This window comes from Bradyrhizobium sp. 2TAF24, assembly GCF_052115025.1.
Lineage (GTDB): Bacteria > Pseudomonadota > Alphaproteobacteria > Rhizobiales > Xanthobacteraceae > Bradyrhizobium_A.
This window is the reverse complement of record NZ_JBFRFW010000013.1, coordinates 1-221,553: the sequence shown is the minus strand read 5'-3', so window position 1 is coordinate 221,553 and position 221,553 is coordinate 1. Positions and strand designations below refer to the sequence as shown.

The following is a 221,553-nucleotide window of genomic DNA, read 5'->3' as shown; positions in this document are numbered from 1 at the left end:
GCCGGCGATCAGCGTGCCGAGGCGGATGACGAGCGCGACCATCGGCGGATGGTCGTAGTAGCCGCCGGCAAGATTCTTCGACCAGGTCCAGTAATAGGCTTCGTCGAAAGTCAGCGGCGTGACCGCGGCGGCGACAAGGCGCACCAGCACCAGCGCCACGACCGTCAGTGCCACGCCCTGGACGTCGCGGGCGCCGAGGCGGATCATCGCCGGCGCCACACCAGCAGGCTCGACAGCGCGTAGTTCCACACCGCGCCCATCAGCGCGCCGGCGGCGCCCGCCAGCCACCAGATCGGCCGCTGGTTGTAGATCGAGAAGGCGACGCCGACATTGGCCAGCAGCCCGACGCCGCAGACGATGTAGAACACCACGAGGCCGCGCAGGATCGCGAAACCCTTGAGGCGCTGGTCGCGATAGGTCAGGACGTTGTTGAGCAGGAAGTTGCTGGTCATGGCGACGAACGCCGCGATCGTCTGCGCCTTGGTGAACGAGCCCGGCCACACCAGCATCGCAAGGTCGAGCGTGACGAGATGCACCGCGAGGCCGACCGCGCCGACCAGCGCGAACATCAGGAAGCGCAACGACACCAGATCGCGCGTCAGCTTCGCCAGCACGAGGCCGAAGAAATCGAGCGCCACCATGGAATCGAGCTTGCTCTCGCCATGCTGGCGCGAGCCGAACACGAACGGCACCTCGACGGTCCGCAGCTGACCCCGCGCGGTGGCGACGATGTCGAGCAGGATCTTGAAGCCCTGCACCGACAGCGACGGCGCCAGTTCCTCGAAACGGTCGCGGCGGATCATGAAGAAGCCGCTCATGGGATCGGCGATCTTCACCCCGAGCAGGCGTTTGGCGACCATGGTGGCCGCGACGCTGATGCCGAGCCGGCCGCGGCCGAAGGCGTCCGCACTGCCGCCCTCGACATAGCGGCTGCCGACGACGAGTTCGGCGGCGCCGCTCTGCAGCAGCGCCAGCATCTTCGGCAGTTGGGTCTCGTCGTGCTGCAGATCGGCGTCGATCACCGCGGCAAAGGGCGCGCTGGCGGCGAGAATGCCCTCGATGCAGGCGCCGGACAGGCCGCGGCGGCCGATGCGACGGATGCAGCGCACGCGGGTGTCGCGCGCGGCGAGATCCCGCACCACCTGCCAGGTGCCATCAGGCGAATTGTCGTCGACGAAGATCACCTCCCAGTCGACGCCGGCCAGCGTGGTCTCGAGACGGTGATACAGCGTCACGACGTTGTCACGTTCCTTGAACGTCGGAACGATCACCGAGAGCTGGCGGGCGACCGCCCAGGAGGCTTGTGCCCCGCCCGTATCCGGCGCGGGAACCCGCGGCGCGCGGGCCTCGGCCACGAGCGGGATTTTGGTCGGAGTCGGAGCCGTGGTCGCCGATTCGGTCATGGCGGCAGCATATAGCGGCGCCCGGACATGGTGCCAAGGCGAAGTTCCTGAAAGGCGGAGGCAGACCCGGGGGATAGGGCGGAAAACGGGTGGCCGGCGGCAGTCGCGGCCGGCCACAAACGCCAACGACCACGAGCGACCGATCGCGCGTACATCCGGCGCGACCGTATCTCGTGGTCGTCTCGGCGATGGAGCCTCGGGGAAGCATCGACATCGCCGTTGAAGTCCATATGGTAGGCAACTTTCGGAATTCAAGGGGGCCCGGGGAATGGCCAAGAAAAGTGGCAACATCTATCTCGGCATCGGCGGCTGGACGTTCGAGCCGTGGCGCGGCGTGTTCTATCCGGAGAAGCTGCCGCAATCGAAGGAACTGAGCTACGCCGCGAGCCAGCTGACCTCGATCGAGGTCAACGGAACCTATTACGGCTCGCAGAAGCCGGAGACCTTCCGCAAATGGGCCAGCGAAGTGCCCGACGGCTTCATCTTCTCGCTCAAGGCCTCGCGCTTCACCACCAATCGCAAGGTGCTGGCGGAGGCCGGCGACTCCATCAAGCGGTTCTACGACCAGGGCCTCACCGAGCTGCGCGACCGGCTCGGCCCGGTGCTGTGGCAGTTCGCGCCGACCAAGAAATTCGACGAGGCGGATTTCGGCAAGTTCCTGGAACTGCTGCCGCACGAGCAGGACGGACTGAAGCTGCGCCATGTCGTCGAGGTCCGCCACGACAGCTTCCGCACCCCGGCATTCATCGCGCTGCTGCGGCAGTTCGGCATCCCGGTGGTATTCTCGGAGCACAATACCTATCCGGCCATCGCCGACGTGGTCGGCGACTTCGTCTACGCCCGCCTGCAGAAGGGCAACGACGACATCAAGACCTGCTATCCGCCGAAGGCGCTCGATGCCTGGGCCGAGCGGCTGAAGCTGTGGGCCGCGGGCGGCGAGCCCGATGACTTGCCCAAGGTCGACGACACGGCGCCGAAAAAGCAGCCGCGCGAGGTGTTCGCCTATGTCATCCACGAGGGCAAGATCCGGGCGCCGGCCGGCGCCATGGAGCTGATCGCCCGGTTGAAATGACCGAACGGAGCGTCCCGGTGGCCAAAGCCCGCAAGCACACGCTGTTCACCATCGGCTACGAGCAGACGCCGGCGACAGCCGTGCTCGACGAGTTGCAGCGCGCCGGTGTCAAGCTGCTGGTCGACGTGCGCGCCATCGCCGCCTCGCGCCGTCCCGGCTTCTCCAAGACCCAGCTCGCCGCCGGCCTCGATGCGCGCGGCCTCGCCTATGTCCACCTGCGCGGCCTCGGCACGCCCAAGGACGGCCGCCTCGCCGCCCGCGCCGGCGACGTCAAGACGCTGACAAAGGTCTACACCGCCCATCTCAAGACGCCGCAGGCCAGGGAGGAGATGGACGAACTCGCCACGCTGGTGCGCACCGCCGGCCCGGTGTGCCTGTTGTGCTATGAGCGCGACCACACCAACTGCCACCGCCGCTTCATCGCCGAGATCATTGAAGAGCGCGAAGGCGTCAGCATCGACAACCTGGCGGCGCCGCAGTTCTAACCGGCGTTCCCCTCACCCCAGTTGCCAGATCGCCATCGGCCGGTCGTAGCCGCGGATCGACACTTCGCCGAGTGGCCGGGCGTCGGCGACGGCGCTGTCGAGCGCATCGTGCACGCCGGCGGACACCAGCACCTGGGAATTGAACTCCTTGTTCAGCGCCTCGAGCCGCGCCGCAAGGTTCACCGTGTCGCCGATCACCGTATATTCCTTGCGCCGCGGCGAGCCGACGGTGCCGGCCACCACCTCGCCGACATGCAGCCCGATGCCGATCCGCAGCGGCCAGTCACTGCCGGCATTGATCCGCTCCATGGCCGCGAGCATCTCGCGCGCCGCCTCGACCGCATGGCGCGCGGCATCGGGCGTCTCGAACGGCGCCCCGAACAGGGCAAGAAAGCCGTCGCCGAGAAACTTGTTCACGATGCCGCCGTGCCGGTCGAGGATCTCCACCAGCACGGCAAAGGCGCCGTCCAGCCGCGCCACCACCTGCTGCGGCGTGCGCGAGCGCGCCTGCGCGGTGAAGCTGCGGAAATCCACGAACATCACCGCGACGCGGCGGATGTCGCTCTCGGTGCTGGTGCCCTCCGCCAGCAACCGTTCGACGACCTGCGGCGAGACGTGCTGGCCGAACAGGTTCGCCACCCGGTCGCGGGCGGTGGCCGCCGCGATGCTGGCCTCGAACTGGCGGCGGAGCTGCACGCCGACCGCGCCGGCGAGCACGCCGCACAGCAGGATGATCAGGCTGCGTGCGAGATGGTAGACGATGTCAGGCGGCGCATCGGGGTGATACCACACCGCCATGGCGAACAGCTCGACAGCCGCGGCCGCTCCCGTGAACGTCGACAGCCAGAAGTCGAGCCGCAGCGTCGAGAGAATGATGAAGATGAAATAGGCAAACGGCGTGACGAAGCCGAGCGCCTGGACCGACCCCATGTTGTCGATATGGAGCATCAGCGCAACGGTCGGCAGGCTGGTCTCGATCAGGGCGCTGAGATAGCGCCGCAGCACTGGCACGTCGCGATCGAGCCCGAGCCGCCGCTTGATCACCGCATGCAGCACCAGCTCGTAGGCGATGAACGGACCGAGGATGAGGTAGAGGTAGTCCGGCTTGAGGCGGCCGCGCCAGATCAGCTGCACATGATCCAGCGCGTAGGTGTACATGCACCACAGCGCGGCGGCGAGCACGGTGGTGGTCACGATCAGCGCCTTGATCCGGATCAGCTCGGTCTTGAGGATCTGGCGCGTCAGCTCCTGCCGGAATTCCGGCGAGACCACCGGCTGGTCCGCTCCCCCCTTTCGCCATCGCGACCACATGGATTGCCTCGTCAGCCGCGCAAGTCCCCCGGACGATGCCGGGGCGCGCTAGTGTCCCGGTTCTAACATTCGCATCCCTTTGGGGTAGGCTCTTTTGCGAATGTTAGAACCATAGGGACACTAGCAAATATAAGCTTCTAGTGTGGTTTTGGATCTGACATTCGCTCGGAGAACTCGCGGCGATTCTGAAGCGAATGTCAGATCCACCACACTAGAATTTTCCATAACGGAGATAGGCCTGCTGCGGATCCATGCCCGACAGGATCGCGGTGCGGACCTGGCTTTCGGTTGCGATGGCCTGCTCGGCCGCCGCAACGATCTCCTCGACCCGCGCGGCCGGCACGCGGATCAGGCCGTCGCGATCACCGACCATGTAGTCGCCCGGCGCGATCACCACATCGCCGATCCGGATATCGACGCCGGTCGCCTCCGGCAGCCAGTAGCCGACGATGTCGCGCGGGGTGAAGCCACGGCACCAGGTCTGGAAGCCGATCGCGAGCAGGAAGTTGACGTCGCGGACGAAGCCGTCGGCGACGCAGCCGCGCACGCCCTTGTTCTTGAGCGTCTCGGCCGACAATTCGCCCATGTGGGCGACGACGCGATCGTTGGGCTGCGACACCCAGATCGAGCCGGCCGGCGCCTGCGACAGCAGCCCGGTCCAGGCCAGCAGCGTTTCGTGCGGATCGGCGGCCGGATCGACCTTGCCCTGGATCGTGAACGCCGGCCCGGCCATCGCCTTCTCGGGAAGAATGGGGCGCAGTTCCGCCGGCAGCGTGAAGGCGCGCAGCCCCATGCCGCGCATCACGTCGTGCACGACGCCGGTGTAGCACGCCTCCAGCCGCTCGGTGATCGACGCCATCGCGAAAAATCTCCCGTGTTGTTGGACCTGCGGTCGGCGGCGATTATGCCGCCCGACGGCGGGCTGTCCAGCCCGTGCGTCAGTCCAGCGTGCGGCGGAAGCGCGACACTGCGATCGCCATCGCCACCAGCACGAGGCCGGCGAGCGCGATCGCATCGTATTGCAGGTGGTGCAGCGTCGACCCCTTGAGCATGATGGCGCGCACGATGCGGATGTAATGGGTCAGCGGCAACGCCTCGCCGATCCACTGCGCCCACACCGGCATGCCCGCGAACGGGAACATGAAACCCGACAGCAGGATGTTGGGCAGGAAGAACATCATCGACATCTGCATCGCCTGCAGCTGGTTCTGCGCGATGGTCGAGAAGGTGTAGCCGATCGACAGGTTGGCGGCGATGAACAGCGTGCTCAGCCCTGCGAGCAGCGCAAGGCTGCCGAAGATCGGTACGCCGAACAGCACGACGCCGATGCCGATGATCAGCGCCGCCTGCAGGAAGCCGACCAGCACATAGGGAATGATCTTGCCGAGCATGACCTCGACCGGCGTGATCGGCATCGACAGCAGGCTCTCCATGGTGCCGCGCTCGATCTCGCGTGTCACCGACAGCGCGGTGAAGATCAGCATGGTCATGGTGAGGATGGTGCCGACAAGGCCCGGCACGATGTTGAGCCGCGACGCCGCCGCGGGGTTGTAGCGGGCGTGGGCGCGGAACTCGAACGGCGGGTCGGCGGGATTGCCGGCGACGCGGTCGTGCGCCAGCGCGGTCTGCCACAGCACACCGAGCGAGGACAACGCCGCACTCGCCGCCACCGGATCGGTGGCGTCGGCGGCGACCAGCACCGCCGGCTTGTCGCCGCGCCGCACCCCGCGCTCGAAGTCGCGGGGGATCTCGACGCCGAACAGCACCTTGCCCGACAGCAGCAGGTCGTCGAATTCGGCGACCGTGCGCACCTCGCGGGTGAAGCGGAAATAGGCGGTGTTCTCCATCGCCTTGACCAGCGAGCGCGCAAGGTCGCTGTCCTCCTGCAGCAGCACCGCGGTCGGCAGGTTGTGCGGCGTGGTGTTGATGGCGTAGCCGAACAGCATCAGCTGCATCACCGGCAGCGCGATGATCATCGCGAACGACACGCGGTCGCGCTTGAGCTGGATGAACTCCTTGATCAGCATCGCCCACGTGCGCAGCAGCCAGCCGCCGAACCTGCGATCGGCACGGTGCGGAGCGATATCGCCGTTAGGCCCACTCATCGGAAATTATCCTTCGACCGGCCCATCAGCTCGATGAACACGTCTTCCAGCGACGGCTCGGACTTCTGCCAGGCAATGCCGTCGCGGGCGCGATACGGCGCGATCGAGGTTTCGAGCGCAGCCGCGTCACGCCCGGAGACGTGCAGGCTGTTGCCGAACGGCGCCACCATGTCGACGCCGTCCTTGTTCGCAAGCTCAGCCGACAGCCCGTTCAGGTCGGCGCCGGTCACGGTGTAGGTGGTCAGCGCCGACTGCGCGATGACCTGCTCGACCGTGCCATGGGCGAGCAGCTTGCCGTAGGCGATGTAGGCGATCTCGTGACAGCGCTCGGCCTCGTCCATGTAGTGGGTGGAGACCAGCACGGTGAGGCCTTCGGCGGCAAGGGCGTGGATCTCGTTCCAGAATTCGCGGCGCGCCTTGGGATCGACGCCGGCGGTCGGCTCGTCGAGCAGCAGCAGGTCCGGCCCGGGCAGCGTGCAGGCGCCGAGCGCGAGGCGCTGCTTCCAGCCGCCGGACAATTCGCCCGCGAGCTGCTCCTCGCGGCCATCGAGACCGAGGCGGCGGATCATGTCACGCGCCGCCGTGCGGGGGCGCGCCATGCCATAGAGGCGCGCGACGAACTCGAGGTTCTCGCGCACCGAGAGATCCTGATAGAGGCTGAAGCGCTGGGTCATGTAGCCGACGCGCAGCTTGATCCTGTCGGCGTCGCGGCGGATGTCGTAGCCGAGACACGTGCCCTGCCCGCTGTCGGGGGTCAGCAAGCCGCACAGCATGCGGATGGTCGTGGTCTTGCCGGAGCCGTTGGGCCCGAGGAAGCCGTAGATCGAGCCGCGCCGCACCTGCATCGACAGGTTCTCGACCACGGTGCGGCCGCCGAATGATTTCGACAGTCCGGAGACGTCGATGGCGATCTCGGGCGGCGCTGATGCGTGGCGGGGCTCGACCATCTGCGGCTCACGGATTGGCTGCGACGGGCTTGCCGATCGGCACCACGGTGACGGGCTGGCCGACCCGCAGGCTGGTCGGCTTGTCGGGCCTGGCCTGGATCAGGTAGACGAGCTTGTTGCGCTCGTCGAGGCTGTAGATCACCGGCGGGGTGTATTCCGCCGTGGTGGCGATGAAATAGATCCGCGCGGTGAGATCCGCGGCGCAGCCGTCGCACGTCACCCGCACCTGATCGCCGAGCGCGAATGTCGGCAAGGCCGGCTCCGGCACGAAGAACCGCACCTTCATGTTGCCCGGCGGCAGGATCGACAGCACCGGCCGCTGCGCGCCGACCATCTCGCCCTCACGGAAATAGATCTGCTGGATCGCGCCGGCGACCGGCGCGAAGGCATTGCGCCGGGCGAGCCGCGTCTGCGAGGTGTTGACCCGCGCCTCCGCCACCCGCAGCGCCGACACCGCGCCATCGAGATTGGCCTGCGTGCCCGAGCCGGTGCGGCTCAGCGACTGCGCCCGATCGTAGGTCTGCCTGGCATTCTCCAGCGTCGCGATGTTCTGGTTGTGGTCGGCGCGCTGCAGGTCGTCGTCGAGCGAGAACAGCGGCTGGCCGACGGCGACCTCGTCGCCCTCGCGCACGGTCTGCTTGACCACCCGTCCCGCCTCGTCGGGGCTGACGAAAATCAGATCGGCCTCGACCCAGCCCTGATAGCCGGTGGTTTTCGGCTCGTTGCAGCCGGCGAGCAGCAGGCCGAGCGCCAGCACGCCGCTCCATCGTACGAGATGTGACGTGGCGCTCATTCCGCCCTCCGCGGTCCGAAGACCAGATCGATGTGAACCTGCAGCATGGCGAGGACGTCGAGCGGCGCGTAGGCGCCGAACAGGCCCTGCCAGATGACGCCGAGCATGGCGGGGGCGGCCACGAGTTGCGGGAAACGCACCAGTGCTTCGTTGCGGATCTCGCCCCGTGCCACGCCGAGCGCGATCATCCGGCTCATCGCCTCGATGCCGCGCGACACCACCTCGCGGTAGTAGAACTCCGACAGCGCCGGAAAGCGCGCGCCCTCGGAAATGACGAGACGCACGATGTCGCCGCGCCGCGTGCCGATCACCTCGCGCGCGAAGGTGGTGGCGAAGGCCTCGACCATGGCGCGCACCGAGCCGCCGCCCTGTGGCGGCCGCGCAAGCTCGGCGATCAGCGGCCCGATATTGGTGCGCACCAGTTCCTGGAACAGCGCTTCCTTGTCGGCGAAGTGCAGGTAGATGGTGCCCTTCGCCACCCCGGCCTGGGCGGCGATGTCCTCAAGGCGGGTGGCGGCGAAGCCGCGCTCGACAAAGGCATCCAGCGCGGCCGCCAGAATCGCTTCGCGCCGCTCCTGCGCGCGCGCCACCCGCGCCGACACGGCGCGGGATGTCCCGCCACTGCTGCCGCGGGACGCCGGACGCATGTCGCGCGGGGTTTTCGGTTCACTCATGAAACAAAATATGACTGACTGGTCAGTCATAAGCAAGCCGTTTCCTTCGGTGTAACGGCAATCCCCGGTGTTTTCGGTCAGGCGACTGTCATCATTGACTTATTCATGCGAGTTGCGACAGTCTGCACCCTCGTCCAAAAGTTGCATTTCCGACCACACGGACCGGCCTTTCGCAAGGGGAGCAGCGGACACATGGACGGTTTTTCAATCTGGCACTGGGTCGTGGTGTTGGCCCTTCTGGCGACGCCGCTGCCGATCGCGCGCATCCTCAAGCGCGACGGCCTCAGCCCGTTCTGGGCCCTGCTCTACTTCATTCCGCTGGTAAACCTGATCGCGCTGTGGGTGTGGGGCTACTCGCGCCCCTCCGGCAGCTGAACGCTCAGCCGCGGGCGTCGCACGCCCAGGCGCGGATCACACATTCCTTGCCGCCATACTGGTAGCAGTACCTGGTCGCGGCGTTCAGCGCCGAGGAGATGCGCGGCGCGACCGCCTGGCCGTAGGCGCCGCAGGGATTGGTCATGTCGATGGCGAGCGCCACGCAGGCGCGGCGCATGGTGACGGCCGTGCATTCGCCCTTGCACTTCTGGCGGGCGGCCGCAATCGCGGCAGCGGGCGTCGGATAGTCGAAGGCCTGGCCATAGGCGCCACACTTGCCGATGGCGAGCGCGCCCGCCGCCAGGGCGTCACCGAGGAGGCCACAGCCGGCCGCGGCCAGCATCAGAACGGCAATCAGCGCGCGGCGACGCGTAGCCACCGCCCAAAAGGCAAGCCGAAACACGGAAAATCCCCTCCCCCGAGGTGCCCAGTATGGCCGGCAATCTAGTCGGGGGGTCGTTTCAACTTGGTGAACGCGAAGCAAACGAACAGGGTTAACCGCCCTCGGCCGCCCCTCAACTCCCCTTCAACTCCCCCTGGCGAGCTCCAGCGCGTCCGGCGTGTCGATATCGAGGAAAGCACCCTTGCCCTCGACCGGGACTTCGGCGAGCGCCTCGCCATGACGGGCGATCAGGTGACGCGCGCCGGTATCGCCGTCCAGCGTCATCAGTTCCGGGAAGAAGCGGCGCGACCACAGCACCGGGTTGCCGCGGCGGCCGTCGCTGACCGGCACCGCGATCAGCGCGCCGCGGTCGGGATCGAAGGCCTCGATCAGGCGGTCGATCAGCGCGGCCTCGACCATCGGCATGTCGCCGAGGCACACCACGGCACCATCGACGTCCGCCGGCACGGCGGCGACGCCGGCCTTGACCGAGGAGGCAAGGCCGCTGGCGAAATCCGCGTTATGCACGAAGGTGACATCGAGGCCGGCGAGCGCCGCCCGCACCGCGTCGGCCTGATGGCCGGTGACGACGATCACCGGCGCCGCCTTCGAGCGCAGCGCCTGCTCGGCGACAATCCGCACCAGCGCCTTGCCGGCAAGCTCGGCGAGCAGCTTGTTCGGCCCGCCCATGCGGGTCGAACGACCGGCCGCCAGCACAACCGCGGCGACACGGCGGTTGCCCTCGGTGCCCGCCGCCACACGCGGCTGCGGCCGCGTGACGATCTCCATCAGGAGGCCGCCGACCCCGAGCCCGGTGATATCGGCGCGCGCCACCTTGAGGCCCGCGAGCAGCCGCATCAGCACCCAGTCGAAGCCGTTCTCGGTCGGCGAGCGCGCGCAGCCCGGCGCGCCGAGCACCGGCACGTCCTGCGCGCTGCCGATCAGCAGCAGATTGCCGGGATCGACCGGCATGCCGAAATGCTCGATGCGCCCGCCGATGGTCTCGATCGCCGCCGGGATGACATCGCGACGGTCGGCGATCGCGGAGGCGCCGAACACGATCACCAGCTGCGCGCCGAGCCCGAGCAGTTCGCGGATAGCATCTGCAAGGGCGGCCTCCTCGTGGGGCACGCGGCGCTCGGCGATGATGGCGGCGCCGGCCGGTGCGAGACGCTCGGCGGTGACACGCAGCGTCTTCTCGATCACCTTGGGCGCGAGGCCCGGCAGCAGGGTCGAGACCACGCCGACCTTCTTCACCGCATAGGGCACGACCTTCAGCGTGTCCGGCGCCACCGCAGCGACCGCCTGATCGCGCAGCCGCCCGGCGACGCCGAACGGAATGAGCTTCACCGTGCCGATCATCTCGCCGGCGACCACCGCCTTGAAAGCCGGCAGCGTCGCCAGCGTGATCGCCTCGTCGATCTCGTTGATGCGATCGACTGCGCCGCGGTCGACCACCAGCACGCCGGCCTGGGCGGCAAACAGGTTGGCGCGCCCGGTCACCGCGCGTTCCACGGTCACGCCGGGCCCGGCCACCGCGCTGGCGATGCTTGCGGCCGCTACATCCTCCGAGACGTCGCCGTCCTCGAGCCGCGCCACCACGATCTCGCGCACGCCGGCACGGGTCAGCGCCTCGACCTCGGCGACGCTCACCGTCGTGCCCTTCTTGAGCACCAGCGGGCCCTTGCGGATGGTGTGGACGGTGACGCCGCCGACCGCATCGGCGGGGGCTACAGGACCGAACTTCATGCCGCGCTCTCTTGCGCCTTGGCAGCCTTCGGCAGGCGCAGCTCGGCAGTGATCTCGGCCATGATCGCGACAGCGATCTCGGCGGGCGAGATCGCGCCGATGGCAAGCCCGATCGGCGCATGGATGCGCGACAGATCCGCCTCGCGCGCGCCCTGTGCCTTCAAGCGATCGAGCCGCTTGGCGTGGGTTTTACGAGATCCCAGCGCACCGATGTAGAAGCAATCGCGCGCCAGTGCATGCAGCAATGCCGGATCGTCGATCTTGGGATCATGGGTCAGCGCCACGAACGCGGTGTAGCGGTCGACATTGAGCGGCGGTAGCGCGGTGTCCGGCCACTCGGCGATCAGCGGCACGCTCGGGAAGCGCTCGGGCGATGCGAACGCCGTGCGCGGATCGACGATGATGACGTCATAGTCGAGCGAGGCGGCGAGCGGCGCCAGCGCCTGGCTGATGTGAACAGCACCGGTGATGACGAGCCGCGCCACCGGCGCATGCACGGTGAGGAACAGCTTGCGGCCGTCGACCTCGATCATCGCGCTCTTGTTCATGCGCAGGTGCTTGTCGAGCTCGGCGTGCAGTGGATCAGTGGCGAAGTCCGCCGCCTTGACGAGGCGCTGCGCGTTGCTCGCGACATCGGTGACCACGATCGCAGGCCGCCGCGCGGTGCGCTCGGCATTGAGTTCGGACAGCAGGGCGAGCTTCACGATGACGATCCCGGTTGCAACGTTCGCTGTTCCTCGCAGTGCCTTCCGACAGCGAACGTCGGATTCGAAAGGCAGGGCATGTTCAGACGCGCCGCGGTTGCGGGGCGGCGCTGAGGGGTCAGGCGACCTTCTCGACGAACACGCGGATGGTGCCGCCGCACGACAGGCCGACATTCCAGGCGGTCTCGTCGGCGACGCCGAACTCCAGCATCTTGGGCTGCCCCGACGCGATGACGTCGAGCGCCTCGGTCACCACCGCGCCCTCGACGCAGCCCCCCGACACCGAGCCGAGGAAAGTGCCGTCGTCGTTGATGATGAGGTGCGAGCCGGTCGGCCGCGGCGCCGAGCCCCAGGTCTCCATCACGGTGGCCAGCGCCACGCCATGACCGGCCTTCTGCCACTGTTCGGCGGTTTTCAGGATATCGTCATCACGGTTGAGCATGGGGTGATCTCCTAGGCGGCGGCTTTGGGCGAGAACCGGTGCCCTGTTTCGGCCGGCGCGGCGAGCGCATCGATCAGGCCTTCGATCGACTTTAGATTGTGCACGGGGCGGAATTCGTCAACATGCGGCAACATCATTTTGATGCCCTGCGCCTTGGCCTGGAAGCCGTCATAGCGCAGCAGCGGGTTGAGCCAGATCAGCCGCCGGCAGGAGCGGTGCAGGCGGTCCATCTCGAACGTCAGCCGCTCGTCGACCTCGCGCTCGAGGCCGTCGGAGATCAAGAGCACGATCGCGCCCTGTGACAGCACCCGCCGCCCCCACAGCTTGTTGAAGCTGTGCAGCGAGGTCGCGATCCGCGTGCCGCCGGACCAGTCCTCGACCGACGCCGTGCACGCCGCCAGCGCCTCGTCGGGGTCGCGGGCACGCAGGCTCCGCGTCACATTGGTCAGGCGGGTGCCGAACAGGAACACCGAGACGCGCTTGCGGGCATCCGTGATGGCGTGGAGGAACTGGAGGAACAACCGCGTATAGTCGCTCATGGAGCCGGAGATATCGAGCAGCGCCACGATCGGCGCCGGCTTGTCGATGCGGCCGAGCCGGCGAACGCTGACGATGTCGCCGCCGGTGCGCAGGCTGGCGCGCAGCGTGCGCCGCAGGTCGAGGCGCTGGCCCTTCGCGTCCGGCTGGAAGCGGCGCGTGCGCAGCTCCGCCTGCGGCAATCGCATCCTGGCAATGGCGCGGCTCGCCTCCGCGATCTCCGCCGCGCTCATCTGGGCGAAGTCCTTCTTCTGCAGCACCTCCTGGTCGGACACCGAGAGCTGCATGTCCTGCTCGACGGTCTCCTTCGTCTCCGTCGTTTCGCGCTGCGCCAGCGCCTCCTGCACCCGCCGTGCGGCCGGCGGCGGCGGCTTCTTGGCCTGGTCGGGCAGCGGCACCGAATCCAGCATGTGCTGCCAGCCCTGGTCGACGCGGAAGAACAGCGCGAACGCCTGGGCGAAGATCAGCATATGCTCGTGGCGCATCACGAACACCGACTGCAGCGTGGCAAAGACGTCGGCGCGGTTGCCGATGTCGATCAGGCGCAGCGCGTTGACCGCGTCGATCACGGCGCCGGGGCCGACCGGAATGCCGGCGGCGCGCAGCGCGCGCGCAAAGCCGACGATGTTGTCGGCGATCAGTCCACTGGCAGGCGTTTCGGTCATCTCGGGCATCGAGGTCCCGGCAGCTTGAGCGGTCAGGCCGGATCGCTGACCGCGTCCTTGATAGTTTTCTGCAGCGCATCGCCCTGCATGCGGGCGATGTCGTCCTGGTACTTCAACAGCGCGCCGAGCGTATCTCCAACCACCTGCGGGGTGAGCGTGCGCGCGTCGAGCTGGGTCAGCGCGGTCGCCCAGTCGATGGTCTCGGCGACGCCCGGCACCTTGAACAGGTCCTGGTCGCGCAGCGTCTGCACGAAGCGCACCACCTGCTCGGACAGTTTTGCCGAGATGCCGGGCACGCGCGACTTGACGATGGCGAGCTCGCGCTCGGCGGAGGGATAGTCCACCCAGTGGTAGAGGCAGCGCCGCTTCAGCGCGTCATGGATCTCGCGGGTGCGGTTCGAGGTCAGGATCACGATCGGCGGCTGCGCCGCGCGCACCGTGCCGAATTCGGGGATTGTGACCTGGAAGTCGCTGAGGATCTCCAGCAGGTACGCCTCGAACGCCTCGTCGGCGCGGTCGAGCTCGTCGATCAGCAGCACCGGCGCTCCGGCGGCATCGGGCTCCAGCGCGCGCAGCAGCGGCCGCTTGATCAGGTACTGCTCGGCGAAGATGTCGTGCGACAGCTGCTCGCGGTCGGTGGCGCCGGTCGCTTCCGCGAGGCGGATGGCGATCATCTGCGCCGCACTGTTCCACTCATAGACGGCGGAGGCGACGTCGAGGCCCTCATAGCACTGCAGGCGGATCAGCGAGCGGCCGAGCGCCGCCGACAGCGCCTTGGCGATTTCGGTCTTGCCGACGCCCGCCTCCCCTTCCAGGAACAGCGGACGCCCCATGCGCAGCGACAGATAGGTGACGGTCGCAAGCGCGCGCTCGGCGAGGTAGCCCTGCCGGGTCAGGAGGTCGAGCGTCGCATCGACCGAGGTGGGCAGTGCCGACGGCGCGCTCATCACAACATCCAATCTGCGCGTTACTTCGCGTTCGCCGCATCCACGGCGCGGCGCGCCAGCACGCCGATCAGGTGCGCGCGATACTCCGCGCTGCCGTGGATATCGCTGTTGAGGCCATCGGCCGACACGGCGATGTCTTCCAGCGCCTTCGACGCGAACCGCTTCTTCAGCGCTTCCTCGAACGCGGTGACGCGAAACACGCCGTCGCTGCCGGCGCCGGTGACCGCGACGCGGACCTCCGACGGACGACGGGCGACGAACACGCCGACCAGCGCATAACGCGACGCCTGGTTGCGGAACTTGATGTAGGCCGCCTTCTTCGGCAGCGGAAACTGGATGCGGACGATGATCTCGTCACTCTCCAGCGCCGTGGTGAACAGGCCCTGGAAGAATTCTTCCGCCTTGAGCCTGCGCTTGTTGGTGACGATGGTGGCATCGAGCGCAAGGCACGCGGCCGGATAGTCCGCGGTCGGATCGTTGTTGGCGAGCGAGCCGCCGATGGTGCCGCGATGGCGCACGGCCGGATCACCGATCTGCCCGGCAAGGCTCGCGAGCGCCGGGATCGCCTCGCCGACGATGGCCGACCCCGCGACCTCGGCATGGGTGGTCATGGCGCCGATCGACAGCGCACGCCCCTTCATCTCGATGCCGACGAGGTTCTCCACCTTCGACAGGTCGACAAGATGGGGAGGGCTTGCGAGCCGCTGCTTCATCACCGGGATCAGGGTGTGACCGCCGGCGACGATCTTGGCGTCCTCGTTCTTGGCGAGCAGATTGGCGGCCTGCCGCACGGTCGCCGGACGATGGAATTTGAATTCGTACATGGATGATCCTTGATGGTCCTTGGACGATCCCTGGGGACCGCGGGGCCGCGCCGAACAGCCGATCAGGCCGTCTTCGCCATCGCCTTGGCGCCGGCGGCAATCGACTCGACGATGTTGTGGTAACCGGTGCAGCGGCACAGGTTGCCTTCGAGCTCCTCGCGGATGGTGTGCTGGTCGAGTTCGTGGCCCTTGCGGCGAACGATATCGACCGCGGTCATGATCATGCCCGGGGTGCAGAAGCCGCACTGCAGGCCGTGATGCTCGCGGAACGCCTCCTGCATCGGGTGCAGCGGCGCGCCTTCCGGCGCCAGCCCCTCGATGGTGGTGATGTTCTGGCCGTCCACCATCACCGCCAGCGTGGTGCAGGACTTCACCGCCTTGCCGTCGACATGGACCACACAGGCGCCGCACTGCGAGGTGTCGCAGCCGACATGGGTCCCGGTCAGTCGCAGGTTCTCACGGAGGAACTGAACCAGCAGCGTGCGCGGGTCGACATTGCCCGTCACAGGATTGCCGTTCACGATGAGGGAAATCTTGGCCACCAGCGGTTCTCCTACACGCCGCATTGCACGGCGCAACGCCTCCAGGGATGACGTCCCTGAAAGGGGGACTTCTCAAACGGTTCTAAATCATCATAGGTGCCCGAGGCGGGCTCGGCAACCACGGCAAGGGCCTGACGGCCATGCCGTTTTTGAATTTCTTGTTTGAATTTCGCGGGAATTCCCCGGGGCGGGAGGCTCGCCGCGGGGCCCCCGCGGCGGCATGTGATCCGTCAGGCCGAGGCCTTCACCGCATCGGCGAACTTCGTAAAAAATTCGTCGGCGAGCTTCTTGGCGGCGCCGCTGATCAGGCGCTGGCCGAGCTGGGCGAGCTTGCCGCCGATCTGGGCGTCGACGTCATAGGTCAGCAGCGTGCCGCCGTCCTTGTCCTGCAGATGCACCGAGGCGCCGCCTTTGGCGAAGCCGGCGACGCCACCCTCGCCCTCGCCGGAGATCTTGTAGCTGGTCGGCGGATCGAAATCGCTCAGCGTCACCCGGCCCTTGAAGCGGGCCGAGACCGGGCCGACCTTCATCTTGGCGGTGGCGCGGAATTCGTTGTCCGAGGTCTTCTCCAGCTCCTCGCAGCCGGGAATGCAGGCCTTGAGCACATCGGGATCGTTGAGCTTGGCCCACACCACCTCGCGGGAGGCCGGGAGTTGAACCTCCCCATTCATTGTCATAGCCATGCAGTCGACTCCGTTCGCTTACGATCCTAAATAGCCACCTTCCGGCGCAATTGAAACACCGCCCACGCAAAAAGTGAGCGCGTGACATCAGCCATGCGCGCACCTTTTCGCAATGCGGCGAGACGCTTTTGACCTGATGACAAAATGCTTTAGGGTGCCGGCCATGAGCACATCCCTCTCGCCCCTGCTCGCGCCCATGCTGTCGAGCGCAGCCATGCGCGCCGTCTGCGACGACGCCGCCACCCTGCAGTTCATGCTGGATTTCGAGAGCGCGCTGGCGCGCGCCGAGGCCAAGAGCGGCGTCATCCCCGCCGCGGCCGTGGCGCCGATCGGCGACGCCTGCCGGGCTGATCGATTCGATTTCGCAGGGCTCGCCGACGCCGCCAGCCGCGCCGGCAACCTCGCCATTCCCCTGGTCAAGGCGCTGACCGCGCATGTCGCCAAGGCCGATGCCGCGGCATCCCGCTATGTGCACTGGGGCGCGACCAGCCAGGACGTCATCGACAGCGCCACCATGCTGCAGCTGCGCGCGGCGATCGACGTGCTGCTGCCCGACCTCGACCGCGCCGTCGCCGGCTTCGCCGCGCTCGCCCGCCGTCACCGTGACACCGCCATGGTGGCGCGCACCTGGCTGCAGCATGCGCTGCCGATGCCGTTCGGATTGAAGCTCGCCGAATACGCCGCCGCGCTCAACCGCAGCCGCCAGCGCCTGCGGCAGTTGCGCGCGGATGGTCTCGCGCTGCAGTTCGGCGGCGCCGCCGGCACGCTGGCGGCGCTCGGCGACAAGGGCCTTGCGGTGTCGGAGCAACTCGCCGTGGAGCTCGCGCTGCCGCTGCCGGAAGCGCCCTGGCATACCCATCGCGACCGCATCGCCGAAGCGGCCTCCGTATTCGCCATCCTCACCGGCAGCTGCGGCAAGATCGCGCGCGACGTCTCGCTGATGATGCAGACCGACGTGCAGGAAGCCTACGAGCCGGCCGGCGAAGGCCGCGGCGGCTCCTCCACCTTGCCGCACAAGCGCAACCCGGTGGCTGCGGCCTCGGCGCTCGGCGCCGCCACCATGGCGCCGAACCTCGCCGCCACCATCTTCGCGGCGCAGGTGCAGGACCACGAGCGCAGCGCCGGGCCCTGGCATGCCGAATGGCCGACGCTGCCGACCCTGATGCTGGTCACCTCCGGCGCACTCGCCGCCATCGTCGACATCGCCGAAGGCCTCGACGTCGACGCAGAGCGGATGCGCGCCAACCTCGACGCCACCCACGGCCTGATCATGGCCGAGGCGGTGTCGATGGCGCTTGCCGACGCCATCGGCAAGAGCGAGGCCCATCACATCATCGAGACCGCGAGCCGCACCGCGATCGCGCAGAAGAAACACCTGCGCGATGTCCTCGCCGCCGACAGCCGCGTCACCGCCCATCTCGACGCCGCGCGGCTCGACCGCCTGTTCGACCCCCTTGCCTACCAGGGCGCCTCGCAGGCGCTGATCGATCGCCTGCTGGCCTCGCTCGGCGCCTGAGCACGAAACGACACGAACGACAAAAGGAGAACACCATGCCCATGGTCGATGCCGACGGTTGCCGGCTCAATGTCACGGTCGAGGGACGCGACGGCGGCCCGACCCTGATGCTCTCGAACTCGCTGGGCACCACGCTGCACATGTGGGAGCCGCAGATGGCGGCGCTGACCAAGGTGTTCCGCGTCATCCGCTACGACCGCCGCGGCCACGGCAAATCCGATGTCGGCGCAACGCCCTACTCGATCGAGCGCTTTGGCCGCGACGTGCTCGCCATCCTCGACGACCTCAACATCGAGAAGACGCACTGGTGCGGCCTGTCGATGGGCGGCATGGTCGGCCAGTGGCTCGGCGCCAACGCGCCGGACCGCCTCGACCGCATCATCCTCGCCAACACCACGAGCTACTATCCGGATCCGACCAACTGGGACAACCGCGTCAAGCTGCTGAGGGAAAGCGGCTTCGAAGCGATCGCCGACGCCGTGATGACCGCGTGGTTCACGAGCGACTTCCGCGAGCGCGAACCGCAGACGGTGGTGAAGATGCGAGCCATGCTCACCGCAACGCCGCTTGCGGGCTACATCGCCTGCTGCGAGGCGCTACGCGCCCTCGACCAGCGCGCGCTGCTGCCCACCATCACGCGGCCGACGCTGGTGATCGCCGGCCGCCACGATCCCGCGACCAACCTCGCCGCCGGCGAGTTCATCCGCAGCCAGATCCCCCGCGCCAGCCTCACAATTCTCGACGCCGCACACATCTCCAACGTCGAGCAGCCGCACGCCTTCACCGACGCCGTGGTCGGCTTCCTGACCCAGCGCTGAGATCTTTTTGGGAGAGTGATCGATGGACGACAATGAACGCCGCGCCGGCGGCGACACGCAGCGGCGCAAGGTGCTCGGCAACGCCTGGGTCGACAAGTCGGCGGCCGGCCGCAACAGCTTCAACGCCGATTTCCTCGACCTCATCACCCGCTACGCCTGGGGCGAGATCTGGACCCGGCCGCATTTCGAGGAGCGCACCCGCCGCGTGCTGGTGATCGGCACCATGCTGGCGCTCGGCCAGTGGGACGAATTCCGCATGCATGTGCGCGCGGCCCTCACCGAGGGCGGCTTCACCGCCGACGACATCAAGGAGATCCTGCTGCAGCAGGCGATCTATTGCGGCGTGCCGGCGGCCAACCATGCCACCAAGGAAGCCGCTGCGGTGCTCAAGGAGCTCGGGCTGCTCGAGAGTTAGCCTGCAATCGCCGAGGGAGCGTCGGCCACGGGCACGCCCGCCTCCGCGGCCGGCAGGCTCCGGGCCGGCTTGTCGGTCTCCACCAACATCACGATGCCCAGCGAGAGCAGCAGCAGCGACTCGGTGGCATGCAGCCGCAGCGCCGCGACATCGCCGACCTGCGACGTCAGCACCATGCTCGCGACGCTGACCATGCTGCCGAGCAACAGCGCGATGGCCAGCGCCTCGTCGCCCGCCCCGCGCTTGCGGCTCGGCGCGCGCAGCGTCGCCGCCGCGAACACCGCAAAGAACCCGACCACCGTGAGTTTCGCCAGCGCCAGCAGCCAGGCGAAGCGCACGGTCGCGAGCGTGCCGAACTGCAGGATGTCGCTGACGAACATCGCCGGGCCGACATTGCCGCGCTCGTAGAACAGGCCATGAACCGGCGAGACCACGATCTTGAGCGCCGGGATCGCCCAGGCCGGGATGAAATACGACGCCAGCAGGACGCCGTTGAACGTGCTGATCTTCCAGTCCCTGTACATGCCGCGGCCCTGTCGAATGACGTGCCGGACCTTCTCCGCACAGACGGGGTCCGATCAGACATCGAGCTAACGCGCGACAATTGCCGCGGGCAATTGAAACCCTTTGTTTACCTTAACGGGCGGCCCGGCCCCTGTGCACACCGCCCCCGGGGCGGGCCTGGTGATGCACAGAAAAATCCCGCCTTGCGGCGGGATTTTCCTTGTCGTCCAGCCCAGTGGTTCAACCGGGCAGGGATCAGCGGGCGGGTTTCTGCTCCGTACCATGGCCCGGCTGACCGCCCTGGCGGCCCGGATCCTGCTGCTGCTGGCCGGGCTTGTGCCCGCCGCCCTGCTGCTGACCGGGCTTCTGGCCCGGGGTCTGGTTCTGCTGGCTGCTCTGGTTCGACATGAGGCCTTCTCCCTTGGTGGCTTGGTGGACGGCCAACCAACGGCGCAGCACGGCGGTGGTTTCAGTTCCACCAGGGCGGCCGCAGGGCATTTTGGCGGCGGCTGGCCGGCCGGCGGAACGTGACACTGCGATGTGCGAAAGTCAGCCGTGGACAAAGGCTTATCGGGGTACCCGCGCTGTTGCCGCTCCCGGGTCCCACTGTTAAAAACCGACGAAAGATGCAACGGTCCGGCTGCCGGAGCCACACGGCGCGTCTTGCCATCCGAGAACGGCGGCCTATGGATTATTTCGCCCAACAGCTCATCAACGGCATCGCGCTGGGCTCCATCTACGGCTTGATCGCCATCGGCTACACGATGGTCTACGGCATCGTCGGCATGATCAATTTCGCCCATGGCGATATCTTCATGATCGGCGGCTTCATCGCGCTGATTTCCTTCCTGGTGCTGGTCTCGATCGGGCTGACGGCCGTGCCGGTGATCCTGCTGCTGGTGCTGGTGGTGTCGATGGCCGTCACGGCGCTGTACGGCTGGACGGTCGAGCGCATCGCCTACCGGCCGCTGCGCCACTCCTTCCGCCTCGCCCCGATGCTGTCGGCGATCGGCATGTCGTTCGTGCTGTCGAACTACGCACAGGTGTCGCAGGGCGCGCGCATCAAGTCGGTCGCCCCGATCATCACCGGCGGCTACACCCTGTCCGAGCGCGACGGCTTCGCCGTGCAGCTCTCCAACATTCAGATCTTCATCGTCGTCAGCACCGTTGTGCTGCTCGCGATCTTCTCCTGGCTGGTGGCGCGCACCCGGCTCGGCCGCGACATGCGCGCCTGCGAGCAGGACCAGACCATGGCGGCCCTGCTCGGCGTCGACGTCGATCGCACCATCTCGATGACCTTCGTGATCGGGGCGGCGCTCGCCTCGGTCGCCGGGCTGATGTACCTGCTGTACTACGGCGTGGTCGATTTCTTCATGGGCTTCGTCGCCGGCATCAAGGCGTTCACCGCCGCCGTGCTCGGCGGCATCGGCTCGCTGCCCGGCGCCATGCTCGGCGGCCTCGCCATCGGCCTGATCGAGACGTTCTGGGGCGGCTATTTCTCGTCCGAGTACAAGGACGTCGCCGCGTTCTCGATCCTCATCGTCGTCCTGATCTTCCTGCCGACCGGCCTGCTCGGCCGCCCGGAAATCGAGAAAGTCTGATGGATCCCGGCGTGGCAGCCCCCGCATCCGATGCCGCCGCCGGACCCCAGCACGGGGCGGCCTTCATCCTGAAAAAAGCGCTGCTCAGCGCGCTGGTCGCACTGGTGCTGTTCTCGCTGATGATCGGCGTGCGCACCGAGGCCGGCCCCGAGGGCAAGCTGATCTACTGGACGCGGTTCGGCGACCTCGCACTGCTGGTCGGCCTCGTGTTCGTCGGCAGCATCGCGATGGAGCTGGTGCGGCGCTGGATCGGCCCGCTCGGCCTCACTGAACGGATGCCCGAGGGCGTGAGCCAGGTCGGCGCGACGCTGCAGCGGGTGCTGGTGCCGGCGCTGCTGATCTTCACCGTCCTGATCCCGGTGATCTTCTACGACCAGCGCTACATCCTCGACCTCGGCATCCTGGTGCTGACCTATGTGATGCTGGGCTGGGGGCTGAACATCGTGGTCGGCCTCGCCGGCCTGCTCGACCTCGGCTATGTCGCGTTCTACGCCGTCGGCGCCTACTCCTACGCCCTGCTCGCCACCACCTTCGGCCTGTCATTCTGGGTCTGCCTGCCGCTCGCCGGCATCCTCGCCTCGTTCTGGGGCGTCCTGCTCGGCTTCCCGGTGCTGCGCTTGAAAGGCGACTATCTCGCCATTGTCACGCTGGCGTTCGGCGAGATCATCCGCCTCGTGCTGCTGAACTGGCAGGATCTCACCGGCGGCCCGAACGGCATCAGCGGCATCCCGCGCCCGAGCTTCTTCGGCATTCCGCTCACCCCCGGCGACGACGGCCTCGCCGCCATGCTCGGCATCGAGTTCTCGCCGACCCATCGCGTCGTGTTCCTGTTCTATGTCATCCTGGCGCTGGCGCTGCTCACCAACTGGGCGACCATCCGCCTGCGCCGCCTGCCGATCGGCCGCGCCTGGGAGGCGCTGCGCGAGGACGAGATCGCCTGCCGCGCCCTCGGCATCAACACCACCACCACCAAGCTCACGGCCTTCGCGCTCGGCGCCATGTTCGGCGGCTTCGCGGGGGCGTTCTTCGCCACCCGCCAGGGCTTCATCAGCCCGGAATCGTTCTCATTCCAGGAATCGGCGCTGGTGCTCGCCATCGTCGTGCTCGGCGGCATGGGCTCGCAGCTTGGCGTCGCGCTCGCCGCCCTTGTCATGATCGGCGGCTTCGAACTGTTCCGCGGCTTCGACCAGTACCGCATGCTGGTGTTCGGCCTCGCCATGGTGATGCTGATGATCTGGCGGCCGCGCGGCCTGATCGGCCATCGCGCACCCTCGGTCTATCTCGAACGCCGCGCCGCGATCTCCGCCGAGCTCGTCAAGGAAGGCCACGGATGAGCGGCGCCGACATCCTCGATGTGACGCATCTGTCGATGCGCTTTGGCGGCATCCTCGCCATCAACGACCTGTCGTTCGCGGCCGGGCGCGGCCAGATCACGGCGCTGATCGGCCCCAACGGCGCCGGCAAGACCACCGTGTTCAACTGCATCACCGGCTTCTACAAGCCGACCACCGGCATGCTGCGCCTGACCCACGACGATGGCAGCGAATTCCTGCTCGAGCGCCTGTTCGACTTCCGCATCGCCAAGCTCGCCAAGGTCGCCCGCACCTTCCAGAACATCCGCCTGTTCGCTGGCATGACGCTGCTGGAGAACCTGATGGTGGCGCAGCACAACCCGTTGATGCGCGCCTCCGGCTGGACCGTGCTCGGCCTCGTCGGCGTCCCCGCCTATCGCGCCGCCGAGCGCCAGGCCATCGACCGCGCCCGCTACTGGCTCGACCGCATCGGCCTGATCGACCGCGCTGACGACGCCGCCGGCAACCTCGCCTATGGCGACCAGCGGCGGCTCGAGATCGCGCGCGCGATGTGCACCGAGCCGGCGCTGCTGTGCCTCGACGAGCCCGCCGCCGGCCTCAACGCGCGCGAGGGCGACGCCTTGAGCGAACTGCTGCTGTCGATCCGTGGCGAGCACGGCACCTCGCTGCTGCTGATCGAGCACGACATGGCGGTGGTGATGGAGATTTCCGATCGCATCGTCGTGCTCGACCACGGCGTCAAGATCGCCGACGGCACGCCGCGCGAAATCCGCGACGACCCCAAGGTCATCGCCGCCTATCTCGGCACTGATGAGGATACCGCCATCGCCGTCATGGAGAAGTCGCCATGACCGCCGGCACGCCGCTGCTCGCCATCCACGGCCTCACCGCCGCCTATGGCAAGATCATCGCGCTGAAGGGCGTCGATCTCGAGGTCCATGCCGGCGAGATCGTGGCGCTGATCGGCGCCAACGGCGCCGGCAAGTCGACGCTGATGATGTCGGTGTTCGGCCGCCCGCGCGCCCGCTCCGGCCGGATCGAATTCGACGGTCATGACATCACCCACACGCCGACCCATCACCTCGCGCGGCTGCGCATCGCCCAGTCGCCGGAGGGCCGCCGCATCTTCCCGCGGATGACGGTGGCGGAAAACCTGCAGATGGGCGCCGACGCGGCGCAAGCCAGCGAGGCCGATCGCGCTGCCGACCTCGAGCGCGTGCTGACGCTGTTTCCCCGACTCAGGGAACGCCTGACCCAGCGCGGCGGCACGCTGTCCGGCGGCGAGCAGCAGATGCTGGCGATCGGCCGCGCGCTGATGATGCGGCCGCGCCTGCTGATGCTGGACGAGCCCTCGCTCGGGCTCGCGCCACTGATCACCCGCCAGATCTTCGATGCCATCCGCACGCTCAACCGCCAGGACGGCCTCACCGTGCTGATCGTCGAGCAAAACGCCAACCACGCGCTGCGGCTCGCCCATCGCGGCTATGTCATGGTCAACGGCCTCATCACGCTCAGCGGCGGCGGCACTGAGCTGTTGCAGCGGCCGGAGATTCGCGCGGCCTATCTCGAGGGCGGACGGCACGGCACATGACCCGCACGATCACCATCGCGATGAGCCTTGCCGCCATCCGCCACGGAGGGGTGCGATGAGCGATCCCGTCTCCGCCACCGTGTTGCTGCGCATCTTCTTCATCACCGTCGTGCTCGGCTGCGGCTGCGCCTGGCTCGCCGGCCGCGCCATCGCGCTGACCTGGCGGCCGCTGCCGATGGTGTTCGGCGCCGCGGTGCTGATGGGCCTTGCGGTGCGCTTCGTGCACTTCGCCCTGTTCGGCGAGCCGCTCAATGCGCCGCTGACACTCGTGGTCGAAACCGCGATCCTGTTTCTCGTCACCCTGCTCGCCTACCGGCGCACCCGCGCGCGGCAGATGGTGCAGCAGTATTATTGGCTCTACGAGGCGAACGGCCCGCTGGGCTGGCGGCCGCGCCAGGGGCAGCCGGACAAGCCCTGATTTCACAAAATTTGCAGTGACTTTGCAGGCAAATCGGCCAACAATCGCGCCGGTTTTGCCGCGCCCTCCGCTCCTCCGGGGCGTCGCATCCATTGCAAGGAACACCCCATGACATCCCTGAAAGTTCTCGGTCTGACGCTGGGTGCAGCGCTGGCACTGACGAGTGCGGCCGTGCCCGCCGCGATGGCGCAGGACATCACCATCGCGGTCGCCTCCTCGATGACCGGCGGTGAGGCCGCCTTCGGCCGCCAGATGCGCAACGGCGCGGAACTCGCCGTCGCCGACCTCAATGCCTCCGGCGGCCTGCTCGGCAAGCAGCTCAAGCTCGAAGTCGGTGACGACGCCTGTGATCCCAAGCAGGCGCGCTCGGTCGCCGAGAAGCTCGCCGGCATGAAGATCCCGTTCGTCGCCGGGCACTACTGCTCGTCGTCGTCGATCCCGGCCTCGGAAGCCTATGCCGAAGGCAACGTGCTGCAGATCACGCCCGGGTCCACCAACCCGCTGTTCACCGAGCGCAAGCTGTGGAACGTGCTGCGCGTGTGCGGCCGCGACGACCAGCAGGGCGCGATCGCTGCCGACTTCCTGGTGAAGAATTACAAGGGCAAGAACATCGCCATCCTGCATGACAAGTCGACCTACGGCAAAGGTCTCGCCGACGAGACCAAGAAGGCGCTGAACAAGGCCGGCGTGCAGGAAAAGATGTTCGAGTCCTACACCAAGGGCGACCGTGACTTCTCCGCCATCGTCTCGCGCCTCAAGCGCGACAACATCGATATCGTCTATGTCGGCGGCTACCATCAGGAGGCAGGGCTGCTGGTGCGGCAGATGCGCGACCAGGGCCTGCAGACCACACTGATGGGCGGCGACGCGCTCAACGACAAGGAGTTCGCCTCCGTCACCGGCGCGGCCGGCGCCGGCACGCTGTTCACCTTCGGCCCCGACCCGCGCAACAAGCCGACCGCCAAGGCGATCGTCGAGAAGTTCAAGGCCAAGGGCATCGATCCGGAGGGCTACACCCTCTACACCTACGCCGCGATCCAGGTGTGGTCGCAGGCGGCCGCCAAGGCCGGCACCACCGATCCCAAGAAGGTCGCCGACACCATCAAGGGCGGCAGCTGGGACACCGTGATCGGCACGCTGTCGTTCGACGTCAAGGGCGACATCAAGGCGATCGACTATGTCGTCTACAAATTCGACGACAAGGGCAACTACGCCGAGCTCAAGGGTTCCTGATCACCCTGTCCGATCGTGCAATGCACAAAGCCCCGGCCGTCATGGCCGGGGCTTTTTGCTGCGACGACTTGCCAGCGCCAGCGGCATCCACGCCCAAAAAATGGCGGTGACTTGAGGGGCAAATCGGACAACAATCGCGCCAAGCTTCCCGCGCCGTGGGGGACGGGCATCTTGAGCGAGGACAAGCATATGGCACACATCACGCAGCTGAAATTCGCGCATCTCAAACGCGCGGCCGCGACGCTCGGTGCGGTCGCGCTGATGGCCGCCGGCACCGTGGTGCCGGCTTCGGCTGAGGACATCACCATCGCGGTCGCCGGCCCGATGACCGGCGCGCAATCGCCGTTCGGACGCCAGATGAAGAACGGCGCAGAACTCGCGGTCGCCGACATCAACGCCGCCGGCGGCGTGCTCGGCAAGCAATTGAAACTCGAGGTCGGCGACGACTCCTGCGATCCCAAGCAGGCGCGCTCGATCGCCGAAAAGTATTCCGGGATGAAGATCCCGTTCGTCGCCGGCCATTTCTGCTCGTCGTCGTCGATCCCGGCGTCGGAAGCCTACGCCGAAGGCAACGTGCTGCAGATCACGCCGGCGTCCACCAACCCGCTGTTCACCGAGCGCAAGCTGTGGAACGTGCTGCGGATGTGCGGCCGGGACGACCAGCAGGGCGTGATCGCCGCCGAGTTCCTGGCGAAGAACTTCAAGGGCAAGACCATCGCCATCCTCAACGACAAGTCGACCTACGGCAAAGGCCTCGCGGACGAGACCAAGAAGGCGCTCAACAAGCTCGGCATCCAGGAGAAGATGTTCGAGTCCTACAACCAGGGCGACAAGGACTTCTCCGCGATCGTCACCCGCCTGAAGCGCGACAATGTCGATCTCGTCTATGTCGGCGGGTACCATCAGGAGAGCGGCCTCCTGGTGCGGCAGATGCGCGACCAGGGCCTGCAGACGACGCTGATGGGCGGCGACGCGCTCAACGACAAGGAGTTCGCCTCCGTCACCGGCCCGGCCGGCGCCGGCACGCTGTTCACCTTCGGCCCCGACCCGCGCGACAAGCCGACCGCCAAGGCGATCGTCGAGAAGTTCAAGGCCAAGGGCATCGATCCGGAGGGCTACACCCTCTACACCTATGCCGCGATCCAGGTCTGGGCGCAGGCGGTGACCAAGGCCGGCACCACCGATCCGAAGAAGATCGCCGAGACCATCAAGGGCGGCGCCTGGGACACCGTGCAGGGCAAGCTGTCGTTCGATATCAAGGGCGACATCAAGGCGATCGACTATGTCGTCTACAAGTTCGACGACAAGGGCAACTACACCCAGATCGCCCCGCCGAAGGGCTCGTAGACATATCGCAACGAACCGAAACGGTTCCGCATGCCAACGAACAAGGCCGGCAGCCACCCGCTGCCGGCCTTGTTCGTGTCAAGGCAGGATGGTTCGCCCGGTGTGCCGGCCTCAATCGCTGATCGGCGTGAACACGGCCCGCAGCAGCAGGCCGGGCAGTTGCAGCGGGTTCCCCTCGAAATCGACGACATCGCCGCTGGCACGGCCGCGCATCACCACGGTGACGCGATCGGTGCCGAGCAGGGCCGGCAACCGCGGATCCTCGGTGTGGCGCACGGTGGACACGCGGGCCACGATCTCGTCACCGTCGATCGAATAGCTGCCGATGAAGGCAAAGCCGGAGTTGCCGCCGCGCAGCTTGCCACCGACCGCATGCATCACGCCGGATCCCCGACCCTCGCTGGTGTGGAACTCGACCTTGTAGAGTCCGTCCTTCATCGCACCCCTCGATCTCGCATCGTCCCGTCAAAGCCTAAGGCCCCGCGGACAGACGAACAATCTCGAAGGCGCTTCATTCCCCGGCATGTTGGCTGGGAAAGACCGCGCTACGGAATTCGTGGCAAATCAGCCGAAATTGGCAAGCCCCGGGAAGGTCTCGAGCAGCCAGATGCTGACATTCGACACCGCGCCGGTGAGAAAGCCGATTCCCGTCAGCACCAGCAGCACCCCCATCACCCGCTCGACCGTCGCCAGATGGCGCTTCATGCGGGCGAAGGCGCTGGAAAACTGCTCCACCGCGAAGGCTGCCAAAAGAAAGGGAATGCCGAGGCCGGCGGAATACACCGCGAGCAGCACGGCGCCCTTGCTCACGGTGGTGGCGGAAGCCGCCACCGACAGGATCGCCGCCAGGATCGGCCCGATGCACGGCGTCCAGCCGAAGGCGAAGGCGAGGCCCATGACATAAGCGCCCCACAGGCCGACGGGCCTGGGGATCGGCAAGCGCCCCTCGCGCATCAGCAGGCCGATCCGCGTCAGCCCGAGAAAGTGCAGGCCCATGACGATGATCACGATACCGGCGACGATCGACAGCTCGGCCGCCCATGACCGCACCACTGCGCCGATCAGGCTGGCGCTGGCGCCGAGCGCCACGAACACCGTGGCGAAGCCCAGCACGAACACAAGCGCCGACAGCATCACCGCGCGCTTGGATGCCTTCACCTCCTCGACCGCGACGTGCTCGATGGTGGCGCCGGTCAGATAGACCAGATAGGGCGGCACCAGCGGCAACACGCAGGGTGACAGAAAGCTGATGAGGCCGGCAACGAAGGCCGCCGGAAAGGTGACGTCGGTGATCATGGCGCTACATGGCCCAGCCGGCCGCTCCGATGCAACCCCTCCACGCCCCTCGCTCCGCCCGTTGTGATCGCCGCGTGATCGCCCCCAGGTGCGATTGACCTCGCGGTGACGATGCGGTCATCTCGGCGCGGCGCGAACAGCGGCGCCGGCGCAGCCGCCCGGGAGACCTTGCCATGAACAACCTCCTCACCGACGTCGCCGGTGTCCGCGTCGGCCATGCCGACGACGCCCGCATCGCCTCCGGCGTCACCGCGGTGCTGTTCGACGCGCCGGCGGTGGCAGCCATGGATGTGCGCGGCGGCGGCCCCGGCACCCGCGAAGGCGCCCTGCTCGACGTCGCCAACACGGTCGAGCGTATCGACGGCCTCGCCCTGTCGGGCGGGTCGGCGTTCGGGCTGGAGGCCGGCGGCGGCGTGCAGGCGTTCCTGGCCGCGCAGGGGCGCGGTTTCCGGGTGCGCGAGGCCACCATTCCGATCGTGCCCGGCGCCATCGTGTTCGACCTGCTCAACGGCGGCGACAAGGCATGGGGGCGCTTCGCGCCTTATCGCGATCTCGGCTTCGCCGCGGCGGAAGCCGCCACCACGCGTTTCGCACTCGGCAGCGTCGGCGCGGGCCTCGGCGCCACCACGGCGACCTTCAAGGGCGGCATCGGCTCGGCCTCGGCCATGACAGAGGGCGGCATCACCGTCGCCGCCCTCGCCATCGTCAATGCCGCAGGCAGCGCCAATGTCGGCGATGGTCCGTGGTTCTGGGCGGCGCCGTTCGAGGTCGGTAGCGAGTTCGGCGGCCGCGGCCTCCCCGACGCCTTCACGCAGGACATGCTGCGCATGCGGCTGAAGGGCGCCCCCGTGGTCACGGCGGTGGAGAACACGACGCTCGCGGTGGTCGTCACCGACGCCGATCTGACCAAGCTGCAGGCCAAGCGTCTCGCCGTCATCGCCCACACCGGATTCGCCCGGGCGATCTATCCGGTTCACGCGCCGCTCGACGGCGACGTGGTGTTCGCCGCGGCGACGGGACAGAAATCCGTCGACCCGCTCCATGGCCTCACCGAGCTCGGCATGGTCGCCGCCAACGTCGTCGCCCGCGCGATCGCACGCGGCGTCTTTGAGGCTGCCGCGCTGCCGTTCGCCGGCCAGCCCCCCGCCTGGCGCGACCGCTTCGGACACTGAAGCCGCGCCACTACGCAGCGATCGGTCCGACGCCATCAACGCGATCGACGTGGCATTGCTGCCAAGCTGCCCAGGCGCAAGCGCGGTTGCTTTTGATGAAGGCAGCGGCTTATGGCAACCGCCGCGCCGCTGCTCAGGCGGTGACCGATACACCCTGTGAGGTGGAGGCCGACAGCGCCTTGGCCTGGCGCTGAATCATCTTCTCGATGAAGTTGTAGGACGAAGCCGCGTTGCTGCTGGCGCTGGCGCCCGCGCCCGCCGCCGTGGTGCTCGAGACCTTCGAGCCGTCGGCATAGGTGATGGTGGTGGTCACCGAGCCATCGCTGTTGGCGGCAACGGTCGTGGTCGCTCCCTTGGACGAGCCGGTCGCGCCCGAACCGTCACTGTCACTGTCGCCCTGCGCGCCGCCTGCGCCCAGCGCCTTACCAGCGCCGTCGGCACCACCCGCGTGGTGATGGCCATGCCCGGCCCCCTTCAGCGCCGCGGCCAGTTCCTTCAGGCTCACCGAGCCGTCGCCATTGGTGTCGAGCTTGGCGAACACGCTGTCCGCCGCCGCCAGGTTGGTGCCGCCGGCGCCGAGCTTGGCCTCGAATTCGGCCTTGCTGATCTGGCCGTCACCGTTGCCGTCAAGCTGCGAGAACAGATCCTTCAGCGCATCCGACGGGCTTTGCGAGGACTGCGATGCATTCGTTCCGCCATTCTGCGCCGCCTGCAGCAGCGCCGCATAAGTATCCGGCGACAGCAGCCCGCCACCCTGGCTCGGGCTGCCGGAGCCCGTGGCTGACGACGAGGCGGATGAGGACGACGAGCCGGATGTACTGGAGAGCGTATCGAACAAATCAGCGGCGGGGGCCGACCCGCCCGCCGCGCTGGACGATCCGGAGCGCTGTAGCGCTGCCAGCAAATTGATGGCGCCCGAGGCGGCACCGATTGCACCCAACATGACTCAACCCCCAACGCAGGCCCCAGGACGGAATTGTCCCTGTACCCGCGTCAGCAAGTCACATGCCGCAAGAGCACCTTTGAAAACACATGCATTTTGCCGCGATCGCGCCGCGCGAGCGCGGCAAATCCTGCCGCCGCGGCAGAACCTGCCGGGCACGGTGAGCCAGGCACCGCTCAGCCGCGCGCCAGATAGCGCCGCCGCATCGGCTTCAGCACGAAGAACGCCAGCAGCGCGGTGATCACGTCCATGGCGATGATCAGCGCGAACACCGGCAGCCAGCTGCCGGTCCCGACATAGATCATCGCCGCCACAGGCCCGCCGAGCACCGAGCCGATGCCCTGCGCCATGTAGAGGAAGCCATAGTTGGTGGTGGCGTGGCGGGTGCCGAAGGTGTCGGTCAGCGTCGAGGGGAACAGCGAGAAGATCTCGCCCCAGCCGAAGAACACGACCCCCGACAGCAGGACGAACAGCGCCGCGTTGTCACGAAACTGCAGCAGCAGGGCGATCGCCGCGGCCTCGAGCAGGAACGCGATCAGCATGGTGGTCTCGCGGCCGATGTGGTCGGACACCCAGCCGAAGAACGGCCGCGTCAGCCCGTTGGTGATGCGGTCGAAGGTCAGCGCGAACGGCAGCGCCGCGAGGCCGAGCACCAGCGTGTCGGCGACGCCGAACGATTTGCTGAAGGCCGCGAACTGCGAGATCACCATCAGCCCGCCGGTCGACATCATGGTCATCATGGCGAACATCAGCCAGAACACCGGCGTCTTCAGCATCGCCAGCGGCGGCACGTCCGGCGCGCCGGCCGCGGCCGCGGGCGCCGCGGTCTCGACCTCGCCGGCGGCGGGCTCGCGCAGGCCGAGCGCCGCCAGCGCCCCGACCGCCCCGAGGATCAGGCCAAAGGTGACGAGCGTCGGCTGGTAGCCGGCGCTCTTGATCATGCCGTCGATCGGAAAGGTGGTGAGGATGGCGCCGAAGCCATAACCGGCGGCGACCACCCCGGTGGCGAGGCCGCGCCGATCCGGGAACCAGCGCACCATCAGGCCGACGATGCCGACATAGACGATGCCGGTGCCGGCCCCGCACAACAGCCCGTAGGTCAGATAAAGGCCCCAGATGCCGTGAATCTGGGCAGAGGCGACCCAGCCGAGGCCACTGAGCAAGCAGCCCGCGGTGATCAGCAGCCGCGCGCCGAACCGCTCCACCAGCCAGCCCTGCAGCGGCGACAGCCAGGTCTGGAGCACGATGAGCAGCGAGAAGGTGACCTGGATCGCTGGCAGATCGGCCCCTGTAGCCCCTTGAAAAGGCTTCACAAACAATGTCCAGACGTATTGCGGGCTGCTGATCGCCATCATCGCGACGAGCCCGAGACCCAGCTGGATCCAGCGGGTTTTCGGCAGGTCGGCGGCTAGCGGCTGGGTGATCACGCTCATGGGAAACCTCTCGGTTGTCGGGGACCTGTCGGGTTCCATCGCAAGCCATGTGCCAGCTGGCATGCGGCATGGCAGGGTGGCGGAATGCCAGACAAAACCCCGCGCGCGGCAATTTCTTCACCCGCCGGCCGGGCCCGCGCGCATTTTTCTGTCCGCAAGGGGAATTTCGGGGCCCTCGTGGCCCTGCGATCTGTGCATGTCCGCCCGGCCGCGTTTGCCCCTGCCCGTTCCGCATGTTAGGCGGTGCCGTACCGCAAAAACCCCGGAAATCCGTCGATGTCGTCCCAGCCTGCGGCCCGCCCGCTGATCATCGCGCCATCCATCCTGGCGTCCGATTTCTCCCGTCTCGGCGAGGAAGTTCGCGCCGTCGACCAGGCCGGCGCCGACTGGATCCACATGGACGTGATGGACGGGCATTTCGTGCCCAACATCTCGTACGGCCCCGACGTCATCAAGGCGATGCGGCCGCACACCAAGAAGATCTTCGACACCCACCTGATGATCGCGCCCTGCGATCCCTATCTCGAGGCCTTCGCCAAGGCCGGCTCCGACCACATCATCGTCCATGTCGAGGCCGGCCCGCACCTGCACCGCTCGCTGCAGGCGATCCGCGCGCTCGGCAAGAAGGCCGGCGTGTCCCTCAACCCGGCGACGCCGGTGTCGAGCATCGAGCATGTCGTCGACATCCTCGATCTCGTGCTGGTGATGTCGGTCAACCCCGGCTTCGGCGGCCAGGCCTTCATTCCCGCGGCGGTCGAGAAGGTGCGCCAGGTGCGCGCGCTGACCGCCGGTCGCCCGATCGACATCGAGGTCGACGGCGGCGTCACGCCGCAGACGGTCGGCGCCATCGCGGCCGCCGGCGCCAACGCCTTCGTCGCAGGCTCCGCCGTGTTCAAGGGCGGCACGGTGGAGGCCTACAAGGCCAACATCGCCGCGATCCGCCATGCCGCCGCCGAGGCGCGCGGCGAGATCGCGTAAGTTGCGTCCCCATGGCGAGGGGCCGGGCGCAAGCCCGCTGTCCACGCCGTGAGACGGAAAGAGGACGCTCTGCAAGGGCCTCATCCTTCGAGACGCGGCCTTGCCGCTCCTCAGGATGAGGATCAGACTACACTCAGGAGTTCACCATGATCCCGCGCTACACCCGCCCCGAAATGGCTTCGATCTGGGAGCCGCAGACCCGCTTCAAGATCTGGTTCGAGATCGAGGCGCACGCCGCCGACGCCATGGCCGAGATCGGCGTGATCCCGAAGGACGCCGCGAAGACGATCTGGGCGAACGCCAGGGACGCGGTGTTCAATGTCGCGCGCATCGACGAGATCGAGCGCGAGACCAAGCATGACGTGATCGCATTCCTCACCCACCTCGCCGAGATCGTCGGCCCCGAGGCGCGCTTCGTGCACCAGGGAATGACGTCGTCGGACGTGCTCGATACCTGCCTCAACGTCCAGCTGGTGCGCGCCGCCGACATCCTGATCGCCGACGTCGACAAAGTGCTGGCCGCGCTCAAGACCCGCGCCTTCGAGCACAAGATGACGCCGACCATCGGCCGCTCGCACGGCATCCATGCCGAGCCGGTGACCTTCGGCCTCAAGCTCGCCTACGCCTATGCCGAGTTCTCGCGCGCCCGCGAGCGCCTCGTCGCCGCCCGCAAGGAAGTCGCGACCTGCGCCATCTCCGGCGCTGTCGGCACCTTCGCGCAGATCGATCCGCGCGTGGAGGAGCATGTCGCCAAAGCCATGGGCCTGTCGCCGGAGCCGGTGTCGACCCAGGTGATCCCGCGCGACCGCCACGCGATGTATTTCGCCGTGCTCGGCGTCGTCGCCTCGTCGGTCGAGCGCCTCGCCACCGAGATCCGCCACCTGCAGCGCACCGAGGTGCTGGAAGCCGAGGAGTTCTTCTCCGAGGGCCAGAAGGGCTCCTCGGCGATGCCGCACAAGCGCAACCCGGTGCTGACCGAAAACCTCACCGGCCTGTCGCGCATGGTGCGCGCCTATGTGACGCCAGCGCTGGAGAACGTCGTGCTGTGGCACGAGCGCGATATCTCGCACTCCTCCGCCGAGCGCATGTTCGGCCCCGACGCCACCGTGACGCTGGACTTCGCGCTCAACCGCCTTGCCGGCGTGATCGAGAAGCTGCTGATCTATCCGCAGAACATGCAGAAGAACCTCGACCGCCTCGGCGGCCTGGTGCATTCGCAGCGCGTGCTGCTGGCACTGACCCAGAAGGGCGCGAGCCGCGAGGAGTCGTACAAGCTGGTGCAGCGCAACGCGATGCCGGTGTGGCGCGGCGAAGGCGACTTCAAGACGCTGCTCAAGGCCGACGCCGACGTGAAGAAGTACCTGACGGACGCCGACATCGACGAGAAGTTCGACCTCGGCTACCATCTCAAGCACGTCGACACCATCTTCAAGCGGGTGTTCGGCGCGGCGTAACGCGTCAGGCCGGCTGCACGGCGCCGCCGCTCGCCGGCCGCGCCAGCGTCTTCATCAGGACAAAGGTCACGAGCAGGATCGCCACGTAGACGACGAGCTGCATGGCGGTCGGCTGGTCGGTGTAGCCGATCAGGGTGTGCATGGCTTTGCCGACGAGGCTCTGGTCGGAGAGCAGCCAGCTCGAATCCCAGACAACGGTATCGAGCGCGGTGAGCCAGTCGGCGCGCGCCAGGAACGCGACCGCCTGGGCCCCCATGCCCGCCGCCAGCAACGCGATGAGCAGCGTGGTGACGCGGAACAGCGGCCGTGCCGGAATCCGCACCAGACCGAAATAGGTCAGCAGGCACACGGCGATCCCGAGGACCAGGCCGAGCACGCCGCCGAGCAGAAGGCTGAGGCCCGAACTGCCGTCGCCCACCACGACGCCATAGAGAAACAGCGCCACCTCGCTGCCTTCACGCAGCACCGCGACGGCAACCACCACGGCGAGCGCCAGCAGCGACTTCGAGCCTTCGGCAACGGCCTGTCCAGTGGCGCGCACCTCGTTCGCGAGCTCGCGGCCATGCTGCGCCATCCAGACATTGTGCCAGGTCAGCATCAGCACGGCGATGCCGAGGATCGCCGCGTTGAACAGCTCCTGGCCCATGCCGGCGAACAATGCCGAGATCGCGCCGGCGAAAGCCGCGACCAGCGCGGCACCCGCCGCCCCTGCCGCCACGCCGCCGATCACCCAGCGGTTGCGATGCGGCACGGTCCGCGTCACCGCAAGGATGATGCCGACGATCAGGCCGGCCTCGAACACCTCACGGAATACGATGATGAGTGCGGCGAGCACGGCGGCGGCTCCGTTGCGTTACTTGACGACCAGCGCGCCGCGGGCGTTCTTCTCGTTGAATTCGTCGAAGAACTCGTAGCGGCCGGCCTTCTGCGGACGCACGTTGATGGTGGCCTCGGCATTTGCCGCGATCACCTTCTCGACCTTGAGCGTCTTGCTCTCGAACTCGATCGCCTTGCCGTCGAGGTTCTTCACCTTGAACACGATCGGGGTGTTGGCCGGCGCGCTGACCTCGTTCGGCTGGAATGCCTTGTCCTTGTGGGTAATCTGGATCTCGACCGCCTGCTGCGCGACGGCGGGCGCTGCGATGAGGCCAGCCGCAACAGTCGCGGCGGCAAGGGTCGACAGAATTCGGTTCGATGACAGCACGATGAGTCCCCCCGTCTGGCGTGACGCCAGCATGATGACGATGTGGCCATCAAGCCGTTAGCAACAGCGCTGCGCAGGCGCAAAGGCCGGGCGTGCAGACTGGAGAGATTCTAAGTCCGCAGCGACCGTCGACGCGACGATTCGGCGCAGCCTCGTCCCCGCGCGCCGGCTAGGTGCCGGAGCGGCCGAGCATTCGCGCCAGCACACGGTCGCGCCGGACGAAATGGTGGTAGAGCGCAGCGAGAATGTGCAGCACGATCAGCGCCAGCAGCGTATAGGCCAGATAGATGTGCCAGTCCTCGAACAGCCCCGCATTGGCGCGGTTCTCCGAGGTGAACTGCGGCACGCGAAACAGGCCGAACCAGTCGGCATAGTCCGGCTTGTGCGCCCCGGAATGGGCCCAGCCCAGCAGGGCGACGAGCATCGTGACGAGATACAGAGCGCCGTGGTTGACCGTTGCCAGCCCGCGCTCCCAGCGCCGCATCTCCTCGGGCAATGCCGGTGGCGGGCTGAGGGCCCGCCAGATCAGGCGGACAGTCGTCAGCAGCAGCACCGCATAGCCGATATCGGCATGGATCGAGCGATGGAAGAACCGGTCCGGTCGCGGCACCATGTGGTTCATCCACCAGCCATAGGCCAGCATGCCGATGATGGCGAAACCGAGAATCCAGTGAAAGGCGCGGGCCACGCTGCCCCAGGTCGCGGTGGAGTTCTTCATCGTCGGATCCGATCGCGGTTGGCGGGTGGGGACGGACGACAAGCCATACCCCGTCGCCGCGGACATTGCACCGGGCAGCGATCGTTCCGGATAAATGGCGGAAACACGGCAATGCGCCGTGCCGGCGGGCAGCCCTGCCCAGGCACAATGACAACTGTCTCGTAACCCGTCTTCGGCTAGGATACCCCGGTGTCCAGTGCTCCCCAGATCCTCGTCTTCGACTCCGGCCTCGGCGGCCTCACCGTCTTCCGGGAGATCGTGAAGGCGCGCCCCGACGCCGCCTACACCTATGTCGCCGACGACGCCTTCTTTCCCTACGGTCACCACAGCGAGGACGAGATCATCGGCCGTGTGGTTCCACTGGTCGGCGAACTGATCGACAGGTACACGCCGGATGTGGTCGTGATTGCCTGCAACACGGCCTCGACCCTGGTGATGCCGCACTTGCGTGCGGCCTACGCGACACCCTTTGTCGGCACGGTGCCGGCGATCAAGCCGGCCTGCGCGGTTTCGAAAAGCCGCCGCGTGTCGGTGCTTGGCACCAAGGGCACGGTCCGCCGGGAGTACACCCAGGGACTGATCCGGGACTTCGCCGGGGATTGCGAGGTCACGCTGGTCGGCGCCGCTCACCTCCCCGCGCTGGCCGAGGCCGTCCTGAACGGCGACATGGTCTCCGACGCGGCCATCGCCTCCGAGGTCGCGCCATGCTTCCGCGACGGGGAGGCCCGCACCGACACCGTGGTGCTGGCCTGCACTCATTTCCCGCTGGTGCTCGACCGGCTGGAGCGGCTGGCGCCATGGCCCGTGGACTGGATCGACCCGGCCCCGGCCATCGCCCGGCGCACCGCGGACCTGCTGGCGCGATCGCTGGGCGCCGCCATGACAGCCACGCCTGCCAGCCCGGCCCGCTTCCAGTTCACCTCCGGCGCGGCGCCCTCGCCGACACTTGCCCGCGCGCTTGGGCCGCTGTTCGCCCAAGACGCCTTTGCCTGAGACGTCTTTGCCTGAGACGTCATCCCCCTGCTGCAGCCTTGCTCCACAGCAAACCGCGCTGCTAGCTTTTCGTTTGCAAGGCAATGGCAGGGAGGCAAATCAATGCAAAAGACAGTCGTGATCGGGCTCGCCGTGGTCGCCGCGCTGGCGATGACGGGATTGGCCGTGGCGCAGCAGGGCGGCATCAAGCGCACGCCGCTGCAGAAGGTCGAATTCCCCGACGGCTACAACACCGTCACCGGAATCGCCGAAATCCAGCCCGGCGGCACCGCCGGCCGGCACACCCACCCCGGTATCGAGACCGGCTATATCCTGGAAGGTGAGGCCGACCTGATCATCGACGGCCAGCCGGACAAGCACCTCAAGGCCGGCGATTCCTACGCCATTCCGGCCGGCGTGGTGCATGACGCCAAGGTTCATGGCGACAAGAGCCTGAAGGTGCTGGGCATCTACGTGGTGGACAAGACCAAGCCACTGGCCACCCCGGCCCCCTGACGGCCGGTTCCGGAGCATCAGCGGGCCATTTTGGCTCCCGAAAGGCCTAAACCCCGCTGATTTCGCTCGATTTTGCCGGGTTCGGGCGGCAGTTTTCATTGACCCTGCCCCCCTTTTCTCCTAAACACCCCCTGCTCGCGGGCCGTTTCGGCCCGCGAAGCGTTTCGCGACCCGTGGTCCGCTTCCAACGCTTTTGGAGGCCGGCCTGTCGGCACAGGGCTTTGGCCCGGTGCACAGGAGGGCGCGATCCTCAAAATCCTTGAACCAACGCATCATGAGGACGCGATGACAAAGCGCAGTGAGTCGAAGTACAAAATCGATCGCCGTATGGGCCAGAACATCTGGGGCCGCCCGAAGAGCCCCGTCAACAAGCGCGAGTACGGCCCCGGCCAGCACGGCCAGCGCCGCAAGGGCAAGCTCTCCGACTTCGGCGTGCAGCTGCGCGCCAAGCAGAAGCTCAAGGGCTACTACGCCAACATTTCCGAGCGCCAGTTCCACGCCATCTACGTCGAAGCGACCCGTCTGAAGGGCGACTCCGGCGAGAACCTGATCGGCCTGCTCGAGCGCCGTCTCGACACCGTGGTGTATCGCTCCAAGTTCGTCTCGACCATGTTCGCCGCCCGCCAGTTCATCAACCACGGCCACATCAAGGTGAACGGCAAGCGCGTCAACATCGCCAGCTACAAGGTCAAGGTCGGCGACGTCATCGAGGTCAAGGACGCTTCCAAGCAGCTCGCCATCGTGCTCGAAGCCAACCAGCTCGCCGAGCGTGACGTGCCGGACTTCATCGACGTCGATCACAACAAGCAGACCGCGACCTTCGCCCGCATCCCCGGCCTCTCGGAAGTGCCGTTCCCGGTGCAGATGGAGCCGCACCTGATCGTCGAATTCTACTCGCGCTGATCCGTTCAGCGCCGTCTCGAACGTGGTCAAAGGCCGCCCCTCCGGGCGGCCTTTTTCATTGCAGACAATGCGGCCGGCCGTCGCGCCGGGCTTCGTCTTCGCACGCCACGAGATTGCAACCGCCCCGCTCATCGCGCCGCAGGAGTTTGCCGACGCGATCGGCGGACGCTACCATGGCACCGATTGGCGAACGCCAGATGCGCTCGCCTCTTGCCGGTCCCGCCCTGTCGCGAGCGAGGCGCTGCACAAGCCCCGCCCCTGTCACCGTCGAGACCGCGCAGTTCGCAGAAACATGCTGCGGCGCTGCCGCCGTTGTCCGACGCGCCGCACGATCGTGATCGCCCGCCCGCACCTCGGCGACCGGACCATGACCGACGGCATCGGAGACCGGCCACGACGTCAGGGACCGCGCGCAACTTCAGTTCTGACCACAAGGGAGCATGCCATGAGAATGATCTTCGTGATCCTCGGCGCATCGGTCCTGCTGCTGGGGAATGCGGTTGCTCAAGCCAGGAGCGGACCGAAGCCATTCTGCACCTATGGCGAGTGCATGCCGCGCTGCCAGAAATCCGGCGGCACCTATTGCAGCGCTTATTGCACCAAGGAAGTCGCCTCGCGGCGCGTGTCCGGCGTGTGCAAATAGCCGTTCGCACCGGCGCTGTTCCGGCACGCAGGGCCGCTTGATCGCCGCAGCGCGTTCGCGCTAAGCATGCTGCATCGACGGGCGTGCTCGCGTCGCGCCCGCCGCAGGCATCGACGCGAGCGAGGCGACCGAGCACGGCCATGGCGTACACGCCCGTTGCGCAGGACCCGCACCTGCCGCCGATCCGCATCAACCTGCTGTCGGACACGCAGACCCGTCCGACACCGGCGATGCGTGACGCAATGGCCCGCGCCGAGGTCGGCGACGAGCAACTCGGCCTCGATCCCACCGTCAACGCGCTGTGCGAACGCGTCGCCGCCCTGCTCGGCAAGGAGGCGGCGGTGTTCATGCCGACCGGCACCATGTGCAATGTCGCGGCGCTGCTCGCCCACGCCCGTCCCGGCGACGAGATCATCGCCCATGAGACCGCGCACATCCTGACCAGCGAGGGCGGCGCCCATGCCGCCTATGGCGGCCTGCAGATCCTGCCGCTGAAAGGCCCGCGCGGCCAGTTCACCACCGCGGCGCTGCAGGCGGCGCTGCGCACGCCGTCGCGTTATGCGCCGCGCCAGCGCGTCGTCAGCGCCGAGCAGACCGCGAACATCGGCGGCGGCACAGTCTGGCCGCATGACCAGCTCGACGCCGTGGCGCGGCTCGCGAAGGCCCAGGGGCTGTCGACCCATCTCGACGGCGCCCGCCTGCTCAACGCCTGCGTCGCCAGCGCGATCGACCCCCATGACATGGCCGCGCACTGGGACACAGCGTGGATCGACTTCACCAAGGGCCTCGGCGCCCCGCTCGGCGCCGCGCTTGCCGGCTCGCGCGACGTCATCGACGAGGTGTGGCGGATCAAGCAGCGGCTCGGCGGTGCGATGCGCCAGGCCGGCATCTGCGCCGCGGCCTGCCTTTATGCGCTCGATCATCATGTCGGCCGCCTCGCCGACGATCATGAACTGGCGCGCCGCCTCGCGACGGGGCTGGCGCAGATCCCCGGCTTTCATGTCCAGGCGCCCGAGACCAACCTCGTGTTCTTCGACAGCACCGCGAGCGGCCTGCCGCCGCAGCAGTTGATCGCCGACCTGCGCCAGCACGGCATCCTGATGGCCCTGCTCGGCGGCCGGATCCGCGCCTGCACCCATCTCGACGTCACCAGAGCGATGGTCGAGGACACGCTCGAGGTGATCCGCACCTTGGTGCGCGAGGAGACCTGATGCTGGTGTCTCTTACGCTTGCCACGGCGCCAAGTCGATCCGGTATCGTGTAAGCGAAATTAGCCAAGCATTATGACGATGAAGACAATAACGCCCACCGCTAAAAACGACAGAAGACTTAGATAAAATTCTTTCTCGAAATACTTTCGATACATTTTCGTCAGCGATGAAAATGAAAATGAAAGGCCGAGCTTGCGTATCAGGCGCTCTTGCATCAAAGAACCAAAAACAAGCAGCGCAAACACGACACCAAACAAAACCACGCCAGCAACACTGTTACGCAGCATCTTGATGACACCTCTCTGCCGATGATGCGCGCCAAATATTCGCGCCACCGTTCCGCTCAACAGCGAGATCCCCTTTAGGCAAACTTACCCGCTCAAGACGCCCTACGGCTCGAGCGCGTCGTAGATCATCCGCTTGAGGTCCTGCTGGATGCGGCCGCGCTGCGATGGCGACTGCACCATGAACAGCACGAACATGTCGTTCTTCGGATCGACGAAGAAATAGGTGCCGCCAGCGCCATCCCACTTGAACTCGCCGATCGAGCCCGGCGGATCATGGTCGCCGCGGTCGATCCGCACGCCGAAGCCGAGCCCGTATGCGAAGCCGTCGCCGGGAAAATAATACGGCCCCTTGCGAACCGGGGACGCCGGCGTGATGTGGTTGGATGTCATGTTCTTGAACATCGCCTCGCTGAGATAGCGATGACCGTCGAGCTCGCCGCCATTGGCAAGCATCTGCACGAAACGCGCATAATCGGTGACAGTCGACACCATCCCGCTGCCGCCCGCCTCCCAGGTGGTCGGCGTGCGGACGTCACGCTCCAGCGCCGCAACGAAGGTCTTGTCGTTCGGCAGCGGCTCGGCGATCCGCGGGAACTTGGCCGGATCAGCTACGTAATAAGCCGTATCCTGCATGCCGAGCGGATCGAGCAGCATCTCCTTCTCGGTCTGGTACAACGACTTGCCGGTGACCACCTCGATGACCCGCCCCATCACGTCCATCGAATGGCCGTAAACCCAGATCGTGCCCGGCTGCACTTCCAACGGCAGTTGCGCGATGCGGTCGGCGAAGGTGGCGTTGGTGAGCTCGGGACGGAACAGGTCGGCCGCGCGGTAGGCCTTGCGCACCAGGTTGTCGCCGTAGAAGCCGTAGGTGATGCCCGACGACTGTCGCAGCAGGTCCAGGATCGTGATCGGTTGGTCGGGCGGGACGAGGTCGAGCTTCGGCGCGCCGTCCGGCCCCTTGACCTCGACCCCGACTTTGACATCCGCAAATGACGGGATGTACTTGGCCAGCGGATCGTCGAGCTTCATCTTGCCCTGATCGATCAGCATCACCGCGGTCACTGCGGTGATCGGCTTCGACATCGAGAAGATGCGGAAGATGGTATCCGGGGTCATCGGCTGCTTGGTGGCGACATCGCGCACACCGAAGCTCTTGAGGTAGACCGGCTTGCCATGGCGCTGGATCAGCACGATGGCGCCGGGAATCTTGCCCAGCCCGATTTCGTGGGCGAAATAGTCGTCGATCTTGGTGAGACCGCCGGCCGAAAATCCGGCAGCCGTGGTGTTCACCGGCGCCTCGGCGCGCACAGGCTGCGCCAGCACCATCACCAGCGCCACCAGAACAAATGAGATCACGCGCCGCCGCATTCGCCGCCGCTCCCTCTGCGTTGCAACCTCCCTGCCCGTGAGGGCTTTCCGCAAAGGATACCGGCGCAGCGGGAGAACGCAAGGATCAAGGCTGGTTCATGCCGCCCGATCGGGCGAACGATGCCCCGATCAGCGAATGCCCAGCAGACGCTGGAACACGGTGCCGCCGAGAAAGCGGGGGAAGACGATGAAGTAGAGCACGACCACCGCGAACAGCACGAAGGCCGGGCCTCCGTTGAGATTGAAGCCGCCCTCGGTCAGCCCGCCGGTGAGATAGCCGATCACATAGCCACCACCGAAGAAGATCAGCAGCAAATCGAGAATGGCGGCGCACACCTTGCGGAATGTCGAAACAGGTTTGGTCGTCGCGGTTTCGGTCATGGCGAAGCCCTCCTTCACGGAACGCGCCACTCGCACGCGCAGCCGCGCGGGGCGCTTCGAATCTGCCTGAAGATAGGAGCAGGTATTCAGCCACCTGTCATCATCCCGTCGGACCGTGACCTCGGGCGTCGCGGCCGGCCTTATCGCTCGAACGCGCCGTAGACGAGATTCTTCAGCGCCGCCTCGATACGGCCGCGCTGGGTCGGTGTCTGCACCATCAGCAGCACCAGCATGTCTTCCTCCCGGTCGAGCCAGAAGTAGGTGCCGGCGGCGCCACCCCAGTCGACCTGCCCGATCGAGCCGGGCCAGGGGCTCACCCCGGCGTCGGTGCGCACGGCAAAGCCGAGGCCAAAGCCAAACCCCGCGCCAGGATAGTAGAACAGCCAGGGCTTGACGCCGGCTGCGGGACCGATGCTGTCGGCCAGCATGAAATCCACGGTGCGCGGGCTGAGATAGCGGCGGCCGTCCAGCGTGCCGCCGTTCAGCAACATCTGGAAAAACCGTGCGAGATCCGCCGTGGTCGACACCATGCCGCTGCCGCCGGATTCCCAGCGCTTGCGGATGCGCGGGTTCTCGTGCACCGGATCGCTCGGCAGCGGCTCCGCGACCTTGTCCTGCTGCTCCGGCCGCGTCACATAGAAGCCCGTACCGGTCATGCCGAGCGGCCCGAACAGGCGCTCCTGCTCGAACTGCCGCAATGTCTGCCCCGACACCACCTCGACCACCCGCGCCAGCACATCGAAGGAATAGCCATAAGCCCAGGTGGTGCCGGGCTGATAGGCGAGCGGCAACCGCGCGATCCGCCGGGCGAGTTCGGCGTTGTCGAAATCGCCGGCGAGGATGTCGGCGCCGATATGGTTCTGCTTGATCAGGCCGAACACGACATAGTCGTAGACGATGCCCGACGAATGCCGCAGCAGGTCCTGGATGGTGATCGGCCGGCGCGCCGGCATGAGGTCGAGCACCGGCTGGCCGTCGGTGCCGACGCGCTCGACCCCAACCTTCATGTCGGCGAATTCGGGAATGTATTTCGACAGCGGGTCGTCGAGGGACAGCCGGCCCTCTTCCACCAGCATCATCGCCGCGACCGCGGTGATCGGCTTCGACATCGAGTAAAGGCGGAAAATGGTATCGCTGGTCATCGGCCGCCCGGTCGCGACATCCCGCACGCCAAAACTCTTTATGTAGGCCGGGCGGCCGTGGCGCTGGATCCGCACGATGGCGCCGGGGATGTTGCCGGCGGCCACCTCGTGGCGAAAGAACGCGGTGATGCGATCGAGCCGCGCCGCCGACAGTTTCAGCTCGCCCGCGACCGCACTGCCGAGAACACCCATGGCCAGCACCGCCGCCGCCATGCCGCGCCAAAGCGCGCCACGTCTCCCGCTCGCCGGCGCGACGCGCCGCGCCGCCGCCTCACTTCTCGAACGCGCCATAGACGATGTTTTTCAGCACCGAGCGCAGGCGATTGCGATGGGTCACGGTCTGCGCCATGAACACCACGACCATGTCCTCCTTTGGATCGATCCAGAAGGTGGTGCCGCCGGCCCCGGACCAGGTCATCTCGCCGACGCTGCCCGGCAAGGGGCTGACGCCGACCTCGGTGCGCACCGCGAAGCCGAGGCCGAAGCCGAAGCCCGCGCCGGGCAGATAGTACGGCCCGGGCACGATCCCGGGACCGAGGTGGTTGGCGCCCATGAAGGCGACCGTCTTCGGGCTGAGATAGCGCTTGCCGTCGAGCGCGCCGCCATTCAGCAGCATGCGCGCGAAGCGGGCATAGTCAGCGATGGTCGACATCATGCCGCCGCCGCCCGACTCCCATTTCTGCGGCAGGCGCGGATCGGTCATGTCCGCGTCGTTGCCGATATGCCGGTCATTGGGAAACGGCTCGGCCACCAGCGCCTGCTTGGCCTTGTCGGTGACGTAGAAGCTCGTGTCCGTCATGCCGAGCGGATCGAGCAGGCGCTCCTTCTCGAACTGGTAGAGCGACTTGCCGGACACCACCTCGATCACCCGTCCCAGGATGTCGGTAGAGTGGCTGTAGTCCCAGGTCGAGCCGGGCTGGTAGGCGAGCGGGAGTTTGACGATTCGCTCGGCGAACTCGGCGTTGTCGAAATCGCCGGCGAACACATGGGCGTCGACATACATCTTCTTGACCGCGCCGACGCCGAAGAAGCCGTAGGTGATGCCCGAGGTGTGGCGCATCAGGTCCTGGATGATGATGGGGCGCAGCGGCGCGACGAGGTCGATCACCGGCTTGCCGTCCTCGCCCTTCTTCTCGACGGCGACTTTCACGTTGGCGAAGGCAGGAATGTACTTCGCCAGCGGCTCGTCGAGCGCGAGCTTGCCCTCCTCCACCAGCATCATCGCCGCCACCGAGGTGATCGGTTTCGACATCGAGTAGATGCGGAAGATGGTGTCCGCCGTCATCGGTGCCCTGGTCGCGGGGTCGCGCTCGCCGACGACATCGAAATAGGCGAGCTTGCCCCTGCGCTCCACCAGCACCACTGCGCCGGGGATCCGCTGCGCGGCGACCTCGGCCTTGAGGAAGGTATCGATCCGCGACAGCCGCTGGCGCGACAGCCCGGCGTCCTCGGGGGCCGTGCGCGGCAGCACCTCCGTGCGCGCCTCGCCGGTCAGCAGAATCAGCGCTGCCGCCAACGGCAGCAGGCTTTTATGCACCATCTTCATGTCGCGGAGCCCCCCGAATCCAGATCTGGCGTCCAGTTTGACCAGAAGTGTATCGAGCGTGGATGACGGCGCAAGCAACGAACCTGTGCGAAGGCCGATCTGCCCCATGCGCCGGCGCTCAGCCGCGATGCAGCATCCACCATCGCCTGGCCTCGCCGCCCGCCGGGCGCAATTTCCGCCAAGAGATCGCATGGCGACCTGTCGGATCGTCGCTTCGACCGACCGCCGTGTCGCGGTCGGGAGCACCGGACGAGAGCGATGCGCCTGGGATCACGACAGAACCATGAAAACGATCGGGCCGCGCTGCGATCGAGGATCGCGGCACGGCCCGGCGGCAATAACGGAACGATGCAGATAGGCTCAGTTCGCCGGCTGGTGCAGCGTCACGCCCTTGTCGGTGAACAGCTGCTGCAGCTCGCCGGCCTGGAACATCTCGCGGACGATGTCGCAGCCGCCGATGAACTCGCCCTTGACGTAGAGCTGGGGAATGGTCGGCCAGTTGGAGAAGGTCTTGATGCCGTTGCGCAGGTCGGCCGATTCGAGCACGTTCAGGCCCTTATAGGCGACGCCGATGTGGTCGAGGATCTGGACCACCTGTCCCGAGAAGCCGCACTGCGGAAACTGCGGCGTGCCCTTCATGAACAGCACCACGTCGTTCGACTTCACTTCGTTTTCGATGAATTGCTCGATGCTCATGATCTCGTCCTTGTGCGCCGGAGCCAACCGGCCAGCCTTCTGACTGATATATGTAGCAAAAACGCCCCCGCCGCCCAAACATTTTCCCGGCCGGAAGCGTCCCGCATGGCTGCCCCTCCCCCAAAAGATCGCGCTGCTGCCCCTTCTTTTACCGGTGGCGCCCCCTATCTACCGGAACACCATGCTTCGGAACCGACCCCGGGCAGCCACGTTCTTCTCCCAGATTGGAGTTCTGCGTGACGAAAGCAGCTACGACCGCCGCCGCCGACCCGAACATGATCTCCAGGCCCCCTGTCCCGGCCTCCCACGGCGGGACCGCCGCCGGGCTGATCGCGGCCTTCCGGACCGTCCGGGACGAGACCGAGCGGCGCGCGGCGCCACTGTCGGCGGAGGATCAGACGGTCCAGTCGATGCCGGACGCCAGCCCCGCCAAATGGCACCGCGCCCACACCACCTGGTTCTTCGAGCAATTCCTGCTCGGCCAGCACTGCAGGGGATATCAGCCGTTTCATCCGGACTACGCCTTCCTGTTCAACTCCTATTACGTCTCCGCCGGCCCGCGCCATGCCCGCAACCAGCGCGGCCTCCTGACGAGGCCCGGCGTCGACGACGTCACCGCCTATCGTCGCCATGTCGACGCGGCCATGATCCGCTTCCTTGAAAGCGCCGATGCGGCGACGCTTGCGAGCGTCGCGCCACTGATGGAGGTCGGCCTCAACCACGAGCAGCAGCACCAGGAGCTGATGCTCACCGACATCCTGCATGTCTTCGCACACAACCCGATCCCGCCCGCCTACCACGCGGGCTGGCGCTTCCCCGCCGCACGGCGCGATGGCACCGCCGAGGTCGCATTGACCGAAGGCATCCACAGCATCGGCCACGCCCCCGACACCTTCCATTTCGACAATGAGCGGCCGGTGCACCGCGCTCTCGTCGGCCCGGTTCACCTCTCGCGCCATCTCGTCACCAACCGCGAGTGGCTCGCCTTCATGGCAGACGGCGGCTACCGCACCCCGACGCTGTGGCTGATGGACGGTTTTGCGACGGTGACCAGCGAGGCATGGGATGCCCCCGGCCACTGGCGCCAGGTGCATGGGACCTGGCACATCATGACCCTCGGCGGCCTGCAGGCGGTCGATCCCGACGCGCCGGTCTGCCATGTCAGCTACTACGAGGCCGATGCGTTCGCGCGCTGGGCCGGCAAGCACCTGCCGACCGAGATGGAATGGGAGGTCGCCGCCCGTGCCGGCCAGCTCGAGGATGCCTTCGGCATCGTCTGGCAGTGGACGCGAAGCGCCTACGCCCCCTATCCGGGCTATCGCGCCATCGAGGGCGCGCTCGGCGAATACAACGGCAAGTTCATGGTGAACCAGCTGGTGCTGCGCGGCTCGTCACTGGCGACACCGCAGGGCCACAGCCGCGTCACCTACCGTAATTTCTTCTACCCGCACCACCGGTGGCAGTTCACAGGGCTGCGCCTCGCCGATTACCGCAATTGAGGGAGACGACAGCGCCGCGGTGGTGATGCCCCGGCGCCGTTGCGCATTGACGACATGACAACGGCGCGCTGGCGCCATGTGGGAGAGATTCCAATGAGCATGCACTCCGCCGCCATGGCCGCCGCGTGTCCGCTCGACGCCAACGATACCATCGCCGATCGCGCCTTCGCCGGCGACGTTCTCGCCGGATTGTCCGAGCCGCAACAGAAGATGCTGTCGCCAAAATACTTCTACGACGCCGCGGGCTCGGCGCTGTTTGAGCAGATCACCGTGCTGCCGGAATACTATCCGACCCGCACCGAGCTCGGCATCCTCAAGGCGCGCGGCAAGGACATCACCGCCATCATTCCCGATGGCGCAGCGCTCATCGAGTTCGGCGCCGGCGCGACCACCAAGGTGCGCCTGCTGCTGGAGCGCGGCCGGCTCGGCCGCCGCCTCGGCGCCTATGTGCCCGTGGACATCTCCGGCGAATTCCTCAACGGCCAGGCGCGCGACCTCAAGCGCGACTATCCGACGCTCGACATCCGGCCCGTCGTCGCCGACTTCACCACCCCCTTCGCACTGCCGGCCGAGGTCGCGGCGATGCCGAAGGTCGGCTTCTTCCCGGGATCGACGCTCGGCAATTTCGAGCCGCACGAGGCCGGCGCCTTCCTGCGCAGCGCGCGAACGCTGCTCGGCGCCGGCGCGCTCCTGATCATCGGCATTGACCTCGAGAAGGACGAGCAACTGCTGCAGGCGGCCTACAACGATGCGGCCGGCGTCACCGCGCGCTTCAACCTCAACCTTTTGGTGCGCATCAACCGCGAGCTCGGCGGCAATTTCGACCTGTCCGGCTTCGCCCATCGCGCGGTCTACAACCGCGAGCGTCACCGCATCGAGATGCATCTCATCAGCCGCAAGGCGCAGACCGTGCGCCTGCTCGGCCACAGCGTCGCGTTCCGCAGCGGCGAGACCATCCATACCGAGAACAGCTACAAATACAGCATCGGTCGCTTCAGCGCGCTGGCGTGCGACGCCGGCTGGAGCACGCTGCAGACCTGGACCGATCCGGAGGCGATGTTCTCGGTGCATGCGCTGCGGGCGGAGGCGGGCTGATCGCACGACAGCATGCGATGTTTTTCTCCGTCATGCCTAGGCTTGTCCCGGGCATCCACGACTTAAGGCACCTCAGTAAGAAAGACGTGGATGGCCGGGACATGCCCGGCCATGACGAGTTCAACAGCAATTGCCGCGTTTCATGGCTGCTTTCGATTCAGCCTCTCAGGGGAAATTCCGCCCTCAGGTGCCCCCGCCCGGCGCGGCGCTCGATCCCAGCGAGATCGCCTCCCACGCCGCCACCACCACCAGCACGACGGTCGTCAGCACCGACAACACCAGCGGCGACATCAGTTCACCGGTCGCGGCCAGCGCCAGCAGCGCGGCGATGCCGACGACATGCGACGGCTGCCAGTGGCCGCGGATCGTGCGCTTGAACAGGATGGTGCCGATCAGGAACAACAGTGGTCCGCCGACGACGCTGAGAATGGTCTTGAGGTCGGTATGGCCGTTCGGATGGGCCAGCACCAGTTCGTCGGCGACCGCCGACATGATGATGCCCGCCACCATCGGCATGTGGAAATAGGTGTAGGCGAGCCGCGCGATGCGCCCGGGGTCGTCGGCGCTGGAGATACGCTCCGCCCCCGCCTCCGCGCCCTTGTGGAAATAGATCCACCACATCGCGATGCTGCCGACGAACGAGGCGACGAAGGCGGCGATGGTCGGGCCAGACCAGGGGAGATCGGCGAAGGTCGCCCCGGTGACCACGACGGATTCACCGAGCGCGATCAAAATGAAGGCCGACGAGCGCTCGGCCATATGGCCGCCCTCGACATTCCAGTCGTCGATGGTCGAGGCGCCAAGCCCGGGGGTGCGGAAGCGCGTCACCGGGCCCATGTACTCGATGAAGACCGCAAGAGCCCACAGGCCGAGCCGCGTCTGCGGGTCGGCAAGGCCGCCCGCGATCCACAGCACGCCGCTGACCGACAGCCACGCCAGGATGCGGATGAAATTGCGCCGCATGCCCTGTTCGGAGGCCGGCAGCAGCCACAGCGTCACCGCCGAGCGGCCGACCTGCATGGCGGCAAAGGCGACGCCGAACGCCAGTCCCCGCGCGTCAAACGCCGCCGGCAGCGACGTCGACAGCACGAGGCCGCCGAGCATCAGCAGAAACAGCAGGATGCGCACGGGCGTGCGGTCCGGGTCGAGCCAGTTGGTGACCCAGGACGTGAAAATCCACACCCACCACACCGCCAGGAACAGCACGGTGACCCGCGCGCCGCCGAGCAGCGAGAAATCCTTCAGCAGGGCATGGGAGATCTGGGTGACCGCGAACACGAACACCAGGTCGAAGAACAGCTCAACCGCGGTGACGCGGCTGTGCTGGTGCGCCTCGCGCACCCGCAGCACCGAGCGGCGTCCACCCTCGTTCATGCCGTGCGGCAGCCTGCGGCCACTCCGCGCAAGCTCACGCCTCCGGCGTCCCGGTCTGCAGCGCCAGGGCATGCAGCACGCCGCCCATCTGGCCCTTCAGCGACTGGTAGACGATCTGGTGCTGCTGCACCCGCGACTTGCCACGAAACGATTCGGAGATGACGGTCGCGGCATAGTGATCACCGTCCCCCGCAAGGTCACGGATGGTGACCTCAGCGTCGGGAATGGCCGCCTTGATCATGGCCTCGATATCCCGCGCATCCATAGGCATTTCTAAGTACTCCAGCGATCGCCCTGCGGCCCCGTGCCGCTGCGATCCCAGCAAATTTAACGCGATCGGCGGGCCCCGTCACGTCTTCCGGACCCCCTCAGGGGTACTATATCCACGGTCTGCGTGGTCGCACCCCGTCCCCGCCCGGGGTCGGGACAGCCGCGCCCGGCTTCCAGGATCGACCTCCCCCTCGAACCGCTCCAGAACCGCTCAAAAAAAACTTACCAGGACAGGCCTTCCCTCATGAAAGTTCCCGGCCCCGACCACCCCATCACGATCGCGTCAAACCCCAACCATATCCGGGTCTCCGTCGGCGAAACGGTGGTCGCCGAGACCGGCCGTTCGCTCACCCTGAAAGAGGCGAGCTATCCGGCCGTCGAGTACCTGCCACGCGAGGCTGCCAACATGGCGCTGCTGACGCGCACCAACCACACCACGCACTGCCCCTATAAGGGCGATGCGAGCTATTACAGCATCACCGTGGACGGCAAGACACTGGAGAATGCGATCTGGACCTACGAGCAGCCCTATGATGCGGTTCGTGCCATCGCCGGACATCTCGCCTTCTATCCCCACAAGGTGACGATCCAGCAGTTGACCAACTGATCACGATCGGTTCGCCGCGCATCCTGCCGGCGGATGCCGCGTCATCCGCCGGTCATCAGTAATTGTGCCTAGTGCGCATGGGGCTTGTGTTTCGGCTTCCGCGCCCGCATGGAGTCCCCTAAGGTCGAACCGTCAGGCAGGGGGAAGCGGCAAGCCATGTCCGATCGCAATGCGGCGCTCGATCGCGCACGGACCTTCATTACGGTTCTGGTGCTCGCCAACCACACGGTGGTGGCGTACACCGCGTTCGGCCGCTTCTATCCCAACCACTATCTGTGGTCGACGGCGCCGATCGTCGATGCGCAGAAGTGGATCGGCTTCAACGTGCTGACGCTGTTCAACGACGCGTTCTTCATGTCGTTGATGTTCTTCCTGTCGGGGCTGTTCGTGTGGCCGAGCCTGCAGCGCAAGGGCGTCGGGCACTTCCTGCGTGACCGCGCGCTGCGGCTTGGCGTGCCGTTCCTCGCCGCGATCCTGCTGCTGATGCCGATCGCCTACTATGCCTCCTTCAGCCTGACACCCGCCAAACTCAGCTTCGGGGAATTCTGGCTGCAGAACGTGCGGACCGGCATCTGGTTCGATGGGCCGGCCTGGTTCATCTGGTTCCTGCTGCTGCTGGACCTGCTGGCGATTCCGCTGTTTCTGTTTGCGCCCGCGCTGGTGAGCGCGCTCAACCGCCTCTCGGCGGCCTCCGCCGCGCGTCCGTGGCTGTTCATCGGGGGACTGTTCGTCGCCTCGGTCATCGCCTACGTGCCGATGCTGTTCCACTTCGGCGCGGTAAGCTGGTTCAACCTCGGCCCGCTGCAGGTGCAGGCGAGCCGTGTGGTGCTGTACGGCGTGTTCTTCCTCGCCGGCATGGGCGTCGGAGCCGCTGATATCGACAAGGGCCTGCTGGCGCGAACCGGCAACCTCGCCCGGTTCTGGTGGGCCTGGGTGCTGACGGCCGCGGCAGCATTCGGCGCGCTGACGGTGCTGATCAACTTCCGCCGGATGCGGCTGAGCAATCTCGCCGGCGCGCCGCCGTTCTGGTGGCAGAGCAGCTATGGCATCGTCTATGCGCTCGCCTGCGTCACCATCAGCGTCGCCATCCTGGCGCTGTTCCTGCGTTTCGCCCAGGGCGACAAGAACCTGCTCGATCCGCTGCGCGCCGATGCCTACGGCATCTATGTGCTGCACTACATTCCCTGCCTGTGGCTGCAATACACGCTGCTGCCGAGCACGATGCATGTCGCCTTCAAGGTGCTGATCGTGTTCGCCGGCACGCTGCTGTCGAGCTGGGCCGTCACCGCGGCGCTGCGCCGGATTCCCGGCGCCACCCGCATCCTCTAGGACGGCGACACGACACCGCGCAGGCGGTCGCGGTCGAGGCGCGCGCAGGCGGTGACGAAATCGATCACCGCGCGCATCGGCGGCAGTTCCACCAGGTCCGGATGCGCCAGCAGCCAGATGTCGGACAGGCCGGCGAGCTTGTTGGGCGCGACGCGGACGAGATCGTCATGGGCGTCGCCGACGATGCAGGACATCGCACAGATGCCGATCCCGGCCCGCACCGCCGCCAGCATGTCGGCCTGCGACGAGCAGCGCATCGCCACGGTGGCGCGCCGCGCGACATGGTCGCTCCAGCGCCCCAGCTCGGCGTTGGAGGCCTTGTCGGCGAAACCGATGATCTGATGGTCCTGCCATTCCTCCCGGCTTTCCGGCAATGAATGGCGTGCCACATAGGCCCGCGACACGTAGAAGCCGACCCCGAGGCGGGCGATCTTGCGGCCGATCAGGTTCTCGTCACCGGCCTGGAAGATGCGCAGCACGATGTCGGCCTCGCGCCGCCGCACGCTGACCGGGAACGGATGGGTGACCAGCTCGATCTCGACGTCGGGGTGACGGCCGAGGAAGGTCGCCATGTGCGGCATCAGCCAGTAGGCGGCGAGCGTCGGCCCGATCGACAGCCGCACCCGGCCGCGCGCCCGCATCCCGCGCGCCGACACTTCGGCCTCGGCGCGTAGCGCTGCGGCGGCCATGACCTCGGCATGCTCCCGCAGCCGCTCGCCCTGGGGGGTCAGCACCAGCCCGTCGTTGCCACGTGCGAACAGCTTGGTGCCGAGCTGGGTCTCCAGCGCGGCCACCGCCCGGCTCACGGTCGGGTGGCTCGTGCGCAGCCGCCGTGCCGCGCCGAGATAGCTGCCCGCCTCCGCCACCGCCAGGAAGGTGCGGCACTGCTCCCAGTCCATTGCCATTGTACAAATCCGATGCCAACTCTGTTCAAATTCGAACACAGCGGGGGCGTCCGTCAAGGCTAGACTGCGCCGCAACAGACCAGGAGGAACCATGACTCTGCCCGCTTCGCTGCACGGAAAACTCGATCTGCCCGTGGTCGGCTCGCCGCTCTTCATCGTCTCGGGCCCGGAGCTCGTGATCGCGCAGTGCAAGGCCGGCATCGTCGGCTCGTTTCCCGCCCTCAACGCCCGCCCGGTCGAGAAGCTCGACGAATGGCTGAGCCGCATCACCGACGAACTCGGCGAATATCAGGCTGCGAACCCGGACAAGAAGGTCGCGCCCTACGCCGTCAACCAGATCTGCCACGCCTCCAACGACCGCCTGATGAAGGACATGGAGACGTGTGTGAAGCACAAGGCGCCGATCATCATCACCTCGCTGCGCCCGCCGGCGGAGATCGTCGAGGCCGCGCATTCCTATGGCGGCGTCGTCTTTCATGATGTCATCAACGTCAAGCACGCCCGCAAGGCCGCCGAACAGGGCGTCGACGGCCTGATCCTGGTGTGCGCCGGTGCCGGCGGCCATGCCGGCACGCTGTCGCCGTTCGCGCTGGTGCGCGAGGTCAAGCAATGGTTCAAGGGCACGATTCTGGTGTCCGGCGCGATCTCCGACGGCTGGGGCATCGCCTCGGCGCTCGCGCTCGGCGCCGACCTCGCCTACATGGGCACGCGCTTCATCGCCACCGAAGAGGCCAACGCCGACGCCGCCTACAAGCAGGCGCTGATCGACTACGCGGCCCATGACACCGTCTACACCAACCTGTTCACCGGCGTGCACGGCAACTATCTGGGACCGTCGATCGCCGCCGCCGGGCTCGATCCCGCCAACCTGCCGGTCGCCGACAAGTCGAAGATGAATTTCGGCTCCGGCGGCAACATGAAGGCCAAGGCCTGGCGCGACATCTGGGGCTCGGGCCAGGGCATCGGCCAGATCACCGACGCCCCGCCGGTGGCGGAGCTGGTCGGACGGCTGAAGCGCGAGTTCGGCGAGGCGACCGCCGACTTCGCCCAGCGCGCCATCGCCTGACCCGGCCGGCCCGCACAAGCGGGCCGGTTCAATCAAGAAACATCGAGGGAGAACGGACCATGGCAGCCGCTTTGCTGCGAACGATGACGGTCGGCCTGATCGCGGCCTGCGCGGTCGCGACCGCCCACGCGGACAACGCCCCCGCCGAAATCCGGATCGGACAGACCCTGCCCTACAGCGGCCCGCTGTCCGGTTTCGGCGCCATCGGCCGCGTGCAGGAAACCTACTTCAGCAAGATCAATGCCGACGGCGGCATCAACGGCCGCAAGGTCAGGTTCATCAGTCTCGACGACGCCTACTCGCCGCCGAAGACCGTGGAGCACACCCGCCGGCTGGTCGAGCAGGACGACGTGCTGCTGATGTTCGGCGCGCTCGGCACCGCGACCAACAACGCGGTGCACCGCTATCTCAACGGCAAGAAGGTGCCGCAGCTGCTCGTGCTGAGCGGCGCGACGAAGTGGAACGATCCGCAGCGCTATCCCTGGACGATGCCCGGCATGGTCGCCTACGCCTCCGAAGGCGTGGTCTACGCCAAGCATGTGCTGCAGGCGAAGCCGAACGCGAAAATCGCCATCCTCGCCCAGAACGACGATTTCGGCCGCGACTATGTCGGCGGCTTCAAGCGCGCGCTCGGCGACAAGGCGGCGTCGATGATCGTCGCGGAGGCGAGCTACGAGCCGGCCGCCCCCACCATCAGCTCGCAGCTCGCGGCGCTCAAGGCATCCGGCGCCGACGTGCTGTTCGGCGTCACGCTCGGCAAGTTCACCTCGCAGATGATCAAGGGCATCGCCGAGATCAACTGGAAGCCGGACCTGTTCTTCGTACCGACGTCGGCCTCCTCGATCACCTTCCTCGAGCCGGCCGGCCTCGACAACGCGGTCGGGCTGATTTCGTCGAGCTATACCAAGGACGTCGGCGACGCCCAGTGGGCCAACGACGCCGACGTCAGAGAGTACTTCGCATTCATGCGGCAGAACATGCCTTCGGTCGATCCGCGCAACGGCCACTACGCCACCGGCTACATCAACGCGCGCCTGCTGGCGGCCGTGCTGACGGCGTGCGGCGACGATCTCAGCCGTGACAACGTGCTGCGGCAGGCGACCGCCCTGCGCGAGCTGCAATTGCCGTTGCTGCTGCCCGGCATTACCGTGTCGACGGCTCCGGACGACTACCTGCCGTTCCAGACGCTCCGGCTGCGCCGCTTCGACGGCCAGAGCTGGATCGGCTTCGGCAACCTGATCGACGATCGCTAACCCCTCAAGGCGGCCACGACATGATCATCAGCGGCGAACGCGCCATCGACACCCCCACCATCCAGGCCCGCATCGCGCGGGCGGCCACCGGCTTCAACAGCCTCGGCGTCAGCGACGGCCGCCCCGTCGCCATGATGCTGCGCAACGACTTCGCGCTGTTCGAGGCGTCGAGCGCGGCGGCGGCGCTCGGTTCGCCGGTGGTGCCGATCAACTGGCATCTCAAGGCGGACGAAGTCGGCTATATCCTCGCCGACTGCGGCACCGACATCCTGGTCTGCCATGCCGACCTCTTGCCGCAGATCCGCGACGGCCTGCCCAAGCGGCTGCAGCTGCTGGTGGTGACGACACCGCCGGAGATCGCCGCCTGCTACGGCGTGCCGCCGGAGCTGTGCGCCGTGCCGGACGGTTGCGTTGACTGGGACACATGGCGTGACGGCCATGCACCGTGGACCGCAGCGCCGCTGCGCGCCTCGCCGATGTTCTACACCTCCGGCACCACCGGGCGGCCGAAGGGCGTGCGGCGCGCGCCGATGCGGCCCGAGCAGGCCGCCGCCGCCGAGCACATCAGCGGCATCACCTATGGCGTCAAGCCCAACGAAAACCAGATCATCCTGATGAACGGGCCGATGTACCATTCGGCACCGAATTCCTATGGCATGCTCGCGTTCCGCCACGGCTGCACCATCGTGCTGGAGCCGCGGTTCGATCCGGAAGACCTGCTGCAACTGATCGAAAAGCACCGCATCACCCACATGCACATGGTGCCGACCATGTTCGTGCGGCTGCTGCGCCTGCCCGACGAGGTCAAGACGCGCTACGACCTGTCGTCGCTGCGCTTCGTCGTGCACGGCGCCGCGCCCTGCCCGATCGAGGTCAAGCAGGCGATGATCCGGTGGTGGGGCCCGGTGATCAACGAGTACCTGGGCTCGACCGAAACAGGCATTCCGGTGTGGCACAACTCGGCGGAGGCGCTGGCCAAGCCCGGCACGGTCGGCCGCGTCATCGAAGGCGGCGTGGTCAGGATCTATCGTCCCGATGGCACGGAATGCGCGGTCGGCGAGCCCGGCGAGATCTACATGCGCCAGACCGCGATCTCGGACTTTGACTATCACGGCAAGACCGGCGCGCGCGCCGCCGCCGGCCGCGCCGACCTCGTCAGCGTCGGCGACGTCGGCTTCTTCGACGCCGACGGCTATCTGTTCCTGTGCGACCGCAAGTCCGACATGGTGATCTCCGGCGGGGTCAACATCTATCCGGCGGAGATCGAGAACACGCTGATCGGCATGGACGGCGTGCGCGACTGCGCCGTGTTCGGCATTCCCGATGAGGAGTTCGGCGAGCGGCTGTGCGCCTACATCGAGCCGGAGACCGGCGCGGAGCTGACGTCCGCCGCCGTGCAGGACTATCTCAAGCGCCGCCTCGCCAACTTCAAGGTGCCGCGCGAAGTCAACTTCATCCCCGCGCTGCCGCGCGAGGCCAGCGGCAAGATCTTCAAGCGCAAGCTGCGCGCGCCATACTGGGAGGGGCGGACGGGGGCGTGAGCCTCGGGGCGGCATCGCCAAAGCCGATGCGGTCCTGCGATCCCGCATGTCGCTGCACTCATCCGGCTACGCGCTGGACCGAGTGATCATTGTTAAAACTCGTCATGGCCGGGCTTGTCCCGGCCATCCACGTCTTTGCTGCTGAGATGCGCTAAAGACGTGGATGCCCGGCACAAGGCCGGGCATGACGGAGAAAACTGACGCGCTGCGTTCTGACAGCACTCGGACGAAGAAGAATTTACGCCTTGCCCGCCATGTACTCCGGCAGCCAGCGTTCGAAAGAGGCGTTGAGCTGCTTCACCGGCACTTCGCCCTCGCCGGCGATGGCCAGCGTATCACCGCCGGTGGTGCCGATCTGCAGGTACGGCACCTCGACCGCCTTGAGCTTGGTCAGGACGCCGAGCAGCTCGCTCTGCGGCACAGTGACGATGTAGCGCGCCTGGTCTTCGCCGAACCAGAAGGCGTGCGGCACGAGGCCTTCGGGCGCCGCATCGAGGTTGGCGCCGATGCCGCCGGCGATCGCCATCTCGGCGAGCGCGACCAGGAGACCGCCGTCGGCGATGTCGTGCACGGCGGTCGCCGAACCCGCATGGATCATGCCGCGCACCACGTCGCCGTTGCGCTTCTCGATCGCGAGATCGACCGGCGGCGGAGCGCCCTCCTCGCGACCGCAGACGTCGCGCAGATACGCCGACTGGCCGAGCCAGCCTTCGGTGGCGCCGATCAGCAGGATCGCTTCGCCCTTGGCCTTGAACGCCAGCGTCGCCGACTTGGTGAAGTCGTCGAGCACGCCGACGCCGCCGATCGACGGGGTCGGCAGGATGCCGCGGCCGTTGGTCTCGTTGTAGAGCGAGACGTTGCCGGACACGACCGGGAAGTCGAGCGCGGTGCATGCCGCCGAGATGCCGCGCAGGCAATACACGAACTGGCCCATGATCTCGGGCCGCTCGGGATTGCCGAAATTGAGGTTGTCAGTGATCGCCAGCGGCCGGCCGCCGACGGCGGTGATGTTGCGCCAGGCTTCCGCCACCGCCTGCTTGCCGCCCTCGAACGGATCGGCCTCGCAGTAGCGCGGTGTGACATCGACCGTCAGCGCGAGACCCTTGGGGCCGTCGGCGACGCGCACCACCGCGGCATCGCCGCCCGGGCGCTGCAGGGTGTTGCCGATGATGACATGGTCGTACTGCTCCCACACCCAGCGCTTGGAGCAGAGGTCCGGCGTCGCCAGCAGCTTCTCCAGCGCGGCGAGCGGGGCCAGCGGCGCCTTGACGTCGCGCGCATGGATCACCGGCAGCTTCGGGCTCTCGACGAACGGGCGGTCGTACAGCGGCGCCTCGTCGCCGAGCTCCTTGATCGGCAGGTCGGCCATCACGGCGCCGCCATGCTTGATGACGAAGCGCTTGCTCGGGGTGGTGTAGCCGACGATGGCAAAGTCAAGGCCCCACTTTCGGAAGATCGCTTCCGCTTCCTTTTCCTTCTCGGGCTTGAGCACCATGAGCATGCGCTCCTGGCTTTCCGAGAGCATCATCTCGTAGGCGCTCATGCCGGTCTCGCGGGTCGGCACCGCGTCGAGATCGAGGTCGACGCCGAGGTCGCCCTTGGCGCCCATCTCGACCGCCGAACAGGTCAGGCCGGCCGCGCCCATGTCCTGGATCGCGATGACGCAGTCCTTGGCCATGATCTCGAGGCACGCTTCGAGCAGCAGCTTCTCGGCGAAGGGATCGCCGACCTGCACGGTCGGGCGCTTCTCCTCGGAGGCGTCGTCGAACTCGGCCGACGCCATGGTGGCGCCGTGGATGCCGTCACGGCCGGTCTTGGAACCGAGATAGACGATCGGCATGTTCACGCCGGACGCCGCCGCATAGAAGATCTTGTCGGCGTCGGCGAGACCGACCGCCATGGCATTCACGAGGATGTTGCCGTCGTAGCGGGTGTGGAAGCGCGTCTGGCCGCCGACAGTCGGCACGCCGAACGAGTTGCCATAGCCGCCGACGCCGGCGACGACGCCGGACACCAGATGCCGCGTCTTGGGATGCGACGGGTCACCGAACGACAGCGCGTTGAGGCAGGCGATCGGACGCGCGCCCATGGTGAAGACGTCGCGCAGGATGCCGCCAACGCCCGTGGTCGCGCCCTGGTACGGCTCGATGTAGCTGGGGTGGTTGTGGCTCTCCATCTTGAAGACCACCGCCTGGCCGTCGCCGATGTCGATGACGCCGGCATTTTCGCCCGGCCCCTGGATCACCCACGGCGCCTTGGTCGGCAGCCCGCGCAGGTGCTTGCGCGACGACTTGTACGAGCAGTGCTCGTTCCACATCGCCGAGAAGATGCCGAGCTCGGTGAAGGTCGGCTCGCGCCCGATCAACTTGAGGATGCGCTCGTACTCGTCGGGCTTGAGGCCGTGGCTGGCGACGAGTTCCGGGGTGATCTTCGGTTCGTTGGAAATCATGCTCTCGCGCGCGCTTGGAGGGGTGTCGGGCGTCAGTGTGGATTGTCTACAACGATGCTGACAGTCAACATATTTGGCCCCTGTTTACGGGCATCGGAAGGGCCGGAAAAGGCCTTTCTGCCCCCCATTTTCCGCGGGCCGGCCAAATCTGGGGATCGGGCCGGATCGGGCGGTTTGCGCCGAAGGCGCCATCCGGATTATGACCTGCGGCGACAGCCGCGCCGCCCTTTCAGCGACCGGCCCAAGGCCCAGGGAGAGCCCCTTGAACCTCGTTCCGCCGACCCCGCTCCACCGCACCACCGTCACCGCCACCGAGGGCGAGTTCGCCGGCTGGTCGACCTGGAGCCGCGACACCTTCGAATCGCACAACGGCCCGTTCTGGCAGATTGAGGAGAACGGCCGCGTCCGCTGCGCCTTCCGGGTCGAGAAGAAGCATCTCAACGGGCTCGGCCACGTCCATGGCGGCTGCTTCATGACCTTCGCGGACTACTGCCTGTTCGCCTTCGCCCGGCGCGAGCTGCAGGGCCCGGCGGTGACGGTGGCGTTCAATGCCGAATTCCTCGACGCGGCCCAGGAAGGCGCACGCATCGAGGCCACCGGCGAGGTCACCCGCGCCGGCGGCTCGCTGATCTTCCTGCGCGGCATGATGACCAGCGACAACCGCCCGCTGCTGAGCTTCTCGGGCACGATCAAACGCGTCAAAAAGCGCGCCTGAAGCGCGCGAACAGGGCGGGCATCGAGCCCCGCCCCGACACAGCACTACGCCGCGCGGTCGAAATGTGCCGCGAGGCCGGCGAACAGGCCACGGCCGTCAGTGCAGCCCATGATCTCTTCGACGTGATTCTCCGGATGGGGCATCATGCCGAGCACATTGCCCTTGTCCGACACGATGCCGGCGATCGAGGCCGCCGCACCGTTGATGTTGTGGAGGTCGCCGACGTCGCCCGCCGGCGAGCAGTAGCGATAGAGCACCCGCCCCTCGCCTTCGAGCCGCTTGAGCGTCTCCTCGTCGGCGGCGTAGTTGCCCTCGCCATGGGCCACCGGCACGCGGATCACCTGCCCGGCATTGTAGCCGCGGGTGAACGCCGTGTCGGAGCGCTCGACGCGCAGATGGACATCCTTGCAGATGAACTTGAGGCCCGCGTTGCGCATCAGCACGCCCGGCAGCAGGCCGGACTCGCAGAGGATCTGGAAGCCGTTGCAGACGCCGAGCACGAGGCCACCCTTCGCCGCATGGGCGCGCACCGCATCCATCACCGGCGCGCGCGCCGCGATGGCGCCGCAGCGCAGGTAGTCGCCATAGGAGAAGCCGCCGGGCACGACAACGAGGTCGGTGCCATCAGGCAGCTCGGTGTCGGCATGCCACACCATCGCGGGCTCGTGGCCCGCGATCAGCTTGAGCGCCCGCGCCATGTCGCGTTCGCGATTGATGCCGGGGAAAACGAGGACGGCGGATTTCATGACGTGGGCATATCACTCAGTTCGAGGCGGGCTTCGATCCTCTCCAGGCGCGTCTCCTGCCGAGCCAGCGTCTGGTAGACGTTGCCGATATCCTGCTGAACGGCCACAAGGTGTCCCCGCATGGCCTGCAGTTCGTTCTTCATCTCATCGACCTTGTGGTCGACGCGGCCGAGACGCTCCTGCATCTGCTCGAGCGTCTCATAGATCAACTGGTTAGTGATCTCTGCCATGGGAGACCTTCAGCCCACCACCTCGACGCGATAGTTCTCGATCACCGTGTTGGCGAGCAGCTTGTCGGCGGCTTCCTTCAGCGCGGCTTCCGCCTTGGCCTTGTCGGCACCGGCGACCTCGATGTCGAACACCTTGCCCTGGCGCACGCTGGCGATGCCATCGACGCCGAGCGACTTCAGCGCGCCCTCGATGGCCTTGCCCTGCGGGTCCAGAATGCCGTTCTTCAACGTGACGGTGACACGAGCCTTCATCATTTCAATCCCAGTTGTCTTCAGCCCTTGACCAGCACCGGGCCGGTGCCCGCCGGCCGCTCGTTCTCGCCCATGATGCCGAGACGCTTGGCGACCTCGGTATAGGCTTCGAGCAGGCCGCCGAGATCGCGGCGGAAACGGTCCTTGTCGAGCTTCTCGTTCGACTTGATGTCCCACAGACGGCAGGAGTCCGGCGAGATCTCGTCGGCGACGATGATGCGCATCATCTCGTTCTCGAACAGGCGGCCGCACTCCATCTTGAAGTCGACGAGGCGGATGCCGATGCCGAGAAAGAGGCCGGTGAGGAAATCGTTGACGCGGATGGCGAGCGCCATGATGTCGTCGATCTCCTGGGGCGTCGCCCAGCCGAACGCGGTGATGTGCTCTTCCGACACCATCGGGTCGTTGAGCTGGTCGTTCTTGTAATAGAACTCGATGATCGAGCGCGGCAGCTGCGTGCCTTCCTCGATGCCGAGGCGCTGCGACAGCGAGCCGGCGGCGACGTTGCGCACGACGACCTCGAGCGGCACGATCTCGACTTCGCGGATCAGCTGCTCGCGCATGTTGAGGCGGCGGATGAAATGGGTCGGCACCCCGATGTCGTTGAGGTGCTGGAAGACGTATTCGGAGATGCGGTTGTTGAGGACGCCCTTGCCCTCGATCACCTGGTGCTTCTTGGCGTTGAACGCGGTCGCATCGTCCTTGAAGTGCTGAATCAGGGTTCCCGGTTCCGGTCCTTCATACAGGACCTTGGCCTTGCCTTCATAAATGCGACGCCGACGGCTCATTGGGATGTACCGTGTGTTGTTGAAGTCCATGGATGAGATAGGCTCCGTGTGAACAAGACCCGCGGCGGAGCTGCCGCGAGAACCCGGAACTCGGGAAACAGAACGAGAACTGGACTTGTGGGCAAACTACCTGATTGGCCCCTGCGATACAATCGACGGCGTCCATTTTGCGGCAGTTTTACCATCTTCGCTGCGACGGATTGCCGGCTGTCTTGCGAACTCCCATCTCGCTAGGAAGACAGACGAAATCTGGCCGAAACGGGCCTACCGGCAACGGGATTCATATCATGACGACATTCGACGAGCGCAAGGACGGCTTCGAGAACAAGTTCGTCCATGACGCGGAGCTGAAGTTCAAGGCGGAAGCCCGCCGGAACCGGCTTCTGGGGCTGTGGGCAGCCGAAATTCTGGGCAAATCCGGCGACACGGCCGCCGCCTATGCCAAGGAGGTGGTCGACGCGGATTTTGCCGAGGCGGGCGATGCCGATGTGCTGCACAAGGTCGCACGGGACCTCGCCGGCAAGGGCATTGCCGAGCAGCAGGTTCGCGAGAAGATGGCGGAACTTCTGGAGCTCGCGGCCGCGCAGATCCAGGCGGGCACCTGACGGCCGCCCGGGATGGCGGGCGATTCGCGCCATGCCGCCAACCGCGCCGCGGTTCGATTCTCAGGATCGGATGCATCACCCGGAGCATGATGCGCTCCGGGTGATGATGTCTAACGCGCCACGTCGACGACGTGGGCGCGGATGTCGGCGGGCTTCGGCAACAGTTTCTGGCCCACCAGCCACTCGTTCAGGCTGTCGAGTGCGGCGAGTTCGCGCTCCCCGATCACCACGGGCTCACTGATCTCGTAGTTGGCGACCCGGCTCGCCACCGCCGGGCTGAGCTTGAGCTCCTGCACCCAGAGCTTGGCTGCTTCCTCGCGGTTCGCCTGCGCCCACCGCGCCGAGGCCTGCAGCTCGGCCAGCACCTCGCGGATGATCTCCGGATGCGCCTTCGCATAGGGCGTGCGCACGGCATAGATCACCGCATTCTGCGAGTTGATCTCCTTGGCGGTGGCCAGCACCCGCGCGTCCTGCTCGATCAGCGCGATCGGATAGAAGATGCTCCAGGCCGACCAGGCGTCGACATGGCCGTTGTTGAAGGCCGCCGCCGAATCCACCGGCGTCAGGAACGCACGCTTGACGCCGTCCGAGGGCACGCCCGCCTTCTCCAGCGCTTTCGTCAGCTGATAATCGCCGGTGCCGCCGCGGTTGACCGCGATGGTCTTGCCGGCGAGGTCGGCCAGCGAGCGGATCGGCGAGCCGTTCTTGACGATGATGCCGGAGGAATCGCCGAAATCCCACTGGTAGGCGAACAGCGAGATCTGCGCGCTGCCGACCACCGAAGAGATCGCCGCGCTCGACGAGCCCACCGTAATGTCGATGGAGTCGGCGTTGAGCGCCTCGGCGGCGGGCGCATAGGCGTTGAACGGGCCGGCCCACACCAGCTTGACGTTGCGGGCGGCGAGACGCTGTTCCAGCGTGCCGCGCAGGCGGCTCACCGACAGCGGCTCGGGACCGCGCAGGAAGCCGATGCGCAGCGTCACCGGATCGGCGGCCTGCGAGGCCGCGGTCATGGCAGACAGAGCGAGCAGCGTGCCGGCAAGACGCGCCAGCGGTCGGAAACGGAACGTCATCATCATCCTCGGGCAGCGTTGGCGAAGGGTCCAAGATCGAGGCGCGGCTTGCGCACCGCCTCGCGGTCGAACGGCAGCAGCGGCAGCAACAGGTCGGCGACGCGATAGGTCTCCTCCAGCAGCGGCTGGCCCGACACGATGAAGGTGTCGAAGCCGATGTCGCGGTATTCGAGCAGCCGCGCCGCGACCGTCTCGGGATCGCCGACGATCGCGGTGCCCGGACCGTTGCGCACGAGGCCGAAGCCGGCCCACAGGTCGGGATAGATCTCGAGTTCGCGCGCGTCCTTCGGCTTGCGGTCGCCGACGATGGCGCGCATGCGCGCCTGCCCCACGGAATCCGAGGTGCGGTTGCGCGCCTGCGCCACCGCGACGGTGGCGTCGTCCATGCGGTCGAGCAGCCACTGCGCCGCCGCCCACGCCTCCTCCTTCGTTTCGCGGACGATGAGGTTGAGGCGGATGCCGAACTTGACGGTGCGCCCCAACGCCCTGGCGCGCTCGCGCACCGCCTTGATCTTCTCGGCGGCCTGCGGCGGCGGCTCGCCCCAGGTGAGATAAGTGTCCGCGTGGCGCGCGGCGACGCTCAGCGCCGGCTCCGACGAGCCGCCGAAGAACAGCGGCGGATACGGCTTCTGCACCGCCGGCAGCTTGAGCTGCGCACCCTTGAGATTGACGAAGCGGCCATCGAAGTCGACGACCTCGCCGGACATCAGCCGCCGCCACACGCCCCAATATTCGTCGGTGAGGGCGTAGCGCTCGTCATGGTCGAGGGTGATGCCATAGGGCGGCATCTGCTTGTTCTCGCCGGTGACCATGTTGAGGATCAGCCGGCCGCCGGAGAACTGGTCGAAGGTGGCAGCCTTCTGCGCCAGCATCAGCGGCGCGACGATGCCCGGATGCACGGCGATGATGAACTTCATGCGCTTGGTCACCGGGATCAGCGACGAGCCCAGCACCCAGGCGTCGTGCTCGCCGCCGCCGGTGGCGAGCAGCGCGCCGGTGAAGCCGAGATGATCGACCGCCCGCGCCACCTGCGCGAGATAGTCGTAGTCGATGGTGCGGCGGCCCTTCTCGCTCCAGGGATAAGGGCCGTCCTGCGGGATCAGATACCAGTAGATGTCCATGTCAAAGCTCCTTGCGGTCAGGCCGTCGCGCGCGCCGGCGCTTCGCCAGCGACCAGCGCCAGCGCGAGGGGCAGCGGCCGCGGGTCGATCCAGGCGGCGACGTCGAAATCGTGGGTGATGAAGCCGTGGCGCAGCAAAAAGTCCTTCTGGCGCGCGAGGCCGTCGCGGCGCAGCGGCGACAGGTCGAGGCCGAAGTTGCGGTGCGCGAGTTCACCGTATGCGGCGCGCGCCTCCTCGCTGGTGCGGCCGACCTCCTTGCCGATGATGGCGAACACCTCGTCCGGGTGCTGCGCCGCCCAGTCGGCGGCGCGGATCAGCGTCGCGAGATAGCGCGCGACGAGATCGGGCCGCTCCTCGGCGGTGCGGCGATCGACCGTCACCGGACGTGGATTGCCGTTGTTGACCCGCACCAGCGGATCGGCATGCCGGCCGAGATCGACCAGCACGCGAAAGCCACGGTCGCGCGCCGAGCCGAGCCCGGGCGCCCCCTTGGCGTAGACCGCATCGACATTGCCGTCGGCGAGCGCCCGCGCCTCGCGCTCATAGAAGCGGCCATTGGCAACATTGGCGCCGGAGAACGCCGGCTGCTCGCTGGTGATGTCATGCAGCGCGACATCGGCGAGCGTCAGCCCGCCGAGATCGAGCGCGGTGACGATGCCGCGCAACGACATCGCACGGGCGAAGTCGATACGTTCCCCATCCTGACGCGGCACACCGATGGTACGTCCCTTGAGATCGGCGAGCGTGCGGATGGGAGAATCCTCGCGCACCAGGATCGCCTGGAACTCGTCGACCCAGGTCAGCGCCACCACCACCGTGTCGCGCCCCTCGGACTTCGCCCAGATCGCCGGAATGTTGCCGCCCTCGCGGAACAGCCCCGGCAAGGTGTGGCTGAAATGGGCGATCTGCACCCGCGGATCGTCGGAATCGCGGATCGACGACAGCGCGATCCCCGAGCGCGCGAACTCCTCGCCGAGCCAGCCGAGATCAAGTGCAATGCCGGAGGCGGTCGGCACAGGACAACGCGTGTACCAAAGCTCTGTCAAAGAGATGGATTTTCCCGCGCCGCCGTTTTCCACATTCAAAGCCGCTGCCGTCATGAGATCTCCTGATGTCACGCAACGAAAGACTACCAACCCGGTAGACAATTTCGATGCGAAAAAATAGTGTCATGACTATCTTTTTCCGGCGGCGACGCAAGGCCTCCGCCGACAATCAGGAAAGTCTCGATGTCTGAAACGCTTCGCATCGGCGTGCACGCCAACAACCCGACGCTGCTTGTCGCGAGCCGCACCGGCGAACTGGAGAAGAAACTTTCACCGCTTGGCATCAGCGTGGAATGGCATCACATCGCTGCGGGCGCGCGCACGGTGGATCTCGTCGGCGCCAACATCATCCAGGTCGGCGGCACCGGCTCGACGCCGCCGATCTCGGCGCAGGCACGCGGCCTGCCGCTGGTCTATCTCGCGACCTCCGCGGCGCGTCCGGTCGGCGGCATCTATGTCCGCCACGACAGCAAGGCACAGGCGATCGCCGATCTCGCCGGCCGCCGCATCGCGCTCGGCGTCGGTTCATGGCTGCAGGCGCTGCTCGCCACCGCGCTCGACCGCGCCGGCCTGACCTGGAAAGACATCGTGCCGCTCGACCTCACCGAAACCGAGGCGCGCGCCGCGCTGCTCGCCGGCGACATCGACGCGTGGGTGTCCGGCGGTGCGCTGAAGGACGGCGCCGATCAGTTGCGCGTGCTGGCCAACACGCAGGACCTCGTGTCCAATCCGTCGGTGTTCTTCGCCCACCGCGATCTCGCCGAGCGCCGTCCCGATGTGCTGGCGGCGATCGCCGCCGCGCTCGATGCCGTCGATCGCTGGATCGCCGCCCATCCGGCGGAAGCCGCCGCGCATCTCGTCGCCGCAGCGCGCGGACCGCTGACCGCGGAAGAGTGGCAGGCCCACATCATCAAGCGCCCGTGGGGCCTCAAGCCGGTCGACGACGCCTTCATCGCCGAGCAGCAGCGCGCCGCCGACATCTTCCACCGCTTCGGCCTGCTGCCGCGCGCCATCGACGTGCGCGATGCGGTGCCGCCGACGCCGATCGCCATCGAGCGCGCCGCCTGATCGTCACGGCCACGGCGACGTCCGGCGACAGAGGCCGGGCGTCGCTGCCTGCGGTCGCCAGCACCGCGCGTCGGGTCATCAGGGCTCTCTCTTCATCGATGGGGTGAGGAGAACCCTGGTCACACATCTTTATCTTTACAGCGATGCGAACGCGGCGCGCGGTGTCCCGGCCGCGTGATTCAGGATGCGTTAACCCTGCTCGTCCGCAGCGAGACGCACCAGCACCGCCTCGAGATCGGTCTCGATGTCAGCGGCGGCGACATGCATGACGCGGTAGTCGCGTTCGCCGAGCCAGATCTTTCGCGCCTCGCGTTCGGCGGCGATCGCCGGCAGATCATCAGCGTTGACGATCTCAATGACGAGGCGGCGGGGAAACGACACGAAGTCGGGAATGTGACGCCCGACCGGCGTCTGGCGCTTGAAGTGGCCGGCGAAGCGACGGTCGGAGCGTAGCGCGTTCCACAACAGCCGCTCGGCGTCGGTGGGATTGCGGCGCAGCAGCCGCGCCAGCCCGCGCAGCGAGCCGCCGTCGTCGGAGGCCTTGCCGCTCTGCTCGGCGATCAGCGCGCGCAGCCGCGTCGCCTGGCTGCCGTCCAGCACGCCGCCCCTGGCGGGACCCTTGCGGCCTTCGGCGATGGAGAGGATGACGCCGTGCAGGGTGTGGATGTCCTGGGTGGTCGGCTCCATGCGGGTGAAGATGTTGCGCAGGTTCACCAGCATGGTGCCGCGCTTCTCCGGCGGCCGCAGGAACTCGACCTTGTCGAGCTCGGCGACGAGATTGTCGAAGAAGGCGCCGAGCTGCTCCTTGCCGGCGCGCGGGCTGTGCTCGGGCATGCCGCGCTGCACGGCGCCGCCCGACTGCTTGAACCATTCGTAGCCGACCAGCAGCACCGCCTGGGCGAGGTTGAGCGAGGCGAACGCCGGGTTGACCGGAAAGGTGATGATGCGGTCGGCGAGCGCGACCTCCTCGGCCAGCAGGCCATAACGCTCGCGGCCGAACATGATGCCGGCGCCGCCGCCGGCGGCGACATGGCCAATGACCTCCCGCGCCGCCGCCTCCGGCCCGACCACGGGCTTGGCCTGGTCATGGGCGCGGGCGGTGGTGGCGAACACCAGGTTGAGGTCGGCGATCGCCGCCTCGACGGTGTCGTAGAGCTCGACATGATCGATGATGTGATCGGCGCCCGCCGCGGCCCGCGTCGCCGGCACGCTCGGCCAGCCGTCGCGCGGCTTGACGAGGCGCAGCCGGCTGAGGCCGAAATTGCCCATGGCACGGGCCGCCATGCCGATGTTCTCACCGAGCTGCGGCTCGACCAGAATGACGACGGGACCGGTGCGGTCGGCGGCCTGGGGGGCGCTTTGGGGGGTGTCGGCTGCCGACATTCCGGCTCACATCCTGCGGTTCTGAGGAATGGGGTGTTTCAGGCCGTCTCGATTGCGCTTTTTGTTGGATTTCTCAAGCCCATCCCTGCCACTTGGGGACATCTGTTGAATCTCCGGCAGAACTTCAACGGGCGGTTGAGAACGCCATTGCCTGCGCGAATCTTTCGGTTAGGCTCGGAACCAATCGAAAAACGAAAACCGCAGGCCGGTGCCGGCCTGCTCTGGGGACGGGGGCGAACATGGGCCACAAAATGGGCCGCAGATGGACCTGGCTGATTGCCGGCGTGGCGTTGATCGTCATCGGCGGGCTGATCGCCCACCTGACCCAGACCGCGGGCGGCATCCGCATCGAGGATGTCCGCTTCAAGGGCGCCAAGGGCAACACCATGAGCGCCCTCGTCTACATCCCGCCGGGCGCCAGCGCGCAGACACCCGCCCCGGGCATCCTCGCCGTGCACGGCTACATCAACTCCCGCGAGACCCAGGACGGCTTCGCCATCGAGTTCGCCCGCCGCGGCTATGTGGTGGTGGCGCTCGACCAGACCGGCCACGGCTACAGCGACCCGCCCGCCTTCGCCAATGGCTTCGGCGGCCCCGACGGCCTCGCCTACCTGCGCAGCCTGCCGTTCGTCGACAAGGCCAATATCGGCCTCGAAGGCCACTCGATGGGCGGCTGGACCGTGCTCGCCGCCGCGGCGGCGATGCCGGAGGACTACAAGGCGATGGTGCTGGAGGGCTCGTCCACCGGCGCGCCGTTCGCCCAGGAAGGCACGCCGCAGTGGCCGCGCAATGTCGCGCTGGTGTTCGCGCAGTACGAGGAATTCTCCACCCTGATGTGGGGCGTCGACCGCGCCAAGGACGTGACGCAGAGCCCCAAGCTGCAGGCGTTCTTCGGCAGCGATGCGCCGGTCGAGCCCGGCAAGGTCTATGGCGACATCGCCAAGGGCTCGGCGCGGGTGCTCTACACCCCGGCGATGACCCACCCGGCCGAGCACATCTCGCACGAGGCGATCGGCCATAGCCTCGACTGGTTCGCAAGGACGTTGCAGGGCGGCACACCGCGCCCGGCGAGCGACCAGATCTGGCTGCGCAAGGAGATCGGCACGCTGATCGCGCTGCTCGGCTTTGTCGCGCTGCTGCTCGGCGCGTTCGACGCCCTCATCGCCATGCCCGGCTTCGCGCCCCTTGCCGCACCGGCCGGCGCGGTGCCAGCCGACGAGCCGCCGCCGTCGAACGGGCGCTGGTGGACCGCGTTCTGGCTGTCGGCGCTGATCCCGGTGCTGACCTACTATCCCGCGCTCGCGCTCGGCGGCACGGTGGTCAAGCCATCGCCGCTGTGGCCCCAGGGCGTCACCAACCAGATCGTCGTCTGGGCGCTGGTCAACGCCGTGATCACGCTCGCCCTGATGCGCTTCGCCCCCCGGCGGCCGCACCGCACAGGGCTGCTGGTTCCGACCATCCTGATCGCGCTCGGCACCGTCGCGATCGGCTATCTCGCACTCGTGATCGCCGACCTCGCCTTCAAGATCGACTTCCGCTTCTGGGTGGTGGGGCTGAAACTGATGAGCGGCAAGCAATGGCTGATGTTCCTGATCTACCTGCCGCCGTTCCTGGTGTTCTTCATGGTCGCGCTGCATGTCCTGCACCGCAATTTCAGCCGGCCGGGGATCGGCTGCGTGCGGCATGCGGCAACGCTGGCGTTCGCGCTGTCGAGCGGCTTCATCATTCTTGTCGTCCTGCAATACGGCACGCTGTGGCTGACCGGAAAGCTGTTCAACCCGTTGCCGGACCCCGGCTTCGTGCCGCTGGCGACCATCGTCGCCATCCAGTTCGTTCCGCTGCTGGCGGCCGTCGGCGTGGTCGCCGCCCACACCTTTCGGCGGACGGGGTCCAGCCTGCCCGGCGCCCTGATCTGCGCGCTGGTGGTGACCTGGTATGTGGTGGCGGGAACGGCGACCCAGGCGGTGTTCTGAGCTGCAGAAACGAGCCGCAGCTGCCTATCCTGCGCGCTTCCGCCCGCGGGGTTGGGGTGCTATAGGCGCGCCGTAGACTCTAGAGCGTGATGACCGGGGTCTGGATCGGCTCCGCTCCGCCCCGTGGCGGGCGACCGCCCGGCCGCTGATGTCTTCGGGGCGCGCCCGCCGCGCCGCGGGATGGCGGCCTGCGATCCGGGCGGACCCCACCCGCTCTAGTCCCGCCCAATGCCCTACCAAAAGAAGGCCCGATCTCCCATGGCGAAAATCAAGGTGACCAACCCCGTCGTCGAACTCGATGGCGACGAGATGACCCGGATCATCTGGCAGTCCATCAAGGACAAGCTCATCCTGCCGTTCCTGGATGTGAACCTGATGTATTTCGACCTGGGCATGGAGCACCGCGACGCCACCAACGACCAGGTGACGATCGACGCGGCCAACGCCATCAAGAAGGTCGGCGTCGGCGTCAAGTGCGCCACCATCACCCCGGACGAAGCGCGGGTGAAGGAGTTCAATCTCAAGGAGATGTGGAAGTCGCCGAACGGCACCATCCGCAACATCCTCGGCGGCGTGATCTTCCGCGAGCCGATCATCTGCAAGAACGTGCCGCGCCTGGTGCCGGGCTGGACCAAGCCGATCATCATCGGCCGCCACGCCTATGGCGACCAGTACCGCGCCACCGACATCAAGTTCCCGGGCAAGGGCACGCTGACGATGAAGTTCGTCGGCGAGGACGGCACTGTGATCGAGCGCGAGGTGTTCAAGTCGCCGGGCGCCGGCGTCGCCATGGGCATGTACAACCTCGACGAGTCCATCAAGGACTTCGCCCGGGCGTCGTTCAACTACGGCCTCGCCCGCAACTACCCGGTCTACCTCTCGACCAAGAACACCATCCTCAAGGTCTATGACGGCCGCTTCAAGGACATCTTCCAGGAGATCTTCGACGCCGAGTTCAAGGCGCAGTTCGACGCCAAGGGCCTGACCTACGAGCACCGCCTGATCGACGACATGGTGGCCTCGGCGCTGAAGTGGTCCGGCGGCTATGTCTGGGCCTGCAAGAACTACGACGGCGACGTGCAGTCCGACACCGTGGCGCAGGGCTACGGCTCGCTCGGCCTGATGACCTCGGTGCTGATGACGCCAGATGGCCAGACCGTGGAAGCGGAAGCCGCCCACGGCACCGTGACCCGCCACTACCGCGAGCACCAGAAGGGCAAGGAGACCTCGACCAACTCCATCGCCTCGATCTTCGCCTGGACGCGCGGCCTGTCCCATCGCGCCAAGCTCGACAACAACGATGCGCTCGCGACCTTCGCCAAGACCCTGGAAAAGGTCTGCGTCGACACCGTCGAGGCCGGCTACATGACCAAGGACCTCGCGCTGCTGGTCGGCGCCGAGCAGCGCTGGCTGTCGACCACCGGCTTCCTCGACAAGGTCGCCGACAACCTGACCACCGCGCTGGCGAAGGCGTAAGCCTTCTCGTTGTCCGGAACATCAAGCCCCGGCGCGGCCATCGCGCCGGGGCTTTGTCTTGCGATCATCCCGGGCAGTTGAGCATCCACTGCACGCCGAAGCGATCGGTCAGCTTGCCGTAGAAGCCCCATGGCTGCGTGCCGAGCGGCGTCGTGACCGTGCCGCCCTCCGCGAGACGCGCGAACAGCCGCGCCATGTCGTCGCGGTCGTCCAGGGTCAGAAAATGCGCCGAGCCCCGCATCGGTTCGGCGTCGTGGTTGTCGGAGGCGTAGAACAGCACGCCCGGCCCTTCGAACCGCGCATGCACGACCTTGCCGCGCATGGCGTCGTCATGCACCGGCAGGCCGCCCTCGCCATGACGCACCAGCTCGGTGACGCGACCGAGCCCGCAGGCCGTATAGAAGGCCAGCGCCGGCTCGCAGGCAGTGGTGAAGAACAGGTAGTTGGCGAGCTGCATCACGGTCTCCGCGGGTCGCTTCGGAGGTTACGACGCCGCGGTGCGCTGGACCGCGCCGATCAGGTGCAGGCCGACAACCGTCAGCAGCGCATCGGTCAGGACGGCAAAGACCGCAGCCTCGGCATCCGCGGACAGCAGCCCCTCGGGTACGGTCAGCGTGATCGGCATGAATATCCTCCATAATTGTATCTGCTCGCGGCCGGGTTATATAGATAACGACCACTCTCTATTAATAGACACCGATCACTCTCCAATCAAGCAAAAGGGAGTGATTGCTCCTTATTGTTGAGGCCATGCGTTACAGCAGCGAGCACAAGCAGAAAACCCGGGCCAGCATCCTGACCGCCGCCGGGCAGCTGTTCCGAAAGGAAGGCTATGGCGGCTCCGGCATCGACGGCCTGACCAGGGCGGCCGGCGTCACCAACGGCGCGTTCTACGGCCACTTCCGCTCCAAGAGCGAAGCGTTCCGCGCCGCGGTGGCGAGCGGGCTCGAAGACCTGCGGCTCGCGGTCGGCCAGCTGAAAGCAGACGGTGGACCTAGCTGGCTGAAAAACTTCGTCGACATTTATCTGGGCGCCAAGCGCACCTGCGACCTCGGCGAGAGCTGCGCGCTGCCGAGCCTGTCGCCGGACGTGATCCGCGCCGATGTCGACACCCGCGCCACGTATGAGGCCGAGCTGAAGCGCCTGATCGCCGAAGTGGCTGACGGCCTCGCCGGCGCCGAGACGCAGCGCAGCGATGACGCCATCGCCCTCCTCGCCCTGCTCACCGGCGGCGTCACCCTCGCCCGCGCCGTGCCCGACAAGGCGTTCGGCGAACGGATCGCTGCCATCGTGAAACAGCGCGCGCTGGAGATGACGACGCACCCCGATACCGCATAGCCGGCCGTCGCCGATAAAGCGGTTGCACTGGAGCCCACGGTCCATCAGCCTTCGGCACGGCGCGCACGTTGGGGACCGACGATGTTGAAGCAGTTCGGCCGCGACATCTGGATCGCGGATGGCGCGGAGGTCGCGGTCGCCGGCTTTCATTATCCGACACGGATGGCGGTGATCCGCCTCGACAGCGGCGCGCTGTTCGTGTGGTCGCCGGTCCGCCTGGCGGATGACGTGCAGGCAGAGGTCGATGCCCTCGGCGACATCAGGCACATCGTCGCGCCCAATTCGCTCCATCACCTGTTTCTCGCCGAATGGAACGCGGCCTATCCCAACGCGCGGCTCTACGCTCCGCCCGGCCTTCGCAACAAGCGCGGCGATCTCGCGTTCGATGCCGATCTCGGCGACACGCCGCCTCCCGACTGGGCCAACGAGATCGATCAGGCGATGATGGAGGGCAACGTCATCACCACCGAGGTGGTGTTCTTCCACCGCGCAAGCGGCACGGTGCTGGTCACCGACCTGCTGCAGCAGATTCCCGCCGGGCTGCTCTCCGGCTGGCGGAAGGTTGTCGCGCGGCTCGACCTCATGGCAGGACCTGAGCCAGCGGTGCCGCGCAAGTTTCGCCTGGCGTTCACGAACCGCCGGCGCGCCCGCGTGGCGCTGGCGCGCATTCTCGCCTGGCCCGCCGACAAGGTGCTGATGGCGCACGGCACGCCGGTGGAGCACGACGCCCGCGCGTTCCTGCGCCGCGCGTTCGGGTGGCTCGGGACCGCCTGACCGCCGCTGCGGCTACGCCGCCGATGCACCAGCGGCCGAAGCCCCGACGGCCGATGTCGCCGGTGATGCCGCGGGCGGTGTGTCCGGCGCATCCGCTGTTGCCGCCGACCCCGGCACGCGCGCCGCATTCGCGACCTCAGTGATCATCGCCTTGGCGATCTCCAGCTCGCCCATGATCACCGAGTTGGCGCCGTGATGGGTGAGATGGGCGATCTCCTCCTCCGAATGGGCGCGCGCAATGATCCGCAGCTGCGGCGCGAGCGCCCGCGCCTTGGCGACGATCTGGCCGCCCTCGAAGGCGTTGGGGATCGCGACCAGCAGGGCGCGCGACGCCGCGACATTGGCCGCCTCCAGCATGCCGCTCGCGGCCGCATTGCCGGTGATGACCTCGATGCCCTCGCTGCGCAGCCGCTCGACCGCGCCGGGCGCATCCTCGATCACCAGCATCGGCGTCCCCGCGCTGCGCAGCGCCGTGCCGACCGCACGGCCGACGCGACCGTGCCCGACCAGCACGACATGATCGCTGAGGGCGCTGACCGGCAGCGGATCGCGCGGCGCTTCGGGCTTGGCGACGGCCGGCTGCGGCGCCGGCGTCTTCGCCGCCTCGCGCGCCAGCACGCGGTCGAGCACCGCGAAGCACACCGGATTGAGCAGGATCGAGACGATCGAACCCGCCAGCACGAGATCGCGGCCTTCCGCCGGCAGCAGCGCGAGGCTGACGCCGAGGCCGGCGAGGATGAACGAGAACTCGCCGATCTGGGCAAGGCTTGCCGAAATCGTCAGCGCGGTTGACGTCGGGTGGCCGAACAGACGCACGATGACGAACGCCGCCGCCGACTTGCCGATGATAATGATCAGCACGGTGGCGATGAGCTGGAGCGGATCGCGCACCGCGATCGCCGGATCGACCAGCATGCCGACCGAGACGAAGAACAGCACCGCGAAGGCATCGCGCAGCGGCAGCGTCTCCTGCGCCGCGCGATGGCTCAGTTCGGACTCGCTTAAGATCATGCCGGCGAAGAACGCGCCGAGCGCGAACGACACGTCGAACAGCACGGCAGCGCCGAACGCCACGCCCAGCGAGATCGCGAACACCGCCAGACGAAACAGCTCACGCGAGCCGGTGTGCGCCACATAGTGCAGCATCCACGGAATGACGCGGCGGCCGACCACCAGCATGAACACCACGAAGGCGGCGACCTTGCCGAGCGTCACCGCGAGCGGCCACGCCAGCGCCGACAGGCTGGCTGCGGCGGCCTCGCCCTTGAGGATGCCGGCCAGCGCCGGCAGCAGCACCAGCGTCAGCACCATCGCGATGTCCTCGACGATCAGCCAGCCGACGGCGATGCGGCCGCGCTCGGTATCGACGAGGCGGCGCTCCTGCAGCGCGCGCAGCAGCACCACCGTGCTCGCCACCGACAGCGCGAGGCCGAACACGAGGCCGGCGCCGATCGACCAGCCCAGCGCGTACGACAGGCCCATGCCGAGCAAGGTGGCGACGGCGATCTGGGCAATGGCGCCGGGGATGGCAATGGCGCGGACCGACAGCAGGTCTTTTAAGGAAAAATGCAGGCCAACGCCGAACATCAGGAGAATGATGCCGATCTCGGCAAGCTCGTTGGCGAGGTTCTGGTCGGCGACATAGCCGGGGGTGAACGGCCCCATGATCACGCCGGCCAGCAGGTAGCCGACCAGCGGAGAAATCCGGAAGCGCTGCGCAAGCGTGCCGAGCGCGAAAGCGAGCACGAGACCGACGACAATCGTCGACATCAACGGGGTGTCATGATGCATCCATGGCCCTTGAACATTTTCGAAATGTGGGATCGGCCCCCCGCGCGCGCAGAGCGCGACGGAAGCACGAAAGTCGTTATCGCGGCATTTGGCCCGTGCGACAATTGCGCCATGTGCCGCGCTTGAAAATCAGCATCGCTGACAGGTTCGGCCGGTGAACGCGCGCCGCACTGGCCGGCCAGATTCCGTCACGGGATGACCTGAAAACGCACACAGTTCGCCGCGTGGTCGCGCCGTCCGCAACGCGTGCGGACGCGCCTCTTCATCACGCCGACGCGAACGTGGATCGGCCTGCCGCACCTCCCCTCGCACGCTGCCTGTCGCGATCGGTGTCACTGCGACAGTCCGTCGCGACCTGCCGCGAGGCGCAGCCCGATCGAACCCGCCGCCAGGCCGTCGCGACACAAGGAGCGCGCGAAGCCCACGGCAGCAGAGGTCGGCACATGATCGGACAACGGATCGCAACCATGGGCGCCCTCGCGCTCCTGGCCGTCGTGGCCAGCGCGCCCACCGTTGCGGCCAGGGCGAAGCCCCATCGCACGCCCGCGCATTCGTCCACGGAGACTGCAGCGAAACCGCCCGCCGCGCCGCCGCGCCAGATCCAGCCCTGGGGTACGACACCGTTGTCGGCAGAGGTCGAGGCGACGCTGAGGCCGAAGGACAGCTTCAAGGAATGTCCGGAGTGCCCGGAGATGGTGGTCGTGCCCAAAGGCAGCTTCATGATGGGCACGCCGGCGAACGAAGTCGACCGCAACAAGGGCGAGGATCCCGTTCACCGCGTCACGCTCACAAGATCCTTCGCGGTCGGGCGCTTCGCGATCTCGTTCGACGAATGGGACGCATGCCTCGCAGACGGCGGCTGCAACGGCCGGCGCGGCGACGATCACGGTTTTGGCCGCGGCCGCATGCCCGCGCACGGCCTCAGCTACACCGACGCACAGGCCTATCTCGCGTGGCTGTCGAAGAAGACCGGGCGGACCTATCGCCTGCCCAGCGAATCCGAACGCGAGTATGTCACCCGTGCCGGCACCACGACGCCGTTCTGGTTCGGCAAGACGGTCGGTCCGCAGGACGCCAACTACGACGCCTCGATCCCCTATGCAGGCGGCCCGCGCGGCGAACGCAGCAAGGGACCCAGGCCCGTGGATTCCTACGCGCCCAATCCGTTCGGGCTCTATCAGGTCCACGGCAACGTCTACGAGTGGACGCAGGACTGCTATAACAAGCGCTATACCGAGGATACGCCCGCCGACGGCGCGCCGTGGCTGGAGGGCGACTGCTCCCGGCGCATGGTGCGCGGCGGCGAATGGGGCTGGTCAGCCAACATCATGCGCTCGGGCGCCCGCAATGACTCGCGCGCCGATTCCGGCGCCGGCCCCTACGGCTTCCGCGTGGTGCGCGATCTCAACGCGCTGCAGCGAGGCAAGCCGTGACGCCGGGCACCACCGCGATCAGTGGCGCGGCTGGCCGCTGTCGCCATGCCGGACGGCCCTCACCTTTCAGGGCTGGCGCGGGTTGACGACGCCGCATGTGCCCGCACCGGGAAAGCAGACCACGACATGGTCGAACCGGCGATCTTCGAAGACCACGCCGGTGCCGGACGAGACGACGTCCACAGTTGCCGGCTCCGGCCGGCCACCGCCCGCCGCAGCGATATCGAACGTCTCACGTACGAAGGTGCTCGCCAGCGTGGAAGCGTCCGAATTCGTCGGCGCGGTCACTGTCCACAGTCCCGCGTTGCGGGCGACGATGGTGTAGTTCGGATTGCTCGACACACCCACGACGTTCAGCACATACGGGCTGCCGGCGACGCTCGAGGTGCTGTTGATATCGAACGAGTTGGTCAGTCCTGTCAGCACCGCGATGCTTTCGCCGTTCTGCAGGCCACTCGCGGAAAGCCCGGGGTTCGCCGGCGAGGTTCCGAACACCGAGGTCCCCCCGAGCGCGGTGACGACGACCGGCGCCGGCAACACCCTCGCGGTGCCGGTTCCGCCGACAACCGTATAGTTGCTGTCGGCCACCGAGAGGCCCGCGGTGTTCAGCGCCTGGAGGCCCGCGCTCACGTTCGGCGACGCCACCGAGCCCGCTCCGCTGAGGCCGATGGACGCCGCCGTCGCGCCCGCCAGGCCATTGGTCAGCGTCAGGCCGCTCGCCGCCACTGCGGTGCGGCCGTCGTAGACCTTCGATCCCGTCAACGTCACCGCCAGGGGATTGATGGTGAAGCTGCCGGACGCCCCGCTCAGCGTGTAGTTGGTATTGCCGAGCGACAGGCCCGCGAGGTTCAGCGCCTGCGTCCCCGCGCTGACATTGGCGGACGCCACGGAACCGGTCCCGCCAAGGCCGATGGACGCCGCCGTCGCGCCCGCGACGCCATTGGTCAGCGTCAGGCCGTTTGCTGCGACCGCCGTACCGCCGTCATAGACCTTGGATCCCGTCAGCGTCACCGCCAGGGGATTGATGGTGAAGCTGCCGGACGCCCCGCTCAGCGTATAGTTGGTATTGCCGAGCGACAGGCCGGCGAGGTTCAGCGTCTGCGTGCCGGCGCTGACGTTCGCCGAAGTCACCGAGGCGCTGCCACTCAGACCGATGTTGTCCGAGCCGATCCTGTTGGACGCCGAGAGGCTGCTTGCGGCCACCGCGGTGGTGCCATCATAGCTGCGCGAGCCGGCCAGCGTCACCGCCAGCGGCGTGATGCTCGCCGTGCCGGAGCCGCCGGTCACCGTGAAGTTGCTGTCGGTCACCGACAGGCTGGTGGTGATAAGGGTCTGCGCGCCGGCACTGACATTGGCCGATGCCACCGAACCCGATCCGGACAGGCCGATCGAGGTCGCGGTTGCGCCCGCGACGCCGTTGGTCAGCGTCAGGCCGCTTGCCGCGAATGCCGTGCCGCCGTCATAAATCTTCGATCCCGTCAGCGTCACCGCCAGCGGATTGATGGTGAAGCTGCCGGACGCCCCGCTCAGCGTGTAGTTGGTATTGCTCAGCGACAGGCCGGCAAGATTCAGCGTCTGCGTGCCAGCGCTGACATTGGCCGAGGCCACCGCGCCACTGCCGGAGAGCCCGATGTTGTCGGTCCCGATCCTGTTCGAAGCCGTCAAGCTGCTGGCGGTCACCGTGGCGGTGCCATCATAGCTGCGTGAACCGGTCAGCGTCACCGCCAGCGGCGTAATGCTCACCGTGCCGGAGCCGCCGGTCACCGTGTAGTTGCCGTCGGTCACCGACAGACCGGTGGTGATGAGCGTCTGCGCACCGGCGCTGACATTGGCGGAGGCCACCGCCCCCGATCCGGACAGACCGATCGAGGTCGCCGTTGCGCCGGCGACGCCGTTGGTCAGCGTCAGTCCGCTTGCCGCGAACGCCGTGCCGCCGTCATAGACCTTCGATCCCGTCAGCGTCACCGCCAGCGGATGGATGGTGAAGCTGCCGGACGCCCCGCTCAGCGTGTAGTTGGTATTGCCCAGCGACAGGCCGGCGAGGTTCAGCGTCTGCGTCCCCGCGCTGACATTCGCCGACGTCACCGCGCCGCTGCCGGTGAGCCCGATGTTGTCGGTCCCGATCCTGTTCGAAACCGTCAGGCTGCTGGCGGTCACCGTGGTGGTGCCGTCATAGCTGCGCGAACCGGTCAGCGTCACCGCCAGCGGCGTGATGCTCACCGTGCCGGAGCCGCCGGTCACCGTGTAGTTGCTGTCGGTCACCGAAAAGCCCGTGGTCGCGAGCGTCTGTGCGCCGGCGCTGACATTGGCCGATGCAAGCGAGCCCGATCCCGACAGGCCGATCGAGGTCGCCGTTGCGCCCGCGACGCCGTTGGTCAGCGTCAGGCCGCTTGCCGCGACCGACGTGCCGCCGTCATAGACCTTCGATCCCGTCAGCGTCACCGCCAGCGGATGGATGGTGAAGCTGCCGGACGCCCCGCTCAGCGTGTAGTTGGTATTGCCCAGCGACAGGCCGGCGAGGTTCAGCGTCTGCGTGCCCGCGCTGACATTGGCCGATGCCACCGCACCGCTGCCGGTGAGCCCGATGTTATCGGTCCCGACCTTGTTGGAAGCCGCAAGGCTGGCCGCGGTCACCGTGGTCGTGCCGTCATAGCTGCGCGAGCCCGTCAGCGTCACGGCCAGCGGCGTGATGGTCACGGTGCCGGAGCCACCGGTCACCGTGTAGTTGCTGTCAGTCACCGCAAAGCCCGTGGTCGCGAGCGTCTGCGCGCCGGCGCTGACATTGGCCGAAGCAACTGCCCCCGATCCCGACAGGCCGATCGAGGTGGCGGTTGCGCCCCCGATGCCGTTGGCCAGCGTCAGACCGCCCGCGGCCACGGACGTGCCGCCGTCATAGACCTTCGATCCGCTCAGCGTCACCGCCAGCGGATTGATGGTGAAGCTGCCCGACGCCCCGCTCAGCGTGTAGTTGGTATTGCTCAGCGACAGGCCTGCGAGGTTGAGTGTCTGCGTGCCGGCGCTGACATTGGCGGACGCCACCGTTGCGGTGCCGGTCAGGCCGATATTGTCGGCGCCGACCTTGTTGGACGCCGTAAGACCGGCGGTCGTCACCGTCGCGGTGCCGTCATAGACCTTCGATCCCGTCAGCGTCACCGCCAGCGGCGTGATGGTCGCCGTACCCGACGCGCCGGTTAGCGTGTAGTTGCTGTTGCTCAGCGACAGGCCCGCCAGGTTGAGCGTCTGCGCGCCGGCGCTGACATTGGCGGATGCGACCGACGCCGAGCCGCTGAGGCCGACCGTGTCGGAGCCGACCCTGTTGGACACCGTGAGGCTGCCCGCCGCGATGCTGGTGCTGCCATTGTAGGCCTGCGTGCCCGTGAGCGTCACCGCCAGCGGATTGACCGTCAGGGTGGCCGGCGTCGTGCCGTAGCTGATGATGAAACCCGAGGCGCTGGCTCCGGTACCGGAGATCGTATAGCTGCCGGCGTTGGTCGATGCGGTCGTCCCCGACACGCTGCCGGTGCCGGCGGCGATGAGCGACAATCCGGTCAGGTTGATAAAGCTGCCCCCCGTGAGCGCAACGCCATTCAGCGTTTCGGTATAGGCCGCCGAGGTCTGCTGGAGCGAATAGGCCGTGCCGTAGGTCGCGGTCTGCGACAGGAAGTTGATCGTCAGAACCGCCGGCCCGAGGATGGGGTAGCGCCCGGACATCGCGGACCACGCACTGCCGAACCCCGACGGCAACGATCCGTTCTGCAGCGCCGCCGTGGTCATTGCCGTTCCGGCGCCATGGCCGACCGCGCTGATGCCTGAGGTCGTCGAGTCCCAGTAGCCGTAGCTGACCGTTCCGACGCCACCGGAAAAGTTGTTCTCTCCGACAAGACCACCGAAATAGCTGCCCGCGCCTGCGCTCACCGCGCCAGTCGCGTAGGCATTGGTGATCGTGCCCTGGTTGATGCCGACAAGGCCGCCGGTGTCGCTGCCAGCGCCGCTGCCGGTTCCGATTCCACCGGTGCCGCCACCGCCGGAGACCATGCCCGTGGCATAGGCATTTGTAATCGTGCCGGTGCCACCACCCCCCGTATAGCCGTCGTTGTAGCCGACCAGGCCGCCGACCCAGGTGCCGGTCATCGTGTCGATGACCGTCCCGCCGGCGTGAGCGTTGCTGATCGCACCCCAGTTATAGCCGACCAGTCCCCCGACCATGGCGCCGGCTCCGCCCGTCACCGCGGTGGTCGCATAGGCGTTGATGATCGTGCCCGTATTGGTGCCGGCGAGCGCGCCGACCGTAGCGCCTGGCGCCGAACCGGTCACGGAGCCGCCGATCAGGCCGAGATTCGCCACGGTGCCGGCCGAATTATTGGTCGAGCCATTGCCAACCGTCCCGAACAAACCAACCACGCTCGACCCGGTCGAGTTGATCGTCAGATTGCTGATGGTGTTGCCAAGACCATTGAAGGTCCCGGTAAATCCAGCACCGGCGGCAGCCCCCGCGATCACGCCATCGGTATACGTCGTGCCGCCGAGGTCGAGCGACTTGGCGAGCGCATAGTTGCCCGACAGATTGCCGTTGACCGCGACGAGCTGGGCCACGGTCCGGATCAGGGTATACGACGTGCCGTTGATGGTCAGCGCCGCACTGTTTCCCAGCAGCTGGACATTGCCGCCGTAGAAATTCAGCGCGCCGGCCGCGTTGGCGCCGCCGACATGGTTGCTGGTGGTGAGGATCAGGCCGCCATTGCCGCTGGCGGTGATCGAGGAGACGATGTTGATGCTGTTGTACGCCGACAGTGTCAGCGTGTTCGCCGTGCTCCAGCTGATCGGCGCATTGACGTAGATGTCGCCGAGGCCACTGGTCTGGGAGCCCGGCCCCGATGCCGTGGTCGCCGTCGTCTGCAGCATGACATTGCTGGAGGCGAGATTGCTGTTGATGGTCGCGGCGGCGGCGCCGTCGATCGTGAGGTCGATGGGGTCCACCAGCCACAGGCCGGTCGCGCCCGCCGGCGCCGAGGTGTTGACGCGGATGCCGGTGAAATCGACGACATGCCCCGACGTTTCGACGGTGCCGCCATGACCGCCGCCCGGCCCGCCCATGGCGCTGATCAGGCCGAACACGCGTGTGGTGCCGGTGGACCACAGCGTCACCTGGCCGCCATCGCCGGCCTGGGTGGCATCGGCCCGGATCGTGGTCGCGGCATCCATGGTGACGGACTGCGCCTGCGGCAGCGGGCCCGCGCCATGCATGTCGCCACCGATCCTGACCGTGCCGCCGCCGGTCGCGCCCGACGCATCGATGGTGGCGTGCTTGAGGCGGATCGACTGCCCGGTGACCGTGATCGCGCCGCCGCTGTGCCGCTGCGAGGTCGTCGCGAGCCGCCCGGAGATCTTGACCACGCCCCCCTCGCCACCGCCGATGATGATCGAGCCGGAGCGCCCGCCGATCGAACGCGCCTGCACGACGCCGGAGATGTTGATGGCGTTGCGCGCCGCCTCGCGCGCCGTCGCCGCGCTGAGAATGACGCTGCCGCCGTCGGCGGCGATCGTCCCGGAATTTCTGACCAGCGCGCCCTTGCCGCCGGTCGCCGTCGGCACCGCGACCTGCAAAAAGCCGTCGCCGGAGAAATCCAGCGCCGCCTGCTCGCCGGAGCCGAGCGCCGCCCTGCCGAGCGGCACGCTGATCAGGCCGCTGTTGGAGACGGTGCCGCCGATCAGGGCGGCATAGCCGCCGTGGCCGACCGTGATGGTGCCGGCATTGCTGACCGCCGCCGACGCGCCGCTGCCGGTGAAGCTGCGCTTGCCGGCCATGAAGTCGCTGTCGGAGATGCCGAGCGTCGACGCGACAAAGCCGCCGCCGGTGTTCACCGTGCCGGAGTTGGTGATGGCGATGCCGTTGGGATTGACGAGATAGACCTGGCCGTTGGCGTTGATCGCGCCGGCGATGGTGGACGGCGTGGCGCCGGTGACGCGGTTGAGGATCGCCGACGAGCTGTTCGGCTGCACGAAGTTCACCGCATTGCCGGTGCCGACCGAAAAGCCCTGCCAGTTCACCACCGCGCTCTGACTCGACTGCGTCACCGTGAGCTGATTGGCCGAAGGCTGGCCGATGGCGACGGTGCCGGCGGCGACCGCGCCGCCGGTCGGCAGCGACTGCGCCGACGCCGTGCCGAACAGCACCGGGCTGACCAGCTCCGTCGTCGCCAGCAGCAGGGCCGCGCGCATGTGATGACCTCGTGTCATGTTGTCCACCGAGCCCCGCTAGAACCTGAACGCAGAAACCACCGTGAAGCGGTCGCCTCCGGGGAGGCCATCGCTGCGCGACGCCCGGCCGTACTCCAGCGACAGCGAACCGTTGGCGAGCGTGCCCGGCGCGGCGCCGCCGATCCGCAGGCCGCCGCCATAGGATGTCGCCCGGGTCGCGGCAGCCTCCAGCACCGTCGGGTTCTGCAGCGACACCTCGCCATAGGCGGCGAAGACATAAGGCGCGACGACGACGCCGAGCGCGCTGGTCGGCAGCGGCAGCGTCCACGGCGACGACAGCTCGCCGCGCACCACATAGCCCTGGTCACCGACCACCGATCCGGCATCGAACGCCGACAGCCCGGTCGTGTTGGCGATGCCGATCTGCTCGCTGCGCAGCAGCGGCGTGTTGAATGAGGTCTGCGCCCGTGCCGAGACATTGAGCGCCAGATGCTCGATCACCGCCTGGGAGTAGCCGAGCGCGACATCGAACTTCTGGAACGAGGCGTCCGCGCCCTGCCGCGACAGCGGCAGCAGCGGCGTCGCCGCCGCGGCGCTGCGCGCGCCGAGGCCATCGATGCCGAACGAAAAGGTGGCGCGGCCGGAGACCGTTGCGCCCCAGGGTGTCAGCACGTCGCCGTCATGGGCGAACCGCACGATGCGCAACCGGTCTTCCGACAGCGGCACCGGCACGCCGCCGACGAACAGGCTCTGGGTTTCATTCTGCGCATCGAACGCCAGTTCGCTGTTGAAATTGGCGCTGCGTCCGCGCAGCCAGGCATAACGCAGCCGCAGCGACAACCGATCGAAGGTGTCGGTGGTCTGCACGCCGGCGACCGCCTGCGGCGTCGTCCGCGCATCGGTGAATTCGGCGTTGAAGGTCAGGCCTTCGATCCACAGCGGCACCACCACGCCCGCGGCCAGCGAACGGTTGCGCGGATAGCGGTCGAACCAGCCGTTGTCGCCGCCGTTCGGATGGCCGCTGGCGCGCAGGTAGGTCAGCTCACCAAGGCCCGCGACGCTGTTGAGGTCGAGGCCGACACCAAGCGTGGTGCGCCCGAGCGCCTTCGAGAGCGTGTTGTCGACGGTGAGGGTTTCGCTGACAGCCTGATACGTCGCATCGATGACCAGCACGGTGGCGCCCTCGGCCGTGCCCGCCTGCAAGGTCGAGCGCAGGAGCACGCCGGGCGTATCGCCGGCCAGCAGCACGCGGCGCTCGATCTCCGCAAGGGTCAGCCCGCGGCGTCCCGTCAGCGGGCCGACCAGCGCCTCGATGCGCCGGCGCACCGGTTCGGGCACGCCTTTGGTCTCGATGCGCTCGATGAAGCCGTCCACCACCACCAGCCGCACGCGCGCGCCATTGACCAGCTGCTGCGGCGGCAGCACCACGCGCGCCAGCACATAGCCGGCGGCAGCATAGGCCGCCTCGAGCTCGCGCGCGGCCGCGAAGATCTCCGCACCCGACACCTTGCGGCCGGCAAGCCGCGCCTCGAGGGTGGCCGTCGCCGCGGCCAGTTGCGGCAGACCGCCAACGACATGAACGCCCGACAGTCTGACGAAGAGCGTCTCGGCGCCCGCAGGCGCATCCAGTCCCGGCGTGCCCGGCAACGTGAAGCCGCCCGGACGCGCGAGGCTGGGCCGAAAACTGGGAGGCACGATTTGCGACGCGGTCTGGGCAAAGGCCGCCCCCGACATCGACACCACAGCTGCAATTCCGAAACCGACGGCCCTTAACCCAAGCATTCTCGCTTTCGTCCAATGAGGGACTTAAGTCAGGACAGCCGCATCGCAGCAAGTCATCGACCAACGCATTGAAGCGAGCCTTATCGCTCCGTTTACACTTTGTAAACGAGGGCCGGCCGCGATTGCATTGATTGAGAGTCTCACTTCCCATGCGAGGGCAAACGCACAGCCACATGCCGACGCGGATTCAACAACCCAAGGTCGCGCAATCCATCGCGCTCAATTTGGCGCTACCTGTCGACGCCTGCGATCACGCGCGCGGCAGCCGGCGATAGTGATAGCGGTGCAGCTCGGTGTGCATGCCGAGGCTGCGATAGAGCGCTGCACCGGCGCTGTTGCCGGCCTCGACCTGCAGGCAGGCGCTCTGCGCGCCCTGCGACGCCGCCCAGTCGAGCAGCGCCGACATCACGCGGCGGCCGTAGCCGTTGCCGCGACGGCCCGCCGCGGTGACGACGGATTCGCAGCACAGCATGTCGCCGTCAATGACGCCGTAGGCCATCGCCACCACCTCGCCCTCGTCGCTCAGCGTGGCGAAGCCAGCCGGCAGCGCGATCGCGCCGATGATGTCCTCATAGATCTCGCTCTGCGCCGGCGTGCGGCCCTGCAGGTCGTGGATCATGTCGAGCCAGTCGTCGTCGGCCTCGGCCTGGATCCGCACGGCCGTGTCCGGCTGCACCACCATCGCCGCCATCTCGCCGAAAATCGTGCGGCTCTCGCCCTCGGCGATGTAACCGAGCTCGGCGAGATGACGATCGACGGAGGGATCGAGCATCGACGGCACGCGCACGATCAGCGGCAGGTCCTGGTTGCGGAACAGGTTCTCGAAGAACTGGATGGTCGCGCCATCCATGCGCGCGCCGGCATGCAGCGGGTTGGCGGAATTGGCGCGCCGCGTCAGACCGTCGGCGAAGCGCACCAGCCAGCCGTCATGCAGCACGGTAGACAGCGCCGGCCAGGCATTGAGGCAGGCATGCTCCGCCCGCCATGACAGGACGTCCCGCGACATGCTCGTTTCCACCGGATCACCAGATGCGCCAGGATGGCGTGCGTGTTCATACCCCGCCCCGCGACGGCGGCCAAGCTGCGTGCGGCATGGCAGGATTGAACGGCTCTGCCGCGTGAACGATGCCCCGACATGGAATTGTCACGAGGAGCGATCGACAGCGCGGTGCGGCGTTTGCCTGACGAATTGCCGAAGACGTAAAAAAAAAGCCGCCGGCCATGCGCCGGCGGCTTCATATTAAAACTTGCGCTGTCCGCCTACGCGCCGAGCGCCGCGGCGATGGCCTGCAGCGCGGCGTCGGCCTTGGCGCCGTCGGGGCCGCCGGCCTGCGCCATGTCGGGACGGCCGCCGCCGCCCTTGCCGCCGAGCGCCTCGGAGGCGACGCGCACCAGATCGACCGCGCTGTAGCGCGAGGTCAGGTCCGGCGTGACGCCGACCACGACGCCGGCCTTGCCGTCCTCGGTGACGCCGACGATGGCGACGATGCCGTTGCCGACCTGCTTCTTGCCGTCATCCGCGAGGCTCTTGAGATCCTTCATCTCGATGCCTTGAACAGCGCGGCCCAGGAACTTGACGTCGCCGATGGTACGGATGTCGGCACCTGCCGCCGCACCATTGCCGCCGCCACCGCCGAGCGCCAGCTTCTTGCGGGCGTCCGACAGCTCACGCTCGAGCTTCTTGCGCTCCTCCATCAGCGCGGCGACGCGCGCCGGCATGTCGTCGAGGGTGGTGCGCAACTCTGCCGCCGCAGCCTTCGCGGTCTGGATGGTGGTGTTGGCGTGGTGGCGCGCGGCGCGCGCGGTCAGCGCCTCGATGCGGCGCACGCCGGAGGACACCGCGCTGTCGCCGAGCACGGAGATCAGGCCGATGTCGCCGGTGCGACGCACATGGGTGCCGCCGCACAGTTCGACCGACCAGCCCAGCGCATTGCCGGATCCCTTGCCCATCGAGACGACGCGGACCTCGTCGCCATACTTCTCGCCGAACAGCGCGCGCGCGCCAGAGGCGCGGGCGTCGTCGACCGCCATCGAGCGCGTGGTGACCTCGCCGTTCTCCAGCACGATGTCGTTGGCGATGTCCTCGACCTTGCGCAACTCCTCGGCCGTGATCGGCTTCTGGTGCACGAAGTCGAAGCGCAGGCGGTCGGGCGCGACCAGCGAGCCGCGCTGGGCGATGTGGTCGCCGAGCACCTGGCGCAGCGCCTCGTGCAGCAGGTGGGTCGCCGAGTGATTGGCGCGGATGGAGGTGCGGCGGCTGTGGTCGACCTCGAGCGCCAAGGGCACGCCGACCTTGAGTGTTCCGAGCTCGACGGTGCCGAGATGCACGAACAGGTCGCCCGCCTTCTTCTGGGTCTCGGTGACGCGGAAGCGCACGCCCTCCGCCGTCAGCACACCGGTATCGCCGACCTGGCCACCGGACTCGCCGTAGAACGGCGTCTGGTTGAGGATGACGACGCCGCTGTCGCCGGCCTTGAGGCTGTCGGTCTCCTTGCCGTCCTTGACCAGCGCCGAGACCACGCCCTCGGCGCTCTCGGTCTCGTAGCCGAGGAATTCGGTGGCCCCGAGACGCTCGCGCAGCGGAAACCAGATCGCCTCCGACGCGGTGTCGCCGGAGCCCGCCCACGACGCGCGGGCCTTCTCGCGCTGCTTCTCCATCGCGGCATTGAAGCCGTCGACGTCGACATCGATGCCGCGGGCACGCAGCGCGTCCTGCGTCAGGTCGAGCGGGAAGCCGTAGGTGTCGTACAGCGTGAACGCGGTGTCGCCCTTGAGGCGGTCGCCGGAGGTGAGCGACCGGCTCTCCTCGTCGAGGATCGACAGTCCCCGCTCCAGCGTCTTGCGGAAGCGCGTCTCTTCGAGGCGCAGCGTCTCCTCGATCAGCGCCTCGGCGCGCACCAGCTCCGGATAGGCCTGGCCCATCTCGCGCACCAGCGCCCACACCAGGCGGTACATCAGCGGGTCGCGCGCGCCGAGCAGCTGGGCATGGCGCATGGCGCGGCGCATGATCCGGCGCAGCACATAGCCGCGGCCCTCGTTCGACGGCAGCACGCCGTCGGCGATCAGGAAGGACGATGCGCGCAGATGGTCGGCGATGACGCGCAGCGACGCCTTCTGCGGACCGTCGGCGTCGGCGCCGGTCAGCTCCGAGATGGCGCGGATCAGCGAGGCGAAGAGATCGATGTCGTAGTTGTCGTGCTTGCCCTGCAGCACCGCGGCGATGCGCTCCAGGCCCATGCCGGTGTCGATCGAGGGCTTTGGCAGCGCATTGCGCACGCCGCTCGCGACCTGCTCGAACTGCATGAACACCAGGTTCCAGATCTCGATGAAGCGGTCACCGTCCTGGTCGGCCGAGCCGGGCGGGCCGCCGAAGATGTGCTCGCCGTGGTCGTAGAAGATCTCCGAGCACGGGCCGCACGGGCCGGTGTCGCCCATCTGCCAGAAGTTGTCGGAGGTCGGGATGCGGATGATCTTGGATTCCGGCAGGCCGGCGATCTTCTTCCACAGGCCGAACGCCTCGTCGTCCTCGGAATACACCGTCACCATCAGGCGGTCTTTCGGCAGCCCGTATTCCTTGGTGATCAGGTTCCAGGCGAGCTCGATGGCGCGATCCTTGAAGTAGTCGCCGAACGAGAAGTTGCCGAGCATCTCGAAGAAGGTGTGATGGCGCGCGGTGTAGCCGACATTGTCGAGGTCGTTGTGCTTGCCGCCGGCGCGCACGCATTTCTGCGAGGTGGTGGCGCGCTGGTAGGATCGCTTTTCGAGGCCCGTGAAGACGTTCTTGAACTGCACCATGCCGGCGTTGGTGAACATCAACGTCGGATCGTTGCGGGGCACCAGCGGCGACGATGACACCACCTCGTGGCCGTTCTTCGCGAAGTAGTTGAGGAACGCAGACCTGATCTCGTTAACGCCGCTCATATCCGTCCAATCGCACCGTCCGGGCCGTTCAGCGTCCCGGATACCTGAACATCCGCGCTGAATGCGCTCAAGTTTGCTGATCAGGGCGAAGCCGCGCCGGCGGCAGGCCGCCGCGCCGGAATCGCCCCCTGTGGGGAAACCGGCCGCGAGTATGGCGCGGCAGGCTCCTCTTGTCCCGCCCGCTTTTACCGGCCGCGGGCTTCCCTGTCCAGAAAACGGGCATTTCCGGGGCATGAATTCGGCGCACCCGTCAAAGGCTTACCCCTCCCCCACAAGAACCGTTGATAGGCCCCCGCCGCGCGTTGACAGGCCTGCCCGGGGCGTGTTCTCTCCGCGCCAGACGATCATCACGTCGGGAGAGACCGGCCTCCAAAGGGCCGGCGCCGAAGGAGCAACCGCCCCGGAAACTCTCAGGCAAAAGGACCGCGTGATGGAACGACATCTGGAAAGCGACGCGGCCGGCTGACCCCGGAAAGGCGTCCGCCGACGGGATAATACTCTCAGGCACAGCGACAGATGGGGCTTCGACGATGTCAGGGGGATGGTCCCCGGTCGCCAGGAGTCCGCCCGATGTCTGCGTCCGTTCTCGCCCCCGCCCCGCTGAAACGCACCCCGCTGCACGCGCTGCACCTGTCCCTGGGCGGCAAGATGGTTCCGTTCGCCGGCTACGACATGCCGGTGCAATACCCCCTCGGCGTGCTCAAGGAGCACCTTCACACCCGCGCAAGCGCCGGGCTGTTCGACGTCTCCCACATGGGCCAGATCCGGCTGCGGCCGAAGTCCGGCCGGATCGAAGACGCCGCGCTGGCGCTGGAGCGGCTGGTGCCGCAGGACATCCTCGGCCTCCCCGCCGGGCGGCAGCGCTACGCCCAGTTCACCAACGACCGCGGCGGCATCCTCGACGACCTCATGGTGTCGAACGCCGGCGATCACCTGTTCCTGGTGGTCAACGCCGCCTGCAAGGCCGACGACGAGGCCCATCTGCGGGCGCATCTTGCGGACGCCTGCGACATCGAGGTGCTGGACGATCGCGCGCTGATCGCCCTGCAGGGTCCGAAGGCGGCCGAGGTCCTGGCGACGCTGTCGCCGACCACCGCCGCCATGCGCTTCATGGACTGCGGCCCGCATCAGGTGATGGGCATTCCCTGCATCGTGTCCCGCTCCGGCTATACCGGCGAGGACGGCTACGAGATTTCCGTGCCGGCGGCCGAGGCCGCCGCGCTCGCCGAAAAACTGCTGGCGCCCGAGGCGGTGCAGCCCATCGGCCTCGGGGCCCGCGACAGCCTGCGGCTCGAGGCCGGCCTGTGCCTCTACGGCCCCGACATCGACATCGTCACGACGCCGGTCGAGGCCGCGCTGGAATGGTCGATCCAGAAGGCGCGCCGCACGGGCGGTGCCCGCGCCGGCGGCTTTCCCGGCGCCGACATCATCCTGCGCCAGCTCGCCCAGGGCGCGCCGCGCCGCCGCGTCGGCCTGCTCGCCGAGGGGCGCGCACCGGTGCGCGGCCCCGCTGCATTGTTCGTCCATGCCGACGATCCGGCGCAGGCCGGCCTTGTCACCTCCGGCGGCTTTGGTCCCAGCCGGATCGCGCCGGTCGCGATGGGCTATGTGCCCGCCGCCTATGCCGAGACCGGCACGCAGCTGTTCGCCGAGGTGCGCGAGCAGCGCCTGCCGCTGCGCGTCGCGCCGATGCCGTTCGTGCCCCACGCCTACAAACGCTGACTTTTGCGCTGAATTTGACGACCGAGAGAGGAATTTGGTCATGACCACGCTGTTCACCGCCGACCATGAGTGGCTGAAGATCGACGGCGACGTCGCCACCGTCGGCATCACCGACTACGCCCAGACCCAGCTCGGCGACGTCGTGTTCGTCGAGCTGCCCAAGGTCGGCCGCCAGCTCAAGAAGGCGGAAGCCGCCGCCGTCGTCGAATCGGTCAAGGCCGCGTCCGACGTCTATGCGCCGCTGACCGGCGAGATCGTCGCGATCAACGACGCGCTGGCCGCCGACCCGGCGCTGGTCAACACCGATCCCGCTGATGGCGCCTGGTTCTTCAAGATCAGAATTGCCGACCAGAGCGAGCTCGCCGGCCTGATGGACGAAGCCGCCTACAAGGCCCACACGGCCTGACGCCCCGACTGCCGCCGCACGCCGAAGCCAGAGAGACCGCCATGACCACGCCGCGCCAAGGACCCGCCGCCTCCGCCGCCCCGACGACGGGCCGCGCCGGATCGAACCTGCCGCCGAACGAGGCCGCGACCACCTTCGTGCGCCGCCACATCGGCCCGGCGCCGCGCGACATCGACGCCATGCTGGACACGGTCGGCGCCAAAAGCCTGACCGCGCTGATGGACGAGACGCTGCCGGCGTCGATCCGCCAGACCGCCCCGCTCGACCTCGGCACCGCGCTGAGCGAGAGCGAGGCGCTGGCCCACATGAGCGCGCTCGCCGAGCGCAACAGCATCGTCACCTCGCTGATCGGCCAAGGCTACTCCGGCACGCTGATGCCGGCGGTGATCCAGCGCAACATCCTGGAGAATCCGGCCTGGTACACGGCGTATACGCCCTACCAGCCCGAGATCAGCCAGGGCCGTCTGGAAGCACTGTTCAACTTCCAGACCATGGTGTGCGACCTCACCGGCCTCGATGTCGCCAACGCCTCGCTGCTCGACGAGGGCACCGCCGCGGCGGAAGCGATGGCGCTGGCGCACCGCTCGGCGCAGGGGGGCAGCAACACCTTCTTCGTCGACCATGAGGTGCATCCGCAGACGCTGGCCGTGCTGCGCCAGCGCGCCGAACCGCTGGGCTGGCGCGTGATCACCGGCGATCCGCTGCGCGATCTCGCCGGCGCCGAGGTGTTCGGCGGCCTGCTGCAATATCCGGGCACGCATGGTGCGGTGCGCGACCTGCGCCCGGCGATCGCCGCACTGAAGACCAGGGGCGCGCTCGCCATCATCGCCGCCGATCCGCTGGCGCTGACGCTGCTGGCCTCGCCCGGCGATCTCGGCGCCGACATCGCCGTCGGTTCGACCCAGCGCTTCGGCGTGCCGATGGGCTATGGCGGCCCGCATGCCGCCTACATGGCGGTGCGTGACGCGCTCAAGCGCTCTCTGCCCGGCCGCATCGTCGGCCTGTCGATCGATTCGCGCGGCGCGCCGGCCTATCGCCTCGCGCTGCAGACCCGCGAGCAGCACATCCGCCGCGAGAAGGCGACGTCCAACATCTGCACCGCGCAGGTGCTGCTGGCCGTGATTGCCTCGATGTACGCGGTCTATCACGGCCCCGAGGGTCTCGCGCACATCGCCCGCACAGTGCACCGCCGCACCGCCGTGCTGGCGGCTGGCCTGAAAAAGCTCGGCTACGCGCCGCTGTCACAGCACTACTTCGACACGGTGACGGTCAAGGTCAACGGCGAGCGCGCCCAGGTGATCTCCCACGCCGCGCATGAAAAGATCAACCTGCGGCTCGACGACACCACGGTGAGCATTGCGCTCGACGAGACCACGACGCCTGAGATCGTCGAGCGGGTGTGGCGCAGCTTCGGCGGCACCTTGCGTTATGCCGAGGTCGAAGCGGACGCGGCCGACGCGCTGCCGGCGGACCTCAAGCGCACCAGCGCCTATCTCACCCATCCGGTGTTCCACGCCCACCGCTCGGAGACCGAACTCCTGCGCTACATGCGCAAGCTGTCGGACCGCGACCTCGCGCTCGACCGCGCGATGATCCCGCTGGGCTCGTGCACCATGAAGCTCAACGCCACCACCGAGATGATCCCGGTGACCTGGCCGGCGTTCGGCGCGCTGCACCCGTTCGCGCCGCGCGAGCAGGCGGCGGGCTATCACGCCATGTTCGACCAGCTCGAGCGCTGGCTCGTCGAAGTCACCGGCTATGACGCGATCTCGCTGCAGCCGAACTCCGGCGCGCAGGGCGAGTACGCCGGCCTCCTCGCGATCCGCGCCTACCACGCCGCGCGCGGCGACGCCCATCGCACGGTGTGCCTGATCCCCTCCTCGGCCCACGGCACCAATCCGGCATCCGCCAGCATGGTCGGCATGGACGTGGTGGTGGTGAACTGCGACGCCCGCGGCGACGTCGACGTCGAGGACCTCGCGCGCAAGGCGAAGCAGCACGCCGACAAGCTCGCGGCCGTCATGATCACCTATCCCTCGACCCATGGCGTGTTCGAGGAGCACATCCGCGAGATCTGCGACATCGTCCATGCCCATGGCGGCCAGGTCTATCTCGACGGCGCCAACATGAACGCCCAGGTCGGCCTCGCCCGCCCCGGCGACTACGGCGCCGACGTCAGCCATCTCAACCTGCACAAGACGTTCTGCATCCCCCATGGCGGCGGCGGCCCCGGCATGGGTCCGATCGGCGTCAAGGCGCACCTGAAGCCGTTCCTGCCCGGCCATCCGGCCATCGATGGCGGCAGCGCGCCGGTCGGCCCGGTGGCGGCGGCGCCGTGGGGCTCGGCGTCGATCCTCGTCATCTCCTACATCTACATGCTGATGATGGGCGGCGAGGGCCTCAAGCGCGCGACCGAGGTCGCGGTGCTCAACGCCAACTACATCGCCAAGCGGCTGGAGCCGCACTTCCCGGTGCTCTACCGCAACATCCGCGGCCGGGTCGCGCATGAGTGCATCGTCGATCCCCGCCCGCTCAAGGCGACCAGCGGCGTCACCGTCGACGACATCGCCAAGCGGCTGATCGACTACGGCTTCCACGCGCCGACCATGAGCTTCCCGGTGCCGGGCACGCTGATGATCGAGCCGACGGAATCGGAATCGAAAGCCGAGCTCGACCGCTTCTGCGACGCCATGATCGCGATCCGCCACGAGATCGCGGAGGTCGAGAACGGCCGCTTCAAGATCGAGGCGTCGCCTTTACGCCATGCGCCGCACACGGTGCATGACATCGCCGACGACAACTGGAACCGGTCTTACAGCCGCACGGAAGGCTGCTTCCCCGCGGGCTCGGCGCGCCAGGACAAGTACTGGTCGCCGGTCGGCCGCGTCGACAACGTCTACGGCGACCGCAACCTCGTCTGCTCGTGCCCGCCGATGTCGGATTACGCGGAGGCGGCGGAGTAAGGCGGCGGCAGCGCCAGTACGCAGACGTCAATAACGACTAAAGGCCGTGCTTCAAGCGCGGCCTTTTACTTCTGGATAGACGATCTCTTGGGCAAGACGCCCCCTCATTCCTGAGCCTTTGTTGAAGCACGCAGATTGTCTGCTTTTCTCCGTCATGCCCGGCCAACGCGATCCGCCTTCGACGGATCGCGTTGGCCGGCCGTGACGAGTTCAACAACAAATCTCATCTGCGACCAGCAACGCCGCAGACAAACGACAGCGGGCGCTGAAGACATCGGCAACTCAATGTCCGCAGCGCCCGTGTGTTCGAAACTCAAGTCTTCAGGTCAACTCAAGCTCCAAAGGTCCTGACGACCCGGTCCTGAGCCGCACGCCCGATCGCGTCGGGCGCGGCGTTTGTCCGCCAGCCGGATTCCACCCCCGCGGTTGCCCCGCGAAGCGGCTGTCGGGCGAAGCGCGTGGCTCCCGTGCCGCCCGGACGAAAGCCCTTACTCTTCCGCCGGCTCCTCGCCGTCGGCGTCGCGCTCCGGCGTGCCGGCGAGGATCTGCTCGGCGATCAGGCCCGAGTTCTGGCGGATCGACATCTCGATCTTGGCGGTGATGTCGGGATTGCCCTTGAGGAACGTCTTGGCGTTCTCGCGACCCTGGCCGAGGCGCTGGCTGTCGTAGGAGAACCAGGCGCCCGACTTCTCGACAATGCCGGCCTTGACGCCGAGATCGAGGATCTCGCCCATCTTGGACACGCCCTCGCCGTACATGATGTCGAACTCGACCTGCTTGAACGGCGGCGCCAGCTTGTTCTTCACCACCTTGACGCGGGTGGTGTTGCCGACGACTTCGTCGCGCTCCTTGATCGCGCCGATGCGGCGGATGTCGAGGCGGACGGAGGCGTAGAACTTCAGCGCGTTGCCGCCGGTGGTGGTCTCGGGCGAGCCGTACATCACACCGATCTTCATGCGGATCTGGTTGATGAAGATCACCATCGTGTTGGACTTGTTGATGGACGCCGTCAGCTTGCGCAGCGCCTGGCTCATCAACCGCGCCTGCAGGCCCGGCAGCGCTTCGCCCATCTCGCCCTCGAGTTCGGCGCGCGGCACCAGCGCGGCGACCGAGTCGATGATCAGCACGTCGACCGCGCCGGAGCGCACCAGCGTGTCGGCGATTTCCAGCGCCTGCTCGCCATGGTCCGGCTGCGAGATCAGGAGTTCATCGACATTGACGCCGAGCTTGCGGGCATAGACCGGGTCGAGCGCGTGCTCGGCATCGATGAAGGCGCAGATGCCGCCCTTCTTCTGGGCCTCCGCGACGCAGTGCAGCGCCAGCGTGGTCTTGCCCGACGATTCCGGTCCGTAGATTTCAACGATGCGGCCCTTCGGCAGGCCACCGACGCCGAGCGCGATGTCGAGGCCGAGCGATCCCGAGGAGATCGTCTCGATGTCCATCGACTTGTCGCTCTTGCCGAGCTTCATCACCGATCCCTTGCCGAACTGACGTTCGATCTGGGACAGCGCCGCGCTCAAAGCCTTGGATTTGTCCATGGAAGTTCCTTCAACGATACGCAAAGCGGGCTGAGACATCGGTCGCGCTCCTTATGAACGGGATTCGCCGGGTGGACAATCAACGGCGGCGGGGATTCGGATCGGCTTCAACGATGAAAGGAATGTACTCTATCTGTTCTTTGTTCGCAATATGTTCTTTTGCCGATTTCCGGTGATGTCTCCGTCTGGCCACCTCTCCTGCTTCTGATGGGCCTCGCTGCAACAGGCCTTCCATTCCTGGCCTTTATGGCACTTCGCTGAGGCCGCCTATCGGCGTTCTCGTTGCGCCAGATACCCCGTCAGGATGGCCAGCGGGTGCGTGACGAAGATGCTGCGGACGTGCCACAGGCTGTAGGTGTAGACGGCTTGGCTGACCTCGGTCAGGCGCCCGTGGTTCGCGACATAGAAATGCCCGTCGACGATCCTGCCGTTGACGGCATCGCCGCCGATCGCGATGGCAATGACGACAAAGACCAGAAAATTCAGGATGCCCATGAAACTGATGGTCCTGAGAACGCGATAGCGGATATCTGACATGGTCTTGCCACCCGGGCGTCCCAGGCACGGGCACGAACGGAGGATCCGGCCGGCCTGTCCTTACGCCACTCTGCGGACCGCACAGATGATGGCGCCGCCGCACGGAACAAGACATCGTCCGTGAATATATTTTGCCCCCCAGGGGAGGCGCCGCCCCTTCCCTCACGGCCCCTGGCGTTCTCAAGCCCGCAGATGTTTCCGGCGTTACGGAAACATCCGTAGTTTTCGCCCCTCGCCCGCGGCGGGATAGTCTGGTCCATGGGACATCACATCGTCTTCCAATGCCCGGACACCGGCCTGAAGGTGCAGCACTGGCTGGACAAGCCGCCGGATGACGCGCGGCCGGCGTCCTACGTCTCCGTCGCGTGCGCCGCCTGCACCAACATTCACTTCATCAACAGTGAGAACGGCAGGCTGTTGGGAGACGACAGGAAATAACGGCCGTGCGGCCGGCGATGTCGCTACGGCAGCGCCCGGATCAGATGCATGGCCGCGACCAGCGCCCCGATCGACAGCACCACCGACGCCAGCATGTAGGCGAGCGAGGCCATGCCCTGCCCGCGCTCGATCAGGACGAAGGCGTCGAGCGAGAAGGTCGAGAAGGTGGTGTAGCCGCCGCAGATGCCGACGGTGAGGAAGATCCGCATGGTCTGCGACAGATCCCACTTGGTGGCGAACAGGCCGACGAAGGCGCCGATCAGGAACGAGCCGGTGACGTTGATGAACAGCGTGCCCCAGGGAAACGCGCTGCCGAGCAGCCGGCCCGACATGACGCCGACGACATAGCGCGCCACCGATCCGAGCGCACCGCCGGCCGCCACTGCCAGAATGAATTGCGGTTCCATTTCCTCATGCTCCTTCCTGCGCTGGTCGCGCAACGGCAGGAGTTATCAGCCACCATGGCGGTTGTCGGGGGAACCCCATCCCCATCAGGAATGACAACAGGCTAGCAGGTCCGCGCCGCAGCACAAGGCACGCAGGGCGCCGAATCGACGCCCAGCCCTCCTCGGCTCGATCCCGCTCGGGCGCTCGCGTGCTTTTCAGAGCGCGCCGCTGTTGTTTCAGATCATTTCATCGGGCCCGGCTTGTTGCCTCCCCAAGAGATTTTTTAAGGAGACGTGCCGATGCCCCGCACCATCATCGCCAGCCGGATACGCGTGTCCGCGGACGGCAAGACTCCGCCGCGCCTCCCCGTGGCCACAATCGACAGGCAAACGATTGCACCGCCATTGGCCGACACTTGATCCAGATCAATGCGGCCGAACCGGCCTGTGAGACCATGGTTCGTCAGGGTTCGTGTCGTTGTGGGGGCCCCATGCCTCGTTATTTCTTCCACTTCAAGGACGGCTCTCTTTTCAAGGACGAGGAAGGCGAGGACCTGCGCGACATCGAGCTCGCCCGCTGCCATGCGCGGCGGCTCGCGCTCGAGCTCGCATCCGGCGGCGAACGCGGCGGCTGCATTGTCGTGGCCGACGACACCGATCCCCTGTTCGCCGTGCCGCTGCCGCGTCAGCTCTATGAGATGAAGATCGGGACCCGGGCGCCGGCCGCCCTGCCCCGTGCGCAGGGCCCGGCACGGCTGGCGTGACGCCGCCGTTCATCCGCCCCGACAACCTCCAGCGTCCCATACCGTGAGGCGAGCGCCGTCTGCGGCTGCGCCACGTGGTTGAGCGACGCCGCGCAAATCGGGGAACAAAAGCCGCATCGTTCGTGTTCCAACTTCACCGCCCGTTGCCGTTGTGCCATGGAAGGGGCACAGAGGTAACGACGAACCGTTGCATTGCAGCGGTCGCAAAACATGATCGACCGGACTTCGTTTCCGCCGGCTTGAGGATAGACAGGAATGGCGCCAGAGCACGACGACACCAAGGCTCGGAACGAGGAGGCCGCCCGCACGGCTGAAGCGCTGCGCCTCGTCAGGGCCTTCCACAATGTCGACAATCCGCTGGTGCGCGAAGCCCTGATCGTGATCGCCGAGCAGCTCGGCGCCGGCAAGGAACGCCTGCAGTAACGCCTCCGACGACCGCGCGGCCCCAAGCGAGATAAAACGCCGGCCGGCGCGATCTATTCCATGACAGAAACGTGCGCGCGTGATCCGGCGGAATGTCCGGTATCCGACCTTTTTCTGTTGCGACTCACTGCATTCCCAAGTCCGATAGCAACACCGGAGGGCCTGGGAGAACTTATCCATGAACAGCCCATTTGCGGTCGCCGCCCATATCGGGCCAGCTTGCCTGGAAATGAAACGGCTCGCTGAAAAAGCCAACCTGACGCTGCTGGCGCATATCCTCGACATGGCAAGCCTGCAGGCGTCCAAGGATCAGCTCACCGCGCTCGCGCCGACCGCAGACGTCACGCCCGACAACGGCGTTCGGCTGCACAGCGTGCGCGGCGGGCTTGCCGGCGGCGGCAAGGCGCGCGACGTCGTCCGCTGAGCCGCGCCGTCAGTGCGGTGGCTCTGACATTCGCTTCACCAGCGCCCGCTTCACAAACACCGCGCGTCCGCCAAGCGAATGTCAGATCCAGCCCACGGACGCGGGATTGATCGACAGTGCCCGCAGGTCGGCACCGCGCGCCGGGATCGCACCGGGCGGTGGCCTTGTGCCCTGCGATCGCCGCGGCGACCTGGCACAACGGGCTTGTGAGAATCCGGGCTTCTGAGAATCGATGTGATATTTTAGGATCACGCTGCTGTCGGACGTCCCCGTCCCTGCAGGCGGCGTGACGGCTATTCCCGACGGCCTGACAAGCTCCGTGACTTCATTACGTCATCATTTGCTCGCGTCTTTGCCTGAGGCCCGGCACACCCCGGGTCCGTCGCTGGTTTTTGAACGACACACTCGCCAGCCGCCCGGCTGCGCGAGGCCACAACGAAGTGGGGAAAGTCATGAACTGGGGGAACTACAACGGAGGTGCGTACGTCGATCCTGATGCGGGCGCAGCCGGGGACACCGATGCGTTCAATGCCGAGGAAGGTCTGGAACTGCTCGCGCTGTTTCAGACCATCCGCCAGCGCGCCGACCGGCGCACGGCCCTCGACCTGATCCGCCGCGTCGCGGCCCACAGCCGCCTGGCCGAGAACGCCGTGATCAAGCCGCTCGCCTGAGGGATTTCTTTGACATCGACCGACCGTGGCCGCGTCGTTTCGGCGCGGCCGCGGCCTTGATTGCGCCTCGCCGCGATGGAACGGTGCCTTGTCGCGGCGCGCTTCTGTCCGGTCGTCGCGGGCCTCGACGACAGGGAGCGCCGATGACGTTTCGCCGAGCCTTTCTCATGCTGCTGCTGGCCTGCGCCACGGCGACCGCCGCGGTCCCGGCCGAGGCGGAGAGCCTGCTGCGGGCCGGGCGGCTGACCGGCACGATCAGCTACCGTGAGCGGATGGCGCTGCCGCGCGACGCCGTGGTGGAGGTCAGTCTCGTCGACGTGGCACGGCAGGACGCGCCGGCGCGGCGGATCGCCCGCACCCGCATCGTCACCCGCGGTCGCCAGCCGCCGATCCCGTTCGTGCTGCGCTACCCGGCCGACCGCAGCCCCGACGGCCATGCGGAGTATGCCGTGCAGGCCCGGATCGAGAGCCGCGGCCAGCTGCTGTTCATCACCGACACCCGCAACCCGCTGCCGCCCGGCGGGCGGATCGACCTCATGCTGGTGCGCACGAGCCGCTGACCGCCTGGCAGCGCGATCGCGCCGTTCACTGCGGGCTGGCCGCAGGTTTCGCCTGGGTGGTCTTGGGAGCTTTGGGGGCCTTGGAAGCTTTGGGGGCCTTGGGCTCGGCAAGCGGCTTGACGGCTGCCGGCTTGGCGCTGTCCACGCTGCGCACCGTGCTCCAGGGATCGGAGCTCGCCCTGCCGTCCGGAATCTTCTTCAGTGATTCCTTGTAGTCGCGCTCCAGCGCCCGCTCCCGCTCGATCTGGTCCGGCGTTTTCGACGGCGTCTCCGGAATGATGCTGGTGCCAAGGCTCTGGGCGGCGGCGGGCCCTGCCAGCAGGACCGCCATCATCGCCATACGAAACATCTTCACGCGTCATCTCCCGTGCTGTCATTCGCGCCCGGCGCAAACTACCCAATCGCAGGGCGGGAGGAAACCAGCCCAGGCCGCATCCGGGGGTGACGCAAAACCGGCCGGTGCCCCTCCCCAAACCCCGCCCGGCCCGCTAGTGTCCCGGCTCTGACATTCGCATCATTCGCTTGATGGACTGGCGGCGATACTGAAGCGAACGATCCTCCACACGAGGGTCCCCGCGCGATATCACACCGCCGCCATAATTGTCGCGTGTGCCTTGGGGGCACCGCTGACCGTGGCGGCCGGCCCAGGGTGACATCCTGGCCCAGACGAGGAGACTGGCATGAAACGGGTTTTGATCGCCCTCTCGATCCTGGCGCTGGCGGCGCCGGCGGTCGCAGCCCCTGTGAAAGGCGGCGATGGTCCGGCCCCGCCGACCGAAGCGCAGAGCCGTGCCGCAGCCCGCAAGGCCAAGGAGGACGAGAGGGCCTACAAGGATGCGCTGGAGCGCATTCCGACGTCCGGCAAGAAGCAGGACCCCTGGGACAAGATGCGGTGAGACCTGCGGCGTTCGAGCCGCAATCTGTTCCCGATTTTTCCACGAAAGATTAACGGTGCCGCTCTAGCGTAGCGCACGGTTGGGTTGCGTGCGCGGAGAAGCCAATCGGCGCCAACCACCGGGGGAATGTCGGGTCGAGACCATGGACGAGCATCGCGTCAGCCCACGACAGCGGGTTCTCAAGGCCGGCACCATCTCGTTCAACGGCGCGGCTGGCATCAGCTGCACCGTGCGCAACCTGTCCGCGACCGGGGCCGCGCTCGAAGTGGCCTCGCCGCTCGGCATTCCCGAGCAGTTCACGCTGGTGTTCGACGGCGACCGTAGCACCAAACCCTGCCACATCGTCTGGCGCAAGGAACGGCGGATCGGCGTCGCGTTCGACTAGAGCGCATCGATCCCCGAGCGCGCGATCAGGCGCGCTTTGCGACCTTGCCGGACGCCGCCGCAACCACCTTGGCCGCGGGCGCCAACCATTCCATCGTCGGAGCATAGCGACAGGTGGCATCGCCCGGCCGCAGCGGCGGCGCGCCGGGCTTGACGTCCACCCCCATCACTGCGCGGGCCGCCCCGAAGCTCACCACGATGATGTCGCGGGTGCGCTGGTCGGGGCGCGGCTGTGCATCCTCGATGCGGAGCAGCCCCGGCTCGTTCAGGCGCATCTTGCCGGCCTTCCACCATGTCCCGCTGCGGGCATCGCGGAAGTCATCCATCGACTCGCTGGTGAAGGCGATCTGGTCCACGGTCACGCGATAGCCGTGCCGGGCAAAATACGCGACAATCTCGTCGTCGCTCATCCGGACGCGTTCACGGGCGTTCTGCATACCGTGCTCTCTTCCCGAACCGGCCCCCGGCGCGCCGCGGTTGCGGCGTTTGATCGCGGGCCATCACTGTTGAACAGCCTCGACGCGGCGCAACTCGGCCATCAGGTAGAATGTTGCCTGTCAAACCTGAGCAAATCGTTGCCAAAGCCGCTCAATTTACATCGCCCGGCATCATGGTGAAAAAAGCGTGAAGACCGCCCCCGCAATTTGATGCGCTTCACGCACCTAATTTTTCGATCTGCCACCTAAGGTTGGTGCCATCGCAGGGGATGACGCGCCGCGCGGGGAAACGCGGCCGCATGGGATGGACAGCGTGATCGACATTACCGACATGACGCAGCGAACCGGCGCGCAGCGCGACATCGCCGGCCTGCCGGGCAACCGCGGGCCGGCGCGAACGCCCACCTATCTGGCGAAAGGCACGCCGCAGCTGCGCGCGACGCCGCCACGCCTCGACCGCATCGTGCCGCTCGCCGACATCGCTGCCGAGCCCTGGCAGCGCCTCGCCGACGCCGCGATCGAGCCGAACGGCTACTACCTGCCCGACTGGGAAGCGGCGGTGAACACCTTCGCCCGCGGACGCGGCGACGCCTCCGCACTGACCGCCTGGGGCGGCGCGGACACGGCGACCGGAGCCGCCCGGCTGATCGGCCTGCTGCCCGTGATCTCCGCCTGGCGCGCCTACCGGATTCCACTGCCCGCGCTCGTCAGCGCCGATCCCTATGGCGCGCTCGGCACGCCGCTGCTCGACCGCGACGCGGCCGAGGACGCCGCGCGCCGGCTGATGCGCCAGGCGCTGGACGCCGGCCAGCATGCACTGATCCTGCGCGAAGTGCCGCTGGAAGGGCCGGCGCTCGCCGCCTTCGCCCGCGTGCTTGCACCGCAGGGCCTGCAGCTGCGCGTGCTGCAGGCCTGGCGGCGCGCTGCGCTCGACGCCAGCGGCGACGCCGACGAGCGGCTCGGCGAAGGCCTCAGCGCCAAGAAGCTCAAGAACCTGCGCCGGCTGCGCCACCGCCTCACCGAGCACGGCGAGGTCGCCGTCCAGGTCGCGTCGCGCCCCGACGACATCGGCGCCGCGCTCGACACCTTCCTCGCGCTGGAAGCACGCGGGTGGAAGGCGCAGCGCGGCACCGCACTCGCCCAGCACGACGGCGACGTCCACTTCATGCGCACGGCGACCGCAGCTCTCGCCGCGCGCGGCGCCTGCGAGATCATCACGCTCAAGGCCGGCGACACGCCGGTCGCGGCCGGCGTGGTGCTGCGCCATCTCGGCCGCGCCTTCTGGTTCAAGATCGGCATCGACGAGCGCTTCGCCAAGGTCTCGCCCGGGGTCCAGCTCGCGCTCGACCTCACGCGCCACCTGTGCGCCGACGGCGCAATCGTCGATGCGGATTCCACCGCGATGCCCGATCACCCGATGATCGATCCGATCTGGAGCGCCCGCCTCGCCATCGGCGACGTGCTGATCCCGCTCAAACGCAACGACCCCGTTCCCGCGGCGATCCATGCCGCGCTGCGCCTGCGCGAGGCCGCCCGCACGCCGGCCCGCCGTCTCGTCCACATCCTCAGAGCGATCAAGGAGCGTCAACAATGAATGCCACGTCGCCGCTGTCTCCGGTCATCAGCGCCGCCCACAACGCGCTGCGGCTCGACTTTCCGCTGAAGCCGTTCGCCATCCGCCATCAGCTCGCCAGCCATCCGCTGCTGACGCTGCCGGCGATCGCCCATCTCGCCGCCAGCCTGCCGCGCGACCTCATCGAGTACAACTCCGGCGACGCCGCGATCAGCCAGGATCCGGACACCGTGAAGCTGGTGCCGCTCGATCCCGTCGAGGTCGTCAACCGCATCGAGACCGCCGGCGCCTGGATGGTGCTCAAGCGCATCGAGACCGCGCCGCAGTATCGCGCGCTGCTCGAGGACACGCTGCTGTCGGTTGCCCGCGCCCGCGGCTTCAACAGCCTGCAGGACGCCGGCTTCGAGCAGGTCGAGGGCTTCCTGTTCGTGTCGTCACCATACTCGACGACGCCGTTCCACCTCGACAGCGAGGACAACTTCTTCGTCCAGATCCATGGCGAGAAGTTCTTCACGATCTACGACAACCACGATCGCAGCATCGTCTCGGACGACGAGATCGAGCGCTCGATGACCAGGCACCGCAATCTCAAGTTCGACGACAGCTTCGCGCCGCGGGCCAACGAATTCCACCTGTTCGAGGGCGACGGCTGCTTCGTGCCGTATCAGTGGCCGCACTGGGTGCGCACCGCCTCCAGCTACTCGATCTCGGTCGCGATCACCTGGAAGACGGCAGCCGTCCGCCGCAACAACGACCTGCACTTCTGCAATTCGCTGCTGCGCAACCTCGGCATGCCGCAGCTGCCGCCGGGCGCGCACCCGGCGCTCGACGCGGTCAAGCTCGCGGTCTACCGCTCCGTGGTCGGCCTCGTGCAGCCGCTCCGCCGCAGCGAATCGCTGCGCCGCGTGATCCGCCGCATCGCGCTCGGCAAGCGCGCCAACTACTACCTCAAGGGCGCGTAACCGCGCGCTGCGACATGCGTCGCGTGCGTGCCCTCCTCACGCCGCGACGCGCCAGTCCGCCTCACATGCACACACAGGCACAACGCGACAATTCGCTGCGAATTGTCGCGCGTGTCGGCGTGCGCGACGCCTGAAAGTGAGACAATTTTAACGGCCAGAGCCGAACACTTCGCGGCAGCCGGCGCACGAGAGGGAGCGCCGGCCGTTTTTCATCCGCGAAGGTGACGCAGTCGCGCAAGACCGACCGCCCTTCGCGATGCGCACCGAGGGGCTTTCATGATTACAATCAACCGTATCGGCTACAAGCTCGGCGCCGCCGCACTTGTCGGTATCATCGTGTGCGCTGGCATGGCGGTGAACCAGCAATTGACCCAGCGTGCAATCGCCGACGCGACGCGGCGCGCCAACGTCGAAGACAAGATCCGCAAGCATGTCATCGAGGCCGGCGGCGACCTCAACGCCATGCGGCTCGCCAACGCCAGCCTGCAGATCGCCCGTTCGCCGGCGGAAGCCGCGGCGCTGCGCACCGATCTCGACCAGGCCCGTGTGCTGCTGTCGACCCATCTGCAGGAAGCGCTGTCGGCGACGACCGACGACACCGTGAAGCAGCGCCTCGCCGCGATCCAGCAGGCCGCCACCGACTACGTCGATGCCGCGCGCGAATTCGCCGAGCTGCAGACCAGGATCCTCACCGCCAACGGCAAGCGCAGCGAGATCGCCGCGACGTTCGCCAAGGGCCTCGACACGCTGCGCGCCGCGCCCGCGCTCGCCGGCTCGCTGCAGCGCGCGGTGGTCGAGGAGCGCCTGGGCGCCGCCGACGTCGCCTTCGGCGCGCTGCGCGAGGCGGCCTGGCACTATGCGGCGACCGCCGATTCCTCGCTGCGCGACGTCATGGACAAGGCGAGCGAGCGGGTCGAGGCCGAACTCAAGGCCGCCCGCACCGCCCTCGCCGACGACAGCGCCAGCGGCGATTTCAACGCCCTCGGCGCGGCGCTGACGGCCTATGGCGAAGCGGTGCAGACCACCGTCTCCAGCCAGAACGACATGGCGAGCGCGATGATGCTCAAGATCCGCCCCGCGGTCGACCAGGCCACCGGCATCATGCACGACGCGGTCGCGTTCGCCGAGCGCGGCGCGCGCGACACCAAGGACGCCGCCGAGGCTGAGGCGGAGCGCGCCGGCCGCATCGACTTCGCGCTGTCGCTGGTGGTGATGCTGGCGATGATCGGCGCCGCCGCATTCGCCTTCGTCGGCGTCGCCCGTCCCCTCACCCGCCTCACCCGCGCACTCGGCCGCATGGCCGCCGGCGAGACCGCGCTCACCATTCCCGGCGCGCGCCGCGGCGACGAGATCGGCGATCTCGCCCGCACCGTGGTGGTGATCGCCGACAACGCCGAAGCCAATGCCCGGACGGAAGCTGCGACCCGCATTCGCCAGGACGAGGTCATCGCGCAGCAGCGGCGCCAGGAGATGAGCCGCCTCGCCGGCGACTTCGAGGCCCGCGTCGGCCAGATCGTCGAGACGGTATCGGCGGCGGCGCATGAGCTGGAGAACTCGGCCGGCACGCTCGCCGGCACCGCCGCGCGCGCCAAGGAGCTGACGACCGCCGTGGTCGCCGCGTCCGACGTCGCCTCCAGCAACGTGCAGTCGGTGGCGACCGCGACCGAGGAGCTGAGCTCGTCGGTCGGCGAGATCAGCCGCCAGGTGCAGGACTCCGCCCGCATCGCCGGCGAGGCGGTGGCGCAGGCCGAGCGCACCAACGCCCGCGTCGGCGCGCTGGCGCAGGCGGCGAACCGCATCGGCGACGTCGTCGAGCTGATCAACACCATCGCCGGTCAGACCAACCTCCTGGCGCTCAACGCCACCATCGAGGCGGCGCGCGCCGGCGACGCCGGCCGCGGCTTCGCCGTGGTCGCCTCCGAGGTCAAGCAGCTCGCCGAGCAGACGGCGAAGGCCACCGGCGAGATCAGCCAGCAGATCGGCGCCATCCAGGCCGCCACCGGCGAATCCGTCGGCGCGATCCGCGACATTGGCCACACCATCGGCCGGATGGCGGAGATCGCCTCGGCCATCGCGGCCGCCATCGAGCAGCAGGGCGCAGCGACGCAGGAAATCTCCCGCAACGTGCAGCAGGCGGCACAAGGCACCCAGCAGGTATCCGACAACGTCACCGACGTGCAGCACGGCGCGGTGGAGACCGGCATGGCATCGTCGCACGTGCTCACCGCCGCGCAGGCGCTGTCGATCGAAAGCGCCCGCCTCAAGAGCGAGGTCGCCGGCTTCCTCGACACCGTGCGCGCGGCATGACGATGGTCGCCGGTATGGCGGACATCACCTCGGGAGACGCCCTTCACCCCTCATGGTGAGGAGCGCGGCAGCGCCGCGCATCGCGAACCATGAGGCCGAAGCGTTGCGGCCTTCATCCTTCGCGACGCCCGCCCACGCGGGCTCCTCGGGATGAGGGGAAAGGCACTTCGACGCGTAGCCGGGGTGAGCGCGGCGGGAGACGGCACGAACAGCGCCACGGCGTCGCGCGAACACGTCACACGAACACCTCGCACGAACACAGGGGCAAGCGCAGTTACTGCGGCTGCGTCGCGAGTTCGGCGGCGACCTGGCGGATGGCGGCGGCGAGCTGGTCGGCGGGCTGCGCGCCGGACAGGCCGTACTTGCCGCCGAGGATGAAGGTCGGCACGCCGCTGACGCCGGCGCGGGCCGCGGCTTCCGCCTGCTGCGAGATCAGCGCGACATCCTCGTCGCTGGCGAGGCGGCGGCGGACATCTTCAGCGTCGAGGCCGACATCGGCGGCCGCCTGCACCAGCACCTCCGGATCGGTGAGATCGCCGCCGTCGCGGAAGTACAGCTCCATCAGGCGCTGCTTCATCGCCGCGGCCTTGCCGGACGCATCCGCCCAGTGGATGAGGCGATGGCAGTCGATGGTGTTGGGCTGGCGCTTGACGCTGCCGGGCTTGTATTCGAGGCCCTCGGCCGCCGCCGTCTCGACGACGCGACCGGAGATGCGGCCATAGGCCTCGACCGAGCCGAACTTCTTGGTGAGATACTCGTCGCGGCTGATGCCCTCGCGCGGCACCCACGGGTTGAGGAAGAACGGATGCCAGCGCACCTGCACGTCGACATCCGGCAGTTCGGCAAGCGCGCTCTCGAGCCGGCGCTTGCCGATGTAGCACCACGGACAGACCACGTCGGAGACGACATCGACCGTGATCGAGGGATGCGGCGCGGCGGCGGTCATGGGCGGTCTCCTTGGCGGCAGGGATGACGGGGCGACGGTGTCCGGCACATAAGCCGGTCCTCCGCCGGGCACAAGATGCGGTTCCCGAAGGGTAACCCGCCGGCACGCTTCAGGCGCCGGCCGGACGCAGCGACGATGGCGCCTGCCCCATCACCTTGCGGAACGCGGCGGCGAAGGCGCTCGCCGAACGATAGCCGTTGCGGGCCGCGACCTCGCTGATCGGCGCGCCGGCGACAATCGCCTCCATGGCGTTGTGGAAGCGCACGCGCTGGCGCCAGGCGGCGAAGCTAAGGCCCGTCTCGCCCTCGAACAGCCGCGCCAGCGTGCGCACGGAGGCGCCGGCGGTCTCGACCCAGCCGTCGAGCGTGGTCCGGCGCGCCGGATCGGCAAGCAGCGCCTCGCACAGCCGCAACAGCCGCGGATCGCGCGGCATCGGGATCATCAGCGACAACCGCCGCGCGCGGGCGATCTCGGCGAGGATGAGATAGGCGACCGCACCGCCGCGGCCCGTCTCGTCATAGACCACCGGCTCCTCGATCAGCGCCAGCACCAGCTCGCGCAGCAGCGCCGACACCTCGATCACCGTCGGCGCCGCCGGCAGGTCGTCGCGCGCGTCGCGGGCGATGTACAGCGTGCGCATCTCGACGCGGCCGCGGATGCTGATGGCGTGCACGGTGTCGGCCGGCAGGTAGACCGCGCGGTCCGGCGGCACGATCCACGCCTCCTGCGCGGTGCGCACCCGCATCACGCCGGTGACGGCGTACACCAGCTGGTCGCGGACATGGCGGTGCGGCCGGATCTCGAAGCCGTCGGCGAAGCTCTTGGCCATCGCCGCGAGCGGCCGCGGCACGAACTGGTAGGCGTCGGCATCACTGCTGTCGCCCAATCGCGCGCGCGGCGGCACGGAGGCCGACAGCGGCGGCGGAGACGAAAGCGGAGGCGGCTTGGCGATGTGGCGCGGCATCGGCGACCCCTCGGTCAGGTTTGGCAGATTCCCGACGAAAATTGGCATGACAACGCCGATATGCCAAGCCTATCGTCGCCCGACGCAACCGACGGGACTGCCATGAATCGCGACCGCATCCACTTCCTGTTCCTCAACATCGGCCATTTCCTCGACCACCTGTTCACGCTGATCTTCGCCACCGTGGCGGCGCTGGCGCTGTCGCGGGAATGGGGCCTGAACTACGGCGAGCTGTTGAAATACGCCACGCCCGGCTTCTTCGCGTTCGGGCTGTTCTCGCTGCCGGCCGGCTGGCTCGCCGACAAGTGGAGCCGCGAGGGCATGATCAGCGTGTTCTTCGTCGGCATCGGGCTTGCGTCGATCGCCACCGCCTTCGCCGCAACACCGCTGCAGGTCGGCATCGGGCTGTTCGTGGTCGGCGTGTTCGCCGCGATCTACCACCCGGTCGGGCTCGCCATCGTCACCCAGCGCTGGAAGAACACCGGCATGCGTCTCGCCGTCAACGGCGTGTGGGGCAATCTCGGCGTCGCCAGCGCCGCCCTCGTCACCGGCTACTTCATCGACCACGGCGGCTGGCGCGCCGCCTTCGTGGTGCCGGGCATCGTCTCGGTCATCGTCGGCGCGCTCTACACCATCGCGATCTGGCCGGAGCTGCGCCAGGCGAAACGCCCTGTCACCGCGCCGGCCGCAGTGGTCGCGATCGACACCGCCGACCACAAGGCCTTGCTGATGCGGATCTCGGTGATCGTGTTCCTGACCACCTCGGTATCCAGCATCGTGTTCCAGTCCACCACCTTCGCGCTGCCCAAAATCTTCGACGAGCGGCTGCAGGGCACGGCGCAGGCATTCGCCGACTGGCTCAACGCGAGCGGTCTGACTGCACGCGCCGACATCGCCACCATGGTCGGCGCCTTCGCCTTCACGGTGTTCGCGGTGGCCTCGATGGCGCAGCTCGTGGTCGGCCACCTGCTCGACCGTTTTGGCCCGCGCGCCGTGTTCCTCGGCGCAGCCGCGCTGCAGTTCGTGTTCTTCGCGCTGATGCCGGGGTTGCACGACGGCTTCGCGCTCGCCACCGCGGTCGGCTTCATGCTCGGCGCGTTCGGCCAGATCCCGATCAACGACTACATGATCGGCAAGATGGCGAGCGGCGAAGCCCGCGCCCGCATCTATGGCGTACGCTATGTCGTCAGCTTCACCGCGCTCGCCGCCGCGCTGCCGCTGATCTCCATCGTCTACGAGCGCTGGGGCTTCGACACCCTGTTCAAGATCCTCGCCAGCGCCGCGTTCGTGATCCTCGTCGCGGTGGCCTGCCTGCCCGCGCGCCTGCCGAAGCCGGCGGTGGCGGGGGCCTGAGGGCGGGGCGCGACCACCGCAAGACGGAGCCGGGTGGCTTCTCTCTGCGTCATCACCGGGCCGGCGCGCAGCGCCGTGCCCCGGTGATCCAGCTTCAAAGAATCCACATTACGCTGCGAGCAAGCTGGATTGCCGGGTCAAGCCCGGCAATGACGCATTGGGTGTGGCAAGCCGCGGCGCGAAACCCGACGACCTGGGAGCGCGCCCGGCAATGAATGCTGATCACAATCCCTCGCCCTTCACATCGCCGCCGCGATCTCCCGCATGCGCACAGCGGTGGCCTCATCCGCCGGGAAGAAGGTCTCGATCGCGAGCTCCGACAGCGTGATGTCGATGGGCGTGCCGAACACCATGGTGGTGGAGAAGAAGCTGAGCACGTCGTCGCCGAGCCGCATGCGAAACGGCACCGCGACGCTGTCCACCGCCGGCGCATGCGGCGTGCGCCGCGCCGGGATCGGGTAGCCCTTCAGCTCGTCGTAGAGCGCCACCAGCACCGGATCGGCTGAGGACTCGCACTGGCGCTGCAGCCGCTCGAGCAGATGCGCGCACCACTCCGCGAGATTGACCGTGCGCGGCGCGAGGCCCTCGGGGTGAAAGCTGAGGCGCAGCACGTTGAGCGGGCTGGCGAGCAGGCGCTGCGGCACGCCTTCGAGCAGCGGCTTCACCATGCGGTTGGCGGTGACGAGATTCCAGTGGCGGTCGACCGCGAGCGCCGGATTGGGCTCGTGCGCCTTGAGCACGAGATTGACCGCCTGGCGCGCCGCCTGCAGCGCCGGATCGTCAAGCGAGCGTAGCGGGTACGCCGGCGCGAACCCCGCGGCGACCAGCATGACATTGCGCTCGCGCAATGGCACGTCGAGCCGCTCGGTGAGGCGCAGCACCATATCACGCGACGGCGTGGCGCGGCCGGTCTCCATGAAGCTGAGATGGCGGGCGGAGATCTCGGCCTCGGAAGCGAGGTCGAGCTGGCTGAGCCGGCGGCGCTGGCGCCATTCGCGCAGGTATTCGCCGACATGGACAGGGCGCGCAACGGTGGTTTTGGAAGGGGCGACATGGGTTGTCATCATGGCCGAACGCTAACATGCACCCTGCACACGATCCATTACCTGCCAGGTAATCGAACCGGTGGCGGCAATCCGCCATGGTCGGCGTCAGATCACAGCCCCAGCGCCGGGCCCCTGCCCGCCGCACCGAGGTTCGGGAGACCCGTCATGCTGTCGCTTGCCCTTCACGCCGGACGCGCGTTCATGCGCCACCCCGCCGTCGTCCACGAGGCCCGCCTGATCACGCGGCTGCTGGTGATGGCCACGACGCGCCTCATTGCCGGCGCGCTCCACATGCCCGATGCGGTGGTGCGCGACACCGGCGCGTTCGTCGTCGCCTACGTCGCCGCGGTCGAGCAGCGCGCCACGCTGGTTTGTCCTCGCAAGGTCATGCGCGAGGTGCGGCAGCGGCGGCGTGAAACAATTTGATCGTCAGAAGAAAAAAGTACCGGGCGAGCCAACACCCGGTACGTCGCCACGGCTCAGTTCGCCTTGGCGCGCTTCCTGGCCGATGCCGAGGTCTTGCGCTTGCCGACCACCTTGGAGGCGACCGCATGGCCGTTGGCGCGGCCGGTGCCGTTGGTCTTCTTCGCCGCCGCACGCTTCTCGGCGCGGGCCTTGACCTTCTTCTTCGCGGCGCGCTCCTCGGCGGCGGCGAGCTTGCGCTTCTTCACGCAGGCCTCGCACAGGCAGCCGATCGGCTTGAGGAACTCTTTGAAATATTCCTTGCCGTAATCGTAGTTGATCTCTTCACCGACCTGGATGTTCTTGATCGCGCGGATGAACACCTTGCGCTTGCGCTCCTGCACGTCGGACTCGGCGTTGGGGCGGCAGGCGTGGTTGATGTAGCGCGCGATGTTGCGGCGGACGGAACCGTCGATGGTCCAGCGGCCGTTGATCTCGAACAGGTACTTGTTCTCGATGGCGTCGTGCTTCTCGTTGCGCGAGTCGAGCAGCGGCCCGAAATACTCGATGATCTCGTCGCCTTTCTTGATCGGCTTGGTGGCGAACAGGCCGAGACCGGTCTTGGAACGGCCGATGCGGTAGGGCTTGCGGCTGGAAATGACAGGCATGGGAGCGAAGCGACTGATCCGTGATGGGGATGTGATCTGCAATCCCGTCGCCGGTCGCGGTGTCCTGCGACTCGGGACGTGCCCTGCGGCGATTCCGTGGACGATCCTCTATAGTGCTTTCAAAGCAAAAGTCATGCCTTGCCGCACGGTTTCCTCGCACCGATCCACATCCAATTGCGACCAGTGGAACACGCCTCACCGGCTGTGTTCCATGACGGCTCGTCGTTTTCTCCGCCCTCACCTCGCGCTGCTGCTCGCCGCCGCGGCCTCTCCCGCTCTCGGCGCCGCACAGGCGGCCGGCCCGGTGGGTCTCTGGTCGTGACAGGGCTGTCGCCGGGCGCGGTGCGCCCATGTGGCCTGCGTTGGCCTACGTCGACCTCATCGCCAATCCCGACGCCGAGGCGCCGGGGCGACAGGCCGCCCCCGACCTGTCGCGCGGCCTCGACTGCGCGAAGGACAAGATGGCATCATCGGGAAGAGCGGCCGCGCCAGGTGCTGGCGCTGCCGCAGCAGCGCACGTCGATGACGGATCGCGTCAGTATTTCGCAATCAGCGGCCCGTCCCAGCCGAACTTGTAGTTCACCCCGACCCGGACGATGTCATTGGTCAGAGTGATGTTGCGCGCGGCATAGAAACCATTGGCGATCGGCGTTCGCGTGAACGACTGCGTTCCGAAATCGGCGTGCAGGTATTCGAGCTTGGCTGACAGGTTGCCGGCGAATGCGTATTCCACGCCGCCACCGGCGGCCCATCCAGCCACGGTCTTCGACTGGCCGGCGCATCCAACAGCCACGTTGCAGATCAGGAATTTTTCCTCGGTCACGGCGACGCCGCCGGTGCCGTAAACCAGCCACCGATTCCACGCGAAGCCCAGACGTCCCCTCAAGGTATCAAGCCAGCTCTGGCTGGTTTGGGCTGTATCCGTCGTGCGGAAAGGCGGCACGTAATTGGCTGTGCCCTTGAGATCGGTCCACGACAGATCGTTCTCGATACCGATCACGACATTGTTGCTGAACTGATAGTTGTAGCCGACGGTGCCGCCCACCAGCGCACCTGACGGACTGATCCCGCTGGTCTGGGCCAGTCCAAACGGCGCAGGACGACCAGCAGCAACGGCCGCCGCGGATGCCGCGGGATCGTCCTGGTAATTCTGGCTCCGCCCCCAGGCACCGCCACCCACGACGCCGGCGTAAAACCCGCTCCAGTTGTAGGCGGGCTCGGCGATCACCGGAGCCTTGGTATAGCTCCGCGCGGGCAGGTCGGCGGCGGACGCCGCGCCGGCATATCCGGCGATCGACAGAAAAATGGCAGCGGCAGCAAAGCGATGCATCGAAAGTCCCCGGTCCTGAAAGTCCAACGTGATCAAAAGCCCGTGGGCACTGGCATGGAACTCAGACCTGCGACAGCTTGGCGCGGCACCCCGGACGAGTTATTCGGCGACTTGTTGCAGAAATACAACCTTTAGGCGTCCCGTCACGATGGCGTGCCGGTGAGAACACGGCTCGCGATCACCGCAGCGGCGGGGACATCCGCCTCCCGACCGCGCGCGCCATCGCCGTAGATCCGCACGAGATCGGCGGCGATCTCCGCCATCCTGAGCCGCAGCGCCTCGGGCGCCAGCACTTCCGCCTCGGCGCCGAACGGCAGCAGCTCCGCGGCCGCCTGGCGCACCGAGCCGACCGGGATGGTCACGATGCGCCAGCCCTCCGCATCGGCCTCCTCGCTGATGCCAGCGCCGTTGCGCACCAGCGGCGACAGGAACGCCTCCATCATCTTGACGCCCCATGGCGACAGCCGCACCGTGGCGCGGTTGCTGTGCAGCTCCTCACCGAGCCGCTGGGTGCTGTCCGCCCAGAACGCGGCGAGATCGAAGCTCTCCGGCCGTTCGAAACGCTGATCGAGCACGGTCAGCTCGCGGATGCGCGCGATGCGATAGATCCGCACGCGGCCCTCGATCTGTCCCGCCACGTACCAGGAGCCGCTCTTGAGCACGAGGCCGAGCGGTTCGATGCGGCGGTGCTTCTCCGCCTTCCAGCTGCGGTAGCGGATCTGGAGCGCCCGCTGCTCCCAGACGGCACCGGCGATGGCCGTCAGGTGGGCCGGCTGCTCGGCCTCGCCGAACCAGGCCGGCGCATCGAGATGAAAGCGCGCCCGCACGCGCTCGGCGCCACCGCGCAGCTCCGCCGGCATCGCCGCCAGCAGCTTGGTCTGGGCTGCCGCCATCACCGCACCGAGGCCGAGGTCGGCGGCAGGCCCGGCCAGCCCGGTCATGAACAGAGCTTCGGCCTCCTGCGCCGACAGGCCGTTGAGCCGCGTGCGATAGCCGTCGAGCAGGCGGTAGCCGCCGTCGGAGCCACGCTCGCTGTAGACCGGAATCCCGGCGGCGCTGAGCGCGTCGATATCGCGGTAGATGGTGCGCAGCGACACCTCGCATTCGTCGGCCAGCGTCTGGGCCGTGACAAGGCCGCGGGCTTGCAGGGTCATCAGGATGGTGAGCAGTCGGCTGGCGCGCATGGCGCGGCAGCTTAAACCAACCTGACAGAAACTGACAGGTATGGCCCCGTATCTTGCCCCGCCGGCGCGCCGAACGGGTGCGCCGGGCACTCCCTCAAGGCCAGGACATCCGTATGACCGATACCCTCACCCTGTTCCACTCGCCGCAGAGCCGCTCCTCCGCCGCGCTGACCCTGCTCAAGGAGCTGGACGCGCCCTATGACCTCCATGTCCTCAACATGAAGGCGGGCGAACAACGACAGGCGCCGTATCTGGCGATCAATCCGCTCGGCAAGGTGCCGGCCATCCTGCACAACGGCGCGCTGATCACCGAGCAGGTCGCGATCTTCATCTACCTCGCCGACCTCTTTACCAAGGCCGGCCTCGCGCCCGCGATCGGCGATCCCCTGCGCGGCCCCTACCTGCGCTGGCTGGTCTATTACGCCGCCTGCTACGAGCCGGGACTGGTTGACAAGGCCATGAAGCATCCGCCCGTGCCGCTGGCGACGTCGCCCTACGGCGACTTCGACGCCATGCTGGCGACGATCGAAGCCCAGATCGCCCGCGGGCCATACCTCCTCGGCGAGCGGCTGTCCGCCGCGGACATCCTGTGGGGCTCGGCGCTGAGCTGGGGTATGATGTTCAAGATGGTCCCGGAGACCGACGTGCTCGTCGACTACACCAGGCGCCTGACGGCGCGGCCGAGCTTCACCTCGACCGCCGCGGAAGATATCGAGCTTGCGGCTGCGCACGCCGCGGCGGTTGCCGCGTCGGCGTAAGGCCCCGTCAGGGTCGGGGCGCGCCGGGACGGCGGTCGTCCCGGCCGCTTGCGCGCGGTCGAGCCATCGCGGACGCGATCAGGCCTTGTTGCGCGCCAGCAGCTCGGGGCTGATATGGAGCACCGCGCGCAGCAGCGTGATGTCGTCCTCCCCCGGCGGCAGTTGCTCCAGCATATGGCGCAGCCGGCCGTCGAGCAGCAGCACCGCATAGCCATGCACCATCGCCCAGGCCCGCACGATGTCGGCGGCCTGGGCCACCGACGGCTCGCCCCGCACGATCGTCTCCTGCCACCGCGCGCCCACGGCCTGCGCCAGCGCCGCGCCGGCCGCGTCCATCGCCTCCGCCAGCACCGGACGGTCGAGATCCAGCCGCTCGCTGCGGAACATCAGCGTGAACATGCCGGGATAACGCTTGGCGAAGGCGACATAGGCGCCGCCCATGGCGTCGAGCCGTGCACCGGTCCCGGTTTCAGCGTCGGCGGCAGCGAGCAGCGCCTCACGGAAGCGGCGAAAGCCGACGGCGGCAAGTTCGCTGAGCAGACCCGTGAGATCGCCGAAATGATGGGTCGGCGCGGCATGGGACACGCCGGCCTCGCGTGCCGCCGCGCGCAGCGTCAGCCCGACGAGGCCGTCGCGCTCGAGAATACGCTCGGCGGCAGCGAGCAGCGCCTCGTGCAGCGCGCCATGATGATACGGCGCCGCCTCGGCGCGCGCGCCGCGCTTCACCGTGGTCTTGGTCTCGGTCTTGCTGGTCATGCGTCACTTATCAGTCGCAATTTTTACACTGTCAAGATTTCGCTTGACGGCGCCCGGCGCTGCGGTCTAGCGTTATCTTGACGATGTAAAGATATAGCGCCACCGCCGATCAGGCATCCGACGCATCTCAGCCCCGGAGAGAAACGACCATGTCGAGTTCGAACGCCCTGCCCCCACGCAGCAACGTCGCGCCGATCCCGATGGAGTGCGACGCCCCGTTCCTCAAGGTCGAGGGCGAACTGCCGCGCGAGCTCAACGGCACGCTGTACCGCAACGGCCCCAACCCGCAGTTCGATGTGCCGGGTGCGCACTGGTTCGTCGGCGACGGCATGCTGCACGCCTTCCATATCGAGAACGGCCGCGCCAGCTATCGCAACCGCTGGGTCCGCACGCCGAAGTGGCTCGCCGAGCACGACGCCGGCCGCGCGCTGTTCGGCGGCTTCGGCCGCCGCCTCAGCAATGTGCCCGAAGGCACGACGCAGGATAGCGGCGTCGCCAACACCAACATCGTGTTCCACGCCGGCCGCCTGCTGGCGCTGGAAGAAGGCCACATGCCGACGGAGATCGAGCCGGGCACGCTGGCGACGCGCGGCTACCAGACCTATCGCGATGCCATCGCCGGGCCCTTCACCGCGCATCCCAAGCTCGATCCGGTCACTGGCGAGATGGTGTTCTTCGGCTACAACGCCGCCGGGCCGTTCACGCCGAAGGTCAGCTACGGCGTCGTCGGCGCCAACGGCGAGGTGTCGCAGTTCGAACGCTTCGACGCGCCCTACGCCAGCATGGTGCACGACTTCATCGTCACCGAGAAACATGTGCTGTTCCCGATCCTGCCGCTGACCGGCAGCATGGAGCGCGCCATGGGCGGCCGTCCGCCCTACGCCTGGGAGCCGGACAAGGGCGCCTACGTCGGCGTGATGAAGCGCGGCGGCAGCACGAAAGACATCATCTGGTTCCGCGGCGACAGCTGCTACGTCTTCCATGTCATGAACGCGTGGGAGGACGGCCAGCGCATCATCGCCGACGTCATGCAGTTCGCCGAGCCGCCGCTGTTTCCCTATCCCGACGGCCGGCCGACCGATCCTGCGAAATCGAAGGCGCGGCTGTGCCGCTGGACGTTCGATCTGTCCGGCGCGACCGATCGCTTCACCCAGCACTACCAGGACGAGACCACCGGCGAATTCCCCCGCATCGACGACCGCCAGGCCGGCCTCGCCTATCGCCACGGCTGGTACGCCTGCGGCAATCCCGCGGGTGCTGCGGCCTCGGGCCTGTCCGGCATCGTCCATGTCGACCACAACGCCAACCGCCGCGCGCAGTACCTGCTGCCGGACGGCGACACCATCTCCGAGCCGGTGTTCGTCGAACGCGGCGCGGAGGCGGCGGAGGGCGACGGCTGGCTGGTCGCCACGGTGTGGCGGGCGCGGGAGAACCGCAGCGACCTCGCGGTGTTCAACGCCCTCGACATCGAGAGCGGCCCGGTCGCCCTCGTCCAGCTCGGACACCGCGTGCCCGACGGCTTCCACGGCAACTGGGTGAACGGCCGCTGAGCGCGGCCCGCCGCGGCGGCGATACGCCCGCAATCCCTGCATCGCGGCGTTGGGCGAGATTCCGGCTCGGCCCGCGGTGCAGGCCGTCCGGAATGACAGTCGCTGGCGGCTGTGCCGACTCGATGGGCCCTGTGATGGTGAGGAAACGCTTATGATCGACGTGGTTCGCAAACTGGTCGGCGACTTCCTGTCGACCATCGTTTTCGTGATCGTGCTGATGGCCAGCGGCAATGTCGTGCTCGCCACCGCCATCGCCATCGCCAGCGCCGTCGCCGGCTTCGTCTACGCCCGCATCAGGAAGCAGAAGCTCGACATCATGGCCTGGGCAAGCCTTGCCCTTGTCATCGTGCTCGGCACCGCCACGCTGCTGACCAACGATCCTCGCTTCGTGCTGGTCAAGCCGAGCATCGGCCATTTCGCCATCGGCGCAATCATGCTCAAGCGCGGCTGGATGTCGCGCTACATGCCGCCGGCCGTGCTCGAGCATGCGCCGGAGCTGCCGGTGATCGCCGGTTATGCCTGGGCCGCGCTGATGTTTGTGCTCGGCGCCGGCACCGTCGCCGTCGCCATGACCGGCGACCTCGCACTGTGGACGTTCTACGTCTCGGTGGTCGCGATCGGCGCCAAGATCGTGGCGTTCGCGGTGCAGTTCCTGCTGTTTCGCATCATCATCCGCCGCAAGCTGGCGCACCGCGCCAGCGCCGCAAACCCGCTCGCGGTGCAATAGCGCGCCCCGGCTCACACTCCGGAGGATACCTGCGATGGCCGACATCATTGCCAAACGCATGTGCGCCGAGCTCGACGGTGACTTCGTCGTGTTCCTGATCGGCATGCGCATCAACAAGCCCTGGAAAGCCTGGCGCTGGGTGCCGGTGGCGCGCGCCATGCCACGCATGCTCACCGAGCTTACGAAGCAGCCCGACCTCGGCCTGCTGCACGCCCGCACCCATTTCGGCTTCCCGGTGATCATGGTGGTGCAGTACTGGCGCAGCTTCGACGCGCTGGAGGCCTACGCGAGGAATCGCGACGCCGCCCACCTGCCGGCGTGGCAGGCCTTCAACCGCGCGATCGGCGAGAACGGCGAGGTCGGCATCTGGCACGAGACGTACGTCATCAAGGCCGGCCAGTACGAAAACGTCTACAACAACATGCCGCCGTTCGGCCTCGGCGCCGCCGGCACGCTCAAGGACGCCGTCGGCGCACGGCAGTCGGCAAGGCGACGGATCGATCGCGTTGTCGAGGGCGTGTGAAAGGCCCCGACGCCATCGGCTTCACGACCGCTTCAACTGCCGACGATGCCCAACAGACGCCCCCGGTGTTGCGTTGCATGCCTGCTCTCGACCGGCAGGGCCCGCAGCCATGCGCGGAAGCTGACGACCTCGGGACAATCTGCGCTGCCTTCGGGCGCCACCAGCCAATCCCCCAAGCCGGCCCCCTCGTCGACCCGGTCGCAGCGATAACCCGGATGGTGGCCAAGACCGCGCGCGATCAGCATGTCGACCTTGCCTTCGACCAGCTCATGCAGGCCAGCGGGCTGCAGCACCCGCAAACCAATATCCACATGCGCGCCGCGAAATTCCGCCAACGCGAGGCGGCGCAGATCGAGGCCGCCATGGACGCCCAACCGCAGCAGCACCGCGCCCGCCGGCTTCAATTCCGACGTCGCGTCGGCAATCCGGCGAAAGCCGTCGGATATCCCGGGCAGATAGGCCTGCCCCGCCGCGGTCAGAACGAGCTGCTTATGCAGCCGCTCGAACAGGCGCACACCAAGGCGTGCCTCCAGCGCTTTCACCTGCTGCCCGACGGCGGCGGGGGTGACATGCAGCTCGTGCGCGGCCAGCTTGAAACTGAGATGGCGCGCCGCCGCTTCGAAGGCGCGCAGCGCATTGAGGGGTGGAAGAGTGTAAGTCATCGCACCGCAGTTTGACACCGATGGCCCGAGGCCTTGCAATAGATTTTCTACTGCTCAACCGCAGGAACCATGCTTTGCGCTGTTTGGGAGCGCAAGGTTACGGTTCCTTCACACCATGCGAGGGCCCCATGGGCCCCGACCAGGCTGATCGTGTTGAGGAGACGTCCAATGGCTGAGGTCATCCATCCCTTTTACGAAGCGCATCGCACGACGATGGAGGCCGATATGCACCATCGCCTCCATCTTGCCGAAGCGATGGTGCGCGAACGCACGCACCTCTCCGATTTCGACGGGATCAGGCAGGAGGTGATGGACGAGTTCGGCATCGTGCTCGCCCAGACGCCCTATGTCGGCGGCACAGCCAATCGCATGAGCGATTTCTACATGCGCCTGATGGGCTTCATGGCCATCAGCCGAGTGCTCCGGCGGCACGGCGTGGCGCTGCCTGTGATCGGCGAGATCGAGCGGGACACCTACAAGGCGCAACTGCTCACCCTGCCCGAAGCGGACCGTCTCGCCGCGGGGCGCCGTTTCATGTCACCGGAAAATCAGGACCTGTTGCGCGAGCAGGCCGCCCAAAGCACGACCGAAAGCCATCAGGCAGAATTTCCGGAAGACTTCGTCTACGATTTCGTCGAGCCCGGCCCCGGTGACAACTTTGAATTCGGCATCAACTACACGGCCTGTGGCTTTTGCAAATTCGCGGCCCGCCATGACGACAAGGACATCCTGCCTCACATCTGCGGACTTGATTTCAACGCGTATGCTGCACAGGGCATCCGCCTCGAACGGACGCAGACGTTGGCCGGCGGCGCGAAGCACTGCAATTTCCGGTTCTCGAAGCTCCCGTCAGACTAGAACGACGCACATGATCTGCAATGCGAAGAAGGCAGAGCCCGGCAACAAAGCCGGGCTTCGCCCCATGTCATCTCAGACGCGCTTCAACGCCCGAAACGCCAGCCGCCAGCGCGTGCCCGCGGGGTCGTTCAGCGGCCTGATGCAGCGCTCGAAGCTCATCACGGTGCGCGCGTCGTCATAAGCGGCCCACGGCGGCAATCCCGCAACTTCGGTGCGGCCGCTGCGCGCGAACGCGCCCCAGTAGCCACGCATGGCGCCGCCGATATGGGCGTAGTCGTCGTCATCGGCGCCGCGGACCATCGGCGCGTCGGCCCAGGCATCGCGGTTGCCGAACAGGAACGGCAGTTCGAGACAGTGGTTGGCGCCGAAGCCGGCGCGCGGCGACTGCCAGTCGAACGAGAACAGATGGATCGGCCGTCCCGCCCGGTGCTGCAGGTGGGCGAGCTCGTGGGTCGGGCCGACGAAATGCGCGTCGGTCTGCACATCGGACAGCAGCGACGCCGGATGGCGGCCATGGCCACGCAGCGCCCGGTATTCGGCAAGCACCGCCGCGGCATCATCACCGAGGCGTTTCCCCAGAATCGCGAGCAGGCCCGCCTCGTCGAGGGTGGCGAGCGCCGGATCGATCGCGGCGAACACCGTGCACTCCTCGCGGGTGTAGCCGGCGATCATCGGGCACCATGACGCGGCGCCGGCGGCCACGGCCTGAAGCAGCGGCCCCGTGATCAGCTCACCGTCGACGCACGGCAGATAGGGTGGCGTGAAGTCGCCGGGGCCCGAGGCGAACTGCCGCGCGATCACGCCGCTCGCCGCGAGGATGCGATCGACTGCGACCTCGCACAGCGCGTCGGCGCGGCCGTCGGCGACCGTTTCCGCCAGCAGGCGCCCCCGCGCCTCGGCGCGCTCCGGCGCATCCGGCTCGATCACGAACGGGCCGCTCTGCAGGATCGCGCGCTGGAACAGGCCGCGCGCCTGCGGCATCACCGCGAGCGCCAGCACCGCGAACGCGCCGGCCGACTGGCCGGCGATGGTGACGTTGTCGGGATCGCCACCGAAGCCGGCGATGCTGCGCTGCCGCGGCGCCGCGTCCGCTGACGCTGTCGGATCTGGCGAACTGCGATGCGATCGGCTGGAATGCGGACGGCTACGCGACGCGCTGGAAGCTCTATGGCCCGAACGGCACCGAGCATGACCTCGACGTCGACCTGAAATTCTCCACCAACAGCCTCAAGCTGATCTACCAGGCTGCGCTCAAGGGCCTCGGCCTCGCGCGGTTGCCGGCGGTGCAGTGCCGCGACGACATCGCCCATGGCCGGCTGATCGCGCCGCTGGCGGACTGGCAGCCGCATCCGGTGTCGGTCTACGCGCTCTACCCGTCGCGCCGCTCCCTGACGCGGACCGTGCGCACCTTCATCGCCGGCCTGTCGGCGTTCATCGAGAGCCGGCTCGCGGTCCGCACGCCATAGACCCCACGCCCCTCGAGATATTACCCGGATAATATTGACGAGCCTCCCCGGGCCTGCTAATCCCCTCGCCTTTCGATGGGATGCGAGAGACGAGCATGAAGGGCGAAGCGAGACGGGCCGCGATCATGGCCTACAAGGAGCGCAAGGCGATGGTCGGCGTTTACGCCGTGCGCTGCGCGCCGGCCGGCGCCGTCTGGGTCGGCGGCTCGCCGAATCTCGACACCATCCAGAACCGCATCTGGTTCACCCTGCGCACCGGCGGCCAGACCGATGCCGGGCTGCAGGCCGCCTGGCGCGACCACGGCGCAGACGCCTTCAGCTTTGAGGTCCTGGAGGAATTCGACGAAGAGGCGCCGGCCTATGTGCGCGCCATCGCGCTCAAGGAGCGCACCGCGCACTGGCGGCAGGCGCTGGATGCCCGGCCGATCTGACGGCCGGCGCCACCGGCTTCTCCCCACCTGACGGCAGCCGCAGCGACCCGACCTGCGCTCCATTTTTACACTGTAAAGATTTCGCTTGCAGCGCACTCGCCGGCAAGCTATTATCTTTACATCGTAAAGATACCGGACGGACCATGCTGTTCTTCGTCATCTTCCTGCCGTTCTTCGTCCTCGGCGCGGTGAGCTGGATCGCCTCGATCACGCTCAGCCTGTTCGCCGGCGCGGGCACCGCCCTCGGCCTCATCGTATTCGAGCGCGCCCGCGGCCGCTCCGCCAAGATCCTCAACATCGCCACCGCCGTGCTGTTCGGCGGCCTCGGCCTCGCGATGCTGCTGCTCGACGGCGGCCTGACGCAGGCGACCATCCGTGTCACCATCAGCGCCGGCCTGCTGCTGGTGGCGCTGACCTCGATCGCGCTGCGCTTTCCGTTCACGCTGCAGTATGCGCGCGAGGAGGTCACCCCCGAGGTGCGGGCGATGCCAGACTTCCTGCGCACCAACTACATCCTGACCTGGGCATGGGCCGGCGCATTCGTGCTGATGCTGATCGCCGACATCGTGTCGGTGTGGTGGCCCTCGGCGCCGCTGTGGATCGGCGTCGCCGCGACCTTCGCCACCCGCAACGCCGCGGTGCAGTTCACCAAGTGGTACACCCAGCGCGCCCGTGAGCGGGCTGCCGCCGGCACGCCGGTCTGACCTCCCCGCGCGACAACACGTCCTCCTGCCCCCCACCCGAGGGAGACTGCGCCATGGGCACCCTCTTCAGCTTCTCGCCGTTCATCGCCTTCGCGCTCCAGATGCGCGCGATCAGCGCGGAGGTCACGCTGTTCTCCGGCGCCGCCATCGCGCTCGTTCTCGTGCTGCATGAGCTCTCCAGCGGCAGGTCGGTCAAGGTGCTGGAGGCCGGCGCGGTGGTGCTGCTCGGCGCGCTCGGGCTCTATGTCACCCTGATGCCGTCGGCCTACAGCATTCGCGGCGTGCGGCTGGCGGTCGATGCCGGCCTGCTCGCCATCGTGCTGACCTCGATCGCGATCCGCCTGCCGTTCACGCTGCAATATGCCCGCGAGCAGGTCTCACCGGAGATCGCGGCGCTGCCGTCGTTCGTCGCCGTCAACACCATCATCGCCTGGGCCTGGGCGGCGGCGTTCGCGGTGATGGTGCTCACCGACCTCGTCATGCTGTACCGGCCGCAGGTGTCGCTGTGGATCGGCATCGCGCTCTCGATCGCCGCCTTCGCCGGTGCGGTGTGGTTCACCCGCTGGTACCCGGCCCGCGTCCGGGCCCGCGCCATCGCCGCCAGGATCAAGGTCGGAGCGTAAGGCGGCAGCGCCGCCCATCCGATATTCCCCGCGCCGCGACGTTATCGCCGGTTGCACTTGCCGCCAGATGGCCTAGCCTGCGCCGTGCCGGGCTCTCCTCGCAGGTGCGGGCGCAGCGCTCACATGAGCCAATTGAACGAAGAGAATGTCGGCGGTTACTCGGTCACCTACAGTCGCGAAGACACCTATTTTCCGATCTATGTGACGGCCGCGGTCGCCGCGGTGTTTCTCGGCGCTGCCTGGTTCACCGCCGGCTGGTACTGGCTGCCGCTCGCCGCCGCCACCGCCGCCTTCACCTATCACAACCTGCCGATGCTGGAGAGCGGACGGCCGATCATCGGCGCCAACCAGTACGGCATCTTCATCCAGGCGCTCGGCCTGATCCGCTGGCGCGCGATCGCGCGGATCGACGTGGTGCCGATCGCCGACCGCGCCATGATCTCGCAGCAGTTGCAAATCACGCTGAATGCGCCGCTCGGCAGCGCGCTGGTGGTGGACTGGCGCCGCCAGCCGCTGTACCGGCGGCTGATGCGGCGCCCGTGGTGGCTTGGTCACGATGGCGTGGTGCGGGTCAATGTCGAGCCGCTCGACCAGCCGGCCGAGGAAATCCACCGCAGCTTCCTGCGGATGTGGCGCTTCTACCGCAGCTGACGTGGCCCTACTGCACCGCCTCCCCGTGCAGGGCAAGGTCAAGGCCCTCGCGCTCGATATTGTCGGCGACGCGCAGGCCGACCGCCATCTTCAGCACGAACAGGATCACCAGGCTAACCAAGGCGTCATAGACGATGACGATGGCGACACCGGTGCACTGGTTGACGAACTGGGCAGCATTGCCCTCGAGCACGCCGGCCGTGCCGCCATACTGCTCCACCGCGAACACCCCGGTCAGCAGCGCGCCGACGATGCCGCCGAGCGCATGCACGCCGAAGCAGTCGAGCGCATCGTCATAGCTGAACATGCGCTTCAGCCCGGTGCAGCCCCAGTAGCAGATGACGCCGGCGGCGATGCCGATGGCGAAGGCGCCGAGCGGGCCGACGAAGCCCGAGGCCGGGGTGATGGCGACAAGGCCGGCGACCGCGCCTGAGCAGATGCCGATCACCGTCGGCTTGCCGCGCTGCATCCATTCCACCAGCATCCAGGTGAAAGCCGCGACCGCGGTGGCGATCTGGGTCACCAGCATCGCCATGCCGGCCTGCATGCCCGCGGTCACCGCGGAGCCGGCGTTGAAGCCGAACCAGCCGACCCACAGCAGCGAGGCGCCGATGAAGGTCAGCACCATGTTGTGCGCAGGTCCGGTGTCGGCGCGGCGGCCGAGCATGATGGCACATATCAGCCCGGCGACGCCGGCATTGATGTGCACCACCGTGCCGCCGGCGAAATCCAGCACCCTGACCACCGCGGCGTCGTTGCCCGCGGAAAGGAAGCCGTCCGGCCCCCACACCCAGTGCGCGATCGGCGCGTAGACCAACACCGCCCACAGCCCGATGAACCACAGCATCGCCGAGAACTTCATGCGCTCGGCGAACGCGCCGGCGATCAGCGCCGGGGTGATGATCGCGAAGGTCATCTGGAAGCAGATGTAGACGCTCTCCGGAATCGTCGCCGCCAGCGGATTGGGATTGCCGATGCCGCCCTTGCCGATGTCGCTGAGGATGTCCTTGAGGAACATGCGGTCGAGGCCGCCGACGAACGGCGTGCCGGCGCGGAACGCCATGCTGTAGGTGAAGGCCGCGAACAGGATGGTGACGAGACAGGTGACGGCGAAGCTGGTCATCACCGTGTCGCCGACATTCTTCTTGCGCACCATGCCGCCGTAGAACAGCCCGAGCCCGGGGATGGTCATCAGCAGCACCAGGGCCACCGAGGTCAGCATCCAGGCGGTGTCGCCGGAATTGGGCGTGCATTTTTCGAGGATCTTGCCGCCGCAGGCCGGCGGCGCCGCATCCTGCGCCAGCGCGAAGTCGCCGCCCGCGAGCCAGGCGAGCGCAACACCTGCGAGAACCATCCAGAGAACCGTCACGCCTGAGCCGGATCGCCGGCACGCCATCGTCCCCATCGTCCCTCTCCTGTCGCGATGCTGTCGGTGTCAGTTCGTCGTTGCAGCCTGCTCCCGTGGAATCGCGCGGGGCGGTGTCTCGCGCCCCACATCCTGACCAAGAAATAATCAAGATTCGTGCCAGCGCGGGCCGCCGACCAACCCACTGACGGAGCGTCATTTCCCCCGCCGCATTCGGCAACGGCACCGCCGCCTGCTGCCTCCGGCGGCATGGCCGCCCAGGAGTTGGGCAGCAGGACCATTGCCGACAGGCACAGGCCGTGATACGCAGCGCACCATGTTCGCGACCAAAACCAGCAAAACCACCAAAACGACCGTTTCGACGGGGCGTTCGCTGGTGTTTGCGCGGTAGCCGCAACAGTCTGACCCAGCCAAAGCCTCACCCGGAGACGGATGGGGCAGGCCTTCAGAGGACAGACCCCGTCTCTCTCCGCCCCTGACCGAGAGAGACCCACATGTCCACCGCATCTGACCCCGCTTCATCACCCCGCCGCATGCCGGCTGCCCCTGTGGTCGCTATTGTCGGCGCCACCGGCGCCGTCGGCGTCGAACTCCTGACCTGCCTCGCCGCGCGCAACTTCCCGCTCGGCGGCCTGCGCCTGCTCGCATCCGCCCGCTCCGCCGGCAAGACCCTGCCGTTCCGCGGCGAAAATCTCGTCGTCGAGGAGCTGACCGAGACCAGCTTTGCCGGCGTCGACATCGCGCTGTTCTCCGCCGGCAGCGGCATCTCCAAGCAGTATGCCCGCACGGCCGTGCGCGCCGGCGCGGTGGTCGTCGACAACTCCTCCGCCTTCCGCATGGAGCCCAAGGTGCCGCTGGTGGTGCCGGAGGTGAACGGCGACGCCATCGCGGCACATCACGGCGTCATCGCCAACCCGAACTGCGTCGCCGCCATCGCCACCGTGGCGCTGGCGCCGCTGCACCGCGCAGCGCCGATCCGCCGCCTCAACATCGCGACCTATCAGGCGGCGTCGGGTGCCGGCGCCGCGGCGATGGAGGAGCTGCGCGCATCGACCGCCGCCTACCTGCGCGGCGAGCCGTTCACGCCGACCGTGCTGCCGCACCCCTACGCCTTCAACCTGTTCAGCCACAACGCCGAGGTCGATACCGACAGCGGCTACAATGGCGAGGAGCTGAAGGTCGTCGCCGAGACCCGCCGCATCATGGATACGCCGGAGCTGCCGATCGGCATCACCTGCATCCGCGTGCCGGTGCTGCGCGCCCATGCCATGGCGATCACCGTCACCTTCGACGAGGCGATGACCCCGGCCCGCGCCCGCGAGCTGCTCGCGGCGGCCGACGGCGTGCGCGTCGTCGACGACCGCGTCGCCAACCACTTCCCGATGCCGTCGGAAGCCTCCGGCCAGGACGACGTCCTCGTCGGCCGCATCCGCCCCGACCTCGGCGACCCTTCCGGCCGCAGCCTCGCGCTGTTCCTGTGCGGCGACCAGCTCCTCAAGGGCGCCGCGCTCAACGCCGTGCAGATCGCCGAGCGCCTGCTGGCGCGGTGATCGAGATGACGCCAGCCGCAGGCGGATGCCTGCGGCTGGTACTGCGGCGGATACCAGCGGCTCGCCTACGGCAGCGCCACCGCGAACGATGCGCCGCCGCATGGCGCCGATGACACGGCCACGCATGCAACGACGCATTGCCGCCGCGCGCAGCAAACCGCACCACTGAGACGCGCAGATGTGCGGCGACGGCGGCGATGATCGCGGCCGTGAATGTTGATGCAAAGATGCACAAGAGATGACCGACGTGGCTAAAAATGCGGCCGCCGACGCTCGCGACAGCTTCCCGCAGGGCCCTGCTCCGCTCGAATATGGCTTTGATCTGGCTGAATAATTTCATCCCGCGCAACTGGCATGGGTTTTGAATAAAGATCTGCATCGATCGTCACCGATGACGGTCAGCCGCCCGCGGATGGGCATCCCAACACTCTCAGAAGCTCTTCGCGCCGGACGTCGGCGCGCACTGCGTCGTCCGCGCGGTGTCGTCGGATTTTTGAAAGGCCAACCATGCTCGACAGGATGATCAAGCAGAAACTGGTGGTGATCGGCAACGGGATGGCCGGCATCCGCACCGTGGAGGCGCTGCTCGAACGCGCGCCCGATCTCTATGACATCACCGTGTTTGGCGCCGAGCCGTACGGCAACTACAACCGCATCCTGCTGTCGCCGGTGCTTGCGGGCGAGAAGACCGTCGACGACATCATGCTCAACACCGTCGACTGGTACGACGACAACAACATCACGCTGCGCAAGGGCGAAACGGTCACCATGATCGACCGCCGCACCTGCGAGGTCGTCACCGCGACCGGCGACCGCACGCCCTATGACCGCCTGCTGATCGCGACCGGCTCCAATCCGATCGTGCTGCCGCTGCCGGGCAAGGACCTCCCCGGCGTGATCGGATTCCGCGACATCCATGACGTCGACCGCATGATCGCGGCCTCGACCAGCCATCGCAACGCCATCGTGATCGGCGGCGGCCTGCTCGGGCTCGAGGCCGCCAACGGCCTGATGAAGCGCGGCATGAACGTCACTGTCGTGCACCTGCTCGACAGCCTGATGGAGCGCCAGCTCGATCCGGTCGCCGGCGGCCTGCTGCGCAAGTCGCTGGAAGAGCGTGGCATGGTGTTCAAGATGCCGGCGCAGACGAAAGCCATCCTCGGCGAGGACCGCGTCACCGGCGTGTGCTTTGCCGATGGCACCGAGCTGCCGGCCGACCTCGTCGTGATGGCGGTCGGCATCCGGCCGAACTTCGAGCTCGCGAAGAAAGCGGGACTGCACTGCGAGCGCGGCATCGTCGTCTCCGACACGATGCAGACCTATGACGGCCGCATCTACGCCGTCGGCGAATGCGTGCAGCACCGCCGCCAGACCTATGGCCTGGTCGCACCGCTGTTCGATCAGGCCAAGGTCTGCGCCAATCACCTCGCCTTGAAGGGGTTTGCCACCTATGACGGCTCGGTCACCTCGACCAAGCTCAAGGTGACCGGCATCGACCTGTTCTCCGCCGGCGACTTCGCGCCGGGCCCGGACAAGGAGGAGATCGTGCTGCAGGACGCCCATCGCGGCGTCTACAAGCGCATCATCCTCAAGGACAAGAAGATCGTCGGCGCCGTGCTCTATGGCGACACCATCGACGGCCCCTGGTACTTCCAGCACCTGCGTGACGGCACCGACGTCTCGCACATGCGCGAGCGCCTGATGTTCGGCGCCGCCAATCTCGGCGACGGCGGCCATGCCGGCCAGAACTCGGTCGCCGCGATGAGCGACCAGACCGAGATCTGCGGGTGCAACGGCGTCTGCAAGGGCACGATCGTCAAGGCGATCACCGACAAGAAACTTTTCACGCTCGACGACGTGCGGGCGCACACCAAGGCGTCGTCGTCCTGCGGCTCCTGCACCGGCCTCGTCGAGCAGGTACTGGCCTTCACCCTCGGCGGCGACTATTCGGCGGCGCCGAAGGTCAAGCCGCTGTGCGCCTGCACCGACCACAGCCATGACGACGTCCGCCGCGTCATCGTCGAGCAGAGCCTCAAGACGATCCCCGACGTCATGCGCTTCATGGAGTGGAAGACGGCCAATGGCTGCCACTCGTGCCGCCCGGCGCTCAACTATTATCTGCTCGCGACCTGGCCCGGCGAATACCGCGACGACCAGCAGTCGCGCTACATCAACGAGCGTGTCCATGCCAACATCCAGAAGGACGGCACCTATTCGGTGGTGCCGCGGATGTGGGGCGGTGTCACCACGCCGAACGAGCTGCGCGCCATCGCCGATGTCGCCGACAAATTCGGGATACCGACGGTCAAGGTCACCGGCGGCCAGCGCATCGACCTGCTCGGCGTCAAGAAGGAAGACCTGCCGGCGGTGTGGGCCGACCTCAACGACGCCGGCCTCGTCTCCGGCCATGCCTATGCCAAGGGCCTGCGCACGGTGAAGACCTGCGTCGGTTCGGAATGGTGCCGCTTCGGCACCCAGGATTCCACTGGTCTCGGCGTCAAGCTCGAGAAGTTCATGTGGGGCTCGTGGACCCCGGCCAAGGTCAAGCTCGCGGTCTCCGGCTGCCCGCGCAACTGCGCCGAGGCGACCTGCAAGGATGTCGGCGTGATCTGCGTCGACTCCGGCTACGAAATCCATTTCGCCGGCGCCGCCGGGCTGCACATCAAGGGCACCGAGTTCCTGACCAAGGTCGCGACCGAGGACGAGACGCTGGAGGTGATCGCGGCGCTGACCCAGCTCTACCGTGAGCAGGGCTGGTATCTCGAGCGCATGTACAAATGGTGCGACCGTGTCGGCCTCGACGCGATCCGCAAGCAGGTGGTCGACGATCTCAAAAACCGCAAGGCGCTGTTCGAACGCTTCGCTTATTCGCAGCAATTTTCCCAGAGCGATCCGTGGGCCGCCCGTGCCAAGCGCGGCGTCGACCGCAACGAGTTCACCCCGCTCGCCGAACTGGAGCTTGCCTGATGGAATGGCTGGAGATCGGAGCCCTCAACGACATTCCGCGTCTCGGCTCGCGCGTGGTGCGCACTTCGCACGGCGATATCGCGCTGTTCCGCACCGAGAACGACGAGGTGTTCGCGCTCGACGATCACTGCCCGCACAAGGGCGGGCCGTTGTCTCAGGGCATCGTGCACAACAGGCGCGTGACCTGCCCGCTGCACAATTTCGTCATCGAGCTCACGAGCGGTCAGGCCGTCGCGCCCGACGAAGGGTGCACGCGGTCGCATCCGGCCAAGGTCGAGAACGGCAGGGTGTGGCTGTCGATCCGCCAGGCGGCAGCGGTGAACTGACAGGGGCGCCATGTCCGTCAAGACCACCTGCCCCTATTGCGGCGTCGGCTGCGGCGTCGTCGCCACCACGGATGCCGCCGGCGTGGTCAGCATCGAGGGCGACCGGCAGCATCCGGCCAATTTCGGCCGCCTTTGCAGCAAGGGCTCGGCGCTGGCCGAGACCATCGATCTCGAGGGGCGATTGCTCGCGCCACAGATCGGCGGCGTGCCGGTGACATGGGACGCTGCGCTCGACCATGTCGCGGCGGGCTTTGGCCGCATCATCCGGGAGCATGGGCCTGACGCGGTGGCGTTCTATGTCTCCGGTCAGCTGCTGACCGAGGACTATTACGTCGTCAACAAGCTGGCGAAGGGCTTTGTCGGCACCGCCAACATCGACACCAATTCGCGCCTGTGCATGTCGTCGAGCGTCGCCGGCCACAAGCGGGCCTTCGGCAGCGACACCGTGCCGGGCTGCTATGAGGACCTCGAACAGGCCGACCTCCTGGTGCTGGTCGGCTCGAACGCAGCCTGGTGCCATCCGATCCTGCATCAGCGCATGCTGGCGGCGAAGGAGAAGAACCCGGCCTGCCGCATTGTGGTGATCGACCCGCGACGCACGGCGACCTGCGAGGGCGCGGACCTGCATCTGCCGCTGCGCTCGGGCAGCGACGCCGTGCTGTTCAACGGCCTGCTGGCTTTCCTCGCCGGCAGCGGCGCCGTCGATCACACCTTTGTCGATGGCTGCACGACCGGTGCGGCGGCCGCGCTTGAACAGGTCGCAGGCCAGACCGCCGCTGACACGGCGGCGACCTGCGGCTTGACGGAAGGCGCCGTCACGCTGTTCTTCGACTGGTTCGCCCGGACCGAACGCATCGTCACGCTCTATTCGCAAGGCATCAACCAGTCGACCAGCGGCACCGACAAGGTCAACGCCATCATCAATTGCCACCTGCTGACCGGCCGCATCGGCCGGCCCGGCATGGGGCCGTTCTCGCTGACCGGCCAGCCCAACGCCATGGGCGGTCGCGAGGTCGGCGGGCTCGCCAATCAGCTTGCCGCGCATATGGAGCTCGACAGGCCCGACCACCGCGACCTGGTGCAGCGCTTCTGGCGCGCGCCGGTGATCGCGCAGCAGGCCGGACTCAAAGCGGTCGAGATGTTCGACGCCATCGCCGATGGCCGCATCAAGGCCGTCTGGATCATGTCGACCAACCCGGTGGTCAGCCTGCCGGACGCCGACCGCGCGCGCGCCGCCCTGGACGCCTGCGAGCTGGTGGTGGTGTCCGATTGCATGCATTCAACCGACACAACGCGCCATGCCGACGTGCTGCTGCCGGCGCTGGCGTGGGGCGAGAAGGACGGCACCGTCACCAATTCCGAGCGCCGCATGTCGCGGCAGCGCGCCTTCCTCCCCGCCCCGGGCGAGGCGCGCGCCGACTGGCGCATCATCTGCGACGTCGCCCGCCGCATGGGCTATGCAGGCTTCGACTATGCGGGCGTCGCCGACATCTTTCGCGAACATGCCGCCCTGTCCGGCTTCGAGAACGACGGCGCGCGCGACTTCGACATTTCCGCGCTCGCGACCATCGACGACCGCGCCTATCACGCGCTGGCGCCGGTGCAGTGGCCGGTGACACCGGAATATCCGACCGGCACGGCGCGGATGTTCGAGACGCCGAGCTTCTTCACCCCTGACCGCAAGGCGCGGTTCGTGGCGGTGGCGCCGCGCCCGCCCCGCCATGCCACCAGCCGCGCGCATCCGCTGGTGCTGAACACCGGACGCGTCCGCGACCAGTGGCACACCATGACGCGGACCGGCAAAACCGCGCGGCTGCTCGCGCATGTCTTCGAGCCCTACGCCGAATTCCATCCCGATGATGCCCGGCTGGCGGGGCTGAAGCCCGACGCGCTGGCGCGCCTGACAAGCCCGTGGGGCGAGATGATCGCGCGTGTCGTGGTCACGGCCGAGCAGCGGCGCGGCTGCGTGTTCGTGCCGATGCACTGGAACGAGGCGTTCGCCGGCGAAGGCCGGGTCAACGCCCTGGTCAACCCGGCGACCGATCCGGTGTCCGGCCAGCCGGAGTCCAAGCACACGCCGGTCGTGGCCGCTCCCTACTCGCCGAAATGGCACGCCTTCATCCTGAGCCGCAGCGAAATCAAGCGTCCGGACGGGGGGTACTGGGTCCATGGCAAGGCGGGCCAGTGCTGGCGGCTGGAATTGGCCGGCGACGCGCGCCCGGAGAGCTGGCGCGACTGGGCGCAGGCCCAGCTCGGCCTCGCGGACACCGAGATCGAATGGCTCGCCTATCGCGACCCGACCGCGGGACGCTTCCGCTATGCTGCCGTGCGTGACGGCCGGCTGGAGGGCTGCGTGTTCATCGCGCCCGATCATGCGCTGGTGTCGCGCGCCTGGCTGATCAGCCTGTTCGCGGAGGACCAGCTGCCCGCGAGCGCGCGGATGTCGCTGCTCGCCGGGCGGCCGCTCGGCAACGGCGAGGACATCGGAGCGATCGTCTGCTCCTGCTTCAGCGTCGGCCGCAACCAGATCGCTTCCGAAATCCGCAAGGGCGCAACTTCCGTCGATGCCATCGGCCGCTGCCTGAAAGCCGGCACCAACTGCGGCGCCTGCCGGCCGGAGATCGCGAAACTGCTGACCGCCGCCAGCCTCCAGCCACGCGAGGCGGTCACGTCCTAGTCTAGAGGGGAAACCCAAACAGCTTCGCCGGATTGCGGACGAGAACGTTCTCGAGCGTCGCCTCGTCCGGAGCGAACCGGTACATCAGTTCCAGCAGATCCGCGTCATTGGGCGGCTGCACGACCGAGACCGGATGCGGCCAGTCGCTCGCCCACACGCAGCGCTCGGGAGCAGCCTCGAGATAGGCGCGCGCAATCGGGATCACATCGTCCCAGGGCGGACCGGCCTTCGAGGTTTTCTCGCCGAGCGACAGCATCACCCAGAAATTACCCCCCGCGAGAAGCTCCAGCATCGTGCGCAAGTTGGGGTCGTCGCTGCCGCGCGTCGGGTCCGGGCGCGCCATGTGATCGATCAGCACGGGCACATCGAGCGAGCGGTACTTCTCCACGCTCGAGATGATGCCGTCCTTTTCCGGCTGGATCTTCACATACCAGCCGAGCTCGCGGATGCGGGCGATCGCGCGGGCGAAATCCTTGTCCGAGAGCACCGCGCCCAGTTCCTGACGAAAGCTGAAGCGTGCGCCGCGCACGCCCGCATCGTGCAGCCTTGCGAGATAGGCGTCGCTCGCTTCGGCAAACACCAGCGCGTTGGCGCAGCCACGGTAGTTCGGGCCCATGGCGGCGAGGCCGTCGAGCACCACCGCATGATCGGCGCCGTAGGTCGTGGTCTGGACGATGACGCCCCGCTCGATGCCCAGCGCCTTGTGCATGCGCAGGGCCGCCTCCCAGGTCGCGGTCGGCATCTGATAGGCGGCACCGGGGCGCACGGGATATTTGTCCGGCGGACCGAGCACATGAAACTGGCTGTCGACGGTCCTCCGTGGCGGCAGTCGCGACGGCCGGCGCGGGTCGGGATGAAAGGGCAGATAGGTCGGCACGGCCAGCTCCTCTAATCGATCACCGCGGTGAAGTCGCACTGCACCAGCGCGCCACCGTCCATCTCCATCGCCAGCGCGTGGCGGGCCGGCCGCGAATGCTCGTCGGGGAACATCTTCAGCCATTCGACATTGAGCGGCCCGCGCTGCGAGCGATCCTTGAGCCAGACCGTCATCTTGATGATGTCGTCGGTGCTGCCGCCGGCCGCCTCCACTGTCGCCTTCATATGCGCGAACATGTTGGCGCACTGGACCGCCAGGCTCTCGGGCATGCTGCCGGTCGCCGGATCGCGGCCGAGGATGACGCCGGACATCACGACATTGCCGATACGGCAGGCATTGGGAATCGGATTGGCGTGCGTGAAGCCGCCGATGTGGATGCTTCTGCGCCGTGCTTGGGCCGTCATGACGCGGTCTCCCCTTGTTTTGCCGTGCTCAGACGAACTGACAGGACACCGAACCGAAGGTGCCGTAGTCCGCGTGGAAGGTATCGCCGCGACGGATATCGATCGGGCGGGTGAACGATCCGGCGAGCACGACCTCGCCGGCCGCAAGATGCGCGTCGTGCTGCGCCAGGCGATTGGCAAGCCAGGCGATGCCATTGGCCGGATGGTTGAGGACGCCGGCGGCAAGGCCGGTCTCCTCGATCTGGCCGTTGCGAAACAGCAGCGCGCCGACCCAGCGCAGGTCCGTGTCCAGCGGCCGAAACGGCCGTCCGCCGACCACCAGCGCGGCATTCGCGGCATTGTCCGAGATCGTGTCCATGACCTTCCGCGTCCGGCCGGTCTCAGGGTCGACGCGGTGCATGCGGGTCTCGAGAATTTCGAGCGCCGCGGTCACATAGTCGGTGGCGTTGAGCACGTCGAAGATGGTGCAGTCCGGTCCGCGCAGCGGCGCCTTCAGCACGAACGCCAGCTCGACCTCGATGCGCGGCGCGTGAAAGCGGTCGAAGGGGATCGCGCTCGCATCCTGATAGAACATGTCCGCGAACAGGACGCCGAAATCCGGCTCCGCGATGCCGACAGCATTCTGCATCGCTTTCGAGGTCAACCCGATCTTGTGTCCCTTGATGATGCGGCCGCGCTGCAGCTGCAGCTCCGTCCATGCCCGCTGAATCGCATAGGCATCCTCGATCGTGAGATCCGGATAGTCCTGCGTGAACATCGTGATCAGCGTCTTGGCCTGCTCGGCCTCGTCGAGGCGCTGCGCGAGACGCGCGATGGTGGCGTGATCGAGCATGGCTCAGGCCTCGGCGACGACGGCGTTGCGCAGCACCCCGATCGCCGGCGACTCGACCTCGACGACATCGCCAGGGCGGAGCCAGCGCGGCGGATCGAAGCGCGCGCCGGCGCCGGTCGGCGTTCCCGTCGCGATCATGTCGCCAGGCTTGAGGGTGGCGAACGTCGAGAGGTAAGCGATCAGGGCGTCGAACGGAAACATCAGGCGCGCAGTGGTGTCCTGCTGGCGGACTTCCCCGTTCACGCGCGTGATGATCTCATGTGGACCTCGCGGATCGCATTCATCCGATGTCACGATCCAGGGGCCGATGCTGCCGGAGCGATCGAAATTCTTGCCTTGCGTGACGTTGAACTTGCCGTGGTGCAGCCAGTCACGCACGCTGCCTTCGTTGCACAGCGTCATGCCGAAGATGTGCGACCAGGCGGCCTCGCGCGGAATGTGCCGTCCCTCTTTGCCGATCACGATGACGAGTTCGCCCTCATAGTCGAGCTGCTCGGAGACAGCGGGCTTCTCGATGCCCTGCCCCGCGCCGACCACGGACGACATGTTGCGCACGAACAGGCTCGGGTACTTGGGCAGATCCGAGTTGTCCTTGTACTCGGCGTTGCGGTCCATGTAGTTCACGCCGATGCACCAGAGCTTTTCCGGGGTCAGCACCGGCGGCAGCAACGCCAGCTCGACCAGGGCGTGATCGGGCGTTTCGCCCGCGACGACCTCTTTGGCCCGGCCAAGTCCGTCACCGGCGATCAGCGCCTTCAGGTCGGGAAAATACCGCCCGATCCGCCGGGAGAGATCGACCACCCCGCCTTCGACGGCTGCGCCATAGCGCGCTTCGCCGTTCACCAGATAACTCAACAGTCGCATGTGATGATCCCTCTGGCCCGTGTCAGGCGGCCTGCCTGCCGAGATCTCTCTTGCCGACTCCCGCCAGCTCGCGTCCCCGCGTTTCCGGCAGCGACAATGTCATCACCAGGAACAGGACGATGGCCGGCGCGACCACCAGCATCCCCGTGGCAAGCTCGCCGCCGAACGCCGCTGCGGCGAGCGGAACGACCACCGGCGCCAGGCTGCCGACGCCGCGCCCCGCCATGTAGACGACGGAGACCGCCGTCGAGCGAACCTCGATGGGATAGATCTCCGACAGCCAGGTGCCGACGACGCCAAGCGCCGAATTGCCGATCACGAAGGCGATGTAGGTCCAGAACATCGGGAAGCCGAGCAGGCTGCCGGCGTATTTGTCGTGCGCGAACAGGTAGAGGCAGCCGGCCATCACCGCCCACGACACCCCCGGCACGAGCGCCCCGAAGCGGCGGCCGAACGCGTCGTTGAGCGCACCCATGCTGATGTACGAGCAGCCGCCGACGATGGAGGCGATCACCGAGATGTTGCGCACCACTTCAGGCGGCGCGGCGAGCGATTTCTGCATCAGCGTCGGCATGAAAACGACCACGCCGTAGTAGGAGAACATGTAGGCCATCATCCAGGCGAGACACATCACCGAAATCCGCAGCAGTTTCCCTCTGAACATCAGCACCAGCGTGTTCGTGGTGCTGACCGTCCGCTCGACCAGGCCGCTCTTGCGCGCGCGGTCGAACTGCAGCCACGCCTTCGATTCCGGCATGAAGAAGCGGATGAAGATCATCAGCACCAGCGGCGCCCCGCCGGTGAGCAGCGCAATGCGCCATCCCCATTCGAGGCTGAAGGAGGTGGTGGCCCAGACGCCGACAATGGACGCGCCGGCACTGGCCAGCACCGCACTGCCCTGGATGAACGCGCTGCCGAGACCGCGACGATCCTTGTTCCAGGCTTCGTTGAACAGCACCATGCCGGCGCCCCACTCGCCGCCGAGGCCGACGCCGGTGATGAAGCGCAGGATCGCGAGGCTGGGATAGTTCCAGGCGAACGCGGAGGCGATCGAGCCGGCCGCGAACACGCCGAGCGTGAGCTGCAGCGCCTGCTTGCGGCCGATGCGGTCGCCGAGCCAGCCGAACAGCGCGCCGCCGATGACCGATCCGGCCAGGGTCAGGCTGGTGATGCTCGCCACATGGGCCAGCGAGATGTCGAGCGAAGCCTGGATCGAGCTCATCAGGAACGGCATGATGAGGACGTCGTAGAGGTCGAGCGCGAAGCCCAGCATGCAGGAGACGATGATCGCGGCGCGCTCGCGCGTCGTATAGGCGCCGCTTCCGGACAGCGAGGACTCTTCATTCATGGCGGGCCCGCCTTGGCTTGATGTCGCACCCATGGCTGTCAATTGGCTGTCAATCGACCGACTTCGGGGTCTGGAACACGGCGTTCAACGTGACGATGTCGCCGAGACGCGCGTAGCGCGGACCGCCGATACGGGCGATCGGATCGAGCGCCTCGGTTTCGATCTTGCCGTTGACGACAAGGCCGTCGCGGACATGGAACATGACGACCTCGCCGACGATCAGGCGGCTGCGGGCATCGCCGAATTCGAGACACTGGCGAAAGCGGCACTCCATCGCGACCGGCGGCGCCGCAAGCCGCGGCACCTTGATGCGCTCGCTCGGCAGCGTTGCGAGATCGAGCAGTTCGACCTCGCTGACCTCAGGCGGATGCTCGATCGAGCTGTCGTGCACGGCCTTCATCAGCGGCGCATCGGCGATGTGAATGACATACTCCTCGGTGTCGAGGATGTTGTGCGCGGTGTCCTTGTAGACGCCCGCCTTGCGCCCGACGCTGATCGCCAGCATCGGCGGCTTCTGCGAGACGAAGGTGAAGGCGCTGAACGGGGCGAGGTTGAGCACGCCGCTGCCGGACAAGCTCGTCACCCAGGCGATCGGACGCGGCACCACGATGCCGGTCATCAGCCGGTAGATCTTTTCCGCACCGAGGTCCGCAGGATCGATCTGCATCATCGTCTCGCTGCTAGGCCCGGCCGGTCGAGGTCGACGCGCGAGCAGATCGCACCAATGCGAGACGTTTCATTGCATCCTCCCAAAGCCTGGCGGCGGATCACCGTCCACCCTGTTGTCGTTGCAGTCGATCGCGATCGCCGCGCCGGACATTCGATTTTTACGGTTTACGTGTCGACCGAATTATGCGTTTCTTGTCCACATTATGGACAAAGACCCTTCTCGTTCGAAGGCGGATCGCAGCGTGGAACCGCGGCCCGGCGCGCAGGCCATCCGGCGCGCGCTCGCCGTCCTGCGCATCCTCGCCGCAGGCCGGGAGGCCGGACTGCCGCTCGCCGACGTGGTCCAGGCGACCGGGCTCACCCGCCCCACCGTGCATCGCATCGTTCACGTCCTCATCGAGGAGGGCATCGTCGAGCGCCACGACAAGACCGGCCGGTTCGCGATCGGCGGCCAGGTGCCCGAACTCGCGCTGGCGCGCCCATCGCCTTCCCCGTTGCTTGCGGCGGCCGACGACATTCTCAAGCGCACGTCGCAGCGGGTCGGCGATACGCTGTTTCTCACGGCCCGGACTGGCAACGACACGCTCTGCGTCGACCGCCGGATCGGCTCCTATCCGATCCAGGTGCTCTCGATCGAGATCGGCGCGCGGCGGCCGCTCGGCGTCAGCAGCGCGGGCGTCGCCATCCTGTCGGCCATGCCCACCCAGGAAGCTAGGAAGATCGTCGCCGCCAACGAGGCGCGATTTAAGGCCTACCGCACCGACGCCTCCATCGTGCTCGGCCAGATCGCGGCCGCGAGGCGGACGGGCTACAATCTGCGTGAAGTCGGCCTGGTGCAGGGCACGAAGTCGATTTCCACCTGGATCAAGACCGCGGACGGCCGCCCGGCGGCCGCCATGACGGTTTCGGCCGTTCGCACGCGACTGGAACCGCGCCGAGAACTGGAAGTTGCGGAGATCATCCTGGACGCTGCGCGCGCGGTCGAAAGCAAGATCCGTTCGACGATCCTGTAGCCGACGCGCCGCGATGCCCCCGGGGACGTCAATCGCCATCCTGCCCCGCCTTGCGGCGAGGTCTGAACGAAGCTCGCAGCCGCGTGCCTAGTACCAGATCTGCATCTTCAGCCCGCGCGCGTCGCGTGGCGCCGGGCCATCGGGACAGCAGGCACGCCCGTCGCGGGCCGCCAGCGCCATGGCGCAGGCGTCGATGACATCGTCCGCTTTCGCGCCCGTGCCGATGCGGGCGCGGTCGAGCCAGTCGTCGAGCGCCGTGAAGCCGGCGCGCAGCAGCAGCGCACGGCGCAAGCCCAGCCCCTCGGCGTCCTTCTTGCGTGGCAGCGGCTGGCGGCCATTGAGGCGCCAGAACACCAGCTCCGGATGCGCCTCGATCACGCGGCGCTGACGCGCCGGCGTCATCGCCGCGTCGATCTCCACAATCTTCGGCCCGAGATTCCACAGCTGCGCCGAGACCATCGGCTCGCCGCGCGCTTTCAGCACGCGGTTGGCCAGAGTTTGCGAGCCGTGCGCCCACAGCCCGCGGCGCGCGCCGGTGAACACCCGCGCGCCGTGCGGCCGCAACAGCGCCCGGGCCGCAAGGTCGCAGGCCCGGTCGCCCGTCTCCGGCAGGCCGATCGGCATGTCGATGGCGGCACGCGTGAAAGGCCGCGCCCACAGCGCGTCGATATCAGGCCAGAATGCGATGGTACGGCGCCGCGGCGCAATCTCGACCGCGACCCAGCCGCGACGGAAGCCGTCGAGCCCGATGAACACTGCCATGGCCGTATTTGAGAACATGCGCCGGCGGCGTCAACCCGCGCGGCTCAATCGCTGCCGACCTCAGCGCTGCCGACCGACCAGGCGTCGCTCCGCGCGGTGATCTCGAGGCGGACGGTCGTGGTGACCCGGGCGAAGCGGCTGTCGCCCTCGTACTCGGCGCTCAGCAGATGCGAGCCGCCGGGCAGCGCCGAGGTGGTGAAGCTGGCGCGGCCACGGCCGTCGAGCCGCACCCGCGCCATCAGCCCGTGATCGCCATCCCTGAACGTGACCATGCCGGTCGGCGTGCCCGCGGGCGCGCTGACCACCGCGGACACCGTCAGCGGCTCGCCGGCCACGCCCGGATTCGGGGAGGATGAGACCTCGAGCCGCGACGGCGCCTGCACCCGGTGCACCAGCACGTTCGAGGAGCTCGGCAGCGCGATGAACGGCATGAAGTCGGTGGTGCCGGTGTAGTGCGCCCGGATCGGATGCTCTCCCGGCGCCAGGTCAGCGACCGTGATCGCGGGTGACGCGACCGCGGCGCGGCCGAGCCAGCGCATGGTCGCCTCGTCGAAGAAGTCGATGAAGCCGCCGGGCACCGCGCCGCGATCGGCGTCGACTTGCGCGGTGAAGGTCACGGCATCGCCCGGTGCCGACGCTTCCGACGATGACGCGACCAGCGCGATCGTGGTCCGTGCCGCGATCACCTCGGTCTGCGCCCGCGCGGCGCTGACCAGCGCGAGCAGCAGCACGATCACGACACAGACGATTCCGACAGTCGCGGATCTGAAATGAAACGTGGGGCTTTCGATGCGGGTCCGTCGGGCGGGCCGCGACAGCTGATTGGGTCGCAAGATCGATTTCTCCATCAGGCCACCTGACATCGACCGCACTGCGGCCGGGTGGCAGGCCATTCCGGCTGGCCTGATCCCGGCGACTGTTCCACAGGCCAGCCCGAAAATCGTCTCATCCAGCGCAACGATGACGATCTTTCGCCGCCGCCGCCGCATGCGACTGCGGCGCGCACAACGGGGCCGGACGACCCATTCCATGTGTCAGGCAAAGGCAGGGAAAGGTTCAGCCGCGCGGCGCGGACGCGTATCGCCGCGCCGTCACAACTTCTCGACCGTGATCAGCCACCGACCGGACGACCACGTTTCACGGCTTGCACACCGCACGCATGCGCGGCGCCAGCGTGACGATCTCGGTGTCGACCGCCTGCACGTTCTGGGACTGGTTCGGCCCACGGTCGCAGCGCGCGATCACGCTGCGGTAGTCGGAGAGCGCGTCGATGTGGCGGCGATAGGCGGTGCACTGCGCCGCGTCGGTATCACCGGCTGCGTTGTCGAGCCCGGTGCGGGTGCGGCGGACATTCTGGTCCGCCGTCAGCATGTCGTCGCGGCAGCCAGCTGCGGTCCCCGGCATCACCTGTCCCAGCATCGACGCGGCCACGGCAGCGAGCAGAATGATGGCGGTCTTCATGACGTGATGATCCTCCCTGCGCACGGGTGCCGCCGTCACGACGTCCGCCGGACGGCGGCAAGAACCACCGGCATCTGGGCAGGCTTGTATGGCAGGCTCATCAGCAACTGCACGTCGTCCCCCTCGACCCGTGCCTCGGAGCGGCCATAGCTCTTGCGCGCGAAGCCGTTCAACGCGACGCCCTGACAGGCGACCGGGCCACCATCGAGGTTGAGCGCGATCGTCAGGCCGAGCGGCGCATCGCGCAGGAAGCCCGCAAGCCGCGTCAGTGAAAAGAACGCGTCGGTCGTCGTTCCGACAATGATGCGGCCGGCGGCGTCCTGGCCGACAAAGCTGCGCGTCGCGAGCCAGCGCGTTGGATTGGCGACCCGGCTCACGCCGTGCGACAGCAACAGCGGGTAGGACACCATGGCATCGGTCGCGCCCTGGAAGGCGATACGCCAGTCGGTGGCGGCAAGGTCGTGCACGGCTGCCGACGCCGCCGACGCCACGAAGGCCCCGGCCCGCGCGTCATAGGTCTGCGGCCCGAGCGGCGCGCCGCCGCTGAGGAACGGTGTCGCCGGCTCGCCTCGTCGCGAGAAGAAGCTGCCGTTGACCACGAGGGCCGCTCCCGTCTTCGCCAGCCAGTGATCGAGGTCGCGCTGCCCAGAGGCTGCGTTGTGGGCGACGAAGCGAAAGCGTGCGGGATCGATGCGAGCCAGCAGCAGGTGCTCGACCACCTCGCCGTTCATCAGCACGGGCAGATCGGCGACCTCGAAGCCTCCGTCGACGGCCTGCCAGTCGAGACGGCCGGGGGTCGGCGCGGCGTTGCTCGCCAGCGCCACCCGCATCGCGTGGGTGAGCAGCGGACTGGTCGGCGTCACCGCCAGCCAGTAGGTGCCGCCATCGCGGACCAGCGGCAGTGGACCTTTGAGGCCTGCAAACAGCCATAGCCCCGCGGCTGCGGCAAACACGGCCACCACACCGAAGATCCTGACTGCGAACCGCATCGCCCCTGCCCGCCCTTCGTGAATCGGCAACGGCCGGATCATAGCTGCGGCCGCGTGACGGGATGGCGATGCAACCATGGCGTCACGCGGGCATCATTTCGGCGATCCCGGGCGGATCGGCAGCCAATACCGCGGCGGTCAGCCGAGGTTCAGCTCCTTGAAGAAGTCGTTGCCCTTGTCGTCGATGATGATGAAGGCCGGGAAGTCGACGACCTCGATGCGCCAGATCGCTTCCATGCCGAGCTCGGGATACTCGACCACCTCGACCTTCTTGATGCAGTGCTCGGCGAGGTTCGCCGCCGCGCCGCCGATCGAACCGAGGTAGAAGCCACCATGCTTCTTGCAGGCCTCGCGCACCGCGGGCGCGCGGTTACCCTTGGCGACCATCACCATGGAGCCGCCGGCGGCCTGGAACTGGTCGACGAACGAATCCATGCGGCCCGCGGTGGTCGGGCCGAACGCGCCGGAGGCGTAGCCATCGGGCGTCTTCGCCGGGCCGGCGTAGTACACCGGGTGGTTCTTGAAGTAGTCCGGCAGGCCCTCGCCCTTGTCGAGACGCTCGCGCAGCTTGGCGTGGGCGGCGTCGCGCGCGACGATCATGGTGCCGGTCAGCGACAGGCGGGTCTTGACCGGATACTGCGACAGCGTGGCGAGCACGTCCTTCATCGGCTTGTTGAGGTCGATCTTCACGACCTCACCACCGAGCGCGCCCTCGACCTCCGGCAGGTACTGCGACGGGTTGTGCTCGAGCTCCTCGAGATAGACGCCGTCCTTGGTGATCTTGCCGAGCACCTGGCGGTCGGCCGAACACGACACGCCGAGGCCGATCGGCAGGCTGGCGCCGTGGCGCGGCAGGCGGATGACGCGCACGTCATGGCAGAAGTACTTGCCGCCGAACTGCGCGCCGACGCCCAGCGACTGCGTCATCTTGAGGATTTCCTGCTCCATCTCGAGATCGCGGAAGGCATGGCCGTCCGCCGACCCCTGCGTCGGCAGCGCGTCGAGATAGCGCGCCGACGCCAGCTTGACCGTCTTCATGGTCAGCTCGGCCGAAGTGCCGCCGATGACGATGGCGAGGTGGTAGGGCGGGCACGCCGCGGTGCCGAGCGTCAGCACCTTTTCTTTCAGGAAGGCCAGCATGCGGTCGCGGGTCAGGATCGACGGCGTCGCCTGGAACAGAAAACTCTTGTTGGCCGAGCCGCCACCCTTGGCCATGAACATGAACTTGTAGGCGTCGTCGCCCTCGGCGTAGATCTCGCACTGCGCCGGCATGTTGTTCTGGGTGTTCTTCTCCTCGAACATCGACAGCGGCGCGACCTGCGAGTAGCGCAGGTTGCGCTTGAGGTAGGCGTCGCGGGCGCCCTCGGCGAGCGCGGCCTCGTCGTCACCCTCGGTGATGACGCGCGCGCCCTTCTTGCCCATGATGATGGCGGTGCCGGTGTCCTGGCACATCGGCAGCACGCCGCCGGCGGCGATGTTGGCGTTCTTGAGGAAGTCGAAGGCGACGAACTTGTCGTTGTCGCTGGCTTCCTTGTCCTCGAGGATGTTGCGCAGCTGCTTGAGATGGCCCGGGCGCAGATAATGGTTGATGTCGACGAAGGCGGCTTCCGACAGCGCCTTCAGCGCCTCGCGCGACACCACCAGCATGTCCTTGCCGAGCACGGTCTCGACACGCACGCCGTCCGAGGAGATCTTCCGGTACGGGGTCTCGTCCTTGCCCAGCGGAAACAGCGGGGTGTGCTTGTAGGGCGGCACGGCGGGGACCTTGGCGGGGGCGTTCATGGTCGGCTCTCTCTGGCTGGCTTGCGACAGGCTGGCAGTCTTGAGAGGGTTGATAGACCACCACATCGGGCGGGTGCAACAGCGGCCCGCCGGGCGGTGGCGGGCCTTCGTCAGGCTGGCTTTCGCGGGAGCGCGGAATGGCGATTTTTGTATTGATCCCAGGGGGTTGGCATGGCGGCTGGGCGTTTTCCGGCTTCGCCGCGACGCTGCGCCGGCACGGCCATGACGTCTACACCCCGACGCTCAGCGGCCTCGACGAGGGCAGCCGCCAGTCGCCGAGCGGGATCAACCTGGAGACGCATATCAGCGATGTCCAGGAACTGCTCACGGTCGAGGATCTCTACGAGGTCGTGTTGTGCGCCCACAGCTATGGCGGCATGGTCGCGACCGGGGTCGCCGACCGCGCCCGCGAGCGCGTCGCCGCCCTCGTCTATCTCGACGCCTTCGTGCCCGAGGACGGCCAGTCGTGGTGGGACCTCGCGGGCGAGGGCTATCGCCGGCTGGCGCTCGACCGCTCGCGGCGCGACGGCATCGGCGTCACCCCACCCGACAACCTCGACCGGCGCTGCGCGCCCCATCCCCTCGCCGCCTTCCTGCAGGAAATCTGGCTGTCGGGCCGCGAGCAGACGGTTCCGCGGCGCGTCTTCGTCTACGCCAGTGGCTGGGAAACGACGCCGTTCACCGAGCAATACCAGCGGCTGAAGGACGACCCGGCCTGGGAGGTCCACAGCATCGCCTGCGGCCACGACCTGATCCATCACGCGCCCGACGACGTCATGACCATCCTGCAGCGCGTCGCGGACACGCTTTAGCAACGACATCGCCATCTTCATCGCCCCGTGCCGGAGGAAAAGCCGTGTCCGCCGGAGGCGTTCGTGCTTTAATGGCACCAAGGGGCTGTGATGATGACGATGATGTTCGGACGGATGCGCGGGGTGGCGGCGATGCTCGCCGCGATGCTGATGATGGGGCTGGCAGGGACCGCGGCGCGCGCAGACGCCTGCGACGATCTCGCCAGGCAGCTCACCGGCCAGATCGATGGCCTCGTCGTCGGCGCGACCAGCGCCAACGCCATCGCGCTGAAGCATCCCGCCGTGAGTCGGGCATCGCTCGGCTGCCGCAGCCGCAACGTCACCAATGAAGTGTTCGCGGCCACCGCGAGCCGCAAACCGGCGGAGGCGTTCTACGGCTTCACCGCCCAGGCCGCAGCGCTGGTGTTCACCATTCCCCGCGACGACGTGCGCAAAGGCATCACCCGCTGCGTCGGCCGCATCGGCCTGTTGCGCGGCGACACCATCGCCACGCGCTACCGCCGCCTCGACATCCGCTGCACCGGCGGCAAGACCGGCACCACGGTGAGCGTGTCGCGCGAGCTGGACAGCTGAATTCAGGACTGCTGATTTCAATGACCAAGACAACTGGTTTCCGGGATTGATTTTCAGGACGGCCCTTTCAATGACCAGGCACTGCCGGAGAGCCCCATGCCCATTGCAAAACTGTCTGTCGTCACACTGATATTATCGCTGTCGACCGCCACGGCGCATGCCGAATTCTATTCCAAGGTCGCCGCCAGCGGCGCCACCATCCGCCTCTATCGCGCCAGCTCGACCAATCCCGACTGCAGCACCGCCGGCGAGCCCATCGTCCGTTTGACCCAGTCACCGCAGCATGGCCGAATCCGCCTTGCTCGCACCCGCGTGTACATCAACTTCCCGCCCAACAACCTGCGCAGCGCCTGCAATCGTAGCGGCGTTCGCGGTGTTCTCGTGAGCTACGTATCGCAACGCGGCTATACCGGCCCGGACTCCGCCGCGATCGACGTGTTCTATCCCTCCGGTAACGTGCGCCAGGCGTCGTTCGATATCGCGGTGCGTTGACCGCACAGTTTCCGGAGCCAACGGAGGTTTGCGATGGTCGCCGTCTTCGTCGATGCCAATGAGTCGCTGGCGCTGGAGTTCGAGCGCCAGTTCCGCGACGACGATCCTTCCGTGCGCATCCATCGTGACGCCGACGTGCGGCCGGAGGCGCTGCCCGCGGTGCTGGCGGATGCCCGCATCGCCATCATCGACCACACGTATTTGCCGACGGACATCGCACGGCAGTGCAGGACGCTGCAGCATGTCGTGTTCCTCGGCACCGGTGCGCGCAGCTACATGAATCCGGAAGAGCTGGCCGAGCTCGGCATCACCGTCCATATCATCAAGGGCTATGGCGATACGGCGGTGGCCGAATCCGCCATCGCGCTGATGTGGGCGTCCGCACGCAGCCTTGCGCTGATGGACCGCGCCATGCGCGGCGGCAACTGGCTGCGCGAAGATGGCATGCAGCTCACCGGCAAGACGTTGGGGCTGATCGGCTTCGGCGGCATCGGCGCCGAGGTGGCGCGCATCGCCGCCGGCAGCGGCATGACCGTGCTGGCCTGGAACCGGACACCGCGAACCGTGCGCGGCGTGAGTTTCGTGGCGCTGGAGCGGCTGCTCGCCGACAGCCATGTCGTGTCCATGCACCTGCTGCTCAACGACGATACCCGCGGCTTCCTCTCCCGCGCCCGCATCGCGGCGATGCGGCCGGGTGCGATCCTCATCAACACCGCGCGCGGCGCGCTGGTGGATGAAGCGGCGATGATCGACGCGCTCAAGAGCGGCCACCTGCGCCACGCCGGCCTCGACGTCTTCGACATCGAGCCTCTGCCCGCTGATCATCCGCTGACGCGGCTCCCCAACGTCACGCTGTCGGCGCATTCGGCGTTTCGCACCCCGGAAGCCGGCGAGAACCTCGTGCACGCGGCGCTGCAGCATTGCCGAAGGATCGTAAGAGGGTAGAGCTCGCGCTCGCTTAACGTAATCCGTCGCCCTTCGAGGCTCGCGGAGCCTGTCAACACCATTTGTTTGCTACTCGACCGGAGATGCATTGCCCCAAATAGCATCGAAGTGATCAGACACTAACTTCGACATACCCGCCCCTACTTCCACGACGAAACTTTGCGCTCGCCCCAGATCCTTCAAACTTGCGCCTACGAGAAGCAAGCCTGCATTATGAATTATGTATCGATCGTGCAGCTTGCCTTTGCCCACCACACGAACCTCAAGTTTGCCCCCAAACTCTCTGTTGAAGGCTTTAAGTTCGGTAGAAAAGCCAGTTCCTTGAATATCTGAGGTCAGAAGCTTGATACTTTTTGCCCCCTCACACCGACTCAAAGATTCTAGAACGCTAGAAGCAATATAGGGATCGCAAAAGCGAAGCGCTCCCGACAAATTCGACAAAATCTGATCAACACGACGACGACCGGAAAATGCCTTTTGCGGGTTTATAAAGGTTACCGCATCAGTTGAGTCGAACAACTCCTGCTCGCCGGCTCGCATTAATTTCCAATATTCACTTCCTCGAACCCGCTTTCTAATTACCGCCCCTTTTTCGTTTCGAAGAATCGTCTCAACTCGATGACGAGAAATATGAATACGATGATTTGCTTCTAGCTGTCTTGATATTGCATATGCCGATAAGATTCCTTCGCCACCGCGGAGCGCTTCCGCTGCCAAAATACAAAATACCTGCAATCGCTCATTTTCGAGCAAGTGAATATCCGGCAGCTTCGCTGGACGCTCAATATCGTCAACCATCGGATCCTCAACTCACGGAAGAAAAAACGAGAGGCTAGTGCCGATGTTTCAAGCTGCGCTGGCCAGTTTTGCCTCCAAGTCTCGCTTCTCTCGATTGGACAAAGCGTAGGTATCCGCTCCAACGAGACGCAATCGATCGCTCCTGGTCAAACCAGCAAGGTACTTCGACAAATTATTCACGTAGGTGTCTTTGAAATGACCAGGAGCTGTACGCATCTCGACCGTAAGTTCTTGTCGTGTGAACCTTTGCTTCTCTTTTACAAAATGCAAATGAGCAGCCGCAGCCAATATGATGTCAGGACCGGTCTTTGCGGCAAGTACCGTGGCAATCGTATCAGTCGACAAATCAAGCGTGCCCGCGTCCCCTCTTCCAACTTCATGAGGGGGTGGAGCGCCCATCTCTTTCTTCAGCGGTGGATTTAATTCGATAGCCAACTTTTGTGAAAGCCAAACCAAGACACGGCGCCTTTCATCGGCATCGAGAGCGCTCATAATCGGCAATACCTGAGCCATCGCAGCAATCTCGCGATCTTCCGACATAAATTTCACCCCTTTAAAGAAATTCACCTAAATTACGATACAAAAGCTATCACGCAACTTAAAACGAGCAAGACGAAATAGTTTGGAAAAATCGCGATTTAAAAGTATGGCAGAATTTCACATCAAAAATTGGAATATATAAATTAGATCAATATCTTAAAAGTGATATAATAAGCATCAATATCAAACACTATTCACCTCCTCCAAACCAGAAGTGGTTGCGCTAGAATTCGACAGCTACTGCGAAGCCGGCCAGCCTTACAATTCAACCTTATGTTTTTCTTACATTTTGAGCAGTTTTTCCGTCTCGAATCCCTATGCGCCCTCGCCTAGGTTGAAGCGGTCAAGGAGGCGCGTCATGGCTCTGAAACTGGCCCTAAAAGCAGTGTCTGTTGTGCTCTCCCTGCTGCAGGATGCGCTGGCTGTCACCGCCAGGGCGCTGACCGAGTTCGTCACCGGCCGCAAGCAGGGCACCTACGATCCATCGCGCTACTACATGCGCGGCCCCGGCCCGAAATGGGTCGCCAAGCACGGCGCGATCCGACCCACCGACCACCGCCGCGCCGCCTGACCGGAGCGGCCTGTGCCGGCGATTGCCAGCCGCCACGGCTTTGGACAAGATGCCGCGCGCCCGCGACGCGGGTGCTGCATCTGTCCAGGAATCGCCCGTGCCTCTCACCCGCCGTTCGTTCGTCCATCTGCCGGCGCTCGCGCTCGCTGCCGTGGTCACTCGCGCCCGCGCCGACGACTATCCGTCGCGCCCGGTACGCATCATCGTGCCGTTCGCGCCGGGCGGCGGCACCGACCTGATCACCCGCACGCTCGCCGATCTCATCGCCACACAGTGGAAGGCGAGCGTGGTGATCGAGAACAAGCCGGGGGGCGGCACCACCATCGGCAGCCAGGCCGCGGCGTCGGCACCCGCCGACGGCTACACCCTGCTTGCGGCCTCCAACAGCTTTCTCATCTCGCCGCTGCTGCTGCCGACAAAACCCTATGTATGGGAGCGCGACTTCACCGGCGTGTCGCTGTTCGCGCTCAGCCCGCACATTCTCGTGGTCAATCCCAAGGTGCCGGCGAAGACACTGCCCGAGTTCGTCGCCTGGGCGAAGGCGCAGGGCGGCAATGCCACCTTCGCCTCGTTCGGCTCGGGGTCTTCCAACCATCTCGGCTTCGAGGTGCTCAAGCGCCGCCTCGGCGTCGACATCGTCCATGTGCCCTACAAGGGCAGCGCCCCGGCGATGAACGACCTCGTCGCCGGCCATGTCAACGCCATGCTCGGCGACCTGCAGAACGTCTCCGAACAGCTCAGGGGCGGCACGCTGCGGCCGATCGCGGTCGCCAACGAAAAACGGATTCCGCTGCTGCCCGACCTGCCGACGCTCGACGAGCTCGGCGTCACCGGCTTCACCTCCAAGTCGTGGTTCGGCGTGCTGGCGCGCAAGGACACACCGCCGCCGATCGTCGCCAAATGGAGCGCGGCGTTTGCCGACGCGCTGAAGCAGCCGGCGGTGCAGGAGCGCCTCGCCTCGCTCGGCGTCGACCTCGTCGGCGCGACGCCCGAGGGCATGCAGGCGTTTCTCGTCGAGGAAGCGAAACGCGCCGAGGACGCGGTGAAGCTGTCCGGCGCGACGATGGAGTGAGGCGCCCGACCAATGCCCGGGGCCGACAGCTGCATGCGGTCCGGCCATCTTGCCCTGCCCGCCCCGCGCCGCGATACTGCCGCTCCAACGCAAGACCAAGACCACACTGAGATACGGGGACGACATGGCTGAACTCTGGCAACTGACGGCGACCGAACTGGCGGCTGAGATCCGCGGCCGCAAGGTCTCGGCGCGCGAGGCGACGGTGGCGACGCTGGCGCGGCTCGATGCCGTCAACCCCGTGATCAATGCCGTGGTCGAGCATCGCCCGGAGGAAGCCCTCGCCCGCGCCGACGCCATCGACGCGACGCTCAAGCGCGGCGAGGACGCCGGCCCGCTCGCCGGCGTGCCCGTCACCATCAAGGTCAACGTCGACCAGGCCGGCTACGCCACCACCAACGGGCTGAAGCAGCAGCGCGATCTCGTCGCCAAGGCCAGCAGCCCGGTGGTCGACAACCTCGTCAAGGCCGGCGCCGTGCTGATCGGCCGCACCAACACCCCGGCATTCTCGCTGCGCTGGTTCACCTCCAACCAGATCCATGGCGAGACCATGAACCCGCGCGATCCGGCGCTGACGCCGGGCGGATCATCGGGCGGCGCGGCCGCGGCGGTCGCCGCCGGCATCGGCCCCATCGGCCATGGCTCCGACATCGCCGGCTCGATCCGCTATCCGGCCTATGCCTGTGGCGTGCATGGCCTGCGGCCGACGCTCGGCCGCATCCCGGCGTTCAACGCCACGGCACCCGAGCGCTCGATCGGCGGCCAGCTCGGCGCAGTGTCCGGCCCGCTGGCACGCACCATTGCCGACATCCGCCTGTCGCTCACCGCGATGGCGGCGCGTGATCCGCGCGATCCGTGGTGGGTGCCGGCGCCGCTCGAAGGCCCGCCGGTCGAGAAACGCGCCGCGCTGACGCCCGCCCCCGACGGCCTCGAGGTCGCCCCCGAGGTCCGGGCGGCCGTGAAGGACGCCGGCAAACGCCTCGCCGACGCCGGCTGGATCGTCGAGGAGCTGCCGGCGACGCCGCCGCTCGCGGAAGCTGCCGACCTGCAGACGCTGCTGTGGCTCGCCGACGGCTATGACGCCATGGTCGCCGCCGCGGAGCGCGAAGGCGATCCCGCCGCCATCCATGTGCTGCGCAACCACCACGACAACGCTCGCAAGCTCGATTTCGCGAGCTTCTCGAAACTCCTGAGCCGCCGCGCGACGCTGCTGCGCGACTGGCTGCTGCTGCTCGAGCGCTACCCGGTGATCGTGATGCCGGTGTCGGCGGAACTGCCGTTCGCCAACCATCTCGACACCCGGGATGACGCCACCTTCGCGCGGGTGTGGCGCGCGCAGATGACCCAGATCGGCCTGCCGCTGCTCGGCCTGCCGGCGCTCGCCGTCGCAACCGGCCTCGTCGGCCGCACCCCGGTCGGCGTGCAGGTCGTCGCCGGCCGCTACCGCGAAGACCTCTGCCTCGCCGCGGGCGAAGCGATCGAGGCCGGCGGCACGCCGCCGTCGCCGATCGATCCGGTCACGGCGTAACGCCGTTCAACGCGCGGCGCGCACCGCGTCGACAATGTCGCGGAGCCGGTCGATCACCACCGGCTCCAGCAGGATGTCGTGGGGCAGGCCTTCCACCACATCGGCCCTGACGGCAACGCCGCGCTTGCGCAGCGTCTCCGCATAAGCCTGTGTCAGCGCCGGCGGCGCGACGTCGTCCTGCGATCCCACCAGCAGCGTGACCTTCGTGGACAGGGGCACGCCATCCGCCTCCGCGATCGGCGACAGCGAGCGCACCGGCCGCTCCCAGATCGCCCCGCCCTGGACGCTGTGCATGTGTTGGCGCCACGCCGCGAGATCGCACGGACACGACACCAGCAGCGTGGCATCGGCCCCGCCCTTTCCGCTGCCGAGCAGGTCGGCGGCGATGGCCGCGCCCCCCGAATGACCGACCAGCACCACCGCGCGCGGATGATAGCGCTCTTTCAGAGCTGTGATCGCCGCCGTCACCGCGTCGATCACCTCCGGCGTGTAATTGTCGCCGGTGGTCTCCCCGCGCATGCCGTCGGAGCGCTCGTCACCGTCGCTGTAGCCGGGCCGCAGCACCGCCGCGGCGACCACGTTCGGCAGCGCCGCGGCGACACTGGCCGCGAAGCGATACTGATAGGTTGGCGGCCGCCGCGGCGCATCGCCGTGGAGCACGACCACCAGCACAGGATCGGCGCCACGGCCGGGGCTCTCGTAGACGCGGGTCTTCAGCCGCTGGGTGACATTGACCCACACCGTCTCGCCCGCGGGCGGTGACTGCGCCGGGGCCGGCGCGGCGGCGGTCAGCAGGGCGAACAGAAGCACGAGCCCAAGACGGGAGGGCCTGAAATGAACCTGCATGACTCGTTCCATCCTGAGAGAAAGCCGCCACGATGCTATCGTCGTTGTCTCGCATGGCCTAGCCGTCCAGCGCCGGATAGCGCCGGAAAATGCCTTCCTCGTTGAAAGGAATGCGGCGGTCGCTGGCGAGATAGGCGCGGATGTTGGGCCGGTCAGCGACACGGTCGTACAGCGCGACGAGGCGCGGATAGTGCGGCTCGCGTTGCGCCATCATCTTCGGAAATGCGTAGCGCAGCCCGGCGACGATCTGGAACAGCGAGAGGTCGACATAGCTCAAGCGGCGGCCGGTGACATAGCTGCCGCCGCTCGCCTTCAGCAGCCCCTCGAAATAGTCGAGGAATTTCGGCGCCCGGGCCTTCCGGAAATCCGCCGATCGCTTCTTCGCCTCGCTCTTCTGGTCCTCGTAATACAGCGACGGTCCGAGCGGATGATGGGTGTCGTGAATCTCGACCACGAAATCGGTGATGGTGAGCTGCAACTGGTGCACCCACAGCCGCGCGGCATCCGCCTTCGGCGCAAGGCCGTGCCGGGCCCCAAGGAAGAAGAGGATGTTGGCGGTCTGGCCGATCACGCGGCTGCCCGCGACCAGGAACGGCGGCGCGAAGGGCGGCGTCTTCGTTCCCTTGCCGGCCATCAGGCGATCCATCGCCGCCATGCCACGCGGGCCGCGCGCGACGTCGTCATAATCGGCGCCAGCCTCTTCCAGCGCGAGGCGGACATATTCGCCCCGGCCCTGGATCATCGGCCAGTAGTACAGTTCATAGCGCATGCGCATGCCCCCGTGCGGCAACGACCGGACCGGCCGACGCACCGCATCGGCCGATGCGCACTGTGCGGGGACACACGAGACGCCGCAAGACGATCACGCGGCGGGCAGGCCCGCGCGCGGCGCACGCGCCATCCACCCGGGCGGGACGGCCGGCCCGGGCGCGGCGCGCCCGCCGTCAGGCCGCGACCTTGCGGTCTTCCGCGCGCCGCGAGGGAAAGATCGCGATGGTGGTGAACTGATAGCCACAGGCCTGGCACGACCACACGAACGACATGCGATCACTGCCGCGCTCCGACCAGATCGGCCGCTCGATCGGCTGGCCGCACTGCGCGCAGGGATTGTCCACGGGGGAGCAATTGAAATTCATCGCGGCCATGACTCGCCTCCCAGAAATCATCTCGTCCGACCGCTCGCCAGCGCTCGTTACAGCGGCGCCGGATCGAGCCATCGCGGCCGTGGACCATAGACGGCACAAACGTACGGTCAAGCACGCGATGTGACGCGCTGCATGGTCAGCAATACAGACATTTTAGCTCAGCGAATGGTTCTGCATTTTATCGTTCACGAGCTGTCCGACGGATCAGACAGCGATTGTCGGTGCGCCGCCGACGCCTGCAACACAACCGACATCCATCCGTCACGTGCTGCGGCCGCGTCCGAAGGGAACGCGCGCGCAAATGTGATCGCGAAGCCGGCCGCCGCAGTCTGGCCGCATGCGGCGCGCCAGCTATCCTGCAGCGGACGCACGCGGCCGTATGCGACCGAAATTTTTCACGAGGCCAGGGCCGTTTCACAAGGCCAAGAGCGTTCCACAAGGCCAAGAACGTTTCACAAGGTCAAGACTTGCAATGATGCCGACGGGATCATCATCCACGCCCCTCATCCGACACCGCTGGCGCCGGCACGTCATCGCGGCCGGGCTGCTGGCTGTGGCGATGGCCGCCGCCGGCGGCGCCCCGCCCGCGATCGCCCGCGGGGGCGGCCACGGCGGACACCTCGGCGGCCGCGGCCTGCATCTTGGCGACGGTGGTGGCGGCATGGGCGGCGGCTTCGCGCGCGACGGCCGCAAGGCCGACGACAAGTATGTCCATGCCGCGTCCGACGAGCTCGACAGGCTGCTCAATCAGCGCATGAAGAACATCTGCCGCAACTGCTGAACGATCAGTCGTGCGGGCGCGCCGCATTCCAATCACGGCGCGAGGGCCTGTCGTCGCGGTCGTAGCGCACGCCGTGCAGCGCCAGCTCCATGCGGATGCGCCGCATGCGCGCGTCGATCATGGCGCGGTAGGCGCGCGCCATCACGATGCGGACGGTCGCGGGCAGCGATCGCGGCGGCTTGCGCCCGAACGCGGGACGCGCGGCGCGGCTGCGATGCGGAGCCGGCCGCAGCCAGTGGCTGGCAAAGGTGGACAGAACCGACGTCATGGAAGTCATTCCTGCAAGTTCCGCCGGCAGATGGCGCGGCCCCGATGGGGCCGCCGCCGGCCCTGCGAGATATGACGCCGGCAGCGTAGGAATTCGATGGGGCGCCGCCCATCCCTTTGTAGGAGCCGCATAAAGGCCCCGTCACCCAAGTTTCAGCGCGCTGTCGCATGGCATTCAAACAAACGGCTCAGGGTGATTCCGCGCGGTCCCCCGCGCGCGTCAGTCGCGTTGCGTCGTCCCTGCGGCAGGGACGTGTGTTGCCTGGATATCGGCCGACGCCGCGCCGCGGGTGTCGGCCAACCCGTCCCCTCGCGCGTCACCGGCCGGCAGTCCTGGCCTGACCATTGTCGACGCGATACGATTGCCTTGGCGCCGCCGCGAACCCCGCCCAGCGTGGGGGTCTTCGGCTTGAAGGGGACGATCGATGACCGAGACGCGAACCTATACCGGTGGCTGCCACTGCGGCCAGGTGCGCTTCGAGTGCACCACCGACCTCGCCATGATCACGGCCTGCAACTGCTCGATCTGCACCAAGAAGGGCCTGCACTTCACGTTTCTGCCGCCGGAGAGTTTCCAGCTCCGCGCCGGCGGCGAATCGCTCAGGGAGTACCTGTTCAACAAGCACGCCATCCGCCACCAGATCTGCACCGAATGCGGCGTCGAGGTGTTCGCCCGCGGCCAGAAGCCGGATGGCACCCAGGTGGTGGCGCTCAACGTCGCCGCCATCGACCATATCGATCTGGCGACGCTGAAGATGACCCCGATCGACGGCCGCAATCGCTGACCCTGCAGCGGCTGCAAACGAACGGGGCCCCGGCGGGTGTCGCACCGGAGCCCTCCGCGACCATGCCGCTCGCCATCCGCGGCGCACCGCGCCTCAATTCACCGCGAAGCAGTACAGCAGGCCGTCGCCGCCGGTGCTCTTCAGATCGGCCTGCGAGCAGCCGCCATCCGGCCCGCGCGAAGGATGCGCGCTGTTCCACAACTTCGCCGCCGGCGTATCGCCGAGGCCTTTGCGGTCGGAATGGCCGACCATGGCGGCGCCTTGCATGCTGCTCGTCCAGTTCTTGCAGGTGCGGTCGTCGGCGCCGGTGAAGGCGGTGCCGTCGGGCTGCGAGCCGGTGAGGATGTCATGCCGGTTCGGCTGGTCGCCGATGCCGTTGGTCACCTCCCCCTTCTCGCTCAGCGCCGTCTCCTTGGTGAGGTTGTTGGCCCCGTGCAGCTCGGCGACGTCCTTGGCGATGACGACGCCCTTGGCGTTCTGCCAGGGGCCCTTGCCGATCCGGTCACGCGCATTGATCGCCTCCTTGCCGTCGGCGGCCTGGGTCGACAGGTACGCATGCCAGGTCTTGGCGCCGGCGCCGGCGGCCTGCGCCAGGGTCTGGCAGTGGTTATCCGCCCCGGCGAGCCCTCCAAGATTGCCACCGTTGCCGATGCCGTTGCTTGTGATGAAGAAGGTCATGGCGGCCTGCTGCGCCGAGGACGGCCCGGCGGCAAACCCCAGCGCCGCGATCGCGGCGCCCAGCGACAATGCGAGAAGCTGTTTCGGCATCGGCATCAAAGTCCTCCCTGATGGCGGCGCGGCAGCTGGTTCAGCCCGGCCTCGAGCACCGCGGCGGCGCGTCGGTGATCAACCCGCCCCGGCGCACTTTATTCCACAGCCGCCCGTGCCCGGCCATGACGGCGACACAACAAAAAAGGCGCCGCGCGAACGCGACGCCCTCGATGTGCAATGCAAAACGAAGTGCGGATCACACCTGCTGGATCGCCGACAGCGTCCAGTTGCCGCCGCGCTCGCGCAGGAAGGTCCAGACCTCGGTGACCTCGACCGGACGGTCACTGTTGTCGACGACACGGCCGGTGGCGCGCTCGGTGGTCTTGTCGATCAGCGAGAAGCGCATCGCGACGCTGGCGTAGTCGTTGTCACCCTCGCGCCAGGCTTCCGCGAGGTCACCCTGCAGCAGCTTGACCGCGCTCACCTCGTTGACCACGCCGCGCTTGTCGTTCTCCGCGAGATCCTTGGCGAAGTAGGACACCATTTCCGGGGTCGCCAGGCGATGCAGCGCCGGAAGATCCTGCCGCGACCACGCCGCCTGGATGTCGCCGAGCAGGCGCTCGAACGCCTCATAATCGTCCGGCACGATCTTGAGCGGCGGCGCGTTGGCGCCAAACCCGAAACCAAAACCCTTGATCTGGTCGGGCTGGGGCTGCGGCGGCGCGTCGAACTGCGACGGGCCGCCGGCATAGGCGGTCGCCGGCGCGTTGCGGCGCTGCCACCACGCCATCAACAACCGCACCACGATCACGATCAGGCCGACCTGCAGCACGAGGCCGATGATCGACGACAGGCCGCCGAGGCCGCCGAACAGGCCGCCGCCGAACAGCATGCCGAACAGGCCGGCGCCGAGGAAGCCCGCGGCAAGACCGCCGAGCAGGCCCGGCCGGTTGAAGAAGCCGCCGCGGCCGGCATTGGCAGCCGCCGCCGGACCGCTCATGCCGGGGCTCGAGGGCTGGGTCATGCTGCGTTCGAACGGCCGCGCCGCATTGGGCGCGGTCGGCGTGCTCGGCGGCGCCGAGAACGTCCGCGACCCGCGCGAGCCGGAGCTGCCGCCGCCGCCGATACGGGCGTCAGCCGCAGTGGCTGCGAGCGCGACCGGCATGGCGACCGACAGCACGATGGCCAGAACCTTGATGGAAGCGCGCATGCGCTGCGAAAACGTCATGGGTCAGATCCCTTCATTCCCCACCAAGAGGAAAGCGCCCCTAAGATGGGGAACGGCGGACAAAAGAAAAGCCGGCCGGTTCCCTCGGGGCTGCGGCCCTCAGTCGCGGTCGAGGACAATTTTCCCAGGAAAATCAAGGTTCCCAGGGCTGGGTTGCGACGTTAGGCCCCAACGACGAATCCACGGAAAACTTCAGGACAGACCCCGCCGCCGCGTCAGGACGCGGTCATGGTTTCCTTCACCTGGGCCACCAGCTGGCTCAGCGTGAAGGGTTTGGGCAGGAACGCGAACTGCTGATTCTCCGGCAGGCTGCGGGCGAAGGCGTCTTCCGCATAGCCCGACACGAAGATGATCCGCAGGTCCGGATTGCGCCCGCGCATCGCCTTCAGCATGGTCGGGCCGTCCATCTCCGGCATCACCACGTCGGACACCACGAGGTCGATGGCATCGTTGTTCTCGACGAGAATGTCGAGCGCCTCCATGCCGTTGGCCGCCTCCAGCACGGTATAGCCGCGCGAGCGCAGGCCGCGGGCGTTGAGCGCGCGCAGGCCGTCCTCGTCCTCGACCAGCAGGATGGTGCCCTGCCCGGTGAGGTCGCGCGGCTTGGCCGGCGCGGCGGCGGCCGTGTCCGGCGCAGCCGCCGGCGCGGCAGCCGCGGCGGGCTCGACCGCGGGCTCCGCCTCGACGACATGGCGCGGCAGGAAAATGCGGAACGAAGTGCCTTTGCCGGGCTCGGAATCGACATAGACGAAGCCGCCGGTCTGCTTGACGATGCCGTACACCGTCGACAGGCCGAGGCCCGTGCCCTTGCCGACCTCCTTGGTGGAGAAGAACGGCTCGAAGATCTTGTCGACGATCTCGGCGGGAATGCCGGTGCCGGTGTCGGTGACGTCGATGCAGACATAGTCCGCCGCCGGCATGCCCTTGTAGGGCAGCTTCGCCGCCTCGGCCGTGACGATGTTCGCGGTGCGGATGCTGAGCCTGCCGCCATCCGGCATGGCGTCGCGGGCGTTGACGGCGAGATTGACGATGACCTGCTCGAACTGCGAGACGTCGACCTTGACCGGCCACAGGTCGCGGCCGTGCACGAGGTCGAGCTTGACCTTCTCGCCGATCAGGCGGCGCAGCAGCATGGTGAGGTCGGACAGCGCGTCGCCGAGATCGAGCACCTGCGGCCGCAGCGTCTGGCGGCGCGAGAACGCCAGCAACTGCCGCACCAGCGTCGCGGCGCGGGTCGCGTTCTGCTTGATCTGCATGATGTCCTGGAACGACGGGTCGGTCGGCTTGTGCGCGTTCAGCAGGAAATCGTTGGCCATCATGATGGCCGAGAGCACGTTGTTGAAGTCGTGGGCGATGCCGCCAGCGAGCTGGCCGACCATCTCCATCTTCTGCTGCTGGGTGACGCGGTTCTCCAGCGTGCGCTTCTCGGTGGTCTCCAGCATGTAGACGATGGCGACCTCGGCATCGCGCTCGTCCTTCTCGACCGCTGTGACGAAGAACTGGCCCCAGCGCTCCGCTGTGCCGTCGAGCATGGCCTCGACCGGCGCGATGTCGCCCTGCCCTTCGGCGGCCTTGGCGATGGCAGCCGTCAGCGCCGCGCGGTCGCGCTCGTTGACGACGGCGAGGATCGACTTGTTGGCGGAGCCCGGCAGGCTCTGCGCCAGCTTGGCGAAGCGGGCGTTGGCGCGGGCCACGGCGCCCGAGCGATCGACGGTCGCGATCGCCATCGGCGTGTGGTCGAAGAAGCGCATGAAGCGCACCTCGGCGGTGCGCTGCGGATCGGGGCCCTCGTCGCGGGCGCGGTTGATCACCAGGGTGCGCGAGGTGCCGGGCGTGCCGTCGGCGCCGAAGGCGAGCTTGTGATAGAGCCGCACCGGCACGGTCTTGCCGTTGCGCATGCGCAGGTCGACGTCGAAGGTCTCGGTCTTGACCGCGCCGGGTTCGGCGGTGATCGAGGTGAGCAGCGCCGCGCCGTCGCCGGACACGATGTCGGCGAGCTTGAGCCCGCCGCTGCCGATCTCGGCGAGGTCGTGGTCGAGCCAGTTGGCGAGGGTGGCGTTGATGTAGACGACCTCGCCGGCCGGATTGACCGAGAAGAAGCCGCATGGCGCGTGGTCGAGATACTCGATGGCGTGCTGCAGCTCCTGGAAGACGTCTTCCTGGCGCTCGCGGTCGCGGGTGATGTCGGCGATCGACCACACCGTGAAGCGCGCCTCGCGCTTGCCCTCGCCGAGCGGGCGCACCCGCAGGCGCAGCCAGCGGCCATGGGCACCGTCGCTGCCGGCGACCCGCACCTCTTCCTGCAGCCGCTTGCCCTCGCGCGCCGCCTTGAGCAGGCGGAACACGGCCTCGGAGACATCGGGATTGCCGATGAAGACGCGCTCGACGGGGCGGGCGTCATCCGGGCCGGCGGCGCCGGTGAGCGCGAGATAGGCGGCGTTGGTATAGACGATGTGGCCGCGGCTGTCGGTGACGGCGAGGCCATCGAAGGCATGGTCGGCGATCTGGCGCAGCACCGGGTCTTCGGTGGTGCGGTCGGCGAAGCGCACGATACCGGCGGCGAAAGCGAACAGCGTGAACAGGCCGACCATCGCCAGCAGCGCCAGCAGGCCGAGAATATAGGGCTGGGCCTGGGTGCGCCCCAGCATCATGAAGCCGACCGCCGCGGCGACGACGCCGGCGGCGACCACCAGCACGAGGAGGATGCTGCCGCTGCGCCGGGCAGGCTCGACGAGGTCCGGTTCCGGGTGATGCGGATCGTTGCTCAATTCGAGGGCCATCGGTGGGCGTGGGGTGCCATCTGGTCAGCTGTCACGTCGTCGTCACGGGCGGATTCCTGACAAACGCCCGTGCGGACAGGCTCCACCCGCGCCCTGAGTGCCTGAATCGGCGGTCCCAGCGCAAGCGAATCGTGCAGGCCACGACGCTCGCCGGGAGACGCGGGACATGAATACCGGCCGGCCCGCGCGCCGCCGTGGGCGCCGGCCCCACCATGCGCCGAGATCCCTGACCACGGCGGGGCGAGAACAACAGCAGGCCTCCGACGACAATGGCGAAAGGCCGGTCGCCCGTCAGTTGCCGATCCAGCCCCTGGCCTTGGCGGCGAGCCCGTCGGCGGTCTTGGCCAGCAGGCCGATGTCGGAGCCGACCGCCACGAAGTGGTAGCCCCATTCGAGGTAACGCCGCGCATCCGCCTCGACCGGAGCGAGAATGCCCGCCGCCTTGCCCGCCTTGGTGATGCGCTTGACCGCGTCGGCGATCACCGCCTGCACCTCGGGATGGGACGGATTGCCGATATGGCCCATGGACGCGCACAGGTCCGATGGCCCGATGAACACGCCGTCGACGCCGTCGGTCGCGGCGATGGCATCGAGGCGCTCGATGGCGCTGAGCGTCTCCACCTGCACCAGCACGCAGATCTCGCGGTCGGCGTCGGCGAGATAGCTGCCGACGCGGCCGAACCGCGCCGCGCGGCTGCCGGTGGTGATGCCGCGGATGCCGGCCGGCGGATAGCGGCACGACGCCACCGCCTGCGCCGCCTCTTCCTCGGTCTGCACGAACGGCACCAGCAGCGTCTGCGCGCCGATGTCGAGCAGGCGCTTGATCAGCACCGCATCGTTCCAGGCCGGGCGGATGATCGGGGTCGCGGTGCCCCGCGTCATCGCCTGCAACTGCGCCAGCACCGAGGGCAGCTCGTTGGGCGCGTGCTCGGTGTCGACCAGGATCCAGTCAAACCCGCTGTCGGCGATGATCTCGGCGCCGACATTGCTGCACAGGCTGCACCACAAGCCGATCTGCACCTGCTTGGCGGCGATCGCAGCCTTGAACGCGTTCCTTGATAGCTCCATCTCGTCCTCGCACCGCCTGCACCGCCACGGCCCCCATGGTCCGCTGTCGGCGTGCAGCAGACCACCCTTAACCGCCGGGACCGGTCGGGTAAAGCAGCCGGGCTCACCTGTCCGGAAGCGCGCGGACGGTGCCTAGTGGATGTGCTGGCCGCCGTTGACGTCGATCTCCGCGCCGGTGATGTAGCCTGACAGCCCCGAGGCCAGGAACAGGCAGGCACCGGCGACATCGTCGGGGGCGCCGAAGCGGCCGAGCGGAATGCTGGCGGTGACGCTGGCGCGCAGATCGGCGTCGTAGGCGTTCTCGGTCATCGCGGTGTGGATGACGCCGGGATTGACCGCATTGACGCGGATGCCCGCCGGCCCGAGTTCGCGCGCCAGCGATTTCGCCAGCGCCAGGATGCCGCCCTTGGACGCCGCATAATGCGGGCCGCCGAGCAGGCCGCCGCCGCGCTGCGCCGCGATCGAGCCGATGAACACGATCGACGAACCCCGCGCCATCAGCGGCAGCAGTTCCTGCGTGACATGCAGCGCGCCGCGCAGGTTGACGTCGAGCACGAAGGTGTAGTCGTCGTCCGAGACCTCGGCGGCGCGGCGCTTCTGCACGACGCCGGCATTATTGAGCAGCACGTCGACCCGCCCCCACTGCGCACGCACGCGCGCTGCCGCAGCGCGGCAGGCCTCGCGCGAGGCGACATCGACCTGCAGCGGCAGCGCCGCCGGGCCGATCTCAGCCGCGGCGTCCGCGAGCGCAGCGCCGTCATTGTCGAGGATGGCGACACGGGCGCCGTTGGCCGCGAACATCCGCGCCGCCGCGAACCCGATCCCCTTGACGTTGCCACCGCCGGTGACCACCGCCACCTTGTCCGACAAAAGCATTCCGAAGTCTTTCTTGTTGAATGACGGGCGTTCAGCCCATGAAGGCGCCGCCATTGACGTCGACGATCGCCCCGCACATGAAGCTCGCGCCGGGCGAGCACAGAAACGCCAGCGGCCAGGCGATCTCCTCCGGCTTGCCGTAGCGCGGGATCGGCATGTCCTTGAGCGCATCGGGCTTCGCCATCGCCACCATCGGTGTCAGCGTCGAGCCCGGCGCGACCGCATTGACCAGCACCTCCGGCGCCGCGCGGCGCGCCAGCCAGCGCACGAAGGTGTGCACCGCGCCCTTCGAGGCGGCGTAGTGCATCGGCGAATGGGCGTGGGTGCCGCCGGTGTGGGCGGCGACCGACCCCAGCAATACGATGCGGCCATGGCCGCGCGCCTTCATGTGCGCGAGCGCGCCGCGCACGAAGTTCGCGGGGCCGCCGACATTGACGTCCATGGTGTGCCGGAACTGGTCCATCCAGTCGCCAGCGAGCCAATCCTCCCTTGGGGAAGATGCCGGCGTTGAGGATCAGCGCGTCGATCGGGAAGTTGCGGGTGCAGAACGCCTCGACCGCGGCACGGTCGCGCACGTCGCAGGCCTCGAACACGTGATCGCGGCCGTCGCCGCGCAACTCTGCGAGCAGGGCCGGGTTCTCGGTGACGTCGGTCAGGATCATCTGCGCCCCGAGTGACGCGCACAGCCGTGCCGTCGCGCTGCCGATGCCGCCGGACGCGCCGGTCAGCACGATCCGCATGCCGGAGAGGTCGTAGGGAGCTGTCATGTCTCGCACCGCTGCGCCAGGTCGCGGACCCGGCCTCCCGTCCAGGCCGCGCCAGCGCGGAGGCGCTGGACTGGCCGAAATTGGACTTGTTGTTTTTATTGCATTGTGAGACTAATGAACGCGAAGACGGGCGTCAATCCTGCTCCGGTCGCTCGGACGGCAGGCGGCCGACCTCACCACAACCAGAACATCAGCCGGCCGCGAGGGAGCGCCGCGCAGAGGAGACAACCATGACCGACGTCAAACCGATCGTGACCCGCAAGGGACAGGAGCACACCGACACCGGCCAGTCCGGCGGCGCGGTGCGCATCTCCGGCGTCAGCCCGCAGCACACACCGGCGCAGAAGATCTGGTTCGGCAAGGTCAGCAACGAGCCCGGTTACCGCTCGCTGCCGCATCATCACGGCGAGGCCGAGACCGGCGGCTATGTGTTCAAGGGCCACGGGCGCATCTATTTCGGCGACAACTATGCCGAGTATGTCGACATGACCGAGGGCGACTTCGTGTTCGTGCCGCCGCACATGCCCCATGTCGAGGTCAACATGAGCACCACCGAGGAGCTGATCTGGCTGACCGCACGGACGCCCGAGAACATCGTCGTCAACCTGCCTGATGTCGACGATTCCACCCTCGTCGGCTTCGCCCGCGCCTGAGCCGTCAGGACCAGGATCCTGAACGCGCCCGCGCGCGTTCGGGCCGCCGCGGCCGATTCGCGGCAGCGCTCCCGACGACCAACCGCAGGCGTTTCATTTGCGGGGGCAGACCACTAGATTGAACATCGACCGATTCAATGCCCTGCCGCCGGATGCGGCGGGGCGTCGCCCGGAGAACCGATGAGCAGTCTCGACAGGATGTTGACCATCCTCGATCTATTCGACGAAAGCCGCATGAGCATCCAGCTCGAGCACGCCGTGCAGGCGACCGGCGCGTCGAAGGCGACCGCCTATCGCTACATCCAGTCGCTGTGCAACCGCGGCCTGCTCGCCCCCGCTGCCGAAGGCAGCTACGTGCTGGGCCCGCGCATCATCGAGCTCGACCGCCTGGTGCGCAAGATGGACCCGCTCTTGACCAGCGCCAGCCCGATGATCCGTGCCGCCAGCGAGCGGCTCGGCACCAACATCATGCTGTGCAGCTTCTACGGCGACAAGGTGATGTGCGCCGACCTCGCCTGGCCCGACCGCAGCGTCGAGGAGATCTATGAGCGCGGACGGCCGATGCCGCTGTTCCGCGGCGCCATGGCCAAGATCATTCTCGCCAACCTCACGCCCTACCAGTTGCGCAGCATCATGCTGTGGCACGGCGAGCGCATCCGCGACGCCGGCCTCGGCGACAACTGGGACGATTTCCGCTCGCGCATGACGAAGCTGCGCCGCGCCGGATTCTGCGTGTCGCGCGGCGAGGTGTTCAACGCCCTCGTCGGCATCAGCGCACCGATCTTCGACGCCGAGCAGCGCGTGCTCGGCAGCGTGGTGTTCGTGGTGCCGGAAGCGCGCTACGACGCGCGGCAGGACGTGCCTTATCAGGACGAGATCGTGGCGCTGTCGACGGCGATCACCGCCGACATCGCCCGCCGCATGCCCAAGAGCCTCGCCGGCGCCAGCCGCGCGGCGCGCCCACGCAAGGCCCGCCTCATCGAGCCCGCGCAGGACGACGCCGAGAAGGCGACGATTTGAGCCGTCAGCCGGCGGCGAGGAAGCCGCCGTCCACCGTCAGGATGTGGCCATTGACGAACGATCCTGCCTTCGAGGCGAGATAGATCACCGCCGGCGCGAGATCCTGTGGCTCGCCCCAGCGCCCGCCGGGCACGCGCGACAGCATGTTGCGGGTGAAGGTCTCGTCCTCCTGCAACACCTTGGTGAACTCGGTGGCGATGAAGCCCGGCGCCAGCGCATTGGCGGTGATGCCGTGCTGCCCCAGCTCATGCGCCAGCGCCTTGACCAGCGACGTCACGCCGCCCTTGGCCGCGGCATAGGCCGCCAGCGCCTGCTTGGGCTGCTGCGCCGCGATCGAGCCGATCATGACGATGCGGCCGAACTTGCGCTCGATCATCTTCGGCACCACCGCGCGCGTCACCAGGAAGGCGCCGTTGAGATGGGTGTCGACCACCGCGCGCCATTCCTCGTAGGTGAATTCCTGGAACAGCTTGCGGCGCTGGATGCCGGCATTGTTGACGACGATGTCAACCGCGCCCTGCTCTGCGAGGATGCGGCCGACGCCGGCGTTGACGCCGGCCTCATCGGTGACATCGAAGGCGACATGCGATGCCGACAGCCCCCGCGCCTTCAGCTCGGCGGCGCGCGCCGCGATGGTCGCCTCGTCGAGATCATTGATGACGACATGGGCGCCGGCGGCCGCGACCGTCTGGGCCATGCCCCAGCCGATGCCGCGCGCCGACCCGGTGATCAGCGCGGTGCGCCCTTCGAGCGAAAACAGATCCGATGACATTGCAGACAACTCCAATGGAAACGAGCGATCAACCGAGCTTGCAGGCCGGGCTCGGCGGCGTGGTGGCGGTGTCCGCCGGCACCGACATCTTGATGACGGGACGCAGCTTGCCGTCGTTGATCTCGACAATGCCGAAATAGTTCGGACGGACGAGCTGGTTGTCCTCCTTGCGCAGCAGCACCTTGCCGACGATCGTATCATAGGTGCGGCCGGGGATCGCCTTGGCGAGGTCGGACGCCTTGACGCTGCCGGTCGCCTGCACCGCCTGCAGGATCACCTGCATGCCGATATAGGTGTCGCCCTCGAAATTGCTCGGCGACGTGCCGGGATAGGTCTTCTCCCAGGCGGCGACGAACGCCTTGTTCTCCGGCGTGTCGAGCGTCGTGGAGTAGTTGATGATGCCGGAGATGCCCTTGGCGCTGTCGCCGATCGCCTGCACGGTGTTGTCGGTCACGAAGCTGACGCCGGCGACGATCTTGCCGTCGAACAGGCCGTACTGCCTGGCCTGGGTCGCGAAGTTGACCGCATCGCGGCCGGCGAGCGCGACATAGATGCCCTTGGCGTCGGAGTTCTTGATCTTCTGGATGTAGGTGGCGAAATCGTTGGTGCCGAGCGGCGAGAAGTTCTCCGACACCACCTTCTTGCCCTGCTCGGCCGCCGACTTGCCGAAGCTCGCGGCGACGTCGCGGCCCCAGGCGATGTCGGCGGCGATCAGCGCCCACTCGGTTTCAGGGCGGCCCTTGAGCCATGGCGTTGCGGTCGCGGCATCCGAAGAGTCGGCGTTGTTGACGCGGAACATCCGGGCGGTGCAGCTGTCACCGGTGATCTTGTCGCTCTTGTTGATGGTGGCGACATAGAGCGCGTCCCAGCGCGCCAGCAGCGGCGCGATCGCCAGCGCCTCGCCGGAAGCGATGGCGCCGATCAGCACCTTGTTGCCCTGCAGCGCCAGCTTCTCGGCCTGGCGGCGGGCGAGATCGGGCTTGGCCTCGGTGTCGAGGAACTCGACCTCGACCTTGTGGTCGGCGACGCCGCCGGCATCGTTGGCCTGCTTGACCGCGAACTCGATCGCCCGCTTCGCCTGGTTGCCGAGATCGGCATAGGTGCCGGTCAGCGCGGTCGGCACGCCGATCTTCAGCGGCTCCTGCGCACGGGCAGTGGTGGCGGCCAGCGCTGCGGCGCCGGCCAGCAGAGCGATGGCGGTGGTGGTCGTCGTCTTCATCAGCATCCTCCCCTCGTCGCCTTCAGACGGCGACATGTCGTTTGAGTTGATCGTCCGAAAGGTTCTCCAGCGCGCCGCTCTCGACCACCGCGCCCTTGGACAGCAGGTGGTAGGTCTGCGCCACGCGCCGCACCAGGCTGATGTGCTGCTCGATCAGCAGGAGGCTGGTGCCTTCGCTGGCGAGCCGCACGAACACCTCGGCGAGTTCGTCGATGATCACCGGCGCAAGGCCTTCGCTGGGCTCGTCGAGCACCAGCAGCGCGGGGTTGGCCATCAGCGCGCGGCCGATCGCCAGCATCTGCTGCTGGCCGCCGCTCAGCGCGCTGCCCGGCGTGTCCTGGCGCTCGCGCAGGATCGGGAACAGGTCGAACACCCGCTCCAGCGTCCACGCCCCCTTGCGCGCGACCGCGGCGCCGAGCAGCAGGTTCTCCCTGACCGTGAGCGCAGCGATGATGCGACGCCCCTGCGGCACCACCGAGATGCCGGCGCGCGCCGCCGAATAGTTGCGGATCGGCCCCGACGGCCGGCCGCCGAACCGGATGGCGCCGCCGCCGAGCGCGGCAATGCCGAGAAACGTATTGACCACTGTGGTCTTGCCGACGCCGTTGCGGCCGAGAATGGCGACACGGGCGCCGGCGCCGATCTCGAAGCTGACGCCGCGCAGCACCTGGGCGCGGCCGTAGAACGCATCGACACGATCGAAAGCCAGCAGGCTCATTGCGCGGTGCTCCCGAGATACGCCGACACCACCACCGGGTTGCTGCGGATGGCGGCGGGCTCGCCCTCGGCCAGCACCTTGCCGAGATGCAGCACGGTGATGCGGTCGGAAATGCCGAACACCACCTCCATGTCGTGCTCGACCAGCAGCACGGTGACCTGCCATTCCCGCGCCAGCGCGCGCAGCTGCGCGGCCATCGCCAGCGACTCCTGCACGGTGAGGCCGGCGGCCGGCTCGTCGAGCAGCAGCACCCGCGGCCGCCCGACGAGGGCCAGCGCGAGGTCGAGCCGCCGCCGCTCGCCATAGGAGATGTCGGCGGCGACGCTGTCGCGGATGGTATCGAGCTCCAGCCGCTCCAGCACCTCGGCGCCGTTGTCGATCTCGGCGCTGCGCGCGGCGAGACGGATCTGCGCACCGACGGTGAGGTCGGTGAACACGTTGGTCTTCTGGAACGAGCGCGCGAGCCCGGCCTGGCGGCGCTTGCGCGGCGACAGCGCGCCGATGTCGCGGCCATCGAGGCGCACGCTGCCGCTCCAGCGCGCGGCGCGGCCGGACAGCACGTCCATCAGCGTCGACTTGCCGGCGCCGTTCGGCCCGATGATGCCGCGGATCTCGCCCTTCTCGACCGACAGCGCGACGCCGTCGAGGGCGCGGAAGCCGCCATAGGCGCGCGTCAGGGCGACACCTTCGAGCGCCGGTACCATCGCCGTCGTCATCGGCGCCTCCTTGCGACGAGGCGCGCCAGCAGGCCGCTGAGGCCGGATGGCACGAACACCGTGACCACGATCAGGATGGCGCCGATCACCGCCGGCCAGTGCTCGGTGGCGTCGCCCGCAATTTCCTTGATGAAGAAGAACACGACCGCGCCGAGCGCCGGCCCCCACACCGCGGCCGTGCCGCCGATGATCGCCATGATCAGCGCCGATCCGGACAGCGTCCAGTGCAGCATGTCCGGCGAGATGAAGGCGTTGTAGAAGGTCGCGAGCACGCCGGCGATGGCGGCGAGCAGCGCCGACAGCGCGAAGATCGCCGCGCGCGGCAGCAGCGTCTCGTAGCCGATGAAGCGCGCGCGCTCCTCATTGGTCTTGATCGCCGCGGTGAGCAGTCCGAACGGGCTGCGCATCAGCAGCCACAGCCCGCCGAGCACGATCATCAGCACCACCCAGCACACCACGAACATCGCGTGCGGGTCCTGGAACAGGGTGACGTCGAGGCCGAACACCCGCGATGGAAAGGTGATGGCGAGGCCGTCGTCGCCGTTGGCGAGGCCCCTCACCTTCAGCGCCATCTCGTAGAACGCCTGCGCGCACGCCAGCGTCAGCATGCCGAAGGCGACGCCGGGGATGCGGGTGATGACAAGGCCGAGCAGGAAGGCGAGCAGCGTCGGCACGACCAGGGCGGCGATGAGCGCGAACTCGATCGGCAGATATCCGCGCATCGCGGTGACGCCGAAGATATAGCCGGCGAGGCCGTAGAACAGCGCATGGCCGAAGGAGACCATGCCGTTCTGGCGCACCAGGAAGCCGACGCCGGTGGCGAGCAGCGCGCCGATCAGCGCCTGGGTCAGCAGCGACAGCGTCAGCGGCGAGGTGACGACCAGCGGCACGAAGCAGCCGGCGATCGCCACCAGCGGCGCCAGCAGGGCGGCCAGCCGGGCGCTCCGCGCCCCGGGCTGCCGCGCCGCCTCGCCGATCACGACATCGGGCGCGGTCATGTCGCCCTCCCCGCGAGGCCCGACGGCCGCGCGATCAGGATTGCGATCATCAGCACGAACGGCACCATGGAAGCGATCGACGGCACGAACACGATGCCGAAGTTCTGCAACTGGCCGATCACCAGCGCCGCGACCAGCGCGCCGGCAAAGCTGCCGAAGCCGCCGATCACCACGACGATGAAACTCTCGATCAGGATCGAGCCACCCATCGACGGCGACAGCGCCAGCAGCGGCGCGGCAATGGCGCCTGACAGCCCGGCGAGCCCGGCGCCGATCGCCACCACCGCAAGGCTGACACGCTCGGTGTCGACCCCCTGCATGCCGGTGGTGACGGGATCGGCGGCGAAGGCGCGGACATAGAGGCCGATGCGGCTGGTCTTGAGCCACAGCGTCAGCCCGACGCCGACCAACGCCGCGGCGACGATCACGAACAGGCGATAGACCGGAAACGCCGAGCCGGCGATCGACACCGTGCCCTGCAACAGGGCGGGCACGGCGACGGTGAGGTTGTCGCGCCCCCACACGGTGCGAACGAAATCCTCCAGCAGCAGCAGCAGGCCGAACGTCACCAGCACGGTGACGATGGGGTCCTGGTCCTGCAGCTGGCGAAACACGGTGCGGTCGAGCGCGAGGCCGACGACCGCGAGCGTCAGCGTTGCCACGACCAGCCCGGCCCAGAAGCCGGCGACCGCGATCGCGGCGTAGGCGATGTAAGCGCCGAGCATGAACAGGCCGCCATGGGCGAAGTTCACCACCTGACGCAGCCCGAAGATCAGCACGAGACCGACGGCGACGAGATAAAGCAGCCCGCCATAGACAAGGCCGTTGAGGATGTGGATCAGCATGCGCGCCCCCGCGCGTGCGTCCGCCCCGATACCCTCCGCATCGCCTTCCCCATGTCGTTCGTGTCGGCCGCTGGCGGCCGCATCGATTTAGTCAACAGTCGCATGATGCGATAGAATTGGCAATTTTCGATCGGTCGGCGACGGTGTCGCCTGGCGCTGCGCGAGCACGCCGGCGAGCGCGGTGTCCCGCCACTGCGCCAGCTCCGCGCCGCTGTGGCCCAGCGCTGCCGCCGTGACGCCGGCGACGAGCGTCGCCTCGAGATCGGCATCGAGCGTCAGCGTGCCCAAATCGTCGCACCAGTGCTGCAGTGGCTCGCGCGCCCAGGCGAAGAAACCCGCAAGGCCGCCCTCGCCGCCGCCGAGATGGTAGCTGAGATGCGGCCCGGCGACCGCAAGGCGCAGGCCGAGGCCGTGGGTGACCGCGGCATCGACGTCGGCGACGGACGCGACACCGTCGCGCACGAGGCACGCCGCCTCCCGCCACAATGCGACGGTGAGGCGCGTCGCGAGATGGCCGATCACCTCCCTGTTGAGGACGACGGGCCGCTTGCCCATCGCCGCATAGATGCCGGCAGCTGCCTGCACCGCGTCGGGCGACGTCGCGCGGCCGCCGACGATCTCGACCAGCGGCAGCAGGTGCGGCGGATTCATCGGATGGCCCACCAGCACGCGCTGCGGATGGCTGCAGCCGTCCTGCAGATCGGACGCGCCGAGCCCCGACGTGCTCGACGCGATCAGCACGTCGGGCGGCAGCAGCGCATCGAGCGCGCGCAGCGTCGCCTGCTTCAGCGGCAGTTGCTCGCGCACGTTCTCCTGGACGAAGTCGATCGTATCCCTGGCGAGCGCGGCAACATCAGCGACCACCGTGACCTGCCCGATGGCCGTCGCCGGGTCGCGCAGCCGCGCCGCTACCATCGCCTGATGGCAGCGGGCGATCCGCTCGGCGAGCCGTTCGCCCGTGGCCGCGTCGGGCTCGACGACGACGACGTCGAACCCCTTGCCCGAGAAGTAGCCCGCCCAGCTCGCGCCGATGGTGCCGGCACCGACCACGGCGATGCGGCGGATGCGGCCGGCGGCGCGCGGCGGGACGGTCGTGGCACGGGTCATCGCCACCCTCAGGAGATCGACAGGCCGCTGTCGACGGCCATGACATGGCCGGTGGTGCGCGCCGCGGCGTCGGACGCCAGGAACATCGCCGCCTGCGCCACGTCGATCGGCTCGACCATGCCGAGCAGATGCGCCGCAGTCAGCCGCTGCGTCGTCTCCAGCGCCTCGAGCTGCGCCACCACGCGCGGCGTGCGGGTGACACCGGGCGAGACCGCGTTGACACGCACGCCCTGGGCCGCGAACTCCACTGCCATCGACCGTGTCAGCGCGACGATGGCGCCCTTGGCCGCGGTGTAGGCATCCTTGCCCGGCCAGCCCATCGCGGCGACGACCGACGCTGCGTTGACCACCGCGCCGCCGCCGGCCTTGATGATCTCGGGAATGCCGAAATGGCTGACCAGCCAGGTGCCGTAGAGATCGAGGCGAATGGCGCGCCAGAACTCATCGAACGGCGCGCGCGTCACGTCGTTGTCCTGCATGCTGGAGCCGCCGGCGTTGTTGTAGATGATGTCGAGCTTGCCGAAGGCGGCGACGGTCGCGGCGACGCAGGCCTTGACGCTGTCGGGATCGGTGACGTCGGTCCGCACGAACGCCGCCTGCAGACCCGCGGCGACGATCTCCTCCGCCGCGGCAGCGCCCTGCACGGCATCGATGTCGGCGATCATGACGCGGGCGCCGTTGCGCGCGAACAGGCCAGCGGCGGTACGGCCGATGCCGGTGCCCGCACCGGTGATCAACGCGACCTTGCCTTGCAGCATCCCCTGCGAATTCGTCATGGCGACCTCCCTCAAGCCGTACGCGCAGAACCGAGCAGCGCGCCCGGCAGCGGCGAGAACGCGGTCGGCACCATGATGCGGTTTTCCATGGTGCGGATCATCGGGCGGATCTTCGCGATGCACGCCTGCCACTGCGGCTGCTCGGCGAGACGGGCGCGGCGTTTGCGCCGCTCCTCGAGATCGGGATAGGCCCACAGGTGCACGAGCTGGTTCTGGACGCCGAACTCGGTGGTGAAGTAGCCGAGAAAGCCGCCGAGGATCTCGCGCTGCACCGGCAACCCCTCGCTCTCATAGATGCGGAAATACTCCCGCACGTCGACCTCGGTGTGCAGCACGTACATGCGCTCTTCAACGATCACGGCGTGTCTCCTCTTTTTGTTGGTCTTGCGTTGCTCGTTGAGCGTCATGTTGCGATGACCCAGGGACCGCCGCTACTTGCCGACCAGGCTGCAGGCCGGGTCGAGCGGCTTGAACGTTTCGGCCGCGGCGGTCTCACCGACCTTCTCATAGAGGTCCCATGGCGCCTTCGACTGCTCCGGCGACTTGACGCGGAACAGGTACATCGGATGCAGCTTGCGGCCATCGACGCGCACGCTGCCCTGGCCAAAGGCGAGGTCCTTCGTCGGCAGCTCCTTCATCCTGGCGACGATGGCGCGGCCGTCGGTGTCACCCCCCACCGCGGCGACCGCCTTCAGGTAATGCAGCACGCCGGAATAGACGCCGGCCTGGAACGAGGTCGGCATCGCGCCGCCATGGCGCTCGCCGAACTTCTTGGCGAACGCGCGGGTGTCGTCGTTGAGATCCCAGTAGAACGGCTCTGACAGATAGATGCCCTTGCCGCTGTTCAGGCCCAGCGACTTGACGTCGGTCAGGTACATCGCAAGCCCCGCGATGCGCTGGCCGCCCTGCGGGATGCCGAACTCGGTCGCCTGCTTGACCGAGTTGGTGAAGTCGCTGCCGGAGTTTGCGAGCGCGATGACGTCGGCCTTCGACGACTGCGCCTGCAGCAGGTAGGAGGAGAAATCGGACGAGTTGAGCGGATGGCGCACCGCGCCGATCACCGCACCCCCGGCCTTCTTGACGATCTCGCCGGCCTCGCGCTCCATGTCGTGGCCGAACGCGTAGTCGGCGGTGATGAAGAACCAGCTCTTGGCGCCCGACTTCAGCACCGCCGATCCCGTGCTCTTGGCGAGGCTGTAGTTGTCGAGCGTCCAGTGGACATGGTTCGGCGAGCAGGCATCGCCGGTGAGGCGGTTGCTGTTCGACGTGGTGATGACGGCGACCTTGTTCTTGTCGCGCACGAGGTTGACGATCGCCAGCGAGATCGACGAGTTCGGGATGTCGGCGATCATGTCGACGCCCTCGGTGTCCAGCCACTTGCGCGCCATGGTCAGGCCGATGTCCGACTTGTTCTGGTGATCGCCGCGGACGATCTCGATGGGAACATTGCCGATCTTGCCGCCGAACTCGTCCACCGCGATCTGCGCGGCGACCACCGAGCCCGGCCCCGCCATGTCGGCATAGATGCCCGACTGATCGTTGAGCACGCCGATCCGCAGCACGCCGTCGCTGAACTCAGCGCGGGACGACTGCACCGAGAGCGCAAGCAAGCCTGCCGCGAGCGCGGCCGTTCTGGACACCATGGTCACCTCCCCGAAACGACCGGTCCGCGCCGGCCTGTGTAATTTTTGCGATTTATCTCGTTAATTGAGATTTTTGTCAATTATCGAATTTGTCAGGTGACGGGTTTTGAGCATCGCGCTTTGACGCAGTAATCTCATTGTGAGAGGATCAGACGGGTTCAGCTATCGTAATTACGGATAGAGACAATGGACGCAGCCGACCTCCGGATTTTCGAAGCCGTCGCTCGCCTCGGCAGCATGAACCGTGCCGCGCAGGAGCTGCACACGGTCCAGTCGAACGTGACGACGCGGATCCGCGCGATCGAGGACAGTCTCGGCATCGCCCTGTTCCAGCGCCATGCCCGCGGCGTGACGCTGACCGCCGCCGGGCAGCGCATGCTGCCGTTCGCCGGCCGCATCGCCAAGCTGCTGGCCGAGGCGCAGGCCGCGGCGCAGGACGAAGGCGAGCCGACCGGGACGCTGCAGGTCGGCAGCCTGGAGACCACTGCGGCGCTGCGGCTCTCCAATCTGCTGACGATGTTCGCCACCAGCTATCCGAACGTGCACCTTGCGGTCACCACCGGCACCACCTCGCATCTCGTCACCGAGGTGGTGGAGTGCCGGCTTGATGGCGCCTTCGTCGCCGCCCCGATCGACCATCCGCAGCTGATCCACGAGCCGATCTTCCGCGAGGAGCTGGTGCTGGTCACCGCGCGCGCGATCCGAACGCCGCGCGACCTCGCCGGCATCGACGCCCTGAAGACCATCGTGTTCCGCGCCGGCTGCTCTTACCGCCAGCGGCTCGACACCGTGCTGGCGCAGATGGGAATCGTGGTGGCGCAGCCGCAGGAGTTCGGCTCGCTCGACGCCATCATTGCCTGCGTCTCGGCAGGCATCGGCGTCACGCTGCTGCCGCGCGGTACCGTCGCGCCCGCCGTGCGCGAAGGCCGTGTCGCGATCCACCCGGTGGCGCCACAGATCGGCGCGGTCGAGACGCTGTTCGTGCGCCGCCGCGACGCCTATGAGTCGAGCGCGATGCGCGCCTTCCTCGACGTCGCCCGCGCCCAGGCGATGCCGCCGGCGCAGGCGGCCGAGTAGTGCTTGTCATCTCCTGAGCGATGCCAGCGCACGCCGTCCCTCCCCCTCATCCTGAGGAGCAGGCGCAGCCTGCGTCTCGAAGGATGAGGCCCGTAGGTGGCACCTCCCGGCCTCATGGTTCGAGACGCGCGGCCTTGCCGCGCTCCTCACCATGCGGAGATGGAATGCGATGAGCGTCCCCTAGCGCGACGCCAGCCGGGCAACGACCTGCCGGGCCTCCTCCGCGATCCGGCGCACGATCTCGCCAGCGGACACCACGTCGTGCACGAGGCCGGCCGCCTCGCCGACAATGACCGCGGCATGGTCGAAATCGCCGGCCTCGGCCGCCGCCGCATAGCGCGCGCTCTCGGTCGCGAGCTCTTTGGCGAGATCGGCCTCGCGGCCGTTCCAGCGCCGCACGAAATCGTTGAGCTGGGTGCGGATGGTGAACGGCGCCGGCCAGCGATAGCCGCGAATGACATCGACGGCCGCGCCGCGCGCCGTGTCGGCGCCGTCGCCCGTCACCACCTTCTGCTTGGCCGCCGGATGCACCAGTGCTTCATCCGCCGCATAGAACCGCGTACCGAGCAGCGCGCCGTCGGCGCCGAGCGCCCACGCCGCGGCGAGTCCCCGGCCGTCAGCGATGCCACCGGCCGCGAGCACCGGCACCTTGTCACCGACGGCGTCGACCACCGCGGGCACCAGTGGCAGGCTCGCACAGGCCGCGCCATGGCCACCCGCCTCGGTGCCCTGGGCGACGATGACGTCGGCGCCCTTCGCCACTGCCTCGCGTGCCATCTCGACACTCTGCACCTGGCAGATCACCGCGCTGCCGGCGCGCCGCGCCTTCGCGGCGAACGGCGCGGGATCGCCGAACGACAGCATGATCGCCTTCGGCCGGCGCTCGACGACGAGGTCGAAGTTCTCGGGATGCCCGGCGGCGCTCCAGGTGATGAAGCCGACGCCGACTTTCGCCATGTCGCCGGCGAGATCGAGCTCGCGCATGAGCCAGGCGCGGTCGCGGCCGTAGCCGCCGCCGATCAGGCCAAACCCGCCGGCGGCGGACACCGCCGCGGCGAGACGGCCGCCGGAGACCGCCCCCATGGGCGCCGATACGATCGGATGACGGCAAGCGACGATATCGGTGAAGCGCCTCGTGGCCATGGCGGAGTTTCCTTCCCGGGGTTGTGGCTGTGGTTGCCGCGAGCCTAGGCGAGCCGGCCGTCATGGCGGTAACGATTGTTGCTGATCCCGCTATCTCGGCACCAGATAGCTACCGCGCGGATCGCAGTGCGGGCCAGGAATGGTCCGTGCGGCAACGGCGGAGCGCAAAAGTGAATGCCTCCGGCAGGGCACTACCGGAGGCACTGGAGGTTTACATCAGATCAGAGCGACGTCCTTTCTTTGCTGGTGACCTCAGAAGCTGCGCAGGATCTGAACCGAGCCGTTGAAGGCGTTCTGGTTCTTGAGTTCGAATGTCGCCCCGGCCCCGTAGCCCGGAACGAGGCCGGCTGCGGCGCTCGTGAAGGTGCCGGTCAGGCGCTGTGACATGCGCGAGTACATGACCTCCGCAGACAGCGTCAGGTCCTTCACCGGTGTCCACGCCGTGCGCGTGCCGATCTGAGCAGTCGAGAACGCGAAGCTTCCCGCCGCCGCCGTGGTGCCGGTGCTGAGCAGGCCGCCATTGGCCGCCGCGAGCAGCAATGCGTCACTCGCCGAACCGTAGGAGACATAGCTGTAATTGCCGAACAGCGACGTTCGCCACGCCGGCGTCCAATAGTGCTCGAAGTAAGCGCTGACTTCCCACGCGTCGCTCAGCGACAGCGCCGTGCCGGGCGAAGCCGCGGTGCCAAGACCGCTGTACACGCCGTCGAACACGTAGCCGAACGCCATGCTGCCATCCGCGCCGGCAACACTCGAGCCACCGAGCCGCGCGAACCTGCCGGCCCCGGCGAGATCGGGGGTGCCGCCCCAGACATACTTGGCCGCACCATGGCCGAACGACGCCTCCGCCTTGAAGCTGTCGCCGACGCCAGTGGGCAAGTTCTTCAGCTCAAAGGCACCGGTGAGCGCGTAACCCCACTTCGCGTCCGGGTGACCGCTGCTCGAAGCGCCGTTCGCCCCATAATAGCTTCCATGCACCTCGTGCGCCGCGGCTCCCAGGTGCAACGAACCCCACGCCTGGTCGAGCCGCACATTGGCAACGATGTCCGGAACATGATCGCCGCCCTGGGCATTGCCCAGGAAGTTGTTGAAACCATAGGCGCCGGTCGGCAGCGTGGTCGCGCCGAACGGACCAATGAACGGACGCGACGTATTGATCACGCCGGCGGAACGGTAAGGCACGGCGTCCTCCAGCGAGATCGTGCCCGAGAGACCGTTACCGAACTGCGCCGTGAAGGCGAGCTGCGGGATGCCGGTGGCGTTGTACGAGCCGGCGTTCATGCCGGACGAGATCGACGGGCGTCCCAGGGTCCATTGCGGGTCGAACTGCGACACGGCCTTGCCGAAGGTGAAGCCGGCGAACTGGATGAAGGCGTAGTCGACTTCCACCGGACTGCCGCCGCCGATGCCCGAAGAGCCTTGGGTCCAGTCGAACTGGTTGTTGGCGTAGGTGCGCAGAACGCCGAACTCGGTCGCCGTCCGCGTATCGATGAAGAGATTGAGACGGGCGCGCGTGCTGAAGTAGTCGCGGCCATAGGCATTGGCGCCGGCTGCGCCGCCCTGCCACAACGGCTTGTCATAGTTGGTGCCGTTGAACGCAGTGTCGACGCGGATCGCGCCGCCGATGCGAATGCAGGTGTCGCTGCCGGGAATATAGTAGAAGCCCGCGCCATAGAGCGAGCAGACCTTCACGTACTCGACCGCCCTGGCCTTGACGGGAAGATCAGCGGCCTGTGCGCTGCCCAGCGCAACGACGGCGGCCGCAGTACCGAGCATCAGACTCTTAGTCATCGTCATGTCAATCTCCGAGTTTGCTCCATAGGGCGGGCCTAGCCTCGGCGTGCAGACGCGCACGCCGTGACATGGTCCCTTGTCCCTGCTGACCGCCTTCGCGCACCTCGCGCCATTCGATCTCTGCCGCATGAGGCGAAAGATCTACGCGAAACACCTGGACGGGACGACCTTGGGATATCCCTCTGTCGCTCGGCCTCAGTTACTCAGCAGCACGCCATGTCAGCAACGCGAGACGCTGCAACATCGATTGCGTCGCCTCGAACGGTTCAGCCACGAACGACACGTCGCGCGCCAAACAGCCGACGCTTCACCGGCGTTGCTTCGCGATCACGCAACATGACAATCCGGCCGACGTCACAGCCGCGCCACCATCAACGACGTCGAGTGCGTCAATTCAGCCACATCGGTCCATCGCCGGCAGCAGCAAAACGGTGCCGCCGCGTGCATGACGCAGCACCGGCCACGACCGCGCGCCACAGAATGGCAGTCACGGCGCAAAGACCGCGCAGACCGACGCATGGCAACGCACGCAGCCAACGCCGCGCGCGGAGGCACAGCAGCGCTTTCATCGCGTGCTATGATTTTCGGGTTTCGATCGGGCGCGGCAGGCTGCCGAGATCAGAGCGCGGTCCGGCATACGCCGACGTGCCGCGTCAGAGGCGCATGCGTCGCGAGGTGGCGTCGACGCAGGAGATGCGCGGATCACGCCCCTGCGGTCGGCAGCTTCGGTAGAATCCTGGCGATGTCGCCGTAGGCACCGGGGAAATCCGCCAGGTCATTGCAGATCAACGCGGGCAACTTGGCAATCCTGCAATCGAACGCACCGCTCGCATGAAGGCGGTGCTCGACATAGCCGACCACACGCTCTCCGATCGTCACCTGATGAGCAGGCGGCATCACGAACGACGTCGCCGGCGCCCAGACGTGCTGCATCCCTTCCAACACGACGTGACGCCACTGATGCACATGGCCGCTGGCGATGACGGCAGGCGGACGGGTGCTGAAAGCCTGCAACAGCCTCGCGCGCGCGGATGGGCTGACATAACGTCCGCCAGGATCCCGATCGTGCCGCGACCGGAGATAGAGCGGCTTGTGAATGAACAGCATGACAGCACGATCACCCGCCCCCGACGCGGCGTCGGCGATGAACGCGAACTGACGCGCCGCCGCCGGAAGATCCGCATCCATGATCAGCGAATTGACGCCGACGAGCCGCCAGCCCGGTACATCCTGCACCCACCAATCGTCGCCGAACACCGCGACAAAGCGGTCGCGGCGCGCATCGGATACGCCGCGTTCATGGGTACTCTGCACATTGTCGCCGACATCATGATTGCCGGGAATGACGCGATAGCTCAGCCCCATGGTATCATGCAGCGCCTTGGCCGCATGAAGATCACCGATGCCCGCGGCGCCGTTCAGCGAGACATCTCCGGTATTGATCACGAGATCCGGCGCCGCGATCCGGAGCTCCCGACTGACGCATTCGAAGTTCCGGACGAAGAACGGCTTTTCGGCTGACAGATGCGTATCCGAGATCTGCGCGACACGGAAGATCATGCGAGGTCCTGTTGTGGCATCAGCTGCGGGACGGCGGCGTGGCACGGCCGATGGCGACAGCGCGCGTCATTTCATGCCGCTGCCGACGAACGTATCAATCACCCGCCGCTGCAAGACGAAGAACAGCAGCAATGTCGGTATCGAGGCCAGCGTGACGCCGGCCATCAACGGCCCGAAGCTGTCGCCGCCTTCCGCCTCCAGAAACCGACGGATGCCGAGCTGAATGGTGCGGGCATTGTCGCTATCGGTCACGAGCAGCGGCCAGAAGTATTCGTTCCAGGTCTCGATGAACGCCACGATCGTGAGGCCAGCGACGGCCGGCTTCAGGTTCGGCAGGATGATGCCCCACAGCACGGACCACGACCGCGCGCCATCGACGGTCGCGGCCTCGATCAGTTCTCGCGGGAACGACAGCATGTGCTGCCGAAGAAGGAAGACACCGAACGGGAACGCGAGATTGGGAATGATCAACGCGGCCCAGGTATCGAACCAGCCGAAATCACTGACCATCAGGTAAATCGGAATCATCGTCAATGAATGCGGCACCATCAGCGCGGCGAGCACCGCGATGAACAGCACATCACGCCCGCGAAACTCCCAGCACGCGAAGCTGTAGGCCGCCATGATCGCGATCGTCATCTGACCGCCGACGCGCAGCACCGTGGTGGCGAGGCTGTTCCAGAAATAAGTCCCGAACGACAATTCGAACACACGTGCGAAATTCGCCAGCGTCGGATGCACTGGCCAGGGAGTGACGGAGTAGATCTCGGCGGGAGACTTGAATGCGGTTCCGATCACCAGCAGCATCGGCAAGACGATGAGCAGGCAGATCAGGATCATCATGACATGCCCGAAACGGCGCAACGGCGGCGCCAGCACGAGAATTGGCCGATCGGGCTCCATCTTCAATCCTTGTAGTGAACGCGGCGGTCGATAAGGCGAAACTTGACCACCACGACGACGAACACCAGCATGAACAACATCACCGTCGCCGCAGCGCCGTGACCGACGTTGAAATTGACGAAGCTGTACTGGTAGGTCGTGTAGAACAGGTTCGTCGTGCTGTTGGATGGACCGCCTTTTGTCAGCACATCGATCGGCGTGAACACCTGCTGCATCGTAAAGATCGTCGTCGTCACCAGGACCAGCACGATCGACGGCCCCAGCATCGGCAGAATCAGGTCGCGGACGATCCTGGCGTCGGACGCGCCATCGATTCGCATCGCCTCGACCAGCGAATGGTCGATGCGCGACAGCCCGGACAGATAGAGCAGCACATGGAACCCGAATACCTTCCATGTCGCGATACCGAGAATGGTCCAGAGCGCGGTATCAGCGTTGCTCAGCAAACCGACGGTGCGAATACCGACCAGTTCGAGGCACACCGCCAGATACCCGCCGAGCGGCGACAGCAACCAGGCCCAGACGACCGCGGCAGCGACAAAGCTGATCAGTGTCGGCAGAAAGACGATGACGCGATAGATCTCGCCGCGCCTGCCCAGCGACCAGATGAAGATCGCCACCGGAATCGGCAGCACGACCTTGAGCGGAATGGCGCCCAGCAGATAGAGCGCCGTGTTGACAAGTGCGGCGCCGAACAACGACGATGTCAGCACGTCGCGGTAATTCTGCAGGCCGACGAATTGTCTGGGAATGTCCGGGTTGAGATTCCACGACTGCACGCTGAGCAATACCGTTTGCAGCAGCGGCCAGAACGTGAAGGCGGCGAGCGTCACGATCAGCGGTGCGAGATAGAGATACGGCTGCAGGGCGGCGCCTTCAGGCGCCCGCCACCATCGCAGCCTGGCCGGGCGCCGGCGCCGGTCCGTCGCGATCGTTTGTGTCATGCAGCCGAGGCCTTCAGCGATCGCGTGCGGGGGTTGGACAAGTCAGTGCCCCCTCGCCAGCACGGCATTGCCATCCCTGACGGCGGCCGGCACCAGTTCGGACGCGGTCCCCCTTCCTGCCCACAGGTCATCGATCAGCTTCGCGACGATGCTCTGCGCTTCCAGTGCGCCCTTGTCTGCCCAGACGTAGGTCGAGACGGTATCCGGCATTTGTGCGATAACCGGCATGATGGCGGGGAATTCGTCGACATAGCGCTGCATGGCGGGATCGCGCAGCGGATCCTTCAGCAGCGGCATGTAACCGGACTCGCGTGCCCAGTCGTTGGCGACCTCCAGCCGTGACATGAACTCCAGGAATTTGAGCGCGGCAGTTCGCCGCGGCCCGGCGGGCGAGTACAGCATGAAGGCGGCGCCTGAATTCGGCACGCGGCGCTTGGTGCGGCCGGGGAACAGCGGATAGCTGGCCACCCCCAGCTCGAACTGGCCCGCGGTCTGTTGCACGGCCTGGCGCAACGCCGCGCTCGACGTGATGTAGATCGCGAGCCGGCCGCCGAAGAATGCCGCCATCCACTGGCTGTCGCTGGCAACGGGCATCACCTTGTGCCTGACGGCGAGATCCTGCCACAGCTGAAGGCCAGCGATCCCCTCCGTGCTGTCGAACAGCAGCCTGTCGCCGTCCGCATTGAGATATTGTCCGCCCGCATTCGTCACCATCAGCATGGTGCCGTAGTCCTTGTTGCCAGCCGCGAGATGCGCCACGCCCGCAACACCGGTGTTGTGCTGAATGGTCTTCGCCGCCGCGATGATGTCGTCCCACGTCCTGAGCTTCAGGTCGGGATCGAGCCCGGCTTTGCGGAACAGATCCTTGTTGTAGTAGACGATCGGCGTGCCGAACGCATACGGCATCGCGAAAATCTTGTCGCCGCGCCGGCCGACGTCGAGAAACTGCGGCTGGTAGTTGTCGAGAAACAGCCCCTGCGCTGCGTCCTGGTTGAGCGCGACCGCCGGAGTGTTTTGCGACATGAACAGGACGTTGCGGCCGGCGATGCCGGCAATGTCCACCGGCCGGCGCGCCGCCAGGGCCGCCTGGACATCCGCCGTGATCGTGGTATCGGGCTTGAAGATATCGACGATCCTGATGTCGCGGTTCTCGGCCTCGAAGCGGCGGAAGATCGTCTTCAGCGCGTCATAGCGCTTTTCCGATTGATAGTGATAGATCACGATCTCGGTCTGCTGCGCGCGCGATGCCTGCGGCGCCGACAGCATGAGCCCGGCGGCAACAAGCGCAAGAAGACGACACTTCATGACGATAGCCTCTTGAAAACGACCTGATCAGATTGGACGCGGGGCTGGGTGCGCACAGCAGGGCGCACCTTGTCGCCGGGTACCGCCGCGGCTCCGAACAACGGCATTGCGAAGCCGGCTGCCCCGCCGCTCATGGTCCACGCGCATGATCCAGGCCCTGCGCGACCGTGACGACCGCCGCCCCTCCCGTAGCCGCGCCGTCCTGGCCGGCGTAGCGGCCGAACTCGTGGCGGGCGAGCTGCTGCGCGTGAACCTCGTCCGGGCCGTCGGCGACGCGGGTCGTCCGGGCGTAGATGTAGGACATGCACAGCACGGTGTCGGCAAACCCTCCGCCACCGAACCCCTGGATCGCCATGTCGACGATTTCGGTCGCGACCCGCGGCGCCACCAGCTTGATCATCGCGATCTCCGACCTCGCCGCCTTGTTGCCGGCGCAGTCCATCATCCAGGCGGCCTTCAGCGTCAGCAGGCGGGCCTGGTCCAGCGCGCATCTGGCATCGGCGATACGTTGCTGCCATACCGACTGATCCGCGACCGGCTTGCCGAACGCCACGCGTTCGGTCAGCCTGCGACACAGGCGCTCGAGGGCCCGTTCAGCGGTGCCGATCAGACGCATGCAATGATGGATGCGGCCTGGACCGAGCCGGCCTTGCGCGATCTCAAAACCGCGGCCCTCGCCGAGCAGCATGTTGTCCGCCGGCACCGTCACATGGTCGAAGATCACCTCCATGTGACCGTGGGGCGCATCCTTGACCCCAAGGATGGGCAGATACCGCCTGATCGTCACACCGGCGGTCTCGACCGGAACCAGGATCATCGACTGCCTGCCATGACGATCCGCGTCAGCCGGGTCGCTGAGGCCCATGGTGATCAGCAGCTTGCACCGCGGATCGCCCGCCCCGGAGGTCCACCACTTGCGGCCGTCGATGACATAGTGGGCGCCGTCGCGCCGGATCGAGGTCGCAATGTTGGTCGCATCGGACGAAGCCACCCCCGGCTCGGTCATCGCGAAGGCGGAACGGATGCTGCCGTCGAGCAGCGGGCGCAGCCACCGCTCCTTCTGCGCCGCTGTGCCGTAGCGATGCAGCACCTCCATATTGCCGGTGTCCGGCGCCGAACAGTTGAAGATCTCCGATGCCCAGTAGGAACGCCCCATGATTTCCGCGAGCGGCGCATACTCCAGGTTGGACAGGCCATGGCCGTCCTCGTTGTCCGGCAGAAACAGATTCCACAGCCCCTGCTCCCGGGCGCGCCCCTTCAACTCCTCGATCAGCGGCGACGGCTTCCATTGGCGAAAGTCGTCGGGCTGATTGAAGATGTCGCGGCACAGCTCCTCTTCGTTCGGATAGACGTGGCGCGCCATGAAAGCCTCGAGCCGGGCGCCGAGTTGCTTCACCTTCTCGGAAAAATCGAAATCCATCTGGCACCGTATCCTTCCTGGTTGATCGCTCGCCGACGCTTGCTCGTCCTCGCTCCCCCCTGAACGAATGAGAAGCACGACCGGCCGGCGGCGCGAAGTGCAAGGAGTCGAACCGCCATTTCGCTGGGCGCAACCGCCCGGTGCTCCAGCTTCGGGAGGCCCCGCACCGCTGCGGGCCGCCGCGCGACATGACGGCTCACCCCGGTTGCAGACCGCGCAAGGCCGGTTGCGGAATTTCGCACCACGGGCGCGGCGGTGGCCATCGGGCCCTGACCACCGCCCGTCGGAACCATGGAAAGACGCCGCGGTACGCCGATCGCCGGCGAACCGATCGCCGGCATGCGATGGTCAAAATTCGACGGCCAAGGCAACATGACATCGATCCCGCTGGCAGCGATTTCGTCGCGGGAAGATCAGCAAGCCACTTTTGCCGGGCCCGCGACTTGCGTACAACGCGGCATTCTCATACCTCCCGCCGCGGAACCCTGATCTATGAAGAGACGATTGCCGCCATGGGCCGCCATCGAGGCTTTCATGGCCGCGGCCCATGCCACCAGCTTCAAGGATGCCGCGGCCTCGCTCGGCCTCAGCCCCCCGGCCTTCACGCGACGCATCCAGATGCTCGAGCATCAGATCGGGGTGAAGCTGTTCGATCGCGACCAGCCGACACCGGTGTTGACGCTGTCGGGCAAACGTTATCTCAAGCGCCTGCGGCCGGGTTACGAAGCCGTCCGCGAAGCCACCGACTGGATGTCACCGGAGCCGGGGCTGCGACCGTTGCGTCTGGGAATCTCGGAATCCCTCGCGACAAGCTGGCTCGTGCCGCGCCTCGCACGCTTCTACGAACACACCGCTGGCATCGAGCTGGTGCTGCGCACCCGTGGAAACCCGATCGACCTGATCGGCGGCGCGGTCGATGTCGGCATCCTGTACGGCCACGGGAAATGGGCGAACCTGGTGTCGCACAGGCTGTTCGGCGTCGAGGCGTTCGTGGTCTCGGCCCAGGTGCTGATCGGTGACCGCCAGCCGCCGCGGCATGTCGCGGAAATCGCCGATCACAGGCTGCTCGAGGTGCTCGACCCGCCGGGGCAATGGCAGGAATGGCTGATGGGCGTCAAATACGACGGCCCGCTGCCGTCGACACGGACCAGCTTCGACAGCGCGGTCGTGCTGTACGAGGCCGCATCGCAAGGGCTCGGCCTCGCCCTCGGCATGCGCCCTCTCATCGATCCATTTCTCGCGGAGGGCCGCCTGACCGTCGCTATCGACAGCACGGTGCCGATGTCCGGTTCATTCTACATGGTGGCAACCCCCGATGCCCGCCGATACAAGGCGGTGCAGCTGCTGTGGCGCTGGATCGCAGCCGAGGCGGCGCGAATGTCGCCCACAAACCCGGATTAGCGCGTATCGTTGCGCCGAAACTGCCGTCACTTCGGGCTCGGGCCGCGCCATCACCGCCCGCCTCGGTATCCTGCGCCCCGATGACGTCGGCGCCCTGCGCCACCGCCTCACGGGCCATCTCGACACTCTGCACCTGGCAGAGCACCGCGCTGCCGGCGCGCCATGCCTTGGCAGCGAACGGCGCGGAATCGAGCCGGCCGTCATGGCGGCAACGATTGTTACTGATCCAGCTATCACGGTACCAGACAACTCGGGCCATCCCGCCGCATGGCCGTGCGCCCCGCAATCGCCTACGCTGCCGCGACAACGACAACAGCTTCGAGGAAACAGCATGCCATCTCCCGCGATCTTCGGCCCCGACGTCCACGATCTCGGCGCCGCCTTCATCGAGCCGTCGGCGCGCATCTACGGCGCCGTCGAGATCGGCGTCGGTGCATCGATCTGGTGCAACGCGGTGATCCGCGCCGAATGCCAGCGCGTGGTGATCGGAGCCCGCTCCAACGTGCAGGACTTCGTCATGATCCATGTCGGCATCGACGCGCCGACCATCATCGGCGCCAACTGCTCGATCACCCATCATGTCACGCTGCACGGCTGCACCATCGGCGACGACTGCCTGATCGGCATCGGCGCGACGATCATGGACCGCTGCGTCATCGGCGCCGGCACGATCGTCGCCGGCGGCAGCTTCCTGACCGAGGGCACGGTGGTCCCGCCGCATTCGATCGTGATGGGCTCGCCCGGCAAGGTCGCGCGGACCCGCGACAACACCAAGGCCAACCGCATGAATGCACTGTTCTACCATCGCAACGCGCTCGCCTATGCCAAGGGCAACTACCGGGCCTGGTCGCAGCCCGAAGTCCTGGCCGAGGTCGCCGCCGAGCACGCGCGGCTTGCCACCCCGGCCGGATAGCGGAGGCGCGCAGCCGCTTCCGTCTCCCCTCTTGACGATCCCTTGCCGACGCGCATCCATGACGCGCCAGTGGTCGGGCGGCGCTGCGTCCGCCGCGCCGCCAGCAAACGGGGACTGCGATGAGATACTTTCTGACGGCCGCGGGGCGGCTGCTGCTCGACCTCGCATCGACCCTGTGCTTCCTCGTCGTGTTCCTGCTGACCGACAACACCGCCCTCGCGGTCGGGATCGGCGTCGCGCTCGGCCTTGCTGAGATCGGCTTCCAGCTTGTGCGCCGCAAGCCGATCGACACCATGGAGTGGCTGAGCCTGTTCCTGGTCGTCGCCGCGGGCGCGGCGACACTGCTGACCGACGACCCGCGCTTCCTGCTGTTCAAGCCAAGCGTGATCTACGTCATCGTCGGCGTCGTCATGCTCAAGCGGGGCTGGATGACCCGCTACCTGCCGCCGATCGCCCAGCAGGTCGTCCCCGATGTCGCTGTCAGCGTAGGCTTCGCGTGGGCCGGACTGATGTTCGTCTCCGCCGCGGTCAATGCCATCGTGGCGCTGGCCTTCAGCCTCGCGACATGGGCCGTGGTCATGCCGATCTTCGGCCTCGCGAGCAAGGCGATCCTGTTCGTCGCCGGCTTCGCCGTACTCCGCCTCACCGCCCGCCGTCGCCTGCGCGCCATGCCGGAGCACGAACGCAATGCGGTGCTTGCCGCGACGGGCGTGCATCCCCCCGCACCACCGCTGATGAAGACCGCCTAACGCCCCGCCCCTGCGAAGCCGCGCTTCAGCCGCATGACGTAGCCGATGACCTCGGCGACCGCCTGGTAGTGCTCGACCGGGATCTCGTCGTCGATCTCGACGGTGGCGTGCAGCGCACGGGCGAGCGGCGGGTTCTCGACGATCGGCACGTCGTTCTCCTTCGCCACCTCCCTGATCTTGAAGGCGATGGCGTCGGCGCCCTTGGCGACGCAGATCGGCGCGCTCATGCCCTGCTCGTATTTCAGCGCCACCGCGAAGTGGGTCGGGTTGGTGATGACCACGGAAGCGCTGGGCACCGCGGCCATCATGCGTTTCTTCATGCGCATCATACGCAGCTGCCTGATCCGGCCCTTGATGTGCGGATCGCCTTCCGACTGCTTGTATTCCTCCTTGATCTCCTCGCGCGACATCTTCTGCCGCTCGAACCAGGTGCGGTACTGGAAGAAGTAGTCGCCCGCGGCGATCGCGGCGAGCAGCGCCACCACCGCGCCGATCAACTGCATCGACATCGCCTTCGCGGCGGACAGGATCTGCACCGGGTCGAGCCGCACCAGCGCCTCGACCCGGTGGCGCTCCGGCCACAGGATCGCCATCATGATCGCGCCGAGCGCGATCAGCTTGACGAGGCCCTTGAGGAAATTCACCGCCGCCTGCTTGCCGAACAGCCGCTTGGCACCGGCCATCGGCGACAGCTTGCTGAACTTCGGCGACAGCGGCTCCGCCGACCACACCAGGCGGTGCTGCACGAGGTTGCCAGCGAGCCCGGCCAGCATCAGGATCAGGAACGGCAGACCGAGCACGCCGACCAGCATCAGGTCGAGATTCTTCACCAAGGCCAGCAGGCCCGGCCCGTCGGTACGGATCAGGTGGGCATTGGCGATCAGGTTGCGCAGCGGCATCTGCAGGCCACCGGCGACATTGGCGGAAAATGCGGAGGCGACCAGCGCCGTGCCGGCCATCACGAACCAGGTGTTGACCTCCTGGCTCTTGACGACATCGCCGCGCTCAAGCGCCTCGTCGAGGCGTTTTTGGGTTGGGTCCTGTGTTTTCTCTGATGCATCATCATCAGCCATCGGTCACGCTCCGAAGATCACACAGGTCAGGGCGACAGCTGATGGAGCACGCCGCCGAAATAATCGAGGAAGGTGGTCATCATGGTGGCGATCACCATGATCAGGATCACGAAGCCGGCCATGATCGACAGCGGCACGCCGACGAAATAGACCTGCATCTGCGGCATCATGCGCGCCAGGAGACCGAGCCCGACGTTGAACACCAGGCCGAACACGATGAACGGCGACGCCAGCTGGATGCCGATCTTGAAGGCGGTGGTGAACGCCTGCGTCGCCAGCGCGGCGATATCGCCGCTCGGGATCAGCTCGCCCGGCGCAAACGCCTTGTAGCTCGCGCTCAGCGCTCCGATCACGAGGTGATGGGTGTCGGTCGCGAACAGCAGCGCCATCCCGAGGATGGAGAGGAAGTTGCCGACGAGCGCCCCCTGTGCGCCCTGCGTCGGATCGATCGAGGTGACGAAGCCGAGACCAAGCTGCTGGGCGATCACCGAGCCCGCCACCGACAGCGCCGCCAGCGTCACCCGCGCGGTGGCGCCGAGCACGACGCCGACAAGGATCTCCTGCAGCATCAGCACCAGCATCGGCGTCAGCGACGTCATGTCGACATGGTAGGCCGCGCGATGCAGCGGCATGATGATCATCGTCAGCATCAAGGCGATCGACAGCTTGACGCGGACCGGAATGTTGGTTTCGCCGAATCCCGGCAGCAGCATCACCATCGCGCCGATGCGCGCGAACGCCAGCATGAAGGCTGCGGCGAGAGCGGGCAGCAGCGAGATGTCGATGCGCATCCAGTGTCCCGGCTCTAACCAGGCTCCGTGGCGGGGTGATCGCCACCATTGTGCGTCATCCCCCGATGATTCGCGACGAAATCCGCATCATATGGCTGTGCAGCGCGTCCGCCATGAACGGCAGCACCAGCAGCATGGTGAGGAAGATCGCGAGGATCTTCGGCACGAACACCAGCGTCTGCTCCTGGATCTGGGTCAGCGCCTGCACCAGCGAGATCGCCACGCCGACCACGAGGCCGACCACCATGAGCGGCGACGACACGATGACGATCGTCCACACCGCGTCGCGCGCCACATCAAGCACTTCAGGACCAGTCATTGCACTCCCCTACCCCAACACACCCCAGAACCACCCGACTTCCCCTCGTCTCCCGCCTGGCAGGTCCGCCGTGCAGCGAGCTGCAAACCGTGCGAACCTCGGCTTCGGGACACCCGATCAGATCGCCATCTTCATGATGTCTTCGTAGGACTGGATCACCCGGTCGCGCACCGACACCAGCGTCGACACGGCGACATCGGTTTCCGCCACCGCGGTGACGACATCCATCACGTTGGCCTTGCCGGTCGCCATCTGCACCGTCTGCGCGTCCGACTTGCGGCCGGCGTCCATCACGCTGGAGAGCGTATCCTTCAGCAGCGCCCCGAACGACGGCCCGGTCGCGTCGGCGCCGGTCTGCGACGACTTGCCGGCATTGCCGGCCGCCTCCATCATGCGGGCGAGGCTGGAATAGGCGTTGGCGGCAGCGGTTGGCGAAGCCATGACGAATCTCCCGATCAGGCCTTGAGGATGTCGAGCGTGCGCTGGATCATCCGGCGCGTCGCGGTGATGATGTTGACGTTGGCCTCGTAGGACCGCTGCGCATCGCGCATGTCGGTCATTTCGACCACCGAGTTGACGTTGGGGTACTTGACGTTGCCGCTGGCGTCGGCGGCGGGATGGCCCGGCTCGTACTTGATGCGGAACGCGGACTGGTCGGGCTTCACCCGTCCCAGCGAGACGACGCGGGCGTCGAGGGTACGGTCGAGCTCCGAGGAGAAGGTCGGCACCTTGCGGCGATAGGGATCGCCGCCTGCCGTCTGCGCCGTCGAATCGGCGTTGGCGATGTTTTCCGACAGCACCCGCATGCGGCCGGCCTGCGCACGCAGGCCCGACGTCGCAATGTTCATTGCCCTCAGAAAGTCAGATCCGTCGGCCATGGCGATCCCTCATCCCGCGCGCTGGCGCGCGTCAGCGTTTCCCGATTGCGGTCTTCAACAGCGCAAGGCTGCGGCTGTAGAGCGAGGTCGCGGCCGCAAAATCCATCTGATTGGCGGCGGACTTCTGCATCTCGTCCTCGAGGCTCACGGCGTTGCCGGCAGGACGGGTTTCGTAGCCGCCTTTGTTGTTGGAGGTGAAACGGTCGACCCCGCCGCTCGACGACAGATGCGCCGGACTGGTGCGCATCATTGACAGTCCCGCCGGGGTGGCGCTGAGCGGACGGAAGTCCGGTTCCACCAGATCCCGCGGCTTAAAGTTGGGCGTATCGGAGTTGGCGATGTTCTCAGCCAGCACCCGCTGGCGTTCCTGATGCCACTGCATCCGGGTGCGCAGGGCCGTCAGTGCTGGAATATCGGTGATCGGCATGGTCCGCCTCGCCCTCCGCCGGGCGCCACGCCCGCTCGAGGTGGGCAGAATTTGCCGCCTGTATGGTTAATAAAGAGTTAAGAGCCGTTTGGCTCATTTTTGCCATTAATTCGCCGTTAACCACCCAAGCCATTGAAATTCCGGCACCTCAACGTCCGGAGGGGCTCGGCACGCGTGGATGGGGATCGCGGATCGCGGCAAATCTTGCCGCCCGGCGTTAACCGCCAGAACGGGACATTTTTATCAACAAACAGAACCATTAACGAACAGAGCGGGTCTTCGGGATTCGGCAGCCGCGCTGCAGTAATGTTCAGGAAACGGTAGGACGCGCGATCGAGCACGTTTTTCCTGAGCCGCAGCATTCGCCGAATCTGCTGGTTGAAGTACACTCTGTTTGGTGGGGACCAAACATGTCGCAACTGCTGACAATCATTCTGATCTTTTTTGCCGTGCTGGCGCTCGTCGGCCTGGCGTTCTGGCTGACCCGCTTCAACCGGAACCGGCTCGGCGCCGGTGCCAACCGTGGGCGGATGCCGCGCCTTGCGATCATCGATGCGATGTCGATCGACACCCGCCGCAAGCTCGTCCTGGTCCGCCGCGACAACGTCGAGCATCTGCTGATGATCGGCGGCCCCGGCGATCTGGTGATCGAGCCGAACATCGTGCGGGCGATGCCCCAGCGCGACCAGATGCCGGCCCGCGGCCCGGTGGGCGCGGACCTGCCGCCGCGTGTCGCCCCGCTCCCCGATGCGCCGAACTGGTCCGACCAGCTCGACACGGAATCCGAGGAACCAGCGTTGCTGGAACCGCCGCCGCCAGCGCGGCCGGCTCGCCCGTCCTTCGCCGAGGAAGTCCGTCGTGCGGCGCCGGCTGCCGAGCGGCGCCCCGATCCGCTGGCGGCGATCGCCGCGGAGCTGCCGCCGCCGCCCCTGCCGCGCCGCTCCGCGCGCACGGTGGATCCGGTGCTGCCGCGCAGCGAACCGCCGCTTCCCCGCAGCGAACCACCGATGCCCCCGATGCCCCGCGGCGAGCCACCGATGCCGCGCGGCGAGCCCGTGCTGTCCCGCGCCGAATCGGTCATTCCCCGTGCCGAGCCGGCGATGCCGCGCGGCGACATCACCATGCCGCGCAGCGAGCCGGCCATGCCGCGGGCCGAAGCGCCGATGGCGCGCAGCGAGCCGACGATGCCGCGCAGCGAGCCGGCGATCCCGCGCAGCTCCGCCGCGATCGAGCCCGTCGCCAAGGCGCCGGCGCCCCGCATCGAGCGCGAGCGGCCCGTGCCGCCGGTGCTCCCGCCGGCACCGCCCCCGCCGTCGTCTCCGGCCACGCTGTCCGCTGCCGATCAGAATCTCGCGGAAATGGCGCAGCGGCTGGAAGCCGCGCTGCGCAAGCCCGCCGGCGATCCCGTCATTCCTGACCGCGCCCCGCCGGTCGCTCCGGAACCGCCCAGCCGCCCGGCGTCCCGCTCCGCCGACAGTGTCGGTGCGCCTCCGCCGCCGCGCAGCGAGAACGCCGCGCCGCCGGTCGCGCCGCCGATGCCGAAGTCTTCCGCATTCGAGAACCTCGAAGACGAGATGGCGAGCCTGCTCGGCCGTCCGAAGTCGCCGACGTGAGGCTCGCCGGCGTCCCGCGTAGAGTATTTTTTCTCCTCCTCATTGCCCTGATCACGGCCGGTTCATGGATCGAACCGGCCGCGGCCCAGGACATCAGCATCAACCTCGGCCAGGGCAATGGCGGCGTCACCGAGCGCGCCATCCAGCTCATCGCGCTGTTGACGGTGCTGTCGATCGCACCGTCGGTGCTGATCATGATGACGTCGTTCACGCGCATCGTGGTCGTGCTGTCGCTGCTGCGCACCGCGCTCGGCACCGCGACCGCGCCGCCGAACTCGGTGATCATCGCGCTCGCGCTGTTTCTCACCGCCTTCGTGATGGGACCGGCGCTGCAGAAGTCCTACGACGACGGCATCAAGCCGCTGATCGCCAACCAGATCAGCGTCGAGGAAGCGCTGCAGCGCGCCTCGGTGCCGCTGCGCAGCTTCATGCAGAAGAACGTCCGCGAGAAGGACCTCAAGCTGTTCATGGACCTGTCCGGCGAGCCGCCTGCGCCGGGCCCGGAGCAGATGTCGCTGCGCATCCTGGTCCCCGCCTTCATGATCTCAGAGCTGAAGCGCGCGTTCGAGATCGGCTTCCTGCTGTTCCTGCCGTTCCTGATCATCGACCTCGTCGTCGCCTCGGTGCTGATGTCGATGGGCATGATGATGCTGCCGCCGGTGGTGGTGTCGCTGCCGTTCAAACTGATCTTCTTCGTGCTGGTGGACGGCTGGTCGCTGGTCGCCGGCTCGCTGGTGCAGAGCTACGGCGGCGGTTAGCGCTTGATGAGATGTGATCCGTCACCCCGAGAGGCAGACTGGAAAAGGGATGCGCGATCCGTCTTCAACGGATCGCTAGGACGAAGGTCTCCCGGCCACCTCGCTTAGCGACGCGGTGCCCTCCTTGTCGGGGTCGCCGGGACAAGCCCGGCGACGACGAACAATAAGGTCAGGGCTTTCCAGTCAGACTGTCAGGATGACGGATCGACTCGGGCTCTTCGCTCTTCGCCAGCTCCACTCGCGCTTCCGTCAGCGCGCGGCGTTGGCGCTCTTGACGCCGCCGATCTTCGGCAGCTTGCCGGTGGACGCCGGTTCCGCCGGCGCGGCGTTGGCGGCCGGCGGCTGGGTGACAGGGGCCCTGGCAACCGTCGCATCAGGGAAACGGAACTTCATCTCCCGCAGGAAGCCGTCGAGGGTGTCGACGGCGGCGGCCATCTTGGCGATCTCGGCGAACTCGGCGCTGCTCGCGACCGCGGGCTGGCTGGCGATATCGAACGCCACGCGGTCGGCGCCCTCGCTCATCTTCGGCCCGTATTTCTCGCGAAACCGGGCAAGCCCAAGGGCGTCTTCGGCGAGCGCATAGCCGATCGCGGCGCGGATGACGTCGCCCTTCTCCGCCGCGCTCAGCGGCTGGAAATCCTTCCAGCGATCACCGTAGTACAGTTCGATCTGCTCGGCGGACTCGCGCCAGCGCCGCGCCGCCCAGAAGATGTCGGAGCGCAGCCGCGTCACCTCGCGGCCGCCGAGATTGGAGACGATGTCGAGCGCGAGATCGTGCCGGCCGATGTCGCTCTGCGCCCGCGCCTCCAGCAGCATGCGCTGCTGGCGCAGTTCGCCGGCGAGGTCGGCGAGCCGCGTCGCGCGCAGCACGCTGGCGGCGCGGTCGGGCTTGCGGTTCATCAGGTAGATGGTGGCAAGGCGCGCCGCGACCTGGGCGCGCGCGGCGCCTTCCAGGCGATGATCGACCTGATACTGCAGCAGGTCCGCCGCTTGGTCGAGCAGGTCGACCGCCGCCAGCCGCTCCGCCAGTCGGCGGATCATCTCGTCGCCGCGGCGGCCGATCGGCGTCAGCTCGCGGTAGTCATAGAACATGCCGAGCGCCTGGATCGGCGGCAGCGTATCGCCCTTTTCGCCGAGATAGAGCTGTGCGAACAGCGCCGAGGTTTCGTCCTGGGTCTCGCGCGACACATCGGAATTGGGCGACAGGCGCGTGGCGAGCCGCGCCGCCGCAAACGAATCCATGTAGCGGCCTCGCGCGGCATAGATGCGGGCGAGCTGCTGCAACGCCTCGAGCTCGATATCGTCGCCGCGCCAGGTCACAGCCAGCGTCTCCAGCCCTGCCAGCGCGTCCTCCGGGCTGATGTCGCCGCGTTTCTGGCGCAGCGCGATCTCGCGCAGCCGCGCTTCCGACGCCGAGGCGCGATCGTCCGATGCCATCACGTCGCGGTAGCCGGCGAGCGCATCCTTCTCGCGCCCCATCGCCTCGCCGATCTCGGCGCGCATCAGCATCACCGCGGGCTTCAACCGGTCGGGAATGCCGATGAGGTCGATGTCGTTGCTGCGGGCGGAGGCGCCGGCATAATCCTTGACCTCGAGGGAGGCGCGCATCGCCGCCATCAGCACCTCGCGCTGCAGGTCCTTCGGCAGCGCCGCGATGGTGAACTCGGCGTTCTTGAACTTCTCGCGCGCCTCCGGCCATTTTTCCTGGCGCGCGGCAGCAAGCCCCTTCCACAGCTGCAGATCGTAGCCGTTGCTGATCACCGGGTTGGCGAGATCCTTCAGCCCGGCGGCGGGACGGTTGCCGAGGATGTTGGCGATGGCGCGGATGATCAGCGCGGTGGCGTCCTCGGTGCCGGGCTTGGCCTTGGCGAGCACCAGGTCCATCACGCCCTTGGCCTCGGCATAGAAGCCGCGCGCCAGATAGAAGCGGGCGAAGTCGAGGTTGGCGGCGAGCTTGTCGTCACCGCTCGCCTGCCCGGCGGCGGCGACCAGCACGTCGTAGCGCTTGTTGAACACCGCCTCACGGTTCTCGTCCCATTCGGCGATATCGAACAGCGGCTTGGGACCGGCGCCGAGCCGTTGCGCCGGCGCCAGCGCCGCCGACGACAGCGTCAGCCCGCCGGGCCGGGTGAGCACCACGCGATCGGTCGAGGCGGTGACCGAGAGATCGTCGGCATTGGACTGCACCACCACGCCGTGCACCGATTCCAGCAGCGAGAATTCCACGAAGTCCTGCCGCTTGACGAAGCCGCGCGCCGGCAGCGGCGCGGTGACCACGGTCAGGGCGTCGCCGGCGTCGGGATCGGCGAGGCGATGCACGGTCGCCGGCCCCGCCATCATCACCGCGACATGGGCCCGGGCAGGATCGGCAATGTTGCGGGTGGCGGTGAGCGGCTGCGACGGCGCCTCCACGGTGTCGGCGAAGGTCAGCACCAGCGCGCCGTTGTCCCCGGTCAGCGAGGCCAGTTGCGGACGGCCGAGCCGGATCCGGATGGCCTGGCCCTTGTCGAGCCGCTGGGCGGAGACGTCACCGATCAGCGAACCGCCGTCCCGGCGGATCGCCTCGGTGTTGATCGTCCTGATATCGTCGAGCACCAGCCACACCGTCTCGCCGCGGCGGAACACCGCGGCCGGCATCGCGGCACCGAGCGGGAACGTCAGCCGCAGCCCGTCGCTGTTGCGCGCCGCCTGCACCTTGATGCCGTCGTCGCGTGCGGGAGCGGCCTGCGGCTGCGGTGCACTGGTTGGCGGCGCCGACGGCGCCTCCGCGGCGGCAGGCGGGCGCGGCGCGGACATCGCCGGCTCCTGGGCGGGGGCCTCCTTCGCCGGCGGTTCTTTCGCGGGCGGCGGCGCGGCAGGCGCGTCCGCGGGCGGCGCCGCGGCGGCCTTGATCTCGTCCATGATCTGGACCGGCGGCGGCTCGGCCGGAGCTGCGGCCACCGGTGCGGCTGCCGGGATCGACGCAGGTGCTGCCGGCTTCGGCGGTACCGAGGCGGCGGCCTTCGCCTCCCTCACGTCATTGTGGGAGTCCTTGGCATGGGCGTCCCTGCCGGTATCTTTCCCGGTGTCCTTCGCAGCGTCTTTGGCCTCCGCCACGGGCAGCAGCGGCGCCGCCGGCTTGCCCGCCTGCTCGGCGCCGATATCGATGACGTAGTTGGCGTCCTCGCGGAACGAATGCACGCTGACGTCGCCCAGTGTCGCGAACGACACCACCGCGCCGTCTCCTTCCGTGCGCTGCTCGATGCCGGAGATGTTTGATGGCGCGACCAGCTTGGCGTCCGCGAGGTCGAAGGTCAGTGCCTGGGAGAACACCAGCGACAGTTTTTTGTCTTCCAGCGCCGACGACACGCCGATGCCCGGCGGCAGCTCGAACACGAAGCGGACGAAGGTCGGCTGCACCGAGGCCCGCACCCGCACCGGTGGCCGCTTCCTGGCCTCCTGGGCGATCTTCTGCTGGCGCAGCTGACGCTCGGCGACCCGCGCGCGCTCGGCAAGCTCGCGCACCACATCCTGCGGCAGCGGCGGCGGCAGGCCCTTCCAGCCGTCCGGCAGCAGATCGACGAAGAAGCGCTCGCCGGCGGTCATCGCATTGACGGTAACCTTGCGCGACAGTGCGAGGCGGATCGCCATGCCGTCGGGATCGCGCCGCGCCATGCCGACATAGTCGGGCACGGCATCGGCGAGCTTGTCGACGGGAACGTCCACCGGACGCTTGAAGCGGATGACCAGGATCGAGCCTGCGGTCACCACCTCCGGCTCGACATCCTCGTCGAGCTTGAGGATCAGGCGGGCATAGCCGCCGCCAGCCGAGAACGACGCGTTGCCCTTCACCGGCACCACGGGGGACTGCGCCTCGGTCAGGGAGGGCGGCGCCGCCCCTGCCTGGGCTGGAACCAGCAGCACGGACACGACGCCAAGGCCGCACAGCGCGCGCGTCCATGCGCCTGCCCGCGGCCCGCTCCGTCCGGCCTTCGTCTCAGCCCTGCCCACGTGTCTCGGCCCAATTTCGCGGGCCGCCGGCTGCGACCCATCTCTGACGCGACCGACTCTAGAGTCCCCCGTTTAAGGAGCTATTAAGCAAGCCCGCCGGCTCCGGAGATGGCGCCGCGGTCGCCCCGCCTCAGTTCGCGTCCGGCGGCGGGCGGCCCTCGATCTTGGGCAGGTCGTTGGCGGAGGCGGTCTTGTCGCCGCCGGCGCGGCGGGCGAGCTCGACGGTGAGGCGCTCGGCGGCGTCGGGCTGCATCAGACCGACGATGTCGGAGAGCTTGCGCGGCGCGATCTGCGAGGCGACCTCGATCAGTACCGACATGTCGAGGCGGTCGAAGATCTTGGCCGCGTCCTTGGGCTTCATCGCCTCGTACATGGTGACGATGCCCTTGAAGCGGGCGGCGTCGGCCTCGGACTTCTGCTCCTTGGCGACCCCGATGCGAGCCTCCACCGACTTCATCTCCTCGACCTTGCTCTCGATGCGCTTCTCGGCCGCCTTCAGCAGGTTCTCGCGGATGTCGATCTCGCGGGCGCGCGCCTCGAGCTCCTGGCGCCGCTCCTGCAGGCGCTCGAGGATCGCCCGCTCGGACGGCGACACGGCGCGTGCGTCGGGATTGATCACAGTCGGCTGCGGCATCGGCGTCTCGGCCGGCTTGCCACCGTCCTTGGACGCTTCCTTTGAGGATTCTTTGGAGGCTTCCTTGCCGGCGTCCTTGTGCTCGGGCTTGTCGTCCTTCTTGTCTTCCTTCTTGGCCGATACCGAGCCGGTGATCTCGACCGGATCGATCGGGGGGCGCGCGCGGCCGGTGGGGAAGTTGAACATCTCCTGCGCCCACGACGGCCGGTCGGCGACCGCGATTTCGCGGTCGTTGAAGATGTAGCCGCCATCCAGCACCAGCCCCAGCGTCTTCAGCGTCACCAGGCCGATGATCGCCGCCAGCACGAGGGGGATGACACGGAAGTTGCCGGCTTTCTTCATGCGGCAAGACCCGCCGTGCGCTTGCGTTCAGCGAAGGCCTGCGCGGCGGCGACGATCGCCTGCGGCGAGGTCGGCGGCGCGGACACCGCGACCGGAGCCGCGGCGGCAGGCTGCGCGGCCGGCGTCTCGCGCGGCCGGCCGGCGGAGACGATGCGCGACAGGCGGCGCAGCAGGTCGTCGCCCTCGAGCAGCCGCTTGTCGAGATCGGCCACCGCGTCGGTCGCGGCATCGAGCCGGCCGCCGAGATTCTCGTTGCATTCGCGCACTGTCAGCTTGAGGCCCCCGATCGCGCGTTCGGCGATCTCGGTCGCGGTGATCAGCTCGGCGATGGTGGCCTTGAGCGACTGCTCGTCCGCCTTCAGCCGCTTGAGGCGGCTGTTGAGCAGCATGCAGTAGCCGATCGTCGCGACCAGCAGCATCGCCACCAGTGTCTCGATGATCATCCCCATGGAATGGTTCATTGTGCCTCCATCATCTTGGTCTGCTCGTCGGCCTTCTCGAACATGGCGAGCGTCATATGCGGCTTGCGCAGCGGCTTGGTCACGCGGATCGCGACGCGATCCCCCACCCGTCCCATCCGCCCCTCGGTCAGGGTGACGTTGCCGCAGCGCACCGACACCATCGCATCGGCGCGGATATCGAGCGGCAGAGTGTCACCGACCTTGAGCTGCATCAGCTGGCGCAGCGGAATCTCCGACTCATAGAGCACGGCATCGACCGCAATCTGCGCGCGCGTGATCTCGGTGGCAAGATGGCCTTCCCAGATCGGATCGCGGCCGAACTTTTCACCCATGAACATCTGCAACAGCACGTCGCGGATCGGTTCGATGGTGGCGTAGGGCAGCAGCAGCTCGACATTGCCGCCGCGGTCTTCCATGTCGACGCGCAGGCGCACCAGGATGGCGGCGTTGGCCGGCCGGCTGATGGCGGCGAAGCGCGGGTTGGTCTCGAGGCGGTCGATGGTCAGCGTCACCGGCGACAGCGGCCGGAACGCCTGCTCGGCATCCGCCAGCACCACCTCGACGAGGCGCTTGACGAGGTTGGTCTCGATCGTGGTGTAGGGCCGGCCCTCGATGCGCAGCGAGGTGGTGCCGCGCCGGCCGCCCAGCAGCACGTCGATCATCGAATAGATCAGGCTCGAATCGACGGTGGCGAGCCCGAAGTTCTCCCACTCCTCGGCCTTGAACACCGCGAGCACCGCCGGCAGCGGGATCGAATTCATATAGTCGCCGAACCGCACCGAGGTGATGCGGTCGAGCGAGACCTCGACGTTGTCGGAGGTGAAGTTGCGCAGCGACGTGGTCATCAGCCGGACCAGCCGATCGAACACGATTTCGAGCATCGGCAGACGCTCGTAGGAAACCATCGCCGAATCGATGATCGAGCGGATGCCGGAATTGTCGTCGAGAGTAACCTCCCCGACGCTGAAGCCGAGCAGGTTGTCGATCTCCTCCTGGGAGAGCACCCGCTCGCCGGCGCTGGCGGACAGCCCGCGGCTGCTCTCGTCGACCATGGCGGCCCACTGCTCCGCCATCGCCTCCGTGAGCTCATTGGCCGCTGCTTCCGCGGCAGCGGCTTCCGGATCCTCCGAATCCAGCGCCGCGCCCCATTCGGCGGCTAGTGCATCCTGATCGACATCGCCCGGCGCCACGATTCCCCGCTCCGCTGCGTCACTGCACGATAATTTCTTTGAACAGCACGGCGTTGACCTGCGCCGGCTGGATCGCGGCGTTGACCCGCCGCGTCAGCTCTTCCTTGAGGCGGAACATGCCGGCCGACCCGCTGAGGTCGCTCGCCCGCAGCTCGCGCATGTAGGTCTGGAAGATGTCCTGCACCCGCGGCATCGCCGGCTGGATCTGCGCCACCACCGGCTGGTCCTTGACCTCGAGCGCGATCTTGACCTTGAGATACTGCACCCGCTCGCCCGGCAGGCTGGAGAGGTTGACCAGCACCTCGGGCACATCGACGAACACCGGCGGCTTCGGCGCAGGCGCCGCTTCGGCGTGCTTCTCCTCGGCCTTCGGGCGCATGAAGAGGAAGTAGCCGGCCGCGCCGCCGCTCAGCAGGACGAACACGCCGACAACAGCGACGATGAGCTTGAACTTGCTCTTCGGCGTGGCGGAGCCTTCGCCGGCACCATCCTCTGGTTGATCATCTGCCATCGCCTGCCCCGCTCCTGTCCCGGGAGTGAGCTCGATGCTGCCGAACAGGCTGGAAATACGCGAAACAAAGGCCGCCGGCGCCCCAAGCGCCCTGACGACAACACTAGGTTTACAATGGTTAACAGAATCTTTCTTTCGGCCCGCAGCTAGGAAAATTCTGCCGGCAATTATGGTCAACAAGACCTTTCTTGCCGCCCGCCCAGGCACCATCCTCGCGCGCAAGGCATTGTAAAAACTAAAATTTCAGCTCTGGCACGAGTCTCGCTTTGAAAGACGGCGAGCCGAAGGTTTGGGAGAACCCGACAGCTCAGCGGAGCGGCGATACGGCCTTGGGAGGGTCGGCGGCGTTCCATCAAGGGGAGAACCACCGATGGAGAATACCCTCCTCATCGGATTGTCACGTCAGATGACGCTCGAGCGTCAGATCGACGTGATATCGAACAACGTCGCGAATATGGGCACCACCGGCTTCAAGGCCGACAATTCGCGATTCCAGGAATACCTGATGCCGGTCGCCCGCGCCGACAACTTCGTCGGCCGCGACCGCCAGCTGAGCTATGTCCAGGATACCGGCGCCTGGCGCGACTATTCGGGCGGCGCGAACGAGCGCACCGACAACCCGCTCAATGTCGCCATCGACGGCAACGGCTTCCTCGCGGTCCAGACCACCGCCGGCGAGCGCTACACCCGCAACGGCGAACTGCAGATCAACTCGCAGGGGCAGCTCGTCACCGGCGACGGCAATCTCGTGCTCGGCACCAGCGGACCGATCACGTTCCAGCCGACCGACCACGACATCGTCATCTCCGATACCGGCACCATCACCGTGGTCGAGGGCAACAACACCAAGACCGATTCGATTCGCGGCAAGCTGCGCCTCGTCAACTTCGCCCAGATGGACAAGCTGCAGAAGGAAGGCACCAACCTCTACTCCGCCGGCAGCGCCCCCGCCCAGCCCGATCCCACGTCGCGGATTCGCCAGGGCTACCTGGAGCACTCGAACGTCAATGCGGTGCGCGAGATGAGCCGGCTGGTCGAGGTGACACGCACCTACCAGCAGATCTCCGCGATCCTGCAGCAGCAGGGCGACCTGCGCAAAAGCTCACTCGACAAGCTCGCCGACGTTCCGGCCTGAGGATACTGACCCATGCGCGCTCTCTTCACCGCCGCGACCGGAATGGCTGCCCAGGAACTCAGCGTCCAGGTCATCTCCAACAACATCGCCAACATGAACACCACCGCCTACAAGAAGCAGCGGGCGGCGTTCCAGGACCTGATGTACGAGCATGTCCGCCGCATCGGCGCCCAGGCCTCGGAGCAGGGCACCATCCTGCCGGTGGGCGTCGATATCGGCGGCGGCGTCAAGATCGTCGGCACACCCCGCTCGATGGGCCAGGGCACCTCGCTGCCGACCGGCAACGACCTCGACGTCGCGATCAGCGGCGAAGGCTTCTTCAAGATCCAGATGCCGGACGGCACCTTCACCTATACCCGTGACGGCACCTTCCAGCAGGATCAGACCGGCCGCATCGTCAATGCCCAGGGCAACCCGGTGCAGCCGACCATCACCATCCCGCAGAACTCGACCGGCATCACCATCAACACGCAGGGTCAGGTCTCGGTGACCCCGGCCGGCACCACGACATCGACGGTGATCGGCCAGATCGGCATCACCCGCTTCATCAACAAGGAAGGCCTGCTGCCGATCGGCAACAACAGCTACACCGACACGCCGGCCTCGGGCCAGCCGCAGGACGGCACCGCCGGCAACGACGGCGCCGGCACCATGCAGCAGGGCCGCCTCGAGCAGGCCAATGTCGACGTGGTGACCGAAGTCTCCAGCCTGATCTCGGCGCAGCGCGCCTACGAGATGAACGCCAAGGTGGTGAGCGCGGCCGACCAGATGCTGCAGTCCACCACCGGCATGTTCCGCTAAGCGATGAGGCCGTCGATGACCCTGCGCGTCCTTCTCCTCAGTCTCACCCTGCTCGGCCCGGGCACCACGGTGCTGGCCCAGTCGCAAACCGGCGCCGCAACCAGCGCGGAGGCGCTGCTCGATGCGATCGCGCAGCCCGCCGCGCCGGATCGCATCGCCACCCCGGTGCTGCGAGCCAGCGTCTCGGTCACGAGCGACGTGGTGCGGATCGGCGATCTCGTCGACAATGCCGGCGCCGCGGCGCAGATCGCGGTCTACCGCGCGCCCGATCTCGGCACCACCGGGGCGCTGCCGACCGCGCAGGTGCTGACGACGCTGCGCAACTACCAGGTGATCGGCGTCGACACCGGCGACCTGCAGGAAATCGCGGTGACGCGCCTCGCGCGCTCGCTGACCAGCAAGGAAATCGAGAAGCAGGTCGGACGCGCGCTGGAGCGGCGCAACGGGCTCGGCAACGCCGCCGACCTCACCATCACCTTCGACCGCGACCTGCGCACGCTGCAGCTCGATCCCGCCAACACCGGCGAGATGCAGCCGATCGCCACCCGCTACGATGCCCGCAACGGCCGCTTCGACGTGCTGTTCGAGATCGCCAACGGCAACCCATCCTCGCCGACCCGCCTGCGGTTTACCGGCACCGCGGTCGAGACCGCCGACGCGGTGGTGGTGACGCGCAGCATCGATCGCGGCGAGACGGTGCGCGCCGCCGACGTGATCATCGAGCGCCGCGCCAAGGCCGAAGCCGGCAAGGACACCGTGCGCCGCGACCAGGTGGTCGGCATGCAGGCGCGCCGGCCGCTGCACAACGGTCAGGTGGTGCGCATGGCCGACCTCGCCAAGCCCGATCTCGTGCAGCGCGACCAGCCGGTGACGCTGATCTACCAGACTGACAGCCTCTACCTGACGATGCGCGCCAAGGCGGTCGACAGCGGCAGCGAAGGCGATTCCGTCTCGGTGATGAACCCGCAGTCCAAACGCATCGTCCAGGGGGTGGTGACCGGCCCAGGCCAGGTCACCATCGACGTCCCCACCCCGCGCCCGATCACCACTGCCGCAGCCGCCGCAAAAACCGAGTAACGTTCATGGTCAAGTCTCTGTTCAGTCGCGTCGTTCTTGCCTTCACCCTGGTCGGCCTCTCCGGCCTCGCCGGCGGCTGCTCGGCCGTCGATCGCCTGTCGATGATCGGCGAAAAGCCGCCGCTGTCGGCGATCGACAACCCGACCGCGAAAGCCGGCTACAAGCCGGTGCAGATGCCGATGCCGACACCACAGCCGGCGTCGTACAACCCCAATTCGCTGTGGCGCACCGGCTCGCGGGCGTTCTTCAAGGACCAGCGCGCCGCGCAGATCGGCGACATTCTGACGGTCGCCGTCAACATCAAGGACACCGCCAACATCGCCAACGAGACCCAGCGCAGCCGCAGCAACAAGGAAGACAGCGGCACCACCGCGTTCCTCGGCTCGCAGTGGCTGACCGGAACGGCCGCCAAGGCGCTTCCCGGCCGGACGCTGACCGCGGATTCGACCTCCACCAGCGACGGCAAGGGCTCGGTGGCGCGCCAGGAAGCACTGACCACCAATGTCGCCGCGGTGGTGACGCAGATCCTGCCGAACGGCAACCTCGTGGTCGAAGGCAAGCAGGAGATCCGCGTCAACTTCGAGGTGCGCGAACTGGTGGTCGCCGGCATCGTCCGCCCGGAGGATATCCAGAGCGACAACACCATCGACTCCAGCAAGATCGCCGAGGCCCGCATCGCCTATGGCGGCCGTGGCCAGATCACCGACGTGCAGCAGCCGCGCTACGGCCAGCAGGTTCTCGACGTGCTCCTGCCGTTCTGACCGGCAGCCCATCGCTTTCCCCGCCGCGCCGCTCTCTCCCGGCGCGGCGCGCTCCGAGCTCCCACACTTTGCGGCGAACCTAGGCGCAGCAAAGTGAACGACGCGGCCTCCGACATTCTCCCCTGTCGGAGGCCGTGGTCGTTTGTGCGGACGGCGCGACGCGGCGCGCGCCTTGCTGGCGGCTGTGGGCTCACGTAGATTCGATTCGCTGCTGACAATGGGGAGCTGGCGGTGCAGCGCATCGACTACCTGGACGGGCTGAGAGGCGTTGCCGCCGTCATCGTGGTCGTTCACCACGTCGCATGCCTGCTGTGTCCGGCGCTGTTCTTCGGGCTCGAGCCCGGGGTGAGCGCATCATGGCAAACGACGTTCGCCGCAAGCCCGCTGTCGATCGTGATCAACGGCCGCTCGGCGGTCTATGTCTTCTTCGCGCTGAGCGGCTTCGTCATCGCGGCATCGGCCGACCGCACCAGGCGAACGCTGCCGGGCAACGTCTGCGCGCGCGTCATTCGGCTCGGCCTGCCGGCGTCGGCATCGGTCATCCTCGCGGGCGGGCTTGCGCTCAGCGGATGGATGTTTCCCAGGGCGATGCTCGAATTGATGGGCAACCATTCGTGGCTCGCCGACCAGCACCCCGATCCCACGCTGGCGCGCTGGCTGCCGCAGATCTTCGGGGCATACGTCCTGACACGGAAATCCGAGTTCAACCCCGTGCTGTGGACGATGCAGATGGAGCTCGTCGGATCGGTCGCGATCTACGTGCTGTTCGCGCTGTTTCGCGAGGCCGCACTTCGGATCGTCGCATGCCTGACGATCGCCGTCCTCGTCATGGCGACCAGGACCGAACCCTTTCCGTATCTATGCTTTTGCGGCGGCGCTCTGCTCTATCTGCGCTGCGACAGGCTGACCGCGCTGCCGCCGGCCGCCGGCACGCTGCTGATCGCCGCCGGCCTGCTGTGCGCCGGCGCGCCCTATGCGCCGGTCATGCCCGGCGGCTTCTACGCGCTGCCGGCCGGCCTGCTCGCCCCGCTCGGGCTGCACGTGACGTCGTCGTGGACGCTCGGGTCGGTCCTGCTGGTCGGCGGACTGATCGCAAGTCCGGCCGCGCAGCAGCTTCTGAGCACCGAGCTGCCGCGGTTTCTCGGCCGCATCAGCTTCAGCCTCTATCTCGTTCACTTTCCCTTGCTGGGCATCCTGCTGGTGCAGCTCTATCTGCAGCTCGGCCAGGGATCGACGGCAGCGACATTCGCCTGCATCGCGCTTTATCTTGCCGCGGCCATCATCGCGGCGGTCGCCTTCAACGCGATCGTCGATGAACCCGCGCAGCGCCTGTCGCGGATCGTCGGCGCGGCCATGCCCGGCCTCAGGCTTCGCTCGGCAGGCGCATAAGGCGGAGCAGCTCCGCTACACCAGCGGCATCAGCAACAAGGACGCCGCACGATCGGTTCCACAAACAAAAACGCGGCAAGGCATGGCTGCCTGCCGCGAGGAAAAAAGTCGGCTCTGTCGGCCGCGACGGTTATTCGTCGCGATAGACCTTTTCGCGTTTCTCGTGGCGCTCCTGCGCTTCGATCGAGAGCGTCGCGATCGGGCGAGCCTCGAGTCGCTTCAGCGAAATCGGCTCGCCGGTCTCCTCGCAGTAGCCGTAGGAACCGTCCTCGATCCGAGCCAGCGCGGCATCGATCTTGGAGATCAGCTTGCGCTGGCGGTCGCGGGCCCGCAGCTCGATAGCACGATCGGTCTCCGAGGAAGCACGATCGGTCAGATCCGGATGGTTGACGTTCTCGTCCTGCAGTTGCTGCAGCGTGGTCTTTGCTTCCTTTAAGATATCCTCCTTCCATGCGAGCAGCTTGGCGCGGAAGTATTCGCGCTGGCGCTCGTTCATGAAAGGCTCCTTCTCCGAGGGCTTGTAATTTTTCACTTTGTCCAACACCGATTACCTAATCCGTGCAAGGCCCCCGGAAAACCCGGTGGGCGGGCAGCTTATATAGCGGCGCGGTGTGACAGACAATATCGCCCCAAGGGGGTTATCCCCTTGAGGCTGCTGCTAGACCCGGAACTGGCGGGGATCGGACGGCGGCGTCAGTAGCCGACCGTGAAGCGGCGGCGCTCGTGGGCCGGCTTCTCGATCTCGTCAGCCAGCGCAACCGCGTAATCCTCGAACGAAATCCAGCTTTTGCCGCTGGCGTCGGCCAGCAGCTGGTCGGTGCCGAGGCGGAATTGGCCGGTCCGCTCGCCGGCCACGAACAGGGCCGAAGGGGAGATAAAGGTCCAGTTCAGCTCCTTTTCCTGGCGCAGCAGGTCCAGAAAGTCCCCGCCCCGGGTCGCCTCGGCCTTGTAGGCGTCCGGGAATCCCGGCGTGGTGACGAGTCGGACGCCGGGGGCGACCTCGAGGCTGCCGGCGCCGCCGACCACGATGTAGCGGCTGACCTTCGACGCCTTGGCGGCGGCGATCAGCTTGTGCAGGTCGCTGGCGGTGAAATGCACCGCGCTGATGGCGACGTCGTGCCCGGCCAGCAGCGCCGTGAGCCCGTCCTGGTCGAACACGTCCCCCTTCCGGGCGGTCAGGTTGGCCGCGGCCGGCAGCTTTTCGGGGTTGCGGACAATGGCGGTGACCTGGTGTCCGCGGCGCAGCAGTTCCGCGGTGATGCGGGAACCGGCCTGGCCGGTGGCGCCGACGACAGCGATTTTCATGGAAGCGATCCTTTTGCTCGGAGGGTACTGGGGTTTGCAGCCACCGATTCCGCTGTTGGCCGGGAAATCGGTTTCTGATAGTGACCAGATAGCCAATGGAGCGTTACTGGAAAAGAACGCACTTTCTTCGCACCAGATTACGCAGGGGTAACCCGATGAATGACGGAAATGTCTATGCCGCCGCATGCCCGACCCGCCAGATCCTGGACCGGGTCGGCGACAAATGGGCGGTGCTGTTGCTCGGCCTGCTGATGGAGGGGCCGCGACGCTTCAACGAGCTGCGCCGGGCCATCGGCGGCATCTCGCAGAAAATGCTGTCGCAGACGCTCAAGAGCCTGGAGCGGGACGGCCTGGTGCACCGCCGCGCCATCGCCACGGTGCCGGTGACCGTGGAATACACGGTGACGCCGCTCGGCGCGACGCTGGCTGACGCGGTCGATCCGCTGCGTCACTGGGCCGAGAACAACCTGCAGGAGGTCCAGGCGGCGCAGCGGCGCTACGATTCGCAGCTGAAAAGCGTGAGCCCAAGTCCGGTCTGACGGACTCAAATCCGGCCGCTGCGGAGCCGCTGCCCCGGCGGCCCACCTGGCCTTTGCTCAGGTGGTCTGGCCGGCCTTGGCGAGCTCGACCTCGACCCGCAGCTCGATCTCCGCCAGCACGGCGTCGAGGCCGGGATCGCCGGAACCGTCCTTGAGGTCGGCGGCGGCGGTGCGCAGCCGGTTGACGGTGGAGGCGTCGAGCGCCCCTGACAGCAACGACATCTTCAGGTCGTCGAGCACGTCGAGCGCGACGCGGCCGCGCTTGACCGACCGGCGACGCCGCTCGGTCGGGTCTTCCACGCCCTGCAGCGCCAGCAGCGCATCGATGCCGCCGACCGTCTTCGGCGCGCTGGCCGCCCGTGTCTCGGTGGTTTCGGTGGTCTCCGGCAAGGAGAAGCCGGTCGAACTGGTCTTGCGGGCGTTCGACGCCGGGGTTCCGAAGGTGGTCGCGCTGGGTCCGTAGATTCGCATCGTGCTGTCTCGCCGGCTGCTGCCCTCGGCGTCCCTTCCCCCTCTGGAACCGTGATGCGCATGGTGGCATCGCCGCCTTAAGGGGATCCTGCCGGAAAACCTCGCCTTTTATGGTTAACGAAACGTAAACGACCCGGCAAAAACTGCCGGCGGCGGCAGTTTCGCCACGCCCCACGCCCCCGAATGCCCGCCCAGCCCCTGAATTTCGATCGTGGAATCAACGCTCTAAGCCGAGCGCGGCGCTGGCATGGTTTTCGCTACCAAGATGGTGGTCCAAGCGTCATGGGAGTGGCGCGAAAGGCCGAGGACGACCTCAGCGGGGAGCAGAGGATGACATGGAGTTTGCGGGTGGCCGGCGCGATGATTCTCGCCTGGCTGCTCATCGGTGCAGGGCCGGCCGGCGCGACATCGCGGATCAAGGATCTCGCGAACATCGAAGGCGTGCGCCAGAACCAGCTCATTGGTTACGGCCTCGTGGTCGGCCTCAACGGCACCGGCGACACGCTGAACAACATCCCCTTCACCAAGCAGTCGCTGCAGGCGATGCTGGAACGCATGGGCGTCAACATCCGCGGCCAGACCATCCGCACCGGCAACGTCGCCGCCGTGATGGTGACCGCCAACCTGCCGCCGTTCTCCACGCAAGGCACCCGCATCGACGTCACCGTGTCGGCGCTCGGCGACGCCAAGAGCCTGCAGGGCGGCACGCTGCTGGTGACGCCGCTGCTCGGCGCCGACGGCAATGTCTACGCGGTCGGCCAGGGCTCGCTCGCCATCGGCGGCTTCCAGGCCGAAGGCGCCGCCGCCAGCATCACCCGCGGCGTGCCGACGGTCGGCCGCATCGCCAACGGCGCCATCATCGAGCGCGAGATCGAGTTCGCGCTCAACCGCATGCCGAACATCCGCCTCGCGCTGCGCAACGCCGACTTCACCACCGCCAAGCGCATCGCCGCGGCGGTCAACGACTTCCTCGGCACCAAGACCGCGCAGCCGGTCGATCCCTCGACCGTCGAGCTGTCGATCCCCTCCGAGTTCAAGGGCAACGCGGTCGCGCTGCTCACCGAGATCGAGCAGCTGCAGGTCGATCCCGACCTGCCCGCCAAGATCATCATCGACGAGCGCTCCGGCATCATCGTGATGGGCCGCGACGTGCGCGTCGCCACCGTCGCCGTGGCACAGGGCAACCTCACCGTGACGATCTCCGAGAGCCCGCAGGTCAGCCAGCCCAACCCGCTGTCGCGCGGCCGCACCGTGGTGACGCCCAACACCCGCGTCGGCGTCCAGGAGGAAGGCAAGAAGCTCGCGCTGGTGAAGGACGGCGTGTCGCTGCAGCAGCTGGTCGACGGCCTCAACGGCCTCGGCATCGGCCCGCGCGACCTCATCAGCATCCTGCAGGCGATCAAGGCCGCCGGCGCCATCCAGGCCGATATCGAGGTGATGTGATGACCGGCATTGCACGCGGCCACAGCAACACCGACCTCGCCTTCACCGAGGCGCTGAAGAAGGTCTCGCCGCAGGCGCAGGCCAAGGCCAAGAAGACGTCGCAGGACTTCGAGGCGGTGTTCCTCAACACGATGTTTTCGCAGATGACCTCGAGCGTCAAAGGCGAAGGCCCGTTCGGCGACTCGGTCGGCACCGGTCCCTGGCGCTCGATGCTGACGGACCAGTACGCGCGCTCGTTCGCCAAGGCGGGCGGCCTCGGCCTGTCCAACGACATCTATCGCTCGCTCATCATGAAACAGGCCGCCCTGAGCGGCTCCGGAGCCTGATCCATGCGCCACCCCGCCCCCACCCCTGCCGCTGCGGCACCGAGCGTCGCCACGCTGGCCGACGCGCGCAAGCTCGCCGACCGCCTGATGGAAGCGATGACGGGCCTGCTCGAGATCATCGAGACCGAGACCACGCTGGTGCGCTCCGGCAAGATCCGCGAAGCGATGGCGATGGAGCCGCACAAGACCGAGATGTCGCAGCGCTATCTCCTGACGCTCGGCCATCTCAAGGGCGCTCAGGAGTTCTTCACGAAGTCGGCGCCCGACCTGCTGCAGGCGCTGCACCGCCACCACGACACCTTCCGCGCCATGCTGCAGGTCAACCTCACCGTGCTCGCGACCGCGCACGCGGTGTCGGAGGGCATCATCCGCGGCGTCAACAGCGAGATCCAGAAAAAGAGCATGCCGCAGACCTACACCGCCGCCGGCCAGCGCGCCGCGCCGCACGCGCGCCACGCCGCCCCGCTCGCGGTCAGCCGCACGCTGTAACTGATCGCGCGGACAATTGTCAGTAGCGTCAACGATGCGTTACGGCAGGCGCTCGCATTTGACGATGATTTCGCCGGCGCGCAGGCAAGATAAATTTACACAGCGCGGCTAGTGTCCGCACGACACCACGCTTCGGGGACGAACACCAAGGCTCCATTCAATTTGAATCGAAATGCAGCGCGCATCTGCACGCGGCATTGATGCTGTTTTCTAACGCCTCGTTGAGACGGCCTTCGTATGGTTGTCATCGGGACGGGTTGGGATTTGATACCGGGGAAGCCAGGAGGCTGCCATGGTGACGGATTTCAACATCAAGCCGGTCGGGGCGCCGGTCGTAGCGCAGGTCGTCAGGCCGCAACCTGAGGCGGCGAAGAACGCTGTCGAGACCGACCTGCCGCCGCCGAAGAGCACGAACGCAACCGATGCGCCAGGCACGGCCCGCAACAATCCGCAGCCGGACACCAGCCATCTCACCAACCAGGTGCTGATCGATCGCGCCGCGGGCGAGATCGTCTACCGCGTGGTCGACAACCGCACCAGCCTCGTGGTGCGCCAGTATCCGGAGGAAACGCGGCTGCGCGCCCGCGCCTATCTGCGCGCCGAGGACGAAGCCAAGCGCAGCCACACACGGGTGAAGCTGGACCAGACGGCATGAGTTGCGGAGGCGCGCGAGGTGATCAGGTCTTGTCGGCGTAGGCGGTGTTGAGCGACGATGCCCCGGTGGCGGCGTTGGTCACCACCGTCTTGATCTGGGCGTGGCCGGCGCGCTTGAGCAGGAACTTGGTGTCGCCGATGCGGAACGAGCTGTCCTTGATCAGGACGTCCTGATACTTGATCGTCGCGCCCGACTGATACTTCACCTTGGCGCGATAGCCCTTGACGTCCGAGATCGCGAACGAGAACTGCTCGCCGGTCGAGTACTTGCCCTTCCACGACCCCTCATACATCGCCGGATCGACGTTGACATAGGAGCCGTGCGACGGCGTCTGCACGTTGGCGTAGCTGCTGCGGAGGATGCTGAGAACGTCAGCCATGGCATGTCCTGTCACGCCGGCGGTCCCTCCTGGACCTTCGGCGCGTCATTCAGGCACGGCCGTTGAGGCCGGCCGCGATATTGCGATTGATGTCGATCAACGCCTGGAACTGATCGAGCTGCGGAGCGAGCTGCAGCGCCGCCGACTGCGTCATCACGAACACGCCGATATTGGCGATCTCCTGACGCACATCGAGCGGCTGCGGATTCTCGTCGCGCAACGCGTCGCTGAGGAAGATCGACCAGAGCTTGCGGTTGAACACCAGGGCGTCCATCACGCTGGCATCGAACGGATCGGCGGCGGCGACCGCCGCCTGCAGCTTGTTCGCGGCCTTGAGGAGAGCTTGAGCTTCGATATCCCGGGGAGAGGCTGTGGTGTTCGCGACCCGCGCATACGCTTGAGCGCCATAGCTAGACATGCGTCACCTCAGCAACTCCTCTTCCCGCCTGATAAGTTTGCGGATTTCCTTTAGCGAACTGTAAAGAGCACCGCTTAAAATTAAATTACTCGCGTTTTCGATCACCGGCCGATAGCTCGGCACCGCTTCCAGCAGATCCCTGACGAAGCTCATGTAGAGCTCCTGGTATTTGGGGATGTCCTTCTCCAGGTACATCATCTGCACACAGAGATAGAGCCGCTTCGCCGGCGTGTTCGCGGTCTCCGCGGTGAAGATATCCTTCTCTCGCAGGATCGGCGCCTCACCTTCGATGAGAAACGTGGTGCGCGTTTCCGAATTGGTGATCACGCTCTCGCCGATGATGATCCGCTCGAACGGCTTCAACTCCACTTTCAGCGCCATTGCTGCCACCCTCTCAACGCACATGTCGCGCGCCTGGCCCGCGACATGTTTCCCGAATCGCCGTTGCGACGGCTCCGCGATCCGAGTGTAGAACTGCATCAAAATAAAGGCTTGATGCAAAACTGAGCAGACGCCCACTGCGGCGACAAGCCCGCGGGAAACGAAAACGGCGAGGCCTCGCCCCGCCGCTTCGCCGCCTGGCGTGGCGGGGAAACTAGCCGCTGCGCAGCAGCTGCAGCACGCTCTGCTGCGACTGGTTGGCGAGTGACAGCGCCGATACCGCGATCGACTGGCGGGTCGACAGCGCCTGGCTGTTGGCGGCCTCCTGATTGGTGTCGGCGATGGTCAGGTTGGTCGAGCCGGTCTGCAGCACGTTGATCAGGTTCTTGGAGAAATTCTGACGGATCTCCACGATCGACAGGTTGGAACCGAGCGCCGCCGCCTGGGTCCGCAGCGTGCTGCCGGCGTTGTTGAGCGCGGTCAGCACCTTGTTGGTGGCATTGTTGTCGATGAAGTCGGTGCCTTGCGTCAGCGCCGACAGTCCAAGGCCCGCCGGGTTGAAGTTGACGCCGGTGATGCTCAGCGTCGACTTGCCGGTCTCGTTGAACACCAGTTTCAGCGTGTCGCCGCCCAGCAGGTTGACGCCGTTGTAGGACGCGTCCGCCGCCGTCGTCGTGATCTGGTTGATGATGTTGTTGTACTGCGCGATCAGAGCGGAGCGCGTGCCCTGCACCGTGGGATCGGCGACAGGGGCCGGCGCAACGAGGCCGGCGAACGGCTGACCGCCGCCGGCCGCAGAACCGCCGATGGTGCCGATGGTCGACGATGCAGCATCGCTGGTGGTGGTGAGGGTGATCTTGCCAGCCGAATCGATGGAAGCCTGCAGGCTGTTGGCGGCAAGCGCAGCGTTGAGCCCGTTCAACGTCGAGACCTGGCCGACGCCGGTGCCGAAGGTGATGCTGGTCGAGGGGTTGCCCGGAACGGTCGGGGTGATGGTCAGCGTCTGGCCGGCCGGCAGCGTGGTGCCACGCACGGTGGTGCCGGCGACCAGGCCGAGATTGGTCAGCGTGCCAGCGTTGCCGCCGATGACGAGATCCTGCGCCGTGCCGGTGCTGAGGGTTAGCTTGGTGCCTCCCAGCGACGATGGCGTCGGCGGCACGGTCGAGCTGGCACCGGTGATGGTGTCGATGGCGTTGAGCAGGTCGCCGACGGTGGCGTTGGTGAGGTCAAGGGTGGCCCCGGTGGCCGTGATCTGATTGCCGCCCGAGTTCGCGAACGCGATCGTCTTGCCGTTAATCGTCAGGTTGTCGGTGGCGGTCAACGGCGTGGTCAGCGCGGTCAGCTTGGTCGTGGTCGCGGCGGCGCCCGGGATGGCGGCGCCGGTGACGGTGGCATTGACCGGATTGCCGAGCAGATTCTGCGCCGTCGCGCCGGCGATCGACCCGGCGGTCACCGTCGACTTCGGCGCGTAGCCGACCGCGGTCTGCAACGCCTGGTTGGCCACAGACTTGGCGCTGTCGATCAGCTTCTGCAGCGAGGTGATGCCGGTGTTGGCGGCCTGCAGGATCTGCACGCCGTTGCCGATGCCGTCCAGCAGGTTGTTGATGTCGCTGGCGCGGGCGTCGAGCGACGACGCCGTGAAATAGTTGGTCGGGTTGTCGAGGGCGCTGTTGACCTTCTTGCCGGTCGACAGGCGATTCTGGGTGGTGGCCAGGAGGTCGGCGGTCGACTGCAGCGACAGGAGGTTCTGGCGGACTGCTGCGGTGAGGACGATATCGGACATTGCTCTTCTGCCTTCCTGACGTAGGCCGGACTTCGCTGACGCCAGTTATGAACAGAAGCTTTTAAAATGTGGTTAACAGCCGCTTAACCGACATGGTTACCAAGTCGTTGATACGGCGTCCCCCTCCCCGATCGGGCGGTCCGGGCACAAAAAAAGGCGGGGCCCGGAGGCCCCGCCCGAAAGCGCTTGAAGAACGCCGCTGCGAATCAGCGCAGGAGCTGCAGAACGCTCTGCTGCGACTGGTTGGCGAGCGACAGCGCGGACACCGCGATCGACTGGCGGGTCGACAGCGCCTGGCTGTTGGCCGCTTCCTCGTTGGTGTCGGCGAGCGTCAGGTTGGACGAGCCGGTCTGCAGCACGTTGATCAGGCTCTTGGAGAAGTTCTGACGGATCTCGACGATCGACAGGTTCGAACCGAAGGCGGACGCCTGCGAACGCAGCGTGGTGCTGGCGTTGTTGAGGTTGCTCAGCACCTTGTTGGTCGCGGCGTTGTCGATGAAGTCGGTGCCCGAGGTCAGCGTCGACAGGCCAAGGCCGGTCGGGTTGAAGTTGACGCCGGTGATGCTCAGGGTCGACTTGCCGGTTTCGTTGAACACCAGCTTCAGGGTGTCACCACCCAGCAGGTTGACGCCGTTGAACGACGAATCCTGCGCGGTGGTGGTGATCTGATTGATGATGTTGTTGTACTGCGACACCAGGCTGGCGCGGGTCGCCTGGGCGGTCGGATCCGCCACCGGCGCCGACGGGGTCAGGCTGGAGAACGCCGTAGCCGAGCCGGAGAGCGCGCCGATCGTCGACGACGCGGCATCGTTGGTGGTGGTGATGGCGATGTTGCCCGAGGAGTCGACCGAAGCCTGCAGGTTGTTGCTGGCCAGCGTGGTGTTGAGCTGGTTCAGCGTCGAGATCTGGTTGGCGCCGGTGCCGAAGGTGATGTTGGTCGTCGCACCGCCAGCGGTCGGCTGGATGGTCAACGTCTTGCCGCCGAGCGCTGTGGTGCGCGCGGTGGTACCCGCGGACAGGCCGAGCGCCGTCAGCACGTTGTTGGTGCCGGCGATCGTCAGATCCGAGGTGGTGCCAGTGTTGAGCGTGATTTTGCCGGCGGTGATCGACGAGGCCGCGCCTCCGGTAATGCTGTCGATCGCCGACAGGACGTTACCGACCGTCAGCGTGCTGCCGGTACCGATGCCGAAGGTGTAGTTGTTGTTGCCGTCGTTGGTCTGGGTGGTCTGCGCCGTGGTGAAGGTGAGCGTCTTGCCGTTGATCGTCAGCACCGAACCGTTGGTGATCGCGGTGCCGAGGTCGTTGGAGCCCGTACCCGCGGTGCCGACCAGCTGGGTCGCGGTGGTGATCGCCGCAGCCGCGGTAGTATTGTCGTTGTTGACGGCCGTACCCGTGACCGCAACGCTGGAGAAATTGCCGAGCAGGTTGGACGCGGTGGCGCCGGCGACGTTCGCGGTGATCGTCGACTTGGTGGAGTAGCCGACCTGGGTCTGCAGCGCCTGGTTGGCGACCGACTTGGCGCTGTCCACCAGCTTCTGCAGCGAGGTGATGCCGGTGTTGGCGGCCTGCAGGATCTGCACGCCGTTGCCGATGCCGTCGAGCAGGTTGTTGATGTCGCTGGCGCGCGAATCGAGCGCCGATGCGGTGAAGTAGTTGGTCGGGTTGTCGAGCGCGGTGTTGACCTTCTTGCCGGTGGCAAGGCGGTTCTGGGTGGCCGACAGCAGATCGGCGGTCGACTGGAGCGAAAGCAGGTTCTGGCGAACTGATGCGGAGAGAGTGATACCGGACATAACAATACCTTTCTGGTGTTACGCAACGACCGGCCTTCCATGGCCGGCAGACTGGACCCTCGGGCCTAATCCTTAAAGAAAGGATGAATGGACCCGCTAAGACCGCTGTCTCGGCGATCTTCCGCGAATGTCCTAAAAAAAGGCTGAAGGTTTTGCCGCGACTTTGCGCCGAAAGCAGGCAAGCGCGGCGAGATCGATTTTAAGGAATCGTCAACGATTGACGGCTGTGCGCACGACTGAGACGCGCTGCGTCCTCGCATTTTGAGCGTCATCCCCGGGGCCGGCCCAACGGGTCCGCGCGAAGCGCGGCCCGATGACAGGCTCCGCGGCGCGCCCCGGTGATCCAGCTTTACGACCTCCCGTCGCGCAGCGAGCAAGCTGGATTGCCGGGTCTTCGCCCGGCAATGACGCAGTGGGTGTGGCCAGCGCTCAAAATCATCCGCTGAAAATACGGGAACGCAGCGCGTCCCAGACAACCGCCACAAGATGACGCAACGCTGCGTCTCACGCCCTGCCGCCAGCAGCCGCGATTACGCCGGCGGCAGATATTTCAGCAGGCTGGTCTGATACAGCATCGCGGTCGTCTGGTACGACGCGCTGAGCGAAGTCTGCAGCGACAGGATCTTGGTCGCCACCTCGTTGGCCGAGATGCCCTCGATCGAATCCAGCATGGTCTGCGCGGTGGACTTGGTCTGGGTCTGGCGATCGGACGCCGACTTCATCGCCGTCTGCGCGCCGGCGAGATCCGCCTCGATGTCCTGGATGGTCTGCTGTCCGGTCTGCACCGACAGGTTCTGCGCAATGCGCTGGTTCAGCGCGGTGACCTGCGCATTGGCATTGGGATCGCTGGTCGAGGTGGTCACTGCGGCGAACGCGGCGATGTTCTGCAGCTGCCAGGTGATCGCCTGCTCGTTGGCGCGCGCGCCATACTGCACGGTGATGGAATCGTCGACCCGCGCCGTCGCGGTGCCGCGGGCCGGATCGGTGCCGGTCTCCCCGGTGTACCACGACAGCGTGTTCGCCGCCGTGCCCGGCACCTGGGCGGTCGCGGTGTTGAACGGCGGGCCCGAGACGCGCGGCGGCGGCGCGCCGGTGAAGAACTCGCTCGACGCCTTCAGCGCCGACGCCGCGACCAGCGCGCCGTTCGCCAGCGTGCCGACCGACGTCGTCAACGCGGCCTTGAGATTGGCCGCGGTCGCGGTGGAGTTCGCGCCGATCGAGAACTGGCCGGCCTGCGGCGGCGTCGCCGTCGTCGCCGTCAGCTGGATGTTCTCCGAGGTGCCGTCGGGCAGCTTGAAGACGAAGGTGAAGCTGTCGCCGTTGCTTGGATTGGTCGCGCCGAGGTCGAGCGATTCAGTCGCCGGCGATCCGGCCGGCGCGGTGACGCTGACCGCCGCGTTCGAGGCCGCGACCGAGCTCAGCTTCAGCCCGAACGGGCCGGCGTCCTCGGTCAGCGAGATCGAGGTCGCCGTCGGCGCGCCGACGGTCATGCGGCCGGTGCCGCTGCCGAGGTCGGCCTGCTTGCGCTCCGCCATCAGCTGCTTCAACCCGGCCTGCGCGCCGACGCCGTTGAGGATATCGTTCATCGAGGCGGTGGCGGGCGTGTTGGTGGCGCGGCCGGAGAACAGGTAGCGGTCGCCGGACTGGACGTTGAGCAACTGCAGCATCTCGGCCATCGAGTTCTGCGCCGTGGTCTGGCTGGTGGTCTGGCCGTTGTTGTTGAGCTGGATGGTCGAGGTCGTGGCGGCGCCGCGCACCTCGGTGCCGATGCCGCTGAGGCGGGTCAGCGCCGCGTTCGCCACGCTGATGCGGGTGGTGACGTTGGTAATGGTGTCGGCATAGCTGTCGATGTTGGACACCTGCGCGCGCAGGCCGATGGCGAAGCCGCGGTTGACGCCCATGCCGGCATAGGTGGTGGCCCGCTTGCCCGTGGCGAGCTGGGTCTGCAGATCGTCGAGCTGGCTCTTCAGGTTGAGGAGCTGGCCGGAGAGATAGGCGGTGCGATACCCGACGTCGCTGACCGTCATGACAACCTCACATTACCTGAAGCAGGGAATCGAACATGCCCTTGACCGTGGACATCACGCGCGCGTTGGCCGAATAGGCGTTCTGCAGCTGCATCAGATGCGCCATCTCATTGTCGATGTTGACGCCGGACTGGGTGTTGAGCTTCTGCTGCAGCGTGCTCAGCACCACGTCCTGGCCGCTGGCGACCTGCTGGGCGGTGTCGGAGGCCTGGCCTTGCGCGCTCGCGACCTGCTGCGAGAAATTGAGCAGCGTCGCCTGGTACGGCGACGTCGATGTGCCGAAGCCGGTCTGCGGCGGATAGAACGTCGTGCCCTTGGTGAGCTGCTGGTAGATGAAATTCGGCCGCGTGGTGTCACCCGACGGCGTGGTCGCGGTGTACTGTACGAGCTTGGCGGGATCCGCCGTCAACTGGGTGTTGACGCGGATGCGCGCCGCGAGCCCCACGGACTGCTGTCCGGACGCGGTGATCGCCCCGGTGTAGAGGCCGGTGCCGTCGGTGAACAGCGGCACCTGGCCGCCGCCATTGAGCGGCGTCGACATCGTCGCCGTCACCGAGGCCGCGTTGACGGTGGCGCTGCCGGTGCCGTCGTCCAGCACGCGCAACGTCGAGCCCGCGGGGTTGGAGAACTGCAGGTGCTGGCCGCCGAAGATCGAATTGAGCTGGCTGACCACCGATCCCATGCCGCCGGAGAAGTCGATGCCCACCACCTTGGCGGTGGGATCGGACGTGCTGGCGCCGCTGAGCGGCAGCACCGACGGATCGTTGACCCGCACCAGCGACAGCTTGTGCTGCACATTGCTGGCGTCGGTATAGGTAAAATTGACGGTGTTGCCGTTCTGCAGGCTCGACAGGTCGAGGTCGAAGCCGTTCGAGCTGCCCGAGGTCGCCGCGGTGCCAGCCGTCGTCTTGTCGGACAGAAGGCTCGACATGCTGGCGGCGAACTGGTCGAGCTGGGTCTGCGCCTGCACCAGCGTGTTGTCACGCAGGTCGACATAGGCCGCGATCGTCCCGGAGCGGATCGAATTGGTCTGCATCAGGTCGAGCGAGCCGCCGCTCGGGAAATTGATCTTCAGGGAACCGAGCGTGCTCTTGGTCGGGTCGGCGTTCCACTGGGTGTTGGGCGTCACCGTGCCCTGCGGGTTGAACGACAGCGTCGCGGCCTGGGCGCCGACCAGTTGCACGCCGGACTGGGTGAACACCTGGACCTGGTTGGAGCCGGAGTTGATGACGCGGATGTCCATCAGCTGCGACAGCTGGCTGATGTACTGGTCGCGCTGATCCATCAGCGCCGCGGCCGAGGCGTCGTTGGTGGTACTGCTCTGCAGCTGCGAATTGATCGAGGCAATCTGCTGCATCGCCGCGTTGGCGCTGTTGACCGCGGTATTGATGCCCGACTCCGCCTGGCTGCGCAGCGACTGGATGCCTGACGACATGCTGTTGAGCTGCTGCGCCAGCGCCTGCGCCGCGTTGATCGCCCCCACCCGCGCCGACTGCGAGTCGGAGCTGGTGGACAGCGCCTGCACCGCGGTGGTGAGCTGGTTGAAGGCGGTCTCGAGCGTGCCGGTGCTGCCTGGCGTACCGTAGATCGACTGCAGGCCGCTCAGGATCCTGGCGCGCAGGTCGGCATAGGACGCCCCCGACTGCTCGGTGCGGATCTGCTGCTGCAGGAAGCTGTCGAGCTCGCGGTTGATGCCGGTGACGTCGACATTGGCGCCGATCGAGCCGGAAACCGTCTGGACCTGGTTGAGCGTCTTGCGGATGTAGCCGGGCGTGTCGATGTTGGCGACATTCGACGACACCAGCGACAACCCCTGCTGGTTGACGCGCAGGCCCGACATGGCGATCGACAGGGCTTGACTGAGACTCATGATGACCGGCTCACACTGGTTACGAACGGGACCGGGACACCCGATCCCCCACGACTGTCGTCATCGCGCCCATCCGCGAGCACCTACCCTGCCTCAGCGCAGGACGTTGAGCAGATCCTGCACCATGGTGTTGGAGGTGGTGATCACCTTGGTGTTCGCCGAATAGGCCTGCTGGGTCACGATCAGCTTGGTGAACTCGTCGGCGATGTCGGTATTGGAGCTCTCCAGCGACGACCCCTGGATGGTGCCGCCGCTGCCGAACAGCGCCTGCCCGGACTGGTCGGTAGCCTGGAACGCACCGCCGTCGATGCGCTTGAGGAAGTTGGTGCCATTGAAGGTCGCGACCGAGATCTGCGCGAGGTCGATGTTGCGGCCGTTGGAGTAGTTGCCGACCACGCGGCCGTTCTGGCCGATCGACACCGTCTGCAGCGAACCGGCCGGGAAGCCGTCCTGCTGGATCTGGTTGACCTTGACGTTGCCGTTGGCGTCGGCGAACTGGGTCAGGCCACCGGCGCCGAAATTGATCGCGACCTTGCCGAGCGGCACGCCGCCGACCGTCGGACTGTTCAGCGTGATGCCGGCCACTGTCGGGCTCATCTGGCCGTTGGGCGCGAACTGGAAATCGGTGTTGACGTTCTGCCAGGCGACGGTGCTGCCGGTGGCATTGGGGTTGACCTGGTAGAACAGGTTCCAGGTATCGGTATGACCGCTGCCGAGCGAGGCGCTGTCGACCTTGGCCCAGCGGAACTGCATGCTCACCGGCGAGCCGGAGATGTCGTAGGCGGTGACCGCACCGCCGCTGATCGATTCGTTGATGAAAGCCTGCAGGTCGGTGCCGAGCACCTTGCCGGTGCCCGCGGTGCCGCCGCCGGTGCGCAGCGCGGTCGCCGTGCCGGAGAAGCCGAGCGCGGAGAACGCGGTAGAGTTCGAGCTGGTGACGGACAGGTCGGAGGCGGTGCCGCTGTGCAGCGTGATCGCGCCGCCGCTGATGGTGGACGGCGTCGCCGTCCCGGTGATGGAATCGATCTTGGCGAGCAATGTACTGATATTGTCGGTGACGTTGAGCTGATTGCCGGCCGCGCCCGACGCGACGAAGGTGACCACCGTGCCGTTGACGGTGATGGTGTCGCCGGCCGCGAAATTTGTGCTGAGCGAATCGGTGCCGCTGGCGCCGGACAACGTGGTATTTCCGGTGATCGGGGCCGGCGTCGTCGCCTTGTTGTTCTTGGCGGTGCCCGTGGTGCTGGCATCGACGAACGGCGCCGCCGGGGTGCCGACGATGCGCGGGTTGCCGGCGGTGAAGTCCGCCGGGCGCAGCAGCTCCGAGCCCGGGATCGAGGCATCGTGCTTGGTGGTTAGCGGGTAGCTGGCGAGGTTGGCGCGGTAGTTCACCGTCGAGGTCGCGACCGCCGGCAGGAAGTCGTTGGCGAATTTCAGCACCTGCGGCACGCTGCCGGTCTGGTTGCCGGTGGTCGGATCGATCGGCACGCCCTCGACATAGTAGCCGGCGCCGTTGACGAGATAGCCGTTCTTGTCGAGCGTGAAGTCGCCGCGGCGGGTGTACATGTCGACGCCGGAGAACACCGGCTGGTTGTCGGTGAAGCTGCCGGGCTTCTGCACCACGAAGAAACCGTCGCCATTGATCGCCATGTAGGTCGCAACCGCCGCGCTCTGGACGTCGCCGCGCACGGTGTTGGTTTCACGCGACTGCGTGGTCACGCTGCCGGCGAGCTGGTTGTTGGCGCCGGTGCCCGGCACCAGGTCCATGAAGCTGGTGTCGATGCGCTTGAAGCCGGTGGTCTGGGAGTTGGCGATGTTGCCGGAGATGTTTTCCAGCGCATAGGACTGAGCGCGCAAGCCCGCGACGGAGGTGGTGAGAGCGCCGAAGATACCCATACATCGTCTCCAACTACCGGGGTGGCCAGCCGGTGTTTACAAGCCCTCGAACGGGGCACGGCCACAGGTCGAAGACGATGTCGCAATTCGCGTGCCAGACAGGAACACGCATATTTTTCAATGACTTGAAATGGAAATCCCAGCGCTCGCGCCGGGGACTCTTTGCCTAGAACGGCAAGATCTGCCGGGCCCGGGTGGCGTTTTTCGCCCTACCGGCCCGTTCCGCGCGATTCTCAGCACCTGACTTAAGGAGCAGCCACCGACCATGGTATTTGTCGTGGCCGGCCGGCCACGACAGAGAAAAGCGGCAAGCCCGGTGTTCTCACGATGGCCTTATGTGATGCATGGCCTTCGAGACAGCCTCTCACGACGCCGACGCGTTCGCCGGCTTGAAGGTCAGCGACAGCCCGTTCATGCAGTAGCGCAGGCCGGTCGGCTTGGGGCCGTCGTCGAACACATGGCCGAGATGGCCGCCGCAACGATGGCAGTGCACCTCGGTGCGCGTCATCATGAACGAGCGGTCTTCCGTGGTGCCGACCGCGTCGGGCAGCGGCTGGTAGAAGCTCGGCCAGCCGGTGCCGCTGTCGAACTTGGTCTCCGAGGCGAACAGCGGCAGGTCGCAGCCGGCGCAGGCGAAGGTGCCCTTGCGGTGCTCCTTGTTGAGCGGGCTGGAGTACGGCCGCTCGGTGCCGTGCTCGCGCAGGATGCCATACTGCGCCGGCGTCAGCTGGCGGCGCCACTCCTCCGGCGTCCTGGTGACCTCGAAAGTTTCCGCGGCACGGGCGTCGCCCGGGCGCAGCCAGCGCAGCGCGGCGAGCACGGACAGGCCGGCGGTCAGCACGAGACGGCGATCGATCATGGCAGGCTCCTTGTGTCGCGGCGGCTCCCGTCCGGCGGCTCCGCGCCGCCGACACCGCTTCCGCTGCAATCTACGGCCGAACCGGCCAAAAGTTACGCGGCCGGCGGCGATCGCGCTCACATTCCCGCGAGCGGTGCCTGCCCGCCCCGGCGTTACGGCGTGCTGATGTCGGTGATCGAGCGCCGCGCGCCCGGATCGGCCGCCGCCCCGCCGGCCGGATCCGCCGCCGCGGCCCGGCTCGCCGCCAGCCGGGCGGCCCGCGCCGCGC

222 protein-coding genes, 3 pseudogenes and 2 riboswitches (1 of these 227 only partly in view) are annotated in these 221,553 nt (G+C 67.2%); of the genes and pseudogenes, 95 read left to right on the top strand and 130 right to left on the bottom strand.

Annotation, left to right across the window (positions count from 1 at the left end):
- On the bottom strand, window positions 1-207 hold the start of the coding sequence (locus AB4Z37_RS21035; protein ID WP_441518689.1) for a glycosyltransferase family 39 protein. Its footprint begins 1,296 nt before the window's first position; the window shows 207 of its 1,503 coding nt (coding positions 1-207); the start codon lies at window positions 205-207; its stop codon lies beyond the left edge, outside the window.
- Window positions 204-1,403, bottom strand: a complete 1,200-nt coding sequence (locus AB4Z37_RS21030; RefSeq protein ID WP_441518688.1) for a glycosyltransferase — start codon at window positions 1,401-1,403, stop codon at window positions 204-206. The genes AB4Z37_RS21035 and AB4Z37_RS21030 overlap by 4 nt, the downstream gene beginning before the upstream one ends.
- A 268-nt stretch (window positions 1,404-1,671) precedes the next feature.
- Here AB4Z37_RS21030 and AB4Z37_RS21025 point away from each other — a divergent pair, with 268 nt between their 5' ends.
- Both AB4Z37_RS21025 and AB4Z37_RS21020 read left to right on the top strand, forming a co-directional pair.
- Window positions 1,672-2,475, top strand: coding sequence for a DUF72 domain-containing protein (locus AB4Z37_RS21025; RefSeq protein WP_441518687.1), 804 nt, complete (start codon window positions 1,672-1,674; stop codon window positions 2,473-2,475).
- A 17-nt stretch (window positions 2,476-2,492) separates the two neighbouring features.
- The gene (locus AB4Z37_RS21020; RefSeq protein WP_441518686.1) at window positions 2,493-2,960 is read left to right on the top strand and encodes a DUF488 domain-containing protein; all 468 of its coding nucleotides are present in this window, start codon (window positions 2,493-2,495) and stop codon (window positions 2,958-2,960) included.
- Between the two features lie 12 nt (window positions 2,961-2,972).
- Here AB4Z37_RS21020 and AB4Z37_RS21015 read toward each other — a convergent pair whose 3' ends face one another.
- The 6 genes from AB4Z37_RS21015 to AB4Z37_RS20990 form a co-directional block, all read right to left on the bottom strand.
- Window positions 2,973-4,271: an adenylate/guanylate cyclase domain-containing protein gene (locus AB4Z37_RS21015; protein WP_441518685.1), complete on the bottom strand. Its 1,299-nt coding sequence runs from the start codon at window positions 4,269-4,271 to the stop codon at window positions 2,973-2,975.
- 211 nt (window positions 4,272-4,482) lie between these two features.
- Window positions 4,483-5,130, bottom strand: coding sequence for an RraA family protein (locus tag AB4Z37_RS21010; protein ID WP_441518684.1), 648 nt, complete (start codon window positions 5,128-5,130; stop codon window positions 4,483-4,485).
- 79 nt (window positions 5,131-5,209) lie between these two features.
- Window positions 5,210-6,376 (bottom strand): ABC transporter permease, encoded by a 1,167-nt coding sequence (locus AB4Z37_RS21005; RefSeq protein WP_441518683.1) that lies wholly within the window; start codon window positions 6,374-6,376, stop codon window positions 5,210-5,212.
- Window positions 6,373-7,323: an ATP-binding cassette domain-containing protein gene (locus tag AB4Z37_RS21000; RefSeq protein ID WP_441518682.1), complete on the bottom strand. Its 951-nt coding sequence runs from the start codon at window positions 7,321-7,323 to the stop codon at window positions 6,373-6,375. Before AB4Z37_RS21000 ends, AB4Z37_RS21005 begins: the two co-directional genes overlap by 4 nt.
- A gap of 7 nt (window positions 7,324-7,330) precedes the next feature.
- Window positions 7,331-8,116 carry an HlyD family secretion protein gene (locus AB4Z37_RS20995; RefSeq protein ID WP_441518681.1) on the bottom strand — a complete coding sequence of 262 codons (786 nt, stop codon included), beginning with the start codon at window positions 8,114-8,116 and terminating at the stop codon, window positions 7,331-7,333.
- Complete coding sequence (locus tag AB4Z37_RS20990; RefSeq protein WP_441518680.1) at window positions 8,113-8,790, bottom strand: TetR/AcrR family transcriptional regulator; 678 nt, start codon at window positions 8,788-8,790, stop codon at window positions 8,113-8,115. Before AB4Z37_RS20990 ends, AB4Z37_RS20995 begins: the two co-directional genes overlap by 4 nt.
- Window positions 8,791-8,982: 192 nt before the next feature.
- Here AB4Z37_RS20990 and AB4Z37_RS20985 point away from each other — a divergent pair, with 192 nt between their 5' ends.
- Window positions 8,983-9,165 (top strand): hypothetical protein, encoded by a 183-nt coding sequence (locus AB4Z37_RS20985; RefSeq protein ID WP_441518679.1) that lies wholly within the window; start codon window positions 8,983-8,985, stop codon window positions 9,163-9,165.
- A 4-nt stretch (window positions 9,166-9,169) separates the two neighbouring features.
- Here AB4Z37_RS20985 and AB4Z37_RS20980 read toward each other — a convergent pair whose 3' ends face one another.
- From AB4Z37_RS20980 to AB4Z37_RS20940, 9 genes are all read right to left on the bottom strand, one after another.
- On the bottom strand, window positions 9,170-9,508 hold the full coding sequence (locus AB4Z37_RS20980; protein ID WP_441518822.1) for a DUF4189 domain-containing protein: 339 nt from the start codon (window positions 9,506-9,508) through the stop codon (window positions 9,170-9,172).
- Window positions 9,509-9,691: 183 nt separating this feature from the next.
- The gene (locus AB4Z37_RS20975) at window positions 9,692-11,296 is read right to left on the bottom strand and encodes an NTP transferase domain-containing protein (protein ID WP_441518678.1); all 1,605 of its coding nucleotides are present in this window, start codon (window positions 11,294-11,296) and stop codon (window positions 9,692-9,694) included.
- Window positions 11,293-12,000 (bottom strand): XdhC family protein, encoded by a 708-nt coding sequence (locus AB4Z37_RS20970; protein ID WP_441518677.1) that lies wholly within the window; start codon window positions 11,998-12,000, stop codon window positions 11,293-11,295. Before AB4Z37_RS20970 ends, AB4Z37_RS20975 begins: the two co-directional genes overlap by 4 nt.
- A gap of 118 nt (window positions 12,001-12,118) precedes the next feature.
- Entirely contained in the window at window positions 12,119-12,442 is a 324-nt protein-coding gene (locus tag AB4Z37_RS20965) for an XdhC family protein (protein ID WP_441518676.1), read from the bottom strand.
- A gap of 11 nt (window positions 12,443-12,453) precedes the next feature.
- Window positions 12,454-13,653, bottom strand: coding sequence for a vWA domain-containing protein (locus AB4Z37_RS20960; protein ID WP_441518675.1), 1,200 nt, complete (start codon window positions 13,651-13,653; stop codon window positions 12,454-12,456).
- Between the two features lie 23 nt (window positions 13,654-13,676).
- A complete protein-coding gene (locus AB4Z37_RS20955; RefSeq protein WP_441518674.1) occupies window positions 13,677-14,591 on the bottom strand; it encodes an AAA family ATPase in 915 nt (304 codons plus the stop codon).
- 20 nt (window positions 14,592-14,611) lie between these two features.
- A complete protein-coding gene (locus AB4Z37_RS20950) occupies window positions 14,612-15,415 on the bottom strand; it encodes an FAD binding domain-containing protein (protein ID WP_441518673.1) in 804 nt (267 codons plus the stop codon).
- A gap of 62 nt (window positions 15,416-15,477) precedes the next feature.
- Complete coding sequence (locus AB4Z37_RS20945) at window positions 15,478-15,957, bottom strand: (2Fe-2S)-binding protein (RefSeq protein WP_441518672.1); 480 nt, start codon at window positions 15,955-15,957, stop codon at window positions 15,478-15,480.
- A gap of 230 nt (window positions 15,958-16,187) precedes the next feature.
- On the bottom strand, window positions 16,188-16,640 hold the full coding sequence (locus tag AB4Z37_RS20940) for an SRPBCC family protein (protein WP_441518671.1): 453 nt from the start codon (window positions 16,638-16,640) through the stop codon (window positions 16,188-16,190).
- 163 nt (window positions 16,641-16,803) lie between these two features.
- On the opposite strand from AB4Z37_RS20940, the gene AB4Z37_RS20935 reads away from it, so the two are divergent.
- The 3 genes from AB4Z37_RS20935 to AB4Z37_RS20925 are packed head-to-tail and all read left to right on the top strand — an operon-like array spanning window position 16,804 to window position 19,389.
- The gene (locus tag AB4Z37_RS20935; protein ID WP_441518670.1) at window positions 16,804-18,156 is read left to right on the top strand and encodes a 3-carboxy-cis,cis-muconate cycloisomerase; all 1,353 of its coding nucleotides are present in this window, start codon (window positions 16,804-16,806) and stop codon (window positions 18,154-18,156) included.
- A 35-nt stretch (window positions 18,157-18,191) separates the two neighbouring features.
- Entirely contained in the window at window positions 18,192-18,974 is a 783-nt protein-coding gene (gene pcaD, locus AB4Z37_RS20930; RefSeq protein ID WP_441518669.1) for a 3-oxoadipate enol-lactonase, read from the top strand.
- A 22-nt stretch (window positions 18,975-18,996) separates the two neighbouring features.
- The gene (locus AB4Z37_RS20925; RefSeq protein WP_441518668.1) at window positions 18,997-19,389 is read left to right on the top strand and encodes a carboxymuconolactone decarboxylase family protein; all 393 of its coding nucleotides are present in this window, start codon (window positions 18,997-18,999) and stop codon (window positions 19,387-19,389) included.
- Here AB4Z37_RS20925 and AB4Z37_RS20920 read toward each other — a convergent pair.
- Both AB4Z37_RS20920 and AB4Z37_RS20915 read right to left on the bottom strand, forming a co-directional pair.
- Entirely contained in the window at window positions 19,386-19,913 is a 528-nt protein-coding gene (locus tag AB4Z37_RS20920) for a hypothetical protein (protein WP_441518667.1), read from the bottom strand. The genes AB4Z37_RS20925 and AB4Z37_RS20920 overlap by 4 nt on opposite strands.
- A 235-nt stretch (window positions 19,914-20,148) precedes the next feature.
- The gene (locus AB4Z37_RS20915) at window positions 20,149-20,301 is read right to left on the bottom strand and encodes a hypothetical protein (RefSeq protein WP_441518666.1); all 153 of its coding nucleotides are present in this window, start codon (window positions 20,299-20,301) and stop codon (window positions 20,149-20,151) included.
- Window positions 20,302-20,579: 278 nt separating this feature from the next.
- Between AB4Z37_RS20915 and AB4Z37_RS20910 the strand changes: the two genes are divergently transcribed.
- The 7 genes from AB4Z37_RS20910 to AB4Z37_RS20880 all read left to right on the top strand — a co-directional run bounded on the left by AB4Z37_RS20910 (window position 20,580) and on the right by AB4Z37_RS20880 (window position 27,396).
- Window positions 20,580-21,494: an ABC transporter permease subunit gene (locus tag AB4Z37_RS20910; RefSeq protein ID WP_441518665.1), complete on the top strand. Its 915-nt coding sequence runs from the start codon at window positions 20,580-20,582 to the stop codon at window positions 21,492-21,494.
- On the top strand, window positions 21,494-22,828 hold the full coding sequence (gene livM / locus AB4Z37_RS20905; RefSeq protein WP_441518664.1) for a high-affinity branched-chain amino acid ABC transporter permease LivM: 1,335 nt from the start codon (window positions 21,494-21,496) through the stop codon (window positions 22,826-22,828). Before AB4Z37_RS20910 ends, livM begins: the two co-directional genes overlap by 1 nt.
- Entirely contained in the window at window positions 22,825-23,658 is an 834-nt protein-coding gene (locus AB4Z37_RS20900) for an ABC transporter ATP-binding protein (protein ID WP_441518663.1), read from the top strand. The genes livM and AB4Z37_RS20900 overlap by 4 nt, the downstream gene beginning before the upstream one ends.
- Window positions 23,655-24,398 carry an ABC transporter ATP-binding protein gene (locus tag AB4Z37_RS20895; protein ID WP_441518662.1) on the top strand — a complete coding sequence of 248 codons (744 nt, stop codon included), beginning with the start codon at window positions 23,655-23,657 and terminating at the stop codon, window positions 24,396-24,398. Before AB4Z37_RS20900 ends, AB4Z37_RS20895 begins: the two co-directional genes overlap by 4 nt.
- 55 nt (window positions 24,399-24,453) lie before the next feature.
- On the top strand, window positions 24,454-24,816 hold the full coding sequence (locus AB4Z37_RS20890) for a DUF6867 family protein (protein WP_441518661.1): 363 nt from the start codon (window positions 24,454-24,456) through the stop codon (window positions 24,814-24,816).
- A 108-nt stretch (window positions 24,817-24,924) separates the two neighbouring features.
- Window positions 24,925-26,049 (top strand): branched-chain amino acid ABC transporter substrate-binding protein, encoded by a 1,125-nt coding sequence (locus AB4Z37_RS20885; RefSeq protein WP_441518660.1) that lies wholly within the window; start codon window positions 24,925-24,927, stop codon window positions 26,047-26,049.
- 261 nt (window positions 26,050-26,310) lie between these two features.
- Window positions 26,311-27,396 carry a branched-chain amino acid ABC transporter substrate-binding protein gene (locus AB4Z37_RS20880; protein ID WP_441518821.1) on the top strand — a complete coding sequence of 362 codons (1,086 nt, stop codon included), beginning with the start codon at window positions 26,311-26,313 and terminating at the stop codon, window positions 27,394-27,396.
- Window positions 27,397-27,507: 111 nt separating this feature from the next.
- Here the strand turns inward: AB4Z37_RS20880 and AB4Z37_RS20875 are convergent, their stop codons facing one another.
- On the bottom strand, window positions 27,508-27,834 hold the full coding sequence (locus AB4Z37_RS20875; RefSeq protein ID WP_441518659.1) for a hypothetical protein: 327 nt from the start codon (window positions 27,832-27,834) through the stop codon (window positions 27,508-27,510).
- Window positions 27,835-27,960: 126 nt separating this feature from the next.
- Window positions 27,961-28,692, bottom strand: coding sequence for a cytochrome c biogenesis CcdA family protein (locus AB4Z37_RS20870; RefSeq protein WP_441518658.1), 732 nt, complete (start codon window positions 28,690-28,692; stop codon window positions 27,961-27,963).
- Window positions 28,693-28,865: 173 nt separating this feature from the next.
- On the opposite strand from AB4Z37_RS20870, the gene AB4Z37_RS20865 reads away from it, so the two are divergent.
- On the top strand, window positions 28,866-29,864 hold the full coding sequence (locus tag AB4Z37_RS20865) for a P1 family peptidase (RefSeq protein WP_441518657.1): 999 nt from the start codon (window positions 28,866-28,868) through the stop codon (window positions 29,862-29,864).
- A 133-nt stretch (window positions 29,865-29,997) separates the two neighbouring features.
- On the opposite strand, the gene AB4Z37_RS20860 is transcribed toward AB4Z37_RS20865, so the two are convergent.
- Both AB4Z37_RS20860 and oxlT read right to left on the bottom strand, forming a co-directional pair.
- Window positions 29,998-30,807 carry an EF-hand domain-containing protein gene (locus tag AB4Z37_RS20860; RefSeq protein WP_441518656.1) on the bottom strand — a complete coding sequence of 270 codons (810 nt, stop codon included), beginning with the start codon at window positions 30,805-30,807 and terminating at the stop codon, window positions 29,998-30,000.
- 176 nt (window positions 30,808-30,983) lie between these two features.
- Window positions 30,984-32,240 (bottom strand): oxalate/formate MFS antiporter, encoded by a 1,257-nt coding sequence (oxlT, locus tag AB4Z37_RS20855; RefSeq protein ID WP_441518655.1) that lies wholly within the window; start codon window positions 32,238-32,240, stop codon window positions 30,984-30,986.
- Window positions 32,241-32,516: 276 nt separating this feature from the next.
- On the opposite strand from oxlT, the gene rpe reads away from it, so the two are divergent.
- Entirely contained in the window at window positions 32,517-33,218 is a 702-nt protein-coding gene (gene rpe / locus AB4Z37_RS20850) for a ribulose-phosphate 3-epimerase (RefSeq protein WP_441518654.1), read from the top strand.
- A gap of 146 nt (window positions 33,219-33,364) precedes the next feature.
- A complete protein-coding gene (gene purB / locus AB4Z37_RS20845) occupies window positions 33,365-34,672 on the top strand; it encodes an adenylosuccinate lyase (protein WP_441518653.1) in 1,308 nt (435 codons plus the stop codon).
- 4 nt (window positions 34,673-34,676) lie between these two features.
- On the opposite strand, the gene AB4Z37_RS20840 is transcribed toward purB, so the two are convergent.
- The 3 genes from AB4Z37_RS20840 to AB4Z37_RS20830 form a co-directional block, all read right to left on the bottom strand.
- Complete coding sequence (locus AB4Z37_RS20840) at window positions 34,677-35,507, bottom strand: FTR1 family iron permease (protein ID WP_441518652.1); 831 nt, start codon at window positions 35,505-35,507, stop codon at window positions 34,677-34,679.
- Window positions 35,508-35,525: 18 nt separating this feature from the next.
- The gene (locus tag AB4Z37_RS20835; RefSeq protein ID WP_441518651.1) at window positions 35,526-35,876 is read right to left on the bottom strand and encodes a cupredoxin domain-containing protein; all 351 of its coding nucleotides are present in this window, start codon (window positions 35,874-35,876) and stop codon (window positions 35,526-35,528) included.
- 169 nt (window positions 35,877-36,045) lie between these two features.
- Window positions 36,046-36,594, bottom strand: a complete 549-nt coding sequence (locus AB4Z37_RS20830) for a cytochrome b (RefSeq protein WP_441518650.1) — start codon at window positions 36,592-36,594, stop codon at window positions 36,046-36,048.
- Window positions 36,595-36,783: 189 nt separating this feature from the next.
- Between AB4Z37_RS20830 and murI the strand changes: the two genes are divergently transcribed.
- From murI to AB4Z37_RS20805, 5 genes are all read left to right on the top strand, one after another.
- Window positions 36,784-37,587: a glutamate racemase gene (murI, locus tag AB4Z37_RS20825; RefSeq protein ID WP_441518649.1), complete on the top strand. Its 804-nt coding sequence runs from the start codon at window positions 36,784-36,786 to the stop codon at window positions 37,585-37,587.
- Window positions 37,588-37,689: 102 nt separating this feature from the next.
- Window positions 37,690-38,082 (top strand): cupin domain-containing protein, encoded by a 393-nt coding sequence (locus AB4Z37_RS20820; RefSeq protein WP_441518648.1) that lies wholly within the window; start codon window positions 37,690-37,692, stop codon window positions 38,080-38,082.
- A 285-nt stretch (window positions 38,083-38,367) separates the two neighbouring features.
- On the top strand, window positions 38,368-38,985 hold the full coding sequence (rpsD, locus tag AB4Z37_RS20815; protein ID WP_211964183.1) for a 30S ribosomal protein S4: 618 nt from the start codon (window positions 38,368-38,370) through the stop codon (window positions 38,983-38,985).
- A gap of 67 nt (window positions 38,986-39,052) precedes the next feature.
- Window positions 39,053-39,628: a hypothetical protein gene (locus tag AB4Z37_RS20810; RefSeq protein ID WP_441518647.1), complete on the top strand. Its 576-nt coding sequence runs from the start codon at window positions 39,053-39,055 to the stop codon at window positions 39,626-39,628.
- Window positions 39,629-39,768: 140 nt separating this feature from the next.
- Window positions 39,769-40,839 (top strand): threonine aldolase family protein, encoded by a 1,071-nt coding sequence (locus AB4Z37_RS20805; RefSeq protein ID WP_441518646.1) that lies wholly within the window; start codon window positions 39,769-39,771, stop codon window positions 40,837-40,839.
- Between the two features lie 59 nt (window positions 40,840-40,898).
- Here the strand turns inward: AB4Z37_RS20805 and AB4Z37_RS20800 are convergent, their stop codons facing one another.
- The 6 genes from AB4Z37_RS20800 to grxD form a co-directional block, all read right to left on the bottom strand.
- Window positions 40,899-41,186: a hypothetical protein gene (locus AB4Z37_RS20800; RefSeq protein ID WP_441518645.1), complete on the bottom strand. Its 288-nt coding sequence runs from the start codon at window positions 41,184-41,186 to the stop codon at window positions 40,899-40,901.
- 42 nt (window positions 41,187-41,228) lie between these two features.
- Window positions 41,229-42,497 carry a serine hydrolase domain-containing protein gene (locus AB4Z37_RS20795; protein WP_441518644.1) on the bottom strand — a complete coding sequence of 423 codons (1,269 nt, stop codon included), beginning with the start codon at window positions 42,495-42,497 and terminating at the stop codon, window positions 41,229-41,231.
- 129 nt (window positions 42,498-42,626) lie between these two features.
- Window positions 42,627-42,878, bottom strand: a complete 252-nt coding sequence (locus AB4Z37_RS20790; protein WP_441518643.1) for a hypothetical protein — start codon at window positions 42,876-42,878, stop codon at window positions 42,627-42,629.
- 140 nt (window positions 42,879-43,018) lie between these two features.
- The gene (locus tag AB4Z37_RS20785) at window positions 43,019-44,311 is read right to left on the bottom strand and encodes a serine hydrolase domain-containing protein (RefSeq protein WP_441518642.1); all 1,293 of its coding nucleotides are present in this window, start codon (window positions 44,309-44,311) and stop codon (window positions 43,019-43,021) included.
- On the bottom strand, window positions 44,292-45,560 hold the full coding sequence (locus AB4Z37_RS20780; RefSeq protein ID WP_441518641.1) for a serine hydrolase domain-containing protein: 1,269 nt from the start codon (window positions 45,558-45,560) through the stop codon (window positions 44,292-44,294). The genes AB4Z37_RS20785 and AB4Z37_RS20780 overlap by 20 nt, the downstream gene beginning before the upstream one ends.
- A gap of 366 nt (window positions 45,561-45,926) precedes the next feature.
- Window positions 45,927-46,262, bottom strand: coding sequence for a Grx4 family monothiol glutaredoxin (gene grxD / locus AB4Z37_RS20775; protein WP_441518640.1), 336 nt, complete (start codon window positions 46,260-46,262; stop codon window positions 45,927-45,929).
- A 275-nt stretch (window positions 46,263-46,537) separates the two neighbouring features.
- Here grxD and egtB point away from each other — a divergent pair, with 275 nt between their 5' ends.
- Window positions 46,538-47,761, top strand: coding sequence for an ergothioneine biosynthesis protein EgtB (egtB, locus tag AB4Z37_RS20770; RefSeq protein WP_441518820.1), 1,224 nt, complete (start codon window positions 46,538-46,540; stop codon window positions 47,759-47,761).
- A 93-nt stretch (window positions 47,762-47,854) separates the two neighbouring features.
- Window positions 47,855-48,856, top strand: coding sequence for an L-histidine N(alpha)-methyltransferase (gene egtD / locus AB4Z37_RS20765; protein ID WP_441518639.1), 1,002 nt, complete (start codon window positions 47,855-47,857; stop codon window positions 48,854-48,856).
- Between the two features lie 183 nt (window positions 48,857-49,039).
- On the opposite strand, the gene AB4Z37_RS20760 is transcribed toward egtD, so the two are convergent.
- Together AB4Z37_RS20760 and AB4Z37_RS20755 are read right to left on the bottom strand one after the other, a co-directional pair.
- Complete coding sequence (locus AB4Z37_RS20760; protein WP_441518638.1) at window positions 49,040-50,230, bottom strand: low temperature requirement protein A; 1,191 nt, start codon at window positions 50,228-50,230, stop codon at window positions 49,040-49,042.
- Window positions 50,231-50,264: 34 nt separating this feature from the next.
- Entirely contained in the window at window positions 50,265-50,501 is a 237-nt protein-coding gene (locus AB4Z37_RS20755) for a BolA family protein (protein WP_211964169.1), read from the bottom strand.
- A gap of 243 nt (window positions 50,502-50,744) precedes the next feature.
- Between AB4Z37_RS20755 and AB4Z37_RS20750 the strand changes: the two genes are divergently transcribed.
- Together AB4Z37_RS20750 and AB4Z37_RS20745 are read left to right on the top strand one after the other, a co-directional pair.
- Entirely contained in the window at window positions 50,745-51,107 is a 363-nt protein-coding gene (locus AB4Z37_RS20750; protein WP_441518637.1) for a DUF427 domain-containing protein, read from the top strand.
- Window positions 51,108-51,263: 156 nt separating this feature from the next.
- The gene (locus tag AB4Z37_RS20745) at window positions 51,264-52,436 is read left to right on the top strand and encodes an acyltransferase family protein (protein WP_441518636.1); all 1,173 of its coding nucleotides are present in this window, start codon (window positions 51,264-51,266) and stop codon (window positions 52,434-52,436) included.
- Here the strand turns inward: AB4Z37_RS20745 and AB4Z37_RS20740 are convergent.
- Entirely contained in the window at window positions 52,433-53,335 is a 903-nt protein-coding gene (locus tag AB4Z37_RS20740; protein WP_441518819.1) for a LysR family transcriptional regulator, read from the bottom strand. The two genes, AB4Z37_RS20745 and AB4Z37_RS20740, sit on opposite strands and share 4 nt — an antisense overlap.
- 97 nt (window positions 53,336-53,432) lie before the next feature.
- On the opposite strand from AB4Z37_RS20740, the gene AB4Z37_RS20735 reads away from it, so the two are divergent.
- From AB4Z37_RS20735 to AB4Z37_RS20725, 3 genes are read left to right on the top strand one after another with little or no spacing between them, the layout of a single operon-like run.
- On the top strand, window positions 53,433-54,407 hold the full coding sequence (locus AB4Z37_RS20735) for an NAD(P)H-dependent flavin oxidoreductase (RefSeq protein WP_441518635.1): 975 nt from the start codon (window positions 53,433-53,435) through the stop codon (window positions 54,405-54,407).
- Window positions 54,408-54,466: 59 nt separating this feature from the next.
- Entirely contained in the window at window positions 54,467-55,660 is a 1,194-nt protein-coding gene (locus AB4Z37_RS20730) for an ABC transporter substrate-binding protein (RefSeq protein ID WP_441518634.1), read from the top strand.
- Between the two features lie 20 nt (window positions 55,661-55,680).
- Window positions 55,681-57,201 (top strand): acyl-CoA synthetase, encoded by a 1,521-nt coding sequence (locus tag AB4Z37_RS20725; protein ID WP_441518633.1) that lies wholly within the window; start codon window positions 55,681-55,683, stop codon window positions 57,199-57,201.
- Between the two features lie 238 nt (window positions 57,202-57,439).
- Here the strand turns inward: AB4Z37_RS20725 and purL are convergent, their stop codons facing one another.
- Window positions 57,440-59,647, bottom strand: coding sequence for a phosphoribosylformylglycinamidine synthase subunit PurL (purL, locus tag AB4Z37_RS20720; RefSeq protein WP_441518818.1), 2,208 nt, complete (start codon window positions 59,645-59,647; stop codon window positions 57,440-57,442).
- 265 nt (window positions 59,648-59,912) lie between these two features.
- On the opposite strand from purL, the gene AB4Z37_RS20715 reads away from it, so the two are divergent.
- Window positions 59,913-60,365, top strand: a complete 453-nt coding sequence (locus tag AB4Z37_RS20715) for a PaaI family thioesterase (RefSeq protein ID WP_441518632.1) — start codon at window positions 59,913-59,915, stop codon at window positions 60,363-60,365.
- A gap of 44 nt (window positions 60,366-60,409) precedes the next feature.
- On the opposite strand, the gene purQ is transcribed toward AB4Z37_RS20715, so the two are convergent.
- From purQ to purC, 4 genes are read right to left on the bottom strand one after another with little or no spacing between them, the layout of a single operon-like run.
- Window positions 60,410-61,111: a phosphoribosylformylglycinamidine synthase subunit PurQ gene (gene purQ, locus AB4Z37_RS20710; RefSeq protein WP_441518631.1), complete on the bottom strand. Its 702-nt coding sequence runs from the start codon at window positions 61,109-61,111 to the stop codon at window positions 60,410-60,412.
- The gene (locus AB4Z37_RS20705; RefSeq protein ID WP_441518630.1) at window positions 61,108-61,341 is read right to left on the bottom strand and encodes a hypothetical protein; all 234 of its coding nucleotides are present in this window, start codon (window positions 61,339-61,341) and stop codon (window positions 61,108-61,110) included. The genes purQ and AB4Z37_RS20705 overlap by 4 nt, the downstream gene beginning before the upstream one ends.
- A 9-nt stretch (window positions 61,342-61,350) precedes the next feature.
- Window positions 61,351-61,593: a phosphoribosylformylglycinamidine synthase subunit PurS gene (purS, locus tag AB4Z37_RS20700; protein ID WP_441518629.1), complete on the bottom strand. Its 243-nt coding sequence runs from the start codon at window positions 61,591-61,593 to the stop codon at window positions 61,351-61,353.
- Between the two features lie 20 nt (window positions 61,594-61,613).
- Entirely contained in the window at window positions 61,614-62,381 is a 768-nt protein-coding gene (gene purC / locus AB4Z37_RS20695; protein WP_211964150.1) for a phosphoribosylaminoimidazolesuccinocarboxamide synthase, read from the bottom strand.
- A 287-nt stretch (window positions 62,382-62,668) separates the two neighbouring features.
- On the opposite strand from purC, the gene AB4Z37_RS20690 reads away from it, so the two are divergent.
- A complete protein-coding gene (locus AB4Z37_RS20690; protein WP_441518628.1) occupies window positions 62,669-62,986 on the top strand; it encodes a DUF1476 domain-containing protein in 318 nt (105 codons plus the stop codon).
- 110 nt (window positions 62,987-63,096) lie between these two features.
- Here AB4Z37_RS20690 and AB4Z37_RS20685 read toward each other — a convergent pair whose 3' ends face one another.
- The 3 genes from AB4Z37_RS20685 to AB4Z37_RS20675 are packed head-to-tail and all read right to left on the bottom strand — an operon-like array spanning window position 63,097 to window position 66,196.
- A complete protein-coding gene (locus tag AB4Z37_RS20685; protein WP_441518627.1) occupies window positions 63,097-64,059 on the bottom strand; it encodes an aliphatic sulfonate ABC transporter substrate-binding protein in 963 nt (320 codons plus the stop codon).
- 2 nt (window positions 64,060-64,061) lie between these two features.
- Window positions 64,062-65,180 carry an LLM class flavin-dependent oxidoreductase gene (locus AB4Z37_RS20680; protein WP_211964144.1) on the bottom strand — a complete coding sequence of 373 codons (1,119 nt, stop codon included), beginning with the start codon at window positions 65,178-65,180 and terminating at the stop codon, window positions 64,062-64,064.
- Window positions 65,181-65,197: 17 nt separating this feature from the next.
- A complete protein-coding gene (locus tag AB4Z37_RS20675; RefSeq protein WP_441518626.1) occupies window positions 65,198-66,196 on the bottom strand; it encodes an ABC transporter substrate-binding protein in 999 nt (332 codons plus the stop codon).
- A 213-nt stretch (window positions 66,197-66,409) separates the two neighbouring features.
- On the opposite strand from AB4Z37_RS20675, the gene AB4Z37_RS20670 reads away from it, so the two are divergent.
- The gene (locus AB4Z37_RS20670) at window positions 66,410-67,294 is read left to right on the top strand and encodes an ABC transporter substrate-binding protein (protein WP_441518625.1); all 885 of its coding nucleotides are present in this window, start codon (window positions 66,410-66,412) and stop codon (window positions 67,292-67,294) included.
- Window positions 67,295-67,483: 189 nt separating this feature from the next.
- On the opposite strand, the gene AB4Z37_RS20665 is transcribed toward AB4Z37_RS20670, so the two are convergent.
- Window positions 67,484-68,677 (bottom strand): TrmJ/YjtD family RNA methyltransferase, encoded by a 1,194-nt coding sequence (locus AB4Z37_RS20665; protein WP_441518624.1) that lies wholly within the window; start codon window positions 68,675-68,677, stop codon window positions 67,484-67,486.
- 239 nt (window positions 68,678-68,916) lie between these two features.
- Here AB4Z37_RS20665 and AB4Z37_RS20660 point away from each other — a divergent pair, with 239 nt between their 5' ends.
- Together AB4Z37_RS20660 and AB4Z37_RS20655 are read left to right on the top strand one after the other, a co-directional pair.
- Window positions 68,917-70,650, top strand: a complete 1,734-nt coding sequence (locus AB4Z37_RS20660) for an alpha/beta hydrolase family protein (protein ID WP_441518623.1) — start codon at window positions 68,917-68,919, stop codon at window positions 70,648-70,650.
- A 258-nt stretch (window positions 70,651-70,908) separates the two neighbouring features.
- Window positions 70,909-72,126 carry an NADP-dependent isocitrate dehydrogenase gene (locus AB4Z37_RS20655; RefSeq protein ID WP_441518622.1) on the top strand — a complete coding sequence of 406 codons (1,218 nt, stop codon included), beginning with the start codon at window positions 70,909-70,911 and terminating at the stop codon, window positions 72,124-72,126.
- Between the two features lie 64 nt (window positions 72,127-72,190).
- Here the strand turns inward: AB4Z37_RS20655 and AB4Z37_RS20650 are convergent, their stop codons facing one another.
- The gene (locus AB4Z37_RS20650; RefSeq protein WP_441518621.1) at window positions 72,191-72,583 is read right to left on the bottom strand and encodes a VOC family protein; all 393 of its coding nucleotides are present in this window, start codon (window positions 72,581-72,583) and stop codon (window positions 72,191-72,193) included.
- Between the two features lie 66 nt (window positions 72,584-72,649).
- Window positions 72,650-72,751: pseudogene (locus AB4Z37_RS20645) on the bottom strand (Tautomerase enzyme); the annotation flags it as partial.
- A 125-nt stretch (window positions 72,752-72,876) separates the two neighbouring features.
- Here AB4Z37_RS20645 and AB4Z37_RS20640 point away from each other — a divergent pair.
- Both AB4Z37_RS20640 and AB4Z37_RS20635 read left to right on the top strand, forming a co-directional pair.
- The gene (locus AB4Z37_RS20640; protein ID WP_441518620.1) at window positions 72,877-73,464 is read left to right on the top strand and encodes a TetR/AcrR family transcriptional regulator; all 588 of its coding nucleotides are present in this window, start codon (window positions 72,877-72,879) and stop codon (window positions 73,462-73,464) included.
- Window positions 73,465-73,545: 81 nt separating this feature from the next.
- Entirely contained in the window at window positions 73,546-74,238 is a 693-nt protein-coding gene (locus tag AB4Z37_RS20635) for a DUF4336 domain-containing protein (protein WP_441518619.1), read from the top strand.
- A gap of 12 nt (window positions 74,239-74,250) precedes the next feature.
- Here AB4Z37_RS20635 and ybaL read toward each other — a convergent pair whose 3' ends face one another.
- On the bottom strand, window positions 74,251-76,029 hold the full coding sequence (ybaL, locus tag AB4Z37_RS20630; protein ID WP_441518618.1) for a YbaL family putative K(+) efflux transporter: 1,779 nt from the start codon (window positions 76,027-76,029) through the stop codon (window positions 74,251-74,253).
- A gap of 443 nt (window positions 76,030-76,472) precedes the next feature.
- Between ybaL and AB4Z37_RS20625 the strand changes: the two genes are divergently transcribed.
- Window positions 76,473-77,462 (top strand): formylglycine-generating enzyme family protein, encoded by a 990-nt coding sequence (locus AB4Z37_RS20625; protein ID WP_441518617.1) that lies wholly within the window; start codon window positions 76,473-76,475, stop codon window positions 77,460-77,462.
- A gap of 66 nt (window positions 77,463-77,528) precedes the next feature.
- Here the strand turns inward: AB4Z37_RS20625 and AB4Z37_RS20620 are convergent, their stop codons facing one another.
- The 4 genes from AB4Z37_RS20620 to alaS form a co-directional block, all read right to left on the bottom strand.
- Window positions 77,529-83,681: a YDG domain-containing protein gene (locus tag AB4Z37_RS20620; RefSeq protein WP_441518616.1), complete on the bottom strand. Its 6,153-nt coding sequence runs from the start codon at window positions 83,679-83,681 to the stop codon at window positions 77,529-77,531.
- Between the two features lie 36 nt (window positions 83,682-83,717).
- Window positions 83,718-85,355 (bottom strand): ShlB/FhaC/HecB family hemolysin secretion/activation protein, encoded by a 1,638-nt coding sequence (locus tag AB4Z37_RS20615; protein ID WP_441518615.1) that lies wholly within the window; start codon window positions 85,353-85,355, stop codon window positions 83,718-83,720.
- 337 nt (window positions 85,356-85,692) lie between these two features.
- Window positions 85,693-86,448: a GNAT family N-acetyltransferase gene (locus tag AB4Z37_RS20610; RefSeq protein ID WP_441518614.1), complete on the bottom strand. Its 756-nt coding sequence runs from the start codon at window positions 86,446-86,448 to the stop codon at window positions 85,693-85,695.
- A gap of 254 nt (window positions 86,449-86,702) precedes the next feature.
- Complete coding sequence (gene alaS / locus AB4Z37_RS20605; protein WP_441518613.1) at window positions 86,703-89,363, bottom strand: alanine--tRNA ligase; 2,661 nt, start codon at window positions 89,361-89,363, stop codon at window positions 86,703-86,705.
- Window positions 89,364-89,706: 343 nt separating this feature from the next.
- Window positions 89,707-89,798, top strand: a riboswitch (glycine riboswitch).
- A 135-nt stretch (window positions 89,799-89,933) separates the two neighbouring features.
- On the opposite strand from alaS, the gene gcvT reads away from it, so the two are divergent.
- The 3 genes from gcvT to gcvP are packed head-to-tail and all read left to right on the top strand — an operon-like array spanning window position 89,934 to window position 94,454.
- Window positions 89,934-91,085: a glycine cleavage system aminomethyltransferase GcvT gene (gene gcvT, locus AB4Z37_RS20600; RefSeq protein ID WP_441518612.1), complete on the top strand. Its 1,152-nt coding sequence runs from the start codon at window positions 89,934-89,936 to the stop codon at window positions 91,083-91,085.
- 40 nt (window positions 91,086-91,125) lie between these two features.
- Entirely contained in the window at window positions 91,126-91,491 is a 366-nt protein-coding gene (gene gcvH, locus AB4Z37_RS20595; protein ID WP_441518611.1) for a glycine cleavage system protein GcvH, read from the top strand.
- Window positions 91,492-91,532: 41 nt separating this feature from the next.
- A complete protein-coding gene (gene gcvP, locus AB4Z37_RS20590; RefSeq protein WP_441518610.1) occupies window positions 91,533-94,454 on the top strand; it encodes an aminomethyl-transferring glycine dehydrogenase in 2,922 nt (973 codons plus the stop codon).
- A 488-nt stretch (window positions 94,455-94,942) separates the two neighbouring features.
- On the opposite strand, the gene recA is transcribed toward gcvP, so the two are convergent.
- Together recA and AB4Z37_RS20580 are read right to left on the bottom strand one after the other, a co-directional pair.
- Window positions 94,943-96,031 (bottom strand): recombinase RecA, encoded by a 1,089-nt coding sequence (gene recA / locus AB4Z37_RS20585; protein WP_441518609.1) that lies wholly within the window; start codon window positions 96,029-96,031, stop codon window positions 94,943-94,945.
- A 228-nt stretch (window positions 96,032-96,259) separates the two neighbouring features.
- Entirely contained in the window at window positions 96,260-96,529 is a 270-nt protein-coding gene (locus AB4Z37_RS20580) for a hypothetical protein (RefSeq protein WP_441518608.1), read from the bottom strand.
- 258 nt (window positions 96,530-96,787) lie between these two features.
- Here AB4Z37_RS20580 and AB4Z37_RS20575 point away from each other — a divergent pair, with 258 nt between their 5' ends.
- Window positions 96,788-96,967: a hypothetical protein gene (locus tag AB4Z37_RS20575; protein ID WP_441518607.1), complete on the top strand. Its 180-nt coding sequence runs from the start codon at window positions 96,788-96,790 to the stop codon at window positions 96,965-96,967.
- Window positions 96,968-96,990: 23 nt separating this feature from the next.
- Here AB4Z37_RS20575 and crcB read toward each other — a convergent pair whose 3' ends face one another.
- The gene (crcB, locus tag AB4Z37_RS20570; RefSeq protein WP_441518606.1) at window positions 96,991-97,374 is read right to left on the bottom strand and encodes a fluoride efflux transporter CrcB; all 384 of its coding nucleotides are present in this window, start codon (window positions 97,372-97,374) and stop codon (window positions 96,991-96,993) included.
- Between the two features lie 29 nt (window positions 97,375-97,403).
- Window positions 97,404-97,466, bottom strand: a riboswitch (Fluoride riboswitch).
- 378 nt (window positions 97,467-97,844) lie between these two features.
- Here crcB and AB4Z37_RS20565 point away from each other — a divergent pair.
- The 5 genes from AB4Z37_RS20565 (at window position 97,845) to AB4Z37_RS20545 (ending at window position 100,195) form a co-directional block, all read left to right on the top strand.
- The gene (locus AB4Z37_RS20565) at window positions 97,845-98,117 is read left to right on the top strand and encodes a DUF6894 family protein (RefSeq protein WP_441518605.1); all 273 of its coding nucleotides are present in this window, start codon (window positions 97,845-97,847) and stop codon (window positions 98,115-98,117) included.
- A 255-nt stretch (window positions 98,118-98,372) separates the two neighbouring features.
- Window positions 98,373-98,540 (top strand): hypothetical protein, encoded by a 168-nt coding sequence (locus AB4Z37_RS20560; protein ID WP_441518604.1) that lies wholly within the window; start codon window positions 98,373-98,375, stop codon window positions 98,538-98,540.
- Between the two features lie 178 nt (window positions 98,541-98,718).
- Window positions 98,719-98,964 (top strand): hypothetical protein, encoded by a 246-nt coding sequence (locus tag AB4Z37_RS20555; RefSeq protein WP_441518603.1) that lies wholly within the window; start codon window positions 98,719-98,721, stop codon window positions 98,962-98,964.
- A 452-nt stretch (window positions 98,965-99,416) separates the two neighbouring features.
- Window positions 99,417-99,635: a hypothetical protein gene (locus AB4Z37_RS20550; RefSeq protein WP_441518602.1), complete on the top strand. Its 219-nt coding sequence runs from the start codon at window positions 99,417-99,419 to the stop codon at window positions 99,633-99,635.
- Between the two features lie 143 nt (window positions 99,636-99,778).
- Entirely contained in the window at window positions 99,779-100,195 is a 417-nt protein-coding gene (locus AB4Z37_RS20545; RefSeq protein ID WP_441518601.1) for a YbaY family lipoprotein, read from the top strand.
- Window positions 100,196-100,220: 25 nt separating this feature from the next.
- Here AB4Z37_RS20545 and AB4Z37_RS20540 read toward each other — a convergent pair whose 3' ends face one another.
- Window positions 100,221-100,544 (bottom strand): hypothetical protein, encoded by a 324-nt coding sequence (locus AB4Z37_RS20540; protein ID WP_441518817.1) that lies wholly within the window; start codon window positions 100,542-100,544, stop codon window positions 100,221-100,223.
- Window positions 100,545-100,875: 331 nt separating this feature from the next.
- On the opposite strand from AB4Z37_RS20540, the gene AB4Z37_RS20535 reads away from it, so the two are divergent.
- Together AB4Z37_RS20535 and AB4Z37_RS20530 are read left to right on the top strand one after the other, a co-directional pair.
- Window positions 100,876-101,091, top strand: a complete 216-nt coding sequence (locus tag AB4Z37_RS20535) for a hypothetical protein (RefSeq protein WP_441518600.1) — start codon at window positions 100,876-100,878, stop codon at window positions 101,089-101,091.
- A 142-nt stretch (window positions 101,092-101,233) separates the two neighbouring features.
- The gene (locus AB4Z37_RS20530) at window positions 101,234-101,476 is read left to right on the top strand and encodes a PilZ domain-containing protein (protein WP_441518599.1); all 243 of its coding nucleotides are present in this window, start codon (window positions 101,234-101,236) and stop codon (window positions 101,474-101,476) included.
- Window positions 101,477-101,501: 25 nt separating this feature from the next.
- Here AB4Z37_RS20530 and AB4Z37_RS20525 read toward each other — a convergent pair whose 3' ends face one another.
- Window positions 101,502-101,885: a hypothetical protein gene (locus AB4Z37_RS20525; protein WP_441518598.1), complete on the bottom strand. Its 384-nt coding sequence runs from the start codon at window positions 101,883-101,885 to the stop codon at window positions 101,502-101,504.
- Window positions 101,886-102,225: 340 nt separating this feature from the next.
- Between AB4Z37_RS20525 and AB4Z37_RS20520 the strand changes: the two genes are divergently transcribed.
- The 3 genes from AB4Z37_RS20520 (at window position 102,226) to AB4Z37_RS20510 (ending at window position 106,754) form a co-directional block, all read left to right on the top strand.
- Window positions 102,226-103,506 (top strand): GNAT family N-acetyltransferase, encoded by a 1,281-nt coding sequence (locus AB4Z37_RS20520; protein WP_441518597.1) that lies wholly within the window; start codon window positions 102,226-102,228, stop codon window positions 103,504-103,506.
- A complete protein-coding gene (locus tag AB4Z37_RS20515; RefSeq protein WP_441518596.1) occupies window positions 103,503-104,447 on the top strand; it encodes a cupin-like domain-containing protein in 945 nt (314 codons plus the stop codon). The genes AB4Z37_RS20520 and AB4Z37_RS20515 overlap by 4 nt, the downstream gene beginning before the upstream one ends.
- 276 nt (window positions 104,448-104,723) lie before the next feature.
- A complete protein-coding gene (locus AB4Z37_RS20510) occupies window positions 104,724-106,754 on the top strand; it encodes a methyl-accepting chemotaxis protein (protein WP_441518595.1) in 2,031 nt (676 codons plus the stop codon).
- A gap of 274 nt (window positions 106,755-107,028) precedes the next feature.
- Here the strand turns inward: AB4Z37_RS20510 and AB4Z37_RS20505 are convergent, their stop codons facing one another.
- Both AB4Z37_RS20505 and AB4Z37_RS20500 read right to left on the bottom strand, forming a co-directional pair.
- Window positions 107,029-107,700: a DsbA family oxidoreductase gene (locus AB4Z37_RS20505; protein WP_441518594.1), complete on the bottom strand. Its 672-nt coding sequence runs from the start codon at window positions 107,698-107,700 to the stop codon at window positions 107,029-107,031.
- 109 nt (window positions 107,701-107,809) lie between these two features.
- Window positions 107,810-108,664, bottom strand: a complete 855-nt coding sequence (locus tag AB4Z37_RS20500) for an AraC family transcriptional regulator (RefSeq protein ID WP_441518593.1) — start codon at window positions 108,662-108,664, stop codon at window positions 107,810-107,812.
- A 102-nt stretch (window positions 108,665-108,766) separates the two neighbouring features.
- On the opposite strand from AB4Z37_RS20500, the gene AB4Z37_RS20495 reads away from it, so the two are divergent.
- Complete coding sequence (locus AB4Z37_RS20495; protein WP_441518592.1) at window positions 108,767-110,017, top strand: MFS transporter; 1,251 nt, start codon at window positions 108,767-108,769, stop codon at window positions 110,015-110,017.
- A 239-nt stretch (window positions 110,018-110,256) separates the two neighbouring features.
- Here AB4Z37_RS20495 and AB4Z37_RS20490 read toward each other — a convergent pair whose 3' ends face one another.
- On the bottom strand, window positions 110,257-111,081 hold the full coding sequence (locus AB4Z37_RS20490; RefSeq protein WP_441518816.1) for a helix-turn-helix domain-containing protein: 825 nt from the start codon (window positions 111,079-111,081) through the stop codon (window positions 110,257-110,259).
- A 147-nt stretch (window positions 111,082-111,228) separates the two neighbouring features.
- Here AB4Z37_RS20490 and AB4Z37_RS20485 point away from each other — a divergent pair, with 147 nt between their 5' ends.
- On the top strand, window positions 111,229-111,489 hold the full coding sequence (locus AB4Z37_RS20485; RefSeq protein WP_441518591.1) for a hypothetical protein: 261 nt from the start codon (window positions 111,229-111,231) through the stop codon (window positions 111,487-111,489).
- Window positions 111,490-111,542: 53 nt separating this feature from the next.
- Here AB4Z37_RS20485 and AB4Z37_RS20480 read toward each other — a convergent pair whose 3' ends face one another.
- The 3 genes from AB4Z37_RS20480 to AB4Z37_RS20470 form a co-directional block, all read right to left on the bottom strand.
- A complete protein-coding gene (locus AB4Z37_RS20480) occupies window positions 111,543-112,133 on the bottom strand; it encodes an SET domain-containing protein (RefSeq protein ID WP_441518590.1) in 591 nt (196 codons plus the stop codon).
- A 535-nt stretch (window positions 112,134-112,668) separates the two neighbouring features.
- Window positions 112,669-113,463 carry an outer membrane protein gene (locus AB4Z37_RS20475; protein WP_441518589.1) on the bottom strand — a complete coding sequence of 265 codons (795 nt, stop codon included), beginning with the start codon at window positions 113,461-113,463 and terminating at the stop codon, window positions 112,669-112,671.
- Between the two features lie 143 nt (window positions 113,464-113,606).
- On the bottom strand, window positions 113,607-114,647 hold the full coding sequence (locus AB4Z37_RS20470; protein ID WP_441518588.1) for a helix-turn-helix transcriptional regulator: 1,041 nt from the start codon (window positions 114,645-114,647) through the stop codon (window positions 113,607-113,609).
- A 113-nt stretch (window positions 114,648-114,760) separates the two neighbouring features.
- Between AB4Z37_RS20470 and AB4Z37_RS20465 the strand changes: the two genes are divergently transcribed.
- Entirely contained in the window at window positions 114,761-115,405 is a 645-nt protein-coding gene (locus tag AB4Z37_RS20465; RefSeq protein WP_441518587.1) for a glutathione S-transferase family protein, read from the top strand.
- Between the two features lie 78 nt (window positions 115,406-115,483).
- Here the strand turns inward: AB4Z37_RS20465 and AB4Z37_RS20460 are convergent, their stop codons facing one another.
- Window positions 115,484-116,161 carry a TetR/AcrR family transcriptional regulator gene (locus AB4Z37_RS20460; RefSeq protein WP_441518586.1) on the bottom strand — a complete coding sequence of 226 codons (678 nt, stop codon included), beginning with the start codon at window positions 116,159-116,161 and terminating at the stop codon, window positions 115,484-115,486.
- A 149-nt stretch (window positions 116,162-116,310) separates the two neighbouring features.
- On the opposite strand from AB4Z37_RS20460, the gene AB4Z37_RS20455 reads away from it, so the two are divergent.
- The 3 genes from AB4Z37_RS20455 to AB4Z37_RS20445 all read left to right on the top strand — a co-directional run bounded on the left by AB4Z37_RS20455 (window position 116,311) and on the right by AB4Z37_RS20445 (window position 118,961).
- Window positions 116,311-117,711, top strand: a complete 1,401-nt coding sequence (locus AB4Z37_RS20455; protein ID WP_441518585.1) for a carotenoid oxygenase family protein — start codon at window positions 116,311-116,313, stop codon at window positions 117,709-117,711.
- A 151-nt stretch (window positions 117,712-117,862) separates the two neighbouring features.
- Window positions 117,863-118,438 carry an inner membrane-spanning protein YciB gene (locus AB4Z37_RS20450; RefSeq protein WP_441518584.1) on the top strand — a complete coding sequence of 192 codons (576 nt, stop codon included), beginning with the start codon at window positions 117,863-117,865 and terminating at the stop codon, window positions 118,436-118,438.
- A 34-nt stretch (window positions 118,439-118,472) separates the two neighbouring features.
- On the top strand, window positions 118,473-118,961 hold the full coding sequence (locus AB4Z37_RS20445; RefSeq protein WP_441518583.1) for a DUF4188 domain-containing protein: 489 nt from the start codon (window positions 118,473-118,475) through the stop codon (window positions 118,959-118,961).
- A 32-nt stretch (window positions 118,962-118,993) separates the two neighbouring features.
- Here AB4Z37_RS20445 and AB4Z37_RS20440 read toward each other — a convergent pair whose 3' ends face one another.
- Window positions 118,994-119,623, bottom strand: a complete 630-nt coding sequence (locus AB4Z37_RS20440) for a LysR family transcriptional regulator (protein WP_441518582.1) — start codon at window positions 119,621-119,623, stop codon at window positions 118,994-118,996.
- Between the two features lie 168 nt (window positions 119,624-119,791).
- Here AB4Z37_RS20440 and AB4Z37_RS20435 point away from each other — a divergent pair, with 168 nt between their 5' ends.
- Window positions 119,792-120,481: an L-2-amino-thiazoline-4-carboxylic acid hydrolase gene (locus AB4Z37_RS20435; protein ID WP_441518581.1), complete on the top strand. Its 690-nt coding sequence runs from the start codon at window positions 119,792-119,794 to the stop codon at window positions 120,479-120,481.
- Between the two features lie 72 nt (window positions 120,482-120,553).
- On the opposite strand, the gene AB4Z37_RS20430 is transcribed toward AB4Z37_RS20435, so the two are convergent.
- Entirely contained in the window at window positions 120,554-121,546 is a 993-nt protein-coding gene (locus tag AB4Z37_RS20430) for a carboxylesterase family protein (protein WP_441518815.1), read from the bottom strand.
- 23 nt (window positions 121,547-121,569) lie between these two features.
- Between AB4Z37_RS20430 and AB4Z37_RS20425 the strand changes: the two are divergent.
- The 5 genes and pseudogenes from AB4Z37_RS20425 to AB4Z37_RS20405 form a co-directional block, all read left to right on the top strand.
- Window positions 121,570-121,947: pseudogene (locus tag AB4Z37_RS20425) on the top strand (LysR substrate-binding domain-containing protein); the annotation flags it as partial.
- A 95-nt stretch (window positions 121,948-122,042) separates the two neighbouring features.
- Window positions 122,043-122,378 (top strand): GIY-YIG nuclease family protein, encoded by a 336-nt coding sequence (locus tag AB4Z37_RS20420; protein WP_441518580.1) that lies wholly within the window; start codon window positions 122,043-122,045, stop codon window positions 122,376-122,378.
- A gap of 143 nt (window positions 122,379-122,521) precedes the next feature.
- Window positions 122,522-123,082: a hypothetical protein gene (locus AB4Z37_RS20415; protein ID WP_441518579.1), complete on the top strand. Its 561-nt coding sequence runs from the start codon at window positions 122,522-122,524 to the stop codon at window positions 123,080-123,082.
- A gap of 53 nt (window positions 123,083-123,135) precedes the next feature.
- Entirely contained in the window at window positions 123,136-123,705 is a 570-nt protein-coding gene (locus tag AB4Z37_RS20410) for a hypothetical protein (protein ID WP_441518578.1), read from the top strand.
- A 123-nt stretch (window positions 123,706-123,828) separates the two neighbouring features.
- The gene (locus AB4Z37_RS20405; RefSeq protein WP_441518577.1) at window positions 123,829-124,356 is read left to right on the top strand and encodes a hypothetical protein; all 528 of its coding nucleotides are present in this window, start codon (window positions 123,829-123,831) and stop codon (window positions 124,354-124,356) included.
- 7 nt (window positions 124,357-124,363) lie between these two features.
- On the opposite strand, the gene AB4Z37_RS20400 is transcribed toward AB4Z37_RS20405, so the two are convergent.
- Window positions 124,364-125,710 (bottom strand): ammonium transporter, encoded by a 1,347-nt coding sequence (locus AB4Z37_RS20400; RefSeq protein WP_441518576.1) that lies wholly within the window; start codon window positions 125,708-125,710, stop codon window positions 124,364-124,366.
- 506 nt (window positions 125,711-126,216) lie between these two features.
- Here AB4Z37_RS20400 and AB4Z37_RS20395 point away from each other — a divergent pair.
- From AB4Z37_RS20395 to AB4Z37_RS20380, 4 genes are all read left to right on the top strand, one after another.
- Window positions 126,217-127,272 (top strand): aspartate-semialdehyde dehydrogenase, encoded by a 1,056-nt coding sequence (locus AB4Z37_RS20395; protein WP_441518575.1) that lies wholly within the window; start codon window positions 126,217-126,219, stop codon window positions 127,270-127,272.
- 507 nt (window positions 127,273-127,779) lie between these two features.
- Complete coding sequence (gene nirB, locus AB4Z37_RS20390; protein WP_441518574.1) at window positions 127,780-130,239, top strand: nitrite reductase large subunit NirB; 2,460 nt, start codon at window positions 127,780-127,782, stop codon at window positions 130,237-130,239.
- Window positions 130,239-130,565, top strand: a complete 327-nt coding sequence (gene nirD, locus AB4Z37_RS20385; RefSeq protein ID WP_441518573.1) for a nitrite reductase small subunit NirD — start codon at window positions 130,239-130,241, stop codon at window positions 130,563-130,565. Before nirB ends, nirD begins: the two co-directional genes overlap by 1 nt.
- 10 nt (window positions 130,566-130,575) lie before the next feature.
- A complete protein-coding gene (locus AB4Z37_RS20380) occupies window positions 130,576-133,242 on the top strand; it encodes a molybdopterin-dependent oxidoreductase (RefSeq protein WP_441518572.1) in 2,667 nt (888 codons plus the stop codon).
- Between the two features lies 1 nt (window position 133,243).
- Here the strand turns inward: AB4Z37_RS20380 and AB4Z37_RS20375 are convergent, their stop codons facing one another.
- From AB4Z37_RS20375 to AB4Z37_RS20350, 6 genes are read right to left on the bottom strand one after another with little or no spacing between them, the layout of a single operon-like run.
- On the bottom strand, window positions 133,244-134,119 hold the full coding sequence (locus AB4Z37_RS20375) for an amidohydrolase family protein (RefSeq protein WP_441518571.1): 876 nt from the start codon (window positions 134,117-134,119) through the stop codon (window positions 133,244-133,246).
- Between the two features lie 11 nt (window positions 134,120-134,130).
- Window positions 134,131-134,523, bottom strand: coding sequence for a RidA family protein (locus tag AB4Z37_RS20370; protein WP_441518570.1), 393 nt, complete (start codon window positions 134,521-134,523; stop codon window positions 134,131-134,133).
- A gap of 28 nt (window positions 134,524-134,551) precedes the next feature.
- The gene (gene hpaH / locus AB4Z37_RS20365) at window positions 134,552-135,355 is read right to left on the bottom strand and encodes a 2-oxo-hept-4-ene-1,7-dioate hydratase (protein ID WP_441518569.1); all 804 of its coding nucleotides are present in this window, start codon (window positions 135,353-135,355) and stop codon (window positions 134,552-134,554) included.
- 3 nt (window positions 135,356-135,358) lie between these two features.
- Complete coding sequence (locus AB4Z37_RS20360; RefSeq protein ID WP_441518568.1) at window positions 135,359-136,219, bottom strand: fumarylacetoacetate hydrolase family protein; 861 nt, start codon at window positions 136,217-136,219, stop codon at window positions 135,359-135,361.
- 22 nt (window positions 136,220-136,241) lie between these two features.
- Entirely contained in the window at window positions 136,242-137,567 is a 1,326-nt protein-coding gene (locus AB4Z37_RS20355; protein WP_441518567.1) for an MFS transporter, read from the bottom strand.
- Between the two features lie 49 nt (window positions 137,568-137,616).
- On the bottom strand, window positions 137,617-138,234 hold the full coding sequence (locus tag AB4Z37_RS20350) for a flavin reductase family protein (RefSeq protein ID WP_441518566.1): 618 nt from the start codon (window positions 138,232-138,234) through the stop codon (window positions 137,617-137,619).
- A gap of 205 nt (window positions 138,235-138,439) precedes the next feature.
- On the opposite strand from AB4Z37_RS20350, the gene AB4Z37_RS20345 reads away from it, so the two are divergent.
- Window positions 138,440-139,249 carry an IclR family transcriptional regulator gene (locus tag AB4Z37_RS20345; protein WP_441518565.1) on the top strand — a complete coding sequence of 270 codons (810 nt, stop codon included), beginning with the start codon at window positions 138,440-138,442 and terminating at the stop codon, window positions 139,247-139,249.
- Between the two features lie 87 nt (window positions 139,250-139,336).
- Here the strand turns inward: AB4Z37_RS20345 and AB4Z37_RS20340 are convergent, their stop codons facing one another.
- The 5 genes from AB4Z37_RS20340 to AB4Z37_RS20320 form a co-directional block, all read right to left on the bottom strand.
- Entirely contained in the window at window positions 139,337-140,011 is a 675-nt protein-coding gene (locus AB4Z37_RS20340) for a DUF429 domain-containing protein (RefSeq protein ID WP_441518564.1), read from the bottom strand.
- A 44-nt stretch (window positions 140,012-140,055) separates the two neighbouring features.
- Window positions 140,056-140,748 (bottom strand): Ig-like domain-containing protein, encoded by a 693-nt coding sequence (locus AB4Z37_RS20335; protein WP_441518563.1) that lies wholly within the window; start codon window positions 140,746-140,748, stop codon window positions 140,056-140,058.
- Between the two features lie 400 nt (window positions 140,749-141,148).
- Window positions 141,149-141,472, bottom strand: a complete 324-nt coding sequence (locus AB4Z37_RS20330) for a hypothetical protein (RefSeq protein WP_441518562.1) — start codon at window positions 141,470-141,472, stop codon at window positions 141,149-141,151.
- A gap of 35 nt (window positions 141,473-141,507) precedes the next feature.
- Window positions 141,508-142,461 carry a phosphodiester glycosidase family protein gene (locus AB4Z37_RS20325; protein ID WP_441518561.1) on the bottom strand — a complete coding sequence of 318 codons (954 nt, stop codon included), beginning with the start codon at window positions 142,459-142,461 and terminating at the stop codon, window positions 141,508-141,510.
- A 138-nt stretch (window positions 142,462-142,599) separates the two neighbouring features.
- On the bottom strand, window positions 142,600-144,243 hold the full coding sequence (locus AB4Z37_RS20320) for a fumarate hydratase (protein WP_441518560.1): 1,644 nt from the start codon (window positions 144,241-144,243) through the stop codon (window positions 142,600-142,602).
- 137 nt (window positions 144,244-144,380) lie between these two features.
- Here AB4Z37_RS20320 and AB4Z37_RS20315 point away from each other — a divergent pair, with 137 nt between their 5' ends.
- From AB4Z37_RS20315 to AB4Z37_RS20300, 4 genes are all read left to right on the top strand, one after another.
- On the top strand, window positions 144,381-145,055 hold the full coding sequence (locus tag AB4Z37_RS20315; RefSeq protein ID WP_441518559.1) for an alpha/beta fold hydrolase: 675 nt from the start codon (window positions 144,381-144,383) through the stop codon (window positions 145,053-145,055).
- A 93-nt stretch (window positions 145,056-145,148) separates the two neighbouring features.
- The gene (locus AB4Z37_RS20310; RefSeq protein WP_441518558.1) at window positions 145,149-145,628 is read left to right on the top strand and encodes a hypothetical protein; all 480 of its coding nucleotides are present in this window, start codon (window positions 145,149-145,151) and stop codon (window positions 145,626-145,628) included.
- 96 nt (window positions 145,629-145,724) lie between these two features.
- The gene (locus AB4Z37_RS20305; RefSeq protein ID WP_441518557.1) at window positions 145,725-146,120 is read left to right on the top strand and encodes a hypothetical protein; all 396 of its coding nucleotides are present in this window, start codon (window positions 145,725-145,727) and stop codon (window positions 146,118-146,120) included.
- Between the two features lie 33 nt (window positions 146,121-146,153).
- Window positions 146,154-147,065 carry an NAD(P)-dependent oxidoreductase gene (locus tag AB4Z37_RS20300; RefSeq protein ID WP_441518556.1) on the top strand — a complete coding sequence of 304 codons (912 nt, stop codon included), beginning with the start codon at window positions 146,154-146,156 and terminating at the stop codon, window positions 147,063-147,065.
- 69 nt (window positions 147,066-147,134) lie between these two features.
- Here AB4Z37_RS20300 and AB4Z37_RS20295 read toward each other — a convergent pair whose 3' ends face one another.
- Complete coding sequence (locus tag AB4Z37_RS20295) at window positions 147,135-147,863, bottom strand: hypothetical protein (protein WP_441518555.1); 729 nt, start codon at window positions 147,861-147,863, stop codon at window positions 147,135-147,137.
- A 48-nt stretch (window positions 147,864-147,911) separates the two neighbouring features.
- Entirely contained in the window at window positions 147,912-148,403 is a 492-nt protein-coding gene (locus AB4Z37_RS20290; protein WP_441518554.1) for a hypothetical protein, read from the bottom strand.
- A 358-nt stretch (window positions 148,404-148,761) separates the two neighbouring features.
- Between AB4Z37_RS20290 and AB4Z37_RS20285 the strand changes: the two genes are divergently transcribed.
- From AB4Z37_RS20285 to AB4Z37_RS20275, 3 genes are all read left to right on the top strand, one after another.
- Complete coding sequence (locus tag AB4Z37_RS20285) at window positions 148,762-148,974, top strand: hypothetical protein (RefSeq protein ID WP_441518553.1); 213 nt, start codon at window positions 148,762-148,764, stop codon at window positions 148,972-148,974.
- Window positions 148,975-149,071: 97 nt separating this feature from the next.
- Entirely contained in the window at window positions 149,072-150,046 is a 975-nt protein-coding gene (locus AB4Z37_RS20280; RefSeq protein ID WP_441518552.1) for a Bug family tripartite tricarboxylate transporter substrate binding protein, read from the top strand.
- Window positions 150,047-150,170: 124 nt separating this feature from the next.
- A complete protein-coding gene (locus AB4Z37_RS20275; RefSeq protein WP_441518551.1) occupies window positions 150,171-151,574 on the top strand; it encodes an amidase family protein in 1,404 nt (467 codons plus the stop codon).
- 6 nt (window positions 151,575-151,580) lie between these two features.
- Here AB4Z37_RS20275 and AB4Z37_RS20270 read toward each other — a convergent pair whose 3' ends face one another.
- The 3 genes from AB4Z37_RS20270 to AB4Z37_RS20260 form a co-directional block, all read right to left on the bottom strand.
- Window positions 151,581-152,420 carry an alpha/beta hydrolase family protein gene (locus tag AB4Z37_RS20270; protein ID WP_441518550.1) on the bottom strand — a complete coding sequence of 280 codons (840 nt, stop codon included), beginning with the start codon at window positions 152,418-152,420 and terminating at the stop codon, window positions 151,581-151,583.
- Between the two features lie 58 nt (window positions 152,421-152,478).
- On the bottom strand, window positions 152,479-153,189 hold the full coding sequence (locus tag AB4Z37_RS20265) for a glutathione S-transferase (RefSeq protein WP_441518549.1): 711 nt from the start codon (window positions 153,187-153,189) through the stop codon (window positions 152,479-152,481).
- A gap of 175 nt (window positions 153,190-153,364) precedes the next feature.
- Window positions 153,365-153,565 (bottom strand): hypothetical protein, encoded by a 201-nt coding sequence (locus AB4Z37_RS20260; protein WP_441518548.1) that lies wholly within the window; start codon window positions 153,563-153,565, stop codon window positions 153,365-153,367.
- 559 nt (window positions 153,566-154,124) lie between these two features.
- Between AB4Z37_RS20260 and AB4Z37_RS20255 the strand changes: the two genes are divergently transcribed.
- Window positions 154,125-154,346 (top strand): hypothetical protein, encoded by a 222-nt coding sequence (locus AB4Z37_RS20255; RefSeq protein WP_441518547.1) that lies wholly within the window; start codon window positions 154,125-154,127, stop codon window positions 154,344-154,346.
- 4 nt (window positions 154,347-154,350) lie between these two features.
- Here AB4Z37_RS20255 and AB4Z37_RS20250 read toward each other — a convergent pair whose 3' ends face one another.
- Window positions 154,351-154,614 (bottom strand): hypothetical protein, encoded by a 264-nt coding sequence (locus AB4Z37_RS20250; RefSeq protein ID WP_441518546.1) that lies wholly within the window; start codon window positions 154,612-154,614, stop codon window positions 154,351-154,353.
- A gap of 424 nt (window positions 154,615-155,038) precedes the next feature.
- On the opposite strand from AB4Z37_RS20250, the gene AB4Z37_RS20245 reads away from it, so the two are divergent.
- A complete protein-coding gene (locus AB4Z37_RS20245) occupies window positions 155,039-155,398 on the top strand; it encodes a GFA family protein (protein ID WP_441518545.1) in 360 nt (119 codons plus the stop codon).
- Between the two features lie 93 nt (window positions 155,399-155,491).
- Here the strand turns inward: AB4Z37_RS20245 and AB4Z37_RS20240 are convergent, their stop codons facing one another.
- The 7 genes and pseudogenes from AB4Z37_RS20240 to AB4Z37_RS20210 all read right to left on the bottom strand — a co-directional run.
- Window positions 155,492-156,166 (bottom strand): lectin, encoded by a 675-nt coding sequence (locus AB4Z37_RS20240; protein ID WP_441518814.1) that lies wholly within the window; start codon window positions 156,164-156,166, stop codon window positions 155,492-155,494.
- A gap of 199 nt (window positions 156,167-156,365) precedes the next feature.
- Window positions 156,366-157,337 carry a Tim44 domain-containing protein gene (locus tag AB4Z37_RS20235; RefSeq protein ID WP_441518544.1) on the bottom strand — a complete coding sequence of 324 codons (972 nt, stop codon included), beginning with the start codon at window positions 157,335-157,337 and terminating at the stop codon, window positions 156,366-156,368.
- Window positions 157,338-157,552: 215 nt separating this feature from the next.
- Window positions 157,553-160,117, bottom strand: coding sequence for a cell cycle histidine kinase CckA (cckA, locus tag AB4Z37_RS20230; protein WP_441518543.1), 2,565 nt, complete (start codon window positions 160,115-160,117; stop codon window positions 157,553-157,555).
- A 291-nt stretch (window positions 160,118-160,408) separates the two neighbouring features.
- Entirely contained in the window at window positions 160,409-161,185 is a 777-nt protein-coding gene (locus AB4Z37_RS20225; RefSeq protein WP_441518542.1) for an HpcH/HpaI aldolase family protein, read from the bottom strand.
- Between the two features lie 132 nt (window positions 161,186-161,317).
- Window positions 161,318-162,061, bottom strand: coding sequence for an SDR family NAD(P)-dependent oxidoreductase (locus AB4Z37_RS20220; protein WP_441518541.1), 744 nt, complete (start codon window positions 162,059-162,061; stop codon window positions 161,318-161,320).
- 31 nt (window positions 162,062-162,092) lie between these two features.
- A complete protein-coding gene (locus tag AB4Z37_RS20215) occupies window positions 162,093-162,524 on the bottom strand; it encodes an SDR family NAD(P)-dependent oxidoreductase (protein ID WP_441518540.1) in 432 nt (143 codons plus the stop codon).
- A 31-nt stretch (window positions 162,525-162,555) separates the two neighbouring features.
- A pseudogene (locus AB4Z37_RS20210) lies at window positions 162,556-162,801 on the bottom strand (SDR family NAD(P)-dependent oxidoreductase); the annotation flags it as partial.
- 257 nt (window positions 162,802-163,058) lie between these two features.
- On the opposite strand from AB4Z37_RS20210, the gene AB4Z37_RS20205 reads away from it, so the two are divergent.
- Entirely contained in the window at window positions 163,059-163,481 is a 423-nt protein-coding gene (locus AB4Z37_RS20205; protein ID WP_441518539.1) for a cupin domain-containing protein, read from the top strand.
- Between the two features lie 180 nt (window positions 163,482-163,661).
- The gene (locus AB4Z37_RS20200; RefSeq protein ID WP_441518538.1) at window positions 163,662-164,501 is read left to right on the top strand and encodes an IclR family transcriptional regulator; all 840 of its coding nucleotides are present in this window, start codon (window positions 163,662-163,664) and stop codon (window positions 164,499-164,501) included.
- Window positions 164,502-164,505: 4 nt separating this feature from the next.
- Here AB4Z37_RS20200 and AB4Z37_RS20195 read toward each other — a convergent pair whose 3' ends face one another.
- The 10 genes from AB4Z37_RS20195 to AB4Z37_RS20150 form a co-directional block, all read right to left on the bottom strand.
- Entirely contained in the window at window positions 164,506-165,273 is a 768-nt protein-coding gene (locus tag AB4Z37_RS20195) for an SDR family NAD(P)-dependent oxidoreductase (protein WP_441518537.1), read from the bottom strand.
- Between the two features lie 28 nt (window positions 165,274-165,301).
- Entirely contained in the window at window positions 165,302-166,492 is a 1,191-nt protein-coding gene (locus tag AB4Z37_RS20190) for an ABC transporter substrate-binding protein (protein WP_441518536.1), read from the bottom strand.
- A 22-nt stretch (window positions 166,493-166,514) separates the two neighbouring features.
- Window positions 166,515-167,210, bottom strand: coding sequence for an ABC transporter ATP-binding protein (locus AB4Z37_RS20185; RefSeq protein WP_441518535.1), 696 nt, complete (start codon window positions 167,208-167,210; stop codon window positions 166,515-166,517).
- Window positions 167,207-167,926, bottom strand: coding sequence for an ABC transporter ATP-binding protein (locus tag AB4Z37_RS20180; RefSeq protein ID WP_441518534.1), 720 nt, complete (start codon window positions 167,924-167,926; stop codon window positions 167,207-167,209). Before AB4Z37_RS20180 ends, AB4Z37_RS20185 begins: the two co-directional genes overlap by 4 nt.
- Entirely contained in the window at window positions 167,923-168,924 is a 1,002-nt protein-coding gene (locus AB4Z37_RS20175; RefSeq protein ID WP_441518533.1) for a branched-chain amino acid ABC transporter permease, read from the bottom strand. The genes AB4Z37_RS20180 and AB4Z37_RS20175 overlap by 4 nt, the downstream gene beginning before the upstream one ends.
- Complete coding sequence (locus tag AB4Z37_RS20170; protein ID WP_441518532.1) at window positions 168,921-169,769, bottom strand: branched-chain amino acid ABC transporter permease; 849 nt, start codon at window positions 169,767-169,769, stop codon at window positions 168,921-168,923. Before AB4Z37_RS20170 ends, AB4Z37_RS20175 begins: the two co-directional genes overlap by 4 nt.
- An 87-nt stretch (window positions 169,770-169,856) precedes the next feature.
- Window positions 169,857-170,876: a 3-hydroxyacyl-CoA dehydrogenase family protein gene (locus tag AB4Z37_RS20165; protein WP_441518531.1), complete on the bottom strand. Its 1,020-nt coding sequence runs from the start codon at window positions 170,874-170,876 to the stop codon at window positions 169,857-169,859.
- Between the two features lie 8 nt (window positions 170,877-170,884).
- Window positions 170,885-171,652 carry an SDR family NAD(P)-dependent oxidoreductase gene (locus tag AB4Z37_RS20160; RefSeq protein ID WP_441518530.1) on the bottom strand — a complete coding sequence of 256 codons (768 nt, stop codon included), beginning with the start codon at window positions 171,650-171,652 and terminating at the stop codon, window positions 170,885-170,887.
- Window positions 171,653-171,663: 11 nt separating this feature from the next.
- Entirely contained in the window at window positions 171,664-172,011 is a 348-nt protein-coding gene (locus tag AB4Z37_RS20155) for an NIPSNAP family protein (RefSeq protein ID WP_441518529.1), read from the bottom strand.
- A 72-nt stretch (window positions 172,012-172,083) separates the two neighbouring features.
- Complete coding sequence (locus AB4Z37_RS20150) at window positions 172,084-173,295, bottom strand: ABC transporter substrate-binding protein (RefSeq protein ID WP_441518528.1); 1,212 nt, start codon at window positions 173,293-173,295, stop codon at window positions 172,084-172,086.
- A gap of 186 nt (window positions 173,296-173,481) precedes the next feature.
- On the opposite strand from AB4Z37_RS20150, the gene AB4Z37_RS20145 reads away from it, so the two are divergent.
- Window positions 173,482-174,372, top strand: a complete 891-nt coding sequence (locus AB4Z37_RS20145; RefSeq protein ID WP_441518527.1) for a LysR family transcriptional regulator — start codon at window positions 173,482-173,484, stop codon at window positions 174,370-174,372.
- 180 nt (window positions 174,373-174,552) lie between these two features.
- On the opposite strand, the gene AB4Z37_RS20140 is transcribed toward AB4Z37_RS20145, so the two are convergent.
- The 7 genes from AB4Z37_RS20140 to AB4Z37_RS20110 all read right to left on the bottom strand — a co-directional run bounded on the left by AB4Z37_RS20140 (window position 174,553) and on the right by AB4Z37_RS20110 (window position 183,441).
- Window positions 174,553-175,515, bottom strand: a complete 963-nt coding sequence (locus AB4Z37_RS20140) for an NAD(P)H-dependent flavin oxidoreductase (RefSeq protein WP_441518526.1) — start codon at window positions 175,513-175,515, stop codon at window positions 174,553-174,555.
- Window positions 175,516-175,767: 252 nt separating this feature from the next.
- Window positions 175,768-177,312 (bottom strand): porin, encoded by a 1,545-nt coding sequence (locus AB4Z37_RS20135; RefSeq protein ID WP_441518525.1) that lies wholly within the window; start codon window positions 177,310-177,312, stop codon window positions 175,768-175,770.
- Window positions 177,313-178,011: 699 nt separating this feature from the next.
- Complete coding sequence (locus tag AB4Z37_RS20130) at window positions 178,012-178,869, bottom strand: metallophosphoesterase family protein (protein ID WP_441518524.1); 858 nt, start codon at window positions 178,867-178,869, stop codon at window positions 178,012-178,014.
- 66 nt (window positions 178,870-178,935) lie between these two features.
- Window positions 178,936-179,772: a carbohydrate ABC transporter permease gene (locus tag AB4Z37_RS20125; protein WP_441518523.1), complete on the bottom strand. Its 837-nt coding sequence runs from the start codon at window positions 179,770-179,772 to the stop codon at window positions 178,936-178,938.
- A 2-nt stretch (window positions 179,773-179,774) separates the two neighbouring features.
- Complete coding sequence (locus AB4Z37_RS20120) at window positions 179,775-180,716, bottom strand: carbohydrate ABC transporter permease (protein WP_441518522.1); 942 nt, start codon at window positions 180,714-180,716, stop codon at window positions 179,775-179,777.
- 42 nt (window positions 180,717-180,758) lie between these two features.
- The gene (locus AB4Z37_RS20115) at window positions 180,759-182,021 is read right to left on the bottom strand and encodes an extracellular solute-binding protein (protein ID WP_441518521.1); all 1,263 of its coding nucleotides are present in this window, start codon (window positions 182,019-182,021) and stop codon (window positions 180,759-180,761) included.
- 130 nt (window positions 182,022-182,151) lie between these two features.
- Complete coding sequence (locus AB4Z37_RS20110) at window positions 182,152-183,441, bottom strand: acyl-CoA dehydrogenase family protein (protein WP_441518520.1); 1,290 nt, start codon at window positions 183,439-183,441, stop codon at window positions 182,152-182,154.
- A gap of 492 nt (window positions 183,442-183,933) precedes the next feature.
- Between AB4Z37_RS20110 and AB4Z37_RS20105 the strand changes: the two genes are divergently transcribed.
- From AB4Z37_RS20105 to AB4Z37_RS20095, 3 genes are all read left to right on the top strand, one after another.
- Entirely contained in the window at window positions 183,934-184,842 is a 909-nt protein-coding gene (locus AB4Z37_RS20105; protein WP_441518519.1) for a LysR substrate-binding domain-containing protein, read from the top strand.
- Window positions 184,843-185,173: 331 nt separating this feature from the next.
- A complete protein-coding gene (locus tag AB4Z37_RS20100; RefSeq protein ID WP_441518518.1) occupies window positions 185,174-185,755 on the top strand; it encodes a gamma carbonic anhydrase family protein in 582 nt (193 codons plus the stop codon).
- Between the two features lie 119 nt (window positions 185,756-185,874).
- Window positions 185,875-186,504, top strand: a complete 630-nt coding sequence (locus AB4Z37_RS20095) for an inner membrane-spanning protein YciB (protein WP_441518517.1) — start codon at window positions 185,875-185,877, stop codon at window positions 186,502-186,504.
- Here AB4Z37_RS20095 and flhB read toward each other — a convergent pair.
- From flhB to flgB, 6 genes are all read right to left on the bottom strand, one after another.
- Window positions 186,501-187,577 carry a flagellar biosynthesis protein FlhB gene (gene flhB, locus AB4Z37_RS20090; RefSeq protein ID WP_441518516.1) on the bottom strand — a complete coding sequence of 359 codons (1,077 nt, stop codon included), beginning with the start codon at window positions 187,575-187,577 and terminating at the stop codon, window positions 186,501-186,503. The two genes, AB4Z37_RS20095 and flhB, sit on opposite strands and share 4 nt — an antisense overlap.
- A 26-nt stretch (window positions 187,578-187,603) precedes the next feature.
- Complete coding sequence (gene fliR / locus AB4Z37_RS20085) at window positions 187,604-188,368, bottom strand: flagellar biosynthetic protein FliR (RefSeq protein WP_441518515.1); 765 nt, start codon at window positions 188,366-188,368, stop codon at window positions 187,604-187,606.
- A gap of 55 nt (window positions 188,369-188,423) precedes the next feature.
- The gene (fliQ, locus tag AB4Z37_RS20080) at window positions 188,424-188,687 is read right to left on the bottom strand and encodes a flagellar biosynthesis protein FliQ (RefSeq protein WP_441518514.1); all 264 of its coding nucleotides are present in this window, start codon (window positions 188,685-188,687) and stop codon (window positions 188,424-188,426) included.
- Between the two features lie 117 nt (window positions 188,688-188,804).
- Window positions 188,805-189,128, bottom strand: coding sequence for a flagellar hook-basal body complex protein FliE (fliE, locus tag AB4Z37_RS20075; RefSeq protein WP_441518513.1), 324 nt, complete (start codon window positions 189,126-189,128; stop codon window positions 188,805-188,807).
- A 14-nt stretch (window positions 189,129-189,142) separates the two neighbouring features.
- Window positions 189,143-189,565 (bottom strand): flagellar basal body rod protein FlgC, encoded by a 423-nt coding sequence (gene flgC / locus AB4Z37_RS20070; protein WP_441518512.1) that lies wholly within the window; start codon window positions 189,563-189,565, stop codon window positions 189,143-189,145.
- 31 nt (window positions 189,566-189,596) lie between these two features.
- The gene (gene flgB / locus AB4Z37_RS20065; RefSeq protein WP_441518511.1) at window positions 189,597-189,992 is read right to left on the bottom strand and encodes a flagellar basal body rod protein FlgB; all 396 of its coding nucleotides are present in this window, start codon (window positions 189,990-189,992) and stop codon (window positions 189,597-189,599) included.
- Between the two features lie 410 nt (window positions 189,993-190,402).
- Here flgB and AB4Z37_RS20060 point away from each other — a divergent pair, with 410 nt between their 5' ends.
- Together AB4Z37_RS20060 and fliP are read left to right on the top strand one after the other, a co-directional pair.
- Window positions 190,403-191,605 (top strand): flagellar biosynthetic protein FliO, encoded by a 1,203-nt coding sequence (locus tag AB4Z37_RS20060; RefSeq protein WP_441518510.1) that lies wholly within the window; start codon window positions 190,403-190,405, stop codon window positions 191,603-191,605.
- Complete coding sequence (gene fliP, locus AB4Z37_RS20055) at window positions 191,602-192,363, top strand: flagellar type III secretion system pore protein FliP (protein WP_441518509.1); 762 nt, start codon at window positions 191,602-191,604, stop codon at window positions 192,361-192,363. The genes AB4Z37_RS20060 and fliP overlap by 4 nt, the downstream gene beginning before the upstream one ends.
- A 249-nt stretch (window positions 192,364-192,612) precedes the next feature.
- Here fliP and AB4Z37_RS20050 read toward each other — a convergent pair whose 3' ends face one another.
- The 5 genes from AB4Z37_RS20050 to fliL form a co-directional block, all read right to left on the bottom strand.
- Window positions 192,613-196,266 carry a tetratricopeptide repeat protein gene (locus tag AB4Z37_RS20050; RefSeq protein ID WP_441518508.1) on the bottom strand — a complete coding sequence of 1,218 codons (3,654 nt, stop codon included), beginning with the start codon at window positions 196,264-196,266 and terminating at the stop codon, window positions 192,613-192,615.
- A gap of 217 nt (window positions 196,267-196,483) precedes the next feature.
- Window positions 196,484-197,329, bottom strand: coding sequence for a MotE family protein (locus AB4Z37_RS20045; protein ID WP_441518507.1), 846 nt, complete (start codon window positions 197,327-197,329; stop codon window positions 196,484-196,486).
- Window positions 197,326-197,790 carry a DUF6468 domain-containing protein gene (locus tag AB4Z37_RS20040; RefSeq protein ID WP_441518506.1) on the bottom strand — a complete coding sequence of 155 codons (465 nt, stop codon included), beginning with the start codon at window positions 197,788-197,790 and terminating at the stop codon, window positions 197,326-197,328. Before AB4Z37_RS20040 ends, AB4Z37_RS20045 begins: the two co-directional genes overlap by 4 nt.
- Entirely contained in the window at window positions 197,787-198,980 is a 1,194-nt protein-coding gene (fliM, locus tag AB4Z37_RS20035) for a flagellar motor switch protein FliM (RefSeq protein ID WP_441518505.1), read from the bottom strand. Before fliM ends, AB4Z37_RS20040 begins: the two co-directional genes overlap by 4 nt.
- Window positions 198,981-198,999: 19 nt before the next feature.
- Window positions 199,000-199,491 (bottom strand): flagellar basal body-associated protein FliL, encoded by a 492-nt coding sequence (gene fliL / locus AB4Z37_RS20030; protein ID WP_441518504.1) that lies wholly within the window; start codon window positions 199,489-199,491, stop codon window positions 199,000-199,002.
- A 34-nt stretch (window positions 199,492-199,525) separates the two neighbouring features.
- On the opposite strand from fliL, the gene AB4Z37_RS20025 reads away from it, so the two are divergent.
- The 6 genes from AB4Z37_RS20025 (at window position 199,526) to AB4Z37_RS20000 (ending at window position 204,654) form a co-directional block, all read left to right on the top strand.
- Window positions 199,526-199,723 (top strand): hypothetical protein, encoded by a 198-nt coding sequence (locus tag AB4Z37_RS20025; protein WP_441518503.1) that lies wholly within the window; start codon window positions 199,526-199,528, stop codon window positions 199,721-199,723.
- Window positions 199,724-199,861: 138 nt separating this feature from the next.
- Window positions 199,862-200,626, top strand: a complete 765-nt coding sequence (flgF, locus tag AB4Z37_RS20020; RefSeq protein WP_441518502.1) for a flagellar basal-body rod protein FlgF — start codon at window positions 199,862-199,864, stop codon at window positions 200,624-200,626.
- Window positions 200,627-200,638: 12 nt separating this feature from the next.
- The gene (flgG, locus tag AB4Z37_RS20015) at window positions 200,639-201,427 is read left to right on the top strand and encodes a flagellar basal-body rod protein FlgG (protein ID WP_441518501.1); all 789 of its coding nucleotides are present in this window, start codon (window positions 200,639-200,641) and stop codon (window positions 201,425-201,427) included.
- Window positions 201,428-201,442: 15 nt separating this feature from the next.
- Window positions 201,443-202,504, top strand: a complete 1,062-nt coding sequence (gene flgA, locus AB4Z37_RS20010) for a flagellar basal body P-ring formation chaperone FlgA (protein ID WP_441518500.1) — start codon at window positions 201,443-201,445, stop codon at window positions 202,502-202,504.
- A 5-nt stretch (window positions 202,505-202,509) separates the two neighbouring features.
- Window positions 202,510-203,265, top strand: a complete 756-nt coding sequence (gene flgH / locus AB4Z37_RS20005) for a flagellar basal body L-ring protein FlgH (protein ID WP_441518499.1) — start codon at window positions 202,510-202,512, stop codon at window positions 203,263-203,265.
- Between the two features lie 231 nt (window positions 203,266-203,496).
- On the top strand, window positions 203,497-204,654 hold the full coding sequence (locus AB4Z37_RS20000) for an acyltransferase family protein (RefSeq protein ID WP_441518498.1): 1,158 nt from the start codon (window positions 203,497-203,499) through the stop codon (window positions 204,652-204,654).
- Window positions 204,655-204,784: 130 nt separating this feature from the next.
- Here AB4Z37_RS20000 and dksA read toward each other — a convergent pair whose 3' ends face one another.
- Both dksA and AB4Z37_RS19990 read right to left on the bottom strand, forming a co-directional pair.
- Window positions 204,785-205,150 carry an RNA polymerase-binding protein DksA gene (dksA, locus tag AB4Z37_RS19995; RefSeq protein ID WP_441518497.1) on the bottom strand — a complete coding sequence of 122 codons (366 nt, stop codon included), beginning with the start codon at window positions 205,148-205,150 and terminating at the stop codon, window positions 204,785-204,787.
- Window positions 205,151-205,347: 197 nt separating this feature from the next.
- A complete protein-coding gene (locus tag AB4Z37_RS19990; protein WP_441518496.1) occupies window positions 205,348-205,959 on the bottom strand; it encodes an NAD(P)-dependent oxidoreductase in 612 nt (203 codons plus the stop codon).
- A 155-nt stretch (window positions 205,960-206,114) separates the two neighbouring features.
- Between AB4Z37_RS19990 and AB4Z37_RS19985 the strand changes: the two genes are divergently transcribed.
- Window positions 206,115-206,498, top strand: coding sequence for a winged helix-turn-helix transcriptional regulator (locus AB4Z37_RS19985; protein ID WP_441518813.1), 384 nt, complete (start codon window positions 206,115-206,117; stop codon window positions 206,496-206,498).
- Window positions 206,499-206,555: 57 nt separating this feature from the next.
- Here AB4Z37_RS19985 and AB4Z37_RS19980 read toward each other — a convergent pair whose 3' ends face one another.
- Window positions 206,556-206,969, bottom strand: coding sequence for a flagellar assembly protein FliX (locus AB4Z37_RS19980; protein ID WP_441518495.1), 414 nt, complete (start codon window positions 206,967-206,969; stop codon window positions 206,556-206,558).
- 330 nt (window positions 206,970-207,299) lie between these two features.
- Between AB4Z37_RS19980 and AB4Z37_RS19975 the strand changes: the two genes are divergently transcribed.
- From AB4Z37_RS19975 to AB4Z37_RS19960, 4 genes are all read left to right on the top strand, one after another.
- Window positions 207,300-208,412 carry a flagellar basal body P-ring protein FlgI gene (locus AB4Z37_RS19975; RefSeq protein WP_441518494.1) on the top strand — a complete coding sequence of 371 codons (1,113 nt, stop codon included), beginning with the start codon at window positions 207,300-207,302 and terminating at the stop codon, window positions 208,410-208,412.
- Window positions 208,412-208,738: a flagellar assembly peptidoglycan hydrolase FlgJ gene (flgJ, locus tag AB4Z37_RS19970; RefSeq protein ID WP_441518493.1), complete on the top strand. Its 327-nt coding sequence runs from the start codon at window positions 208,412-208,414 to the stop codon at window positions 208,736-208,738. The genes AB4Z37_RS19975 and flgJ overlap by 1 nt, the downstream gene beginning before the upstream one ends.
- A gap of 3 nt (window positions 208,739-208,741) precedes the next feature.
- Complete coding sequence (locus tag AB4Z37_RS19965) at window positions 208,742-209,227, top strand: hypothetical protein (RefSeq protein WP_441518492.1); 486 nt, start codon at window positions 208,742-208,744, stop codon at window positions 209,225-209,227.
- Between the two features lie 292 nt (window positions 209,228-209,519).
- Window positions 209,520-209,882, top strand: a complete 363-nt coding sequence (locus AB4Z37_RS19960) for a hypothetical protein (RefSeq protein ID WP_441518491.1) — start codon at window positions 209,520-209,522, stop codon at window positions 209,880-209,882.
- Between the two features lie 22 nt (window positions 209,883-209,904).
- Here the strand turns inward: AB4Z37_RS19960 and AB4Z37_RS19955 are convergent, their stop codons facing one another.
- From AB4Z37_RS19955 to msrB, 9 genes are all read right to left on the bottom strand, one after another.
- A complete protein-coding gene (locus tag AB4Z37_RS19955) occupies window positions 209,905-210,261 on the bottom strand; it encodes a hypothetical protein (protein WP_441518490.1) in 357 nt (118 codons plus the stop codon).
- Window positions 210,262-210,310: 49 nt separating this feature from the next.
- The gene (gene flaF, locus AB4Z37_RS19950; protein ID WP_441518489.1) at window positions 210,311-210,679 is read right to left on the bottom strand and encodes a flagellar biosynthesis regulator FlaF; all 369 of its coding nucleotides are present in this window, start codon (window positions 210,677-210,679) and stop codon (window positions 210,311-210,313) included.
- Between the two features lie 3 nt (window positions 210,680-210,682).
- Entirely contained in the window at window positions 210,683-211,060 is a 378-nt protein-coding gene (gene flbT / locus AB4Z37_RS19945) for a flagellar biosynthesis repressor FlbT (RefSeq protein ID WP_441518812.1), read from the bottom strand.
- Window positions 211,061-211,274: 214 nt separating this feature from the next.
- Window positions 211,275-212,843 carry a flagellin N-terminal helical domain-containing protein gene (locus AB4Z37_RS19940; protein WP_441518488.1) on the bottom strand — a complete coding sequence of 523 codons (1,569 nt, stop codon included), beginning with the start codon at window positions 212,841-212,843 and terminating at the stop codon, window positions 211,275-211,277.
- A 206-nt stretch (window positions 212,844-213,049) separates the two neighbouring features.
- Window positions 213,050-214,633: a flagellin N-terminal helical domain-containing protein gene (locus tag AB4Z37_RS19935; RefSeq protein WP_441518487.1), complete on the bottom strand. Its 1,584-nt coding sequence runs from the start codon at window positions 214,631-214,633 to the stop codon at window positions 213,050-213,052.
- Window positions 214,634-215,163: 530 nt separating this feature from the next.
- Window positions 215,164-216,660, bottom strand: coding sequence for a flagellin N-terminal helical domain-containing protein (locus tag AB4Z37_RS19930; protein WP_441518486.1), 1,497 nt, complete (start codon window positions 216,658-216,660; stop codon window positions 215,164-215,166).
- A 7-nt stretch (window positions 216,661-216,667) separates the two neighbouring features.
- Complete coding sequence (gene flgK / locus AB4Z37_RS19925) at window positions 216,668-218,530, bottom strand: flagellar hook-associated protein FlgK (RefSeq protein ID WP_441518485.1); 1,863 nt, start codon at window positions 218,528-218,530, stop codon at window positions 216,668-216,670.
- A gap of 93 nt (window positions 218,531-218,623) precedes the next feature.
- A complete protein-coding gene (locus tag AB4Z37_RS19920) occupies window positions 218,624-220,426 on the bottom strand; it encodes a flagellar hook-basal body complex protein (protein WP_441518484.1) in 1,803 nt (600 codons plus the stop codon).
- Between the two features lie 364 nt (window positions 220,427-220,790).
- Complete coding sequence (msrB, locus tag AB4Z37_RS19915; protein WP_441518483.1) at window positions 220,791-221,285, bottom strand: peptide-methionine (R)-S-oxide reductase MsrB; 495 nt, start codon at window positions 221,283-221,285, stop codon at window positions 220,791-220,793.
- Between the last annotated feature and the right edge of the window lie 268 nt (window positions 221,286-221,553).

Excerpts from the sequence above, each read along its gene's own strand:
- AB4Z37_RS21030 (WP_441518688.1), bottom strand. The coding sequence starts at position 1,403 with ATGACCGAATCGGCGACCACGGCTCCGACTCCGACCAAAATCCCGCTC.
- AB4Z37_RS21025 (WP_441518687.1), top strand. The coding sequence starts at position 1,672 with ATGGCCAAGAAAAGTGGCAACATCTATCTCGGCATCGGCGGCTGGACG.
- AB4Z37_RS21015 (WP_441518685.1), bottom strand. The coding sequence starts at position 4,271 with ATGTGGTCGCGATGGCGAAAGGGGGGAGCGGACCAGCCGGTGGTCTCG.
- AB4Z37_RS21010 (WP_441518684.1), bottom strand. The coding sequence starts at position 5,130 with ATGGCGTCGATCACCGAGCGGCTGGAGGCGTGCTACACCGGCGTCGTG.
- AB4Z37_RS21005 (WP_441518683.1), bottom strand. The coding sequence starts at position 6,376 with ATGAGTGGGCCTAACGGCGATATCGCTCCGCACCGTGCCGATCGCAGG.
- AB4Z37_RS21000 (WP_441518682.1), bottom strand. The coding sequence starts at position 7,323 with ATGGTCGAGCCCCGCCACGCATCAGCGCCGCCCGAGATCGCCATCGAC.
- AB4Z37_RS20995 (WP_441518681.1), bottom strand. The coding sequence starts at position 8,116 with ATGAGCGCCACGTCACATCTCGTACGATGGAGCGGCGTGCTGGCGCTC.
- AB4Z37_RS20990 (WP_441518680.1), bottom strand. The coding sequence starts at position 8,790 with ATGAGTGAACCGAAAACCCCGCGCGACATGCGTCCGGCGTCCCGCGGC.
- AB4Z37_RS20985 (WP_441518679.1), top strand. The coding sequence starts at position 8,983 with ATGGACGGTTTTTCAATCTGGCACTGGGTCGTGGTGTTGGCCCTTCTG.
- AB4Z37_RS20980 (WP_441518822.1), bottom strand. The coding sequence starts at position 9,508 with ATGCTGGCCGCGGCCGGCTGTGGCCTCCTCGGTGACGCCCTGGCGGCG.
- AB4Z37_RS20975 (WP_441518678.1), bottom strand. The coding sequence starts at position 11,296 with ATGAAGTTCGGTCCTGTAGCCCCCGCCGATGCGGTCGGCGGCGTCACC.
- AB4Z37_RS20965 (WP_441518676.1), bottom strand. The coding sequence starts at position 12,442 with ATGCTCAACCGTGATGACGATATCCTGAAAACCGCCGAACAGTGGCAG.
- AB4Z37_RS20960 (WP_441518675.1), bottom strand. The coding sequence starts at position 13,653 with ATGCCCGAGATGACCGAAACGCCTGCCAGTGGACTGATCGCCGACAAC.
- AB4Z37_RS20955 (WP_441518674.1), bottom strand. The coding sequence starts at position 14,591 with ATGAGCGCGCCGTCGGCACTGCCCACCTCGGTCGATGCGACGCTCGAC.
- AB4Z37_RS20950 (WP_441518673.1), bottom strand. The coding sequence starts at position 15,415 with ATGTACGAATTCAAATTCCATCGTCCGGCGACCGTGCGGCAGGCCGCC.
- AB4Z37_RS20940 (WP_441518671.1), bottom strand. The coding sequence starts at position 16,640 with ATGGCTATGACAATGAATGGGGAGGTTCAACTCCCGGCCTCCCGCGAG.
- AB4Z37_RS20935 (WP_441518670.1), top strand. The coding sequence starts at position 16,804 with ATGAGCACATCCCTCTCGCCCCTGCTCGCGCCCATGCTGTCGAGCGCA.
- pcaD (WP_441518669.1), top strand. The coding sequence starts at position 18,192 with ATGCCCATGGTCGATGCCGACGGTTGCCGGCTCAATGTCACGGTCGAG.
- AB4Z37_RS20925 (WP_441518668.1), top strand. The coding sequence starts at position 18,997 with ATGGACGACAATGAACGCCGCGCCGGCGGCGACACGCAGCGGCGCAAG.
- AB4Z37_RS20920 (WP_441518667.1), bottom strand. The coding sequence starts at position 19,913 with ATGTACAGGGACTGGAAGATCAGCACGTTCAACGGCGTCCTGCTGGCG.
- AB4Z37_RS20915 (WP_441518666.1), bottom strand. The coding sequence starts at position 20,301 with ATGTCGAACCAGAGCAGCCAGCAGAACCAGACCCCGGGCCAGAAGCCC.
- AB4Z37_RS20910 (WP_441518665.1), top strand. The coding sequence starts at position 20,580 with ATGGATTATTTCGCCCAACAGCTCATCAACGGCATCGCGCTGGGCTCC.
- livM (WP_441518664.1), top strand. The coding sequence starts at position 21,494 with ATGGATCCCGGCGTGGCAGCCCCCGCATCCGATGCCGCCGCCGGACCC.
- AB4Z37_RS20900 (WP_441518663.1), top strand. The coding sequence starts at position 22,825 with ATGAGCGGCGCCGACATCCTCGATGTGACGCATCTGTCGATGCGCTTT.
- AB4Z37_RS20895 (WP_441518662.1), top strand. The coding sequence starts at position 23,655 with ATGACCGCCGGCACGCCGCTGCTCGCCATCCACGGCCTCACCGCCGCC.
- AB4Z37_RS20890 (WP_441518661.1), top strand. The coding sequence starts at position 24,454 with ATGAGCGATCCCGTCTCCGCCACCGTGTTGCTGCGCATCTTCTTCATC.
- AB4Z37_RS20885 (WP_441518660.1), top strand. The coding sequence starts at position 24,925 with ATGACATCCCTGAAAGTTCTCGGTCTGACGCTGGGTGCAGCGCTGGCA.
- AB4Z37_RS20880 (WP_441518821.1), top strand. The coding sequence starts at position 26,311 with ATGGCCGCCGGCACCGTGGTGCCGGCTTCGGCTGAGGACATCACCATC.
- AB4Z37_RS20875 (WP_441518659.1), bottom strand. The coding sequence starts at position 27,834 with ATGAAGGACGGACTCTACAAGGTCGAGTTCCACACCAGCGAGGGTCGG.
- AB4Z37_RS20870 (WP_441518658.1), bottom strand. The coding sequence starts at position 28,692 with ATGATCACCGACGTCACCTTTCCGGCGGCCTTCGTTGCCGGCCTCATC.
- AB4Z37_RS20865 (WP_441518657.1), top strand. The coding sequence starts at position 28,866 with ATGAACAACCTCCTCACCGACGTCGCCGGTGTCCGCGTCGGCCATGCC.
- AB4Z37_RS20860 (WP_441518656.1), bottom strand. The coding sequence starts at position 30,807 with ATGTTGGGTGCAATCGGTGCCGCCTCGGGCGCCATCAATTTGCTGGCA.
- oxlT (WP_441518655.1), bottom strand. The coding sequence starts at position 32,240 with ATGAGCGTGATCACCCAGCCGCTAGCCGCCGACCTGCCGAAAACCCGC.
- rpe (WP_441518654.1), top strand. The coding sequence starts at position 32,517 with ATGTCGTCCCAGCCTGCGGCCCGCCCGCTGATCATCGCGCCATCCATC.
- purB (WP_441518653.1), top strand. The coding sequence starts at position 33,365 with ATGATCCCGCGCTACACCCGCCCCGAAATGGCTTCGATCTGGGAGCCG.
- AB4Z37_RS20830 (WP_441518650.1), bottom strand. The coding sequence starts at position 36,594 with ATGAAGAACTCCACCGCGACCTGGGGCAGCGTGGCCCGCGCCTTTCAC.
- AB4Z37_RS20820 (WP_441518648.1), top strand. The coding sequence starts at position 37,690 with ATGCAAAAGACAGTCGTGATCGGGCTCGCCGTGGTCGCCGCGCTGGCG.
- rpsD (WP_211964183.1), top strand. The coding sequence starts at position 38,368 with ATGACAAAGCGCAGTGAGTCGAAGTACAAAATCGATCGCCGTATGGGC.
- AB4Z37_RS20810 (WP_441518647.1), top strand. The coding sequence starts at position 39,053 with ATGCGGCCGGCCGTCGCGCCGGGCTTCGTCTTCGCACGCCACGAGATT.
- AB4Z37_RS20805 (WP_441518646.1), top strand. The coding sequence starts at position 39,769 with ATGGCGTACACGCCCGTTGCGCAGGACCCGCACCTGCCGCCGATCCGC.
- AB4Z37_RS20795 (WP_441518644.1), bottom strand. The coding sequence starts at position 42,497 with ATGCGGCGGCGCGTGATCTCATTTGTTCTGGTGGCGCTGGTGATGGTG.
- AB4Z37_RS20790 (WP_441518643.1), bottom strand. The coding sequence starts at position 42,878 with ATGACCGAAACCGCGACGACCAAACCTGTTTCGACATTCCGCAAGGTG.
- AB4Z37_RS20785 (WP_441518642.1), bottom strand. The coding sequence starts at position 44,311 with ATGGCGCGTTCGAGAAGTGAGGCGGCGGCGCGGCGCGTCGCGCCGGCG.
- AB4Z37_RS20780 (WP_441518641.1), bottom strand. The coding sequence starts at position 45,560 with ATGGTGCATAAAAGCCTGCTGCCGTTGGCGGCAGCGCTGATTCTGCTG.
- grxD (WP_441518640.1), bottom strand. The coding sequence starts at position 46,262 with ATGAGCATCGAGCAATTCATCGAAAACGAAGTGAAGTCGAACGACGTG.
- egtB (WP_441518820.1), top strand. The coding sequence starts at position 46,538 with ATGATCTCCAGGCCCCCTGTCCCGGCCTCCCACGGCGGGACCGCCGCC.
- egtD (WP_441518639.1), top strand. The coding sequence starts at position 47,855 with ATGAGCATGCACTCCGCCGCCATGGCCGCCGCGTGTCCGCTCGACGCC.
- AB4Z37_RS20760 (WP_441518638.1), bottom strand. The coding sequence starts at position 50,230 with ATGAACGAGGGTGGACGCCGCTCGGTGCTGCGGGTGCGCGAGGCGCAC.
- AB4Z37_RS20755 (WP_211964169.1), bottom strand. The coding sequence starts at position 50,501 with ATGCCTATGGATGCGCGGGATATCGAGGCCATGATCAAGGCGGCCATT.
- AB4Z37_RS20750 (WP_441518637.1), top strand. The coding sequence starts at position 50,745 with ATGAAAGTTCCCGGCCCCGACCACCCCATCACGATCGCGTCAAACCCC.
- AB4Z37_RS20745 (WP_441518636.1), top strand. The coding sequence starts at position 51,264 with ATGTCCGATCGCAATGCGGCGCTCGATCGCGCACGGACCTTCATTACG.
- AB4Z37_RS20740 (WP_441518819.1), bottom strand. The coding sequence starts at position 53,335 with ATGGACTGGGAGCAGTGCCGCACCTTCCTGGCGGTGGCGGAGGCGGGC.
- AB4Z37_RS20735 (WP_441518635.1), top strand. The coding sequence starts at position 53,433 with ATGACTCTGCCCGCTTCGCTGCACGGAAAACTCGATCTGCCCGTGGTC.
- AB4Z37_RS20730 (WP_441518634.1), top strand. The coding sequence starts at position 54,467 with ATGGCAGCCGCTTTGCTGCGAACGATGACGGTCGGCCTGATCGCGGCC.
- AB4Z37_RS20725 (WP_441518633.1), top strand. The coding sequence starts at position 55,681 with ATGATCATCAGCGGCGAACGCGCCATCGACACCCCCACCATCCAGGCC.
- purQ (WP_441518631.1), bottom strand. The coding sequence starts at position 61,111 with ATGAAATCCGCCGTCCTCGTTTTCCCCGGCATCAATCGCGAACGCGAC.
- AB4Z37_RS20705 (WP_441518630.1), bottom strand. The coding sequence starts at position 61,341 with ATGGCAGAGATCACTAACCAGTTGATCTATGAGACGCTCGAGCAGATG.
- purS (WP_441518629.1), bottom strand. The coding sequence starts at position 61,593 with ATGAAGGCTCGTGTCACCGTCACGTTGAAGAACGGCATTCTGGACCCG.
- purC (WP_211964150.1), bottom strand. The coding sequence starts at position 62,381 with ATGAGCCGTCGGCGTCGCATTTATGAAGGCAAGGCCAAGGTCCTGTAT.
- AB4Z37_RS20690 (WP_441518628.1), top strand. The coding sequence starts at position 62,669 with ATGACGACATTCGACGAGCGCAAGGACGGCTTCGAGAACAAGTTCGTC.
- AB4Z37_RS20685 (WP_441518627.1), bottom strand. The coding sequence starts at position 64,059 with ATGACGTTCCGTTTCCGACCGCTGGCGCGTCTTGCCGGCACGCTGCTC.
- AB4Z37_RS20680 (WP_211964144.1), bottom strand. The coding sequence starts at position 65,180 with ATGGACATCTACTGGTATCTGATCCCGCAGGACGGCCCTTATCCCTGG.
- AB4Z37_RS20670 (WP_441518625.1), top strand. The coding sequence starts at position 66,410 with ATGTCTGAAACGCTTCGCATCGGCGTGCACGCCAACAACCCGACGCTG.
- AB4Z37_RS20665 (WP_441518624.1), bottom strand. The coding sequence starts at position 68,677 with ATGTCGGCAGCCGACACCCCCCAAAGCGCCCCCCAGGCCGCCGACCGC.
- AB4Z37_RS20660 (WP_441518623.1), top strand. The coding sequence starts at position 68,917 with ATGGGCCACAAAATGGGCCGCAGATGGACCTGGCTGATTGCCGGCGTG.
- AB4Z37_RS20655 (WP_441518622.1), top strand. The coding sequence starts at position 70,909 with ATGGCGAAAATCAAGGTGACCAACCCCGTCGTCGAACTCGATGGCGAC.
- AB4Z37_RS20650 (WP_441518621.1), bottom strand. The coding sequence starts at position 72,583 with ATGCAGCTCGCCAACTACCTGTTCTTCACCACTGCCTGCGAGCCGGCG.
- AB4Z37_RS20640 (WP_441518620.1), top strand. The coding sequence starts at position 72,877 with ATGCGTTACAGCAGCGAGCACAAGCAGAAAACCCGGGCCAGCATCCTG.
- AB4Z37_RS20635 (WP_441518619.1), top strand. The coding sequence starts at position 73,546 with ATGTTGAAGCAGTTCGGCCGCGACATCTGGATCGCGGATGGCGCGGAG.
- ybaL (WP_441518618.1), bottom strand. The coding sequence starts at position 76,029 with ATGCATCATGACACCCCGTTGATGTCGACGATTGTCGTCGGTCTCGTG.
- AB4Z37_RS20625 (WP_441518617.1), top strand. The coding sequence starts at position 76,473 with ATGATCGGACAACGGATCGCAACCATGGGCGCCCTCGCGCTCCTGGCC.
- AB4Z37_RS20620 (WP_441518616.1), bottom strand. The coding sequence starts at position 83,681 with ATGCGCGCGGCCCTGCTGCTGGCGACGACGGAGCTGGTCAGCCCGGTG.
- AB4Z37_RS20610 (WP_441518614.1), bottom strand. The coding sequence starts at position 86,448 with ATGTCGCGGGACGTCCTGTCATGGCGGGCGGAGCATGCCTGCCTCAAT.
- alaS (WP_441518613.1), bottom strand. The coding sequence starts at position 89,363 with ATGAGCGGCGTTAACGAGATCAGGTCTGCGTTCCTCAACTACTTCGCG.
- gcvT (WP_441518612.1), top strand. The coding sequence starts at position 89,934 with ATGTCTGCGTCCGTTCTCGCCCCCGCCCCGCTGAAACGCACCCCGCTG.
- gcvH (WP_441518611.1), top strand. The coding sequence starts at position 91,126 with ATGACCACGCTGTTCACCGCCGACCATGAGTGGCTGAAGATCGACGGC.
- gcvP (WP_441518610.1), top strand. The coding sequence starts at position 91,533 with ATGACCACGCCGCGCCAAGGACCCGCCGCCTCCGCCGCCCCGACGACG.
- recA (WP_441518609.1), bottom strand. The coding sequence starts at position 96,031 with ATGTCTCAGCCCGCTTTGCGTATCGTTGAAGGAACTTCCATGGACAAA.
- AB4Z37_RS20580 (WP_441518608.1), bottom strand. The coding sequence starts at position 96,529 with ATGTCAGATATCCGCTATCGCGTTCTCAGGACCATCAGTTTCATGGGC.
- AB4Z37_RS20575 (WP_441518607.1), top strand. The coding sequence starts at position 96,788 with ATGGGACATCACATCGTCTTCCAATGCCCGGACACCGGCCTGAAGGTG.
- crcB (WP_441518606.1), bottom strand. The coding sequence starts at position 97,374 with ATGGAACCGCAATTCATTCTGGCAGTGGCGGCCGGCGGTGCGCTCGGA.
- AB4Z37_RS20565 (WP_441518605.1), top strand. The coding sequence starts at position 97,845 with ATGCCTCGTTATTTCTTCCACTTCAAGGACGGCTCTCTTTTCAAGGAC.
- AB4Z37_RS20560 (WP_441518604.1), top strand. The coding sequence starts at position 98,373 with ATGGCGCCAGAGCACGACGACACCAAGGCTCGGAACGAGGAGGCCGCC.
- AB4Z37_RS20555 (WP_441518603.1), top strand. The coding sequence starts at position 98,719 with ATGAACAGCCCATTTGCGGTCGCCGCCCATATCGGGCCAGCTTGCCTG.
- AB4Z37_RS20550 (WP_441518602.1), top strand. The coding sequence starts at position 99,417 with ATGAACTGGGGGAACTACAACGGAGGTGCGTACGTCGATCCTGATGCG.
- AB4Z37_RS20545 (WP_441518601.1), top strand. The coding sequence starts at position 99,779 with ATGACGTTTCGCCGAGCCTTTCTCATGCTGCTGCTGGCCTGCGCCACG.
- AB4Z37_RS20540 (WP_441518817.1), bottom strand. The coding sequence starts at position 100,544 with ATGTTTCGTATGGCGATGATGGCGGTCCTGCTGGCAGGGCCCGCCGCC.
- AB4Z37_RS20535 (WP_441518600.1), top strand. The coding sequence starts at position 100,876 with ATGAAACGGGTTTTGATCGCCCTCTCGATCCTGGCGCTGGCGGCGCCG.
- AB4Z37_RS20530 (WP_441518599.1), top strand. The coding sequence starts at position 101,234 with ATGGACGAGCATCGCGTCAGCCCACGACAGCGGGTTCTCAAGGCCGGC.
- AB4Z37_RS20525 (WP_441518598.1), bottom strand. The coding sequence starts at position 101,885 with ATGAGCGACGACGAGATTGTCGCGTATTTTGCCCGGCACGGCTATCGC.
- AB4Z37_RS20515 (WP_441518596.1), top strand. The coding sequence starts at position 103,503 with ATGAATGCCACGTCGCCGCTGTCTCCGGTCATCAGCGCCGCCCACAAC.
- AB4Z37_RS20510 (WP_441518595.1), top strand. The coding sequence starts at position 104,724 with ATGATTACAATCAACCGTATCGGCTACAAGCTCGGCGCCGCCGCACTT.
- AB4Z37_RS20505 (WP_441518594.1), bottom strand. The coding sequence starts at position 107,700 with ATGACCGCCGCCGCGCCGCATCCCTCGATCACGGTCGATGTCGTCTCC.
- AB4Z37_RS20500 (WP_441518593.1), bottom strand. The coding sequence starts at position 108,664 with ATGCCGCGCCACATCGCCAAGCCGCCTCCGCTTTCGTCTCCGCCGCCG.
- AB4Z37_RS20495 (WP_441518592.1), top strand. The coding sequence starts at position 108,767 with ATGAATCGCGACCGCATCCACTTCCTGTTCCTCAACATCGGCCATTTC.
- AB4Z37_RS20490 (WP_441518816.1), bottom strand. The coding sequence starts at position 111,081 with ATGACAACCCATGTCGCCCCTTCCAAAACCACCGTTGCGCGCCCTGTC.
- AB4Z37_RS20485 (WP_441518591.1), top strand. The coding sequence starts at position 111,229 with ATGCTGTCGCTTGCCCTTCACGCCGGACGCGCGTTCATGCGCCACCCC.
- AB4Z37_RS20480 (WP_441518590.1), bottom strand. The coding sequence starts at position 112,133 with ATGCCTGTCATTTCCAGCCGCAAGCCCTACCGCATCGGCCGTTCCAAG.
- AB4Z37_RS20475 (WP_441518589.1), bottom strand. The coding sequence starts at position 113,463 with ATGCATCGCTTTGCTGCCGCTGCCATTTTTCTGTCGATCGCCGGATAT.
- AB4Z37_RS20470 (WP_441518588.1), bottom strand. The coding sequence starts at position 114,647 with ATGCGCGCCAGCCGACTGCTCACCATCCTGATGACCCTGCAAGCCCGC.
- AB4Z37_RS20465 (WP_441518587.1), top strand. The coding sequence starts at position 114,761 with ATGACCGATACCCTCACCCTGTTCCACTCGCCGCAGAGCCGCTCCTCC.
- AB4Z37_RS20460 (WP_441518586.1), bottom strand. The coding sequence starts at position 116,161 with ATGACCAGCAAGACCGAGACCAAGACCACGGTGAAGCGCGGCGCGCGC.
- AB4Z37_RS20455 (WP_441518585.1), top strand. The coding sequence starts at position 116,311 with ATGTCGAGTTCGAACGCCCTGCCCCCACGCAGCAACGTCGCGCCGATC.
- AB4Z37_RS20450 (WP_441518584.1), top strand. The coding sequence starts at position 117,863 with ATGATCGACGTGGTTCGCAAACTGGTCGGCGACTTCCTGTCGACCATC.
- AB4Z37_RS20445 (WP_441518583.1), top strand. The coding sequence starts at position 118,473 with ATGGCCGACATCATTGCCAAACGCATGTGCGCCGAGCTCGACGGTGAC.
- AB4Z37_RS20440 (WP_441518582.1), bottom strand. The coding sequence starts at position 119,623 with ATGACTTACACTCTTCCACCCCTCAATGCGCTGCGCGCCTTCGAAGCG.
- AB4Z37_RS20435 (WP_441518581.1), top strand. The coding sequence starts at position 119,792 with ATGGCTGAGGTCATCCATCCCTTTTACGAAGCGCATCGCACGACGATG.
- AB4Z37_RS20420 (WP_441518580.1), top strand. The coding sequence starts at position 122,043 with ATGAAGGGCGAAGCGAGACGGGCCGCGATCATGGCCTACAAGGAGCGC.
- AB4Z37_RS20415 (WP_441518579.1), top strand. The coding sequence starts at position 122,522 with ATGCTGTTCTTCGTCATCTTCCTGCCGTTCTTCGTCCTCGGCGCGGTG.
- AB4Z37_RS20410 (WP_441518578.1), top strand. The coding sequence starts at position 123,136 with ATGGGCACCCTCTTCAGCTTCTCGCCGTTCATCGCCTTCGCGCTCCAG.
- AB4Z37_RS20405 (WP_441518577.1), top strand. The coding sequence starts at position 123,829 with ATGAGCCAATTGAACGAAGAGAATGTCGGCGGTTACTCGGTCACCTAC.
- AB4Z37_RS20400 (WP_441518576.1), bottom strand. The coding sequence starts at position 125,710 with ATGGTTCTCGCAGGTGTTGCGCTCGCCTGGCTCGCGGGCGGCGACTTC.
- AB4Z37_RS20395 (WP_441518575.1), top strand. The coding sequence starts at position 126,217 with ATGTCCACCGCATCTGACCCCGCTTCATCACCCCGCCGCATGCCGGCT.
- nirB (WP_441518574.1), top strand. The coding sequence starts at position 127,780 with ATGCTCGACAGGATGATCAAGCAGAAACTGGTGGTGATCGGCAACGGG.
- nirD (WP_441518573.1), top strand. The coding sequence starts at position 130,239 with ATGGAATGGCTGGAGATCGGAGCCCTCAACGACATTCCGCGTCTCGGC.
- AB4Z37_RS20380 (WP_441518572.1), top strand. The coding sequence starts at position 130,576 with ATGTCCGTCAAGACCACCTGCCCCTATTGCGGCGTCGGCTGCGGCGTC.
- AB4Z37_RS20370 (WP_441518570.1), bottom strand. The coding sequence starts at position 134,523 with ATGACGGCCCAAGCACGGCGCAGAAGCATCCACATCGGCGGCTTCACG.
- hpaH (WP_441518569.1), bottom strand. The coding sequence starts at position 135,355 with ATGCTCGATCACGCCACCATCGCGCGTCTCGCGCAGCGCCTCGACGAG.
- AB4Z37_RS20360 (WP_441518568.1), bottom strand. The coding sequence starts at position 136,219 with ATGCGACTGTTGAGTTATCTGGTGAACGGCGAAGCGCGCTATGGCGCA.
- AB4Z37_RS20355 (WP_441518567.1), bottom strand. The coding sequence starts at position 137,567 with ATGAATGAAGAGTCCTCGCTGTCCGGAAGCGGCGCCTATACGACGCGC.
- AB4Z37_RS20350 (WP_441518566.1), bottom strand. The coding sequence starts at position 138,234 with ATGCAGATCGATCCTGCGGACCTCGGTGCGGAAAAGATCTACCGGCTG.
- AB4Z37_RS20345 (WP_441518565.1), top strand. The coding sequence starts at position 138,440 with ATGGACAAAGACCCTTCTCGTTCGAAGGCGGATCGCAGCGTGGAACCG.
- AB4Z37_RS20340 (WP_441518564.1), bottom strand. The coding sequence starts at position 140,011 with ATGGCAGTGTTCATCGGGCTCGACGGCTTCCGTCGCGGCTGGGTCGCG.
- AB4Z37_RS20330 (WP_441518562.1), bottom strand. The coding sequence starts at position 141,472 with ATGAAGACCGCCATCATTCTGCTCGCTGCCGTGGCCGCGTCGATGCTG.
- AB4Z37_RS20325 (WP_441518561.1), bottom strand. The coding sequence starts at position 142,461 with ATGCGGTTCGCAGTCAGGATCTTCGGTGTGGTGGCCGTGTTTGCCGCA.
- AB4Z37_RS20320 (WP_441518560.1), bottom strand. The coding sequence starts at position 144,243 with ATGAACGCCCCCGCCAAGGTCCCCGCCGTGCCGCCCTACAAGCACACC.
- AB4Z37_RS20315 (WP_441518559.1), top strand. The coding sequence starts at position 144,381 with ATGGCGATTTTTGTATTGATCCCAGGGGGTTGGCATGGCGGCTGGGCG.
- AB4Z37_RS20310 (WP_441518558.1), top strand. The coding sequence starts at position 145,149 with ATGACGATGATGTTCGGACGGATGCGCGGGGTGGCGGCGATGCTCGCC.
- AB4Z37_RS20305 (WP_441518557.1), top strand. The coding sequence starts at position 145,725 with ATGCCCATTGCAAAACTGTCTGTCGTCACACTGATATTATCGCTGTCG.
- AB4Z37_RS20300 (WP_441518556.1), top strand. The coding sequence starts at position 146,154 with ATGGTCGCCGTCTTCGTCGATGCCAATGAGTCGCTGGCGCTGGAGTTC.
- AB4Z37_RS20295 (WP_441518555.1), bottom strand. The coding sequence starts at position 147,863 with ATGGTTGACGATATTGAGCGTCCAGCGAAGCTGCCGGATATTCACTTG.
- AB4Z37_RS20290 (WP_441518554.1), bottom strand. The coding sequence starts at position 148,403 with ATGTCGGAAGATCGCGAGATTGCTGCGATGGCTCAGGTATTGCCGATT.
- AB4Z37_RS20285 (WP_441518553.1), top strand. The coding sequence starts at position 148,762 with ATGGCTCTGAAACTGGCCCTAAAAGCAGTGTCTGTTGTGCTCTCCCTG.
- AB4Z37_RS20275 (WP_441518551.1), top strand. The coding sequence starts at position 150,171 with ATGGCTGAACTCTGGCAACTGACGGCGACCGAACTGGCGGCTGAGATC.
- AB4Z37_RS20270 (WP_441518550.1), bottom strand. The coding sequence starts at position 152,420 with ATGCAGGTTCATTTCAGGCCCTCCCGTCTTGGGCTCGTGCTTCTGTTC.
- AB4Z37_RS20265 (WP_441518549.1), bottom strand. The coding sequence starts at position 153,189 with ATGCGCTATGAACTGTACTACTGGCCGATGATCCAGGGCCGGGGCGAA.
- AB4Z37_RS20260 (WP_441518548.1), bottom strand. The coding sequence starts at position 153,565 with ATGGCCGCGATGAATTTCAATTGCTCCCCCGTGGACAATCCCTGCGCG.
- AB4Z37_RS20255 (WP_441518547.1), top strand. The coding sequence starts at position 154,125 with ATGGCCGCCGCCGGCGGCGCCCCGCCCGCGATCGCCCGCGGGGGCGGC.
- AB4Z37_RS20250 (WP_441518546.1), bottom strand. The coding sequence starts at position 154,614 with ATGACGTCGGTTCTGTCCACCTTTGCCAGCCACTGGCTGCGGCCGGCT.
- AB4Z37_RS20245 (WP_441518545.1), top strand. The coding sequence starts at position 155,039 with ATGACCGAGACGCGAACCTATACCGGTGGCTGCCACTGCGGCCAGGTG.
- AB4Z37_RS20240 (WP_441518814.1), bottom strand. The coding sequence starts at position 156,166 with ATGCCGAAACAGCTTCTCGCATTGTCGCTGGGCGCCGCGATCGCGGCG.
- AB4Z37_RS20235 (WP_441518544.1), bottom strand. The coding sequence starts at position 157,337 with ATGACGTTTTCGCAGCGCATGCGCGCTTCCATCAAGGTTCTGGCCATC.
- cckA (WP_441518543.1), bottom strand. The coding sequence starts at position 160,117 with ATGGCCCTCGAATTGAGCAACGATCCGCATCACCCGGAACCGGACCTC.
- AB4Z37_RS20225 (WP_441518542.1), bottom strand. The coding sequence starts at position 161,185 with ATGGAGCTATCAAGGAACGCGTTCAAGGCTGCGATCGCCGCCAAGCAG.
- AB4Z37_RS20220 (WP_441518541.1), bottom strand. The coding sequence starts at position 162,061 with ATGCTTTTGTCGGACAAGGTGGCGGTGGTCACCGGCGGTGGCAACGTC.
- AB4Z37_RS20215 (WP_441518540.1), bottom strand. The coding sequence starts at position 162,524 with ATGGACCAGTTCCGGCACACCATGGACGTCAATGTCGGCGGCCCCGCG.
- AB4Z37_RS20205 (WP_441518539.1), top strand. The coding sequence starts at position 163,059 with ATGACCGACGTCAAACCGATCGTGACCCGCAAGGGACAGGAGCACACC.
- AB4Z37_RS20200 (WP_441518538.1), top strand. The coding sequence starts at position 163,662 with ATGAGCAGTCTCGACAGGATGTTGACCATCCTCGATCTATTCGACGAA.
- AB4Z37_RS20195 (WP_441518537.1), bottom strand. The coding sequence starts at position 165,273 with ATGTCATCGGATCTGTTTTCGCTCGAAGGGCGCACCGCGCTGATCACC.
- AB4Z37_RS20190 (WP_441518536.1), bottom strand. The coding sequence starts at position 166,492 with ATGAAGACGACGACCACCACCGCCATCGCTCTGCTGGCCGGCGCCGCA.
- AB4Z37_RS20185 (WP_441518535.1), bottom strand. The coding sequence starts at position 167,210 with ATGAGCCTGCTGGCTTTCGATCGTGTCGATGCGTTCTACGGCCGCGCC.
- AB4Z37_RS20180 (WP_441518534.1), bottom strand. The coding sequence starts at position 167,926 with ATGACGACGGCGATGGTACCGGCGCTCGAAGGTGTCGCCCTGACGCGC.
- AB4Z37_RS20175 (WP_441518533.1), bottom strand. The coding sequence starts at position 168,924 with ATGACCGCGCCCGATGTCGTGATCGGCGAGGCGGCGCGGCAGCCCGGG.
- AB4Z37_RS20170 (WP_441518532.1), bottom strand. The coding sequence starts at position 169,769 with ATGCTGATCCACATCCTCAACGGCCTTGTCTATGGCGGGCTGCTTTAT.
- AB4Z37_RS20165 (WP_441518531.1), bottom strand. The coding sequence starts at position 170,876 with ATGACCCGTGCCACGACCGTCCCGCCGCGCGCCGCCGGCCGCATCCGC.
- AB4Z37_RS20160 (WP_441518530.1), bottom strand. The coding sequence starts at position 171,652 with ATGACGAATTCGCAGGGGATGCTGCAAGGCAAGGTCGCGTTGATCACC.
- AB4Z37_RS20150 (WP_441518528.1), bottom strand. The coding sequence starts at position 173,295 with ATGGTGTCCAGAACGGCCGCGCTCGCGGCAGGCTTGCTTGCGCTCTCG.
- AB4Z37_RS20145 (WP_441518527.1), top strand. The coding sequence starts at position 173,482 with ATGGACGCAGCCGACCTCCGGATTTTCGAAGCCGTCGCTCGCCTCGGC.
- AB4Z37_RS20140 (WP_441518526.1), bottom strand. The coding sequence starts at position 175,515 with ATGGCCACGAGGCGCTTCACCGATATCGTCGCTTGCCGTCATCCGATC.
- AB4Z37_RS20135 (WP_441518525.1), bottom strand. The coding sequence starts at position 177,312 with ATGACGATGACTAAGAGTCTGATGCTCGGTACTGCGGCCGCCGTCGTT.
- AB4Z37_RS20130 (WP_441518524.1), bottom strand. The coding sequence starts at position 178,869 with ATGATCTTCCGTGTCGCGCAGATCTCGGATACGCATCTGTCAGCCGAA.
- AB4Z37_RS20125 (WP_441518523.1), bottom strand. The coding sequence starts at position 179,772 with ATGGAGCCCGATCGGCCAATTCTCGTGCTGGCGCCGCCGTTGCGCCGT.
- AB4Z37_RS20120 (WP_441518522.1), bottom strand. The coding sequence starts at position 180,716 with ATGACACAAACGATCGCGACGGACCGGCGCCGGCGCCCGGCCAGGCTG.
- AB4Z37_RS20115 (WP_441518521.1), bottom strand. The coding sequence starts at position 182,021 with ATGAAGTGTCGTCTTCTTGCGCTTGTTGCCGCCGGGCTCATGCTGTCG.
- AB4Z37_RS20110 (WP_441518520.1), bottom strand. The coding sequence starts at position 183,441 with ATGGATTTCGATTTTTCCGAGAAGGTGAAGCAACTCGGCGCCCGGCTC.
- AB4Z37_RS20105 (WP_441518519.1), top strand. The coding sequence starts at position 183,934 with ATGAAGAGACGATTGCCGCCATGGGCCGCCATCGAGGCTTTCATGGCC.
- AB4Z37_RS20100 (WP_441518518.1), top strand. The coding sequence starts at position 185,174 with ATGCCATCTCCCGCGATCTTCGGCCCCGACGTCCACGATCTCGGCGCC.
- AB4Z37_RS20095 (WP_441518517.1), top strand. The coding sequence starts at position 185,875 with ATGAGATACTTTCTGACGGCCGCGGGGCGGCTGCTGCTCGACCTCGCA.
- flhB (WP_441518516.1), bottom strand. The coding sequence starts at position 187,577 with ATGGCTGATGATGATGCATCAGAGAAAACACAGGACCCAACCCAAAAA.
- fliR (WP_441518515.1), bottom strand. The coding sequence starts at position 188,368 with ATGCGCATCGACATCTCGCTGCTGCCCGCTCTCGCCGCAGCCTTCATG.
- fliQ (WP_441518514.1), bottom strand. The coding sequence starts at position 188,687 with ATGACTGGTCCTGAAGTGCTTGATGTGGCGCGCGACGCGGTGTGGACG.
- fliE (WP_441518513.1), bottom strand. The coding sequence starts at position 189,128 with ATGGCTTCGCCAACCGCTGCCGCCAACGCCTATTCCAGCCTCGCCCGC.
- flgC (WP_441518512.1), bottom strand. The coding sequence starts at position 189,565 with ATGGCCGACGGATCTGACTTTCTGAGGGCAATGAACATTGCGACGTCG.
- flgB (WP_441518511.1), bottom strand. The coding sequence starts at position 189,992 with ATGCCGATCACCGATATTCCAGCACTGACGGCCCTGCGCACCCGGATG.
- AB4Z37_RS20060 (WP_441518510.1), top strand. The coding sequence starts at position 190,403 with ATGTCGCAACTGCTGACAATCATTCTGATCTTTTTTGCCGTGCTGGCG.
- AB4Z37_RS20045 (WP_441518507.1), bottom strand. The coding sequence starts at position 197,329 with ATGAAGAAAGCCGGCAACTTCCGTGTCATCCCCCTCGTGCTGGCGGCG.
- AB4Z37_RS20040 (WP_441518506.1), bottom strand. The coding sequence starts at position 197,790 with ATGAACCATTCCATGGGGATGATCATCGAGACACTGGTGGCGATGCTG.
- fliL (WP_441518504.1), bottom strand. The coding sequence starts at position 199,491 with ATGGCAGATGATCAACCAGAGGATGGTGCCGGCGAAGGCTCCGCCACG.
- AB4Z37_RS20025 (WP_441518503.1), top strand. The coding sequence starts at position 199,526 with ATGCTGCCGAACAGGCTGGAAATACGCGAAACAAAGGCCGCCGGCGCC.
- flgF (WP_441518502.1), top strand. The coding sequence starts at position 199,862 with ATGGAGAATACCCTCCTCATCGGATTGTCACGTCAGATGACGCTCGAG.
- flgG (WP_441518501.1), top strand. The coding sequence starts at position 200,639 with ATGCGCGCTCTCTTCACCGCCGCGACCGGAATGGCTGCCCAGGAACTC.
- flgA (WP_441518500.1), top strand. The coding sequence starts at position 201,443 with ATGACCCTGCGCGTCCTTCTCCTCAGTCTCACCCTGCTCGGCCCGGGC.
- flgH (WP_441518499.1), top strand. The coding sequence starts at position 202,510 with ATGGTCAAGTCTCTGTTCAGTCGCGTCGTTCTTGCCTTCACCCTGGTC.
- dksA (WP_441518497.1), bottom strand. The coding sequence starts at position 205,150 with ATGAACGAGCGCCAGCGCGAATACTTCCGCGCCAAGCTGCTCGCATGG.
- AB4Z37_RS19990 (WP_441518496.1), bottom strand. The coding sequence starts at position 205,959 with ATGAAAATCGCTGTCGTCGGCGCCACCGGCCAGGCCGGTTCCCGCATC.
- AB4Z37_RS19985 (WP_441518813.1), top strand. The coding sequence starts at position 206,115 with ATGAATGACGGAAATGTCTATGCCGCCGCATGCCCGACCCGCCAGATC.
- AB4Z37_RS19980 (WP_441518495.1), bottom strand. The coding sequence starts at position 206,969 with ATGCGAATCTACGGACCCAGCGCGACCACCTTCGGAACCCCGGCGTCG.
- AB4Z37_RS19975 (WP_441518494.1), top strand. The coding sequence starts at position 207,300 with ATGACATGGAGTTTGCGGGTGGCCGGCGCGATGATTCTCGCCTGGCTG.
- flgJ (WP_441518493.1), top strand. The coding sequence starts at position 208,412 with ATGACCGGCATTGCACGCGGCCACAGCAACACCGACCTCGCCTTCACC.
- AB4Z37_RS19965 (WP_441518492.1), top strand. The coding sequence starts at position 208,742 with ATGCGCCACCCCGCCCCCACCCCTGCCGCTGCGGCACCGAGCGTCGCC.
- AB4Z37_RS19960 (WP_441518491.1), top strand. The coding sequence starts at position 209,520 with ATGGTGACGGATTTCAACATCAAGCCGGTCGGGGCGCCGGTCGTAGCG.
- AB4Z37_RS19955 (WP_441518490.1), bottom strand. The coding sequence starts at position 210,261 with ATGGCTGACGTTCTCAGCATCCTCCGCAGCAGCTACGCCAACGTGCAG.
- flaF (WP_441518489.1), bottom strand. The coding sequence starts at position 210,679 with ATGTCTAGCTATGGCGCTCAAGCGTATGCGCGGGTCGCGAACACCACA.
- flbT (WP_441518812.1), bottom strand. The coding sequence starts at position 211,060 with ATGGCGCTGAAAGTGGAGTTGAAGCCGTTCGAGCGGATCATCATCGGC.
- AB4Z37_RS19940 (WP_441518488.1), bottom strand. The coding sequence starts at position 212,843 with ATGTCCGATATCGTCCTCACCGCAGCAGTCCGCCAGAACCTCCTGTCG.
- AB4Z37_RS19935 (WP_441518487.1), bottom strand. The coding sequence starts at position 214,633 with ATGTCCGGTATCACTCTCTCCGCATCAGTTCGCCAGAACCTGCTTTCG.
- AB4Z37_RS19930 (WP_441518486.1), bottom strand. The coding sequence starts at position 216,660 with ATGACGGTCAGCGACGTCGGGTATCGCACCGCCTATCTCTCCGGCCAG.
- flgK (WP_441518485.1), bottom strand. The coding sequence starts at position 218,530 with ATGAGTCTCAGTCAAGCCCTGTCGATCGCCATGTCGGGCCTGCGCGTC.
- AB4Z37_RS19920 (WP_441518484.1), bottom strand. The coding sequence starts at position 220,426 with ATGGGTATCTTCGGCGCTCTCACCACCTCCGTCGCGGGCTTGCGCGCT.
- msrB (WP_441518483.1), bottom strand. The coding sequence starts at position 221,285 with ATGATCGATCGCCGTCTCGTGCTGACCGCCGGCCTGTCCGTGCTCGCC.